General features: G+C 68.1%; 214 protein-coding genes, 4 tRNA genes and 1 pseudogene (1 of these 219 cut by a window edge). 109 read left to right on the top strand and 110 right to left on the bottom strand.

Features of this window, described 5'->3' with window-relative positions; all coding sequences use genetic code 11:
• The 8 genes from ACSC1W_RS08565 to ACSC1W_RS08600 form a co-directional block, all read right to left on the bottom strand.
• On the bottom strand, positions 1 to 1,401 hold the 5' portion of the coding sequence (locus tag ACSC1W_RS08565; protein ID WP_435346635.1) for a hypothetical protein. 564 nt of this gene lie to the left of the window's left edge; the window shows 1,401 of its 1,965 coding nt (coding positions 1–1,401); the start codon lies at positions 1,399 to 1,401; its stop codon lies beyond the left edge, outside the window.
• Positions 1,388 to 2,323 (bottom strand): glycosyltransferase family 4 protein, encoded by a 936-nt coding sequence (locus ACSC1W_RS08570; RefSeq protein WP_435346637.1) that lies wholly within the window; start codon positions 2,321 to 2,323, stop codon positions 1,388 to 1,390. Before ACSC1W_RS08570 ends, ACSC1W_RS08565 begins: the two co-directional genes overlap by 14 nt.
• A 3-nt stretch (positions 2,324 to 2,326) precedes the next feature.
• Entirely contained in the window at positions 2,327 to 3,352 is a 1,026-nt protein-coding gene (locus ACSC1W_RS08575) for a DUF354 domain-containing protein (protein ID WP_435346639.1), read from the bottom strand.
• A 40-nt stretch (positions 3,353 to 3,392) separates the two neighbouring features.
• Entirely contained in the window at positions 3,393 to 4,679 is a 1,287-nt protein-coding gene (locus ACSC1W_RS08580) for a nucleotide sugar dehydrogenase (protein WP_435346640.1), read from the bottom strand.
• Positions 4,672 to 6,060 carry a nucleotide sugar dehydrogenase gene (locus ACSC1W_RS08585; RefSeq protein WP_435346642.1) on the bottom strand — a complete coding sequence of 463 codons (1,389 nt, stop codon included), beginning with the start codon at positions 6,058 to 6,060 and terminating at the stop codon, positions 4,672 to 4,674. The genes ACSC1W_RS08580 and ACSC1W_RS08585 overlap by 8 nt, the downstream gene beginning before the upstream one ends.
• Entirely contained in the window at positions 6,057 to 6,653 is a 597-nt protein-coding gene (locus ACSC1W_RS08590; protein WP_435346644.1) for an acyltransferase, read from the bottom strand. Before ACSC1W_RS08590 ends, ACSC1W_RS08585 begins: the two co-directional genes overlap by 4 nt.
• Positions 6,654 to 6,841: 188 nt before the next feature.
• Positions 6,842 to 7,828 (bottom strand): Gfo/Idh/MocA family oxidoreductase, encoded by a 987-nt coding sequence (locus ACSC1W_RS08595; protein ID WP_435346646.1) that lies wholly within the window; start codon positions 7,826 to 7,828, stop codon positions 6,842 to 6,844.
• Positions 7,821 to 8,972 (bottom strand): DegT/DnrJ/EryC1/StrS family aminotransferase, encoded by a 1,152-nt coding sequence (locus ACSC1W_RS08600; RefSeq protein WP_435346648.1) that lies wholly within the window; start codon positions 8,970 to 8,972, stop codon positions 7,821 to 7,823. Before ACSC1W_RS08600 ends, ACSC1W_RS08595 begins: the two co-directional genes overlap by 8 nt.
• A 345-nt stretch (positions 8,973 to 9,317) precedes the next feature.
• Between ACSC1W_RS08600 and ACSC1W_RS08605 the strand changes: the two genes are divergently transcribed.
• From ACSC1W_RS08605 to ACSC1W_RS08620, 4 genes are all read left to right on the top strand, one after another.
• On the top strand, positions 9,318 to 10,433 hold the full coding sequence (locus ACSC1W_RS08605) for a DUF1616 domain-containing protein (protein ID WP_435346649.1): 1,116 nt from the start codon (positions 9,318 to 9,320) through the stop codon (positions 10,431 to 10,433).
• Positions 10,434 to 10,436: 3 nt separating this feature from the next.
• A complete protein-coding gene (locus ACSC1W_RS08610; RefSeq protein ID WP_435346650.1) occupies positions 10,437 to 11,021 on the top strand; it encodes a metal-dependent hydrolase in 585 nt (194 codons plus the stop codon).
• 91 nt (positions 11,022 to 11,112) lie between these two features.
• Entirely contained in the window at positions 11,113 to 11,997 is an 885-nt protein-coding gene (locus ACSC1W_RS08615) for a DapH/DapD/GlmU-related protein (RefSeq protein ID WP_435346651.1), read from the top strand.
• Positions 11,994 to 12,806 (top strand): polysaccharide deacetylase family protein, encoded by an 813-nt coding sequence (locus tag ACSC1W_RS08620; RefSeq protein WP_435346653.1) that lies wholly within the window; start codon positions 11,994 to 11,996, stop codon positions 12,804 to 12,806. The genes ACSC1W_RS08615 and ACSC1W_RS08620 overlap by 4 nt, the downstream gene beginning before the upstream one ends.
• A gap of 31 nt (positions 12,807 to 12,837) precedes the next feature.
• Here the strand turns inward: ACSC1W_RS08620 and ACSC1W_RS08625 are convergent, their stop codons facing one another.
• Entirely contained in the window at positions 12,838 to 13,836 is a 999-nt protein-coding gene (locus ACSC1W_RS08625; RefSeq protein WP_435346655.1) for a glycosyltransferase family 2 protein, read from the bottom strand.
• Between the two features lie 304 nt (positions 13,837 to 14,140).
• Here ACSC1W_RS08625 and ACSC1W_RS08630 point away from each other — a divergent pair, with 304 nt between their 5' ends.
• The 3 genes from ACSC1W_RS08630 to ACSC1W_RS08640 all read left to right on the top strand — a co-directional run bounded on the left by ACSC1W_RS08630 (position 14,141) and on the right by ACSC1W_RS08640 (position 18,970).
• On the top strand, positions 14,141 to 16,258 hold the full coding sequence (locus ACSC1W_RS08630; RefSeq protein ID WP_435346657.1) for a bacterio-opsin activator domain-containing protein: 2,118 nt from the start codon (positions 14,141 to 14,143) through the stop codon (positions 16,256 to 16,258).
• Positions 16,259 to 16,327: 69 nt separating this feature from the next.
• Positions 16,328 to 17,113, top strand: a complete 786-nt coding sequence (locus ACSC1W_RS08635) for a helix-turn-helix domain-containing protein (RefSeq protein WP_435346658.1) — start codon at positions 16,328 to 16,330, stop codon at positions 17,111 to 17,113.
• Positions 17,114 to 17,362: 249 nt separating this feature from the next.
• Positions 17,363 to 18,970, top strand: a complete 1,608-nt coding sequence (locus ACSC1W_RS08640) for a right-handed parallel beta-helix repeat-containing protein (RefSeq protein WP_435346660.1) — start codon at positions 17,363 to 17,365, stop codon at positions 18,968 to 18,970.
• 28 nt (positions 18,971 to 18,998) lie between these two features.
• Here the strand turns inward: ACSC1W_RS08640 and ACSC1W_RS08645 are convergent, their stop codons facing one another.
• Complete coding sequence (locus ACSC1W_RS08645) at positions 18,999 to 19,973, bottom strand: hypothetical protein (RefSeq protein WP_435346662.1); 975 nt, start codon at positions 19,971 to 19,973, stop codon at positions 18,999 to 19,001.
• 211 nt (positions 19,974 to 20,184) lie between these two features.
• On the opposite strand from ACSC1W_RS08645, the gene ACSC1W_RS08650 reads away from it, so the two are divergent.
• Both ACSC1W_RS08650 and ACSC1W_RS08655 read left to right on the top strand, forming a co-directional pair.
• Entirely contained in the window at positions 20,185 to 21,096 is a 912-nt protein-coding gene (locus ACSC1W_RS08650) for a glycosyltransferase family 2 protein (RefSeq protein ID WP_435346664.1), read from the top strand.
• 45 nt (positions 21,097 to 21,141) lie between these two features.
• Positions 21,142 to 21,642 (top strand): DUF7344 domain-containing protein, encoded by a 501-nt coding sequence (locus ACSC1W_RS08655; RefSeq protein ID WP_435346666.1) that lies wholly within the window; start codon positions 21,142 to 21,144, stop codon positions 21,640 to 21,642.
• 212 nt (positions 21,643 to 21,854) lie between these two features.
• Here the strand turns inward: ACSC1W_RS08655 and ACSC1W_RS08660 are convergent, their stop codons facing one another.
• Complete coding sequence (locus ACSC1W_RS08660) at positions 21,855 to 23,384, bottom strand: helix-turn-helix transcriptional regulator (RefSeq protein ID WP_435346668.1); 1,530 nt, start codon at positions 23,382 to 23,384, stop codon at positions 21,855 to 21,857.
• A gap of 960 nt (positions 23,385 to 24,344) precedes the next feature.
• On the opposite strand from ACSC1W_RS08660, the gene ACSC1W_RS08665 reads away from it, so the two are divergent.
• The 4 genes from ACSC1W_RS08665 (at position 24,345) to prs (ending at position 28,330) form a co-directional block, all read left to right on the top strand.
• On the top strand, positions 24,345 to 25,724 hold the full coding sequence (locus ACSC1W_RS08665; protein ID WP_435346670.1) for a nicotinate phosphoribosyltransferase: 1,380 nt from the start codon (positions 24,345 to 24,347) through the stop codon (positions 25,722 to 25,724).
• A 56-nt stretch (positions 25,725 to 25,780) separates the two neighbouring features.
• Positions 25,781 to 26,986 carry a CBS domain-containing protein gene (locus ACSC1W_RS08670; RefSeq protein ID WP_435346672.1) on the top strand — a complete coding sequence of 402 codons (1,206 nt, stop codon included), beginning with the start codon at positions 25,781 to 25,783 and terminating at the stop codon, positions 26,984 to 26,986.
• Positions 26,987 to 27,102: 116 nt separating this feature from the next.
• Complete coding sequence (locus tag ACSC1W_RS08675) at positions 27,103 to 27,483, top strand: Hsp20/alpha crystallin family protein (RefSeq protein ID WP_435346674.1); 381 nt, start codon at positions 27,103 to 27,105, stop codon at positions 27,481 to 27,483.
• 31 nt (positions 27,484 to 27,514) lie between these two features.
• Positions 27,515 to 28,330, top strand: a complete 816-nt coding sequence (gene prs / locus ACSC1W_RS08680) for a ribose-phosphate diphosphokinase (RefSeq protein WP_435346676.1) — start codon at positions 27,515 to 27,517, stop codon at positions 28,328 to 28,330.
• A 38-nt stretch (positions 28,331 to 28,368) separates the two neighbouring features.
• Here prs and ACSC1W_RS08685 read toward each other — a convergent pair.
• Positions 28,369 to 29,340 (bottom strand): annotated as a pseudogene (locus ACSC1W_RS08685) (transcription initiation factor IIB); the annotation flags it as partial.
• A 188-nt stretch (positions 29,341 to 29,528) separates the two neighbouring features.
• Here ACSC1W_RS08685 and ACSC1W_RS08690 point away from each other — a divergent pair.
• On the top strand, positions 29,529 to 29,957 hold the full coding sequence (locus ACSC1W_RS08690) for a DUF7539 family protein (RefSeq protein ID WP_435346678.1): 429 nt from the start codon (positions 29,529 to 29,531) through the stop codon (positions 29,955 to 29,957).
• Between the two features lie 104 nt (positions 29,958 to 30,061).
• On the opposite strand, the gene ACSC1W_RS08695 is transcribed toward ACSC1W_RS08690, so the two are convergent.
• On the bottom strand, positions 30,062 to 30,508 hold the full coding sequence (locus ACSC1W_RS08695) for an Hsp20/alpha crystallin family protein (RefSeq protein ID WP_435346680.1): 447 nt from the start codon (positions 30,506 to 30,508) through the stop codon (positions 30,062 to 30,064).
• A gap of 312 nt (positions 30,509 to 30,820) precedes the next feature.
• Here ACSC1W_RS08695 and ACSC1W_RS08700 point away from each other — a divergent pair, with 312 nt between their 5' ends.
• Positions 30,821 to 31,579, top strand: a complete 759-nt coding sequence (locus tag ACSC1W_RS08700) for a proteasome assembly chaperone family protein (protein ID WP_435346682.1) — start codon at positions 30,821 to 30,823, stop codon at positions 31,577 to 31,579.
• 42 nt (positions 31,580 to 31,621) lie between these two features.
• On the opposite strand, the gene ACSC1W_RS08705 is transcribed toward ACSC1W_RS08700, so the two are convergent.
• Positions 31,622 to 31,936 carry a hypothetical protein gene (locus tag ACSC1W_RS08705; RefSeq protein WP_435346684.1) on the bottom strand — a complete coding sequence of 105 codons (315 nt, stop codon included), beginning with the start codon at positions 31,934 to 31,936 and terminating at the stop codon, positions 31,622 to 31,624.
• Between the two features lie 199 nt (positions 31,937 to 32,135).
• Here ACSC1W_RS08705 and ACSC1W_RS08710 point away from each other — a divergent pair, with 199 nt between their 5' ends.
• Positions 32,136 to 32,918, top strand: coding sequence for an SIMPL domain-containing protein (locus tag ACSC1W_RS08710; RefSeq protein ID WP_435346686.1), 783 nt, complete (start codon positions 32,136 to 32,138; stop codon positions 32,916 to 32,918).
• On the opposite strand, the gene ACSC1W_RS08715 is transcribed toward ACSC1W_RS08710, so the two are convergent.
• Complete coding sequence (locus tag ACSC1W_RS08715) at positions 32,902 to 33,897, bottom strand: CapA family protein (RefSeq protein ID WP_435346688.1); 996 nt, start codon at positions 33,895 to 33,897, stop codon at positions 32,902 to 32,904. The two genes, ACSC1W_RS08710 and ACSC1W_RS08715, sit on opposite strands and share 17 nt — an antisense overlap.
• Positions 33,898 to 33,995: 98 nt before the next feature.
• Here ACSC1W_RS08715 and ACSC1W_RS08720 point away from each other — a divergent pair, with 98 nt between their 5' ends.
• From ACSC1W_RS08720 to ACSC1W_RS08740, 5 genes are all read left to right on the top strand, one after another.
• Complete coding sequence (locus ACSC1W_RS08720) at positions 33,996 to 35,348, top strand: MmgE/PrpD family protein (protein WP_435346689.1); 1,353 nt, start codon at positions 33,996 to 33,998, stop codon at positions 35,346 to 35,348.
• A gap of 68 nt (positions 35,349 to 35,416) precedes the next feature.
• Entirely contained in the window at positions 35,417 to 36,247 is an 831-nt protein-coding gene (locus ACSC1W_RS08725) for a phosphosulfolactate synthase (protein ID WP_435346691.1), read from the top strand.
• Between the two features lie 94 nt (positions 36,248 to 36,341).
• Positions 36,342 to 37,700, top strand: a complete 1,359-nt coding sequence (locus ACSC1W_RS08730) for an APC family permease (protein ID WP_435346693.1) — start codon at positions 36,342 to 36,344, stop codon at positions 37,698 to 37,700.
• Positions 37,701 to 37,986: 286 nt separating this feature from the next.
• Entirely contained in the window at positions 37,987 to 39,006 is a 1,020-nt protein-coding gene (locus ACSC1W_RS08735) for a DHH family phosphoesterase (RefSeq protein ID WP_435346695.1), read from the top strand.
• Between the two features lie 62 nt (positions 39,007 to 39,068).
• Positions 39,069 to 39,527, top strand: coding sequence for a DUF6653 family protein (locus ACSC1W_RS08740; RefSeq protein WP_435346697.1), 459 nt, complete (start codon positions 39,069 to 39,071; stop codon positions 39,525 to 39,527).
• Positions 39,528 to 39,668: 141 nt separating this feature from the next.
• Here the strand turns inward: ACSC1W_RS08740 and ACSC1W_RS08745 are convergent, their stop codons facing one another.
• Complete coding sequence (locus ACSC1W_RS08745) at positions 39,669 to 40,022, bottom strand: four-helix bundle copper-binding protein (RefSeq protein ID WP_435346698.1); 354 nt, start codon at positions 40,020 to 40,022, stop codon at positions 39,669 to 39,671.
• A 143-nt stretch (positions 40,023 to 40,165) separates the two neighbouring features.
• On the opposite strand from ACSC1W_RS08745, the gene ACSC1W_RS08750 reads away from it, so the two are divergent.
• Entirely contained in the window at positions 40,166 to 40,510 is a 345-nt protein-coding gene (locus ACSC1W_RS08750) for an SHOCT domain-containing protein (protein WP_435346700.1), read from the top strand.
• Between the two features lie 589 nt (positions 40,511 to 41,099).
• Positions 41,100 to 41,528, top strand: coding sequence for a DUF2267 domain-containing protein (locus ACSC1W_RS08755; protein WP_435346703.1), 429 nt, complete (start codon positions 41,100 to 41,102; stop codon positions 41,526 to 41,528).
• Between the two features lie 21 nt (positions 41,529 to 41,549).
• On the opposite strand, the gene ACSC1W_RS08760 is transcribed toward ACSC1W_RS08755, so the two are convergent.
• From ACSC1W_RS08760 to ACSC1W_RS08775, 4 genes are all read right to left on the bottom strand, one after another.
• A complete protein-coding gene (locus ACSC1W_RS08760; RefSeq protein ID WP_435346705.1) occupies positions 41,550 to 42,530 on the bottom strand; it encodes an MBL fold metallo-hydrolase in 981 nt (326 codons plus the stop codon).
• A 71-nt stretch (positions 42,531 to 42,601) separates the two neighbouring features.
• The gene (locus ACSC1W_RS08765) at positions 42,602 to 42,847 is read right to left on the bottom strand and encodes a hypothetical protein (RefSeq protein ID WP_435346707.1); all 246 of its coding nucleotides are present in this window, start codon (positions 42,845 to 42,847) and stop codon (positions 42,602 to 42,604) included.
• Between the two features lie 56 nt (positions 42,848 to 42,903).
• The gene (locus ACSC1W_RS08770) at positions 42,904 to 43,413 is read right to left on the bottom strand and encodes an SRPBCC family protein (protein WP_435346709.1); all 510 of its coding nucleotides are present in this window, start codon (positions 43,411 to 43,413) and stop codon (positions 42,904 to 42,906) included.
• Positions 43,410 to 44,300 carry an FAD binding domain-containing protein gene (locus tag ACSC1W_RS08775; protein ID WP_435346710.1) on the bottom strand — a complete coding sequence of 297 codons (891 nt, stop codon included), beginning with the start codon at positions 44,298 to 44,300 and terminating at the stop codon, positions 43,410 to 43,412. The genes ACSC1W_RS08770 and ACSC1W_RS08775 overlap by 4 nt, the downstream gene beginning before the upstream one ends.
• Before the next feature lie 193 nt (positions 44,301 to 44,493).
• Here ACSC1W_RS08775 and ACSC1W_RS08780 point away from each other — a divergent pair, with 193 nt between their 5' ends.
• Entirely contained in the window at positions 44,494 to 45,258 is a 765-nt protein-coding gene (locus tag ACSC1W_RS08780; protein WP_435346711.1) for a cyclase family protein, read from the top strand.
• An 18-nt stretch (positions 45,259 to 45,276) separates the two neighbouring features.
• Here ACSC1W_RS08780 and ACSC1W_RS08785 read toward each other — a convergent pair whose 3' ends face one another.
• Positions 45,277 to 46,560 carry a cytosine deaminase gene (locus ACSC1W_RS08785; RefSeq protein ID WP_435346713.1) on the bottom strand — a complete coding sequence of 428 codons (1,284 nt, stop codon included), beginning with the start codon at positions 46,558 to 46,560 and terminating at the stop codon, positions 45,277 to 45,279.
• 115 nt (positions 46,561 to 46,675) lie between these two features.
• Between ACSC1W_RS08785 and codB the strand changes: the two genes are divergently transcribed.
• On the top strand, positions 46,676 to 48,067 hold the full coding sequence (codB, locus tag ACSC1W_RS08790; RefSeq protein WP_435346715.1) for a cytosine permease: 1,392 nt from the start codon (positions 46,676 to 46,678) through the stop codon (positions 48,065 to 48,067).
• A 31-nt stretch (positions 48,068 to 48,098) separates the two neighbouring features.
• On the opposite strand, the gene ACSC1W_RS08795 is transcribed toward codB, so the two are convergent.
• Complete coding sequence (locus ACSC1W_RS08795; protein ID WP_435346718.1) at positions 48,099 to 49,484, bottom strand: uracil-xanthine permease family protein; 1,386 nt, start codon at positions 49,482 to 49,484, stop codon at positions 48,099 to 48,101.
• A 169-nt stretch (positions 49,485 to 49,653) separates the two neighbouring features.
• On the opposite strand from ACSC1W_RS08795, the gene ACSC1W_RS08800 reads away from it, so the two are divergent.
• The 3 genes from ACSC1W_RS08800 to ACSC1W_RS08810 are packed head-to-tail and all read left to right on the top strand — an operon-like array spanning position 49,654 to position 54,558.
• The gene (locus tag ACSC1W_RS08800; protein ID WP_435346719.1) at positions 49,654 to 50,697 is read left to right on the top strand and encodes an alcohol dehydrogenase catalytic domain-containing protein; all 1,044 of its coding nucleotides are present in this window, start codon (positions 49,654 to 49,656) and stop codon (positions 50,695 to 50,697) included.
• A 3-nt stretch (positions 50,698 to 50,700) separates the two neighbouring features.
• Positions 50,701 to 51,897, top strand: coding sequence for an MFS transporter (locus ACSC1W_RS08805; protein ID WP_435346720.1), 1,197 nt, complete (start codon positions 50,701 to 50,703; stop codon positions 51,895 to 51,897).
• 51 nt (positions 51,898 to 51,948) lie between these two features.
• Positions 51,949 to 54,558 carry a cation-translocating P-type ATPase gene (locus tag ACSC1W_RS08810; RefSeq protein WP_435346722.1) on the top strand — a complete coding sequence of 870 codons (2,610 nt, stop codon included), beginning with the start codon at positions 51,949 to 51,951 and terminating at the stop codon, positions 54,556 to 54,558.
• On the opposite strand, the gene ACSC1W_RS08815 is transcribed toward ACSC1W_RS08810, so the two are convergent.
• From ACSC1W_RS08815 to ACSC1W_RS08825, 3 genes are read right to left on the bottom strand one after another with little or no spacing between them, the layout of a single operon-like run.
• Positions 54,536 to 55,117, bottom strand: a complete 582-nt coding sequence (locus ACSC1W_RS08815) for a VIT1/CCC1 transporter family protein (RefSeq protein WP_435346724.1) — start codon at positions 55,115 to 55,117, stop codon at positions 54,536 to 54,538. The two genes, ACSC1W_RS08810 and ACSC1W_RS08815, sit on opposite strands and share 23 nt — an antisense overlap.
• Positions 55,114 to 55,407: a DUF211 domain-containing protein gene (locus tag ACSC1W_RS08820; RefSeq protein WP_435346726.1), complete on the bottom strand. Its 294-nt coding sequence runs from the start codon at positions 55,405 to 55,407 to the stop codon at positions 55,114 to 55,116. Before ACSC1W_RS08820 ends, ACSC1W_RS08815 begins: the two co-directional genes overlap by 4 nt.
• A 41-nt stretch (positions 55,408 to 55,448) precedes the next feature.
• Entirely contained in the window at positions 55,449 to 57,425 is a 1,977-nt protein-coding gene (locus ACSC1W_RS08825) for a CocE/NonD family hydrolase (RefSeq protein WP_435346727.1), read from the bottom strand.
• A 219-nt stretch (positions 57,426 to 57,644) separates the two neighbouring features.
• Here ACSC1W_RS08825 and ACSC1W_RS08830 point away from each other — a divergent pair, with 219 nt between their 5' ends.
• From ACSC1W_RS08830 to ACSC1W_RS08840, 3 genes are all read left to right on the top strand, one after another.
• The gene (locus ACSC1W_RS08830; protein WP_435346729.1) at positions 57,645 to 59,267 is read left to right on the top strand and encodes a uracil-xanthine permease family protein; all 1,623 of its coding nucleotides are present in this window, start codon (positions 57,645 to 57,647) and stop codon (positions 59,265 to 59,267) included.
• 96 nt (positions 59,268 to 59,363) lie between these two features.
• On the top strand, positions 59,364 to 59,786 hold the full coding sequence (locus ACSC1W_RS08835; protein ID WP_435346731.1) for a hypothetical protein: 423 nt from the start codon (positions 59,364 to 59,366) through the stop codon (positions 59,784 to 59,786).
• Between the two features lie 57 nt (positions 59,787 to 59,843).
• Complete coding sequence (locus ACSC1W_RS08840; RefSeq protein ID WP_435346733.1) at positions 59,844 to 61,118, top strand: molybdopterin molybdotransferase MoeA; 1,275 nt, start codon at positions 59,844 to 59,846, stop codon at positions 61,116 to 61,118.
• Positions 61,119 to 61,126: 8 nt separating this feature from the next.
• Here the strand turns inward: ACSC1W_RS08840 and ACSC1W_RS08845 are convergent, their stop codons facing one another.
• Together ACSC1W_RS08845 and ACSC1W_RS08850 are read right to left on the bottom strand one after the other, a co-directional pair.
• Entirely contained in the window at positions 61,127 to 61,711 is a 585-nt protein-coding gene (locus tag ACSC1W_RS08845) for an NUDIX domain-containing protein (protein WP_435346735.1), read from the bottom strand.
• A 136-nt stretch (positions 61,712 to 61,847) separates the two neighbouring features.
• Complete coding sequence (locus ACSC1W_RS08850) at positions 61,848 to 62,483, bottom strand: IS6 family transposase (protein ID WP_435346737.1); 636 nt, start codon at positions 62,481 to 62,483, stop codon at positions 61,848 to 61,850.
• A gap of 103 nt (positions 62,484 to 62,586) precedes the next feature.
• Here ACSC1W_RS08850 and ACSC1W_RS08855 point away from each other — a divergent pair, with 103 nt between their 5' ends.
• The 6 genes from ACSC1W_RS08855 to ACSC1W_RS08880 all read left to right on the top strand — a co-directional run bounded on the left by ACSC1W_RS08855 (position 62,587) and on the right by ACSC1W_RS08880 (position 70,025).
• Positions 62,587 to 63,792, top strand: a complete 1,206-nt coding sequence (locus tag ACSC1W_RS08855) for a CaiB/BaiF CoA transferase family protein (protein ID WP_435346738.1) — start codon at positions 62,587 to 62,589, stop codon at positions 63,790 to 63,792.
• A 78-nt stretch (positions 63,793 to 63,870) separates the two neighbouring features.
• Entirely contained in the window at positions 63,871 to 65,286 is a 1,416-nt protein-coding gene (locus tag ACSC1W_RS08860) for an FAD-binding oxidoreductase (protein ID WP_435346740.1), read from the top strand.
• A complete protein-coding gene (locus ACSC1W_RS08865; RefSeq protein ID WP_435346742.1) occupies positions 65,283 to 66,557 on the top strand; it encodes an MFS transporter in 1,275 nt (424 codons plus the stop codon). The genes ACSC1W_RS08860 and ACSC1W_RS08865 overlap by 4 nt, the downstream gene beginning before the upstream one ends.
• Positions 66,558 to 66,632: 75 nt before the next feature.
• Positions 66,633 to 67,709, top strand: coding sequence for a D-xylose 1-dehydrogenase Gfo6 (gene gfo6 / locus ACSC1W_RS08870; protein WP_435346744.1), 1,077 nt, complete (start codon positions 66,633 to 66,635; stop codon positions 67,707 to 67,709).
• 351 nt (positions 67,710 to 68,060) lie between these two features.
• Positions 68,061 to 69,095, top strand: coding sequence for a transcription initiation factor IIB (locus tag ACSC1W_RS08875; protein WP_435346745.1), 1,035 nt, complete (start codon positions 68,061 to 68,063; stop codon positions 69,093 to 69,095).
• Positions 69,096 to 69,197: 102 nt separating this feature from the next.
• Positions 69,198 to 70,025 (top strand): TrmB family transcriptional regulator, encoded by an 828-nt coding sequence (locus tag ACSC1W_RS08880; protein ID WP_435346747.1) that lies wholly within the window; start codon positions 69,198 to 69,200, stop codon positions 70,023 to 70,025.
• 60 nt (positions 70,026 to 70,085) lie between these two features.
• Here ACSC1W_RS08880 and ACSC1W_RS08885 read toward each other — a convergent pair whose 3' ends face one another.
• The 3 genes from ACSC1W_RS08885 to ACSC1W_RS08895 all read right to left on the bottom strand — a co-directional run bounded on the left by ACSC1W_RS08885 (position 70,086) and on the right by ACSC1W_RS08895 (position 72,080).
• A complete protein-coding gene (locus tag ACSC1W_RS08885) occupies positions 70,086 to 70,529 on the bottom strand; it encodes a hypothetical protein (protein WP_435346749.1) in 444 nt (147 codons plus the stop codon).
• 318 nt (positions 70,530 to 70,847) lie between these two features.
• A complete protein-coding gene (locus ACSC1W_RS08890) occupies positions 70,848 to 71,561 on the bottom strand; it encodes a 5-formyltetrahydrofolate cyclo-ligase (protein ID WP_435346751.1) in 714 nt (237 codons plus the stop codon).
• 228 nt (positions 71,562 to 71,789) lie between these two features.
• Entirely contained in the window at positions 71,790 to 72,080 is a 291-nt protein-coding gene (locus ACSC1W_RS08895) for a DUF8028 family protein (RefSeq protein WP_492764720.1), read from the bottom strand.
• A 275-nt stretch (positions 72,081 to 72,355) separates the two neighbouring features.
• Between ACSC1W_RS08895 and ACSC1W_RS08900 the strand changes: the two genes are divergently transcribed.
• Positions 72,356 to 73,345 (top strand): aldo/keto reductase, encoded by a 990-nt coding sequence (locus ACSC1W_RS08900; protein WP_435346755.1) that lies wholly within the window; start codon positions 72,356 to 72,358, stop codon positions 73,343 to 73,345.
• 99 nt (positions 73,346 to 73,444) lie between these two features.
• Positions 73,445 to 73,978 carry a peptide-methionine (S)-S-oxide reductase MsrA gene (gene msrA, locus ACSC1W_RS08905; RefSeq protein WP_435346757.1) on the top strand — a complete coding sequence of 178 codons (534 nt, stop codon included), beginning with the start codon at positions 73,445 to 73,447 and terminating at the stop codon, positions 73,976 to 73,978.
• Positions 73,979 to 74,037: 59 nt separating this feature from the next.
• Here the strand turns inward: msrA and ACSC1W_RS08910 are convergent, their stop codons facing one another.
• Positions 74,038 to 74,466: a hypothetical protein gene (locus ACSC1W_RS08910; protein ID WP_435346758.1), complete on the bottom strand. Its 429-nt coding sequence runs from the start codon at positions 74,464 to 74,466 to the stop codon at positions 74,038 to 74,040.
• 21 nt (positions 74,467 to 74,487) lie between these two features.
• Between ACSC1W_RS08910 and ACSC1W_RS08915 the strand changes: the two genes are divergently transcribed.
• A complete protein-coding gene (locus ACSC1W_RS08915) occupies positions 74,488 to 74,799 on the top strand; it encodes an HAD family hydrolase (protein ID WP_435346760.1) in 312 nt (103 codons plus the stop codon).
• A 21-nt stretch (positions 74,800 to 74,820) separates the two neighbouring features.
• Here the strand turns inward: ACSC1W_RS08915 and ACSC1W_RS08920 are convergent, their stop codons facing one another.
• On the bottom strand, positions 74,821 to 75,879 hold the full coding sequence (locus ACSC1W_RS08920) for a CNNM domain-containing protein (RefSeq protein ID WP_435346762.1): 1,059 nt from the start codon (positions 75,877 to 75,879) through the stop codon (positions 74,821 to 74,823).
• Between the two features lie 79 nt (positions 75,880 to 75,958).
• Entirely contained in the window at positions 75,959 to 76,789 is an 831-nt protein-coding gene (locus ACSC1W_RS08925) for a VOC family protein (RefSeq protein ID WP_435346764.1), read from the bottom strand.
• Positions 76,790 to 77,136: 347 nt separating this feature from the next.
• On the opposite strand from ACSC1W_RS08925, the gene ACSC1W_RS08930 reads away from it, so the two are divergent.
• Positions 77,137 to 77,430 carry a PadR family transcriptional regulator gene (locus tag ACSC1W_RS08930; protein WP_435346766.1) on the top strand — a complete coding sequence of 98 codons (294 nt, stop codon included), beginning with the start codon at positions 77,137 to 77,139 and terminating at the stop codon, positions 77,428 to 77,430.
• Positions 77,431 to 77,508: 78 nt separating this feature from the next.
• On the opposite strand, the gene ACSC1W_RS08935 is transcribed toward ACSC1W_RS08930, so the two are convergent.
• Positions 77,509 to 78,186: a class I SAM-dependent methyltransferase gene (locus tag ACSC1W_RS08935; RefSeq protein ID WP_435346768.1), complete on the bottom strand. Its 678-nt coding sequence runs from the start codon at positions 78,184 to 78,186 to the stop codon at positions 77,509 to 77,511.
• A gap of 187 nt (positions 78,187 to 78,373) precedes the next feature.
• Between ACSC1W_RS08935 and ACSC1W_RS08940 the strand changes: the two genes are divergently transcribed.
• The gene (locus tag ACSC1W_RS08940; protein ID WP_435346770.1) at positions 78,374 to 78,814 is read left to right on the top strand and encodes a hypothetical protein; all 441 of its coding nucleotides are present in this window, start codon (positions 78,374 to 78,376) and stop codon (positions 78,812 to 78,814) included.
• Positions 78,815 to 79,309: 495 nt separating this feature from the next.
• On the opposite strand, the gene ACSC1W_RS08945 is transcribed toward ACSC1W_RS08940, so the two are convergent.
• Together ACSC1W_RS08945 and ACSC1W_RS08950 are read right to left on the bottom strand one after the other, a co-directional pair.
• Positions 79,310 to 79,477, bottom strand: coding sequence for a DUF7838 family putative zinc beta-ribbon protein (locus tag ACSC1W_RS08945; protein WP_435346771.1), 168 nt, complete (start codon positions 79,475 to 79,477; stop codon positions 79,310 to 79,312).
• A gap of 45 nt (positions 79,478 to 79,522) precedes the next feature.
• On the bottom strand, positions 79,523 to 79,756 hold the full coding sequence (locus ACSC1W_RS08950) for a hypothetical protein (RefSeq protein WP_435346773.1): 234 nt from the start codon (positions 79,754 to 79,756) through the stop codon (positions 79,523 to 79,525).
• A gap of 317 nt (positions 79,757 to 80,073) precedes the next feature.
• On the opposite strand from ACSC1W_RS08950, the gene ACSC1W_RS08955 reads away from it, so the two are divergent.
• The gene (locus ACSC1W_RS08955; RefSeq protein WP_435346775.1) at positions 80,074 to 80,607 is read left to right on the top strand and encodes a cob(I)yrinic acid a,c-diamide adenosyltransferase; all 534 of its coding nucleotides are present in this window, start codon (positions 80,074 to 80,076) and stop codon (positions 80,605 to 80,607) included.
• 34 nt (positions 80,608 to 80,641) lie between these two features.
• On the opposite strand, the gene ACSC1W_RS08960 is transcribed toward ACSC1W_RS08955, so the two are convergent.
• Positions 80,642 to 81,592 carry an MBL fold metallo-hydrolase gene (locus ACSC1W_RS08960; protein WP_435346777.1) on the bottom strand — a complete coding sequence of 317 codons (951 nt, stop codon included), beginning with the start codon at positions 81,590 to 81,592 and terminating at the stop codon, positions 80,642 to 80,644.
• Positions 81,593 to 81,906: 314 nt separating this feature from the next.
• Here ACSC1W_RS08960 and ACSC1W_RS08965 point away from each other — a divergent pair, with 314 nt between their 5' ends.
• Together ACSC1W_RS08965 and ACSC1W_RS08970 are read left to right on the top strand one after the other, a co-directional pair.
• The gene (locus ACSC1W_RS08965) at positions 81,907 to 82,131 is read left to right on the top strand and encodes a DUF7553 family protein (protein WP_435346778.1); all 225 of its coding nucleotides are present in this window, start codon (positions 81,907 to 81,909) and stop codon (positions 82,129 to 82,131) included.
• 49 nt (positions 82,132 to 82,180) lie between these two features.
• Positions 82,181 to 82,255: transfer RNA gene (locus ACSC1W_RS08970), tRNA-Val, on the top strand.
• 95 nt (positions 82,256 to 82,350) lie between these two features.
• Here ACSC1W_RS08970 and ACSC1W_RS08975 read toward each other — a convergent pair.
• The gene (locus ACSC1W_RS08975) at positions 82,351 to 82,962 is read right to left on the bottom strand and encodes a response regulator transcription factor (RefSeq protein ID WP_435346780.1); all 612 of its coding nucleotides are present in this window, start codon (positions 82,960 to 82,962) and stop codon (positions 82,351 to 82,353) included.
• A gap of 228 nt (positions 82,963 to 83,190) precedes the next feature.
• Positions 83,191 to 83,493 (bottom strand): twin-arginine translocase TatA/TatE family subunit, encoded by a 303-nt coding sequence (tatA, locus tag ACSC1W_RS08980; RefSeq protein WP_435346782.1) that lies wholly within the window; start codon positions 83,491 to 83,493, stop codon positions 83,191 to 83,193.
• 118 nt (positions 83,494 to 83,611) lie between these two features.
• Between tatA and ACSC1W_RS08985 the strand changes: the two genes are divergently transcribed.
• On the top strand, positions 83,612 to 84,652 hold the full coding sequence (locus tag ACSC1W_RS08985) for a DNA-methyltransferase (protein ID WP_435346783.1): 1,041 nt from the start codon (positions 83,612 to 83,614) through the stop codon (positions 84,650 to 84,652).
• Positions 84,653 to 84,700: 48 nt separating this feature from the next.
• On the opposite strand, the gene ACSC1W_RS08990 is transcribed toward ACSC1W_RS08985, so the two are convergent.
• From ACSC1W_RS08990 to ACSC1W_RS09015, 6 genes are all read right to left on the bottom strand, one after another.
• On the bottom strand, positions 84,701 to 85,921 hold the full coding sequence (locus tag ACSC1W_RS08990) for a S8 family peptidase (protein WP_435346785.1): 1,221 nt from the start codon (positions 85,919 to 85,921) through the stop codon (positions 84,701 to 84,703).
• A 239-nt stretch (positions 85,922 to 86,160) separates the two neighbouring features.
• Entirely contained in the window at positions 86,161 to 86,763 is a 603-nt protein-coding gene (locus tag ACSC1W_RS08995; protein ID WP_435346787.1) for a YIP1 family protein, read from the bottom strand.
• A gap of 3 nt (positions 86,764 to 86,766) precedes the next feature.
• Entirely contained in the window at positions 86,767 to 87,354 is a 588-nt protein-coding gene (locus ACSC1W_RS09000; RefSeq protein ID WP_435346789.1) for a thymidine kinase, read from the bottom strand.
• A 42-nt stretch (positions 87,355 to 87,396) separates the two neighbouring features.
• Positions 87,397 to 87,975, bottom strand: coding sequence for an NADPH-dependent FMN reductase (locus ACSC1W_RS09005; RefSeq protein ID WP_435346791.1), 579 nt, complete (start codon positions 87,973 to 87,975; stop codon positions 87,397 to 87,399).
• A gap of 95 nt (positions 87,976 to 88,070) precedes the next feature.
• A complete protein-coding gene (locus tag ACSC1W_RS09010) occupies positions 88,071 to 88,847 on the bottom strand; it encodes a helix-turn-helix transcriptional regulator (protein WP_435346793.1) in 777 nt (258 codons plus the stop codon).
• Between the two features lie 46 nt (positions 88,848 to 88,893).
• A complete protein-coding gene (locus ACSC1W_RS09015) occupies positions 88,894 to 89,814 on the bottom strand; it encodes an HhH-GPD family protein (protein WP_435346795.1) in 921 nt (306 codons plus the stop codon).
• Positions 89,815 to 89,928: 114 nt separating this feature from the next.
• On the opposite strand from ACSC1W_RS09015, the gene thyX reads away from it, so the two are divergent.
• Positions 89,929 to 90,672, top strand: coding sequence for an FAD-dependent thymidylate synthase (gene thyX / locus ACSC1W_RS09020; protein ID WP_435346797.1), 744 nt, complete (start codon positions 89,929 to 89,931; stop codon positions 90,670 to 90,672).
• A gap of 112 nt (positions 90,673 to 90,784) precedes the next feature.
• Here thyX and ACSC1W_RS09025 read toward each other — a convergent pair whose 3' ends face one another.
• Positions 90,785 to 91,147 carry a winged helix-turn-helix transcriptional regulator gene (locus ACSC1W_RS09025; protein ID WP_435346799.1) on the bottom strand — a complete coding sequence of 121 codons (363 nt, stop codon included), beginning with the start codon at positions 91,145 to 91,147 and terminating at the stop codon, positions 90,785 to 90,787.
• 383 nt (positions 91,148 to 91,530) lie between these two features.
• Here ACSC1W_RS09025 and ACSC1W_RS09030 point away from each other — a divergent pair, with 383 nt between their 5' ends.
• The 4 genes from ACSC1W_RS09030 to ACSC1W_RS09045 all read left to right on the top strand — a co-directional run bounded on the left by ACSC1W_RS09030 (position 91,531) and on the right by ACSC1W_RS09045 (position 94,443).
• The gene (locus ACSC1W_RS09030; RefSeq protein WP_435346801.1) at positions 91,531 to 91,896 is read left to right on the top strand and encodes a YegP family protein; all 366 of its coding nucleotides are present in this window, start codon (positions 91,531 to 91,533) and stop codon (positions 91,894 to 91,896) included.
• Positions 91,893 to 93,065, top strand: a complete 1,173-nt coding sequence (locus ACSC1W_RS09035) for a metal-dependent hydrolase family protein (protein ID WP_435346803.1) — start codon at positions 91,893 to 91,895, stop codon at positions 93,063 to 93,065. The genes ACSC1W_RS09030 and ACSC1W_RS09035 overlap by 4 nt, the downstream gene beginning before the upstream one ends.
• A gap of 39 nt (positions 93,066 to 93,104) precedes the next feature.
• Positions 93,105 to 94,298 carry a helix-turn-helix transcriptional regulator gene (locus tag ACSC1W_RS09040; RefSeq protein ID WP_435346805.1) on the top strand — a complete coding sequence of 398 codons (1,194 nt, stop codon included), beginning with the start codon at positions 93,105 to 93,107 and terminating at the stop codon, positions 94,296 to 94,298.
• A gap of 70 nt (positions 94,299 to 94,368) precedes the next feature.
• Positions 94,369 to 94,443 (top strand) — tRNA-Glu (locus ACSC1W_RS09045).
• A gap of 107 nt (positions 94,444 to 94,550) precedes the next feature.
• Here ACSC1W_RS09045 and ACSC1W_RS09050 read toward each other — a convergent pair.
• The 7 genes from ACSC1W_RS09050 to ACSC1W_RS09080 all read right to left on the bottom strand — a co-directional run bounded on the left by ACSC1W_RS09050 (position 94,551) and on the right by ACSC1W_RS09080 (position 104,657).
• Positions 94,551 to 95,969, bottom strand: coding sequence for a sodium-dependent transporter (locus tag ACSC1W_RS09050; protein WP_435346807.1), 1,419 nt, complete (start codon positions 95,967 to 95,969; stop codon positions 94,551 to 94,553).
• A 645-nt stretch (positions 95,970 to 96,614) separates the two neighbouring features.
• On the bottom strand, positions 96,615 to 98,429 hold the full coding sequence (locus tag ACSC1W_RS09055) for an acetyl/propionyl/methylcrotonyl-CoA carboxylase subunit alpha (protein WP_435346809.1): 1,815 nt from the start codon (positions 98,427 to 98,429) through the stop codon (positions 96,615 to 96,617).
• Positions 98,430 to 98,548: 119 nt separating this feature from the next.
• Positions 98,549 to 99,766 (bottom strand): MFS transporter, encoded by a 1,218-nt coding sequence (locus ACSC1W_RS09060; RefSeq protein WP_435346811.1) that lies wholly within the window; start codon positions 99,764 to 99,766, stop codon positions 98,549 to 98,551.
• Between the two features lie 119 nt (positions 99,767 to 99,885).
• Positions 99,886 to 101,322: a short-chain fatty acid transporter gene (locus ACSC1W_RS09065; RefSeq protein ID WP_435346812.1), complete on the bottom strand. Its 1,437-nt coding sequence runs from the start codon at positions 101,320 to 101,322 to the stop codon at positions 99,886 to 99,888.
• Positions 101,323 to 101,603: 281 nt separating this feature from the next.
• Complete coding sequence (locus ACSC1W_RS09070; protein WP_435346814.1) at positions 101,604 to 101,861, bottom strand: DUF8022 family protein; 258 nt, start codon at positions 101,859 to 101,861, stop codon at positions 101,604 to 101,606.
• Entirely contained in the window at positions 101,858 to 103,402 is a 1,545-nt protein-coding gene (locus tag ACSC1W_RS09075; protein WP_435347672.1) for an acyl-CoA carboxylase subunit beta, read from the bottom strand. The genes ACSC1W_RS09070 and ACSC1W_RS09075 overlap by 4 nt, the downstream gene beginning before the upstream one ends.
• Positions 103,403 to 103,604: 202 nt before the next feature.
• Entirely contained in the window at positions 103,605 to 104,657 is a 1,053-nt protein-coding gene (locus tag ACSC1W_RS09080; protein ID WP_435346816.1) for an NAD(P)-dependent alcohol dehydrogenase, read from the bottom strand.
• 243 nt (positions 104,658 to 104,900) lie between these two features.
• On the opposite strand from ACSC1W_RS09080, the gene ACSC1W_RS09085 reads away from it, so the two are divergent.
• From ACSC1W_RS09085 to ACSC1W_RS09095, 3 genes are all read left to right on the top strand, one after another.
• On the top strand, positions 104,901 to 105,047 hold the full coding sequence (locus ACSC1W_RS09085; protein ID WP_435346818.1) for a DUF8555 family protein: 147 nt from the start codon (positions 104,901 to 104,903) through the stop codon (positions 105,045 to 105,047).
• A 43-nt stretch (positions 105,048 to 105,090) separates the two neighbouring features.
• Complete coding sequence (locus ACSC1W_RS09090; protein WP_435346820.1) at positions 105,091 to 106,791, top strand: YcaO-like family protein; 1,701 nt, start codon at positions 105,091 to 105,093, stop codon at positions 106,789 to 106,791.
• 95 nt (positions 106,792 to 106,886) lie between these two features.
• Positions 106,887 to 107,087, top strand: a complete 201-nt coding sequence (locus ACSC1W_RS09095) for a DUF7479 domain-containing protein (protein WP_435346823.1) — start codon at positions 106,887 to 106,889, stop codon at positions 107,085 to 107,087.
• Here the strand turns inward: ACSC1W_RS09095 and ACSC1W_RS09100 are convergent.
• The 4 genes from ACSC1W_RS09100 to ACSC1W_RS09115 all read right to left on the bottom strand — a co-directional run bounded on the left by ACSC1W_RS09100 (position 107,084) and on the right by ACSC1W_RS09115 (position 110,315).
• Positions 107,084 to 108,244 (bottom strand): DUF63 family protein, encoded by a 1,161-nt coding sequence (locus ACSC1W_RS09100; RefSeq protein WP_435346825.1) that lies wholly within the window; start codon positions 108,242 to 108,244, stop codon positions 107,084 to 107,086. The two genes, ACSC1W_RS09095 and ACSC1W_RS09100, sit on opposite strands and share 4 nt — an antisense overlap.
• Positions 108,245 to 108,328: 84 nt before the next feature.
• On the bottom strand, positions 108,329 to 108,778 hold the full coding sequence (locus ACSC1W_RS09105; protein WP_435346827.1) for an Lrp/AsnC family transcriptional regulator: 450 nt from the start codon (positions 108,776 to 108,778) through the stop codon (positions 108,329 to 108,331).
• Between the two features lie 41 nt (positions 108,779 to 108,819).
• Complete coding sequence (locus ACSC1W_RS09110) at positions 108,820 to 109,626, bottom strand: inositol monophosphatase family protein (protein ID WP_435346829.1); 807 nt, start codon at positions 109,624 to 109,626, stop codon at positions 108,820 to 108,822.
• A gap of 605 nt (positions 109,627 to 110,231) precedes the next feature.
• Positions 110,232 to 110,315, bottom strand: a tRNA-Leu gene (locus ACSC1W_RS09115).
• 123 nt (positions 110,316 to 110,438) lie between these two features.
• Here ACSC1W_RS09115 and ACSC1W_RS09120 point away from each other — a divergent pair.
• Positions 110,439 to 110,924, top strand: coding sequence for a DUF309 domain-containing protein (locus ACSC1W_RS09120; protein ID WP_435346831.1), 486 nt, complete (start codon positions 110,439 to 110,441; stop codon positions 110,922 to 110,924).
• Between the two features lie 274 nt (positions 110,925 to 111,198).
• Here ACSC1W_RS09120 and ACSC1W_RS09125 read toward each other — a convergent pair whose 3' ends face one another.
• The 6 genes from ACSC1W_RS09125 to ACSC1W_RS09150 are packed head-to-tail and all read right to left on the bottom strand — an operon-like array spanning position 111,199 to position 117,179.
• Positions 111,199 to 112,128 carry a DMT family transporter gene (locus ACSC1W_RS09125; protein ID WP_435346833.1) on the bottom strand — a complete coding sequence of 310 codons (930 nt, stop codon included), beginning with the start codon at positions 112,126 to 112,128 and terminating at the stop codon, positions 111,199 to 111,201.
• 33 nt (positions 112,129 to 112,161) lie between these two features.
• Entirely contained in the window at positions 112,162 to 112,875 is a 714-nt protein-coding gene (locus ACSC1W_RS09130) for an ABC transporter ATP-binding protein (protein WP_435346835.1), read from the bottom strand.
• Positions 112,872 to 113,693, bottom strand: coding sequence for an ABC transporter ATP-binding protein (locus ACSC1W_RS09135; protein WP_435346836.1), 822 nt, complete (start codon positions 113,691 to 113,693; stop codon positions 112,872 to 112,874). The genes ACSC1W_RS09130 and ACSC1W_RS09135 overlap by 4 nt, the downstream gene beginning before the upstream one ends.
• Entirely contained in the window at positions 113,686 to 114,948 is a 1,263-nt protein-coding gene (locus ACSC1W_RS09140; RefSeq protein WP_435346838.1) for a branched-chain amino acid ABC transporter permease, read from the bottom strand. Before ACSC1W_RS09140 ends, ACSC1W_RS09135 begins: the two co-directional genes overlap by 8 nt.
• A 1-nt stretch (position 114,949) precedes the next feature.
• The gene (locus tag ACSC1W_RS09145; RefSeq protein WP_435346840.1) at positions 114,950 to 115,861 is read right to left on the bottom strand and encodes a branched-chain amino acid ABC transporter permease; all 912 of its coding nucleotides are present in this window, start codon (positions 115,859 to 115,861) and stop codon (positions 114,950 to 114,952) included.
• A gap of 7 nt (positions 115,862 to 115,868) precedes the next feature.
• Positions 115,869 to 117,179, bottom strand: coding sequence for an ABC transporter substrate-binding protein (locus tag ACSC1W_RS09150; RefSeq protein WP_435346842.1), 1,311 nt, complete (start codon positions 117,177 to 117,179; stop codon positions 115,869 to 115,871).
• A gap of 198 nt (positions 117,180 to 117,377) precedes the next feature.
• Here ACSC1W_RS09150 and ACSC1W_RS09155 point away from each other — a divergent pair, with 198 nt between their 5' ends.
• Positions 117,378 to 118,217, top strand: coding sequence for a proline dehydrogenase family protein (locus ACSC1W_RS09155; RefSeq protein WP_435346844.1), 840 nt, complete (start codon positions 117,378 to 117,380; stop codon positions 118,215 to 118,217).
• Positions 118,218 to 118,383: 166 nt separating this feature from the next.
• On the opposite strand, the gene ACSC1W_RS09160 is transcribed toward ACSC1W_RS09155, so the two are convergent.
• The gene (locus ACSC1W_RS09160; RefSeq protein ID WP_435346846.1) at positions 118,384 to 119,106 is read right to left on the bottom strand and encodes a helix-turn-helix domain-containing protein; all 723 of its coding nucleotides are present in this window, start codon (positions 119,104 to 119,106) and stop codon (positions 118,384 to 118,386) included.
• 143 nt (positions 119,107 to 119,249) lie between these two features.
• Here ACSC1W_RS09160 and ACSC1W_RS09165 point away from each other — a divergent pair, with 143 nt between their 5' ends.
• Positions 119,250 to 120,032 (top strand): M14 family metallopeptidase, encoded by a 783-nt coding sequence (locus ACSC1W_RS09165; RefSeq protein ID WP_435346847.1) that lies wholly within the window; start codon positions 119,250 to 119,252, stop codon positions 120,030 to 120,032.
• 20 nt (positions 120,033 to 120,052) lie between these two features.
• On the opposite strand, the gene ACSC1W_RS09170 is transcribed toward ACSC1W_RS09165, so the two are convergent.
• Genes ACSC1W_RS09170 through ACSC1W_RS09180 form a run of 3 tightly spaced genes read right to left on the bottom strand, consistent with a single transcriptional unit; the run spans position 120,053 to position 121,759 of the window.
• On the bottom strand, positions 120,053 to 120,886 hold the full coding sequence (locus ACSC1W_RS09170) for a hypothetical protein (protein WP_435346849.1): 834 nt from the start codon (positions 120,884 to 120,886) through the stop codon (positions 120,053 to 120,055).
• Positions 120,883 to 121,335: a UPF0179 family protein gene (locus ACSC1W_RS09175; RefSeq protein ID WP_435346851.1), complete on the bottom strand. Its 453-nt coding sequence runs from the start codon at positions 121,333 to 121,335 to the stop codon at positions 120,883 to 120,885. Before ACSC1W_RS09175 ends, ACSC1W_RS09170 begins: the two co-directional genes overlap by 4 nt.
• 25 nt (positions 121,336 to 121,360) lie before the next feature.
• Positions 121,361 to 121,759 (bottom strand): DUF5820 family protein, encoded by a 399-nt coding sequence (locus tag ACSC1W_RS09180; RefSeq protein ID WP_435346853.1) that lies wholly within the window; start codon positions 121,757 to 121,759, stop codon positions 121,361 to 121,363.
• A 119-nt stretch (positions 121,760 to 121,878) separates the two neighbouring features.
• Here ACSC1W_RS09180 and ACSC1W_RS09185 point away from each other — a divergent pair, with 119 nt between their 5' ends.
• The 5 genes from ACSC1W_RS09185 (at position 121,879) to ACSC1W_RS09205 (ending at position 130,665) form a co-directional block, all read left to right on the top strand.
• Positions 121,879 to 122,514 carry a cupin domain-containing protein gene (locus ACSC1W_RS09185; protein ID WP_435346855.1) on the top strand — a complete coding sequence of 212 codons (636 nt, stop codon included), beginning with the start codon at positions 121,879 to 121,881 and terminating at the stop codon, positions 122,512 to 122,514.
• A gap of 496 nt (positions 122,515 to 123,010) precedes the next feature.
• The gene (locus ACSC1W_RS09190; protein WP_435346857.1) at positions 123,011 to 125,083 is read left to right on the top strand and encodes a PrkA family serine protein kinase; all 2,073 of its coding nucleotides are present in this window, start codon (positions 123,011 to 123,013) and stop codon (positions 125,081 to 125,083) included.
• A complete protein-coding gene (locus ACSC1W_RS09195; protein ID WP_435346859.1) occupies positions 125,083 to 127,368 on the top strand; it encodes a PrkA family serine protein kinase in 2,286 nt (761 codons plus the stop codon). The genes ACSC1W_RS09190 and ACSC1W_RS09195 overlap by 1 nt, the downstream gene beginning before the upstream one ends.
• Positions 127,359 to 128,666, top strand: a complete 1,308-nt coding sequence (locus tag ACSC1W_RS09200; RefSeq protein WP_435346861.1) for a YeaH/YhbH family protein — start codon at positions 127,359 to 127,361, stop codon at positions 128,664 to 128,666. Before ACSC1W_RS09195 ends, ACSC1W_RS09200 begins: the two co-directional genes overlap by 10 nt.
• Complete coding sequence (locus tag ACSC1W_RS09205) at positions 128,659 to 130,665, top strand: SpoVR family protein (protein WP_435346862.1); 2,007 nt, start codon at positions 128,659 to 128,661, stop codon at positions 130,663 to 130,665. The genes ACSC1W_RS09200 and ACSC1W_RS09205 overlap by 8 nt, the downstream gene beginning before the upstream one ends.
• Positions 130,666 to 130,680: 15 nt before the next feature.
• On the opposite strand, the gene ACSC1W_RS09210 is transcribed toward ACSC1W_RS09205, so the two are convergent.
• A complete protein-coding gene (locus ACSC1W_RS09210) occupies positions 130,681 to 132,045 on the bottom strand; it encodes a DUF7827 domain-containing protein (protein WP_435346864.1) in 1,365 nt (454 codons plus the stop codon).
• Between the two features lie 72 nt (positions 132,046 to 132,117).
• Between ACSC1W_RS09210 and ACSC1W_RS09215 the strand changes: the two genes are divergently transcribed.
• The gene (locus tag ACSC1W_RS09215; RefSeq protein ID WP_435346866.1) at positions 132,118 to 132,513 is read left to right on the top strand and encodes a secondary thiamine-phosphate synthase enzyme YjbQ; all 396 of its coding nucleotides are present in this window, start codon (positions 132,118 to 132,120) and stop codon (positions 132,511 to 132,513) included.
• Positions 132,514 to 132,576: 63 nt separating this feature from the next.
• On the opposite strand, the gene ACSC1W_RS09220 is transcribed toward ACSC1W_RS09215, so the two are convergent.
• The gene (locus tag ACSC1W_RS09220; protein ID WP_435346868.1) at positions 132,577 to 133,242 is read right to left on the bottom strand and encodes a glycerophosphodiester phosphodiesterase; all 666 of its coding nucleotides are present in this window, start codon (positions 133,240 to 133,242) and stop codon (positions 132,577 to 132,579) included.
• Between the two features lie 120 nt (positions 133,243 to 133,362).
• Between ACSC1W_RS09220 and ACSC1W_RS09225 the strand changes: the two genes are divergently transcribed.
• The 6 genes from ACSC1W_RS09225 to ACSC1W_RS09250 all read left to right on the top strand — a co-directional run bounded on the left by ACSC1W_RS09225 (position 133,363) and on the right by ACSC1W_RS09250 (position 140,386).
• Entirely contained in the window at positions 133,363 to 135,303 is a 1,941-nt protein-coding gene (locus ACSC1W_RS09225) for an endonuclease/exonuclease/phosphatase family protein (RefSeq protein ID WP_435346870.1), read from the top strand.
• Between the two features lie 56 nt (positions 135,304 to 135,359).
• Entirely contained in the window at positions 135,360 to 136,454 is a 1,095-nt protein-coding gene (locus tag ACSC1W_RS09230) for a mandelate racemase/muconate lactonizing enzyme family protein (RefSeq protein WP_435346872.1), read from the top strand.
• Positions 136,451 to 137,959, top strand: a complete 1,509-nt coding sequence (locus tag ACSC1W_RS09235) for an aldehyde dehydrogenase family protein (RefSeq protein WP_435346874.1) — start codon at positions 136,451 to 136,453, stop codon at positions 137,957 to 137,959. The genes ACSC1W_RS09230 and ACSC1W_RS09235 overlap by 4 nt, the downstream gene beginning before the upstream one ends.
• Positions 137,960 to 138,058: 99 nt before the next feature.
• A complete protein-coding gene (locus ACSC1W_RS09240) occupies positions 138,059 to 139,126 on the top strand; it encodes a zinc-dependent alcohol dehydrogenase family protein (RefSeq protein WP_435346876.1) in 1,068 nt (355 codons plus the stop codon).
• Positions 139,127 to 139,256: 130 nt separating this feature from the next.
• The gene (locus tag ACSC1W_RS09245) at positions 139,257 to 139,688 is read left to right on the top strand and encodes an SCP2 sterol-binding domain-containing protein (protein WP_435346878.1); all 432 of its coding nucleotides are present in this window, start codon (positions 139,257 to 139,259) and stop codon (positions 139,686 to 139,688) included.
• Positions 139,689 to 139,726: 38 nt separating this feature from the next.
• Positions 139,727 to 140,386, top strand: coding sequence for a helix-turn-helix domain-containing protein (locus ACSC1W_RS09250; protein WP_435346880.1), 660 nt, complete (start codon positions 139,727 to 139,729; stop codon positions 140,384 to 140,386).
• Positions 140,387 to 140,401: 15 nt separating this feature from the next.
• Here the strand turns inward: ACSC1W_RS09250 and ACSC1W_RS09255 are convergent, their stop codons facing one another.
• On the bottom strand, positions 140,402 to 140,740 hold the full coding sequence (locus tag ACSC1W_RS09255; RefSeq protein WP_435346882.1) for a DsrE family protein: 339 nt from the start codon (positions 140,738 to 140,740) through the stop codon (positions 140,402 to 140,404).
• A gap of 93 nt (positions 140,741 to 140,833) precedes the next feature.
• Between ACSC1W_RS09255 and ACSC1W_RS09260 the strand changes: the two genes are divergently transcribed.
• The 5 genes from ACSC1W_RS09260 (at position 140,834) to ACSC1W_RS09280 (ending at position 146,087) form a co-directional block, all read left to right on the top strand.
• Positions 140,834 to 141,538 (top strand): SDR family oxidoreductase, encoded by a 705-nt coding sequence (locus ACSC1W_RS09260; RefSeq protein WP_435346884.1) that lies wholly within the window; start codon positions 140,834 to 140,836, stop codon positions 141,536 to 141,538.
• Positions 141,539 to 141,593: 55 nt separating this feature from the next.
• Positions 141,594 to 142,889 carry a M48 family metallopeptidase gene (locus ACSC1W_RS09265; RefSeq protein ID WP_435346886.1) on the top strand — a complete coding sequence of 432 codons (1,296 nt, stop codon included), beginning with the start codon at positions 141,594 to 141,596 and terminating at the stop codon, positions 142,887 to 142,889.
• A 103-nt stretch (positions 142,890 to 142,992) separates the two neighbouring features.
• Positions 142,993 to 143,625, top strand: coding sequence for a TetR/AcrR family transcriptional regulator (locus tag ACSC1W_RS09270; protein ID WP_435346888.1), 633 nt, complete (start codon positions 142,993 to 142,995; stop codon positions 143,623 to 143,625).
• A complete protein-coding gene (locus tag ACSC1W_RS09275) occupies positions 143,625 to 145,100 on the top strand; it encodes an MATE family efflux transporter (protein ID WP_435346889.1) in 1,476 nt (491 codons plus the stop codon). The genes ACSC1W_RS09270 and ACSC1W_RS09275 overlap by 1 nt, the downstream gene beginning before the upstream one ends.
• Before the next feature lie 96 nt (positions 145,101 to 145,196).
• On the top strand, positions 145,197 to 146,087 hold the full coding sequence (locus tag ACSC1W_RS09280; RefSeq protein ID WP_435346891.1) for a tetrahydrofolate dehydrogenase/cyclohydrolase catalytic domain-containing protein: 891 nt from the start codon (positions 145,197 to 145,199) through the stop codon (positions 146,085 to 146,087).
• Positions 146,088 to 146,141: 54 nt separating this feature from the next.
• Here ACSC1W_RS09280 and ACSC1W_RS09285 read toward each other — a convergent pair whose 3' ends face one another.
• Positions 146,142 to 146,864: a DUF7117 family protein gene (locus tag ACSC1W_RS09285; protein WP_435347673.1), complete on the bottom strand. Its 723-nt coding sequence runs from the start codon at positions 146,862 to 146,864 to the stop codon at positions 146,142 to 146,144.
• A 275-nt stretch (positions 146,865 to 147,139) separates the two neighbouring features.
• Here ACSC1W_RS09285 and ACSC1W_RS09290 point away from each other — a divergent pair, with 275 nt between their 5' ends.
• The 3 genes from ACSC1W_RS09290 (at position 147,140) to ACSC1W_RS09300 (ending at position 150,266) form a co-directional block, all read left to right on the top strand.
• Positions 147,140 to 147,529 carry a DUF7528 family protein gene (locus ACSC1W_RS09290; RefSeq protein ID WP_435347674.1) on the top strand — a complete coding sequence of 130 codons (390 nt, stop codon included), beginning with the start codon at positions 147,140 to 147,142 and terminating at the stop codon, positions 147,527 to 147,529.
• 81 nt (positions 147,530 to 147,610) lie between these two features.
• Entirely contained in the window at positions 147,611 to 148,561 is a 951-nt protein-coding gene (locus tag ACSC1W_RS09295) for a DUF1028 domain-containing protein (protein WP_435346893.1), read from the top strand.
• A 46-nt stretch (positions 148,562 to 148,607) separates the two neighbouring features.
• Positions 148,608 to 150,266: a tRNA uridine(34) 5-carboxymethylaminomethyl modification radical SAM/GNAT enzyme Elp3 gene (locus ACSC1W_RS09300; protein ID WP_435346895.1), complete on the top strand. Its 1,659-nt coding sequence runs from the start codon at positions 148,608 to 148,610 to the stop codon at positions 150,264 to 150,266.
• A gap of 12 nt (positions 150,267 to 150,278) precedes the next feature.
• Here ACSC1W_RS09300 and ACSC1W_RS09305 read toward each other — a convergent pair whose 3' ends face one another.
• The gene (locus tag ACSC1W_RS09305) at positions 150,279 to 150,524 is read right to left on the bottom strand and encodes a hypothetical protein (protein WP_435346897.1); all 246 of its coding nucleotides are present in this window, start codon (positions 150,522 to 150,524) and stop codon (positions 150,279 to 150,281) included.
• A gap of 91 nt (positions 150,525 to 150,615) precedes the next feature.
• Between ACSC1W_RS09305 and rqcH the strand changes: the two genes are divergently transcribed.
• From rqcH to ACSC1W_RS09320, 3 genes are read left to right on the top strand one after another with little or no spacing between them, the layout of a single operon-like run.
• Complete coding sequence (rqcH, locus tag ACSC1W_RS09310) at positions 150,616 to 152,760, top strand: ribosome rescue protein RqcH (protein ID WP_435346898.1); 2,145 nt, start codon at positions 150,616 to 150,618, stop codon at positions 152,758 to 152,760.
• Positions 152,761 to 152,779: 19 nt separating this feature from the next.
• Complete coding sequence (locus tag ACSC1W_RS09315; protein ID WP_435346900.1) at positions 152,780 to 153,493, top strand: DUF4013 domain-containing protein; 714 nt, start codon at positions 152,780 to 152,782, stop codon at positions 153,491 to 153,493.
• A gap of 39 nt (positions 153,494 to 153,532) precedes the next feature.
• Positions 153,533 to 154,600 carry an mRNA surveillance protein pelota gene (locus ACSC1W_RS09320; RefSeq protein ID WP_435346902.1) on the top strand — a complete coding sequence of 356 codons (1,068 nt, stop codon included), beginning with the start codon at positions 153,533 to 153,535 and terminating at the stop codon, positions 154,598 to 154,600.
• A 198-nt stretch (positions 154,601 to 154,798) separates the two neighbouring features.
• On the opposite strand, the gene ACSC1W_RS09325 is transcribed toward ACSC1W_RS09320, so the two are convergent.
• The 3 genes from ACSC1W_RS09325 to ACSC1W_RS09335 form a co-directional block, all read right to left on the bottom strand.
• Positions 154,799 to 155,575: a TrmB family transcriptional regulator gene (locus tag ACSC1W_RS09325; protein WP_435346903.1), complete on the bottom strand. Its 777-nt coding sequence runs from the start codon at positions 155,573 to 155,575 to the stop codon at positions 154,799 to 154,801.
• Entirely contained in the window at positions 155,572 to 159,363 is a 3,792-nt protein-coding gene (locus ACSC1W_RS09330; protein ID WP_435346904.1) for an efflux RND transporter permease subunit, read from the bottom strand. The genes ACSC1W_RS09325 and ACSC1W_RS09330 overlap by 4 nt, the downstream gene beginning before the upstream one ends.
• A gap of 152 nt (positions 159,364 to 159,515) precedes the next feature.
• Positions 159,516 to 160,247, bottom strand: a complete 732-nt coding sequence (locus ACSC1W_RS09335) for an MBL fold metallo-hydrolase (RefSeq protein ID WP_435346906.1) — start codon at positions 160,245 to 160,247, stop codon at positions 159,516 to 159,518.
• A 283-nt stretch (positions 160,248 to 160,530) separates the two neighbouring features.
• Between ACSC1W_RS09335 and ACSC1W_RS09340 the strand changes: the two genes are divergently transcribed.
• Positions 160,531 to 163,302 carry an ATP-dependent helicase gene (locus tag ACSC1W_RS09340; RefSeq protein WP_435346908.1) on the top strand — a complete coding sequence of 924 codons (2,772 nt, stop codon included), beginning with the start codon at positions 160,531 to 160,533 and terminating at the stop codon, positions 163,300 to 163,302.
• 19 nt (positions 163,303 to 163,321) lie between these two features.
• Here ACSC1W_RS09340 and ACSC1W_RS09345 read toward each other — a convergent pair whose 3' ends face one another.
• From ACSC1W_RS09345 to ACSC1W_RS09360, 4 genes are all read right to left on the bottom strand, one after another.
• Positions 163,322 to 164,293 carry an anti-sigma factor gene (locus tag ACSC1W_RS09345; RefSeq protein ID WP_435346910.1) on the bottom strand — a complete coding sequence of 324 codons (972 nt, stop codon included), beginning with the start codon at positions 164,291 to 164,293 and terminating at the stop codon, positions 163,322 to 163,324.
• Between the two features lie 108 nt (positions 164,294 to 164,401).
• On the bottom strand, positions 164,402 to 164,908 hold the full coding sequence (locus ACSC1W_RS09350; RefSeq protein ID WP_435346912.1) for a DUF6789 family protein: 507 nt from the start codon (positions 164,906 to 164,908) through the stop codon (positions 164,402 to 164,404).
• A 51-nt stretch (positions 164,909 to 164,959) separates the two neighbouring features.
• Positions 164,960 to 165,799 (bottom strand): phosphatase PAP2 family protein, encoded by an 840-nt coding sequence (locus ACSC1W_RS09355; protein WP_435346914.1) that lies wholly within the window; start codon positions 165,797 to 165,799, stop codon positions 164,960 to 164,962.
• A gap of 47 nt (positions 165,800 to 165,846) precedes the next feature.
• On the bottom strand, positions 165,847 to 168,513 hold the full coding sequence (locus ACSC1W_RS09360) for an AAA domain-containing protein (protein WP_435346916.1): 2,667 nt from the start codon (positions 168,511 to 168,513) through the stop codon (positions 165,847 to 165,849).
• Positions 168,514 to 168,655: 142 nt separating this feature from the next.
• On the opposite strand from ACSC1W_RS09360, the gene ACSC1W_RS09365 reads away from it, so the two are divergent.
• From ACSC1W_RS09365 to ACSC1W_RS09380, 4 genes are all read left to right on the top strand, one after another.
• Positions 168,656 to 169,201, top strand: coding sequence for a hypothetical protein (locus tag ACSC1W_RS09365; RefSeq protein WP_435346918.1), 546 nt, complete (start codon positions 168,656 to 168,658; stop codon positions 169,199 to 169,201).
• A 112-nt stretch (positions 169,202 to 169,313) separates the two neighbouring features.
• On the top strand, positions 169,314 to 169,865 hold the full coding sequence (locus tag ACSC1W_RS09370; protein ID WP_435346920.1) for a hypothetical protein: 552 nt from the start codon (positions 169,314 to 169,316) through the stop codon (positions 169,863 to 169,865).
• 55 nt (positions 169,866 to 169,920) lie between these two features.
• A complete protein-coding gene (locus ACSC1W_RS09375) occupies positions 169,921 to 170,304 on the top strand; it encodes a nuclear transport factor 2 family protein (protein WP_435346921.1) in 384 nt (127 codons plus the stop codon).
• A 16-nt stretch (positions 170,305 to 170,320) separates the two neighbouring features.
• Entirely contained in the window at positions 170,321 to 170,518 is a 198-nt protein-coding gene (locus tag ACSC1W_RS09380) for a DUF8527 family protein (protein ID WP_435346923.1), read from the top strand.
• Positions 170,519 to 170,542: 24 nt separating this feature from the next.
• Here the strand turns inward: ACSC1W_RS09380 and ACSC1W_RS09385 are convergent, their stop codons facing one another.
• The 3 genes from ACSC1W_RS09385 to ACSC1W_RS09395 all read right to left on the bottom strand — a co-directional run bounded on the left by ACSC1W_RS09385 (position 170,543) and on the right by ACSC1W_RS09395 (position 173,200).
• Positions 170,543 to 171,763 (bottom strand): MFS transporter, encoded by a 1,221-nt coding sequence (locus ACSC1W_RS09385; RefSeq protein WP_435346924.1) that lies wholly within the window; start codon positions 171,761 to 171,763, stop codon positions 170,543 to 170,545.
• A 141-nt stretch (positions 171,764 to 171,904) separates the two neighbouring features.
• Positions 171,905 to 172,870, bottom strand: a complete 966-nt coding sequence (locus ACSC1W_RS09390) for a zinc-dependent metalloprotease (protein WP_435346926.1) — start codon at positions 172,868 to 172,870, stop codon at positions 171,905 to 171,907.
• A 45-nt stretch (positions 172,871 to 172,915) separates the two neighbouring features.
• Positions 172,916 to 173,200, bottom strand: coding sequence for a hypothetical protein (locus tag ACSC1W_RS09395; protein WP_435346928.1), 285 nt, complete (start codon positions 173,198 to 173,200; stop codon positions 172,916 to 172,918).
• 79 nt (positions 173,201 to 173,279) lie between these two features.
• On the opposite strand from ACSC1W_RS09395, the gene ACSC1W_RS09400 reads away from it, so the two are divergent.
• From ACSC1W_RS09400 to ACSC1W_RS09420, 5 genes are all read left to right on the top strand, one after another.
• Entirely contained in the window at positions 173,280 to 174,344 is a 1,065-nt protein-coding gene (locus ACSC1W_RS09400; RefSeq protein ID WP_435346929.1) for a M20/M25/M40 family metallo-hydrolase, read from the top strand.
• Positions 174,345 to 174,419: 75 nt separating this feature from the next.
• Positions 174,420 to 174,614 (top strand): LSM domain-containing protein, encoded by a 195-nt coding sequence (locus tag ACSC1W_RS09405; protein WP_435346931.1) that lies wholly within the window; start codon positions 174,420 to 174,422, stop codon positions 174,612 to 174,614.
• Entirely contained in the window at positions 174,611 to 174,784 is a 174-nt protein-coding gene (locus tag ACSC1W_RS09410; protein WP_435346933.1) for a 50S ribosomal protein L37e, read from the top strand. The genes ACSC1W_RS09405 and ACSC1W_RS09410 overlap by 4 nt, the downstream gene beginning before the upstream one ends.
• A 145-nt stretch (positions 174,785 to 174,929) precedes the next feature.
• Positions 174,930 to 176,411, top strand: a complete 1,482-nt coding sequence (gene purF / locus ACSC1W_RS09415) for an amidophosphoribosyltransferase (protein WP_435346935.1) — start codon at positions 174,930 to 174,932, stop codon at positions 176,409 to 176,411.
• A gap of 119 nt (positions 176,412 to 176,530) precedes the next feature.
• Positions 176,531 to 177,070: a GNAT family N-acetyltransferase gene (locus tag ACSC1W_RS09420; RefSeq protein ID WP_435346937.1), complete on the top strand. Its 540-nt coding sequence runs from the start codon at positions 176,531 to 176,533 to the stop codon at positions 177,068 to 177,070.
• 34 nt (positions 177,071 to 177,104) lie between these two features.
• Here the strand turns inward: ACSC1W_RS09420 and ACSC1W_RS09425 are convergent, their stop codons facing one another.
• Entirely contained in the window at positions 177,105 to 177,662 is a 558-nt protein-coding gene (locus ACSC1W_RS09425) for a DUF420 domain-containing protein (RefSeq protein ID WP_435346939.1), read from the bottom strand.
• A 194-nt stretch (positions 177,663 to 177,856) separates the two neighbouring features.
• Positions 177,857 to 177,941: transfer RNA gene (locus ACSC1W_RS09430), tRNA-Leu, on the bottom strand.
• A 153-nt stretch (positions 177,942 to 178,094) separates the two neighbouring features.
• Between ACSC1W_RS09430 and ACSC1W_RS09435 the strand changes: the two genes are divergently transcribed.
• The 5 genes from ACSC1W_RS09435 (at position 178,095) to ACSC1W_RS09455 (ending at position 183,140) form a co-directional block, all read left to right on the top strand.
• Positions 178,095 to 178,601 carry a helix-turn-helix domain-containing protein gene (locus ACSC1W_RS09435; protein WP_435346941.1) on the top strand — a complete coding sequence of 169 codons (507 nt, stop codon included), beginning with the start codon at positions 178,095 to 178,097 and terminating at the stop codon, positions 178,599 to 178,601.
• Between the two features lie 99 nt (positions 178,602 to 178,700).
• The gene (locus tag ACSC1W_RS09440; RefSeq protein ID WP_435346943.1) at positions 178,701 to 179,936 is read left to right on the top strand and encodes an alanyl-tRNA editing protein; all 1,236 of its coding nucleotides are present in this window, start codon (positions 178,701 to 178,703) and stop codon (positions 179,934 to 179,936) included.
• A 231-nt stretch (positions 179,937 to 180,167) separates the two neighbouring features.
• A complete protein-coding gene (locus tag ACSC1W_RS09445; RefSeq protein ID WP_435346945.1) occupies positions 180,168 to 180,971 on the top strand; it encodes a helix-turn-helix transcriptional regulator in 804 nt (267 codons plus the stop codon).
• Positions 180,972 to 181,018: 47 nt separating this feature from the next.
• On the top strand, positions 181,019 to 182,161 hold the full coding sequence (locus ACSC1W_RS09450; RefSeq protein WP_435346947.1) for an acyl-CoA dehydrogenase family protein: 1,143 nt from the start codon (positions 181,019 to 181,021) through the stop codon (positions 182,159 to 182,161).
• A 106-nt stretch (positions 182,162 to 182,267) separates the two neighbouring features.
• Positions 182,268 to 183,140 (top strand): hypothetical protein, encoded by an 873-nt coding sequence (locus ACSC1W_RS09455; RefSeq protein WP_435346949.1) that lies wholly within the window; start codon positions 182,268 to 182,270, stop codon positions 183,138 to 183,140.
• Here the strand turns inward: ACSC1W_RS09455 and cysE are convergent.
• Together cysE and glyA are read right to left on the bottom strand one after the other, a co-directional pair.
• Positions 183,137 to 183,721 (bottom strand): serine O-acetyltransferase, encoded by a 585-nt coding sequence (gene cysE / locus ACSC1W_RS09460; protein ID WP_435346952.1) that lies wholly within the window; start codon positions 183,719 to 183,721, stop codon positions 183,137 to 183,139. The two genes, ACSC1W_RS09455 and cysE, sit on opposite strands and share 4 nt — an antisense overlap.
• A 203-nt stretch (positions 183,722 to 183,924) precedes the next feature.
• Positions 183,925 to 185,172, bottom strand: a complete 1,248-nt coding sequence (gene glyA, locus ACSC1W_RS09465) for a serine hydroxymethyltransferase (RefSeq protein ID WP_435346954.1) — start codon at positions 185,170 to 185,172, stop codon at positions 183,925 to 183,927.
• A gap of 142 nt (positions 185,173 to 185,314) precedes the next feature.
• On the opposite strand from glyA, the gene ACSC1W_RS09470 reads away from it, so the two are divergent.
• On the top strand, positions 185,315 to 187,393 hold the full coding sequence (locus ACSC1W_RS09470) for a hypothetical protein (protein WP_435346956.1): 2,079 nt from the start codon (positions 185,315 to 185,317) through the stop codon (positions 187,391 to 187,393).
• 372 nt (positions 187,394 to 187,765) lie between these two features.
• On the top strand, positions 187,766 to 188,584 hold the full coding sequence (tbsP, locus tag ACSC1W_RS09475; protein ID WP_435346958.1) for a transcriptional regulator TbsP: 819 nt from the start codon (positions 187,766 to 187,768) through the stop codon (positions 188,582 to 188,584).
• 416 nt (positions 188,585 to 189,000) lie between these two features.
• On the opposite strand, the gene ACSC1W_RS09480 is transcribed toward tbsP, so the two are convergent.
• Entirely contained in the window at positions 189,001 to 189,288 is a 288-nt protein-coding gene (locus ACSC1W_RS09480) for an amphi-Trp domain-containing protein (protein WP_435346960.1), read from the bottom strand.
• Positions 189,289 to 189,515: 227 nt separating this feature from the next.
• Between ACSC1W_RS09480 and ACSC1W_RS09485 the strand changes: the two genes are divergently transcribed.
• Positions 189,516 to 189,788, top strand: coding sequence for a PadR family transcriptional regulator (locus ACSC1W_RS09485; protein ID WP_435346962.1), 273 nt, complete (start codon positions 189,516 to 189,518; stop codon positions 189,786 to 189,788).
• Positions 189,789 to 189,842: 54 nt separating this feature from the next.
• Here the strand turns inward: ACSC1W_RS09485 and ACSC1W_RS09490 are convergent, their stop codons facing one another.
• The gene (locus ACSC1W_RS09490) at positions 189,843 to 191,069 is read right to left on the bottom strand and encodes an AI-2E family transporter (protein WP_435346963.1); all 1,227 of its coding nucleotides are present in this window, start codon (positions 191,067 to 191,069) and stop codon (positions 189,843 to 189,845) included.
• 102 nt (positions 191,070 to 191,171) lie between these two features.
• Between ACSC1W_RS09490 and ACSC1W_RS09495 the strand changes: the two genes are divergently transcribed.
• Positions 191,172 to 192,473 carry an MgtC/SapB family protein gene (locus ACSC1W_RS09495; protein WP_435346965.1) on the top strand — a complete coding sequence of 434 codons (1,302 nt, stop codon included), beginning with the start codon at positions 191,172 to 191,174 and terminating at the stop codon, positions 192,471 to 192,473.
• A 73-nt stretch (positions 192,474 to 192,546) separates the two neighbouring features.
• Positions 192,547 to 193,920, top strand: coding sequence for an aminotransferase class III-fold pyridoxal phosphate-dependent enzyme (locus ACSC1W_RS09500; protein ID WP_435346967.1), 1,374 nt, complete (start codon positions 192,547 to 192,549; stop codon positions 193,918 to 193,920).
• Between the two features lie 18 nt (positions 193,921 to 193,938).
• Here the strand turns inward: ACSC1W_RS09500 and ACSC1W_RS09505 are convergent, their stop codons facing one another.
• The 4 genes from ACSC1W_RS09505 to ACSC1W_RS09520 form a co-directional block, all read right to left on the bottom strand.
• On the bottom strand, positions 193,939 to 194,256 hold the full coding sequence (locus ACSC1W_RS09505; protein WP_435346970.1) for a ribbon-helix-helix protein: 318 nt from the start codon (positions 194,254 to 194,256) through the stop codon (positions 193,939 to 193,941).
• A gap of 90 nt (positions 194,257 to 194,346) precedes the next feature.
• Positions 194,347 to 196,509: a DHH family phosphoesterase gene (locus ACSC1W_RS09510; RefSeq protein WP_435346972.1), complete on the bottom strand. Its 2,163-nt coding sequence runs from the start codon at positions 196,507 to 196,509 to the stop codon at positions 194,347 to 194,349.
• 47 nt (positions 196,510 to 196,556) lie between these two features.
• Positions 196,557 to 196,862 carry a DUF7521 family protein gene (locus tag ACSC1W_RS09515; protein WP_435346974.1) on the bottom strand — a complete coding sequence of 102 codons (306 nt, stop codon included), beginning with the start codon at positions 196,860 to 196,862 and terminating at the stop codon, positions 196,557 to 196,559.
• Positions 196,863 to 196,907: 45 nt separating this feature from the next.
• Complete coding sequence (locus tag ACSC1W_RS09520; protein WP_435346976.1) at positions 196,908 to 197,255, bottom strand: winged helix-turn-helix domain-containing protein; 348 nt, start codon at positions 197,253 to 197,255, stop codon at positions 196,908 to 196,910.
• Positions 197,256 to 197,431: 176 nt separating this feature from the next.
• Between ACSC1W_RS09520 and ACSC1W_RS09525 the strand changes: the two genes are divergently transcribed.
• Complete coding sequence (locus ACSC1W_RS09525; RefSeq protein WP_435346978.1) at positions 197,432 to 197,632, top strand: DUF7835 family putative zinc beta-ribbon protein; 201 nt, start codon at positions 197,432 to 197,434, stop codon at positions 197,630 to 197,632.
• A 48-nt stretch (positions 197,633 to 197,680) separates the two neighbouring features.
• On the opposite strand, the gene ACSC1W_RS09530 is transcribed toward ACSC1W_RS09525, so the two are convergent.
• Complete coding sequence (locus tag ACSC1W_RS09530) at positions 197,681 to 197,944, bottom strand: hypothetical protein (RefSeq protein WP_435346980.1); 264 nt, start codon at positions 197,942 to 197,944, stop codon at positions 197,681 to 197,683.
• A gap of 57 nt (positions 197,945 to 198,001) precedes the next feature.
• On the opposite strand from ACSC1W_RS09530, the gene ACSC1W_RS09535 reads away from it, so the two are divergent.
• Both ACSC1W_RS09535 and ACSC1W_RS09540 read left to right on the top strand, forming a co-directional pair.
• Positions 198,002 to 198,739, top strand: coding sequence for a metal-dependent hydrolase (locus ACSC1W_RS09535; protein ID WP_435346981.1), 738 nt, complete (start codon positions 198,002 to 198,004; stop codon positions 198,737 to 198,739).
• 103 nt (positions 198,740 to 198,842) lie between these two features.
• On the top strand, positions 198,843 to 199,235 hold the full coding sequence (locus ACSC1W_RS09540) for an OsmC family protein (RefSeq protein WP_435346983.1): 393 nt from the start codon (positions 198,843 to 198,845) through the stop codon (positions 199,233 to 199,235).
• A 45-nt stretch (positions 199,236 to 199,280) separates the two neighbouring features.
• On the opposite strand, the gene ACSC1W_RS09545 is transcribed toward ACSC1W_RS09540, so the two are convergent.
• Positions 199,281 to 200,126, bottom strand: coding sequence for a ubiquinol-cytochrome c reductase iron-sulfur subunit (locus tag ACSC1W_RS09545; RefSeq protein ID WP_435346985.1), 846 nt, complete (start codon positions 200,124 to 200,126; stop codon positions 199,281 to 199,283).
• 141 nt (positions 200,127 to 200,267) lie between these two features.
• Between ACSC1W_RS09545 and ACSC1W_RS09550 the strand changes: the two genes are divergently transcribed.
• The 3 genes from ACSC1W_RS09550 (at position 200,268) to ACSC1W_RS09560 (ending at position 202,550) form a co-directional block, all read left to right on the top strand.
• Entirely contained in the window at positions 200,268 to 200,735 is a 468-nt protein-coding gene (locus ACSC1W_RS09550; RefSeq protein WP_435346987.1) for a DUF5799 family protein, read from the top strand.
• Positions 200,736 to 200,943: 208 nt separating this feature from the next.
• On the top strand, positions 200,944 to 201,729 hold the full coding sequence (locus ACSC1W_RS09555; protein ID WP_435346989.1) for a class I fructose-bisphosphate aldolase: 786 nt from the start codon (positions 200,944 to 200,946) through the stop codon (positions 201,727 to 201,729).
• On the top strand, positions 201,726 to 202,550 hold the full coding sequence (locus ACSC1W_RS09560) for a class 1 fructose-bisphosphatase (RefSeq protein ID WP_435346991.1): 825 nt from the start codon (positions 201,726 to 201,728) through the stop codon (positions 202,548 to 202,550). The genes ACSC1W_RS09555 and ACSC1W_RS09560 overlap by 4 nt, the downstream gene beginning before the upstream one ends.
• Before the next feature lie 37 nt (positions 202,551 to 202,587).
• Here the strand turns inward: ACSC1W_RS09560 and ACSC1W_RS09565 are convergent, their stop codons facing one another.
• The 9 genes from ACSC1W_RS09565 to leuB form a co-directional block, all read right to left on the bottom strand.
• A complete protein-coding gene (locus ACSC1W_RS09565) occupies positions 202,588 to 203,043 on the bottom strand; it encodes a PTS fructose transporter subunit IIB (protein WP_435346993.1) in 456 nt (151 codons plus the stop codon).
• Positions 203,040 to 204,719 carry a phosphoenolpyruvate--protein phosphotransferase gene (gene ptsP / locus ACSC1W_RS09570; protein ID WP_435346995.1) on the bottom strand — a complete coding sequence of 560 codons (1,680 nt, stop codon included), beginning with the start codon at positions 204,717 to 204,719 and terminating at the stop codon, positions 203,040 to 203,042. Before ptsP ends, ACSC1W_RS09565 begins: the two co-directional genes overlap by 4 nt.
• On the bottom strand, positions 204,716 to 204,985 hold the full coding sequence (locus ACSC1W_RS09575) for an HPr family phosphocarrier protein (RefSeq protein ID WP_435346997.1): 270 nt from the start codon (positions 204,983 to 204,985) through the stop codon (positions 204,716 to 204,718). The genes ptsP and ACSC1W_RS09575 overlap by 4 nt, the downstream gene beginning before the upstream one ends.
• Positions 204,982 to 205,464: a PTS sugar transporter subunit IIA gene (locus tag ACSC1W_RS09580; protein ID WP_435346998.1), complete on the bottom strand. Its 483-nt coding sequence runs from the start codon at positions 205,462 to 205,464 to the stop codon at positions 204,982 to 204,984. The genes ACSC1W_RS09575 and ACSC1W_RS09580 overlap by 4 nt, the downstream gene beginning before the upstream one ends.
• A 59-nt stretch (positions 205,465 to 205,523) precedes the next feature.
• Positions 205,524 to 206,696: a PTS fructose transporter subunit IIC gene (locus ACSC1W_RS09585; RefSeq protein WP_435347000.1), complete on the bottom strand. Its 1,173-nt coding sequence runs from the start codon at positions 206,694 to 206,696 to the stop codon at positions 205,524 to 205,526.
• Positions 206,697 to 206,806: 110 nt separating this feature from the next.
• Positions 206,807 to 207,715, bottom strand: a complete 909-nt coding sequence (gene pfkB, locus ACSC1W_RS09590; protein WP_435347001.1) for a 1-phosphofructokinase — start codon at positions 207,713 to 207,715, stop codon at positions 206,807 to 206,809.
• A complete protein-coding gene (glpR, locus tag ACSC1W_RS09595; RefSeq protein ID WP_435347003.1) occupies positions 207,712 to 208,476 on the bottom strand; it encodes an HTH-type transcriptional regulator GlpR in 765 nt (254 codons plus the stop codon). Before glpR ends, pfkB begins: the two co-directional genes overlap by 4 nt.
• A 132-nt stretch (positions 208,477 to 208,608) precedes the next feature.
• Positions 208,609 to 208,755 carry a DUF7557 family protein gene (locus ACSC1W_RS09600; protein ID WP_435347005.1) on the bottom strand — a complete coding sequence of 49 codons (147 nt, stop codon included), beginning with the start codon at positions 208,753 to 208,755 and terminating at the stop codon, positions 208,609 to 208,611.
• 48 nt (positions 208,756 to 208,803) lie between these two features.
• Positions 208,804 to 209,781, bottom strand: a complete 978-nt coding sequence (gene leuB / locus ACSC1W_RS09605) for a 3-isopropylmalate dehydrogenase (RefSeq protein ID WP_435347007.1) — start codon at positions 209,779 to 209,781, stop codon at positions 208,804 to 208,806.
• Positions 209,782 to 210,081: 300 nt separating this feature from the next.
• Here leuB and ACSC1W_RS09610 point away from each other — a divergent pair, with 300 nt between their 5' ends.
• The 3 genes from ACSC1W_RS09610 to ACSC1W_RS09620 all read left to right on the top strand — a co-directional run bounded on the left by ACSC1W_RS09610 (position 210,082) and on the right by ACSC1W_RS09620 (position 212,364).
• Positions 210,082 to 210,633 carry an NUDIX hydrolase gene (locus ACSC1W_RS09610; protein ID WP_435347010.1) on the top strand — a complete coding sequence of 184 codons (552 nt, stop codon included), beginning with the start codon at positions 210,082 to 210,084 and terminating at the stop codon, positions 210,631 to 210,633.
• Positions 210,634 to 210,703: 70 nt separating this feature from the next.
• Positions 210,704 to 211,930: an acyl-CoA thioesterase/bile acid-CoA:amino acid N-acyltransferase family protein gene (locus tag ACSC1W_RS09615; RefSeq protein ID WP_435347012.1), complete on the top strand. Its 1,227-nt coding sequence runs from the start codon at positions 210,704 to 210,706 to the stop codon at positions 211,928 to 211,930.
• A complete protein-coding gene (locus ACSC1W_RS09620) occupies positions 211,927 to 212,364 on the top strand; it encodes a RidA family protein (RefSeq protein ID WP_435347014.1) in 438 nt (145 codons plus the stop codon). Before ACSC1W_RS09615 ends, ACSC1W_RS09620 begins: the two co-directional genes overlap by 4 nt.
• Positions 212,365 to 212,376: 12 nt before the next feature.
• Here the strand turns inward: ACSC1W_RS09620 and leuD are convergent, their stop codons facing one another.
• The 7 genes from leuD to ACSC1W_RS09655 form a co-directional block, all read right to left on the bottom strand.
• Positions 212,377 to 213,006: a 3-isopropylmalate dehydratase small subunit gene (gene leuD / locus ACSC1W_RS09625; RefSeq protein WP_435347017.1), complete on the bottom strand. Its 630-nt coding sequence runs from the start codon at positions 213,004 to 213,006 to the stop codon at positions 212,377 to 212,379.
• Complete coding sequence (gene leuC, locus ACSC1W_RS09630) at positions 212,999 to 214,426, bottom strand: 3-isopropylmalate dehydratase large subunit (RefSeq protein ID WP_435347020.1); 1,428 nt, start codon at positions 214,424 to 214,426, stop codon at positions 212,999 to 213,001. The genes leuD and leuC overlap by 8 nt, the downstream gene beginning before the upstream one ends.
• Positions 214,426 to 214,770, bottom strand: a complete 345-nt coding sequence (locus tag ACSC1W_RS09635) for a DUF7989 family protein (RefSeq protein WP_435347023.1) — start codon at positions 214,768 to 214,770, stop codon at positions 214,426 to 214,428. Before ACSC1W_RS09635 ends, leuC begins: the two co-directional genes overlap by 1 nt.
• Positions 214,771 to 214,777: 7 nt before the next feature.
• A complete protein-coding gene (ilvC, locus tag ACSC1W_RS09640; RefSeq protein WP_435347025.1) occupies positions 214,778 to 215,836 on the bottom strand; it encodes a ketol-acid reductoisomerase in 1,059 nt (352 codons plus the stop codon).
• On the bottom strand, positions 215,833 to 216,438 hold the full coding sequence (gene ilvN / locus ACSC1W_RS09645; RefSeq protein ID WP_435347028.1) for an acetolactate synthase small subunit: 606 nt from the start codon (positions 216,436 to 216,438) through the stop codon (positions 215,833 to 215,835). The genes ilvC and ilvN overlap by 4 nt, the downstream gene beginning before the upstream one ends.
• Positions 216,435 to 218,216 carry a biosynthetic-type acetolactate synthase large subunit gene (ilvB, locus tag ACSC1W_RS09650; protein ID WP_435347030.1) on the bottom strand — a complete coding sequence of 594 codons (1,782 nt, stop codon included), beginning with the start codon at positions 218,214 to 218,216 and terminating at the stop codon, positions 216,435 to 216,437. The genes ilvN and ilvB overlap by 4 nt, the downstream gene beginning before the upstream one ends.
• Positions 218,217 to 218,571: 355 nt before the next feature.
• The gene (locus tag ACSC1W_RS09655; RefSeq protein ID WP_435347675.1) at positions 218,572 to 219,789 is read right to left on the bottom strand and encodes a LeuA family protein; all 1,218 of its coding nucleotides are present in this window, start codon (positions 219,787 to 219,789) and stop codon (positions 218,572 to 218,574) included.
• Positions 219,790 to 219,812 lie beyond the last annotated feature (23 nt).

Consider the following 219,812-nt stretch of genomic DNA (forward strand, 5'->3'; position numbering starts at 1 on the left):
GCCGAGGACGAAGACGAGCATCACGACGACGGCGATGACCAGCGTGAACGTCGCGTGGTTCGCCCGGCGTCGCCGGAGGACCACGAGACTGCCCACGATGGTGGCACAGAGCAGGAGCAGGAAGCCGAGCGTGTCGAGATAGGTCACCAGTTCCGCGACGAACTGCGACCCGACGCTCCCGCCACCGGCGGCCGCACTCCCGGAACCGTCGCTGGTGACGCCGTTCATGAACCCGGCCGAGGAGACCAGCGTCACGTAGAGGTAGTTCACCACCGTCTCGAGGAAGGTGTCCCCCCGGTACGGCGTGAGCGACCACATGAACGTGATGAGTCCCACGTCGAACGCGAGTACGCCGACGAGACTCACCGGTTCGGACAGCTGGTAGAGGAACGGCGTGTTCGGTGCTGGTTCGTCGAAGAAGTCGAACTGCACCAGCACCTGTCCGACCAGTCCCGTCCCGAGGAGGACGAGCATGATGAACGACGAGATCTGGTGCGTGAGGATGACGGCGGTGCTGAAGAGCACCAGGAGCGCGTAGTCCCGGGGGTTCGTGTCCGTCTGGAGGAGGTGCAACAGCGAGAACAGCAGCGCGAGGAAGAACACGAGGCCCATGCTCGTCGGGATGACGTGGATCCCCCACCGGACAGCGTGGTCGGCCACGACGTACGTCGTCGCGGCGAACGCCGCCCAGCGTGGGGGCACGAGTGTGCCTGCCGCCCCGTAGACGAGGAGGACCGACAGTGGCATCACGACGCCGAGCGAGAGGTAGAGGCCGTTCCGGAGCGAGACGCCGTACAGTTCCGTCGCGGCGACCGTCAGGACGTGGTAGAACGGCGACGCGTAGTACTTGCTGTCGGAGATGGCCGCGAGCGACCCGTCCCGGAGCATGGTCTCCACGTAGGTCGTGTGCGACCAGACGTCGACGCCCACGAACCCCGGGGCGGTGTAGAGCGCGGCGAACCGCACCAGGAAGCCGAACGCGACGACCTGGGTGAGGACGACGCCCGGGTGGAAGTGGCGGTCCCGGAGGAACAGCACCTGCGCGAACAGCATCGTGCCGACGAGCGCGCCGAGGTCGTAGAAGGAGACGGTCCGTCGGCCCGACAGCGTCGCGAGCAGGACCATCCCGGCGAGACCGAGACAGACGACCGTCGGGGCGAACCTGGCGAACCCGGACCCGAACCGCGGGACGCTGTTCCGGGACCGGTCCGTCCGGACTGCGAAGAGGTAGAGACCGCACGCGACTCCGACGACGATGGGGAGCGTGCGGATGTATATCTGCGAGGAGAGGAACCGCAGCGGGAACAGGCCAAGCGCGAGCAGCACCCCGAGGACCGCACCGACCACGTCGAGTCGGGCGCCGGTCACGCGCTCCCGGAGCGTCGGGCTATGCAGGGACATCCGCTACCTCCGTCGGCTGACCGAGGGCGTCGCGGTACACGTGCAGGAGTCGCTCGCCCATCCGGTCGAGGCCGAGCGATTCGAGGCGCTCGCGGCCGTTCGCCCGTCCCGCGTCGAGGGCCGCGGCCGTCCCCTCGACGAGTTCCGTCCGCGACGAACAGACGTACGAGTGCTCGACGCCGTCCAGCACCTCGTCGACGAAGCCGACGTCCGTGGAGACGACCGGCACGTTGCAGGCCGCCGCCTCCTTGACGACCATCGGGCCGCTCTCGCGCCGGGAGGTGACGAGGACGGCGTCGCTCGCGTTCATGAACAGCGGGACGTCCTCGTAGGGCACGTCGGAGATGGTCTTCAGCACCGGGTCGCCCGGGACGTCCTCGACCACGGACTCCGCGAGGGGGTAGTTCTTCACGGTCCGACTGGGCGGGTACGGGAAGAGGACGACCCGCTCGTCGGGGTCCCAGCCGAGCTGTTCGCGCGCCTCGGCCCGCGGTATCGGCCGGAACAGGCTGGTGTCGACGCCGAAGGGGACGAGGTGGTGGTCGCAGTCGAGTCGGTCCGAGACGGCCGGTGACGGGGCGACGACGGCGTCGCTCCGGCGTGCGGACCACGCGCTCACCGTGTCGAGCCATCCGGCGGCACCCATTATCTCCGACCCCCAGAGCGTCAGTACGACCGGGCGCCGGGGCTGTGCGAGGGCGATGGGGCCGAGGAGGCCGTAGTTCACGTGGACGACGTCGACGTCGTCGGTGGCCGACCGGAGGACGCGCCGGTAGAGCGAGGCGTACGACCGGGGCGACCGCGTCGTCCCCTCCCGACTCGGAAGCGACACCACCGTACAGGTTACGCCACGCGTCTCGAGCGCCTCGACCTGCTTCTCGAAGAACGACGACTCGGAGGTGACCAGCTGGAGGACGTGCATCGGTCAGGACGCCCCCGCCGCGAGGAGTCGTTCGACGACCACGTCGGTGGTGTCCCGGTGGTCGGCGAGGAGGCGCTCGCGGCGCGCCGTCCAGTCCGCCTCGTACGTCTCGTCGAGGATGTCGACGGCCTGTTCGAGCGCGTCGGCGTGCCGGGTCGGCCCGTGGCAGGGGAAGACGAGGCCCGCCGTCGCGAGCGCCTGGGTCAACCCCGTCTCGTTCTCGTGGGCGTAGATGGCCGGCGTCCCGAGGACGGCGCTCTCGGCGGTCATCGTCCCGCTCTCGCCGACGAACAGGTCGGCGTAGGCCAGCAGGTCGTGCATGTGGTGCGGGTCGACCGTCGCCCGGTGGTCTTCCACCGACTCCGGGAGGGGCTTCTCCGAGGTGACCAGCACCTCGGCACCGGTCGCCTCCAGGCGTTCGACCACGTCTTCGAGGTCGCTGAATCCCTCGCCGCCGGCGTTGTGCATCGCGTTCCACCGGACGAGTCGGAGGACGACGAACGTGTCGTCGGGGCCGACGTGGACCGACTCCAGCGCCGCCGGCGACGGGGTGAACCGGTCCGGGTGCAGGTAGGCGAGTTCGTGGCACCCGGGGTACGAGAACTGCTTCGGCCCGGCGTCGCCCCGGTAGCACTGTGGCGTACAGATGACGTCGGCGAAGGGGAACGCGAGGCGGTTGGAGAGCGTCGCGTGTTCCGTGTCGGTGAAGACGACGCTCCGGGCCCCGAGGAGGGTCGCGACGTGGGAGGCCGCCACCCCGCCGATGGCGGTCACCACGTCGGGGCGGTGCTGGCGGGCGGCCCGCCAGAGGCGGTACTCGTAGGTCAACTGCGAGACGGCCACGTGGTCGTCCGGACCGCGAGACGCGAGCGGCGTGTAGTCGATGCCAGTCGCGTCGAGCAGGTCGAGCGTGACGTCCTTGTCGACGGCGTAGACGTGGACGCCGTGTCCCCGGTCCCTGAGGGTCTCGATGGCGTGCTTGTAGAAGTGGACGTGTGCCGGATGCTGCACGCTGACGACGGCCTCCATCAGCCACACCTCCGGTCGGATTCGGTGTCGGGATACATGGTCAGAGTCGCTCGTAGACGAAGCCGTGGTCCAGGGCCCGCTGCTCGTCGAACAGCGCGTTGACGTCGACGAGGACGGGGTCGTCGGCCATCGACTCGGCGAGACTGGCGAGGTCCAGTCGCTCGAACTCCCGGTGGGCCGTCGCCAGGACGACGCCGTCGAACCCGTCGAACGACAGTTCCGCCTGTCCATCGACCTCGAACTCGCGGGCCACGTCCTCGGGCGCGACGTAGGGGTCGTACCCGGCGAGGTCGACGCCGAAGCTCCGGAGCTGGTTGATGACGCCCTCTACCTCGGACGTGCGGACGTCGCCAACGTTCGGCTTGTACGCAAGGCCCAGTATCAGCAGGCGACTGTCGCCGATGACGCGCCCGCTCTCGTTGAGGGCGCGTATCGTCAGGTTGGCCGTGTGCGTCGGGACGTACTCGTTCATCTCCCGGGCCTGCAGGATGAGTTTGGGCGAGAAGCCCTCGCGCTCGGACCGGTACGTGAGGTAGAGCGGGTCGACCGGGATGCAGTGCCCGCCGACGAGTCCGGGCCGGTACTCGTCGTGGAAGTTCCACTTCGTGCCGGCGGCGTCCAGCACGTCGTGGGTGTCCAGACCCATGTGGTCGCAGGCGACGGCGAGTTCGTTCACGAGCGCGATGTTCAGGTCGCGCTGGACGTTCTCGATGACCTTCGCGGCCTCGGCCGTCTCGACGTCCGGCGTGCGGGTGACGCCGGCGTCGACGATGCGCTCGTAGAGACGCTTGACGTCCTCGCCGACCGCGGGGTCGCGTGCGCCGACGAGTTTCACCACCTCGCTGACGTTCCGCCCGGTGACGCCGGGGGCGACGCGCTCGGGGGAGTACGCGACGTGGAACTCCTCGCCCTCGGTGAACCCCGACCCGTCTTCGAGGGCGGGGACGAGCACCTGCGACGTGGCCCCGGGGAACACGGTCGACTCGAGGACGACGGTCGTCCCCGGCGACAGGTGTCTGCCCACCGTCTCGCCGGCGGCCTCGACGTACTGGAGGTCGGGGCTCTGCAGGTCGTCGACGGGCGTCGGGACGGTGATGACGACGTAGTCGGCGTCGCCGACCGACGTCGGGTCGGCGGTGAACTGGACGTCGCTGTCGGCGACGACGTCGTCGCCCAGGCACTCGCTGGTGTCCTCGCCGGCCCGGAGTCGTTCGACCTTCGACTCGTCGACGTCGTAGCCGACGACGTAGGCGCCCCGGTCGTCGAACGAGACGGCGAGGGGCAGGCCCACGTAGCCCAGGCCGACGATGCAGACGGTGTCAGTCATCGAGACCGACCCCGCGGTAGAGAACGGTGTCGTCGCGGCGCAGGTGCGTGAGCGCCTGGCGCCCGTCGACGACGACGAGCGGTCTGTCGTCCGGTCCCAGCGCCGGCACGTCGAGTCGCTCGAAGTGCTCCTGCGGGGTGACGAGCACGACGGCGTCGAACTGGTCGTCCCGGTAGCCGACGTAGGACCGGACCTCGGCGCCGGCCGCCTCGAAGACGTCGTGGTCCTCGAGAATCGGGTCGAAGGCGACGACGTCGGCCCCCGCCGCGTCGAGGCGCTGGACGACCGGCAGTGCGGGCGTCGCCCGGATCTCGGCCACGCCGGGCCGGTAGGTCAGGCCGAGGACGAGCACCGACGCGTCGGCCGGGTCGACCCCCTGCTCGGCGAGGGCGTCGAGCGCGAGTTCCGCCGTGTAGGACGGCATCGCCTCGTTGACCGACCGTGCCGTCTCCAGCAGGGCCGTCTCCTCGTCGAACTGGTCGATGAGGAAGTGGGGGTAGTACGGGATGCAGTGACCGCCGACGCCGGCACCGGGCGTGTGGATGTCACAGTACGGCTGGGTGTTGGCGACGGAGATGGCCTCCACCACGTCGATGCCGAGTTCGGACGCGTGACGGCCCAGTTCGTTCGCCAGGGCGATGTTGACGTCGCGATAGACCCCCTCGAACACCTTGACGGACTCGGCCGTCGTGGCGTCGGAGACCGTGATGACGTCGTTGGTGGTTATCTCCCCGTAGACGAGGGCGGCCGCGCGGGTGCTCTCGTCGTCGACGCCGCCGACGACCTTCGGGTAGCTCCCCCGGATGTCCTCGAGCGCCTGGCCGCTGGAGGTGCGCTCCGGACAGAACGCCAGACCGAACTCGTCGCGGGAGAGACCGCTCTCGCGTTCGAGCAGCGGGAGCAGGACGTCCTCGCAGGTTCGCGGGGGGAGCGTGGACTCGGCGATGACCAGGTCGCCCGGGTCGAGGCCGTCGGCGATGCTGCGGGCGACGTCCGTCACGACCGAGAGGTCGGGGTCGTCGTCCTCGTCGACGAGCGTCGGGACGATGACGACGTGCACGCTCGCCTCGTCGGCGGCGTCCGCTGCGTCCGTGGTGGCCCGGAGCCACTCGGCCGTGACGGCCTCCTCGACGGCCGATCGGAGGCCGGGTTCGCCGGCGACGTGGCTCTCGCCGCGGTTCACCGTCCGGACGACGAACCGGTCGGTGTCGACGCCGACGACGTGTTCCGTCGTGTGGGCGTACACGGTCGCCAGCGGGAGGCCCATCTTCCCGAGTCCGTAGACCGCGACGGGGACCTGTCCGCTGGTCAGGGCGGCACGCTGTTCGTCCGGGGTGGCACTCGCGTCGTACAGCTGTCGGTAGTCGTGTTTCGTTCTCATCTGAACTCGTTGGTTCCGCGAAGTTCGGCAGGCAGTGGTCGGTGCGTCGCCGGGACGCCGACCGCGAGCGTCTCCGGGGGTACGTCCGCCGTCACGACGGCGCCGGCGGCGACGAAGGCGTCCTCGCCGACGGTAACGCCGGGGAGGACTGTCGCGTTCGCCCCGATGGAGACGCCGTCCTCGATGGTCGGGCCGTCGAGGTCGACGTCCCGTCGGAGCGGGTACGGGTCGTTCGTCAGCACCGCACGGGGCCCGAGGAAGACGCGGTCGCCGATGGTCGTCCCCGGCGGGACGTAGACGCCGGTCTGCATGCGCACCTCGTCGCCGACGTCGACGTGGCCGTCGAGGACGACGTTCGACCCGACGAGCACGTCGTCGCCGATGCTCGTCGCCTCGCGGACCACGGCGTTGTGGCCCGTCACGAATCGGTCGCCGATGTCGACGTCGGCGTAGACGATGGTGCCGGCGCGGATGGTCGCGTCCGAGCCGATGACCGTCTCGCGTTCGCCGTCCTCGGCGCGTCGAACCGTCGCGTCGCGGATGTCGCAGCCCGGGCCGACGGTGACCCAGTCGGTCGTCCGCGTCCCGCTCATGGCCGGGACCCCGCGGCGGCGCTGTTCGGTCGGATGGGGTGACGTGTGGCGTATCTCATCGTTGGGAGTGTGGCCCGCGGCGGTCGAGATGACCACCGCGGGGGTTGGGGGCACTCGGTCCCCTACCCCTTTCATTATCGTTCTGGTAAAGCGGCGATTAGAGCCAGTATAAGCCGTCTCCGGACGATTCACTCGGTCCGGGCGTCGACGACGCTCCCGTCGGTGGGCGTCTCTGCGGCAGCCCGGTCGAGTGCCCGGGTGACCTCGAGAACGGCCAGTCCGTCGGCCGGTGGGACGACCGGTTCGGTGCCGGTCGTGACCGCCTCGGCGAACGAACGCACCTCGCGCTTCAGCGGTTCCCCCTGGTCGACCGGGACGCGTTCGACGAGCGTCTCCCCCTGCCCGTGGCCGCCGTCGGCGGCGACCTCCGGCGAGGCGACGCGGTGGACCGCGACCGTCTGGTCGATGTAGTCGACCGTGACCCGGCAGTCGAGCGTCGACACCGTGAGTTCGCGCACCTTCTCCGGAGTCACGCGACTGGCGGTGAGCGTGCCGACGACCCCCGAATCGAACGCGAGCGTCCCCGTGGCGTACCGCCCCTCGGCCGCGCCGACGGCGTCGCAGGCGGTGAGGTCGCCGTCGACGAGGTCCATGACGACGTCGACGTCGTGGATCATCAGGTCCATGACGGCGGTGTCGTGGATCTCGCGGTCCGGGGGCGGGCCGAGCCGGCGGGCGGTGACCGAGACGACGTCGAGGTCCTCGACGACGTCGCGAAGCACGTCGACGGCCGGGTTGAAGCGCTCGACGTGGCCGACCTGGACGGTCACGTCGTTGGCCGCCGCGAGGGCGGCGAGTTCCCGACCGGCCTCCGGTTCGGCGACGAACGGTTTCTCCACGAGGACGTGGACGCCCTGTCGGATACAGGCCGCCGCCATGTCGTAGTGGTACGCCGTCGGCACGGCGATGGAGACCACGTCGACGGCGTCCAGCAGCTCTTCGCGACCCATCGCCCGGGTCCCGTAGCGGTCGGCGACCTGTTCAGCCCGTGCCCTGTCGACGTCGAAGACGCCCGTCAGCGCGGTCTCGGGGACGTCGTCGTAGACGCGGGCGTGGTTCTCGCCCATGCTCCCGACGCCGAGGACGCCGGCGCGGAGCGGCGTGGACTCAGACACCCGCCACCTCCACGTCCTCGGCGAGGACGCGACCGACGTACGCCGCCGCCTCCCGCGAGACGTTCGGGTGGACGGGGAGCGACAGCACCTCGTCGGCCAGTCGCTCGGCCACGGGTGCCTCGACGTCGACGCCGACGCCGTCGTATGCTGGTTGCTCGTGGATGGGCGTCGGGTAGTAGACCGCGCTGTCGATGCCGTGCGATGCGAGTGCGTCCCGGACCTCGTCGCGGTTCCCGCACCGTATGGTGTACTGGTGGTAGGCGTGTTCTCTGCCGTCGGGGACGGTCGGGGTGACGGCTGGCGTGTCCTCGAGGGCCGCCGTCAGGATCCGGGCGTTGTCCCGGCGGGCCTCGACGAACTGCCCGAGGCGCTCCAGCTGGACGGACCCGATGGCGGCGGCCATGCTCGTCAGCCGGAAGTTGTGACCGAGTTCCACGTGCTCGTACCCGGAGGACGCACGTCCGTGGTTGACGAAGCGCGCCGCGGCCGCTGCCACGTCGCTCCGGTCGGTCGTGACCATCCCGCCCTCGCCCGTCGTCATGTTCTTCGTCGGGTAGAAGCTGAACGTCCCGACGTCGCCGACCGCGCCGACGGGCTCGCCGTCGAAGGTCGCACCGTGAGCCTGTGCAGCGTCCTCGACCAGCGGGACGTCGTAGGTGTCGGCGACGTCCGCGAGGTGGTCGAGGTCGGCCGGCAGTCCGTAGAGGTGGACGGCCAGGATGGCGTCGACGTCGCCGCCGAGGTCGCGGATTCGCTCCTCGACGCTGTGGGGGTCGAGGTCGTACGTCCCGGGGTCGACGTCGGCGAACGCCGGCGTGGCTCCCGAGAGACGGACGGCGTTGGCCGTGGCGACGAACGAGAACGGCGTCGTGACGACCGTACTGCCCGGACCGACGCCGACCGCTTCGAGCGCCGCGTGCAACGCCGTGGTCCCGTTCGAGGTCGCGACGGCGTGGTCTGCGTCGCACGACGCCGCGAACGCGGTCTCGAACGACCGGACCGCCGGCCCGTCGGCGAGCTGGCCGGAGCGAAGCACGTCCACGACGCGGTCGACCGCTGCGTCGCTCACCTCGGGGTCGGCGATGGGTATCTCGTCCGGGACCGACCCGGGTGTGGGCGGCCCCGACTCCCGTTCGCCCGTCATCGTCGCTCCGTCTCCCCCCGGTTCGCTCCCCGACCCGGGTCGGTCGGGTCGGTCGCGGATGGCGTGCTGGGGACTCGTCTCGTGCGATGCGGCGGCCGAACCGGATAGCGTGCTGGCATCATCTATTGTCCTCGCGGTTCGGGGCGTGAGGCCCCGAGGTACGTGGCGAGCACTCGGTCGGTGAGCTGGTTTACTATTCGGCAGTTAAACCCGGCGCCCGGGGTCGGTTCTCGGGTCGTCGAAGCCCGGACGTCGCCTTATCGTGGCGCTAATGTCCGGACGTGAATCGTTGGCAGCGAGAACGGAGTCGGGGGTATTTACACGCCGACCGGCTAGGGGTCGTCGATGAACACGCGAACGAGTCGGTGGACGACGGACCTCCTCGTCGTCCTCGCGTCGACGGTCCTCGCGACGGGGGCCGTCCTCTTCGACGTCGGCGCGTCGCTCACCAGAACCGTGCTGGTCGCCCCCCTCGTCGTCTTCCTCCCGGGGTACGCACTCGTCTCGGCGCTCTTCCCCGAGTCGTACGACGGCGGCGTCGACGACAGGGGCGCCGTCGCAGCGCCGGGAACCGTCGGGACGAGCATCTCCGTCGCCGGGCGCGTCGGTCTCTCGGCGGCGGCCAGCATCGCACTGCTCCCCGCCGTCGTGACGACGTCCGGGTTCGTCTACGGACGGTTCCAGGTCGCGCTGAGCCTCTACGTCGTCGCGGCCGTCACGGTCGTCCTGACGCTCGTGGCCCTGCTCCGGCGCGGGTCGTGCCCGCCCGGGGAACGGTTCGGCGTCCCCACGACGGGGACGCTCTTCGAGTCCATCGCGCGCCCGTTCCGGGTGCGAGAGAAGACGCTCTCCGAGGGTCCGACCTTCCAGCCGGAGTCGTGGGGCGGCCTGTTGCTGAACGTTGCCCTGGGCGCGAGCGTGTTGCTCCTGCTCAGCACCGTCGTCGTCGGGTACGCGTACCCCACACAGGAGGAGCAGTTCACGGAACTGTACATCGTCACCGAGACGGGCGACGGCGAGTTCGTGGCGGCCGACTTCCCCGCCGAGTTCGAGGCCGGCGAGAGTCGGCCGGTGTACGCCACCGTCTCGAACCACGAGGGCGACCGCCAGTCATACACGCTCGTGGCGACGCTCCAGCGCGTCGAACAGTCCGGTGACGGGACGCGTGTGACGCAGGAGGCGGAACTCACGCGAGTCTCGCGGACGCTCCAGGACGGCGAGACGGCCCGCATCAGGCACGACCTGCAACCGTCGTTCGGCGGCGACCGCCTGCGCGTGCAGTACCTGCTCTACCTCGGCGACCCGCCCGCTGACCCGTCCGCCGAGAACGCCTACCGGACCGCACACGTCTGGATCAGCGCCGACGGCGGGTCCGGGAGCGTGACCGCCGACTCGTCGACGACCGGCCCGTCGGCCTCGGCGTACGACTCTCCCTCCCTGGTCTCGACGGGGGGCGCGTGACCGATGTGGCCCTGGGAACACCTCGCGTTCGGCTACGTGCTCTACTCGCTCGCCGCCCACACAGTGTGGCGACGGGCACCCGGCGGGGCCGAGACGGTCGCGCTCGTCCTCGCCACACAGTTCCCCGACCTCGTCGACAAGCCCCTGTCGTGGGGGCTGGAGCTCTTCCCGTCCGGCTACGCCGTCGGCCACTCGCTGCTGTTCGCGGGTCCGCTGGCGACCGCCGTGCTGGTCGTGGCTCACCGTCGCGGCCGACTCGGCGTCGGCACCGCGTTCGCAGTCGGGTACGCGTCCCACCTCGCGGGCGACGTGCTCAGCCCGTTCCTATCGGGCAGGCCGCTCGGCTTCGAGCGCGTCCTCTGGCCGTTCGTGGACTTCCCTGCCTACGAGACGGACCGCGGGTTCGTCGGGCGCTTCGGGTACTACGTCGGCCGCTACCTGCACGAGGTCGCCCAGCCGGAGAACCTCCCGTTCGTCCTCGGGTACCTCGCGCTGTTCGGCGCAGTCGGCGTCCTCTGGCTGACTGACGGGGCACCGGGCGTGCGCGAGGCCGTCGACGCGCTGCGCGGGTTCGTCGACGAACGGTGACCAACGCGGCGGCTTATACCACTGCTAAGGTCGGTGCTGCGCCGGCTTAGCCGGGATATAGGAAAACCCCGACAGCACCGCGTACGGTACGATGACCGGACACTCACAGGCGACGCCCCGGACCGAACCGGCCCCGCCAGTCGAGGACGCGACGGTCGACGCGACGACGCTCGCATCGTTCCTCGACGCACGCATGACCGGACCGGAGACGACGGTCGACGGCGTCGCCGCACTCGACGACGCGACTGCTGACGACCTCGCGTTCTGCAAGTACGACGACCCGGCCCGGGTCCGCGACTCCGACGCGGGCGTCCTCATCTGTCCGCCCCCGGTCGGCTACCTGGCCGGCAGGACGCTCGTCCACGCCGAGCGACCCCGGGCCGCCTTCGTGAAGGCCGTCACCGAGTTCTTCCGGGGCGAGCGCACCGAGACCGTCGTCCACCCGTCGGCAGTGGTCGAACCGGGTGCGACCCTCGGAGACGGCTGTTACGTCGGCGCGCATGCGTACGTCGGCGAGTGCGTCACCGTCGGCGACCGGTGCACCATCGGCCACGGGAGCGTCCTCGGGGCCGACGGCTTCGGCTTCGCACGGCTGGCGGACGACCGACTCGAACGGCAGGTCCACGTCGGGACGGTCGTCCTGGAGGACGACGTCGAGGTCGGCGCGAACTGTTCCATCGACCGGGCGGTGTTCGACGAGACGGTGGTCGGCCGCGGGACCAAGGTGAGCGGGAACGTCCACCTCGCACACCAGGTCGAACTCGGCGAGGACGTCACGGTCGCCTTCGGCAGCGGGTTCGCCGGCGGGTCCACCGTCGGCGACCGGGCGGTCGTCCACCCGAACGTCTCCGTCGCCACCGACGTCAGCGTCGGCGCGGACGCCGAACTGGGGATGAACGCGACCGTCCTGGACGACGTGCCGGCCGGCACGACCGTCGTCGGGACGCCCGCCGCACCGACGGGTGAGTCCCGATGAGGGCCGACGAGGGCGCGCTGGCCGAGGAGACGGCCGACGCCGCGACCGGCGACGTGGCGTTCACGTTCGACTGGTACGGCGACTTCCTCGATAGACTGTGCGACCACGGCCGTCGGTTCCGGGACTACGAGGCCGACCTGCGCGCCGGCGACGTGGTGCTCCGCCACGACGTGGACTGGTCGCCCGAGCGCGCCCTGCGGACGGCGCGGATGGAGGCAGACCGGGGCATCTCGGCGACGTACTTCTTCCTCGTCTCCTCGCCGTTCTACAACGTCGTTCACAAGCCGAACCGCCGGATACTCGAGCACCTGGAGTCGCTGGGGCACGACGTCGGCCTGCACTTCAGCACGCACCAGTACTGGAGCGAGGAACCGCCGGAGTCGGAACTCGTCGCACGCGTCGCCGACGAGAGGGCGATACTGACGGGTGCTGGTGCGGACCCGGTCGACGCGGTGTCGTTCCACCGCCCGCCCGAGTGGGTGTTCCGCCGGTCGTTCCAGGCCTTCGACAGCACCTACGAGGAGCGCTTCTTCACGGACATCGCGTACCGGGGCGACTCGAACCAGCGCTGGCGCGAGGACCCGCCGCTGGCCGGGGGCGTCCCCGAGAAGATGCAGGTCCTCACCCATCCCGGCCTCTGGGGCGACCAGGACGCGACGTTCGACGAACGCCTCGACGCGCTCTGCACCCGGACCCTGGGCCGGACGCACCGGTTCATGCACGACCAGTTCGTCGAGAAGAAGTACAACATCGACGAGTACTGCGAGGTCGGCCCGTCGACGGTCGCGTCGTCGTCCCCCTCGCGCTGACCGGGCGGCGAACGGAGCTACTCCTGGCCGGTCAGTCGTCGTACACCAGCACTTCCAGGTCCTCGTTCTGCCGGACGTCGAACGCCATCGCCAGCAGGAGCGAGAGGCACCCGATGACGAACAGCAGCAGCGGGTTACCCCCGTCACCGTCACCGTCGCGCGAGAGCGCTCCGGCGACGAGCGAGAGAAGTCCGCCCCCGGCACTCAGTGCGCCGAGGACGTAGAACAGGGGGAGCGGGTGGAAGTCCCGGACGAGGTACTTGGCCCGGAGTCGGCGGAGGAACCCGCGGAGGAGCAGCGTCGACACTCTCGGGACGTACGTGCGGTAGCGGATGTGACTCGTCTCGTCCTTGTAGACCGCCCGGCGTTGCACGTCGGCGACGCGCATCCCGTGGGTGTTGAGTCGGACGAGCAGGTCGTTGCAGTAGCCGTAGCCCTCGTACATGTCCTCGATGCCGACCGCGTCGAGTGCCTCGTGGCTGATGGCCGTCGACCCGTTCTGGGGGTCCATCTGCTTCCAGTAACCGCTCGCGATCTTCGTCAGGAAGGTCAGCGCGAAGTTCCCGACCTGCCTGAACGCCGGCATGTCGTCCCGGTCTCGCCCGAGCAGTCGGTTCCCCTTCGCGTACTCGGCGTCGCCGGCGGCGACGGGTGCGACGATGCGCGCGACGATGTCGGGTTCGGTCTGCCCGTCGCCGCCCATGACCGCCGTCACGTCGACGCCGTCTTCCAGCGCCCGGAGGTAGCCGGTCTTGATCGCGCCGCCGACCCCACGGTTCGTCTCGTGCTGCAGCGGGACGACCCTGGGTTCGAGCGCGACGCCGCCGTCGGTCACGGGTGGTGTGGCGTTCGGCGGTTCGTTCGCCGCGCTCGCGTGGCGCTGTATCTCCGCCCAGGTGCCGTCGGTGGACGCGTCGTCGACGACGTACGCCCGGTCGACGAACTCGGGCAACGTCTCGATGACCGAGCCGATGTGGGCCTCCTCGTTGTAGGCCGGGACGACGACGCCGACGGTCTTGTCGCCGTACATGCGCTACTCGGCGGTCTCCGCCTCGACGTCGACGAGCGTCGGGGGGGTCGTTCGGCGCCGCGAGAGGACGAGGATGGTTCCGAGGACGATGCTGGCCAGTGCGAGGTAGGTCTTCCGTTTCATGGTCGTACTCGTCTGCGGTCGAGGCTTCGCCCCGACGTCGTTTTATTATACGACTGATAAACCGCACCAGCGACTGGGTCTGTTGGACCTGCACACGCCGTTAAGTCGAGAATAAGTAAACTGGTGGCTGTCGTCCGAGACGACGAATGCAACAGCGTGCGTGCGACCCGGGGGGTCGCTGATGCCTCCGGCGAGGTTCGACCACCGGGCCGAAAGCGGTCCAGACCGCGTCCTGCTCGTCGGTGACCGGGTGTCTGCACTCGGACCGGTCATCGAGACCGAACTCGACGGGGTGTCCGTCCTCCTCGAGGATGACGGAGACGCCGCCATCGACCGTCTCGACGGAGACCCCGGAATCGGGTGCGTCGTCGTCACCCACGACCCACCGGCGGTCGACGGCCTGGCCGTGCTGGAGGCCGTGCGCCGTCGGTTCCCGAGGCTCCCGTTCGTCGTCCGCGTCGTCGACGGCGACGAGTACGTCGTCGAGCGAATCCTCGACGCCGGGGCGACTGACGTCGTGGAGGCCGAGGACCGGTCGGCCGAGGCGCTGCTGACCCGGCGCGTCGCGCACGCACTCGGGTCCGACGGCGACGGGACGGCAGGGGACCGACGTCTGGCCGTCCTGCAGGACCTCGTCGACCGCCTGGCGACGGCCGACTCCGACGTGGCGGTCGGCGAACTGGTCGAACGCGCGACGACCGCCCAGCCGTCGGTCGCCCGCGCGTCGGTCTACCTGTTCGACGACGAGGCGAACGTCCTCCGTCCGGCGACGGACGACAGGGAGGGACGGACGGTCGGCCCGACCGACGGGTCCCCGGTCTGGGACGCCTTCGTCGAGGGCGAACCGGTCGCCGGCGGGTTCGGCCGCGACGACGACGGTGCGACCGACCGCCGATACGGTGTCGTCGCCCCGCTCGAGGAGTACGGCGCTCTGGTGGTGGAACCGCTCGGTGGCGGACGCCTCGACGATGGATTCCGCCGGTTCGTCGGGACCGTCGCCTCCGTCGCCGTCCAGTCGCTACGTCGCCTCGGCAGGGAGCGCACCCTGAGCGAGCAGAACCGCGAACTCGACCGGTCGACGGACCGACTGGACCGACTCGAAGCGACCGTCGACCTGTTGCTCGACGTCGAGACGGCGGTCACCGGCGCGACGAGCAGGGAGGACGTAGAATCGGCCGTCTGCGACCGACTCGCCGAACGCGAGGGGGTTAGTTTCGTCTGGGTCGGTGGCCTCGACGACGAGGGTCGGCGTCTCGTCCCCCGCGCCTGGGCCGGCACCGAGCGCGGCTACCTCGACGCCGTCGAGTTCTCGCTCGACGACGACGCCGGGGACCCGTCGGTCCGGGCAGTTCGAGACAGGCGGGTCGTCCACGTTCCACACGTCTCGCGCGAACTCCGCGGTGCGTCGTGGCGACGGGAGTTGCTCAACCGGGGCCACCAGTCCGTCCTCAGCCTCCCGCTGGTTCACGACGGGTCGCTCTCCGGCGTCCTGACGGTGTGTGCCTCCGCCCCGGACGCGTTCGACGACCTCGAAGAGCGCGTCCTCGAGGAGATATCGAACTCGGCCGCCTACGGCATCGACGCCATCGAGCGACGGGAGGCGCTCGTCGTCGACAGCGTGGTCGAACTGGAGGTTCGGATACCGGAGTCCACCGAGGTCCTCCAGCGGTTGGCACGGCACGTCGAGGGGACGGTCTCGTTCGAGGGCCACGTCTCCACGCCCGACGCGACGTCGATGCTGTACGTCTCCGTCTCCGGTGCGTCGACGTCGTCCGTCCTCGACTTCCTCGGCGACTCGGTGTCCGTCGACGACGTGGACCACGTGACCGACCGGGAGGGCGACGGACTGTTCGTGCTCACCGTCTCGGACCCCGCACTCGTCACGTGGGTCACGCAGGCCGGTGCGGCCATCCAGGCCCTGACCGCGACGCCAGCCGAGACGAGACTCGACGTGGAACTGCCACGGCCAGCCAACGTCCGGGGGTTCGTCGAGAGCCTGCAGGAGACGTATCCCGACGCCGAACTGGTCACCACCCACACGTACGACCGCCCACTCACGTCGCGGCGGACGTTCATGGCGAGCCTCGGCGACCGATTGACCGACCGACAACTGGAGGTGCTGGAGACCGCCTACCGAAACGGGTACTTCGAGTGGCCCCGGACGCGAACGGGCGAGGAGATAGCGTCCCTCCTCGACATCACACAACCGACGTTCAACAACCACCTCCGGGTGGCCGAACGAAAACTGTTCTCGCTGCTCTTCGACGAGGAGACGGTCCCCGGTGGGAAACACACGTAGTGACCCGGGCCGACCGACACTAACTCCGTAGCTACAACGCTCACTTGCCGACAGTAAGAAGGGCCGCCAATGGACTCAACGGACGTCGACCTCCCGAATCGACGGTGGACGCAGGTTCGACCGTCGCTCGGACGGGGTGGGGAGGCTGTCGCAGGACGGACGCTGCCCGCGTGGCGCTCGGACGCGGCGGACTCGGACACGGTGCTCGTCGCCGACGTACGACTCGCGAACGACCCGCTCGCGCTCGCGCGCACGCTCGGCGCAGTTCCCGGTGCCACCGTCGTGCCCGACCACCACACCGTCTCGTCGTCGGGGAAACGAACGCTCCACGTCTCGGTTGCCGGTGCGACGCAGGACGAACTCGACGACGCGCTCTCCCGGGACCCGACCGTCGAGTCGGCGACGCACGTCGAGACGTTCCCCGACTGTCGCCTGTATCGGCTCGGACTGGCCGACGACGCCGTCCTCGTCGCGCCGACGTGCGTCGAACTCGGCGCACGGACGCTCGACGTGCGCGGGACGGGCGGTGAGTGGCACGTCAGCCTCCAGTTCCCGGACCGCGATGCGGTGGTCGCACTCCGGGAGTTCTGTGACGGGTCGGACGTCCGGTTCAGGATCGACCGGCTCTCGGAGGGCGACGGCGTCGTCGGTGCGCCGACCGCGCTCACGTCGAACCAGTGGGAGACGATACGGGTCGCCTTCGAGTCGGGCTACTACGAGGTCCCCAGGGCGGTCACGCAGGAAGACCTGGCGGAGACGCTCGGCGTCTCGACGTCCGCGGTCTCCCATCGACTCCGACGGGCCACGGCGGCACTCGTCGAGGACACACTCGACGGCGTCGTCGACGGCACGTAGCCGAGGGCAACACTTCACACGTAGTGTTGGAAGAACAATATATCAGAATGTGTAGCGCCAGCCACCGGTGCCGGTGGACCACACCTACTCATCCAGTGACGGGGTGCAGACGCTCGTCTGGCGCCAATCGTGTGGTGAGTTGTCACAGTTAGGATAGCGATAATATCGAAACCCTGTTAGAACGGAGCTACTTAAACGTTGGAGATATCCATGCAAAACACGTTACCCCTCTGTCCGGTATCGAATCCTATGACAGGAACCCCGAAGGACGGGTCGGGAAGCGGAGAAGAGGCGGTCGGCACTGGCACTTCACGACGGCGGTATCTGCAGGGACTCGCGGCGCTCGGTTCGGCGCCGGTGCTCGGTTCGGTGGCGTACGAGTCGTCGGCGGCGACGCAGACGTACGAGGACCGGTTCTCGACGGTGGTGGACATGGTGGACGCCGGCGCGGACCCGAACGCTGGCGAACCCATCGGCGACCTGCTCCACGAACACGCCGGCGACGACACCCTGCTCCAGTTCCCGGCGGGCGAGTACCTGATGACCGAGCAGTTCCGGTTCACCGACTACGAGAACTTCGGCATCGTCGGGACGGACGCGACCATCGTCCCGGGAACCATCGAGGAACTCGACGGCAGGAGCGTCGTCGAGGGGACCTTCAGCGGGCCGACCCGCCTGTTCCGTCTCGGCGTCAGCTACGCGCCCGGCGACAGACTCCTCTTCGAGGGGTTGACGTTCGACTTCACCGACGACCAGAGCGGTTTCCGCGCCATCGAAGCCTACGTCGAGCGCGAGCTGACCGTCCGGGACGTCGACATCGACGGCACGCACGACGTCGGTTCGTTCGGGCCAGCGCTGTTCAGCGTCGTCGATCCCGACGGCATCTCGACCGTCGAGGGGTTCCGTGCCCCGGACGGGGGGTCGTACTCCGAGAACACCATCGGGAGCATCGAGGACGGACCGACGGGCATCCTCGTCCCTCCGAGCCACCAGGGCAAACTCTGGCTCCGCGACTGCGAACTCGGTGGCTTCCCGGACCAGGGCGTCTACGCCTCCAGCACGGACGGACGCGTCGTGGTGAAAGGCGGTGTCTACCGGAACAGCAACTCCGCGAACGTCCGGTTGATGTCCGACTACAGCTACATCCAGGACGCGACCATCGTCGTCGACGAGGCACACGAGGGGCACAACCAGCGTGCAATCCGACTCGACGCGGGCAAGCACCTCTGGGTGTACAACACCGAGATACGGCTCTCGGACCCGAACGGTCACGCAATCGTCGTCTACAACGACGTCGAGAAGGCCCGAATCCAGGAGTGCGACATCACCGTCGGCGAGGGCGAGTCGAACTACGGCATCATCGTCCGACCGGACGCCGGTGGGGTCGACGTCTTCGACACGACCATCCAGTTCGAAGGCTCGGGCAACCCGCTCCTCGTCAGGGGCCGCAACGACGACGGCGACGCACCCGTCCACGTGCTCCGGACGCAGATAAGCGGGAGCGGCCCCGGGACCGACGGCAGGAACGCCATCCGGTGTCTCCGGGCGAACGCCCTGTTCGAGGACGTCGAGGTCCACGTGGACGGCGACTACTACCGTCGAGGCATCGAGATACACGGGGACGACTGCACGGTGGACGGTGGCGTCTTCGAATCGACGCACCACCCCATCGTCAACGTCGCGGACGGGACGGTCCTCGACGACCTGACCGCCCGCTCGTACGACGGCTACGCCGGACTGAAACTCTACGACGGCTACAGTGACGTGACGGTCACCGACTCGACCATCTACGAGGGGTATCTCGACCAGGGCACCGACGACCTGGTCGTCGACGGCGTCGAGTTCCCGGACTCGTGAGTCGTCGACGGGCGCTCCGACGGCCGGTTCAGTCCTCGTCCTCGACGACGATCCTGACCTCGTCGCCGTCGAGGAGGTAGTACTCGGTCGGGTCGACGGGGTCGCCGTTGACGGTGACCGACACGGTCGTTCCGGGGTCGTCGTCGGCGTACGTCGTCCCGTCGTACGTGATTCCCGCCTCGGTCACCTCGACGTCTTCGAGCGTCGACAGCGCGTACGCGAGGGTGACGCTCCTCGAGTGGGCGTGCCACGGGTCGGCGTGACCGCCCTCGAAGTGGAAGTGACTGTTGTGGCTCGCGGCCTGCCACTTGTCGCGGCTGAAGTCGAGGGAGTCGCCGTTCACCTCGAACTCCATCGACCCGTGGACGTGGAGTCGCTCCGGTGGGATGTACTCGCCGGGCGTCGACGCGTTCGTCTCGTCCGTCAGCACGACGACCCACACCTCGTCTCCGTCCTGCAGGGCGTACTCCGTCGGTCGCACGGGGTCGCCGTTCACGCGGTAGACGAGTTCCGTGCCAGTCTCGGCGTCCCGGTACGTCGACCCGTCGTACGAGAGCGTGGTCGCACTCGCGTTCACGCCGGCGTGGGCGAGTGCGGCGGCGAGGGTCGGCGTCCCGTTGGCGTGCCAGGTGTCCGGGTGGTCGCCGTCCATCCGGAACGTCGTCGAGTCCGCGACCGCGGACCCGAGGTCGAGTCGGTCGCCGTCGACGACGACGGCCATCGAACCGCTCGCCTCGGCCGTCCCGTCGGTCCCGTCGTGGTCGTGGTCACTCGTCGGTCCGTCGTGACTGTGGGTCGTGGCCGTTCGGGTCGCCCGGACGGTCGTCTCCGTCGACGTGGTCGCGACGCTCGCAGTCTCGGTGACGTTCCCCGGTTGCGATTCGTGACCCGTGGCGGGGCTGGTGGTGGACGCCCCGTCGACAGCGCCGAGCGCAGCGCACCCGGCAGTCGTCGCTAGGAGGCCGACCAGCACCAGCGTCGTCAGCTTCGTTGTCGTGGTCATCACGTCTCTGACGAACCGCCGGCGGTACGTTATTATCGTCAGGGTAGCGTGACGGTTAGTGCCACGATAGGGGTCCGACGGGCCGGACGACGGTGGCCACCCGGGCGTGGCGGCGAGGTGCGTGAACTCGGCCGTCCACCGTGACGAACCGGCCGAAGGCGGCTTATCGAGACGATAATAATGGTCGTGGGGGACGAGGGACCGGTAACAGATGCCGACCGTCAGCGTGATCATCCCGACGTACAACCGGGCAGACGCCGTGCAACGGACGATCGACAGCGTCCTCGACCAGACCTTCGAGGACTTCGAGGTTCTCGTCGTCGACGACGCATCGAGCGACGACACCCCCGCAGTCGTCGAATCGTACGACGACCCGCGGGTCGAACTCGTCCAGCACCAGGTGAACCGGGGCGGAAGTGCCGCCCGGAACACCGGCATCGAGGAGGCCACCGGGGAGTACATCGCGTTCCTGGACTCCGACGACGAGTGGCGACCCAGGAAACTGGAGCGTCAGCACCGCCTCCTCGAACGTCGTGGCGAGGACTGGGTCGCAGCGTACTGCGGCGTCGAGATGGTCCCCGAGTCGAGGCCGGGACCGCTCAGACGGGTGGCGACACGGTACTTCTCCCGGTTCCAGGACACCGAAGGTGCCGAGGGCGGTGACGAACTGATCCGTGACGTCCTCTCGGACGACCTGCACACCAGTGCAGGGTCGACGCTCGTCGTGCGGGCTGACGTGGTCCGGGCCATCGACGGCTTCGACGAGTCGTTCGACCGGTTCCAGGACTCCGAGTTCCTCATCCGCGTGCTCCGGCAGGGCAAACTGGGCTACGTCGACGCACCGCTCGTGCGCCGCCACCAGTCCGGGAACCCGTCGGCCCGAGAACTCGAGGAGGCCGACAGCCACTACCTTCGCACGTTCTCGGAGACGGTCCGGGTCCTGCAGGCCGAGGGGCACGACGTGGTCGGCGCCCACCGGTACATGCTCGGGAAGGCGTACATCCGGGAGGGGAACCTCGGCCGTGGCGGGCGCTACCTGCTCAACGGCCGTCGCCCGAGTCCGCGACAGTGTCCCGGGCTCGCGTTCTCGTTCTTCCAGGGCCTGCAACGACGGTTCGCCTGACAACCGTGTTCCGATGAGTGAGTTCGGCGCACCGACCACGCGGGGATGACGGGAGATAGCGACGGCCCACTGGAGCGGTCCGTTCGGTTGCGCAGGGTCCTCGAGTTGCTCGACGAGGGAGAGACGCCGGTCACCGTCGACCAGCTCGTCGACGAACTGGTGGCGGACGTTGACCGGTACTCCGTCGGCCAGGGGGAGGAGGCGGTCTGGGAGGTACTCCACGAACAGCTGTACGGTGAGGACCTCCCCGAACTCGACAGGGCGGGTCTCGTGTCCTTCGAGGACGACCGTGGCCTCGTCACCCGGCCCGAGGGGACGGCGCGGCGTCCCGGCACATCGGCGTCGTCGGGTGGGTCGAGTCGCGAGGACGACGGTGGTCGACGCGTCGACCCGTACTACGTCGGCATCGCCGTCCTGTCCATCTTGCTTCTCGCGACGATGCAGTTCGACGTCGAACCGGTCGCGCGACTCCCCGAAACGACGGTGTCGACGACGTTTCTCGTCCTCGTTTCGGTGCTCTCGTTCCTGATCGCCGTACTGCGGTGACCCGTCGCGAACGTCCGGTTCCGGCTACAGATACGTCCCCTGACCATTGCAGGCGTGCAAGGGTCCACAACGGTCCGAAACGGAGGGTTTACCGAGCGCATAGTGATGCTCCTCCCGGTCGTAGCGACGAGTGCCGCTGCTGGCCGCCAACCTTCCCTCGCGGCTGCGGCGGCGATGGGAAGTGCGACCGGGCACCACCCCACCCCTGGCTACTATCCCCGCTGACGCACGTTCTCCGCGTCCTCGTCGGCGAGTTTGATGATGTTCTCCCGGCCGATGGTTATCTTCGTGATCGTGCCCTCCTCGTCCATGCGCGAGAGCAGTCGACTGACCTTCGAGGCGGACCAGTCCGTCTGCTCGGCGACGCGCTTCTGGGGCATCGGACCGCTGTACTCCTGCAGTAGCTTCAGGACGCGGTCCTCGTCGGTCAGTATCTCGGATTCGACGCCTTCGACGGGGGCCGAGGGCGACGGCCGTCGCTCCGGGACGGACTCGCCCTCGACGACGCGCTGGACGGGGTCGTCGACCGGGGGCGCCGGTAGCTTCTCGATGACGACGGCGTACAGCGGTCGACGGAAGACGATACCGGCACCGACGAGCACCACGACGGCGAGTGCGATGCTGTCCATGGGGGAGGTCGGCCACGTGCCGACGCTGGCCTCCGTCGAGTCGCCGAGGAAGTCGCCGTCGGAGTCGACGACCAGCGGGTTCGTCCCGTGTTCGTCGACCTCGGGACCGTCGAGGAGGCCGTCGCCGTCGGTGTCCTCGTCGAGGGGGTCCGTCCCGTGTTCGTCGACCTCGGGACCGTCGAGGAGGCCGTCGCCGTCGGTGTCCTCGTCGAGGGGGTCCGTCCCGTACTCGTTGACCTCCTGTCCGTCGAGGAGGCCGTCGTCGTCCGAGTCCTCGTTGCTCGCGTTCGTCCCGTACTCGTCGACCTCCTGTCCGTCGAGGAGGCCGTCGTCGTCCGAGTCCTCGCTGAGCGGGTCCGACCCGTACTCGTTGACCTCCTGTCCGTCGAGGAGGCCGTCGCCGTCGCTGTCTTCGTCGAGGGGGTCCGTCCCGTACTCGTTGACCTCCTGTCCGTCGAGGAGGCCGTCGCCGTCGCTGTCCTCGACGGTGGCGTTGGTACCGACGCTCACCTCCGCGTTGTCTCGCAGGCCGTCGCCGTCGGTGTCGTTAGAGAGGGGGTCGGTTCCGAACGTCGTGACCTCGGGACCGTCGGGGATGCCGTCCTCGTCGCTGTCGCTCGACAGGAACTGGGTCCCGAGTTCGGCTTCGCGGGCGTTCGATAGGGTGTCGCCGTCCGGGTCGCCGGCCTTCTGGAGCACGTACACCTCCAGCGTCCGGGTGTCTGCGACGTGGCTCTTGTTGGCCGTCTGCCTGATGGTGATGGTCACGTTCTGCCGGCCGAGGTCGGAGGAGGGCCACTGGTCGAACGTGACCGTGTTCGTGCCGTTGTCGACGATGGCCGCACAACCCAGTTCGGTCACGTTCCCGTCCGGAGCGTCGGTTTCGACACAGAGCGTGTGGTGGACCGACGACTCGTGGTTCGCGACGGTGGCCGCGAGTTCGTGGGGTCCGGACTGCCACACGTACGTCGTGTTGCCGTCGACGCCGGCGACACCGGCTCCCTGGAAGGACGCGGCGGTCGTTCTCGGTCCGTCTTCTTGCGCGGCCGCCGCCGGCGTGACGACCAGCAGGACGCAGAGGAAGACGAGAGCGAGACGGGGGACTGTTCTCATCCTTTCCTGTCGATAGCGGTTCCCCAGAGTAATAGAAGATTCGGTTACAGGAGCAGAAGTATCGGATACCTACCAGGTCTGGTAAGCGGGGATTACTATCTGTATAGGCACCGGGAGATGGTCTAGGGATTTACCATTTCGGATTTGACAGTAAATTGATTTAAGCCTTTTGGCCACCTCTATCGACGCATACACGTTCGACATTTATCATGCAATTAATCGAAGAAGGGGACCTGGTTCAGGTAGAATCATACGACATTATACACAAATAAACAGCTCCTGCCGAATCGCTCCCGGTCACGGACTTCTCCTGGTTCCGACAGTTTTCGGTCGTACGGACGCCCCCGACGGTTCCAGATCGTCGAGTCTCCACGGTGGACCGACGCCCGTCGGTTCGGCGTCCCCCGGCGCAGGTCGGGTCCCCGTGTACGGCGTCTCCGGTTCAGCAAGCCCGTCTACCCAGAACCACACAGTGAAGATAATTGATATAGATTTGTCCATCTTAGTTACCATTAACCGTCGACCCGACCATGGGGACCCGGTCACGCCGCACCGGTCGTCGGTCGCTGAACGGGCGACCGGGGACGTCACGGCGAGACCGGCTGACGAGGACCGGTCGTCAGGCACGGGGGCACGACGACTCGTGGCCCGTGAGGCCGTCCACGTCGGCCGTCTGGGCGACGACGGGAGGGGTCCGGCGACGCCGGCGTCGGCCGTCGGAAGACACGCCAGTTCCCCACACCGGACGTCTCCGCTGGCTCCCTCTCGACGCCCTGCGACACCTCGCCCGATACCGTTGTAGGACGACTATATACAAGATAACTTTGTATTTAACGTTCAAATTTCTGAGCATCCCGTCCGGACGGGTTCGACCCGGTCCTGACGGTCGGCGTACGACCCGGGTCCGACCACCGGACCTTTGCCGACGTACGCCGAATCCAGCGGTGAGGGCTCCCGACGATGACACGAACGAGATTCGGGGAGGTGACGCCGGCGGACCTGGCGCTGTTCACGGACCTCTACGAACTGACGATGATGCAGGGACACCTGGCGACGGACCACGACCCGACGGTCACGTTCGACCTCTTCTTCAGGGACATGCCGAGCGACCGCGGCTACGTCGTCGTCGCGGGACTGGAACAGGTCGTCCACTACCTCGAGACGCTGACGTTCGACGACGCGGCCCTCGCGTACCTCGACGAGGTCGGGTTCTCGGAGGCGTTCCTCGCCGCACTCGATGCGTTCGAGTTCACCGGGGACGTCCGCGCCGTGCCGGAGGGAACGGTCGTCTTCCCGGACGAACCTCTGCTGGAGGTGACCGCACCGGTCTCCGAGGCCCAGTTGTTCGAGACCCTGCTCATCAACCAGGTCGGGTTCCAGAGCCTCGTCGCGACGAAAGCCGCGAGGATGCGGGACGCGGTCGAGCGCGAGGGGGCGGACCAGTCGCTCGTCGACTTCGGTTCGCGCCGTGCCCACGGCGTCGACGCCGGGATGAAGGCCGCACGGGCGGCCTACGTCGGCGGGTTCGAGGGCACGTCGAACGTCGCCGCCGGGCGGGCGTTCGACCTCCCGGTGTTCGGGACCATGGCGCACTCGTGGGTCCAGAGCTTCGAGACCGAGCGCGAGGCGTTCGAGGCGTTCGTCGACGTCTACGGCGACCGGTCCATCCTGCTCGTGGACACCTACGACACCCTGGGGGGAGCCGAAACCGCGATGGCCGTCGTCCGGGACCGCGACGTGGACGTCGAGGGCGTTCGGCTGGACTCCGGCGACCTCGTGGCCCTCTCGAAGGAGGTCAGCGAGGTGGTCGGCGACGTCGGGATATTCGTCACCTCGGGCGTCGACGAGTACGTCATCGAGGACTTCCTGACCCGTGGGGGCGTCGCGACGGGCTTTGGCCCCGGCACGTCGCTCGTGACGAGCGACGACGCGCCGAAACTCGAGACGGTCTACAAACTCGTCGCGGTCGAACGGGACGGTGACCTCGAACCGAGCATGAAGCTCTCGACCGGCAAGGCGACCTACCCCGGCCAGAAGAGCGTCCGACGTGTCGAGGCGGACGACGGCGAGTTCGAGTACGACGTGCTGGACCTGCGCGGCGCGGACGGCGCGGGCGACGAACTGCTCGTCGACGTGTACGAGGACGGTTCGCTCGTGTACTCGCCGCCCGACCTCGACGACGTCCGGGCCCGGACGCTCGACCAGGTGCAGCGACTTCCCCGGGAGTCGCGGGTTCTCAGGACGCCGTCGACGTACCCGGTGCGGGTCGGCGACGCGCTGCAGGCGACGACGGACTCGGTGCGCGACGACCTGGCCGCCCGCTACCGGCGGGAGGGCTGAGCGGTCGAGACGAACATTGAACCCCCTCGCCGCCGTATCGACAGGATGGTTAGCTCATGGACATCAGAGATATCGTTTCGGAGGACTTCGAGACGTTCGACGCCGACGCGCGCGTCTCGGAACTCGAGGGGTTCTTCCGGGAGACAGGCGCCAAGGCGGCGGTCGTAACCGAGGACGGCGACTACCAGGGAATCGTCACCCAGCGCCAGCTGAACGCCAGTCGCCTGAGCCCCGACGCGAAGGCCCGTGGACTCCTCTGGCACGTCGGGCGGGTAACGGTCGACGACGACGCACGGACCGTCGCGCGCCTGATGGTCGGGGGGAGTACGAAGGTGCTCCCCGTGTTCGACGACGAGACGCTCGTCGGCATCGTCACGGCCGACGCGTTGCTCTCGGAGGTCCAGCCCTTCCTCCGCGTGCTCACCGTCGACGACGTCGCCTCGACGGACCTCGTGTCGGTCACGCCCGAGGCGACGCTCGCCGAGGCGCTCCATCGCCTCCGGGAGCAGGGCATCTCGCACCTGCCGGTCGTCGAGGGGAACCGACCGGTCGGCATCGTCAGCCTGTTCGACGTCATCGACTTCGCCGCACGGGAACTACAGAAGACCCAGGGTGGGTCTCCGTCCCCCGAGGCACAGCCCGGCGGTGGCACGTCCCGCGGTGGCTTCGGGAACCGTGCGGGCGAGCGCGACCGGTTGCTCGACCTGCCCGTGGCCGACGTGATGGTCGACCGGGTCGAGACCACGACGCCGGAGACGCAACTGGACGAGGCGGTCGGTGGGATGCTGGACGCGGGCATCTCGTCGCTGGTCGTCGCGCCCGACGGGGAACCGACCGGCATCATCACCAAGACCGACGTGCTCCGGGCGCTGACCTGGACCGACGAGTCCCGCCTCCCCGTCCAGTTCACGAACGTCGACCTGCTGGACGACATCTCGCGCGAGGAGGTCGCCGACATGATAGCCGACGTGACGAGCAAGTACCGGGACCTCACCGTACTCGAGGCGAACGTGTTCCTGCACGAGCACGAGGAGAGGTTGCGCGGGACGCCCCTGCTCATGGCCCGCATCCGCCTGTTCACCGACAAGGGGCACTTCGTCGGGACCGGCGAGGGATACGGGGCGAGTCACGCCCTGCACCTCGCCCGGAACGTCGTCGAGCGACAGATACTGGAGGGCAAGGAGTACGCACAGACGAAGAAGCACCCGACGGAGGACGAGTTGTCCAGGATGTACGGCTGGTGGCTGACCGGGGGAGGGTAGACGCCCACGGGCGGTCAGGGTCCGACTCCGAGACCCGTACTGCTGGACGTCGCCGAGGGCGCGGTCGCAGGCGGCCGAGTTTAAGACCGTTCGGGACGTCAGTCGTCGTGGAGAGCATGCCACAGAGAGAGCCCAGACGGTCCGACCGACCACCGACGCGCATCGGCAGTCTGACCGACCTCGGGGACCCGTTCCTCGTCAACGTCTCGGACAGGGGAGACGAGTTCCTCGTGTCGGCAGACCTTCCCGGACTGGAGAAACAGGACATCGACGTGACCGTTGAGCGGGACCGACTCCAGATCGTCGCCGACTTCGGGACCGACGAGGCCGAGGGGGGGACGTACCACCGGAAGGAGCGTGAACGAGGCCGGGCGCGCCGAGTCGTCCACCTCCCCGACCCCGTCGACGAGAAGCACGTCTCCGCGTCGTACACGGACGGCATCCTCTGGGTGACGCTTCGCAAACGCGAGCGACCGAAACGCATCGAGGTCGAGTGACCCGGATGGTCGGTCCACGACGACTACGACGATGGAGTACATCGTAACGCCGTCGGCAGAGCATCTGGACGTCGACGCACGGCGGTTGGCGGAGCATCCGAAGAACGGGAGTCGGCAGTTCCCCGACGGGGAGGTGTACGTCCAGCTCGACGGGCTGGATTCGCTGGACGAGGCCGCGGTGATACACGCAGGTCAACCGCACCCGAACCGGGGGCTGGCCTACCTCTACGGGACCCTCGCGCTGCTCGACGAGCACGACGTGACGACCCGCGTCGCCTTCACGTACGTCCCCTACAGCAGGCAGGACGAGGCGTTCTACGACGGGTCGCTGAACTACGTGCGGTCCCTCCTCGAGACGGTGACGCGATGGTACGACGTCACCGGGGTGTACGCGGTCGACCCGCACTTCAGTCACCGGGAGTGGTACCGGGACGTCCCGGTCGAGACGATTCGGGCGTTCCCGGCGATACAGGACAGCGTCGAGATGGACGACTACGTCGTCGTCGGACCGGACCTCGGGGCGGTCGAGCGGTTCGGCGTCCCCGGGTTCCGGAAGGAGCGCGAGACGGCCTACGACGTCGAACTGACCGGCGAACTGGACGTCGACGGCAGGGACGTCCTCGTGTTCGACGACATCGTCGCCACCGGTGGGACGATGGTCGACGCGTACCGTCGGCTTCGAGAACAGGGTGCCGAGTCGGTGCAGGCCGCGGCCGTCCACGGCGTCATCGACGAGGGCGTCCGACGCGTCAGGAACACCTTCGACGCGCTCTACCTGACCAACTCCGTCGCGAGCGAGTGGGCGTCGGTGCCGGTCGAACCGCTCGTCGAACGTGCGCTCGACTGACCGTCGTCCGGTCGGGCGTCGAGGCGTCCGGCCTCCTCGCTGGCCTCGTAGACCTCGAGGAGTTCCTGGTACCGGTTCCGGATGGTGACCGTGCTCACGTCGGCGGCCTCGCCGACCTGTTCCTGGGTGAGCTTGCGGCCCGTGAGGTTCGCGGCGGCGTAGATGGCGGCCGCGGCCAGTCCGACGGGGCTCTTCCCGGTCGTCGCGGCCGTCCCCTCCGCGAGTTCGAGGAGCGTCCGGGCCACGCGCTCGGTCTCCTGGTCGACCTCGAGGGTCGAGGTCAGGCGGCCGACGTAGCTCTGGGGACTGGCGGGCTTGACTGGCAGTTCGAGTTCGCGGATCAGGTACCGGTACGCGCGCTTGAACTCGAGTTCCTCGACGCGACTGACCGCGCTGACCTCGTCGATGCTCCGGGGCGTCTCCATCTGTCGGGCGGCGGCGTACAGCGACGCCGTCGCCATCCCCTCGATGGTGCGACCCGGGAGCATGTCCTCGGCGAGTGCGCGACGGTAGATGACGCTCGCCGTCTCCCGCACCTCGTCCGACAGGCCGAGGGCGCTGCCCATCCGCTGGAGTTCGCCAAGGGCCTGCTGGAGGTTGCGCTCCTTGCTGTTCCGGGTGCGGAACCGCTCGTCCCAGGTGCGCAGGCGGTTCATCGTGCGCCGCTGGCGGGGGCTCAGGGCATTCCCGTAGCTATCGCGGTCCTCCCAGCCGATGTGGCTGGAGAGGCCGCCGTCGTGGAGGAGGTTGCTCGTCGGTGCGCCGACGCGACTCCTGTCGGACCGGTCGTCGCCGTCGAACGCGCGCCACTCGGGGCCGCGGTCGATGCCTCCCTCCTCGACGACGAGCCCGCAGTCTCGACACACCATCTCGGCGTGTTCGTCGTCGGACTGGACGGTGCCACCGCACTCGGGGCACACGACGCCCTCGTCGTGGACTTCGGGTTGCGTTTCCGTCTCCGTGCTGTACGTCTCGTATCCGTTCGTGGACTCTGTGTGTACGATGCTCATTGTGTGATGTGCGACAGGCCGCCGTCGACGATGAACGTCTCCGCGCGACCGGAATACTAACTACAGGTAAGGGAACAAAGTATATAAATCTTTCCCACACGTCGCCGGTCCGTGTGTCGATTCCGGGCCCGAACCTGTCTCCCCCCGACGACGTATTCTTGAGCACGGCCGACGAAACTGTGACCACGATGGCGACGAGCGACACAGAGCGAGAGCGACTCCGGCAGGCACAGACCCACCTGGAAGGGTGGAAGTACGAGGCGCGCGACCAGGCCTACAGCGAGTTCTTCGAGGGACCGGACGCGGTGCTGACAGGCGAGGAACTCAACCTCCTCGACCGCATCGACTCGGCACTCGTCCGCCAGACGGGGGACGGATTCTGGGGTGCCGACGAGTACGGCATCGCTCCCACGACCATCGACGACGAGGGTCCACAGGTCGTCTGCATCTACCATCCCGAGATCCCCTACGAGGGCTACCGGGGCGAGGAGAGCCTCGACGACCCGACGCGGGACCAGTTGAACGACGTGCTCTGGGAGTACGCAGAGCGCGTCGCACGACTCATCCAGGAGGAACTCGACGACTACCTGGCCGGACGGCACGCTCCGGAGGAGTGACCCGTCACCGGACCGTCGTCGTTCAGACCGGCGACGTCGTCACTGCGGGGTGGTGATGGACGGCGGCCCGACACAGAAGGCGGAGCGTGGTGGTCCGGTCTCCCTCACTCTATCTCTATCCGACGCGACTCGCCCGTCTCGACCTTCGGCAGGGTCACGGTCAGGACGCCGTTTCTCATCCGGGCGTCGACGTTCTCCCGGTCGACGCCGTCCGGGAGTTCGAGCGCTCGCTCCATGGAGCGGTGCTGTCGTTCGTGTCTGACGTACCGATCTGACTCTTCGTCCACGGCCTCCTCGTGTTCGGCCTCGATGCGGAGCGTCTGTCCAGATATCCGGACGTCCACCTCGTCGTTGGAGAAGCCCGGCACGTCGACGGTCATGACGTACTCGTCGTCGTGCTCGACGAGGTCGAGCGCCATCTCCCGGGTTCCCGACGAGAGTCGACCGAATGTGTCGCCCTGCTCCCATCGCTGGGAGGCCTCGTCGTACTGTCGGCTCATGCGTTCGAAGAGTCGTTCGAGTTCCTCGAAGGGGTTGCTGCCTGTACTCATGGGTCCTCTCGGGTACCACTACGGCGACCATCGCAAAATAAGCTGAGGTCGACCCGGCCGCATCCGGCAGCCGGCCAGAACCGTCGCGGTCCTCGTCCGTCAGACCCGTCGGCACGTCGAGCAGCAGGCTCGCGTCGGCGAGTTAATCACTCGTTTGTTACAGAAATAGCAGTGTAACGGTCGCGGTAGAAGACTCGTACCGTCCGTACGGGACGAGGTACCGGGGTCGGACCGGGAGAGCGGTCGTCCGGCCTGACAGCCCCGAGACAGAGTGCCAATAATTACGTCGCTGCCCGCCGACGTTCGAACGAGATGGAGCCTCGAGAGTCGTTCACGCTCGAAATCTCGGACGGCCAGGAGTCAGCGACAACTCTGATAATCGGCCAGCCGCACCTCGGGATGGCCGGGGTCACGGCGATGGACTACCTCGTTCGCAACCTCGAGTCGTCGGAGGTCGGCCACATCGCACCCGAGGAGTTGCCGGCTATCGCACCGTTCGAGGACGGGGTCCCACGTCATCACAGCCGGTTCTACACCATCGAGGGGACCGGACTGCTGGCGCTCGTCGGCGAACTGTTCATCCCGGTCGGCGCCGCCCGGCCCTACACCGACGCCCTCCTGGAACTCGCACGGGAACAGGGCATCGACGAGATCGTCATCCTCCACGGCATCCCGTTCCCACACGGTCCGGAGGAACACGAGGTGTTCTACGTCTCGACGCCCGCCTTCCGCGAGCGACGACTCACCGAGACGGCGATGCGACCGCTGAAAGGCGGCTTCCTCGACGGCGTGGCGGGCGAGGTCGTGACCCGGAGTCTGGACGAAGCCGCCCCCGAGACGGGGGTGTTCATCACGCCGACGCACCCGCCGGGACCCGACGTGGACGCCTCTCTCAGGCTGTTAGACGCGCTGGAGGCGACGTACGGCTTCGACCTCGACGAGACCGAGTTGCGCGAACTCGGCGAGCAACTGAATCAGTACTACCAGCAACTGAGCGAACGACTCGCCACCGTCGAGGGAGAGGAGGCGCTCGGCAGTCACGACTACCCCGAGGACAGGATGTTCATGTAGTCGCCCCAGGGCGCCGTCACGCCCTGGGCTGCGGCGGTCCGGTCACTCGTACTCCACTCGCTGGAGTTCGTACCGGTACGTCGGACCGTCCGTCTTGACGATGAGGACCGGGGTGTCGCGGACCCACTCAAGGTGGTGGAAGTGGTCGCCGTGGCTCCCCGGGTTCAACGAGTCCGGCGGGTCTGCGTTGTCGAAGAACAGCGTGGCGGGGTCGCGTTGTACGTCGTCCGTCTGTCTCGCCTCGACGGCGAGCACGTCGCCACTGTCGAGCAGGGAGACGTCCCCCGTCAGTTCCCACGTGTGGTCTGCGTAGCGGAGCTCCTTGCCGACGATGTCCTCCCAGCGCGTCTCGGCCATGGTGGTACTTGCGCGCGCCTCCCCTTCGACGTTTCGACGGTTCACCGCCGAGGGTGCGGACGGGTGAGAGCGGACCCGCTTTCGAAGCAAGTCGACAGCCCGGATACGGCGCAGTCGTGCCTGTACGACCGGATTATACGGCAGTAGAGGTCGGAAACGAGGAAATTACAATAACCACGTCGCGCCATCAGAGATGGGTATGCCAGTAAATCTCACGTCTTTGATACTCTCGCTGCTGCTCGTGGTGAGCCTCGTCGCCGTCGGCGGTACCGCCGGTCCGGACGACGGACCGCGGGTGGCGCCCGACGCCCGACAGCAGGCCGCACCGGGAGACGGCACGGCGACCGTCACGGTCTCCGGGACCGGCGAGGCCTCGGCCGAACCGAACCGGGCGCTGGTGTTCGTCGCCGTGACGGCCACCGGCGACTCTGCCAGCGCCGCGGCCGACGGGGTGGCGGCGAACGCCTCGTGGTTGCGGTCTGCGCTCGCCTCCTCCCGCCTCGTCGACGAGGTGACGACGACCGACTACCGCATCTTCGAGCGCAGGAACGACGACGGCACCAGGACGTTCGTCGCCCGGCAGTCGTTCGAGGTGACGGTTCCCGACCCCGACGACGCCGGTGCGGTGGTCGACCTCGCCGTCGACTCCGGTGCAACGGAGGTGAACGGGGTGGCCTTCACCCTCTCGCGGAGTCGCTACGAGTCGCTCCGGGAGCGCGCGCTCGAACGGGCCGTCGAGGATGCACGGGACCAGGCCGAGGTGCTGGCGGCGTCCACGGACCTCGCGCTCGAGAACGTGCGGCGCGTCGTGCGTGACGACCCGTCGTTCGTCCCCCGGCAGGAACTGGCTGCGACCAGTGGGACCGTCGTCGACCCTGGTCCGGTCACCGTCACCGCGAGCGTCACGGTGACGTACAACGCGACGCAGGCGTCGGCCGGCGCGAACGCGACGGGTTCCCCGGCCGTCATCCGGGCAGGCTGAGCACTAGCTGGTCGCCCTCGCGCTCGAAGGTGGTCCCGAAGGGGGCCGAGAGGGCCTGCATCCGCTTCCTGCTCCACCGGGCCACCGGGTCCGGAGCCTCGTGGACCGCGCAGTCGTCTATCTCGGTCGGCGTGAGCCGGAGTTCGGTCACCTCGCCAGCGTCGGTCACGGTCAGTTCGAAGAGGAAGCTCCGGTCGTTGTGCAGTCGCTCGTCGACGGCGTAGTCGTCGACGAAGTCGCCGGTGTCGTAGCAGATGGGCTGTCCGTCGTACACTTCGACGCCCTGGAAGACGTGGGCGCTGTGCCCGTGGAGTACGTCGACCCCACGGTCGACCAGCCACCGGGCGAACGTGCGGAACGACTCGGGCGGTTCCTCGACCATGTTCGGCCCCCAGTGCAGCGACGCCACGAGCAGGTCCGGGTCGTGCTGCCGTACTCGCTGGAGCGTCTCGTCGACGGCGGCCCGGGTCTCCGCGTCGTCCACGTCGATCTCCACCCACGCGGTTCCGGGCTCCGTCTCGGTCGCAGCGTACTCCGGCGTGTTGTCCGTGAGCGAGACGAACCCGACGTCGAGGTCGTCGACGCCCACGACCGCCGGCTGGAACGCCTCCTCCCGCGTCCGGCCAGCCCCGGCGTGGGGGATACCGGCCTCGTCGAGGTGGTCGAGCGTGTCCAGGAGCGCTCGCTCCTCGTAGTCGAGGACGTGGTTGTTGGCCAGCCCACAGCAGTCGACGCCGGCGCGCCGGAGCGCGGGGACGGCCCAGTCGGGGTCGGCACGGAAGTGGAAGGGCCTGCGCGTCCGTCGCCACGGTTCGCCGCGGGTCGAGAGACAGCACTCGAGGTTGACGAACAGGCCGTCCAGCGCCCCGAGACGGTCGAGGACGTCGCCCCAGACGGCAGTCACCGCCCGCTGGCGCTGGTACTGGTCGACCAGACGGCCGAGCATCACGTCGCCCGTCAGTCCGATGCTGGACGCCATGTCTCCTGGCTTCGACGGCCAGCGACAAAACGCCTCGCGTCCGGCGGCGTGTGGCACCCTCCCCGAGGGTTTTCTACGAGGGTCGCGTACGTGGCGACATGACCACGACAGCGGAGCTCGCAGACTTCGTCGAGGCGGTCGACTACGACGGACTCTCCCCGGAGGTCGTCGACGAACTCAAGAAGCGGGTCCTCGACTCGGTCGGTATCGCAGTCGGGGCGATGGGGGCCGAACCGGTCGAGTCGGTCCGCGAAACCGTGACCGAGGAGTCGCCGGAGGGGCCGTGTCGACTCTGGGGGCAGGACGCGTCGGCCGGCCCAGCCGACGCCGCGATGTACAACACGTCGCTCACGCGCTATCTCGACTACATGGACTCGTTCCTCGCACCGGGCGAGACGCCTCACCCGAGCGACAACATCGCCAGCGCCGTGGCCTGTGCGGAACACGCCGACGCCACGGGCGCCGACCTCCTCGCGGCCATCGGCGTCGCCTACGAGGTGCAGGGCGAACTCGCGTGGAACGCGCCCGTCAGGAACAGGGGATGGGACCACGTCACGCACACGGTCCTCTCGGCCGCCTGCGGCGCCGGGCACGTCGCCGGTCTCGACCACGAGCGACTCCAGAACGCGGTCGGCATCGCAGGGACGGCCCACAACGCCCTCCGGGTGACACGGACCGGCGGCATCAACGACTGGAAGGGCATCGCGAGCGCGAACGCCGCACGGAACGCAGTCTACTCCGTCATGCTCGCCGGGAACGGCATGGAGGGACCGAGGGACCTCTTCGAGGGGCAGAAGGGCTGGAAACAGACCATCTCCGGCGAGTTCGACGTGGACCTCGACCCCGGGTGCGAGCGCGTCCTCGACACGATGACGAAGCGCTACGTCGCCGAGACGTACGCCCAGTCCGCCGTCGAGGGGGTCGTCGAACTCGCCACGGAACACGACGTCGACCCCGACGACGTCGAGGGCGTCCGACTGGACACCTTCGCCGGCGCGAAACTCATCATCGGCGGTGGCGAGGGGTCGCGGTACGAGGTGGAGACGAAGGCCCAGGCCGACCACTCGCTCCCGTACATGCTCGCCGCCGCGCTCATCGACCGCGACCTGACGAGGGAGACCTACGACCCCGAGCGCATCCGGCGGGAGGACGTCCAGTCGCTCCTGCAGACCGTCGAGGTCACCGAGGACGACGAACTCACCGAGCAGTTCGAGTCGGGCCTGATGCCCGCCGTCGTCGACGTCGAGGTGAGCGACGGGACGGTCTACCGCGTCGAGAAGGACGCCTTCCGGGGGCACCCGACGCAACCGATGACCTGGGACCAGCTCGAGGGGAAGTTCGAGGCGATGACGGCCGACCGGTACGACGCCGACCGGCGCGAGGCCATCGTCGAGACCGTCCGGACCCTCGACGAGCACGACGCGAGAGACCTGGTCGCCCTGCTGGACTGACGACCGGTCGGGACGACGTGTCCCGTCGACCATCTTGAAGGGTGCGGCCACCGTACTCCACGAACGCCATGCCGATAGACGACAGAGCGTTCGACTTCCTGCACGTCAATCACCGCCCCGACAAGCCACGCGACAGGGGCATCACCGAGATTCGAGGCCCCTACTACGACCCGATGGGTCCGCGCGAACTCAGGGACATCCTAGAGACGATGGGTCACTACGTGGACATCTACAAGTTCTCGGGTGGCTCGTTCGCCCTGATGCCCGAGTCGGCCGTCCGCGAACTCGTCGACGTCTGCCACGAACACGACGTCGAGGTGTCGACGGGCGGGTTCGTCGAGAACGTCCTCGTGAAGGACCGGGACCACGTCGAGGAGTACGTGGCCGAGGCCGGCGAACTCGGCTTCGACATCGTCGAGATATCCTCCGGGTTCATCGCCATCGACACGGAGGACATGGTCGCGCTGACCGAACTCGTCCAGGACCACGACCTGAAGGCCAAACCGGAGATAAACGTCCAGTTCGGTGCCGGCGGCGCGTCCAGCGTCGAGGAACTGGAGTCGGAGGCGGCCATCGACCCCCGGAGCGCCATCGAGGCGGCACAGCGCCACCTCGACGCAGGTGCGTACAAGATAATGGTCGAGTCGGAGGGCATCACCGAACGCGTCCGCGACTGGCGGACCGACGTCGCGTTCGAGATCGCCAACGAGGTCGGTGTCGAGAACTGCGTGTTCGAGGCGGCGGACCCGCAGGTTTTCGAGTGGTACATCAAGAACTTCGGCCCGAACGTGAACCTCTTCGTCGACAACTCCCAGATCGTCGAGTGCGAGTGCATGCGCTCGGGGCTCTGGGGCAAGAAGTCGACCTGGGGCCGCATCACCTCCTACCAGCGCGAGTGAGGTCGACGCGACAGGGCAGGCTGCTGTCGGTCGCGCAGTCCTCAGTCTGTAGGCCGCAGGCACAGGAGGCCCCTCGGCGTAGTGGTGTTCGAACATGAGCGATGGACGCCTGGGACTGACGGCGGCGGTGTCGATAGCACTCGGCGGGATGATCGGCGGCGGCATCTACGCCGTCCTCGGCGTCGTCACCCAGATAACCGGCGCCGCGACGTGGGGCGCGTTCGTCCTCGCGGGCGTCGTCGCACTCTGTGCCGGCTACTCCTACGTGGGACTCAACGACCTCGTCGCGGACGAGGACAGCAACGGTGGTGGCTCGGTGACGTTCGTCCAGTCGTTCACCGGCAACTCGACGCTCGCCGGGATGGTCGGCTGGACGCTCCTCATCGGGTACATCGGGTCGATGGCGATGTACGCCTACGCGTTCGGCGAGTTCACGGTCTCGCTCCCGCTGGTCCCGCACGAGGTCGCCGGACTCCCCCTCCGGCCCGTCGTCTCGGTGCTCGCCGTCGCCGGTTTCGTCGGCCTGAACCTGCTCGGGGCGCGCGCCTCGGGGTCGGCCGAGAACGTCCTCGTCGGCCTGAAGGTGCTGGTCCTCGTCGTGTTCGGCGTCGGTGGGTTGCTGTACGCCTTCGGAGCCACGCCCGAACCCGTACACGTCGGATTCTCGAAGTTCACGTCGTTCAGCCCCATCATGGCGGCTGCCGTCTCGTTCGTCGCGTTCCAGGGCTGGCAGTTGCTGTTCTACGACCAGGAGAGCATGTCGGACCCCCTCGACCAGATTCCGAAGGCCGTGTACGTCGCCATCCCGGTCGCCGTGGCCATCTACGTCCTCGTCGCGCTGGCGACGTTCAACCTCGCACCGCAGGCGCTCCAGAGCAACCCCCACACCGCGTTGACCGACGCCGCCGGCACGCTCGGGGGCGTCTTCGGCCTCGCGTCGGCAGGTGCCGTGCTCATCTCGCTCTCGGCGCTGTTCTCGACGGGGAGCGCCATCAACGCGACGCTGTTCTCGGCCGGGTACTTCGCCAAGGGGATGCTGTCCAGCGACCTGCTCCCCGACCGTGCCGGGGATTCGAGCACGAGTGGCGTGCCCAGACGGACCCTGCTCCTCATCGGCCTCGTGACGGGCGTGTTCACCGTGTACGGGAGCCTCTCCGCCATCACGTCGTTCGCGTCGCTCGCCTTCATCGTCGTGTTCGGCGGGATGAGCCTCCTCGCGTTCGGCCAGCGCGACGCGGACGAGATACGGGCGGTGCCGCCGGCGGTCGGGGCCGTCGGGGCCGCGCTCTTCTTCGTCCTGCTGTTCTACCACCTGTACGCGGCGGAACGCGGGACGTTCTACGCGGTGGTGCTCATCGCCGTCGCGGTGTTCGTCGTCGAGTTGCTCTACTTCGAGCGCGACGTCATCGAGGAGGAGGTCCCGTACCTCGGCTGCGAGCAGACCGCCGACTGACCGCGAACACCGGGACGACCCGCCCGGGAGCCCCCAGGTGAACCCGCCGAAGAGGTTCGTCCCGGCGAGGACGAAGTCCCCTCCGACTCGCGACGACGGCCGCGTGATCCCGACTACGGCGACCGTCGTCGAAGAGACTGGTCTCGAACTCGCCGGGGTCGGAACGCCAGGTGTGCCCCGACCGATTATGTCCCTGAAGGACGAACACTCACTGGGACGCCGGGCGTTCGGGTGAGGTGGGCAGCCGTCGCTGCCACCCGGCCGGCGTCACGAGACGACCCGAGCCATGACAGACCTCGACGCACTGGCGCGGATACTCGACTCCGCCGGGACCCTCGGCATCGTGTGCCACGACAGCCCCGACCCGGACTGCATCGCGAGTGCCTTCGCCCTCCGCACCATCGCCGAGGACCGGGACGTCGCGTCCGTCGACATCCTGTACAGTGGGGACATCTCGCACCAGCAGAACAGGGCGTTCGTCAACCTGCTCGAGATCGAACTGCTCCCGGTCGACCGGTCGACCATCGACGAGTACGACGCCCTGGCCTTCGTCGACCACGCCATCCCCGGGCGGAACACGGCGGTCCCGAGAGGGACGAGCGTCGACGTCGTGGTCGACCACCACCCGGTCCCGGACGACGTCGACGTGGTCGGCCGCTTCGTGGACGTCCGGGAGAGCTACGGGGCGACGGCGTCCATCCTCGTCGAGTACCTCGACGAGTTCGAGGTCGAACCGGGGCCACACCTCTCCAGCGCCCTGCTGTTCGCCCTCCACCGGGAGTGCCTCGACTACGTCCGCAACCCCTCGGTCCACGAGTACGTCGCCGCACGACGCGTCCTCCCGACGACCGACCTGGGTATCCTCGAACGCATGTACGGGGCGGCGTTCACCCCGGCGACGCTCGACGCCATGGGACGGGCCATCCAGACGCGGGAGACGCGCGGGGCCGCACTCGTCTCGAGCGTCGGCCGGACGACCGAACGCGACGCGCTGCCACAGGTCGCCGAGTACCTCCTCAACCTCGAGGGCATCTCGACCGTGCTCGTGTTCGGCATCGTAGACGACAGCGTCCAGCTGAGCGCCAGGTCGGGCGACCCGAGGGTCGACCTCGGGCGGGTGCTCCACGAGACGTACAGTGACATCGGGACGGCGGGCGGCCACCAGGACAAGGCCGGTGGACGCATCCCGCTGGGCCTGTTCGCGGACCTCGACGAGGAGAACGAGGACCAGCTCGACAGACTGGTCTCCCGTCGCATCGTACGGCGGTTCTTCGAGGCACTGGGTCTCGACGAGACCGACGGGTGACCCGTCGAACGTCGTCCACCGACCGGCGGGCGAGTTACGTCACCGGCGGCCCTACTCGTCGTATGGCCACCGAATCGAAGCCCTCGCGTCGACGCAGGCTCGCGGACACGTTCTGGGAGCGCCACTCCAACCCGAAGAGCGGGTGGTCCCGCCTCCTCGTCGCGCCGCTGCTCGTGGTCGCGCTCTACCGGCGGGACTGGCGGCTGGTCGCCACCGCGGTCCTCGCCGCGGTGCTCAACCCCGTCGCGTTCGGACCGCCCGACCCGGACACCGAAAGCTGGATGACGAGGGGCGTCCGCGCCGAGCGCTGGTGGCTCCGCGCGGGAAATGGGACGCTCGGACTCGGATGGCCGAACGTGCTCAACACTATTAACGTGCCAATCTTCGCCTACGCGCTGTACGAGGCATACGCCCGGAGACCCGGTCGGGCCGTACTCGCGACCGCGCTCTCGATGGGACTGAAACTGGGCTGGGTGGAGGCGATAGGCAGATGCTACGACTCGGCCGTCCACGAACGCTGACCGGAAAGGTAGCCGTTCGGTCGTCGTCGGCATCGGCCGCGGGCGTCGAGCGCTCGTCGACTGCCGTGGCTCGAAAGGCCGGTTGTACCGAAGAGAATGGACGGCCGCGGTCGAACTCGAACTGCTGGCGGGCGGCGCCGGTCAGGCCATCATGTTCCGACAGCTCTCTGCACACTCGCGGAGGACGTCGGCGCAGACCTGGCAGTGGTCGGCGTCGTGCTGGTCGCACTCCTCGGCGCACTCCTCGCAGGCGCCGGCACAGGCTTCCGCCAGCTGCGGGCTGTAGTTCGAGTCCCGCGCCATGAGTCTCGCGTGCAGCGACGCGATGTCGGCGACGTCGCGGCAGAGTCGGGCGCACTCCTCCATGTCGCTGTCGCCGAGGCACTCGTCGGCGCACCACTCACAGACCTCGACCGATTCGTTGCAGATCTCGATGCACTCCCGTTCCTCGTCGCTCAGGTGGTCTATCTTGGATACGGTTTCTGCGAGGGACATTGCGTGCCGTCCGACGCCCTCGCCACCGTTCAGCACGTTGCCTGCGTCTGCTGGTACCCCCGACCGAGGGAAAGATGGAATGTGGATGTAGCACTTACCTCTGCACGAGCGTCCCGATACGGACCTCGACACTGGTGAACACGATGGCACCGAACACGACCGACAGGACCCTCGTCGCGGTCGTCGTCCTCCTGCTCGTCCTCCCCACGTTCGCCATGGGGTTCAGGATGCTGGGCTTCGGCCCGACGATGGGTGGCTACTGGGGAGACAGGACCGGTTTCGGCGGGTGGATGCTCGTCGTAGTCGTCACACAGTTCCTGTTCCTCGCCGTCCTCGTCGGTGCGGGGTACCTGCTCTACCGTGCCGCGACCGGTTCGGACGGCGGCGACGAACGGGCACTCGAAGAACTCAGGCTGGCGTACGCCCGCGGCGACCTGAGCGACGAGGAGTTCGAATCCCGACGTGAGCGACTCGAACGACGCAACTGAGCGACCCAGACCGGCCTCCGGTTCCGGGTCGTCCCGCCGTCGCCGTCCCGGGCCTCGTCACGGGGTACCGGCACGTCGGCGCAGGGGTCGGGGACCACCCGTCGAGCGTCGAGACCTGTCTCCCCACATAAGTTGTAGTACGCCCCAAATTTAGCATATCTGTCCATTGTACCGCGATAACACAATTTTCACCTACTCCGGAATAACTGGTCGAATTTGCTATTATGTTCGAGCAAATACAATCTCCATACGTTCACTGGGCAGCAACCCACCGTCCATTCGCACCACGATTCCGAAGGGTGTGGTAGTAACAGATACACTGATAGTCTATCGTAGAGTACAAATCCACTGTCCACCTCGTCGTCTCTCCCGGCGACGAACGCGACGTGACGGTCGACGCGCCGACTCCGGCCCTGGGTTTCGATACCGGTGTCGGTGGCCCGTCGTGGTCGGTCCAGCGGACGGTAGCAGGTCCTTATCTAACAGCGGGCGCGGACCTGGGCGGGAGTCGGGTGACGGCCGTCGCCTCGAACGCGAAGCGTGGCAGGGTTTAGGGTGCTACCCGCCGTCTCTCCGACCGGGAGAGAGCATGAATTTCGACGAGTTCACAGGAACCGTCCAGCACCGACTCGAACTCCCCGGCACGGGTGAGACAGTACGCGCGATTCGGGCGACGCTCTACACGCTGGGTGAGCGCATCCCCGAGGGGGCGGCAGAGGACCTCGCCGCCTCGCTCCCGATGGAGATCGACTGGTACATGACGGGCGCGGTCCGGGACCACGGCCAGCGATTCGACTGGCAGGAGTTCGTCGCACGCGTCAGCGAGATAGAGGGCGTCGAGCGGCCCGAAGCCGCCTACCACGCCCAGGTCATCGTCGACCTGGTCGCGTCGCTGGTGCCCCGTTCGGACGTCAACGACCTGCGGAACCAGCTTCCCGAGAGCGAGGACGACGAGAACTGGCGGAAGCTCTTTACGGTCCTCGACGCCGGTGGCTGGAAGGAGCACGAACGTTCGTAATCGGGTTCCGGCCTGCCGGCCCTACGCTTCGGGCGCGAACGCCGCCGAGAGCCGTCGGTCCGCCGCCGCCGCCGTCACGTCGCTGCGCCGGAACGTGACCGGGTCGTCGCCGCATCGGTCGACGACCCCGAGCCGGTCGAGGTGTTCGAGGTGGGCGAACGCCTCGCCGGCGCCGAACTTGACGTGGTAGCCCTCCATCTCGCCGAACAGGGTCCGCGCGAGGGTCCACGGCGTGACGGGACCCTCGCCGTCGAGGACCGTCACGACGCGCGACGACCGGTCGCGGTGGTGGGCGCGGAGCGTCCCGGTCCTGGGTTCGAGTTCGAACTCGGAGCCGTGGCCGGGGTGAGCGACCCGGACGCGGTCTTCGAGTCGCGAGAGCGTCTCTCGGTAGTCGGTCAACGGCGCTTCCTGTCGGGTGTCGCCGCCACCCACGTTCGGCGTACACGTCGTCAGGACGGCGTCGCCGACGAAGGCGTGGTCGTCGAGCACGAAGGCCGCGTGGCCCGCCGTGTGGCCGGGCGTGTGGAGCACCTCGACGCCCGCCACGGTGTCGCCGTCGGCGAGGGACCGGACGGGGAACGAGTCGGGGACGGGCGAGGGCGAGTCGAACTCGACGAGCGGTTCGACCCGGTCGTCCGGCACGCCCCAGCGTTCGAGCACGCGCGCGTCGCGTTCGAGTCTGCGCGCCCGCTCCGCAGCGTAGTCGCCGATCAGCGGTGCGTCGCGTTCGTGGAGCGCGAGCGTCGCGTCGGCCTCGGCGGCGAGTCGCGGGGCCGCCCCGACGTGGTCTGCGTGCCAGTGGGTCACGAGGACGTGGTCGACGCCGTCGACCCCGACGCCCGCGTCGTCGAGGCCCTCGCGCAACCGTCTCCACGCGCCGTCGCCCGGCGGGCCGGGGTCGACGACGAGTCCCCGGTCCGGGAGGACGTAGGCGCTGTTCCCGCCCTCCGGGCTTCCGCCCGACCCGGTCGTCACCGGAATCCGTCGTGCCTCTTGCATTCGACTGTCCGGGACGAGGCGTGGACGGCAAAAACGTGTTGCGCTCCCGGCGACGTCGCCCGCCGACCGGTCTACTCCAGTCTCGTGCCGTCACGGGGACAGTAGCTGTAGGAGTCGTCGGTCGTCCGGAACCCACAGGTCGGACACGACCGAACGCGCTCCGTCCCCGCCGCCGACCGGCCGCGACGGAACAGGAACGGGACGAACGGGACGAACAGGAAGAACACGACCGTCCCGAAGTACCGCCAGAGGACGATGCTGACGAGGAGACTGAGGAGGAACCCGACGACCGCAGTCGCCGTCCGGGAGTCGACCATGGGGTCCGTAGGGAGTCGCCCGACAAAAGTCGACGGGACCGGCGCCGGCCCCGTGGTCACTCGTCCTCGCCGACCGTCGCCTCCGCCTCCGGTTCGGCCCTGAGTTTCGACTCGGCCGGTTCGCCGGCCTCCGCCGTCTCCTGCAGACTGGTGAAGAACTTGTTGACGAGTCGGTTCGTGACGCCGCCGAGCGCTCGCTGCCCGAGACTGGCGATGAGTCCGGATACCTCGGCGGTCGCGGTCCACGCCGCGACCGTTCCACCGTCTTCGGACCGCTGGAGGTCCATGTGTGCCGCGGCGTCGAAGGCGTTCCTGCTGGCGTTCCCGACGGCGCTCATCTCCAGCGTCGACGGTTCGACGGCCTCGGTGACGACCACGTCGACGTCGAACGTGGGGCTGACGCTCCCGACCTTGACCGACATGACGGCCTCCAGTTCCGACGGCGAGTTCATCTTCAACTCCTTCATCCCGGGCGCGCAGTCGGCGATGACGTCCGGGTCGGTGAAGTAGGGCCACAGGTCCTCGGGCGGGATGTCGAGTTCGAACTCGCCCTCGAACTCTATCACGGCGCACCACCCGTGGCGCGGTCGTGTGCGGCCCGGATGGCCCGCTGGCTGTACTCGCTCGCGATCTCCAGTTTGAACTCGGTGTCTGCGTGCATCTCTTCGGATGGGTTGGCCGCCTCGCGCGCCGCGGCACCGGCCGCCGCGAGCGTCTCGTCAGTCAACGGTTCGTCTTCGATGGCCGCCTCCGCGTCGGGGACGTGCAACGGGACGTCGTCGGCGTTCGCCAGGGCGAGGTCGGCGCGTTCGACGACCGGTTCGTCGGCGTCGGGGTCGTCCACCGTGACCGCGGCGCCGGCCGAGAGCGTCGGCCACGTCTGGGACGCGCGCTTCAGTTCCTCGAACGCCATGCCCGTCCGGTCCGTGGGCCGTCGGTCGACCGAGACCGACTCGATGAGTTCGTCCTCGCCCCTGTCCGTGAACATGTACGCGATGAAGAAGTCCCTCGCGTCGACCGTTCGCGGCCCGTCGGGCGACCGCATCGTGATGCGCCCGTCGAGGGCGACGAGGACGGCGGGGTAGTTCCCCGCCGGGTCGGCCTCGCCGACGCTCCCCCCGAGCGTCCCGCGGTTCCGGACGCTCGGACCGGCGATCTGCTCGGCCGCCTGCGGGAACATCGGCGCGTGTTCGGCGAGTGCGCTGGAGCGCTCTACGTCCCGGTGGGACGTGAGCGCCCCGACGCGGACCTCGTCGTCTCCGACCTCGACGAAGTCGAGTTCGTCGAGTGCGTTCAGGTCGATGATGTGCTCGGGCGTCGCCAGTCGGTTCGACATCACGATGCCGAGGGACTGGTTGCCCGCCATGAACTCTGCTTCCTCCAGGTCGGTCGCGAGTTCGATGGCCTCGTCGACCGACTCCGGGCGGTGATACTGGAATTTCGCTGGTTTCATCTGTGTGCTGTGGCTGATTCGGCGCTCGTTCGACCCGTCGACGTTCGGAACCTGTACCCACGTATGACGGGGGACCGCGCTATTAAATCTTGGTGTGAATTCGCATGCCAGTATCCGGTAGCGGCGGTCGGGGTCCACCGGTTCACGTGTCGGCAGTCAACCTTTATCTACCCGCCACGTGTGTGTTCGCGCCATGCTCGACGGCTACGAGATGCACGACTTGACACAGCCCTGGTCGCAGGACACGCCCGCCTGGCCCACGTACGACAACCCGAAGGTCTGGTACGAGAAGAGTCTGGACACCGAGAAGGTCAACGGCCAGAAGATAGAGTTCATGAACCACACCGGGACGCACCTAGACGGCGAGAAGCACTTCATCGCCCACGGCCGCGACATCGAGTCCATGCCCCTGGACGAACTCGTCGGCGACGCCGTCGTCGCCGACATCTCTGACGAGGTGGGGGACTACGACGTCTACACGAGCGACATGATCGAGGACGTCTGCGACGTCCGCGAGGGTGACATCCTGTTCGTCCACACTGGCTACCAGAAGTACGCCTGGCACCGGGAGGAGGCCGACCCACACGCGTTCTTCTGCAAGCATCCCGGCCCCAACATGGAGTTCGCGGACTGGTGCAAGGAGATGGACCTCAACTACCTCGTCCTCGACTGCGGGAGCGCCGACCACCCGATGAACACGGTCGTCCGGGACGTCCGTCCCGAACTGGCGGCCGAGGCACGCGAGAAACTCGGCGTCGACGACCTGGACGAGATATTCCCGCCGGAGGGGTACCAGCTCATGCACACCGAACTGTTCCCCGAGGGCATCGTCCACGTCGAGAACGCACAGGTCCCCGAGGAACTGCTGAACGAGCGCTGCCAGATCGGGACGTTCCCGTGGCGGTTCCGGGGCGGCGAGTCCTCCGTCTCCCGGGTCGTCGCGTTCACCGAAGCCTGACGGGATTCTGGTCCCCGGTCAGCGATGGAAGTCGACCTGTCGCGGGCCCTCCTCGCGTCGTACCGTCGTCTCGGACGGCTCGGTCTCGGCGACTATCCGGCCCTCCTTGAGGACGAGCGTCCGGGGCGCGCGGGTCCGGAGCGCGTCGAACGCCGTCGGGCTATCGAACACCTGGACCGACCCCTCCGCACCTTCCTCGAGTCCGTACTCCTCGGCGCCGAACACGCTCGCGTTCGCGTGGGTGAGCATCCGCCAGAGCGTCTCGACGTCGTCACGCCCGTTCATGTGGGCGTAGTGGAGCAGGACGAACGCCGCGTCCAGGGGGTCGCCGCGACCGTAGTGGTACCACGGGTCCATCACGGAGTCGTGGCCGAGGCCGACGGTGACGCCGGCCTCGTGGAGTTCGTCGATGCGGGTGTGTCCCCGCCGCCGCGGGTAGTCGTCGTACCGGCCCTGTAGCACGGCGTTGTCGGGTGGGTTGGTGACGACTGAGAGTCCGCTCTCGGCGACGAGCGAGACGAGTTTGTCCGCGTAGGCGTTCGAGTACGAGTGCATCGCCGTGGCGTGGCTGGCGGTGGTCCGGTCGCCGAGGTCGCGCTTCAGGGCCTCGCTGGCGAGGACCTCGGTGAAACGCGACCCGGGGTCGTCCGTCTCGTCGATGTGGAGGTCCAGTGGGAGGTCGTGGCGCTCGGCCAGGTCGACCGCCGTCCGGACGTCCTTCACGCCGTCCTCGCGGGTGTGTTCGTTGTGCGGGATGCCGCCGACCACGTCGACGCCCATCTCGACCGCCTCGACCAGCAGGTCCTCGTGTCCGGGCGCGGTGAACACGCCGTCCTGGGGGAACGCGACGACCTGCAGGTCGACGACGTCGGCGACCTCCTCGCGCAGTTCGAGCAGCGCCTCGACGCCGGTCAGCGTCTCCTCGGTCGTGTCGACGTGCGTCCGGACCCGGGTGACCCCGCAGGCGGCCAGCCACTCCACGGTCTCGCTCGCCCTCGATTTGACGTCCCTGACGGTCAGGTCTCCCTTCCGTTCGGCCCAGATGCGGATGCCCTCCGCGAGCGTGCCCGGGTCGTTCCAGCGCGGTTCGCCCGCGGTGAGGGTCGCGTCGAGGTGGATGTGTGGTTCGGTGAACGTCGGCGCGACGAGTCGCCCGTTCGCGTCGAGGTGCCGGTCGGGGTCGACGGACTCCGGGTCGGCGGTCCCCGGCGGTCCGACGTGGGCGATCCGTCCGTCCCGGACGGCGACGTCGACCGGGTCGCCGGCGACCGTCGTCGCGTCCGTGATGACGAAGTGGGACATGCTCGTACCATGCGTCGGGACGGTCAAAATCGTTTGCTCGCCACGGGCAACGGGACCGGACTTCGGCGGTCGGGGCGTGGCCTACTTTGATAACCCGTGCCTGTCAAACCCAACCATGGCAACTGAAGACGAGGGATTCGACTGGCGACAGTTCGTCTTCGGCGACGAGGCGCTGCCGGACCCCGACTATCCGGTCGACCACGTCCCGAAGACCGAGCGAAAGGGACTCGTGAGCATCTCGGCCGTGTTGCTCGGCTTCGTGTTCTTCGCGGGCACGATGTGGGCCGGCGCGGAGGTCGGTGCGGCGATGGGCTTCGGGTCGATGCTCACCGCGATGACGGTCGGATACGCCATCCTCGGCGTGTACGTGGCGACGCTGTGTGCCATCGCGGCGAAGGCGGGGCTGACGACCGTGCTGCTTTCGCGGTACACCTTCGGCAGACTGGGCGCGAAGTGGGCGGACCTCCTGCTCGGGGGCACGCAGGTCGGCTGGTTCGGCGTGACCATCCCCCTCATCGCCGTGCCGACCGCACAGTACCTGGGTATCGAGACGCCGACGTTCGTGTCGGCGCTCATCGTCCTCTGGGGCGTGTTCCACCTGGCGACCGCCTACTTCGGCTACGCGGGGATGGAGAAACTGTCGTACGTCGCCGTCCCGCTGCTGTTCGTCGTCGGCACGCTCTCCATCGTCCTCGCGGTCGGCGAGGTGGGCGGCGTGGACGGACTCATGGCGCAGGTCGGCGGCGGCGAGATGACCTTCGGTGTCGCAGTCACCATCGTCGTGGGGACGTTCATCAGCGGCGGCACGCAGGCCCCGAACTGGGCGCGCTTCGCGCGGAACAGGTCGGTCGGGTTCTGGGCCGGTCTCATCGCGTTCCTGGTCGGCAACGGCTTCCTGTTCTTCTCCGGGGCCATCGGCGGGTCGGTCTACGACGTCCAGCCAGCAGGCGACCTCTACGCGGTGCTGACCGCGCAGGGACTCGCGCTCGTCGGACTCGTCGCCCTGATATTCAACATCTGGACGACCAACGACAACGCCGCGTACGCCTTCGGCGTCGCCGGCGCCGAGGCGTTCGACTTCGACCGCAAGCGACCGTTCATCCTGGTCGGCGGGACCATCGGCATCCTGCTGGCGCTGGTCGGCGTCGACGACCTGCTCATCCCGTGGCTGGCGACGCTCGGGCAGTACGTCCCGCCCATCGGCGGCGTCATCATCGCCGACTTCCTGCTCGTCTGGGGCCTCGACGCGATACCCCGGATGGACGACGTCGAGTTCACCGACGTTCGCTGGTCGGCCATCGTCGCCTACGCAATCGGGTGCGTCGTGGCCATCCTGACCGCCGGGTCGGTGGCCCCCGGGGTCCCTGCCCCGCAGGTGCTCCCCGGCATAACGTCGCTGAACGGCATCGTCGCCGCGGGCCTGTTCCACCTGGCGGCGGTCTACCTGTTCGAGAAGCGCGGTCTCCTGCCCTCCCACGACGTACCGGAGGACGCAGAGATGGTCTAGCTGGCGGTTCCGCGAGAGCGTGGCCGCCGGGTCAGACCTCGCCCTGGTCCGGGGCGGACTGACGACGTTCCTCGGTCGCCGCCGTCGCCATCGGTTCGTCGCCCTCGGGCAGGACGGCGTTGAGGACGAGGGCCGTGATGCCGCCCGCGATGAGGCCGGACCCGACCAGGACGCGGAGGTCCGACGGGACGTTCTGCAGGACGTCGGACTGCACCTCGACGCCGACGCCGAGGACGAGCGACGCCGCGATGATGGTGAGGTTGCGCTGGTTCAGCGTCGCGCCACGCGAGATGATTCGGAGGCCGATGGAGATTATCATGCCGAAGAGGACGATGGCCGCGCCGCCGAGCACCGGTGCCGGCATCGCCGCGACGACGGCGGCCACCTTCGGGATGAACCCGAGGACGACCAGGAAGACGCCCGTGATACCGACGACGAACCGACTGGCGACGCCGGTGAACCCGATGAGGCCGACGTTCTGGGAGAACGAGGTGTTCGGGAAGGCGTTGAACACGGCGGCGAACGCGCTCATCACCCCGTCGGCGATGAGTCCACCCTCCACCTCGTCCCCGGTGGGGTCGCGGCCGACGGCCTCGGTGGTCCCGGAGATGTCGCCGATGGTCTCCATCGACGTGATGATGTAGGCGAACGCGACGACGAGAATGGCGCTGGGTTCGAACTCGAGGCCGTAGGCCAGCGGCGTCGGCACCGATATCCAACCGGCCTCGGCGACGCTGGACAGGTCGAGGATGCCGAGGGGAATCGCGGCCAGGTAGCCGACGACGACCGCGACGAGGACGGCAGCAGCCCGGAGGAACCCGCTGAAGAACTGGTTCAGGACGACGGCGACGACGAACACGAGGCCCGCCAAGCCGAGGTTCTCCATGCTCCCGTACGTCGGTGCCCCCGGCCCACCCGCCGAGTACTGCATGGCGACGGGTATCAGGGTCAAGCCGACGAGCATGACGACGATGCCGGTCACGAGCGGCGGGAACAGGTCCTCGACCTCGTCGAAGTAGTGGCCGATGAGCACCTCGACGGGTGCGGCGACGAGGACCGCACCGAAGATGGCGGCCAGTCCGAACTCGTTCCCGATACTGATGAGCGGCGCGACGAAGATGGCGCTCGTCCCCATGACGATGGGCAACCGGGCACCGACGGGTCCGAGCGGGTACACCTGGACGATGGTCGCGATGCCGGCGACGAGCAGCGCCATCTGGACGATGAACTGCTGGTCTGCCGGGCCGAGACCGATGGCCCCCGCGATGACCAGCGGGAGCGCCACCGTGGAGAGGAACATCGCGAACAGGTGCTGCAGGCCGAGGGGAATCGCCTCCTCGAGACCCGGGTTGTCCTCGATTCCGTACTCTATCAGTCCACCACTGGACGATTCACGTGATTCGGTAGCGTCACTCATGCCACGGTCCACGCAGGGGGGCATCATAAATATTCATCCGGAACCACGGTGGTCCGAACGGACGCTACGAGTGAACTACCCCTGCCTACTCGCCGCCTTCGGCAGCTCCTTGAGGGAGGGGGCTTAGCGCCTGCTAACAGCTAACTGGGTGGCGTCCGACCCACGACACATGTCGACGATGAACGCAGTCGTACTCGACGAGTGGGGCGGCGCGCTGGCGGTCGAGACGGTCGAGCGACCCGATCCGGGGCCGGGTGACCTCCGCGTCGACGTCCGGGCGTGCGGCGTCACCCGGACGGTCGAGAACGCCGTCCAGGGCGGCCTCTCGGCCGACCCGGACCTCACGCCCCGGGTTCCCGGCCACGAGTTCGCCGGCGTCGTCGACGCGGTCGGGGCGGACGTCGACGGGTTCGCCGTCGGCGACCGGGTCGTGGCGTACTTCTATCTCACCTGCGGACGGTGCGACGCCTGCCGACGGGGGGACACCAACCAGTGCACCGACTTCGGTGGCTGGTACGGCGTCGACCGCGACGGTGCCTACGCGGAGTCGGCCGTCCTCCCGGCGGCGAACGCGCTCCCGTTGCCCGACGCCGCCTCCTTCGCCGAGGGTGCGGTCGCCGCGGACGGCGTCGCCACGCCCGTCCACGTCTGCGAGCGCGCCGACGTCCGCGACGACGACACCGTCCTCGTCCTCGGCGGGGCGGGCCGTATCGGGTACCACCTCGTACAGGTGGCGGGACTCCGCGGCGCGCACGTCGTCGCGGCCGACGTCGTCGACGACAGACTCGCCCACGCGGAAACGGCCGGGGACCACGTCACGGCGGTCGACGCGTCGCGGGACGATTTCGCGGCCGCCATCCGGGATGCGACCCCCTACGGAGACGGCCCGTCCGTCGTCGTGGACACCGTCGGCGACCTCGACACGCTACGCGAGGCGTGGACCGCACTGGAGATGGGCGGGCGATTCGTCTCGCTGACGACCCACCACGACCGGACCTTCGACCCGCCGATGAAGGAGTACGTCGTGAAGGAGGCGTCGTTCGTCGGGTCGCGGTACGCGACGAAGGACGAGGTGGTACGCGCCGCCCGGCTGGTCGCGGACGGCCGCGTCGAGGCCGACGTCGGCGACCGACTGGCTCTCGCCGACGTTCCGGACTACCACCGTCGCCTCCGGGCCGGACGGACCGCCGGGATGGGCGTGCTCGAACCGTAACCGATGGCGTCGCTGACACAGGACCGGTCGGTCTCGGGGGACCGGTCGACGACCGACGGCGTCCCGGCAGGTGCGGTGCTCGCCCTCGGGACGGGGCTGTTCGGCCTGGGACTGACCGTCGGCGGCTACGGCGCGCTCGTCCCCGTGCTGGTCGACGCCGGCGTCCCGGCGGCGACGGCAGGGGCCGGGACGAGCCTCTTCCTGCTCGGGCAGGCCGTCGCCGTCCTGCCGGCCGACCGCATCGGTCGCCGGGTCGCCCCGCGGACGATAGCCAGCGCCGGGTTCCTCGTCGCGGCCGTCGGGGCGGCGATGCTCGCGACGCCGACGCTCGCGACCGCGCTCGTGTCGCGGGTACTGGTCGGACTCGGACAGGGTGCAGCGTTCGTCGCGGCGATGACGCACGTCGGGCGACGCACGACGGGCGCCGACACCGCGACGGCACAGGGACTGCTCGGTGCCGGGTTCACGCTCGGCTTTGCGGTCGGACTGGCGGCCACGCCGACTGCCATAGCTACGGTGGGCCCGCTGGTCCCGGCGGTCGTCTCGGCGGTCGTCGCCGGGGTCGGGGCCGCCGGGTCGCTTCGACTCCCATCGAGCGGGGAGGCGTCGGTCCCGTCGCTGCTGGCGTACGTCCGGGCGCTCCAGACGCCGGTCGCGGCGACGCTCGCCCTGGGGAACGCCGTCACCTTCGGGTTCCTCATGGTCGCCGGGACCTGGTACGCGGACCTGCTCTCAGGGTCGTCCATCCCGACGACGGCGGCCCTCGTCGGCTTCGCACTGGCGACCGTGGCCGGGCGCGCGGTCGGTGGTGTGCTCGCCGCCCGGTTCGGCGACGCCGCGACGGTCGGCTGGTCCTTCGTCGGTCAGACGGTCGTCCTCGCCGGGACCGCCGTCGCCATCGCAGCCGACAGGCCACTGCTCCTCGCCGCCGGCGTCGTCCTCACCGGCCTGGGCTTCGGCGTCCCGTTCGGGCCGCTGTTCGCGCTGGCGTTCACCGAGATCGCCCCGGACCCCGGCGTGACCCTCGTCGGGATGCTGGTCGTCGGGAACCTCGCGGCCCTCGTCTACCCGTGGCTCGTCGGCCGGTTGCTCACCGACACCGGGTCGTTCGCCGTCGGCATCGGCGCGATGGCCGTCTCGGTGGGCCTCGCGAGCGTGCTCTGGCTGGCGACCGTCGGGACCGGGTCGTCCGGAGCGTGACCGCCGTCGCTAACGCTAACTATCAGGCCCCCGTCACCCGAACCAGGCACGATGGAGTGGCACACCGAGCAGCGAGAGGCGGTGTACGACGAACTCGACACCTCGGAGGCTGGTCTCACCGGGGACGAGGCGGCCCGGCGACTCGAGGACGTCGGGCCGAACGAGATACAAACCGAGGAGCGTCGTGGCCCGCTCCGGGTCTTCCTCGCGCAGTTCTCAAGCGCGCTCATCTGGGTCCTGCTCGTCGCCGCGGGGCTCTCTGTCGCCGTCGGCCACACCGTCGACGCCGTCCTCATCGGCATCATCCTGCTGGCGAACGGGATATTCGGGTTCGTCCAGGAGTACCGCGCCGAGCAGAGCCTCGAAGCGCTCCGCGAGATGGCAGCGCCGGACGTCGTGGTCCGACGCGACGGGGAGGAGACGACCATCGCCGCCACCGGACTCGTCCCAGGGGACGTGATACTGCTCGAACAGGGCGACGTCGTCCCGGCGGACGCCCGGTTGGTCGACGGACGCTCCCCGGAACTGGACGAGGCGCCGCTGACGGGCGAGAGCGTCCCCGTCTCGAAGTCGACCGAGCCACTGCCGTCGGAGACACCGCTTGCGGAGCGCGCCAACATGCTCTACCGCGGGACGAACGTGACCCGCGGTCGGGCAGTCGGCGTCGTCGTCACCACCGGGATGGAGACGGAGATGGGGGCCATCGCCACAGAACTGCTCAGCGCCGAGGACCCGCGGACGCCCCTCCAGCGGAGTCTGGACACGCTGGGGCGTCGACTCGGTATCGGCGTCATCGGACTCGCCGCCATCGTCGTCCCGTTCCTCGTCCTCGGCGGGACGTCGCTGGTGCAGGCCGGACTCACGGCCATCTCGCTCGCCGTCGCCGCCATCCCCGAGGGGTTGCCGGCCATCGTCACGCTGACGCTGGCGCTCGGCGTTCGGCAGATGGCCGACGAGAACGCACTGGTCCGTCGGCTCCCCGCCGTCGAGGCGCTGGGGGCCGTCGACGTGGTCTGCACCGACAAGACGGGGACCCTGACCGAGGGCGAGATGCGCGTCCAGCGTGGCTGGGTGTACGACGCCACGGTCGCCCTCGGCGAGGGCGACGACGGGAGCACGGACGGTGACGACAGGGTAGAGCGCCTCCTCGAGATCGGCGCTGTCTGCAACGACGCCACGGCGGAGTCGGGCGACCCGACCGAACGCGCACTGGTCGTCGCCGCCGAGGACCACGGCATCGACGTCTCCGCACTCCGGGACCGGCGGGAGCGCGAGGACGAGGTCCCGTTCTCGTCCCAGCGAAAGCGCATGGCGACGGTCCACGACGGGGTGGTCTACGTGAAGGGTGCGCCCGAGGTCGTACTCGACCGGTCGACCCGCGTCCTCACCGACGACGGCCCGGTCGAACTGGACGAGGCGGGCAGGGCACGCGTCGAGGAGGAGGTCGAGGACTTCGCGAACGACGCGCTCCGGGTACTCGCGTTCGCCTACAAGGAGACCGACGACGAGGGGGGTACCGAGGAGAACCTCGTCTTCGTCGGGTTACAGGGACTGCGGGACCCGCCCCGCGAGGAGGTCGCCGACGCCATCGACGAGACCCACCGCGCCGGCATCGACGTGAAGATGATAACCGGCGACAACGCCCTGACGGCGCGAGCCATCGCGACCGAGATCGGCATCGACTCGGACGTGATGACCGGGAGCGAGGTGGCCGACGTCGACGACGAGACGCTTCGCCGGCGCGTCGAGGAGGTGGACGTCTTCGCCCGGGCGGAACCGGTCCACAAGGTCAGCATCCTCCAGGCGCTCCAGGCGAACGGGTACTCCGTGGCGATGACCGGCGACGGCGTCAACGACGCACCGGCGCTGAAGAACGCAGACGTCGGCATCTCGATGGGCATCCGTGGGACCGACGTCGCGAAGCAGGCCAGCGACATCATCCTGCTCGACGACAACTACGCGACGATACGCAACGCCATCAGGCGCGGGCGGAAGATATTCGACAACATCTGGAAGTTCGTCGCGTACCTGCTGAGCGCGAACGCGGCCGAGGTCGCCCTCGTCTTCATCGCGTCGCTGTTCGGCTACCTGATACTGCCCGCCGTCCAGTTGCTGTGGATAAACCTCCTCACCGACGGCCTGCCGGCGCTCGCGCTCGGCACGGACCCCGCGGGCGACGTGATGAACCGCGAACCCCGGGAGCGCGACACCGGCATCGTCGACCGCGACATGCTCTCGCTCGTCGTCGGCGCGGGACTCGTCGTCACCGCCGTCATGCTCGGGTTGACGTTCTACACGCTCGACGGTGCGCCGTCGGTCACCCCCTACGCGATGACGATGGTGTTCACCGGGTTCGTCGTCTTCGAGTTCCTGAAACTGTACGTCGTTCGCTGGGTGCGAGACACGCCCGTCGTCTCGAACCCGTGGCTGGCCCTCTCCGTCGTCGCCTCGCTCGTGCTCCACCTGTCGGTGCTGTACACGCCGCTCAGCCAGTACTTCGGGACGGTCCCGCTCTCGACCAGCGACTGGAGCGTACTCGGGGCGGCGCTCCTCGTCGGGTTCCCGCCGCTGCTCGCTGTCGGGTGGCTGGTGAAGCGACGAGGGCCGGCCACGGAGGCCGGCGAGGCCCGACCCGGCCTCACCCCGGCAGAACGAGGTTGACGAGGGCGACGACGAGGCCGGCCAGTCCCATGCGGAGCGCGGAGACGTACCACCGCTGGCCGGATATCGACCCCATGTACGCACCGAAGACGGCGAGGATGCCGATGCCCAGGGAGACGCCGACGACTGCGGCCTCGGCCATCGTGAGCGTCGTCCCCTCGAACAGGAACGGGACGAGCGGGACGAGGATGCCGATGAGGGGACCGAGACCACTCATGATGGCGTGCAGGAGTCGTGCACCGGCCTGTTCGCGCTGGATTCGCGTGTCGTCAAGGTCGGTGAGCATCGCCCGCTCGATGCGTAGAATCTCGGCACGGGTCTCTGCGCGTTCTATCTCCCAGACGCTCCAGACGGCCGAGGTGCCGAGTCCGACGGCGGCCCCGAGTCCGATCTTCACGACGGTCAGGCCGTCCGGGACGCCCGAGAGGACGGACCCGACGACGATGCCGATGCTCGTGAGCGTCCCGTCGAAGCCGTTCGAGATGAAGTACCGGCGGGAGATGGCCCTGACGTCCTCCTTCGCGAGCAGTCTCCTGAGACGCGTTCTGATGGAACTCACAGTCCGTCCTGAGGCGTCCGTCGGTCCTCGACGATGGTCTCCCCGCACGCGACCTCGTCGACCGAGTGAACCGTCGCACCGAGGGACTCTACCTCCTCACGAATCGTCTCGTATTCGAGGCTTGCCCCCTCGAAGGTGAGCTTCACGTTCTGGACCTGCTGGTCGAGTTCGAGGAGCGAGGCCGTGACGCCGTCGATGCCATCGACGTCGGTCAGTTGCTGGGTGAACGTCACCAGCGGGGGTTCGTGCGGTTTCAGTACGTCGATGACCAGTCGGCGGACGGGAGCCATGCCTCGACGTTGGGCGGAGACGTAGTAAAAAGATGGTCCCGTCAGTCCGTCGGCTGGACCGGGAGTTCGATATGCGTCGGGTTGTCCGCCTCGTGGTAGAAGGTGTTCTCCGCGACGCGGTATCCCTCGCCACCGGCAGAGCCGTGCTCCGTCGACCCGGCGCCCGCGTCGCTCGCGGAGACGCCGTACAGGGGACCGCCGGTGTTGTGGTTCACGTCGAAGCGCGGCCAGTTCGACGAGGAGACGTCGAGTCTGATGCGGTGGCCGGCGTCGAACCGGTTGGCGGTGTCGTACGGTTCCATGTAGAACTCGTACACCTCGCCGGCGTCGAGCAGGTCCGGTTCGTCACGGTAGCCCCGGTATCGCCCGCGACAGATGGAGTCCGAGAGGTTGAGGGCGTAGCCGTCCGGGTAGTCCTCGCTCTCGGGATACTCGTCGACGAGTTTCGCGGTGAAGTCGGTGTCCGGGCCGTCGGTCGACCCGTAGACGCGGACGCGGATGGGTCCGGCTATCTCGACCGGTTCCTCGAGGGGCGGGGTCCGGAAGACCTGCACGTCGTCGCGGTCGGCCAGCGGGCCGTACGGGGCGCTCGCGCCGAAGGTATCCTCGTCGGTACGCTGGTCGTAGCCACCTCGGCCGGCGAAGTCGATGACGTTCCGGTCGCCCAGGGGGTACGCGCCGACCGGTTCCTCGCGGGGTTCGTACGTGAGGTACGAGGAGGTGTTGCCGCCGATGGTCGGAACGGGGTCCTCCGGGTCGAACTCGTACGTCGTCGCGGAGTCGGTGGCGGTCGGTTCGTCCGTCGAGAGGGTCCCGTCGCCGTGGGCGTAGAACCTCGTCGTCGTGGTGCCGGCGGGCGGCCACTGGTCGGCCTGTCGCCACTCGCCGCCGTGGAACAGGTTACCCTCGTCGGTCATGTGACCGTCGCCGGTGCCCATCAGGAAGTACTCCACTGGTGGCTGGTCGTCCCAGGTGTCCTCGCCCCGGAGGTAGTGGTCGAAGAAGCGCAGTCGCGTCTCGCGGTACTTCCGGGTGGCGTCCGGTCCGAACGCGAGGTCGCCGGCCGTCGGGTGCTCCCACGTCAGCGGCGGGAACAGCAGGGCCTCGCTGTGGTCGTGGCCGCCCGGGAGCCTGGCGAGGTGGGTCCACGGCCCCATCAGCAGGTAGTGGTCGCTGTCCTTGCACTCGGAGAGCGCGACGAAGTTGTCGCAGGTCGCGCCCGTGTAGGAGTCGTACCAGCCGCCGGAGTAGACCGTCGGCACGTCCGCGCTCTCGTCGTAGTAGCGCTCGAAGTTGACGCCGGGGTTCTGCCAGAGGTCGTCGCTGGCGCTGCCGGACTCCATGATGTCGAACGCCCACTCCTCGTACCGGGGGAGCGTCGCGAGTGCGGATTCGCCGCGCTCGACGGGGCCGTCCAGCAGCACCTCCCGGAAGTCGACGTCGGCGAACACCTGCTGGACGGCGGGGTCAGCAAGTGACTCGTGGGCGAAGCCGGCACCGAGGGTGAACGCCCACGAGAGCCAGCGCTGTTCGAACGCACCGTTGTGCCGGAACGTCTTCTCGCGGCCGTTCGCGGCCCCCATGTTGACGAACATCCCGGCGAGGCCGTCGGGGTCCTGCGTCGCCAGGGCGTTCTGGACCCACGCGCCGTAGGAGGTGCCGAGGGTCACCACCCGCCCGTCGCAGTACGGCTGGTCGGCGAGCCACTCCACGGTGTCGGCCCCGTCCTCGGCCTCGTTGACGTGGATGTAGAAGTCGCCCTCGCTGTCGAACCGGCCCCTGACGTCCTGGATGGCGATGACGTAGCCCCGCGACGCGTACCACTCCCCGTGGCGGGTCCGGCCGCCGGTCTTGTCGTAGGGGGTCCGGTCGAGGATGACGGGCCGGGGGTCGTCGACAGGGTCGCGCGTCTCCGGGTCCGCCGGCCGGTAGACGTCGGTCGCGAGTCGGGTCCCGTCGCGCGTCTCGACCATGACGTCCAGGTCGGCGTGGACGGCGTATCGTGGCTCGGCTGTCATATGCTCACACACCGTCACTCCCGCCAAATAGATTGCCCCTCCACCGGGGTGACGACGCCGTCGACGGTGATGGTGGCCGGTCATCGCCCGCCGAGACGAAATCGACGGCCGTCTCAGCGACGTGACGACGCGGACTGACGACACATTTAATAGATAGGTTTCTGATTACAGGGGTATAGTGTGGGGGCTGACATCACGTCACACTATTGGAGGTAGGACATGACAGACGACAACAATCCAGACGACACGGACGATATTGAAAACGTCGTGACACCAGAGGGACCGCCTGACGTTGCAGGGGGTGCAGAACAGTCCGACTTCGTCGAGTACGGTATCGACGACAAGCCACCGCTGGTAGAGTCGATATTCCTCGGCCTACAGCACTACCTGACGATGATCGGCGCGACAATCGCCATCCCTCTCGTGCTCGCGGGCGCGATGGGGATGCCGGCGGGGGTGACGGCGAAACTCGTCGGGACGTTCTTCGTGGTATCCGGCATCTCGACGCTGGCACAGACGACACTCGGGAACCGCTACCCCATCGTCCAGGGCGGGACGTTCTCGATGCTGGCCCCGGCGCTCGCCATCATCGGCGTCATCGCCAGCACCGGCGGCGGCTGGGAGACGATGATACTCGAGCTACAGGGCGCGGTCATCGTGGCCGGACTCGTCGAGGTGCTCATCGGGTACTTCGGCGTCATGGGCTGGCTCAAACAGCACATGGGCCCCATCGTCATCGCCCCCGTCATCGCACTCATCGGGCTCGCACTGTTCAACGTCCCACAGATAACGTCGGCGACGCAGGACTGGTGGCTCCTGGGACTGACGGTATTCCTCATCGTGCTGTTCTCCCAGTACCTCAACGACTACAACCGAGCCTTCCGGCTGTTCCCGGTCCTGCTCGGAATCGTCGCGGCGTGGGGCATCGCGGCGCTCCTCTCCGTGACCGGCATCTACGCGTCCGGCGCGCCGGGCTACGTCGACTTCGGGGCCGTCGCGAACGCCCAGCCGGTGTTCGCAATCTACCCGTTCCAGTGGGGGATGCCGCAGTTCACCGGGTCGTTCGTCATCGGGATGTTCGCCGGCATGCTCGCCTCGGTCATCGAGAGCTTCGGTGACTACCACTCCGTCGCCCGCATGGCGGGCAAGGGCGCACCGAGTGCACGGCGCATCAACCACGGCATCGGCATGGAGGGCATCGGCAACACGTTCGCCGGCATCATGGGCACCGGGAACGGGTCGACGTCCTACACGGAGAACGTCGGTGCCATCGGCATCACCGGCGTCGCCTCCCGGTACGTCGTCCAGATCGGGGCCATCGTGATGCTCGTCGTCGGGTTCGTCGGCTACTTCGGCCAGCTCGTCGCGACCATCCCGACCCCCATCGTCGGCGGACTGTTCCTGGCGATGTTCGGGCAGATCGCGGCGGTCGGGCTCTCGCAGCTGAAGTTCGTTGACCTCGACAAGAACCGCAACGTGTTCATCATCGGCATCGCGCTGTTCGCCGGGCTAGCGATTCCGGCGTACATGGGCAACGTGGGCGGTGCTACCGCGTTCCAGGAGGGACTGGCGGCCGAACCCATCTTCAGCCTGTTCGCGGTCGAGGTACTCGGCTTCGACATCCTCGGCATCATCGCCACGACCACCTTCGTCATCGGTAGCACGGGGATGGCCGTCGGCGGCATCATCGCCTTCGTCCTCGACAACACGATTCCCGGGACCAGGGAGGAGCGCGGCCTGACCGCCTGGGAGGACATCACCGAGGCGGACGAGGAGTTCAGGTCGTTCTGGGACCGCGTGGGCGAGGCCGAGGAGGAACGGCCCACCCCGGGTGGTGACTGACGAGCAGAGACCACCCCGAGCGACCGGACCGACGCTGTTTCTTTCGACGACGCCTCGACCACAACAGTCAGGGTGCTGGCGGTCACCCGGACGCACATGGACGCGGCGGACATCGAATCGGACCTCGAGTACCGGGGTGCGCTACGCGGCGGCGGGTGGGTCGGCGTCACGCCGGACCGCCTCGTCGTCGCCCACCCCGGCGAGGACGCGGTCTACGTCGACTACGACGACGTGGCGACCATCCGCGTCGAACCGATAGACTGGTTCCTCGTCGTGATGAGTCTCGCGCTCGTCGGGTTCGGCCTGCTCTCGCTCCAGCGGAACCTGCTCGGCGGGGTCGCCTTCGCCGTCGCCGGGGGCATCAGCCTCTACTTCACCTACGGTCGCCGGGGACGCGTCAACGTCTCGGCAGAGGGTGAGTCGAAGACGCTGAAGTTCTTCCCGGAGGACGTCGACGAACTGAAGCGCGCGCTGGACCCCTACGTCGAGGGGTCCGCGGGATGGGAGCGCGAGGACTGACACGGCGTCGTCGGGACCGTGCCAACCGTTATCGGGGCGGGCGCCGAAGGCGGCGGTATGACGGACCACGACGCCCGCCGGGGCGATTTCAGACCCGACGGCGGGGCCACCGACCACGACGACATGCTCTGGCGCACGGACGCCGTCGACCGGGTGCTCGCGCTCCGCGACGAGTTCTTCGAGACGCTCGACGCCGAACCCGTCCCGCTGGACGCCGTCGCCGGGAGGGTGCTCGCGTCGGCGGTCGAGGCGCCGGCCGACGTGCCCGCCCGCGACCACGCGACGATGGACGGGTTCGCGTTCGGCGCGGCCGACGACTACCCCCTCACGGTCCGCGAGCAGGAGGTCTTCCCGGAGGACGACCCGCCGGCACTCTCGCCCGGCGAGGCGGTCCGCATCGCCACCGGTGCACCCCTGCCGGAGGGCGCCGACGTGGTCCTCAAGCGCGAGGAGGCGACCGTCTCCGACGGGGACCTTCGCGGCCCCGACGTCGAAGCCGGGACGTACGTCTACGAACGTGCCAGCAACGTCGCCGCCGGCGAGACGCTGTTCGACGCCGGCGACCGCCTCTCGCCGAAGGACGCCATCCTGCTCGGTGACGTAGGCGTCGAGTCCGTGCCGGTCCGAACGCGCCTCTCGGTCGGCGTCGCCGCGACCGGAACCGAGATTCACGAGGGTCGACAGTCCGACCTCGACTCGAACATGCTCGCCGGACTGGTCCGCTCGTGGGGCCACGACGCGACCTACGAGGGGTCGACCCCCGACGAGTACGAGGTGGTCCGGTCGCTCGTCGAACGCGTCGCCCGGGAGCACGACGTGGTGATGACGACTGGCGGGACCAGCGTCGGGCACAAGGACCACGTCGTTCGGGCGCTGGCGGACCTCGGCGAGGTGCTGTTCCACCGGGTGCGTATCCGACCCGGGAAGCCCATCGCGGTCGCCCGACTCCCCGAGCAAGACGCCGTCGCGTTCGCCATCCCCGGCAAACCGGTCGGCGCACACACGGTGACCAGCCTCGTCGCGAGACCGTTCTTCGTCGGACCGAGCGCGACCCGCGCCGGCGAGGCGGCCGTCGACGCCACGCTCTCGACCGACGTGGGCCTCGGCCCGGAGGGGTTCGAGTACGCCGTGCCGGTCACGCTCTCGGACGGGCGGGCGACGCCCCTCGGCCACGTCGACTCGCCCCTGGCCGTGTACGAGGACACCTACGACCCGAGCGTGCTCTCGTCGTCGACGCGGGCGACCCGTGCCGATGGCGTCGTCGTCACGACCGGGGCGCTCTCGGCCGGTGAGACGGTGGCCGTCGTCCCCTACGAGGCGCTGGAGGGGTAGGCGACGGGTCAGGGCGGCGTCGACGGGGGCGTCCGCGAATCGAGCGCGGCCGTCGCCTCCCCCAGTAGCCACTCCAGGCTGTCGCCGAACCGCTGGACGTGCGTGTACTTCAGCACGTGGTCGGCGGCCTCGAACTCGGCCGGCGTGAAGAACCGGGCGTCGGTCGCGTCGGACGCGGCCTCGACGGTCCCGGTCGTCTCGTCCCGGTGGACCGCGTAGTCGATGCCGACCATGTACTGCTCCTCGACCGGTTCCCCCGCCTCGTCGAAGAAGTACGTGAGGTCGCCGGGGTCGACGGTGAGTCCCGTCTCCTCGGCCAGTTCGCGGGCCACGCCCTCCCGTGGCGTCTCCCCGAGTTCCATCCGCCCGGACGGGAGTTTCCACTCGCCGGGACTCCGGAAGTCCTCGACGAGGAGCACCGCGTCGTCGTCGACGACGGCGGCGCTCCCGCCCGGCGTCGGGTTGTAGAACACGTAGTCCTCGCACGAGTCGCACCGGTAGACCACCGACGTCTCGACGACGTCGTGCATCGGCGAATCGACGGGCGTGACAGCCGTGCCGCAGTACGGGCAGTACTCTGGTGGCTGGTTCATCGTTAACATACTGCAGGTCGACGTGGGTGATAGTCCTGTCGTCGAAACTATCGTGATAGAACGCCCTGCGAGCCGATATCGGCTGTTTGACTGGTCCCACGACCGGACTGGTCGGGCCAGTCCCCACCGGTAGTGTTCAGATTAGCTGATTCCATGCGAAGGCGAACGCTTGCAACCAATTTTCGACAGTCTCTGCGTGAGCATGGCTGAAACAGTTTGAGAACTGGTTTGTTCTGCGTTTTACTTCTCTAAAGACACGTTCGACGCTATTTCGATTCCCATGTGTTTCCTGCTGGAATCGGAGTCCGTGACGGTGACAGGCCGCTTGCAACCACGGTGCACCGTCGACGAGAAAGACTGCATCGTCGACGAGATGTTTCTCGCGGAGTTCGGAAAGGAACATCTCGGTGAGCGCTTGTGTTCTTGTCGGATAGAGGCGGACGTGCAGCAAGCGGTTCGTTGCAGGATCGACGGCAGCGTACAGCCAATATCGCTCATCGTTCAGCTGGATCACGGTCTCGTCGACCGCAACGTGATCCGGGTCTGCATCGTCTGTGGGCTGTAAATCAGCTTTCTGCACCCAGTTGTGGACGGTTGAGCGGCAACGGTCGACACCCAATTCATCGAGGATAGAGACTGTATCAGAAAGTGACATCCCAGCCAGATGAAGTCGGATACCGAGCTTCATCGCGGGCTCGGGTGTCGCTTCTCGCTCCAGAAAGTCTAACTCGAAGCAGTCGCTAGCACCGATGAGGCGGTCGATTTCTGGCATGGACACCTAGAAATTCCACCGCCTCGTTCTTCAGACCTTATCTGAACACCGCCGTCCCCACCCGGGCGAAGCTTTTTGCGCCCTGACGACGCGGAGTGATAGCATGGACCCAGAAGGCCCGATACTCGACGACGTCACCGTCCTCGACCTTACGACGTTCGTCACCGGCGGGTTCTGCTCGCTGATGCTCGCCAACCAGGGGGCCGACGTCGTCAAGGTCGAACGGCCGGGCGTCGGCGACGACAACCGACACTCGGGACCGCCGTTCATCGACGGCGAGTCGCCGTACTTCTGGACCGTCAACTACGGCAAGCGAAGCGTCGAACTGGACCTGAAGAGCGAGGAGGGCCTGGCCGCGCTCTACGACCTCGTCGAGGAGGCGGACGTGTTCATCCAGAACTACCGGCCCGGCACCGCAGAGAAACTCCACGTCGACGAGGCGTCCATCCGCGACGTGCGGGACGACGTCGTCTACTGCGCCATCTCGGCGTTCGGCCAGACCGGCCCGTGGAGCAAGCGCCCCGGTTACGACCTGCTCATCCAGGGCATGAGCGGTATCATGAGCGTCACGGGCGAGGCCGACGGCCGACCGGTGAAGGTCGGGCTTCCACAGACCGACCTCATCACCGCGATGTGGGCCGCCTTCGGCATCACGGCGGCGCTCTACCGGCGCGAGCAGACGGGGAAGGGTGAGTACATCGACCTCGGTATGCTGGACGCGACGCTGCCGTGGCTGACGAAGCAGGCCGGCAAGGTGTTCGCCGGAGAGGAGCCGAAGCGCATGGGCACGAAGGACCCCGTGCTCGCGCCGTACCAGACGTTCGAGACGGCGGACGGCTACCTCAACGTCGCCTGCCTGAACCAGAAGCTCTGGCGGGGACTCTGTGCCGCACTCGACCGGCCGGACCTGGTCGAGGACGACCGGTTCGAGACGAACGCCGACCGCGTGACGAACATGGCGGCGCTGGAGGGCGAACTCGAGGCGGAGTTCACGAAACGGACGACCGAGGAGTGGATGGACGTGCTCGTCGAGGAGGCCGGCATCCCCGCCGGCCCGGTCAACGACCCGGAGGACGCGCTCTACAACGAACAGACGGCGGCCCGGGACGTGGTCACCGAGCTGACCGACGGCGACAGGACCGTCCCGGTCGTCGAACACCCCCTTAACTTCGAACACGCCGAGAGCGGGTTCGACCGACTCCCGCCGCGACTCGGCGAGCACACCCGCGAGGTGTTCCGCGAGGTCGGGTACGACGAGGAGACGCTCGACAGACTGGCAGACGCGGGCGCGTTCGGCGACCCCGAGTGACGGTAAGACGCCGTTTTCGACGATAGCGCTGAAATAACAATAGCCGCAGGCCGTCTCCAACCCCCGAGAGGATTCTCTATGTCGACACCGAACGTACACGACGGTGCGGTGCAGTCGCTGAGAGACGGGTTCGAGGGGAGCGTTCTCCAACCGGGGGACGAGGAGTACGACGAGGCCCGGGCGGTCTGGAACGGGATGATCGATCGACGGCCGGCGCTCGTCGCCCGGTGCGCCAGCACCGACGACGTGGTGCAGGCGGTCGACTTCGCCCGCGAGCACGGGCTCGAGGTGGCGGTCCGGGGCGGCGGCCACAACGTCGCCGGGACCGCCGTCGTCGACGAGGGCATCGTCGTCGACTGTTCGGCGATGAACGCGGTCGAGGTCGACCCGGACGGCCGGACGGTCCGGGCCGGTGGCGGCGCGACGCTCGGCGACGTCGACCGGGAGACGCAACGCTACGGCCTCGCGACGGCCCTCGGTGCGGTCTCGCAGACCGGCATCGCCGGTCTCACACTCAACGGCGGGTACGGCCACCTCGCCAGGGAGTACGGCCTCGCGTGCGACAACGTCCTGTCCGTCGAGATAGTGACCGCGGACGGCGAGGTCCGCCGGGCGAGCGAGGACGAACACGAGGACCTGTTCTGGGCGGTCCGTGGCGGTGGCGGGAACTTCGGCGTCGTCACCGAGTTCGAGTACGAACTCTACGAGGTCGGCCCGGAGGTGTACGCCTTCTTCGTGTGGTTCCACGCCGACGACGTGCCGGCGGTGATGGACCGCTTCCGCGACTGGGCCGAGGACGCACCACGGAACGCGGGCGTCCTGCCGTTCACCGGACACGTCCCCGACGTCGACGAGTTCCCCGAAGCCTCGTGGGGCGACCCGGCCATCGCCTTCCTCGGGTCCTACCGGGGTGACCCGGACCGCGCCGACGAGGTGTTCGGGTCGATACGGAGCGCCGCGTCGCCCGTCGCCGACTTCAGCGGACCGATGGCGTACACCGACCTGCAGTCGATGCTCGACGAGGACTACCCCGACGGACTGCGGTACTACTGGAAGTCCATCTTCCTCGACGACGTGACAGACGAGGTCGTCGACCTGATGATGCGCTACAACGAGTCGGCACCCTCGGCGCTCTCGACCATCGACCTCTGGCACCTCGGCGGGGCCATCGCCGACGTCCCGAAGGACGCGACGGCCTTCTGGCACCGCGACAAACCGTTCATGCTCAACTTCGAGGCGAACTGGGAGGACCCGGACGACGACGACGCGAACGTGGACTGGGCGCGCGAGGGTTTCGCCGAGGCCGAGTCGCTCTCCGTCGCCTCCGGCCGGTACGGCAACTTCCCGGGGATGAACGAGGACCCCGCCCGACTCGTCTTCGGCGACAACTACGACCGACTGGTCGACGTGAAGACGACGTACGACCCCGAGAACCTGTTCCACCTCAACCAGAACGTCGCGCCCCGGACCGGGGGCGGCGACGGCGCCGCGTGAGCGACCAGCGGGCCGGCGGTCGCGTCCCGTGGCGGAATCGCACGGTGCAGGCCGTACTGGCGAGTACGCTCGTCGCACCGCTCGGCGTCCCCCTGCTGAGTCCCGCGCTCCCGGTGGTCCGCGACCACTTCGGCCTGACCGACCCGGAGGCCAGCCTGCTGGTCAGTTCCTACTTCGTCGTCGGCATCTTCGTCTCTCCGTTCATCGGCCTCGGCGCGGACCGACTCGGACGCAAGCGCGTCCTCCTCCCCGCGTTGCTCGTCTTCAGCCTGACCGGTCTCACCGGCTACGTCGCGCCGAGTTACGCCGTCCTGCTGGGTCTCAGAGTGGTCCAGGGGACCGCGGCGGCGGCCCTGTTCGTCACGACGGTCACCATCATCGGCGACGCGTTCGAGGGCGTCCAGCGGAACGCCGTACTCGGGGTGAACGTCGCCGCCCTCTCGCTCGGGGCGGCGGTGTTCCCGGTCCTCGGCGGGGCGCTCGCGGGCGTCGCGTGGAACGTGCCGTTCCTCGCCTACGGACTCGGCCTGCCGGTGGCGCTGTTCGCCGCGGTCGCCATCCAGGAGCACCCCAGACCCGGACCGTCGTCCGACGACCGGAAGCCGACGGCGGAGCACGCGGCCGGACGCACGGAGTCGGCGTCCACCGGCGAGGAGGGGGGAGTGAGCTACCTGCGTGGCGTGCTGGGGCGACTCACCACGGCGATGGTCGCGCTCCTGACGACCGCGTTCCTCACCGAGTTCGTCCTGTTCGGCGCACTCTTCACGGCGCTCCCGTTCCTGCTGACCGCCTCGTACGCGCTGACCCCGGTGTACATCGGGGGCGTCCTGCTGGCGACCGAGGGGACAGCGATCGTCGCTGCCGCCGCCAACGGCCGACTGGCAGGTGCGATATCGAACGGCCGACTCATCGCCAGCGGGTTCGGCTGCTACGGCCTGTCGTTGCTCGGCATCTACCTCGCGCCGTCGCCGCTGCTCGTCGCCGTCGCGTCGCTCCTGTTCGGCGTCGGCCTCGGACTCACCATGCCCTCCGTCGATGCGGCCATCAGTCAGCGCGTCTCCACGAGTTACCGCGCCGGCCTCCTCGGTCTCCGCAACAGCACGACCTTCCTCGGGCGAGCGACGGGGCCGGTGGTCTTCGCGACGGGCGCGGCGCTCGTCGGCTACCCCCTGCTCCTCCTCGTCAGCGGCGTCAGCCTGGTCGTCATCGCCGTCGTGGCGTCCGTCGCAACGACCGCGTCGCGCGTCCCGGGCACGCCGAACGCCCCCTAGGGGTCCCCGCCGCCGACCGCGACACGTTCCGCCGCCACCCCGACAGTTACGGTCGTCGGGCGGGACAGTTCGAGTATGACAGACGGCGTCCACCTCGGGACGAACGAACGCGAATGGGAACAGACGGCCGACGGCACCCTCCGCGTCGCAGTCGTCGGACTCGGGTGGTGGGCGAGCGAGCAGGTGCTCCCCGCCGTCGCCGAGACGGACAACTGCGAGGTCACGGTCGGCGTGAGCGGGTCGCCGGACAAGCGCGAACGGGCCCTCATGGAGTGGGAGACCGTAGAGCACGCGCTCTCGTACGAACACTTCGCCGACGGCACGGCGGTCGACGCATACGACGCCGTCTACGTCTGCACGCCGAACGCGTTGCACCTCCCACACGTCGAGACCGCGGCCGAGTTCGGCAAGGCCGTCCTCTGTGAGAAACCGATGGAGGCGTCCGTCGACCGCGCCAGACGGGTCGTCGAGGTCTGCGACGAGGCCGACGTCGACCTGATGGTCGGCTACCGGATGCAGACCGACCGGGCGCTCCGGGCCGTCCGGCGCCTCGTCCGCGACGGCGTCGTCGGGGACCCGGTGCACGTCCACTCGCACATGTCACAGACCATCTCCCAGATGTTCGACGACCCGTCGCACTGGCGGTTGCACCCGGACCTCGCCGGCCCCGGGACGTCGGTGACCGACCTGGGCGTCTACCCGATAAACACGTCCCGGTTCGTGCTCGACGCCGACCCGGTCTCCGTGTCCGCCGCCACGTGGTCCGGTGACGACGAGTGGTTCGACGACGTGCCGGACGAGCGCGCGAGTTTCGACCTGGCGTTCCCCGACGGCGTCCACGCGCTCTGTAGCGTGTCCCAGAACGCCTACCACACGGCCGAGTTCCGGGTCGTGGGCACCGACGGCGAGATTCGGCTTCGGCCGGGATTCTTCGGGTCACAGTCCAACGAACTGCTCGTGTCGACGCCCGACGGCGAGACGGCGGTGACCTACGACCCGGTGAACCAGATGGCCGAACTGTTCGCGTACTTCTCCGACCGGGTACTCGGCGAGCAGCCGATTCACGCCGACGGCGAGCACGGACTCGTCGACATCGAGGTCGTCGAGGCGGTGTACGAGTCGGGCGCGGACGGCGAGCGCAAGTCCCTCTGAGGAGTCGTCGCTGCGACGACCAGGACCCCGGGCGCCATCGGAGTCGGGTCGCGTTTCGGCGCTTTCTCGTCACACGTATCCAGGACGGTCGTGTCCAGTAAACGAAGTCGACGCCGACCACCCTGGGGAGGGCCCCGGTTCCTGAAATACTCAAAGCACCTAACGAGTAAGGGTCAACTCGAAAGGTGGCTCGGACCTTCCCCACGCCCGGGCGTCGTACCGCGCCCAGAACGTGGCTGCCACCCACGCCACAGCAATTTTCTACTATCGTACTCTAACAGTAGAAACTATTAAGATAGTGAAAACACAACCGGGAGGTGTCCGAGCTACACCACGGCTCGACGGTCCAGTATGAACGAACCGAACGAGACGCTGAAGACGACCGGGAGTCGAACGACGTCGTTCCGTCAGAGACGTCGAAGCACGTCGTCCGACACGACGGAGTCGGAAGGCGAACGCGTCGACGACGGACAGGTCACGTGTCCCGAGTGCGGTGCCGCCGCCGTGACCGACGACGAACACGGCGAGACGGTCTGTGGCGACTGCGGCGTCGTCCTCGAGGAGGACCTGGTCGACCGTGGTCCGGAGTGGCGTGCGTTCGACAGTCGCGAGAAGAACGAGAAGTCCCGCGTCGGGGCCCCGACGACTCGGATGCTCCACGACAAGGGGCTCTCGTCCGTCATCGACTGGCAGGACAAGGACGCCTACGGGTCGACGCTGTCGTCCCGGAAGCGCCAGAAGATGCAGCGACTCCGTACGTGGGACGAACGCTTCCGCGCCCAGAGCGCCCACGACAGGAACCTCAAGCAGGCCCTCGGCGAGATAATCCGCATGGCCAGCGCGCTCGACCTGCCGGACAACGTCCAGGAGACGGCGTCGGTGGTCTACCGACGCGCGCTGGAGGACGACCTGCTCCCCGGACGGTCCATCGAGGCGATGGCGACGGCGTCGCTGTACGCCGCGGCGAGACAGGCGAACGTCCCCCGGTCGCTCGACGAGTTCGCGCCGGTCAGCCGCGTCGACCGTCGCGAGTTCGCGCGTGCCTACCGCTACCTCGCGAAGGAACTCGACCTCGCGGTCGAACCGGCGGATCCGGTCGACTACCTGCCGCGATTCTGTTCCGAACTCGCCGTCTCCAACGAGGTCAAACGGCGCGCCGAGACCCTCATCGAGGCCGGCAAGCGTCAGGGTGTCCACAGCGGCAAGTCGCCGGTCGGACTGGCCGCTGCGGCCATCTACGCGGCGTCCCTGCTCTCCGAGGAGAAACTGACGCAGAAGAAGGTCGGCGAGGTCGCCGACGTGAGCGAGGTGACCATCCGGAACCGCTACAAGGAACTCCTGCAGGCCGACGACGAGTTCCAGCAGGGCACGCAGGCGACGGCATGAACGCCCTCGCTTCCACCCGTTCCCAGCCCCGGGTCGGTCGGCCCGCCCAGCAGAACGACTAAACGAGTTCCCGACGAAGCACCGGAGACGACCCCACCGAGCATGAACGACACCGACGCAGGCGCGACCGACGAACTCGTCGCCGAGACAGTCGACCTCCTGAGGGCGTTCGAACTGACCGAGTACGAGGCGAAGTGCCTGGCCGCCGTCGCCCGTATCGGCCAGGGGACCGCGAAGGAGGTAAGCGAGGTCGCCGACGTCCCACAGGCACGCGTCTACGACTGCATGGAGACGCTCCAGGAACGGGGGCTGGTCGACGTCCAGCAGTCGAAGCCACGCCGCTACCGGGGAACCGACTGCGAGGAGGCCGTCGACACGCTCGAACGGCGCGTCCAGGGGAAGATAGAACGGCTCTCGGAGTTGCTCCCGCGCCTCCGCGCCGCCGAGCGCGAGGAGTCGAGCGGCGAGATATGGGTCACCGACGGGAGCGATGAGGTGGCCGAGCGCATGGCCTCGCTCCTCGACGACGCCGACGACGACGCGATGCTCGCCGTCGCGACGGACGACCTCCTGACCGCCGACCTCCTGTCCGCACTGCGCGACGCCGACGACCGGGACGTGGCCGTCACCGTCGGGTCGCCGTCAGCCGACATCCGCGAGGTCGTCGCCGAGGCGGTCCCGGGTGGCACCGTGGTCGAGACGTGGACGTGGTGGGAGTCACACCCCATCAGACCGGGCGCCGTCTCGAGCGTGCTGATGGTCGACGGGACGGCACTGCTCGTCAGCGCGGACGCGCCGTCCGACCTCCCCGGCGTCCGGACCCACCGGGCCGTCTGGACCGACTGCGCCGAAGCGCCCCTCGTCGGACTGATGCGGCCGCTCCTCGCGAACGCGATTCGCGGCGAGATCGGAACCCGTGCGGGTCGCTGACGCGGGACGTCGGTCAGGCGCACACCAGAGCGAGAATAGCGTCCCAGGCGGCCGGTCGCATCACTCCGCGACGACGCGTCGCAGGTCATCGACGAGGTCCGGACGCTGCTCGGCGAGTGCGCCGAGCAGTTCGGCCGCGCGCTGGCGGTGAAAGTCGGCCGCGACGGGTCGACCGTCGTCGGCGTAGTAGCGCCCGACGCCGAACAGTCCGGCGACGAGCAGGACGAGGTCGGCTGCGTCGAACCGGGTCGTGAACTGGTCGCGCGCCTGTGCGTCGAGTCGTGCAGACAGGGTGTCTACCCGCATCCGGACGGCGTCGACGATGCGGGCGCCGTCGTCGCTGGTCCGGTCCGAGTCGTCGAGGTAGCCGAGAGCCGAGCGCGTCCCGCGGAGCAGCCGACGGTCGACGTCGACCACGACGGTCTCGCCCGTCAACGGCCGCGGTTCCAGCGAGGGGGAGAGCGTCGGTTCGTCGCTGCGCACGGAACGGGTTGCCTGGGACATCGTTGGTCTCGACTGCGGCTTCTCCTCCCGGGAGTATATAAAGAGCCGACCGTTGGATTCAGTTCGCCTGATTTCGGTGACGCGGGGAACCCGACCTCGTTTCACGGGGCGATCCGGTCGTTTTATTGCGGTCACAGATTCGTCCAGAAGTTTCAAAACACTCGCTAAGGCTTCCGTTCCGGGTTCCGATATCGAGCCGGTTCGCCGGTCGTCGGTCGACGCGAACCGGGTCTTCAATCCGGGCCTGTAGGTCGTTCGTCGGGTCGGTCCCCCGTTTCGTGACCGGGGCCGACAGGGCACCGGCAACGCGTCGACGCCTCACTCCTGTGCCTCTCGGAGCCGCTGGAGGACCGGAATCTCCGCGATTCGGTCGGCATCGAGTTCGTCCCAGCGGATTCCGACCAGCGTCGATGCCTCCCCCGACGGACGGACGGTACGTTCGGGGGTCACGACGAGGTCCAGACGGACGTCGTGGCTCGAACTCGGCAGGGGCCGGTCGCGGACCTGAATCTCGTGGACGGTCGTGGCGACGGTCGTCGTCCGGTCGACGAGGCCGAGTTCGTACAGAATCGCGAACTCGAGGTCGCTGTACCCCTCGCCCTTCCCGATTCGGGACCCGTCCTCGTCGACGGCGACGCTGCCGGCGACCACGAGGTCCACCGGTGCCACCTCGTCGGGCGTGACCGGCACGCCGGCCTCGGCGGACCCACCGACCGTCGTCGCGTGGTCGACGTCGTCTATCTCGTCGGGGTCGAGACGGAGGAAGCACCGCTCGTCGCGGAGTCTGGGAACCGCCATGTAGACCGTCTTTCCCTGCCGGAGAGCGGCCCGGCGGACCGGCAACTGCGGCGCGTCGGGGTTCGCCTTCACCGTCTCGGCGGCCTGCCACTCCCCGGTCGCCGCGAGGCGGTCTGCGGCCTCGTCCGCACCGGCGAAGTTCGGGATGCGGCCGTGTGGCGGGTACGGGAACCGGTTCACGCCGGCTGCTTCGAGTTCGTCCCACACGGACTCGCGGATGGCCTGCTTCTCCATGGTCACGTTCGACGCGTCGAGGTACTAAGCGGTTCGTGCTCCCGTCGCGGCCGGTCGTCACCTCGACCGCCCGTTCGAACCGCATCGTCACCAGAGGAAGGCCAGTTAGCGATAGATAATTACCAGTTACTGGTCAGTTGCCGAAGGAACGTAGCGGGAGGAGGTGGCGGGCCGAGGGTTCGGGGTGGTGGAGGGCTGAGGTGTGGTCCCGTTCTGGAGGCGGGCCGTCTAGGCGCCCGTGGAGTCGGACTGGCCCGGGCCGTGACCGTGACCGATCACGAGCGTTACCATGTTCAGCGCCAGGAGGCCGAGGAACGTGCCCGCTCCGTCTGCACTCCCCAGTCCCGTCAGCAGGATGGGCAGGTGGACGAACGGGAGGACGACGGCCAGCCAGAAGCTGGCCATCCTGACGGGGGCGAACAGTTTCTTCGGGACGATGCGGTCGTCGGGGGACTCAGGGAGCGCAGTTGACATCGGGGACACCTCGTCGGCGTCTGCTCGTACTACGGACACCCCCATATAACGGGCCGAGGCTTCAGTTCAGTTCGGACAGTTTCACAGGTTAGTTACCCATTTAGCGCTGATTTTCCACGCCCTCAGAGAGACTTAGACGGTTTATTGAACGTTTCTCTGTTTCTAACCGACGTTATCAGTCCTATAAGGTACAGAACCTGTCAATTTCGTGGCGGCGCTGGACCCCGAACCGGGGCGGTCGAACCGCCCCTGGTCGCGCGCGAACTGAACAGTCTTACCGGCAGTTGCGCCTTTAACTGTCGGGGTACACAACCACCGCCATGGAACTCGACTACGTTCCGCTCGGTCGTACGGGCACGATGGTAAGCGAACTCGCCTTCGGTACGTGGCGATTCGGTCGCGAGACGGAGGCGGGAACCGAGATCGGCGAGAAGCGAGCGTACGAGTTGCTCGACGCGTACGAGGACCACGGCGGTCGATTCATCGACACGGCCGACGTGTACGGCGGGGGCGACAGCGAGACGTGGATCGGCAACTGGCTGGCCGACCGCGACCGCGAGGACTACGTCGTCGCCTCCAAGATATACTGGCCGACACGCGAGGAGGACCCCAACGGACGCGGACTCTCGCGCAAGCACCTCCGGCGACAGATCGATCTGATGCTCGAACGGCTCGGGACGGACTACGTGGACCTGCTCTACATCCACCGGTGGGACGACGACACCCCCGCCGAGGAGTTCATGCGCACGCTGAACGAGTTCGTCGACGCCGGCAAGGTGAACTACCTCGGCGCGTCGACCATGTACCCCAACGCCTGGAAGGTCGCCAAGGCGAACGAACTGGCCGAACGGCGCGGCTACGAACCGTTCACGGTCACACAACCCCGGTACAACCTCGTCGACCGCGAGGTCGAGGCGAACTACCTCGACATGTGCGAGGACTACGAACTCGGCCTCTGCCCGTGGAGTCCCCTCGCCCAGGGGTTCCTCACCGGGAAGTACACCCGTGCCGACCAGGACCCGGACGACTCCAAGGTCGCCGCCGAGGACCGCTTCCGGGAGCACTACCTGACCGACGAGAACTTCGACCTGCTGGACGAACTGCAGACGGTCGCAGACGAGGTCGGTGCCACCCCGGCACAGGTCGCCATCGCGTGGCTCCAGCACCACCCCCGCGTGACGGTTCCCCTGCTCGGCGCCCGGACCGTCGAGCAACTGGAGGAGAACCTCGAAGCCGCGACGGTCGAACTGAGCCAGGACCAGTTCGAACGCCTCGCGGAGGCCAAGGACCAGCCCCTCGCCGGCATCTGAGACGGCCTCGTCCCTCTCCGGTGAGTCACGCCGGAACTCCCGTCCGTGTCGTCGCACCCGCTCGGCAATTTCTTGGTCGTCCGAACCCAACCTGCAGGCATGGCTACAGAGACCGCGACCTTCGGCGGCGGGTGTTTCTGGTGTACCGAGGCGGCCATGAAGGAACTCGACGGCGTCGAGCGCGTCACGTCGGGCTACGCGGGCGGCCACGCCGAGAATCCCACCTACAGGGAGGTCTGCTCCGGCGAGACCGGTCACGCCGAGGTCGTACAGGTCGCGTACGACCCGGACGTCGTCTCGTACGACGAACTGCTCGAGGTGTTCTTCGCCACGCACGACCCGACGCAGCGCAACCGGCAGGGGCCGGACGTCGGCACCCAGTACCGGTCCATCGTCCTGTACCACGACGACGAGCAGCGGCGACGGGCCGAGGCGTACGTCGCGGCGCTCGACTCCGAGTACGAGGACGACGTCGTCACCGAACTCGAACCGCTCGAGACGTTCTGGGAGGCCGAGGAGTACCACCAGGACTACTTCGAGAAGAACCCGAACGACGCCTACTGCCAGATGCACGCCCGGCCCAAGGTCGAGAAGGTCCGCCAGAAGTTCCAGACCCTGCTGAAGGAGACTTAAACCCGCAAGGTCGGATTCCTCCCACCCGTTTACCGGTGGGCTTCCTCCTTGCATTCATGTCAGAGACAATTCCCACTGTAAATGGCGACATAGTTCTCAGCCCGGTCGAAGTTCCCAATATTTATCTGGACTTCGACACAGCCTTCACCATTCGTAAGGTCGTAGTCGGCGATGGCACCGGACGATTCGCTGTCCGTCCACGAGTGGAGGGTCGTCCCCGGTGGGTCCTCCGGGAACGTTCCGACGGATTCACCTTCTGGCTCCCGCGGCTCTCCAGCCTCCATCTCGACCACCTCCCTATACTCGGTTCTTCCGTCTTGTCGTTCGACAGAGAGATGCAGCGTGTGCTGTTTGTCGTCGAAGTTAAATGCTGTGACCGATTTGATGCGTGGTGCTGCGGGCGTCGAACGGAAGTTGGACAGACAGCCAGACAGCCCCGCAACGGCTACTGCACAGGTGGAGAGGGTCTCACGACGGGTCCGTGACATTACATTATATATCTATCTCCGATGAAATTAAACGTTCTCCTGACGAACGGCCTCACGTCGCTCCAGCGCGAGAAACTCGACGCGGTCGGCCTCCTCGAGTACTTCGACGCGGTGGTGGTCTCGCAGGCGGTCGACGCCTGGAAGCCCGACCGCGAGATATACGAGATCGCCGAATCGAGACTCCCCGGCGAGGCGTACACCTTCGTCGCCGACGACTACGAACGCGACCTCGCGCCCGCCGTGGAACTGGGCTGGGACGCCGTCCTCGTCGGCGACGACCACCCGGCGGTCACGTGCGTCGAGACGCTCTCGGACCTCGACCCGGGCGTCTGAGCCGACCGGGGTGGGCGGTTCTCACCTCGCCACGCTGCGGTCCAGCGGGTCCTCGATGTCGCCCATGATAGTCTCCAGCGCGTCCGTCGCCGTGACCAGTCCGACGACGTCGCCCTCGCCGAGGACGAACGCGAGTTCCTGGCCCTCGGCCTGGAACTGGTCGATGGCGTCGGTGACGCTCGTGTTCGCCGAGAGGGTCATCGGCGGGGCCGCGAGGTCCTCCCAGTCTATGTCTCCGGACCGGATGTCGTCGACGTGTTCCAGCAGTGCCGGCACGTAGACGATGCCGAGGAACTCCTCTACGTCCTCGCCGACGAGGGGGTACCTGGTGTGGGGCGACGACTCCACGCGCGCCAGGTTCTCGTCGTCCGGGAGGTCCGTCGACAGGAGGACCACGTCGTCGACGTCGACCATCACGTCGCTCATCATAACGTGGTCCGCGGTGAGTGCGCTGATGACCTCCTCGTGACGTTCTTCGGAGAGTTCTCCCTGTTCGAGCAACGAGTCGAGGCGGTTGCGGAGTTCGGCGCGGTTCTCGACCACGTCCTCGTTGGCCTCGAGCCACGCACCGGTCATCTCCACGCCGAACAGTTTCAGCGTCCACTTCGCGACGGTGTCGCCGACGGTGATGAGCGGCGAGATGACGAGCGCGAAGTAGTGGAGCGGCCGGGCACCCCACCGGCAGACGAACTTGGTGCGCTCGACGCCGAGGTACGTGGGGGTCTGCTCGCCGTGCGTCAGGTGGAGCAGGTTGATGATGAGGAAGGCGACGAGACCGCCGGCCCCCAGGGACGCGAGCACCGTGTTCTCGAAGTACGGCTCGAAGATGGCCGCGAGCGCCGGTTCGGCGACGATGCCGACGGCGATGCTGGACGCGGTGATGCCGACCTGACAGCTCGTCAGGTAGATCTCGAGGTCGTCGGTCATCTCCCACGCCCTGCGGAGGGCGGGCGTGTCGAAGGCTGACTCGGGGTACTGTCGGACTCGCGTGAGTGCGAACTCGATGGCGACGAAGAACCCGTTGGCCAGGATGAGCAGTAGCCCGGCGACGAGTCGGAGACTTATCGCTAGCGGGGTCATCACTCTGGGATTGGAGCAGGCGCGGAAAAATCCCTTCGGTCCTCGTCCGGTCCGACCGTACGTCGATGCCGCCCGACACTCACTCTCGCGTCAGCACGCCGATGCGGTCGCGGAGGCCGTCGACGTCGACCCACGCGACTCGCCCGCCGGGCCACCGAACGGGGTCGGTCAGTTCGAAGGCCGCCATCGCCGCGTCGAGGTCGTCGGTCCCCAGCAGGTAGGCACACGGCGACGCCGGGTACGCGTCGAGTCGGTCGGCCAGCTGGCCTGCTCCGGTGGGGGCCGCGACCGAGAACGGGCGGCCGGGGACGGAGTGGAGTTCGGCACCGAGTTCGGGGCGAGTCGACGTCCGTGGGGAGGGGAGTCGGTAGAGTCGGTCGAGGACGTCGAGAACCGGTTCGGGGTCCTCGACGCCGAGGACGACCTCTGCGACGCCGGTCAACGGACTGTCGGCCAGTTCCGGCGTCGGCGTGACCCGATAGGACCGGGGCGTCCGGTCCGCGATGACGAACGGGACGGCCTGTCTGAGCGACTCCGGTCCCACGACGCCGGCGTCCCACTCGACGCGCGTCCCGTCGGGCCGGTCGCGACCCTCCGCGAACGGGCCGGATACTGGCACGCCGGGCGCGATGGCGGCACGCAGTTCGGCCGTGACGTCCGCCACCTCGACCGCCCAGGCTGCGGGGCCGCCGTCGTCGGTGACGTGGCGAGGCCATCGGACCGGGCGGACGTCCGCACCGGTGGGGGCGATGAGTTCGAGGTAGGACCCGTCGGCGAAGCCGCCGATGGCCATGTGCGTGCTCCCGTCGGCGTGTTCGCCGCCGTAGGTCGTGACGAGTCCCGCGTCGGCGAACCGGCCGACGCAGTCGTCGAGGTCGTGCCAGCCGAACGCGACGTGGTCGATCCGCATACGCCCACACCGACGCCGACGCCCATAACGATGCCCCCGTGTGCGGGGGACTACGGCGCTGTGGGCGGTGGACGGAACAGCCACGATATCGTTCGGCGGCGAGCACCGCTGCATCGCGAATCAGTACCCTTTTCGCTCCGTACTGCCGACGTCGTCCAACGGCAGCGACAGAATTCTGGAGAACGGCCCACCACTTTCTACAGGATTCTTACGGATGAACCCAACTATCTCCCCGCAGATACTCCCGGTTCCACGGAACGATGGCTCTACGAGTCACGCTGTAAGCCACTCCTGAAATCGACTCAGGAATCACAACATTCTTTTTGACGGGATACTTTAGTACTACCATGTACGACCTGACTGGGTTCCAGCGGGACCTGTTGTACGTGATCGCCGGCCTCGACGAGCCGCACGGATTAGCTATCAAGGACGAACTGGAAGACTACTACGAATCGGAGATTCACCACGGTCGACTCTATCCGAACCTCGACACCCTCGTCGACAAGGGCCTCGTCGAGAAGGGAGAACTCGACCGCCGGACGAACTTCTACACGCTGACCCGTCGCGGGCGGCGTGAGATCGACGCCCGGCAGGAGTGGGAAGCACAGTACGTCGACCGGATGGAGACCGCGGAAGCGTAACGAGGGAAGTCGACAGACCGGGTCCCGCCACCGGCAGACAGCAGGGGGGAGTCGGTTCCGTCGCGATTCTTCGAGACACTACTGGCCTTCGAGCGACTGCTCCGGGTTCCTCACGAGGACTCCCCGCACGAACGGTTCGACCGGTGGCACGCCGACGTCCAGGCGCTCCAACGCCTGCACCTCGAACCGGTCGTCGGCGATGAATCGCTCGTCCGTCGCCCGGTCCAGGTGACAGCCACCGGCGACGCGCTTCCAGACCGGCGTCGCGGCCTGCTGGATTCGGTTCGTCCAGTCCTTCGCGCGGACGTGCTCGAAGAACCGGAACTCCCCGCCCGGTTCGAGCACCCGGGCGACCTCGTCGATGGCCGCGTCCACGTCCGGTATCGTACAGAAGACGAGCGACGCCACGACGACGTCGACGCTGTCGTCTGGGAGCGGGATGGCTTCTGCGCCGGCGTCGTGTATCGTGATGTCGAGTCCGCACTCCCGGGCGCGTGGTTCGGCCCGCTTTCGCATGTGCGGGTCGGGTTCGATGCCGACGAACTCGACGGTCGGGTCTCGACGGCTCACCTCGGCGAAGTACGGGAACATCGCTCCCGTCCCGACGCCGACCGCGAGTACGGTCCCCCGGCAGCCCGTCGCCAGCCAGCGGCGGTGGGGTTCGACGCGCGATTCGAACGGACCGACAACCGGGTCGTACAGGGCGGCGAACAACCGGTGGCCGTCGCTATCCGTCGACCCGTCGTGGGAGGTCATCCGGGTTCACCCATCGACGTCGTGGAAGTCGTCGGCTCGCGGTCGACGTCGGCCGCGGTTCGTTCGTCCGTCGGTCTCACCCGGCCGCGTGGTGTCTCGCATTCGCCCGCCAGTTGTACCCGGCGACACTTATGTGTCCGCCGGTGGGGTGGTCAAGGTTTTTGCCCGCGGCGGACCCAGGTCTGCTATGGCCCGTTCGCTCGGTGGCACCCTGGTGAAGGGCGTCGTCGCCGTACTCGCGCTCCTGTTCGTCCTCGCCGTCGTTGGAACCGTCGTGAGCGTGGTCGTCGGCGTCCTCAGTGCCGTCGTCACGCTCGTCGTCGCCCTCGGACTGCTGGTCCTCTTCGGCGTGGCCGCCGCAGGGGTGGTCTCACTCCTCGGTGACGACGATGAGACGGACGACGCCGGACCGGCGGCCGACCTGGGTCCGCCGGGCGCCGACGTCGATACAGAGGACCCGACGACGCGCCTCCAGCGCCAGTACGTGGCGGGCAACATCGACGAACGGGAGTTCGAGCGACGACTCGACCTCGCGCTCGACGACCCCGAAGCCGAACCCGACCCCTACGCGGACGAAGGTGACCGGGACGAACTGGACAGGGACCTCGACCGGTTGTGGGAACGGTAGCCGACCCGACCACTTCTCCTGTACGGACGGGTGGCGTCCTCGCCCCCGGCCAGTGGCGATGCGAGGACGACCCCGACGTCGGGTCGTGCCAGGTGCCTCCCTCGTCTGACTGCTGCGCTCCGGTCAGCCGTGCGAGCGCCGAGCGACGTCCTCGCGCTGACGTCGTTCGAGTCGGTGACTCGCGTCTGGCCGCGACGTCGGTCGCGTTCCGGGGCTCGACTCTCGTGGCTCGACCCGTCCTGCCATCATCCGATTTGCTATCGTGATATGTGATTTACCAGCCGGAGCGGACCAGTAACAGGCGACTCGAACACGACGATCTGGAGTTTCGGGGGCGTAGGCGGAGGACTCGCGGTCAGGAGCACGCCCGCCCCGGCGACGACCGGTCGAGTTCGCGAATCGCCGTGCGGACGACCGCACGCGCACTCGGCAGTCCGGCGCGGAACGACGGAATCGAGAGAGAACAGTTCGGTTCAGACGGGGCGTCGGCCGGACTCAGGCCTCGCTCGTGTCGACGTTCCCGTTCACCACGACGAAGCCGTAGTCGCACTCGGGGCAGTGCCACTTGATCTTCTCGCCGAGGTGGATGAGGGTGCTCGCGGCGCGGTAGAAGGTCCGGTCGGTCTCGCAGTCGGGGCAGTAGTGTTCCATCTCCAGGCTCATGGCCCCACCTCTGTGGGCGTGGAACTTTATTGATTCGAAGCGCGCCTACCCGAACAGTCGCTCGACGTCGATGTCGATGCCGTCTCCGTCGTCCGCGGGCGTGTGGGCCGACCGGTCGACCGACACGCCGTCGACGAACCGCTCGAACGGCTCGCTACCCACGTCTTCGCTGGTCGGTTCCACTTCCAGGTCCGCCAGCGCGATGATCTCCTCCAGGGTGTCCTCGGGGAAGGTATCGAACAACTCGTCGGGAGCCGCACTACCGTTCGGGAGCGTCATGACGTTGACTGTGTGTCAGTGACATATTAAACTACGTCAGACGCTCGGCCGACGTGGCTGCACGCCACCGGCGACGTGGCGGTGAGACGACCCGTCGAACGCCGGCCTCCGGGAACCGTTCTCGACCCGTGCCGAGCGCCCTCCCGAACGAGCTCCGTTCACCAGCTCCGTGCAGCGACTCGACTCGCGGTCACGGTCGGGTCCGAAGAGCTGGTCGGGGAGGGCAGGAACGTAAATCTCATGGCACGATATCGAATCCCGGCCGTGGCGCGAGCGACGCGACGGGAGTTAAGTGCCTCTCGTTCGAACCCACGAGCATGAAGATATACACCGGTCGAGGGGACGAGGGGATGACGGACCTCCGGGACATGTCCCGAATCTCGAAGACGAGTCCACGCATCGAGGCGTACGGGACCGTCGACGAGTTGAACGCCCTCATCGGGACGGTTCGGCCGACCGGTCACGACGACGTCGACGAGAAACTCGAAGGGGTACAGAACCACCTGCACATCGTCCAGGCCGACTTCGCGAACCCCGACGCGGACGAGGACGACCCGGTCGTCGAGAGCGAGCACGTCGAGCAACTGGAGGCGTGGATCGACGCCTACGACGACGAACTGGAACCGCTCACGTCGTTCATCCTCCCGACGGGGAGCGAGAAGGGGTCACGACTCCACCACGCGCGGGCGGTCTGTCGGCGCACGGAGCGGCGTGCGGTCGCGTTCGCCGCGAACGACCCGGCGAACGAGACCGCCATCACGTACCTGAACAGACTCTCTGACGCCCTGTTCGTCTGGGCGCGCGTGGTCAACGCGCGCGACGGCGTGCCCGAGGAGAACCCGACGTACTGACCGTCTCCGACGACGGCGTCGACCGGCATCCGAATCAGGGACGCTCGTACACTATCATGCCGCCGCGCTCGTGCCGTTCGACGGCCTCGCGTTCCTCGAGAACGTCCAGATGGCCGATGGCTTCGCTCATGCCCGAGAACTGCTCGGTGACCGGGAGGTCCTCGAACAGGCCGTGCATCACGTCGACGGCGGTCATCGGGCCGTCGAGCAGTTCGAGGACGTCCGCCGACCGGGCGCCGTGGGCCGCGAGTATCTCGTCGATGCGGCCCGCCGGGTCGGTGATGACGTCCCGGTGGCCCGGCAGGAGTCGGTCGTACCCGGCGTCGCGCTGGCGCGCCAGGTGGACGTTGTACTGTGGGAGGACCCGGGGGCGCTCACCGCCGGGTTCGGTCGGCGGCTGGAGGAACGGGTTCGGGGTGATGTCGGGGAGGACGTTGTCGCCGACGATGCCGACGTACGCCCCGTCGTCGTCCTCGTACGAGAACGTCGCCTCGCCCGGGGCGTGGCCTTCTACCCGGTCGACCGTCACCGTGGTTCCGGCGACGGTCAACTCGTCGCCCGCCTCGACCGTCTCGTCCACGTCGACGCTCGGCGCGTAGTTCAGGAACGCCTCGGGCAGTTCGGTGACCGTGTCAGCCGTCGAGGCGGCCATCCCGTTGCGCTCGAAGAAGTCGAGGAAGAACGAGCGTTCGTACTCCCAGCGCGATTCGAAGTCGGCGACGATGTCGGCACACGGGTCGCTCGCGACGACGGTCGCCCCGAGTTCGCCGAGCCGGTGGGCCAGGCCGAAGTGGTCGGGATGCGGGTGGGTGATGAGCACCCGTTCGACGTCCTCGGGCGCGAGCGCCTCGCTCTCGAGTGCGTCGAGAAGTGCAGCCCACGCCTCTTCACCGTCCGGTCCCGGGTCGACGAGCGTCCGGCCCGCGAGATACGCGTTCACCCGACCGACCTGGAACGGCGTCGGAATCGGAAACCGCTCGAACATTGCTCCGGAGTACAGGGCCGTGGGGGTAAACTCTTCGGCTACGGAGAACGGTCGGCGAGACAGGGGGAGACCCGGGTGATGCCCACGGGTCGTGGGTGCGTCGTGCCGTCGAGACGCACCGGTCGGCATGACTGGCTATGGGAGCCGAGACGACGGTTTGACACGGAGTGTCTGTCGCCGACCGTATTTTTAGGTAAGCCAAAGAATCACTAAAGCGCTACGGTTTCGGCCGTCCCGGACGGGGAACGCGACGCGAACGCATCTGTCGTTATACAGGCGACACTTTTATCATCTCAACTCCCCTATCTTCGAACATGAACCGCCACTTCAGAGATGCCCGCTACCACGCCAAGCGAGCAGGCGAAGAACTCTACCGGGGTATCGACATGGAACTCGAACCGGTCCGCGAGATGGTCGCAGCGTACCGCGGCGAGGAACCAGAACCGGAACGGACCCGCGTCGATCGGATCCAGTCCGAGGTCACCGGCCGTGCCGGCGAGGCCCGACGCCGCGTCGGTGAGATGCGGTCGCGCGCCTAGGGCGGAAAGGAACTCTTAAGTTTTAGAACCGGGTAGCCGGATGTACCGCGGGTTGGTGGTCTAGTCCGGTTATGACACCTCCTTCACACGGAGGAAGTCGGCAGTTCAAATCTGCCCCAACCCACTTCTCGGACGACAACGCGACGAAGAGCGGAGCGAAGAGGCGCGGAGCAAGAGGTGCGGACCGACGGAGTCGGGTGGCGGACGCTCTGACAGGCTTCAGTTCCTCGACCGCGACCTGCCCGGACCGCGGTCGATGGACCGGAAGGTCGCCGCCGCCTCCTCGAAGCCGTCGTCAGTGTGGCGGAGTCGCGCTTCGAGTTCCTCGGCCTCGCGCTGCAGGTCGCGGAACTCGCCGTGGCCGTCGAGGACGTCCGGGCTGTGTCCCATCTCCAGGAGTTGCTGGCTGGCCGTCAGTCGGGTGTAGCGACGGAAGACGTCGCCGTGGTCTCGTGCCAGCAACTGGTGTTCGATGGCGTCGACGAGGTCTCCGTGCCGAACAGGCTTGCAGAGATAGTCGTCGAACGGCAACTCCAGTATCGTGAAGCTGGGTTCGACGCCGGTGACGACGACGACGCTGACGTCGGCGGTCCGGCGCTGGACGGCTTCGAGGACCTGGTCCCCCGACTGGTCGGGAAGGTGTCGTTCGAGCAGGACCACGTCGACGCCGTCGAGTTCCCCGAGCGCTTCCTCCCCGTCGTAGACCGTTCGAACGTCGTAGTTTGCCCGGAGCCAGAGGGTGTACATGTCGGCCAGTTTCTCCTCGCCGTCGACGACGAGGACCGTCGGTCGGTCGCCTTCGCGGTCGCCTTCGCTCTCGTCCGCAGGCATGTGATGGCGACTAGGAACCGGTGGACCGAGTTATAGTTTGTCGCCACTTCGACCGGTCGACGTCGACGCCTGTGCACTCGTGGCGACGTCGTGGCGGTTCCGGCCGAACCGTGGCGGTCGCAGGGGAGTTGGATTACCAGGACGGTTCGGTTCGATTCGATGTGTTCGATTCGATGTGTTCGATTTGATGTAGAGGCCGGTGTGCCAGGACGCCTCGATGCTGGACGGTTACGCCGGCGACGCACCGGCGTCGGGACCGTCTTCGTCGACGGCTTCTACGTCGTCAGCTTCTACGTCGTCAGCTTCGTCAGTGGCGACCTCGTCGGTGGCGACCGGTTCGGTGGCCCTGGCCTTCGCCTCCTGTAGTTCGCGCTCTACCTCCTCGCGGCCTTTCTGGAACTCGCCCATCGCCTCGCCACTCGACCGTGCTAGCTTCGGCAGTTTGTCCGCGCCGAAGAGCAGGATGACGAGCAGGAAGACGAGCACGAGCTCCGGGCCGCCGATGCCGCCGATGAACAGTGGTACGGTCATTGCTTTATCCGTGGACCGTACGGCCGCAGAGGAGATAAGCATCTCGCGGCCGTGACAGGTGCCCGGCTCCGATGCACAGTTTTACGTCGCGGACGCCGTAACCAAATCGACGGACTCGATGGAGACAGAACACGCCTGTACGGTCGGCGACGCCCGCGATATGGAGGGGCTGGAGGAGGACTCGGTCGACCTGGTGGTCACCTCGCCCCCGTACCCGATGATTTCGATGTGGGACGAGACGTTCGGGTCCCTCAACCCCGAGGTGCGAACAGCACTGGAGTCGGGCGACGGTGACCGGGCGTTCTCGTTGATGCACGAGGAACTCGCGGCGGTGTGGGCGGACCTGTCCCGCGTCGTCCGACCAGGCGGAATCGTCTGCCTCAACGTCGGCGACGCGACGCGCAGTCTGGACGGCAGTTTCTCGCAGTACCCCAACCACGCCCGGGTCACGGCGGAGATGCGAGACCTCGGCTTTCGACCGCTGCCGGACGTCCTCTGGCGGAAGCCGACGAACAAGGCGAGCAAGTTCATGGGGTCGGGGATGCTCCCGCCGAACGCGTACGTCACGCTCGAACACGAGTACGTGCTCGTGTTCCGGAACGGGGCGGAGTCGCGGTCGTTCGAACCGGGCAGCGAACGCCGGTACGAGAGCGCGTACTTCTGGGAGGAGCGCAACGACTGGTTCTCGGACGTGTGGACGGACGTGGCCGGCGAGGTGCAGGACCGCCACGTCGACGACGCCGTCCGGAGTCGCTCGGGTGCGTTCCCGGTCGAGATACCGTACCGGCTGATCAACATGTACTCGGTGTACGGCGACACCGTGCTGGACCCGTTCTGGGGCACCGGCACGACGACGCTGGCCGCGATGCTCGCCGGCCGGAACTCGCGGGGCTACGAACTGGACGCCGGGTTCGCGGCGACGTTCGACGACCGCATCGAGGCGCTCCCGGAGCGCTCGCGTCGACTGGTCGACCGGCGCCTCGACCGCCACCGCGAGTTCGTCGAGCGACGCCGGCGCGAGGGCGAGACCTTCGACTACCGCTCCGAGCAGTACGACTTCCCGGTGACGACGAAACAGGAGCGGACGATGCGCTTCTACGAGGTGACGGACGTCCGGACGACCGGGGACGGGTATCGCGTCGCGTACCGACCCCGGTGAGAACTCGGTCGGGACGGCGGCCGGAACCCACCCCGACCCGGACGACGACTACAGCGCGTCGAGGACGTTCAGATAGCCGGACCCGTAGTATGCCTTGTCGTACCCCGACGGCACGTCGGCCGCCTCCTTGAGGGCGGATTCGACCTGGGCCGGGGAGTAGCCGGGGTTGTTCGCCAGCACGAGCGCGGCGGCACCGGAGACGTTCGGTGCTGCCATCGAGGTGCCGGCGGCCCAGCTGTACGAGTACGAGGCGTCGCCGATTATCTCGCCGTCTTCGTTGCGTTCGAACTCGGCGACGGTGCTCAACACGAGGTCCAGGTACCAGTACTGGCTCGGGAACTCCAGGTCCGCGTCGCCGCCGGGGGCGCCGAGGTCGATGGCGTTCGTGCCGTAGTTCGTGTAGAACGCCGGACTCGCGTAGTCCGATTCGAGTCCGGGGTCGCCCCAGCCGAACCCGATGGGACCGGTCGCACTGATGCTCAACCCCGTGGCGCCCTCGTTCGGGAGACTGATCCACTGTCCGTCGTGCTGGAGGTCGGCCCCGGAGTTCCCGGCCGACATGACCACCAGCGTCCCCTCCTGTTTCGCGTGGGTCAGCGCGCTGTTGAGGGCGCCGCCGTAGAACTGGCCGAACCGGCCGTCGTCGACGTAGGCCCGCCGAGGTGCGTACGCCCCGAGGCTCATGTTCGCGACGTCCGCGTCCACTTCGACGCTGTGCAGGATCGCGGCGAGGATGACGGAGAACGGTGCACCCTCTCCGTACGGGAACACCCGACAGTCGACCAGTTCCGCCCCGGGTGCCGTTCCGAGCACCCCCGTCTCGTTCTGGTCGTTCGCAGCGATGATGCCGGAGACGTGCGTACCGTGATAGCCCCCGTACGGGTAGCCCACGCCGAGGCCGTCGCCGCTGAAGTTCTTCGAGAGGTCGAGGTTGACGTCGTCGAGGTCCGGGTGGTCCGCCGCGATGCCGGAGTCGATGACTGCCACGCGGACGCCCTCGCCCCGAGTGACGTCGTGCGCCGCCGGGATGGAGAGGTCCTGCTTGTCCCACTGTAGCCCGACCAGCGGTTCGTCGAGAGACTCGCTCGCGTCGTCGGGGACGGCCGAATCGACGGCCGGTTCGTCCAGTTCGAGGATGGGGTCCGGTGCGTACCCGACTGACTCGCTCTCGACGTCCGCCTCACGACCCGTGACGGCAACGTAGCCGAGGCCCGGTAGGTCCTCCTGGACCGTCAGACTCGAGAGGTCGGCCCCCTGTTCCGGTCGCATCAGGTATCGTCCGGTCTCGCTGGCACTGGCGGGCACGCTCCCCACGGTCAACCCACCGAGGGCTATTCCGCCTGCTTTGAGAATGCTACGTCTGCTCGGGTCTCCACTGATTGGATAACGCGACATGACAGCCTAAATTCAACACCACCGACGATAACGTTATGGGTCGAGATACCATGGTCCACGTCCGTGGACGTCTCGGTTTTTCCTGTCGGCGGGGTCGACCGAACGAGGGGCCCTCAGATGATGTACCACTGCCGGAGCAACGCGCCGATGGCGTCGAACGCGCGAAAGCCGACGCCGAAGGCGAGGCCGCCCGGAATCGCGCCGAGGACGAGCGCGCGCTGCCAGTGGACGTGGTGGCGACGGGACAGGCCGACGACGAAGAGTCCCATCGCCCAGAGACCGACGACTGCCCGGACGGTCGGGTTGGGGACGCCGGCGACGACGCAGGGCGCCGTCGCGTAACAGAGCACCTGGACCGTCTCGCTGACGCCGCCCCGGTCCTTCGCGAACGGTATCAGGATGACGGTCTGCAGGGCGGCGAGCAGGTGGACCGCGGCGGGGGTGACGAGCAGCACGGCCACGCCCAGCCAGAGCGCGGCAGACAGGGGCTCGCTCCCGGCGACGACCGGGTAGGCGTCGTCGACGAGCGCGAACCGCACCACCTCCTCGACCAGGACGACGGTCATCGCGAACACGAGTCCCGGTGCCTGGTCGGCGGGTGCGATACCGTTGTCGAAGAACCGTCGGGGGCGGACCAGCACCTCGACCCAGGCGCGTGCGAGGCCGGTCGGGCCACGGGCCCGGCCGCCTTCGGGGTTCTCGGTCCACTGGGTCATCGACTAGTCGCCCCTGAGGGTGTGACAGCTTCGACAGCGTGCCTCGTAGGACTCCTCGGCACCGACGAGGATGGTCGGGTCGTCCCGGTGGGCTGGTTCGCCGTCGACGAACCGCTGGTTGCGCGTCGCCGGTTCGCCACACACCGCACAGATGGCCTGCAACTTCTCGACGTACTCCGCGATTGCCATCAGCTGGGGCAGGGGTTCGAACGGCTCGCCCCGGTAGGTCAGGTCCGTCCCGGAGACGATGACGCGCCGGCCGTCGTCCGCGAGGCGCTGGCAGACGTCGACCAGGTCCGCGTCGAAGAAGTTCGCCTCGTCGAAGGCGACGACCTCCTCGCCGTTGAGGTGGTCGAGGACGTCCCAGACGCCCTCGCCCTCGGACTCGACTGCGACGGCGTCCCAGATGCGCCCCTCGTGTGAGCCGACCGTGTCCGCGCCGAACCGGTCGTCGAGCGCGGGCGTGAACACCGCCACGTCCTGTCCGGCTATCTCGGCCCGGCGGAGGCGACGGAGCAGTTCTTCGGTCTTGCCCGAGAACATGCTGCCCGAGATCACCTCTACCCACCCGCTGTTCGTGATGGCGTGCATTCGACCCAAACCGCGCAAGCCGACCCTATAGACGTTACTCTCTCAGTTCGCACCGACGTTCTCCTGGCTCTCGAAGGAGTGGGGGTCGGGTTCGATGTGGGCGTACTGGACGGCCCGGTGGCCGAGCGTCCGGACGCGCTCTTCGAGGCCCTCGTCGACGAACTCGTCGCCGTCGAACGCGTCGTAAGCGCTCGGGATGGCGGCCTGGTGTGGGATGACCCACGCGTTCAGCGCCCGACAGACCGACCGGAGGTGTTCGAGCGCGGTGACGGGGAAGTGTCCGCCGGCCACCGCGAGCAGGCCGACGGTCTTGCCGTCGAACTCGTCGAAGCCGCAGTAGTCGAGTGCGTTCTTCAGCGGGGCGGCGTAGGACCCGTGGTACATCGGCGACCCGAGCACCACCGCGTCGGCCTCGCGGACCTGTCGGGTGAGTTCGGCGGCGTCGCCCGCCTCGTCGTCGTCGGCGTCGAACACCGGGAGGTCGTACGTCCGGAGGTCGACGAGTTCGGTGGTCGCGCCCGACTGTTCCGCCGCGTCGAGGGCGACCCGGAGTGCAGCGCGCGTGTGACTGCCGTCTCGAAGGCTCCCGCAGACGGCCGCGACGTGGGTGTCCTCTGGCATGGACGATAGGTCGAACGCCGGAGTGAAATAATGCAAGGTGACGTGACCGCGACGACGCGTCGTCGGACGGGGACCGGTGGCCGGGGTCGACGGTCTCAGAGCTGTATCTCGGTCGCCCGGTCGCGGTAGGCCTCGAACTCCCGCGTCAGCCAGTCGACCGCGGCGTCGGCCGTGTTCCGGACGACGACCTGGACGCCGTTGTCGGTGTAGAGGCCGAAACTGGCCTCGGTGGTGCCGTCCTCGTGGTCGACGAGCATCAGGCCGAGTGGCGGCAACTCGTCGATCTGGTAGATGCTGACGTTCTCCGGGAACTCCTTTCGCATGTACTCGGCGTACGTCGTCGTCAGTTCGGTCAGGGCGTCGGCGCTGAACACCAGGTCGGTGTCCATCCCCTCGTTCTGGATGCGGTCGTCGAACGTCTCGACGTACGCGCCGTGGACGGCGGGGGAGACGCCGCGCACACGCGCCGCCGTCGAGACGAGGTCGAGCGTCTCCTGCATCGCCTTGTCCGGGGCGTGGATGTCCGCCCGCGTCACCTCGCCACCGAGGAGCATCACGGGGTCGACGATGTCGTGACGGGGCAGCATCGGGAGCCAGTCGTCGGCGCTACAGATGGCGTCTATCGAGCGCTCGAACGCCCGGAACTGGTCGAAGACGAGCCGTCCCGGGATGGTCAACTCGAAGCCGTCGTCCCCCCGGTCGACCAGTCCAGCGACCTCGAGTTCGCGGATGGCCCGGTCGACCGTCGACCGGGCGACCCCACAGTCCGACGCCAGCGCTGGCTTCTCCTTGGGCGAGTCCTGGAGCGACGCGAGGAAGGAACGACGTTTCGACAGCAAGCCCATCGTCTCGTCCACGTCGTCACCACCCATACCGTCGAGAAGTGGGCGGACTGACATACCTATTACGGCACATTTCTTAGCGACGGAGGTCGGCGGTCCCGGCGTCGTCGTCGACGGTCACGAGGCCGTCGTCCGCGAGGTCGGCGAGGAGTCCCCGGAGCCACTCCCGCCCGTGCTCGCCGTCCGGCGAGTAGTCGACGCGCACGCGGTGGCCGAGCGTGTCCACGTCGAGTTCGCCGTGCTCCCTGAGCGTTCCGACGATGCGGCCGCGGAACTGACGCCGACTCCCCTCGAACTGGGGCTGGGTCGGCACGTCCGGCGCGGTGAAGTCGCCCGTCTCGTAGGCGTGACACCACTCGCGCCACGGACAGCCAGCCTCGTCGCAACTGGGCACCTTCTCGCATGCGACCCCGCCGAGTTCCATGATGGCGTTGTTCCAGACGCGGGACTCGCCTTCGGGCATGAGGTCGTTCGCGACGCGCTCGAAGGTGGCGTCGTCGTCCGGCACGTCGAAGGCCCGGTACAGTACGCGCTTGACGTTGGTGTCGACCACCGCGTCGCCCGCGTCGAACGCGAAACTGGCGACGGCGTTGGCGGTGTAGGGCCCGACGCCCATCAGGTTCTGGAGTTCGTCTGGCGTCTCGGGGAACGACCCCTCGTACTCCGCGACCACCTGTCGTGCAGCCTCGTGGAGGTACTTCGCGCGGTTGTTGTACCCGAGCGAGTGGTCGGTCCAGAAGCCGACGACGTCGGCCCGGTCGGCGTCGGCGAGCGCCTCGACGGTCGGCCACTCCGCCAGGAACTCGCGCCAGGCGACGACGACGCGCGAGAGCTGGGTCTGCTGGCTCATCACCTCCGAGACGAGTATCTCGTAGGGGTCGTCGGTCAGTCGCCACGGAAAGTCGCGGTGGTCGGCCTCGTACCACTCGACGAGGGCCGACCGCACGACAGTGCGGTCGACGTCGTCAGGGAACGTCCACGCCTCCGGCGTCGTCATGGTGTCGTCGGGGCTTGGGATGGGCCGGGTTTATCCCTGCTGGTTCCGGCGGCGACGACTCGGAAAACAGCAGATTCCTTTACCCCTGGGTGAGTGTGTCGGTACGACTGCAGCATGAAGGTCCAACTACTGGAAGCCACGGAGGACCCCGAGGAACTCGTCTGTACCGGGGCGCGCAACGACTACTACGGGGGGTACGTCGGCGACGAATCGTTCGAGACGGTGATGGAGGGCATCGAGGGCGACAGCATCGAGGAGAAGAAGGAGACGCTCATCGGTCATCTGCTGAGCCACGGTCACTTCGGACCGTTCGAGCATCCACAGGCGACGTTCGCCGTGAAGGGCATCAGCCGGTCCTGCATGGCCCAGATCACCCGCCACCGACACGTCAGCTTCGACGTCCAGTCGATGCGGTACGTGGCGTTCGACGACGTCGACCCGGCGGACGTCGCGGAGGGCGAACTCGTCGTCACGCCCCCGTCGGCGTCGGACCCGGACTGGGTCGGCCGGAACCAGAAGACGGGCGCCGTCGACGAGGAGGCCGTCGCCGAGCGCGAACGAGTGTTCGAGGAGTCCGTCTCGCGGAGCGTCGAGGAGTACCAGCGCCTGCTCGAACTGGGGATGCCCCCCGAGGACGCACGGTTCGTCCTCCCCATCGGCACGAAGGTGAACATGGTGATGTCGATGAACGTTCGGATGCTCATGCACGTGGCCGACATGCGGGCGGCGGCGGACGCGCAGTGGGAGATACGCGAGATGACCGAGCGCGTCCTCGAACTCGCCAGCGAGTGGTGTCCCATCACCTTCGAGTACTACGAGGAGCACATGAAGAACCGGAAGAACCGTCTCGCGCCGTAGGCGTCGCGGCGTCGGCACTGGCCGTGAACGGGCGGACAGACGCCGAAATCCGGTGCATCAGGCGCGTCGCCGGACAGCGGAGAGAGACAGAGCTGGCCGGGCCGAAGCGGCTTCACTCGTCGTCTTCGTTCTCGTCCTCCTCGTCCGAACCGCGGACGAGCTGTGCCTGCTGCTGGGCACCAGCCTGCTGGTCGCTGGCGTGCGGCCCCTCGATGAGGGACCCGAAGTCGTCGACCTCGTCGTACTTGTCCTGGTACATCAGGGCGATGCGACCCTTCTTCGTTATCTCGTACAGGCCGGACCGTTCTGCGGGCCCGATCTTCCGTACGAGGCCGTAGTCGGCCAGGACGGGCAGTCGGCTGTTGATGTTCTTTCGGCTCTTGTCCGTGTGGTGCGCGAGGTTCGTCGCGACGTTGCGACCCTCGGATTGCAGGGCTTCGAGTATCAGGAAGTCAGTCGGTTGTCGTAGTCTCACTGTAACACGCTCCGTATTTTCTTGTACGTAATTCTTTGGCCCTCCTTTTATTTCTATCTAATGGCAATTCGAGCGGTGCATAACCAATGGAGATTTTCGGCGGTAATTTTATGTGGGGGTAACTACAATCCCAAGTCAGGGTGTGACGGCAGGCCCCCGAACGTCGTTCGGGACCCGTCTGCTGCCATCCACCCTGACTGGACGACCCCCACCCCACCCCCTATCGCGACTCTGGTCAGAGGCACACCCCAACCACCACCACCACCGAACCACCACAGATCGACGCGTCCCCACCACTCATTGCGTCGACGACTGGGGCCCGCCGGGTGCTGTCATCCCGCACGGGTCCAGTTTTTTGGTGTCACTGGACGAATCACGGAGTCGTGACGCACACGTTCGAACTCTACGAGGACGCTGCCGAGCGGTATCGCTGGCGACTCGTCGCGAGCAACGGCGAGATCGTCGCCGACAGCGGCGAGGGGTACGCGACGCGCTCCAGTGCTCGCGAGGCGGTCTCGCGTATCCAGGACGACGCACCCGACGCGGTCCTGCCGTCGTTCGACGACACGCACTTCGAGGTCTTCGAGGACGCCGCGGGCCAGTACCGCTGGCGACTCGTCGCGAGCAACGGCCGCATCATCGCCGACAGCGGCGAGGGGTACGCGAGCAAGTACGGCGCGCGCGACGCCGCCCGACGGGTGCAGGGACACGTCGGCGACGCCGAGACGACCGAACGGGAGGACTCGTGACCCGGACGCTGGTCGTCCGTGATGGGACAGTCGTCGACGTCGACGGCGCGCGCGAGGCGACGGTGGTCGTCGAGGACGGCGAGATAACGCACGTCGGTGACGACCTCGACCGGGACGTCGACGCCGACCGGACGGTCTACGCGGACGGTTCCTACGTCGCCCCGGGCCTGGTCGACGCACACGTCCACCTGACGATGAACGCCGGGCCGGACCCGGCGAGCGACGTCGACGAGTCGACCCCGTTCCTCTCCTATCGCGCCGCCCGGAACATGCGTTCGGCCCTCTCCGCGGGCGTCACCACGGTCAGGGACCTCGGCACGCCCGACGGCATCGCGTTCGAGGCCGCCCGGGCCGTCGAGGAGGGCGTCGTCCCCGGCCCGCGGGTGCTCGCCTGCGGACGGAACGTCGTGATGACCGGCGGCCACGGCCACTGGTTCGGCCGCGAGGCCGACGGCCGCGACGAGGTCACGAAGGCCGTACGCGAACAGCTCAAAGGCGGCGCGGACGTGGTGAAGTGCATGGCCACGGGCGGCGTCCTGACGCCGGGTGCGAACACGGGCGCACCCGAACTCACGCCCGACGAACTCGAGGCGCTGGTCGACGCCGCGAGCGCGAAGGGCGTCCCGACGGCCGCACACGCACACGGCGTCGACGGCATCCTGAACGCCGTCGCAGCGGGCATCGACAGCGTCGAACACGGGACGTTCATCGACGAGGCGGCCGCCGAGGCGATGGCCGAGGCGGGCACCTGCTGGGTCCCCACCGCGAGCGCGCTCTACGGCATCGTCGACAACGCCGAGGACGCGCCGATTCCGGACTACGCCGTCGAGAAGGCCCGCGAGGCCCAGGTCGCCTTCGAGTCCGCCTTCGAGCACGCACTCGATGCGGGCGTCCGAATCGCGATGGGAACCGACGCTGGCACGCCGTTCAACGAGTTCGCCGACATCCCACGCGAACTCGAGTTGCTCGTCGAACACGGACTGACGCCCGAGGAGGCCTTCGAGGCGGCGACGACGACCGCTGCCGACCTGCTCGGCGTCGACGCGGGTCGCGTGACCCCCGGCGCGAGCGCCGACCTCGTTCTCCTGCCCGACGACCCGCGCGAGGACGTGTCGGTCTGGCGATCTGTCGAAACCGTAATCGCACGCGGGGAACTCGCGAGGCGATAGCCTAGCGTTCTTTATCCCTCCCCGAGTAAGGGGGGACGAATGCGACGGTTACTCCGTGTTGGAACCCTCGTCGTCCTCGTCGTGACTGCGGCCGTGCTCGCAACCGGCCCCCTCCCGGTACTCGGCGCCGAGCACGACCCCGGAGTCGCAGCCCCGGACGCATCGGCGTCGGCGGATAGCCTCCAGCAATTCGACCGCACACAGTTCCGTATCGAGGTCTCTGCGAACGGTTCGGCCCGGTTCACGATCCGTCACGAGCGCCAGCTGGCGAACGAGTCCGAGCGCCAGCAGTTCCAGACGTTCGCCGACGACTTCGAGTCGAACCAGACGGAACTGTACAGCGATTTCACCCGCCGCGCGCGAGACCTCACGACCTTCGGAACCAACGAGACCGGTCGGAACATGACCGCGACCGACTTCCGTCGGAGCGCGACCATCGAACCGAGCTTCGACCAGGACGTCGGGGTCGTCAGGATGTCGTTCCGCTGGACGGCCTTCGCGAGGACGCCCGACGACCGCGTCGTCGTCGACGACGTCTTCGAGGGCGGGTTCTACATCGGCCCGAGCCAGTCGCTCGTGTTCGAACCCGGCGACGGACTGGCCTTCGAGGCGGTCGAACCCGCCGGGGAGTTCTCCGGCAGTTCGCCAGCCGACAGCGACAGCGTCACGTGGCAGGGCGAGCGCAGCTTCTCGGACCAGCGTCCGCGCGTCGAGTTCGTCTCCAGTTCCGGCGGCGTCGGCCCGACGGACTCCACGACCCGGCCGGGCAGCGGACTCGGGTCCGACTCGATTCCCATGCTCCCGGTCGTCGCCGTCCTCGCCCTCGTCGGCATCGCCGGGGCCGCCGTCTGGTGGCGCTCCCGGGACGACGGTGCCGTGGACACGGCCCCGGGCGACGCCGGCGCGGGCGCCGTCGCACCGCGAGACGAGGGCGACGGCGTCACGCCCGAACCCGCGGTCCCCGACGAAGAACTCCTCACGGACGAGGACCGCGTCGTCGAACTGCTGAACGAGAACGGCGGTCGGATGCGCCAGTCCGACATCGTCGAGACGACGGACTGGTCGAAGTCCAAGGTCAGCATGCTCCTCTCGGACATGGAGGACGAGGGCCTCATCAGCAAACTCCGCGTCGGCCGCGAGAACATCGTTAGCCTCGCCGGCCACGAACCCGACGCCGCGGGGTCGCCCTTCGAGGACGTGGAGGGCGAGGACGGGTCCGACGACGAACGCTAAACAGCACCACGGCGACGAGGAAACGCAAGCGTTTTACTTGTACCTGCGAAAGCAGGTGGTGTACACGAACGCTCCGTTGGTGTAGTCCGGCCAATCATCTTGCCCTCTCACGGCAAGGACCAGGGTTCGAATCCCTGACGGAGCACTCCTCTCCACTCTCGACTCTTCTACCGGCCGGTCTGGCACTACCGAATACCGAAGGCGGTACGCCCCTCCGGACGTGATTCGTTCGGGAGGACGGCCTGGCGACCCTCAGAACAGCGCCCGGTCGCTCCGGACGCCGAGGAACGCCCCGACCGCGAGGACGACGGCGAGGCCGACGGTAGGCCAGAAGCCGACGCTCGCGTCCACGCCGAAGGTGGTCAGCAGGGTGAACAGGAGGAACGTCGGGAGGACGACGCCGACGGTGACGAGCCACGGGGTCGCGAGCGCGTCGCCGAACCGCCCGGCGCCGGACCGGAACTCCTCGATGGAGTCGCGGCCGACGACCCAGCCGACGAAGACGAGGAAGGCGGTGAGTCCGGCCGTCAGGAGCGTGTCGACGAGGGGACCGGCGACGAACTCGAAGACGGCAGGGGAGAAGGCGCAGACGCCGCCGGTGACGACGACCAGTGCACCGACGAGTGCGGTGGCGGGTCGGCGGTCCATCCCGTGTTCGTCGACGAGGTAGGCGACGGGAATCTCGAGCATGCTGATGGACGACGAGAGCGCGGCGAGGACGACGACGCCGAAGAAGGCCGTCGCGACGACGGTGCCGGCCGGGAGGTTCGAGAAGGCGTCGGCGAGGCCGATGAACAGCGCGCCGGGCCCTGGGGCGGTCTCGGCGGGGTCGACGCCCAGCGAGAAGAGCAGCGGGAACACCACGAGGCCGGCGAGGACGCCGACGAAGGTGTTCAACACGGCGATGGTCGTCCCGTCGAAGGGGAGCGACCGGTCCTCGCCGAGGTAGGAGGCGTAGGTCACCATGGTCCCGGCCCCGAGCGAGAGCGTGAACAGCGCCTGTCCGGCGGCGGGCCCGAGGACGGTGAAGAAGTTCTCCCGGACGGTGGTGAGGTCGAACCGGAGGTAGAACTCGTAGGCTGCGGCCGCGCCGGACTGCGTGGCGGCCCAGGCGGCCAGTCCGACGAGGAGGACGAGGACGGCGGGCATCATGACCTTCGTGCCGAGTTCGATGCCGCCACGGACGCCGACGACCACGATGGCTGCGGTCAGGGCGAGAAAGAGCAACTGGAACGCGAAGGCGTCCAGTCCCGCGGCGACCCCGCCGAAGTACGGTTCGGGCGCGGCGAAGTACGCCGGTTCGACCCCGACGATGCCGAGTGCGCTCTCGCCGAAGTAGCGCAGTATCCACCCGCCGACGACGCTGTAGAACGAGATGAGGCCGACGGCGGTGACGACGTAGAACAGGCCCCACGTACCCCAGGTATCGGAGCCGGAGAGGGCCCGCAACGCGCCCACCGGACTTCGCTGGGTCCGGCGGCCGATGACGAACTCGGCGACCAGACCCGGGACGCCGACGAGGACGACGATGCCGAGGTAGACGAGCAGGAACGCACTCCCGCCGTTCTCGGCGGTGATCCACGGGAACCGCCAGATGTTCCCGAGACCGACCGCCGACCCGACGGCAGCCAGGATGAAGCCGATGCGCGTGGCCCACGTCTCTCGTACCATTGTATATCACTCACGTGGTTCGCTGTAAGTGGGTTTCGAACGCCGAGACGGTCAGCCAGCGACGAACGCGGTCCTCGAACCGGTGGGCGACCGCCGAGACGGGGAGTCGGTCGCCACGTCACCGACCCGGACCCCGGCTACGTGACGGTGAAAACCGCCCGACTGGGTCGGGGGTCCCTGTCCTCGCAAGGTCGGTCAAAACTGCATTTCAGCTTGGGATAGTTGAAAGGCCCCTCGTCTCTAACCGGTAGGTGTGCCCCGCGACGCTTCGGCCCTCCACGCCGACGCCGCCGCCCCGAACCGTCGCCCTGAATGACGCGGGTCGCCTCGCGACCCACAGGCTCCAATCGCACGTCCGGGGCACGCGACGGACGAGCGACCCCGACTCGTCGGCCCTCACTCTCGCGCCCGGTACACCACTGAACCTCCCCACAGACGCGAGAGTCCCCGGTCCACACTGCCGACGCAGGTGGCGACGGCGCTCCACCCGCGCCGCCTGGGTCGGCCTCCGCACCCTCTCTCCGGGACGTTCGTAATCCTACCTACGAACGCACCCCGCGTTCGACGGGGCTGATTGCTCTGTCGACGTGGACACCAGAGAACAGCAGCCGTGACGGGTTAGTCCGTGATAGGTTAGCGGGCCGGCTACTCCAGCACGATGAGGACGTCGCCCATGTCCACGCTCTGGCCCTCGTCGATGGCGATCTGGGTGACGGTCCCGCCGCGGGACGCGACGACGTCGTTCTCCATCTTCATCGCCTCGAGGACGACGAGCACGTCTCCGGAGGCGACCTCGTCGCCCTCGTCGACCTCGACCGAGAGGATGGTACCCTGCATCTCGGCCTCGACGGTCTCGCCGTCGCCCTCGACCTCGACGCCGGCGCTCGCAGCGCTCCCGCCGCCGCCACCGCCGCCGGCGTCGCTTCCCCCACCGCCGTTGCCGCCACGGGGTGCAGAACGGGACCCGCCGACCGGCATCGCGCCGCGTTCTTCGAGGTTGACCTCGAAGCGCTTGCCGTTGACCTCGACGGTGAACTCGCGTTCGACCACCTCTTCCTCCTCCTCGCCGGCACCGGCCCCTGTGCCCCACTGCGCCTGTGCCTCTGCGATACGGTCGCGGTCGACCTCCTCGTCGAGGTACTTCGTCGTGTGCGTGCCCTCGACGAAGCGCTCGTCGGTGAGCATCAACCGGTGGAACGGGACGATGGTCGTGACGCCCTCGATGTCGTACTCGCGGAGGGCACGGAGCGAGCGCTCGATGCACTCGTCGCGGTCGGACCCCCAGACGATCAGCTTCGCGATCATCGAGTCGTAGTCGGTGACTATCTCGTCACCCTGCCGGAGCGCGTCGTCGACCCGAACGCCGATGCCGCCCGGCGGGTCGTACGTCGCGAGCTTGCCGCCCGGCGCGGGCGAGAACTCGTTTGCGGCGTTCTCGGCGTTGATCCGGAACTCCATCGCGTGGCCGTCGAGGTCGACGTCGTCCTGTGAGAAGTCGAGTTCCTCGCCGGCGGCGACCTCGAGCTGCCACTTGACGATGTCGATGCCGGTGAGTTCCTCGGTGACGGTGTGTTCGACCTGGATGCGGGTGTTCACCTCGAGGAAGTAGAACTCGCCGTCCTCGACGAGGAACTCGACGGTGCCGGCGTTGACGTAGTCCGAGGCCTGCACGCCGCGCCGGGCGGCCTCGCCGATCTGCTCGCGCAGGTCGTCGGAGAGCACGGGCGAGGGCCCCTCCTCGATGACCTTCTGGTGTCGGCGCTGGAGCGAACAGTCGCGTTCGCCCAGGTGCCGGACGTTCCCGTGCTGGTCGGCGATGATCTGGACCTCAATGTGTCGGGGTTGTTCGAGGTAGCGTTCGAGGTAGACGGAGTCGTTGTCGAAGTACGCCTCCCCCTCGCGCTTGGCCGACTCCAGCTGGTCGGCCGCCTCGTCGGCGCTCTGGACGACTTTCATGCCGCGGCCACCGCCGCCCCCCTCGGCCTTGATGGCGACCGGGTAGCCGTGTTCGTCGGCGAAGTCGGTGACCTCCTGTGGGTCCTCGACCGGGTCTGTCGTCCCGGGAACGATGGGAACGTCGGCCTCCTGCATCACCCGCCGGGCCTTCGTCTTCTCGCCGAGTTGCTCCATGGAGTGAGCCGTCGGACCGATCCAGGTGATGCCGTCCTCCGCCTCGACCTTCCGGGCGAAGTCCGCGTTCTCCGCCAGGAAGCCGTAGCCGGGGTGGATGGCGTCCGCGTCGGCCTTGTGCGCCGCCTCGATGACGGCGTCGTGGTCGAGGTACGAGTCGGCCGCACGCGCCGGCCCGACGTTGTAGGCCTCGTCGGCGTACCGGACGTGCCCACCGTTCTTGTCCGCCTCGCTGTAGACGGCGACCGTGGAGACGTTCAGCTCCTCACACGCGCGCATGACGCGGACTGCGATCTCCCCTCGATTCGCGACGAGAACCTTCCTGAACATTCTTGCCGAAACAATCTCGGACTACCCACCTTATTTTGTCGGTTCACGGTCCCCCGCCGCGTTCGTCCCCGATCCGACCGCGGTCCGCGACGGGCGGTCACGAGCGCCCGTGGGTCGGGTCAGGCGAGTCGTCCGGCGAGGGCGACCGAACCCGCGCCCAGGAGCGCGAGGACGCCGGTGACGGCGAGCGCGGGCTCGTAGGTGCCGGTGGCGTCGTAGACGGCGCCGGCGGCGCTCGGCGCGACGAGGCCCGAGACAGCGAACGCCATCGAGACGAGTCCGAACACGGCGTTGATGTTGTCGCGACCGAAGAGGTCGGCCGTCACGGGCGAGAGGAGCGCGCCGTTCCCGCCGTAGGCGAGTCCGTAGAGCGCGGCGACGGCGATCAGCACCGCGGACGACCGGACCCCGAGGAGCGCGAGCGTCGCGACGCCCATGACCGCCGAGCACGCGACGAACACGCGCAGTCGGCCGAGCGTGTCCGCGAGGTGCCCGATGGCGACCCGGCCGATTGCGCTCGTCGTGCCGAGTGCGGCGAGTGCGGTCGCGCCGCTCGCACGACCGATGCCGACGTCGACGGCGTGCAGGACGAGATGCGCGAGGAGCACGTAGAGCGACGCGTACACGAGCACCCAGCCCGCGAAGAGCGCGGCGAACGGTCTCGACGCGGCGAGCGGGCGGACGACCGCGTACTGTTCGCGGAGCGACTGGCGGTTCGCGACCGGGACGGCACCGCGGAACTCCCCGGCCGGTGGGTCGACGTCGACGGACGCGGGGTCGTCCCGGACGACGAGGGCGGCGACCCCCAGCACTACGGCGGCGAGGGCGGCGAGCGCGACGAGCGCGTCGCGCCAGCCGGTTCGCGCGATGATCCACGTTGCGGCGGGGACGACGGCGAGCATGCCGACGCCCAGGCCGGCGGACGCGATGCCGCCGGCGAGTCCGAGTCGACGGTCGAACCAGCGCGTCACGGTCGCGTACGACACGACGTAGACGACGCTCAACCCGACGCCGGTCAGGACCCCGTACGTCAGGACCAGCTCGAGGAGCGAGTTTGCTCGGCTCGCGAGCGCGAGTCCGCTCGCGGTCCCGACGAGTCCGACGAGGAGGCTCCGGCGCGTCCCGTATCGATCGACGAGGACGCCGATGACGCTCGCGCCGACGTACAGCGCGACCGTCTGCACGCCGAACGCCAGCGAGGTCGCCCCCCGGTCCGCGTCGAACGTCTCCAGCATCCGTTCGAGGAACACGCCGAAGGAGTAACTCACGCCGAAGAGGACGAACGTCCCGAGGAAGCACGCACCGGCGACGTACCAGCCGTAGTAGGGACGACGCATGTTGGGGTGAATGGGGCCGATGTACGGGTCGAGGGAGTCGAGGGCGGTGGTCGGTTCGGCAGTTCGTTGCCGGTCAGTACCGTCACGCGAAGGCGGTCAGTTCGGTGGGTTCCGGGCGGTCAGTACGGGAGCACGTAGAGGATCACCGCGAGGAACGGGATGAGCGCGAGCAGCATGGCGATGGCGTACCCGAACATCTCGCGGGCCTTGATGCCCGTGATCGCGAGCAACGGGAGCGCCCAGAACGGGTTCAGGAGGTTCGTGTGAGCGTCGCCGACCGCGTACGCGATCGTCGCCTGCCCGACGGGCACGCCGAGGTCCTGCGCGGCCCCGATGATGGACGGACCGAGCACGATCCATTCGCCGCCGCCGGAGGGGACGAACAGGTTGACGACCGCCCCGGAGAGCCACGCGACGACGGGGAACGTCGCGGGCGACGAGATGTCGATGAGCGACTGGGCGACGAGTTCGGCGAGTCCGGACGACGCCATCATGCCCTGGATGCCCGCGAAGAACGGGAACAGGAGGATGATGCCGGCGGCCGCGGTCGCTGCGTCCCCGAAGCGGTCGCGGTACACCTGTGGGCGCAGGTAGATGAGGACGCCGGTCATCAGGAACCCGAAGTTGACGACGTTCAGACTGAGTGCGTTGATGCCCATCTGGATGAACTGGTAGACGACGACGCCGACACCGGTGACTGCGATGATGAAGCCGAGGACGCGACTGTTGTTGATGCGGTCGGCCGGAACCGTCTCGGACGCGACCGGCGTGCCGCCGTCGGCGACCTCCTCGCCGGGCGAGGGACCCGACGTGCCCGTCTCGAGTTCGCTCTCGTCGACGTAGTGCGAGATGCCGCGTGCGTCCTCGCCGCTCGGCGTGAGCAGGTAGAAGACGGCCGACGCGTACACGATCGAGACGAAGGTGAGTATCAGCGCGTAGGGATGGAAGATGGTCTCGGACGCTGGAACGACAGCGTCGAGAACGCCCTGGCTGATGAACTCGTTCCCTTCGGTGGCGATGAGAAGCGGTGCGGACGCGGACAGCCCCCAGTGCCACGTCAATCCGAGTCCCATGTATCCCGCGACGCAGAGTACGGGGTAGTGGACGTCGATTCCCTCCTCGCGCGCGGTCTTCCCCATCTCTCGCGCGAATATCGCACCCAGGATGAGGCTGAGTCCCCAGTGCACCCACCCGAGGAGCATCGTCACGACCGCGACCAGCACCACGGCCTGCTTCCCCGTGCTCGGGAGTAGCGTCAGGCGCTGGATGCCCGCATTCACGCGCGGGTGGTACGCGACGACGAATCCCGTCATGAGGATGAGGACCATCTGCATCGAGAACTGGAGGAACGCCCAGAACCCGCCGTACCAGTACCCGACGAGTTCCCCCGGGCCTGCGTCTGTCGTCACCAGTCCCGCGACGAACACGATGTACGTCAGGATGATCGCGAACAGGAACGGACTCGGCATCCACCGTTCGACCCACGCCGACAGTCGATAGCCAAGTCGCTCGATGAACGTTCCACCAGTGTCGCCGCCAGTGTCGCTCGTTGCCATACACCACGCATTCAGTCCGACCTGTCATAAATTCTGCCTCCACAGCTCGTCCTCGAACGCGCCTCGATTCATCGCCGTCCGTGCCACCAGCGCGAACGCTCGTCCGCCGATGACCCAAAACGTGTACTGACCCTCGTTCGGTATCGTGAACCGGCGACGGACTGCGTCGCCAACGAAAGGATGGGGTCCGATTCGAGCGCGTGACCCGGACGCTCTTGCCGGACGCGAAGGTCACGCTCGACCCCGGACGGGTGGAAATTCGCGTGAAGAAGTAGACGCCGTCAGAACCGGTCGACGCGCCCGGACGCTGCCCAGGCGTTCGTCGGCGCGCCGTCGGGGACACGGGCGCTCCAACCGACAGTCCCCCGGAGCCGACCGGCGTAGGCCCACTTCCGGCCCTGCCACGTCTCCTCGTCGGCCTCGCTCTCGGCCTCGCGTTCGAGGTCGCGGAGGTGGGCACCGACGACGGCAGCGATGGCGGCGGCCTCGTCGGCGGTGGCGTCGTCGGGCACGTCGAGCGCGTTGAGCAGGTCGGTCATAGCGGGATGTTGCCGTGTTTCTTGTCGGGCTGGTCCTCCCGCTTGCTCTTGAGCATGTGCAGGTCGTCGATGAGGCGGGCCCGGGTCTCCGTCGGTTCGATGACGTCGTCGAGGAAGCCCTTGTCCGTCGCCGTGTAGGGGTTGGCGAACTCCTCGCGGTACTCCTCGATGAGTTCGTCACGGAGTTCGTCGGGGTCGTCCGCCTCAGACAGTTCGTCCCGGTAGAGGATGTTGACCGCGCCCTGCGGGCCCATGACTGCGATCTCCGCCGTCGGCCAGGCGTAGTTCACGTCCGCGCCGAGGTTCTTCGACGCCATGACGCAGTACGCGCCGCCGTAGGCCTTCCGCGTGATGACCGTCAGGAGTGGTACCGTCGCCTCGGAGTAGGCGTACAGCAGTTTCGCCCCGTGGCGGATGATGCCCCGGTGCTCCTGGTCGGTGCCGGGCATGTACCCGGGGACGTCGACGAACGTCACGATGGGGATGTTGAACGAGTCACAGAAGCGGACGAACCGCGACCCCTTCATCGACGCGTCGACGGTCAGCGTGCCGGCGTTGACCCGCGGCTGGTTGGCGACGAGGCCGACGCTACGGCCGTCGAGACGACCGAAGCCGACGACGATGTTCTTCGCGAAGTCCTCCGCGACCTCGAAGAACGAGCCCTCGTCGACGACGGCGTCGATGACGTTCACCATGTCGTAGGGTTTCTGGGGGCTGTCCGGGACGATGTCGAGCAACTGGTCGTCCCGGCGCTCGGGGTCGTCCCACGGTTCGACCCGCGGCGGGTCCTCGACGTTGTTCGACGGGAGGTACGAGAGCAGGTCGCGGATGCGGTCGAGCGCCTCCTCGTCGGTGGCGCAGTTGAACTGCGCGACGCCGGTCTTGCTGGTGTGGGTGCCGGCACCGCCGAGTTCCTCGTGGGTGACCTCCTCGCCGGTGACCGTCTTGATGACGCCCGGCCCGGTGATGTACATGTGCGACGTGTCCTGCACCATGAAGATGAAGTCCGTGATGGAGGGCGAGTAGACCGCCCCGCCGGCACAGGGACCCATGATGCAGGATATCTGGGGCACGACGCCCGAGGCCTGCTGGTTCCGGTGGAAGATGTTCGTAAAGCCCGCGAGCGACTTCACGCCCTCCTGGATTCGCGCGCCGGCCGAGTCGTTGAGGCCGACGATGGGCGCACCGACCTCCATCGCCATGTCCATGACCTTCGTTATCTTCTCGGCGAACACCTCGCCGAGCGACCCGCCGAAGACGGTGAAGTCGTGGGCGAAGACGAACACCTTCCGTCCGTCGACGTCGCCGTAGCCCGTGACGACCCCGTCGCCGAGTATCTTCTTCTCCTCCATCCCGAAGTTGTGGGAGTTGTGGGTGCGGAGCTGGTCGAACTCGTGGAAGGTCCCGTCGTCGAGGAAGTACTCGATGCGCTCGCGGGCGGTCATCTTTCCCTTCTCGTGCTGAGAGTCGATGCGGTCCTCACCGCCGCCGAGAAGCGCCTCGCGTCGGAGTTCCTCGAGTTCCTCGATGCGGTCCTCCATCGTCACGGTGACCACCCTGCAGTCATTGGTCGAACCGTCGCCCACCGGGAAGAAAAGGTTTCCGTACGACGCAACTGGGTCGCCCGCCGTTCGTGGTACGGGGTCGACCCGTACTCGCGTCACCGGCCGGATTCGTAGCGGGCCGGGAGACACCCGTTCACCGACCCGGGCCGGGGTCGACGGGTCGACCGGGCCTGGCCCCTCAGTCGAAGTGGACGAGGGGTTTGATGATGTCGTCCTCCTTGGTGTCCATCAGGTCGAACGCCTCCTGAATATCGTCGAAGTCGAACTCGTGCGTCGTCATCTTCGTCGGGTCGACCCGGTCGCGTTCGAGCAGTCTGAGGAGTCGCTTGAGGCGCAACCGGCCGCCGGGACAGAGGTCCGTCACGATGGATATCTCGGCCATCCCGACGCCCCACTCTGCACGGGGGATGTGCCGGAACTCGCCCTCCCCGTGGTAGCCGACGTTCGACACCGTCCCTCCGGGCTTGACCGCCCTGATGCAGTCCTGTAGCGTCCCGTCGCTCCCGAGGGCCTCGATGGCGGCGTCGACGCCGTCGCCGTCGGTCAGGTCCATGATGGTCTCGACTGGGTCTCGCTCCTGGAAGTCGGCGACGTGGTCCGCCCCGTACTCCCGTGCGAGTTCCTTCCGGTTCTCGACGGTCTCGACCGCGATTATCTCGCCTGCGCCCTGGAGGGCCGCGCCCCGTGTCGCCATCAGGCCGACGGGTCCCTGTGCGAACACGGCCACCGTGCCGCCGAGTGGGATGTCCGCGTTCTCGGCGGCGGCGAACCCGGTACTCATCATGTCGGTCGTGTACGCCGCCTCGTGGTCGCTGATGCCGTCCGGGATGTGGGCGAGGTTCCCGTCGGCGTCGTTGACGTGGACGTACTCGGCGAACGTCCCGTCCTTGACGTTGGCGAACTTCCACCCGCCGAGGGCCTCGTTCGACTGGGACGGATGGCCGTCCTGTGCGGCCTCCGAGTTCCAGTCTGGGGTTATCGCCCCGACCACGACACGGTCGCCCGCCTCGAAGTGCTCGACCTCCGACCCGACCTCGTCGACGGTCCCGACGACCTCGTGTCCGAGCGTGAGGTTCTCCCGGTCCCCGATGGCACCGTGGACCGTATGAACGTCCGAGGTACAGACGAGGCCCGCCGTCGGTTCGAGTATCGCGTCCATCGGTCCCGGTTCCGGTCGGTCCTTCTCGACGACCGTGGTCTTCCCGATGCCGTCCATTACGAATGCTTTCATGACGAATCTCCGTTATTAACTGCGACAGATGGTAGCAAAGGCGTTGTTGTGGAAACGACAGGGACGGATACCACTCGGCACCCGGACGGTCGCACCTTCCGACCGGACTACCGACCAGGAACGTACGTCTGCGAGGCTCGGACGAGCCACGACGGGTGACCCCCGGTTCGACCCGGGCGTCCGGTCCACGCACGGGAACCGACCGAGGAAAGACACTTCCGGGCAGGAGGCGACGTCCCTGGTATGCGAAGCGAAGCGGAGATCAGAGAGCAGTACGAGTTTCTGAAGGAGGAACTGGACGACGAGGACATGAAACACGAGGGAGTGAGGCAGATGTTCACGTACTACAAGCGGGCGCTGGGCTGGGTGCTCGAAGAGGAACACATCTGACGGAGTCGTCGGACTTTTCTCGCCGCCCCGAGAGAACCGTGGCATGGACGTACGAATCGCGGGTGACGGACCGGCCGCCGAGGCGGTGGCGGCCGCGCTGGCGGACGCGACGGCGGAACCCGAGGAGACGACGCCGGAGGGGATCGCCGGCGCGGACCTCGCCGTCGTCGTCGGGCGGGTCGGCGACGAGTCGTTCGGGACGGCGAACGAGGCGGCCGACGGCCCGTGGCTGGCGGTCGAACTCGGCGGCATCGGCGGGTTCGAGGTCGCCGGCGTCGACGCCGCCGTCTCCGGACTCGCACCCGGACGGGGCTGTTTCGACTGCCTGCGCGCCCGCGTCGGGTCGAACGCGAGCGAGACGGACGGGGGCGTGGCCGACCCGCCGACGGCCCGCCTCGCCGGGGCCGTCGCCGGACGCGAGGCCGTCTCGGTCCTGACCGACGACGCCGACCCGGTCGGTCGGGTCCACGAGTTGCCACACGCGGACCGGCAGTTCCTCCCGGTGCCGGGGTGCTGTGGCCACCGCGAGGGTGGCCTCCGCCACGACTACGAGGAGGTGACGCTGGACGAGGCCGTCGACCGGGCCGAGCGCACCCTCGACCCACGGGTCGGACTGGTGAGCGACATCGGCGAGGTGGAGTCGTTCCCGGCGCCGTACTACCTGGCGACGAACGCGGAGACGCAGGTGTTCTCGGACGCGAGCGCCCCGAAGCAGGCGGCGGGCGTCGACGACGACTGGAACGCCGCGTTCATGAAGGCCGTCGGCGAGGCGCTGGAGCGCTACAGCGCGGCCGTCTACCGGTCGTCGTCGTTCGAACGCGCGCCGCCGGGGATGGTCGAGGGCGGCATCTCGCCGGACGACGTGGTCCGACCGGCCGACGCGCCGGCGGTCGCCCCGGACGAACCGATTCCCTGGACGACCGGCGAGAACCTCGTGACGGGTGCTGAGGTCCCGGTTCCGGCCGAACTCGTCCACTTCCCGCCGCCGGAGGAACGCTATACGACGGCCATCACGACGGGACTCGGACTGGGGAGTTCCGGGGCGGGTGCGCTCGTCGCCGGCCTCACGGAGGTGGTCGAACGCGACGCGACGATGCTGGCGTGGTACTCGACGTTCGAACCGCTGGAACTGCGCGTCGAGGACGAGGACTACCGGACGCTCGTCCGACGCGCCCGCGCCGAGGACCTGCAGACGACGGCGCTCCTGACCACGCAGGACGTGGACGTGCCTGTCGTCTCGGTCGCCGTCCACCGAGAGGGCGGGGAGTGGCCCCGGTTCGCCGTCGGGTCGGACGCCGGACTCGACCCGGTCGACGCGGCGCGGTCGGCGCTCGCGGAGGCTCTCCAGAACTGGATGGAACTCCGGTCGATGGGCCGGTCGGGGGCGGCCGAGGACCCGAGCGCCATCGCCACCTTCGCCGACTTCCCGTCGGCTGCGGGCGACTTCCTCGACGCCGGTGGGCCAGTCCCGGCGTCGAGCGTCGGTCCGGCGGACGCCCCGACGGGCGAGGCGGCCGTGGACGCCCTGGTCGAGCGCGTGACCGACGTGGGGTTGACGCCCTACGCGGCCCGGGTGACGCCACCGGACGTCGCGACCGCCGGGTTCGAGGCGGTCCGGGTGGTCGTCCCCGGCGCGCAACCCCTGTTCACCGGCGACCCGGCGTTCGGCGACCGGGCAGCGCAGGTGCCCGAATCGCTCGGGTTCGAGGCGCGGCCGAACCGCCGGCACCACCCGTACCCGTGAGGGCCGCCTGACGGGTGTATTCGCGCCGAATTCGGCCGTTCAGTAACTTTAAGGAGGATACGCTCCTCTGTACGGATGGTGTGTCAATTTCTACCATGACAGACATTTCGGCGGAAGGGGGAGAGGCAGTATCGGAGTTCGATCTATCCTGTGCCTCCTGTGGCGGTTCGTTGTCGCGGACGACCGTCTCCGGTGACGTGGTACCAGTACCGGTCGAGAGCGACGTGGTGGTCGTCGCGGAGTGTACGGACTGCGGGAGTCGGTACTTCCCGAAGGAGACGCTGGACGCGCTCTAGACGTACAGCGTCGCCCGGACCATGTCCCGCGTGCCGGGGCCGAGGCCGACGGCGACGATGGCGACGAGCAGCATCACCGTAAAGCGCGGACTGTCCTCGAAGACCGTCTCGTCGAAGACGTAGATGACGAACGTCGCGGCGACGAGTTTGACCAGCAGGAACGGGAACGCGTCGAGGTACGCCGGCAGGTACTGCCCGGCGACGTCGACGATGAACCGGTTGACCGGGTGCTTGCCCGTGAGGTTCGCCTCCCCGGTCAGCGTCGGCATCAGGTTCAGGCCGACGAAGTTCGCGACGCCGTCGACGGAGTGCGCCCAGAGGACGACCAGTCCCATCAGCCCCGTCCCGGCGTTGATGCCGGGTTTGAACCGCTCGATGAGGTACCACGTGACGCCGGTGGCGACGGTCGCACCGACCAGGACGACCAGGGTCACCTGGGGGTAGAACGAGACGTAGTCCTGGGTCACGACGGCCCAGGCGAAGTACGCGAGGTTCAGGACGAGGATGCCCGTCCCGATGGCGAACAGGGGGTACTCGAAGTCCCGGTCGACGGCGTTCCGGGCGAGGTAGACCGCCGCGACGACCGCCGCGAGCGCTATGAAGAAGACGGTGAAGTAGATGATTGGGCTGATGAGCAACGTGTTAAGCGGGTACTCGAAGATTGGCGACGGAGCCTCGGCCGGCGAGACGCCGTTCTGGATGGCGACCTCGCGGGCGAAGCGCGCCCTGTCGTTCACGTCCTCGACGACGCGGAGCGTGCCGCCGAACAGCATGAACGGGAACAGGCCGTAGAACAGCGCCCGGAAGCGCGTGATGCGCAGTCGCTCGACCAGCAGGGCGACGCCGACCAGCATCAACAGCAGGATGAGCGCGTAGCCGATCTCGGAGACGACGGTGTAGCCGGGTTCGGCGACCGGCCCGAGGTCTGCCGGCACCGACGCACAGTTTGCGGGCTGTATCTGGTCGCCGTTGGCCCACGCCGCACACTCCCAGTTGTGGGCGTCGGCGTAGACCGGCCCCCAGAAGTACTGCCAGACGAAGTTCGCGTACACCGCACGCGGGAACAGCACCGAACCGATGCCGAAGACGGCGACGAGCAGGCCCACCGCTCCCGCCCAGGCCCGGGCGACGCCGATGCGGTCTAACAGGTCACTCATACTCCGAGGGGCGAACGGACGGGCTATTACCCTTCTGGTCTCTCCGCTCGCCGGCACCGCCCACTCACTCCCGACCGGACCGGATCAGACCGGTAGCTCCTCGGACTCGTGGGGCGTCCCGAGGATGACCATGGTCTGAGAGCGCGCGAAGCCGTCCATCTGGGCGATGCGGTCGAACATCAGTTCCCGGAGTGCGTCGGCGTCCTCGGCGTACACGCGGGCCATCACGTCCCACTCGCCCGTCGTCAGGTGGACCTCCTGGACGCCCTCGATGTGTTGCAGGCGCTCTAACGTGTCCTGCTCTCGTCCCTGCTCGACCCTGAGGCCGATGATGGCCGAGATGCCCAGGCCGATGGCCTTGGGGTCGAGTTTCGCGTGGTAGCCCTGGATGATGCCGGCGTCCTCCAGTCTGCCGACCCGGTCGTGTACCGTGGCACTCGACATGTCGATGCGTCTCGCTATCTCGCTGAACGTCGTCCGCGCGTTCTCCTGCAGGATGCGTAGTATCTGCCGGTCCGTGTCGTCGAGTTCCATACGCCGGTGGTCTTCCCCCAGGGAGAAAAACGCGACCCTCCTCAGTCGGTCCGGACCCCCTCGACTGCCCGGGCCGCCGCCAGCGCCTCGTCGTGAACCGCGCCGTTCGACGCGACGAGGCCGCGACTGTCGTGGGTCCAGCGGTCGCCGTCGAGGTCGGTGACCGTGCCGCCCGCCTGCCGGACCATGTGGACGCCGGCAACCGTGTCCCAGGGGTTCGCCACGACGTTGGTCACCGTCGCCTCGAACGCGCCGGCGGCGACCATCCCGAGCGTGGCCTGGGCACACCCGACGCGACGCATGTCGCCGAACCGCTCGACTATCTCCCGACACGCGGTGGCGTACTCGTCGCGACGGTCGGGGCCCCACCAGATGGTCGGACAGACCACGGCCCGGTCCGGGTCGGTCACGTCGCTGACCGTCAGTTCCGTCCCGTTCAACGTGACGCGACCGTCGTCGGCGAGGTAGACGTCGTCGAGTGCCGGCATGACGGTCGCCGCGGCTACCGGTTCGCCGTCGACGACGGCCGCCACGCTCGTCGCCCAGACGTGGATGCCCCGGACGTAGTTGTTCGTCCCGTCGATGGGGTCGATGACCCACGCCGCCCCCGACCCGGGAACGGTCTTGCGTTCGTCCTCCTCCTCGCCGACGATGGCGTCGTCGGGGAACTCGTCCCGGATGGTCGAGACGACCTCCGCCTGGGCGTCCCGGTCTGCCTGCGTGACCACGTCGGTCTTCCCGTCTTTCTCCTCGACGGGGATGTCGGTCCGGAAGTGCGCGGCGGCGACCGCCGCCCCGGACCGCGCCGCACGCTCGACGAGGTGGGCACGGTCGTCGTAGTCGGTCATGCCCGAACTCGGGAGCGCCCTGCAAAAAGGCCCTCCGGTTCCCCGGTTCGACGGCCGGCCGGATACACAGGAGCGGCGTCGGAGTCCGTGGCTGTCGCTGGTGAATCTGGGCCCGTGACGTGAAGAGTTTGCGAGGGCAAGACGCTCCGTCTTGCCGCATCGTCCGGGATTCGCCCGGAGGCGATGCGAGGGAAGGGATTTGAACCTCGGTCGCAGGGAACCTGCTCCCTGGCTCAAATCCTCCCCTCGTGCATTCTGGCACTCGCGTTCGTTCGTGCCAGCATGCGAGGGAAGGGATTTGAACCCTTGGACCACCGGAAGGCGGTACGTTCGCGATGCTCACGCACCGCCTTCCGAGCCGCCGTTCGCTTCGCTCACGGCGACTCTACAGGAGCGGCGTCGGAGTCCGTGGCCGTCGCTGGCGAGGCGGGGGCAGTGAAGTGAAGGGTTTGCGAGGGCAAGACGCTCCGTCTTGCCGCATCGTCCGGGGTTCGCCCCGGAGGCGATGCGAGGGAAGGGATTTGAACCTCGGTCGCAGGGAACCTGCTCCCTGGCTCAAATCCTCCCCTCGTGCATTCTGGCACTCTCGTTCGTTCGTGCCAGCATGCGAGGGAAGGGATTTGAACCCTTGGACCTCTACAGGAGCGGATCTTGAGTCCGCCGCCGTTTCCAGGCTTGGCTACCCTCGCACGCAGGTAGAGTTCGACGGTGGGGGAGGTAAAACGTTGCGAACCACGGTGCGCGCTGTCGCTTCCGAACCGTGCTCCGGCGAGTCCGAAGCGTTACCCGGTCGGCACCCATACGACCCGTCGATGGACGACCACACGCGCGACTCGTCGGTCGCCCCGCCCGAAAGTGGGAGCCCGACGGGGTGGCGACCGGCCGACGGCGTCTGGGAGCACGCGACGCTCCGGCGCGCGCTGGTCCACGGCGTCAGACTCTACAACTCCGGCGACTACCACGAATCGCACGATTGCTTCGAGGCCGAATGGTACAACTACGGCAGCGGCTCTTTGGAGTCGAAGTTCCTCCACGGGATGGTGCAGGTGGCCGCCGGCGCGTACAAGCACTTCGACTTCGAGGACGACGGCGGGATGCGCAGCCTGTTCGGGACCGCGCTCCAGTATCTCCAGGGCGTCCCGCCGGACTACTACGGCGTCGACGTGCTCGACGTACGGACGACGCTCACGAACGCACTGGAGGACCCCGGGGTGCTGCACGGCTGGCAGATCGAACTGGACGGAGAGTTCCCGACCGCGCGCGAGCGGGACTTCGAGTACGCCGAGGGGCTGGACTGAGCGGCCCGTCGCCCACCGCCGGTTCAGGCGTCCTCACAGGTCTCCTCGACGGCGAGTCGCCCGTCGGCGTCGACCAGCCGGAACGTGATGTCGTCGCTCCGGCTCGCCTCGGTTCGAAACGCGACGTCTATTTCTCCCGTTACGCGCTCCGTTCCGGACCCACCGGCCCCAGACAGTCGCTCGTGAGGCCGACGACGCCGGTGACCGACTCCAGCACGGCTCGGCGGTTCATTCGCCAGCCATCCTTCGCACGTGGATCACAAGGGCGTGCCGGTCAGGCCGTGGTGGACTCCTCATCGCCGTCTCCGTCCCGCTCGCGGCTCACGACCCAGATGCCGAGCGCCATCAGCGCGCCGCCGACGGCGAAGCCGGGCCCGAGCGTCTCGCCGAGCAGGGCCGCGCCGAGCGCCGCGCCGACGACAGGCTGGGCGAAGAAGAACACCGAGATGGTCCCGGCGGGCACGTACTCGAGGCCCTTGTACCAGAGGTACCACGCCGTCGCGGTGGCGCCGACGCCGAGGTAGAGCACGGCGAGGACGGACGTAGCGTCGGTCGGGAGCGACGCCAGCCCGCCGGGCGTCCCGGCGAGTTCGACGGCCGACAGCGCGCCGAGCATCGGCACCGACGCGACGGTCGCGTACGTCGCGGCGGTCAGCGCCGAGTAGCGACGGACGACGCGGACGCCCTGAACCGTGTAGGCGGCCCAGGCGACGCTCGCGGCGAGCAGGAGCGCGACGCCGAGGAGGCTCCCGGAGCCGAGCGCACCGAGGTCGTACTGGCCGGCGACGACGGCGACGGTGCCGGCCAGCGCGATGGCGATGCCGGCGGCCTTCGCCGGGGTGACGCGCTCGCCCAGCGCGACGGCGCCGAGGAAGACGGTGGCGACGGGCGTCAGCACCGTCAGCAGCGACGCCTCGCTCGCCGTGGTCAGCTCCGTGCCGACGAACTGCGTGGCGTTGGTGAGGGTGACCCAGCCACCGAGCGCGGCGAACGTGGGCCAGTCGGCGCGCTCGACGGTCGAGCCGGTGCCCCCGGCGTCGAGAACGAGCAGGAGGACCGCCCCGCCGACGACCACCCGCAGGAAGCCGAGCGTGAGCGGCGGGATGCTGCCGAAGCTCCACTTGCTGACGACGTACATTCCGCCCCACAGCGCGGCGGCTGCGAGCGGTGCGAGCGCGAAGACGTAGCGTCGGATGTCGGTCACTGGTGGGGAAGCGGGGGATGAACGCGGCGGGTGTTACGCGCCAAGGTAGAGCTTCGAGACCTCCTCGTTGTCGAGGAGCTCGTCGGCGGCGTCCTCGAACCGGACGGTGCCCTGGTCGAGCACGTAACCGCGGTCGGAGATGCCCAGGCCCTTCTTGGCGTTCTGTTCGACCATGAGGATGGCCGTGTCGAGCTCGTTCACGTCCTGCACGTGGCCGAACACCTCGTCGGCGGTGTTCGGCGCGAGCCCGGCCGACGGCTCGTCGATGAGGAGCACGTCGGGCTCCATCACGAGCGCCCGGGCGAACGCGAGCACCTGGCGCTGGCCGCCGGAGAGCGTCCGTGCCTTCGACTTCCGGCGCTCGTCGAGCAGCGGGAACTGGTCGTACAGCTCCCCGATGACCCGGTCGAGGCCGCTCTTCCGGGCGACGCCGCCCATGCGGAGGTTCTCGTCGATGGTCAGCGACCCGAACACGTTGTCCGTCTGCGGGACGTAGCCGATGCCTTCGCGGACGATGTCCTCGGGGGCCATCCCGCCGATCTGGGTGCCGTGGTAGGTCACCGAGCCGGTCCACGGCGTCAGCAAGCCGAAGGCCGTCTTCAGCACGGTCGACTTGCCGGCGCCGTTCGGGCCGATGAGGCAGACGATCTCGTTCTCGTTCAGATGCAGGGAGAGGTCGGTGAGCACCTGGACCTCGCCGTAGCCGCTGTCGACGTCGGCGAGTTCGAGGACGGGCGTTCCGCTCATGCGTCACCTCCGAGGTAGGCGTCGATGACGCGCTCGTCGGTCTGCACCGCGTCCGGCGGGCCCTCCATCAGCACGTTCCCCTGGTTCAGCACGACGATGGGGTCGGCGAGCTCCATGACGAACTCCATGTCGTGCTCGATGATACAGAACGTGGTTCCCTGCTCGTTGAGCCGCCGAATCTGCTCGGCGAGGTCGTTGCGCAGCGTCGGGTTGACGCCGGCGACCGGCTCGTCGAGCAGCAGTATCTCGGGGTCGGCGAGCATCGCCCGGGCGAGTTCGACCAGCTTCATCTGCCCGCCCGAGATGTCGGTCGCGGGCTGGGTCGCGAGGTGGTCGATCTCGAACTCCTCGAGGATGCGCTGGGCCTCCTCCATGTTGGCCGACTCGGCTGCAGCCACCTCGTCGGCCGAGGTGAACAGCTTCACGAACGACTCGCCGGGCTGCTCGCGCGGGCCGACGAGCATCGCCTCGCGGACGGTCATGCCCTCGAGCTTGCGCGGGGTCTGGAACGTCCGGATGAGGCCCGCCTCGGCGACCTCGTACGGCTCCCGGCCGGTCACGTCGACACCGTTGACCTCGACGCGACCGCCGTCGGGCTCGTAGAAGCCCGAGATGAGGTTGAAGATGGTCGACTTGCCGGCGCCGTTCGGGCCGATGAGCCCGGTGATGGTGCCGCGTTCGACCTCGAAGGTCGCGTGGTCGGTCGCCACGAGGCCACCGAAGCGCTTCTGCAGGTCGTCGACGCGGAGGACGACGTCCTCCTTCTCCATGTCGGCGCCCTCGTGGCGCTCGCGCATGGAGGTGGCACCTTCACTCATCGGTACCACCCCGTGCCTCGCGGACACCGACGTCGGGGCCCTCCGGCACCTCGTCGACCGTGCCCGGCCAGATTAGCTCGCGCTGTGGCGGCAGCAGGCCCTCCGGCCGGAAGCGCATCAGGAGGATGATGATGATCCCGATGAGCAGCAGCCGCAGGGGGCCGCCGATGCCGGCGAGCGAGAGGACGACCTCGGTCGCGCCCACGTCGAACGACAGCGAGACCTCGTTGAGGAACCGGGTCCCCTCGCGGATGGCGACGACGACGAAGCCGCCGAACAGCGCGCCGCGGTTCGAGCCGCTGCCGCCGAGGATGACCGCGACCCAGACGTAGAACGTCGTGATGGGGTCGAGGTCGCCCGGGCTGACGTACAGGTTCAGGTGCGCGTAGAACACGCCGGCCAGCGCCATCACGAGGCTACCCAGCACGAACGACTGCATCTTGAACGAGTACGTGTTCTTGCCGAGCGCCCGGGCGAGGTCCTCGTCGGCGCGGATGGTCCGCAGCACGCGACCCCACGGCGAGCGATGGACGCGCCGGAGCACAGCGTAGCTGACGCCGAGGAACACGAGGACGAGCGAGACGTTCAGCAGCGCCCGCCAGAACGGCGTGCCGAGCACGATGTCCTGGCCGAACGTGATGCCGATGTCGACCAACGGCAGCGAGATCGTGACCGAACCGCCGGGCACGAGGTCGATGGTCGTCTCGGGCATCGACTGTGGGAAGGTCGCGAGCACCGGCCACCCCTCGAAGAAGCTGGGGATGCCACGGACGCCCGCACTGCCGTTCGTCAGTCCCTGCTCGTTCAGCACGATGAGGCGGATGACCTCGGCCAACCCGAGCGAGGCGATGGCGAGGTAGTCCGCCCGCAAGCGCAGCGTCGGGACGCCGATGGCGATCGCGAGCACGGCCGCCACGACGAGCGCGACGACCAGCCCGACCATCGGGTTGAACCCGCCCGCGATGGGCGAGGAGCTCGCGCTCATCAGCGCGGTGCCGTACGCACCGATGCCGAAGAACGCGGCGACGCTGAAGTTGATGAGTCCGGTGAACCCCCACTGGGAGTTCAGCCCGAGCGACAGCAGCGCGTACATGCTGGCGAGCCCGAGCAGGAACAGGAAGTACGACGGGTTCAGCCCGCCGGTCAGCAGGCCGAACACGAGGAACAGCGCGAACCCGACGATGAACAGGGAGACGCCCTGCTCGGCGCGAGTCAGGTCGGCGAACTCGTCGGTGGGGTCGCTGAGCCAGCTCATCTCAGGTCGCCTCCCCCATGATTCCGTTCGGTCTGAGCAGCAACACGGCGACCATGATGACGAACACCACCGCCTCGGCGTACTCGGTGCCGATGGGGATGCCGTAGTCGGTCAGGATGGGCATCAGCTCGTGGACCATCCCGATGAGGAAGCCGCCGAGCATCGCGCCGTACACCGAACCGATGCCGCCGAGGATGACGGCGGCGAAGATGAGCAGCAGCAGCGAGAAACCCATCCGGGGCGAGAGCTGGTTGAACAGGCCGAGGAAGACGCCCCCGGCACCGGCCAGCCCGGCCCCGATGACCCACGTCCAGAGCTTCACCCGAGCGGTCCGGATGCCGCTGACGCGGGCGAGCTCGGGGTTGTCGGCCATCGCACGCATCTTGCGACCGAGGTCGGTGTACTGCAGCATGAGGTGCAGCCCGGTGACGAGGATGGCCGCCGAGAGCACGATTGCGACGTCGTGCTCGGTGATGCGGACGTCGTACGCGATGAGCCACTCGATGGGGCGGAGCGTCTGCACGTCGTACCGGGTGAAGTCCGCGCCGAAGCGGATCTGGACGATGGCCCGGTAGATGAACGCGGCCCCGATGGACGTGATGAGCAGGCCGATGGAGCCGACGTCCATCGCCTCGTAGACGATCTTCTCCGTGAGCACGGCGACGATGGCCGCGGCGGCGATGCCGGCGAGCAGCGCCACGAAGAAACCGAACGGGAGTCCGAGCACCGCACCGCCGAGGCCGCCGACGGCGCCGAAGGTCAGCAGCGCCGTGTACGCCCCGATGGTCATCGTGTCCCCGTGGGCGAAGTTCGCGAAGTCCGCGATGCTGTACACCAGCGAGAGCCCGATGCTCCCGAGTACGATGATGCTGCTGAATATCAGACCGTTGGCAAGATATTCGAGAAGGGGCATCGGTGGCTTAGCCTTCGATGAAGCCGATGCCGACGTAGTCGTGGTTCTGGACCTCGAGTATCTGCAGGAACCCCTTCGGGTCGCCGTTCTCGTCGAAGTCGATGGGGCCGCTGACGCCCTGGTAGTCGACGTCGTCCGGGCCGCCGCCGTCGGCGAGGATCTGGTGGGCCGCCTCGTAGGAGGTGACCTCCTCGCCCTCGGGGCCGCTCACCCGGCGGACTGTCTCCTGGAGCGCCGCGCCGGTGAACTCGTCCGCCGCCTGGATGGCCAGCGCCGCGTTGATGACGCAGTCGTAGGCGTAGGCGGACCAGACGGTCGGGGCCTCGCCGTACTCGTCCTCGAACGTCGAGGCGAACTGCTGGTAGTTCTCCTCCTCGACGGGCGCGGACGGGACCACGATCTTCATGCCGTTCATGCTGCCCTCTGGCGTGTTCTCGAGGACGTCCGTGCCGGAGACGGAGTCCGCGCCGTACATCGGCGCCTCGTACCCGCTAGAGTACATCTCGTTGACCATCGTCGTGAACTCCGGCTGGTACGTGATGAACAGCCAGGCGTCCGCGCCGGAGCTGTTCATCTGCGAGACGACGCTCGAGTAGGACTGCTGCTCCTGGTCGTGGGAGTTGTTGTACGCGATCTCCCCGTCCCAGTTCTCGACGAACGCGTCGGCGAGGCTCTGCCCGTAGTCGTTGTTGACGTAGGTGAGCGCGACGCTGTCGTGGCCGTCCTCGGCCATGATGTTCGCCAGCGCGAGCGACTGCGTGCGGCCCGTCGGCGACATCCGGAGCAGTCCGGGGAAGTCGGTCAGGCTCAGGCCGGTGGAGTTCTGGCTGAGCTGGACGACGTCGGTCCCCTGAACGACGCTCTCGTAGATTGCCAGCGAGACGCCGGAGCCCACCGCGCCGATGAGGAACGGGACGCCGTCCTGGTTCACGAGCTTCTGTGCCGCCGAGACACCGCCCTGTGGTTCGGACTGGGAGTCCTCGACGATGATGCTGAGCTCGCCGTCCTTCACGCCGACCTCGTTGACGGCCGCGAGCGCGAGGTCCTTCCCGCGCTGGTTGCGTTGCCCGAACGCGGACAGCGAGCCGGTCGTCGAGTCGACCATCCCGATCTCGAACGTCGTGCCGCCACCACCACCGCCGTCCTGAGTCGTCTGGGTGCCGTCACCGCCACCCCCACCATCTTGGGTGGTCTCCGTGTCGTCACCGCCGTCGTCGGAGTTCGTGCTGATGCAGCCGGCAAGCGTCACCACTCCCGCTCCGCCGCCGATCTTGAGTACTGTTCTCCTGTCCATCTCTCCCTTGCTGTTCGGTGTCATGGTCTGTACTGAACAAATATTCGAGTGAAGTTAACCCCTCACCTACCATGGTCGGGGACTCCACGCCCCCTTGGTACGTGGTAATGATAATCTCTCCGTATGTGTGTCGTTCTCACTCGGGGTATATATTCATTTCTCAGGTGGCAGAAGTAATTGGTCGGGTGCCCGTATAGGGGGTTCGAGTGCGCAGTAGGTGGCATGATACCACCCATCGCCAACAACTTCGTCGCCGGCGAGACGCCGGCGGAGGCGGTCCAGCACGCCCGCGAGCTGAACCGCCGCGACGTCGCCGTCATCCTCAACCTGCTCGGCGAGCACTACGACGACCGGGCCGAGGCGGACGCCGACGCGGACGCCTACGTCGACCTCGCCGAAACCATCGCCGGCGACGACCTCGACGCCTGTATCTCGGTGAAGCCCAGCCAAATCGGCCTCTCGCTCTCGGACGACGCCTTCCGCGAGAACCTCGCCCGCATCGTCGAGGTGGCCGACGCCCACGGCGTGTTCGTCTGGATCGACATGGAAGACCACCCGACGACCGACGTGACCCTCGACGCGTTCGAGCGCCACGCCCGCGAGACCGACGGCAACGTCGGCGTCTGCGTGCAGGCGAACCTCGAGCGGACCCGGGAGGACCTCGAACGGCTCGCCGACCTCCCCGGGAAGGTCCGCCTGGTGAAGGGTGCCTACGACGAGCCCGCCGAGATCGCCTACCGGAAGAAGGCGAAGGTCGACGAGGTGTACCGCGACCTCCTCGCGTTCATGTTCGAGTCGTTCGACGACGGTGTCGCGGTCGGCAGCCACGACCCCGCGATGATCGAGTACGCCGCCGAGCTGCACGCCGAGCACGGCACTCCCTACGAGGTCCAGATGCTCATGGGCGTGCGCGAGGAGGCGCAGTTCGGCCTCGCGGCCGACGGCGTCGAGGTCTGGCAGTACGTCCCCTACGGCGGCAAGTGGTTCTCGTACTTCTACCGGCGGGTGCGGGAGCGCAAGTCGAACGCACTGTTCGCGCTGCGGGCCGTTGTGGGGCGGTGAGCGGTCACCGGTCGTCTCGGGTCCGCCGAACCGGACCCGGCCCGAACGCCCCGGCGACCGGTCGAGGACGTGCTGCTGTAACGGGGGACACCGACCAGTCCGACGGCTCGTGGTCGACAGCTGTCGGTGAGAAACGGGACCACGAGCCGCGCCGGCGTCCCGGCCGCTACGGGTCGAGCAGCTTCGCCTCTGCCTTGCGCAGGTGTTCGAGCAGCGTCGTCTTCGAGATGTCGAGGTCGTCGGCGAGTTCGCGGGTCGACGTGCCACGGGGCCACTCGAAGTAGCCGGCCTCGCGGGCGTGCTCGAACACCTTGCGCTGTGCGGCGGTGAGTGTGTCGAACCGCTGCTCGCGGGGCAACTTGGTTCCGGAGTCCGACGATGTGATGGCGGAGACCGACACCTCCGCGTCGGCCTCCTCGCGGACGCAGTCGAGTTGCTCCTGGATTTCGGTGCGCTCGCCGGCGAAGCCGACCTGCCACTCCTCGCGGCCGTCCTCGATGCGGACCGGCGCGCTGTGGACGAAGCCGTGCTGGAGCAGCGTCGGGCAGACCATGTCGTTCGGGTCGTACTCGAGGAAGAACTCCCGGACGACGTTGCCCGGCGCGTTGCGTGCGCGGCCGAAGCGCTGTTGCAGCTCCTGGACCTCGCCGGCGTGGTCCGTCTCGCGGATGGCGTCGAGCAGCCGCTCGACCTCACGCTCCGTCGAGCCGTAGGCGGTGAACAGTCCGTTGACGGTGTTGGCCGTTCGGACGTCGGTCTGGGGAGAGTCGTAGATCGCGTGGGCGAGGACGCCGCCTGTTCGTCGGCCCGTCGCTTCGATCGCCCAGCAGTTCGGGTGCCACAGTTCCAGCGTCAGTCTCGTTCCCGGTGTCTGGTCGGCCAACGCCATCGGTTGTATAGCCTCTGGGCGTTTTGTGTGTGTATCGCCCTATCAGCCCCCGGCCGACCATGGTCGGGACGGGGGGTGTGGGCCCGCCAACCGGCGAAGCGGTTCGAACGGTTTTACTCCCCTCGACCCATGAGACGTGACGAATGCAGGTGACGAAGCTGGGGGATGGGCGTGCGGACGTCGCCGTCGTGGCCGCGGTCCACGGCGACGAACCCTGCGGTGTACGAGCCATCGAGCGACTGCTCGGGGACCGGCCGGCGGTCGAGCGGCCGGTCAAACTCGTGGTCGCGAACGAGGAGGCACTGGAGCGTGGCGTCCGGTACGTCGAGGAGGACCTGAACCGGGCGTTCCCGGGCTACCCGGACGGTGAGACACACGAGAAGCGCCTGGCGTACGACCTCGCGCACGAACTGGAGGGGTGTCGAACGCTGGCGATGCACTCGACGCAGTCCCACGACGAACCGTTTGCCGTGGTCGACGGCGTCGACGACTTCGCCCGGGAGATCTGTCCGCGATTGCCCGTCGCGTCGGTCGTCGAGACCGGGCGGTTCGTCGAGGGACGCATCTTCAAGGCCGTCCCGGAGACCGTCGAGGTGGAGTGCGGACTGCAGGGCACCGAGGACGCGGCGTGGAACGCCTACCGACTGGTGCTCGGGTTCCTGATGGCGACGGGCGTCCTGCCGGGAATCGCCCCGTCCCGGCGGACGCCGGTGTTCCGACTGACGAGGCGCATCCCCAAGACGAGGGCCGACGAGTACGAGGTGTTCGCCTCGAACTTCGCCCCGGTCGAGGCGGGCGAGACGTACGCCGCCGTCGACGGCGAGGGCGTCCTCGCCGAGGAGCCGTTCTATCCCGTCCTGCTCTCCTCCTACGGCTACGAGGACGTGTTCGGCTACGCCGCAGAACGGATCGGGACGGTCGGCTGAGCCGGTCGCGCCGTCGACGCCTACAGTTCGTCGCGTCGCCCGATAGCTGCCAGCAACGCCTCCGTCTGGACGCCGGTCAGCGCGGCGACCTCGTCTGCGGGCCGGTCGAACGTGTCGAACGCGAGCATGGCGGCCTGCAGGCGGACGATGCGTCGACAGTCGGCGTCCGAGCGGGCGTCGGGGTCGAACGCCGGGTCGGACCCGGTGGCGACCTCCAGGTGGTAGCTGGCGGCGACGACGTCGCGGTACACCTCGTCGTCGACGACCGCGCTCTCGGACTCGACGAGGGCGACGAGGCGTGCGAGGACGGCGAGGCCGGTCGAGAGCAGGTGCGCCAGGTCGCCGTCGCCCGTCTCGCGGGCCTGCCGGGCGTCGAGTGCAGCACGTTCCAGTCGCTCCAGCAAGATGGCCAGTCCGAGGTAGGGTTCCGGGTCGTCCGGTTCGGCGAGCAACTGGGCGAGCAGTTGCCCCTGCCACCGGCCGGCGTTCCGGACGACGGTTCGGACGACCGTCTCCAGCGGGTCGTCCACCGGCAGGTCCTCGCCGAGGGTTCCGAGCGCGTCGGGGTCGGACAGCGAGACGCCGAACCGGTCGGCGTACTCGCTCGCGGTCTCCCGGAAGCGCTCCTCGCGCGGGCGACTCAACACGTCGTCGGCGAGGACGCCGGGTTCGGGGAGTCCGACCGCGCCGGTGCCCTGTCGGGCGAGCGAGAGCATCGGCGATAGGCCGGCCGCGAGGACGTCCTCCGGGGGCGTCGGTTCGCGGTCGGAGAGCGAGTCCGGCGGGGCGTCGTCCGGGGCGGCCCGGTCGTCGTCCACGTCGGTCGGGTCGGGCGGGCCGTTCCCGCCGGTCATGCGTCCTCGTCCGGCGCGAACTCGACCAGCGTCAGGTCGCGGTCGAGGTGACAGTAGTCGTGGGGCGGGTCGCCGACGACCTCGGCGATGCGGTGCTCCTCGGTGAGCGACGCTCCGTCCGGTTCGCAGAACTGGTGGCTCGGGCAGTCGGTGTGCGGGCAGGGCCCGGCGAGTTCGACCTTGCTCCCGGCGTAGGCCTGCCGGGACGGCACGTTCGCGCGGACCGCCGCGGGTTCTACCTCGACGGCGCGGACGCCCTCGTCGTGGACCGCACAGTCGAGCGTCTGGGCGTTCTGCCGGACGTCCGTGACCCGATACTTGACGCCCGCCGTGAGGTTGAGGCATTGACTGCGATATGGACAGCCGTCACAGGCGCTCGCCTCGCCCTCGTAGACGAACTCCTGGTCGGGGTCGGCGAGACGGGCCCCGATGAGCGTGACCTTCGACATGGGTCGCCGTAGGAGTGGGATTCGGTTAAGACTGTCCCGTCAGTTCGCGCAGTTTCGCGACGTAGTCGTCCCGCGGGACCTGGTACACGTCGCCGGGGTCGACCTCGCCGTCGGCGAACCGGCGGGCGAGTTCGACGGTCCCCTCGACGCCGGCCTCGCGGTCGGGGAACCGGTTGGTCTCCTGCAGTTCCACCTCCGGTTCGAGGTAGAGGGTGACGTACCAGTCGCCGGAGCGGGCGTCGTCGAGAGAGATGCCGGGGCGGCGATGGTTCCTGCGGCCACGGGTCAGGTACAGCGTCGGGAGACACGGCGCGGGGAACTGGCTGGAGTCGAACACGTCGGGGCGGTACGCGAGCACGCACCGGCCCTCGGGTTCCTCGTTCCACACGACCCAACCCTCCGGCAGGTCCTCGAAGTCGCTCATACCCGTCCGTATCGCGTTCGGACGGTTAAGGCTGCTCGATTCGGCCCCGTGACGCGGGCGGCCGGTCGACCGGTCGTCGCCCACGAACGCATTTGTCCCTGCCGGACGAGCGACGGGACATGGAGACAGTCTCGCTGGACGACGTGGACCCGGAGGCAGTCGGACCGGACGGCGAGCGTCGCGGTCTATCTGGGCCACTCGGCACGACTGACGTCGCGTGCAACCACTACCGCATCCCGCCCGGGGAGGGGTTCCCCAGCGGCCTCCACGCCCACGCCGACCAGGAGGAGGTGTTCCTGGTCCTCGACGGCGAGGCGACGTTCGAGACGTACGGGCTGGAGGGGGACGACCTTGCGGTCGAAGGCAGAGACGGGAACGGCCAGCAGCGCCTCGGGCGAGAGGTGACCGTGAGTGCTGGCGAAGCCGTCCGATTCGCCCCCGGCGAGTTCCAGTCGGGCAGGAACGACGGGGACGACGTCCTCGTCGCCGTCGCGCTCGGTGCGCCACGGGACAGCGCCGACGTCCGGTTCCCGCTGCCGTGTCCGGAGTGCGACCACGCCGACGTGCGCCTCGACCCTGCCGGCGGCGAACCGGCGTTCGTCTGCCCGGCCTGCGACGCGGTACGGATTCCCGAGCCCTGCCCGACCTGTGGCGGCGAGGATATGCGCGTCGTACTCGACGCGGGCTTGCAGGTAGCGGTTGCCTGTCGGGGCTGTGGCGCGGAGTTCGAGACGCCGCCGGCCCGGCGGCCGTAGACGGCACCGGTCGACGGCCGGAATAGTGTCAGTCAGAAATGGAATCCCGTTGATTCAAGCGTGGTTTATAAACAGTCCCAGTATCGTGACCGTCTACCGGTGATGCGTCTGACGCTTTCGCGGGACGAAACCGATTCCTTTAAAGTGAGTTTTGGCCCAGATAAATATTCCTTGGGGTCAAACTTATACAGGTCCGTCCCTCAACTACTGGTACCCCTCGGTATCCCCGCACTACCACGCATGGGCGATTCGGACCGCAGACGGTTCGAAACGCGTCACTATCCGTGGCCGTCCCTGCGAGGCTGGGTGACGCGGGTTCACACATGGCACGAAAGATGTCTGCTGCAGGTCACGACGGCCCCGGACGGAGCGTCGATGCCGCAGCACCAGTCGTGGGCGGCGGGGATTCACCGAGCAAGTCGCCGGTCGTGAGGAACGGCGCACGACGGCCCGGCGTGCGCCACCGCGCGACCGCGACCCCCCTGTCCGTGATAGCATGAACGAGACCAGAGAATCACTAGCGGAACTGAGCACCGATTACAAGGAGTCGATACCCGCCGACCTGCGCGAGACGAAGTCGTTCGAGTGGTACCTCGACGAACTGTACGAGGACCCCCTCGTCGCGCGAAACGCCCACCAGCGGGTCGCGGACATGTTCGACTTCTACGGTACCGAGTACGACGAACAGGAGGGAATCGTCAAGTACAAACTCGCCACCGAAGACCCGCTCAACGACGGAGAGAACACCTTCTACGGCAACGTCATCCACCAGTCGATACACGAGTTCATCAACAAGGTGAAATCGGGGGCGCGAGGGCTCGGTCCCGAACGACGTATCAAACTCCTGCTCGGACCGGTGGGGTCCGGCAAGTCCCACTTCGACCGGATGGTCCGGCAGTACTTCGAGGACTACACCCTCCGCGACGACGGTCGAATGTACACGTTCCGGTGGACGAACCTCTGCGACGTCGTCCGCGACCAGGACCCCGCCGACGACGTCGTCCGGTCGCCGATGAACCAGGACCCCCTCGTGCTACTCCCGCACAGGCAGCGCCAGACGGTCATCGAGGACATCAACGAGCGCCACGAGGCGCCCTACACCATCCGGAACGAGCAGTCACTGGACCCCGAGTCCGAGTTCTACATGGACCGCCTGCTCGAGGAGTACGACGACGACCTCGAGGCGGTCCTCCAGAACCACGTCGAGGTCATCCGACTCGTCGCCGACGAGAACAAGCGCCAGTGCCTGGAGACGTTCGAACCGAAGGACAAGAAGAACCAGGACGAGACCGAACTGACCGGCGACGTCAACTACTCGAAGATCGCGATCTACGGGGAGTCCGACCCACGCGCCTTCGACTACTCCGGCGCGTTCTGTAACGCCAACCGGGGCATCTTCTCGGGGGAGGAGCTGTTGAAGCTCCAGCGCGAGTTCCTCTACGACTTCCTGCACGCCACCCAGGAGATGACCATCAAGCCGAAGAACAACCCCCGGATCGACATCGACCAGGTCATCGTCGGCCGGACGAACATGCCCGAGTACAAGGACAAGAAGGGCGACGAGAAGATGGAGGCGTTCAACGACCGGACCAAGCGCATCGACTTCCCCTACGTGCTCGGCTACGAGGAGGAGGCCGACATCTACCGGAAGATGCTGAACAACGCCGACGTCCCCGACATCAACGTCGAGCCTCACACGCTCGAGATGGCCGGGCTGTTCGCCGTCCTCACCCGCATCGAGGAACCCGACACCGAGACGGTCGAGATGATCCAGAAGGCCAAGGCCTACAACGGGGAGATAGACGACGGCGACGACATCGACGTCAAGAAGCTCCGCGAGGAGGCCGAGACGAAGGCCGAGATCGGCGAGGGCATGGAGGGCGTCTCGCCCCGCTTCATCGGGGACGAAATCGCCGAGGCCATCATGGACTCCAAGCACCGGGCTCGCGGCTTCCTCTCGCCGCTGACGGTGTTCAACTTCTTCGAGGGCAACCTCGAACACCACGGCTCCATCCCGGAGGAGAACTTCGAGACGTACTACCGCTACCTCGAACTCGTCCGCGAGGAGTACAAGGCCCGTGCCATCGAGGACGTCCGGCACGCGCTGGCGTACGACATCGACGAGATCCGCCGCCAGGGCGAGAAGTACATGGACCACGTCATGGCGTACATCGACGACGACACCATCGAGGACGACATCACCGGCCGGGAGCAGGAACCCGACGAGAAGTTCATGCGCTCCATCGAGGAGAACCTGAACATCCCCGAGGACCGGAAGAACGACTTCCGCCAGGAGGTCTCGAACTGGGTCTCCCGCCGGGCCCGTGAGGGCGACACGTTCAGCCCGCAGGACAACGAGCGCCTCCGCCGGGCGCTGGAACGCAAGCTCTGGGAGGACAAGAAACACAACATCAACTTCAGCGCCCTCGTCAGCGCCAACGAGACCGACGACGACGAGCGCAACGCGTGGGTCGACGCCCTCATCGAACAGGGCTACTCCCGCGACGGCGCGAAGGAAGTGCTCGAGTTCGCTGGCGCGGAGGTCGCCAAAGCAGAGATGGAAGAGTGATGAGCAGAGGAGACGACTACGTCACGGCCGGCGACAGGGCGCTCGAGGACACCTACGAGGAGCCGATGCACCTCTCGGAGTACGTCGACCGGGTGTTCGAACAGCCCTCGATCGCCTCCCACGCCTCGAAGTACCTCCTCCAGGCAATCGAGGCGGCCGGGACCCGGACCGTCGTCGAGGAGGGCGAGGAGAAGGAGCGCTACCGGTTCTTCGACGACCCCCACAACGACGGCGAACACGCCATCCTCGGGAACACGGACGTCCTCAACTCGTTCGTGGACGACTTGCGCTCCATCGCGGCCGGTCGGGGCAAGCAGGAGAAGATACTCTGGTTCGGCGGCCCGACGGCCACCGGCAAGTCCGAGTTGAAGCGCTGTCTCATCAACGGGTTGCGCGAGTACTCCAAGACGTCCGAAGGGCGGCGCTACACCGTCGAGTGGAACGTCACGTCCGCGGACGGCGGCCGCGGCCTGAGCTACGGCGACGAACTCGGCGGCGACGACGAGAACGACTGGTACGAGTCGCCGGTGCAGGTCCACCCGCTGTCGGTGTTCCCCGACGCGGTCCGGGAGGACCTGCTGACGACGCTCAACGACGAGATCGACTCCGACGTGCCCATCCGCGTCGAGGAACGCCTGGACCCCTTCAGCCGCGAGGCGTACGAGTTCCTCGAGGAGCGCTACCGCCGCAACGGGCACACGGACCTGTTCTCGGCCATCGCCGACAGTCGTCACCTGCGCGTGAAGAACTACGTCGTCGACCTCGGACAAGGAATCGGCGTCCTCCACAGCGAGGACGACGGGTCGCCGAAGGAGCGCCTCGTCGGTTCGTGGATGCACGGCATGCTCCAGAAACTCGACTCGCGCGGTCGGAAGAACCCGCAGGCGTTCAGCTACGACGGCGTGCTCTCGCAGGGCAACGGCCTGTTGACCATCGTCGAGGACGCCGCACAGCACGCCGACCTGCTCCAGAAACTGCTGAACGTCCCCGACGAGGGGACGGTCAAACTCGACAAGGGCATCGGGATGGACGTCGACACCCAGTTGCTCATCATCTCGAACCCCGACCTCGAGGCGACGCTGAACCAGCACGCCGAACGGCAGGGGATGGACCCGCTGAAGGCGCTCAAACGCCGACTCGACAAGCACGAGTTCACCTACCTGACGAACCTCTCGCTGGAGACGGAGCTCATCCGTCGGGAGTTGACCGGCGAGACGTCGGTGTGGACCGCTGGGTCGTACGACGAACTGGAGGCGAAGATACGCCAACCCGTATCGGTCACGGTCAAGCAGTCGTCGGGGACGCTCACGGACAGGGAGTTCGCACCGCACGCCATCGAGGCAGCGGCGCTCTACAGCGTCGTCACCCGACTCGACGACGAGGACCTGCCGACGGGACTGGACCTCGTCGACAAGGCCATCCTCTTCGACCGTGGCTACCTGCAGGAGGGCGACACCAGGCGCGAGACCGACGAGTTCGACTTCGAGGACGACGCGAGCGACGGGAGCCACGGCATCCCGGTCACGTACACCCGCGACGTGCTGGCGGACCTGCTCCACGAGGAGACCGACCGACATCACCCGGACCTCGCCGTCGAACGGGTCGTCATGCCCCGCGACGTGCTGAACGCCATGGCGGAGAACCTGGTCGACGCGCCCGTCTTCTCCACCGGCGAACGGACCGAGTTCGAGTCCCGCGTCGCCCAGGTGAAGAACCACGTCTTCGGCCGGCAGGAACAGGACGTCGTCGACGCGATGATGCACGACCGCACCGTCGACGAGTCGACCGTCGCCGAGTACGTCGAACACGTCTACGCCTGGGAGACGGGCGACCCGATAGTCAACGACCGGGGCGAGTACGTCGACCCCGACCCGCTGAAGATGAAGGTGTTCGAGGTGGAACACCTCGGCCGCTTCGACGAGGGCGAGTACGAGGGCGACCAGCCGACCGAGGCCGTCGCCTCGTTCCGCCGCGAGAAGATAATCACGGCGCTGAACCGCCACGCGTGGGAGCACCGCGACGAGGACTTCGCCATCGAGAACGTCGACCTGACCGCCATCCCGGTCATCAAGTCGGTCCTCGAGTCGAACGACTGGGACGACGTGCGCCGGACCTACGAGGACTTCGAACCCAGCCAGTGGGACGACCCGCCGGGAGGGACCGAGACCGCCGACCTGAAGGCGAAGACCGTCGACGCCATGGTGACCCAGCAGGGCTACTCCGAGGCGTCGGCCGAACTGACCAGCAGACACGTCATGGGGCAGATAGCGTACAAATGGGACTGAAAGACGACCTCGAACGATTCCGCGACGTCGGCGAAGAGCGCCGCGAGGACCTCAAGGAGTTCATCCAGTACGGCGAACTCGGCAAGAGCGGTGCGGACGAGGTCCGGATTCCGATCAAGATAGTCGACCTCCCGTCGTTCGAGTACGACCAGCGCGACCAGGGCGGCGTCGGGCAGGGGGACGCCGAGGTCGGCCAGCCGGTCGGCCAGCCCCAGCCACAGCCTGGCGAGGGCGAGGAGGGCGACCCCGGCGAGGAGGGGGCCGAACACGAGTACTACGAGATGGACCCCGAGGAGTTCGCCGAGGAACTCGACGAGGAACTCGGCCTCGACCTCGAACCGAAGGGCAAGCGCGTCGTCGAGGAGAAGGAGGGCCCGTTCACGGACATCACCCGGTCCGGCCCCGACTCGACCCTCGACTTCGAGCGCATGTTCAAGGAAGGTCTCAAGCGCAAGCTGACGATGGACTTCGACGAGGACTTCGTCCGTGAGGTGCTGAAGATAGACGGCTGGGGTCCCCGCAAGGCGTTCGAGTGGGCGCGGGGGGAGAACCTCCCCGTCTCGATGGCCTGGCTGGAGGACGCCTACGCCGACATCCCCCGCGAGGAACGCACGACGTGGTCCTCCATCGAGGAGGTCGAGGAGCACGTCGACCGCCAGACCGTCACCGAGAAGATCCGCCGGGAGGGCATCAAGCACGTCCCGTTCCGTCGCGAGGACGAGCGCTACCGCCACCCGGAGGTCGTCGAGGAGAAGGAGAAGAACGTCGTCGTCGTCAACATCCGCGACGTGTCCGGGTCGATGCGGGAGAAGAAGCGCGAACTCGTCGAGCGCGTGTTCACGCCGCTCGACTGGTACCTGACGGGCAAGTACGACAACGCCGCGTTCGTCTACATCGCCCACGACGCCGAGGCCTGGGAGGTCGACCGCGAGGAGTTCTTCGGCATCCGGTCGGGCGGTGGCACGAAGATTTCGAGCGCCTACGAACTCGCGGCCGAACTGCTCGAGGAATACCCGTTCAGCGAGTGGAACCGCTACGTCTTCGCGGCCGGGGACTCCGAGAACTCCTCGAACGACACCGAAGAGCGAGTCATCCCGATGATGGAGCAGATTCCGGCGAACCTGCACGCCTACGTCGAGACCCAGCCGACCGGGACGGCTATCAACGCGACCCACGCGGAGGAGGTGGAGTCGCACTTCGCCGGCAGCGACGACGTCGCCGTCGCGTACGTCTCCGGCCCCGACGACGTGACCGACGCCATCTACACCATCCTATCGACGGAGAACGACGATGAGTAACGCAGATAGAATCGAGAAACAGCGCATCGCCGGCGAGTTGCGAGAACCGGTCGAAGAGGCCCGCAACCTCGCCGAGAAACTCGGCCTGTCGCCGTACGACGTGAACTACTGGATCGTCGACTACGACGAGATGAACGAACTCATCGCGTACGGCGGCTTCCAGCACCGCTACCCGCACTGGCGCTGGGGGATGCAGTACGACCGCCAGCAGAAGCAGGGCCAGTACAGCGGCGGCAAGGCGTTCGAGATCGTCAACAACGACGACCCGGCCCACGCCTTCCTGCAGGAGTCGAACACCCTGGCCGACCAGAAGGCGGTCATCACCCACGTCGAGGCCCACTCCGACTTCTTCGCGAACAACGAGTGGTTCCAGCTGTTCTCGTCGGGGACGCCCAACGCGGCCGCGATGCTCGAACGGCACGCCCGGGCCATCTCGGAGTACATGCAGGACCCCGACATCGAGCGCGCCGAGGTCGAGCGCTGGGTCGAGCACGCGCTGGCGCTCGAGGACAACATCGACCAGCACCAGCCCTACCAGCCGGTGAGTTCCGTCGTCGAGGAACCGCCGGAGGGCGTCGACACGGAGAAGCTGGCCGACCAGCTGGAGCAGTTGAACCTCTCCGACGAGGTCCGCCGGGAGGTGTTCGACGACGCCTGGCTCGAAGCACTGGAGGACGAGGACGGCCCGACGACGTTCCCGGAGAGCCCACAGAAGGACGTACTGGCGTTCCTGCGTACCCACGGCAAGCAGTACGACGACGAGGCCGAGAAGGCAGTCGAGATGGAACCGTGGCAGCGCGACGTGCTGGACATGATGCGTGCCGAGGCGTACTACTTCGCCCCGCAGAAGATGACGAAGATAATGAACGAGGGGTGGGCGAGCCTGTGGGAGTCGCGGATGATGACCGACGAACTGTTCGCCGGCGACGACGAGTTCCTCAACTACGCCGACCACATGTCCGCGGTGCTGGGGTCGCCCGGGCTGAACCCCTACAGCCTGGGGATGGAGATATGGCAGTACATCGAGAACACGACCAACCGCAAGGAGGTCGTCGACAAACTGCTGCGCGTGAAGGGCATCACCTGGCGCAACCTCAAGGACACCGTGGACTTCGCGGCGGTTCGAACGCGCCTCGAACCGCCCGAAGCGCTCGCCCGCGTCGACTCGGACAACCTCGACGCGGTCGCGGAGTTGCCCGACGAATACCTCGACGCCGACGGCCTGGCGGCCGCACGGGCCGGGGAGGTCGACGTCGACGCGTACCCCTGGAAGGTGCTCTCCTACGAGGGCCTGTGCCGGCGACACTACTCGCTGGTCAAGCGCCAGCACCAGGGCTTCCTCGGGCGCATCAGCCAGTCCGACCTGGAGCGAATCGGCCGGTACCTGTTCGACGACCAGGTGTACGACTCCGTCGAGGAGGCGCTCGAAGACGTGGACTTCACCGCCGGGTGGGACCGGATGCGCGAGGTGCGCCGGAGCCACAACGACGTGACGTTCGTCGACGAGTTCCTCACCCAGGAGTTCATCGACGAGAACGAGTACTTCACCTACGAGTACTCGGAGGCGACGGGACAGTTCCGCGTCGCCAGTCAGGACGCCGACGACGTCAAGAAGAAGCTGCTGTTGCAGTTCACGAACTTCGGCAAGCCGACCATCGCCGTGTACGACGGCAACTACAACAACCGGAACGAACTGCTGCTCGGCCACAAGTACAACGGCGTGATGCTGGACGTCCACCAGGCCAGACAGACCCTCGAACGCGTCTTCGCGCTGTGGGGACGGCCGGTGAACCTCCTCACCATCGTCAAGGAGGTCTCCGACCACGACCGCGAGGTCGCGCGTCGTCGCAACCGCGAGCCGGAACCGACCGAGCAGGGCAAGCTCGTCCGGTTCGACGGCGAGGAGTTCCAGGAGGAGGACGTCCCCTGGGAGGACGTCGAACACCTCGCGGCCGACGACGTGGACTACGACACCAAGCCCGAGGACTGGCTGGCCTGACCGGTCGCGCTTTCGTCAGCGTCGTGCCCGAACCCGCCCAGCGACGCCGAGAGCCAGACCGACGAGCGCCGCGACCGCGTCGAACCCCGGTTGCGCGCCGACGGGGTCGCGCGTCCCCGGGACGAGCGTCGGGTCGGTGTTCCGGGACTCGTTCGTCAGTCGAATCGAGAGCGTCCCGGTCAGTATCTGTGCCCCGGGTTCTGCGCGAGCACCCCACTCGACGGTCCCTTCGGTCAGTGGACCGGTGTCCACGTCGACGGTGACCGTCTCCCGGGTCCGCGGCCCCACCGTGACCGGTGCGGTGACGTTCACGTCGCCGAGCGTGACGACGACGGTGCCCTCGCCGACGCGTTCGCCGCGATTGATGACCCCGACCTCGAAGGTGGCGTTTCGCCCCTCGATGACGTACTCCGGCGTGGACACGTCGACGACCTCGAGGACGGCCCGGTCGGGTTCGGTGCCGGCGGGGGCGACGTGCACCAGCCCCACGGTCGAGAGTCGACTCACCGCGTAGGGGTTCGACGCGGCGACGACCATCTCGACGCGGTAGTCCCGACCGGCCTCCAGCACGGACCCGTTCGGCGGGAAGCCGACCACGAACTCGTCTCGTGCAGGGTAGTGGAGGAACGTCGCGTTCGCCAGCGAGACCGGCGTCCGGTCGTCGGCGGTCAGGAGGCGAACGGTCGCTCCTTCGGTGCCGTTTCCGGTGAGGTCGTCGAGGCTGTCGACGTAGCCGTGGATGCTCGGCTGTTCGACGACGACGAAGAGCCACTCGTCCTTCTCGACGGTGCCGCTGAGACCGGCACGGGAGAGCGCGGCCTCGGGGTCCTCCAGCGGCGGTCCCTCGAGGACCGTGACGGTCCCCCGGCGGACGGGGTCCGTGTCGAGGACGACGGTGCCGTTCGCCACGGGAGTCCCCGCGTCGTTCCGGACGGTCACGTCGAAGCGGCCGACGCCGACGTGGGCGTCCCGTCTCGGCGTGGTTCGTCGGGCCTCGACGACCCGGTCCGGGCCCGCCGAGACGGTCCGGTTCGCCACCGCGGACTGCCGGACGACGCCGGCGTGGTAGGTGTTCCACCGGAGGTGGACGACGCCGTCGCCGTCTGCGTCGGCGACGCGGACCTCCAGCCGGTAGCCGACGCTCTCGTTGCCGAGGACGACGGTCGCCCCGGTCTCGTTCTCGCCCAGTTCGACTGGTATCGTCGCCACGTCCCCGGGCTGGTCGGTCACGTCGTGGGGGACCGACCAGCCCGTCCCGCCCCCACCGTCGAGGTCTTCGACCACCGGCTCACTGGCGTGGCTGCCGGTCGCCCCACCGACGCCGGCCACCACACCGGCGACGAGCAGGAGACAGCAGCAGACCGTGTAACCCCGTGTCATCGGTCTCGATACCACACCCCTCGAACTACCCTGTCAAGAAGGTTCTCGTTGCCGGCCACCGAACCGTCGACCATGCACCGGGAACACTTCACCGTCGAGACGAACGCACGACTGACCACCGTCGACGTGACCGACCGCGTCCGGTCGGCGATTCCCGACGACGCGACCGGCCTCTGTACGGTCTCGGTCCGCCACACGACGGCGGGCGTGGTCGTCCAGGAGGCCGAATCCCGCCTGCGCGAGGACGTCGCGACGTTCCTCGCCGACGTGGTTCCGGACGACGGCTGGCGACACGACGAGATAGACGACAACGCCGACTCGCACCTCCGCGCGACGCTGGTCGGCCGTGACGTGACCACGCCGGTCGACGACGGCGACCCGGAACTCGGGACGTGGGGGTCCGTGCTCGTCGTCGAGTGCGACGGCCCGCGACGCCGGACGGTCGACGTCACCGTCGTCGAGGGGTGACACTGTCATCGAGGGGTGACATCGTCGTCCGGGGCGACGGCCCGTCCGGGACGACGAGCCCGGTCAGCCGAGCACGTCGCTCCGGTCCGAGGTGACGCCGTCGACGCCACGGAGGGAGAGCAGGCGGACGATGGCGGGCGAACGCACCGTCCAGACGTTCACCTCGATGTCGGCGTCGTGGGCGCGGGGGACGAGTCGCGAGAGGAACGGGAGCAGGTAGTGCGGGTGGACGAAGTCGCAGTCGAGTTCGCGCGCCGTCGCGACGGGCCGGTCGCGCAACCCCTCGGCGAGGTACGCCGTCGGGACCGAGGGGGCGGCTTCGCGCGCCCTGACGAGCGCGTCTGCTTCGAACGAGGAGACCATCGCCTCGCCGTCGTGGGCCGCGAGCGCGGACGCCACCTCGTCGGCGACGCCGACCTCCTTGCACTCGACGTTCAGCCCGAGGTCCGGGGGAACGGCGTCGAGGACCGCCTCCAGCGTCGGGACCCCCTCTCCAGAGCCGAGGACGTCCAGCGCCGCGAGTTCGTCGCGGCCGAGTTCCGCGACCGCACCGGTGCCGTCGGTCACCCGGTCGACCGTCTCGTCGTGGTGGACGACGACCTCGCCGGTCCGGCAGCGTCGCGCGTCGAGTTCGACGACGTCTGCGCCGACTGCGGCGGCGTGCTCGACGGCGGCGAGGGTGTTCTCCGGTGCTTCCTCGGCGAACCCACGATGGGCGATGAGTCGCACACGTAGACTCTGGGTGGCGACCGGTTTAGCAGTTCTCTTTCTTTCCAACGGGTCGACGGTACGTTCATCCGAGACCGGGGCCGTAACTTCTTTGAGTGGTCTAGTCACTCGCTAGAGATAGTGCCGGACTCGACCAGTCAGTTCGCCGGACTCGTCCGTGCGCTCGCCGTGGCGACGCTCGTCGTCGCCGTCGTCGCATCGTTCGAGCGTGCCGTATCACAGATCTATCTCCTGAACTTCACGACCGCCGGCCCGAACGCCACGGCCGGACTGGTGCTCCTGCTCGCTACGGCCTGGACCGTACCGGTCGCCGACGCGTTCGACGACCGGCGGGGGCAGTTGCTCGCCGCCGGTGGCGTCGCGATTCCGGGCCTGCTCGGGGTGGCGCTCGTCGCACCCCCGATGGTCGCCGCCGTCGCTGCGCTCGCCGTCGGACTCGTCGCGCTTCCCCTGCTCGCGGTGTCGCTCGTCGACGCGCCGTCGAGCGTGGCACCGGGTGCGGCCGTCGGGTTGCTGGTCGTGCTCGCCGCCCGCGCCGCACTCTCGGGGGCCCCGCTGTACGCGACCACGACCGGACGGGTCGTGCTGTTCACGGCCGGCATCGGGGCGGCGGCGCTCTCGGTGCTGTTCGTCCTGCTGGTCCGCGACGGCGGGGTGCCGACGCTGGACGCCGACGTCGCCCCCGTCGCACTGTTCCTGTTCGTCGAGGCGACCGTCCTCTCCGCACCCGGTGCGGTGGCGACGTGGCGACTCTACTCGCCGACGGTCACCACGGCCGCGGCCGCCGTCGGCCTCGGCGTCAGCGGGGCGTTCGTGGCCGTCCGGGGCGCCCCCTCGCACCGTACCGTGCCGGTGCTCGCGCTCGGGTTCCTCGTCGCGATGGCGGACCTGCTCTGGCTCGGCCGCTCGGCAGGGGTCGCACTCGGGGTCGTGCAGGCGTTCGCCGTCGGCCTGCTCGCCCGCGGTGCGGTCGACGGCCGCGACTCGCGGTGGCGCTGGCGCCTCGCGCTGGCCTGGCAGGTCGCCGCCGTCCTGCTGCTGTTCCTGTTCGTCAGGTCGCTGAACTGGGCGTACATGCCGGCGCCGGTCGACTCGCTGACCCACGGTCGGGGCGGCCTGTTCCTCTGGCTGGTGACCGCCACGTTCCCCGCGGCCGTCCTGACCGTGCTGCTCGGAGAGTCGCCCCTCGGTGACGAGGTGCCAGACCCGGACCGGCGGACCACGCTCGCGAACGTCGGCGGTGCCGTCGTCGGGATGGGCGCGCTCGCAGTCCCGGAGTACACCGGGTCGGCCGGTCCAGCCGAGGACCCGTCGAGCACCGACGCAGAGACGCTGACGGTGGCCACGTACAACGTCCACCAGTACCTCGCCGGCCACCGGGGCGAGTACAACCTGTCCGACGTCGCGGACGTGCTCCGCGAGACCGGGGCGGGCGTCGTGGGCCTGCAGGAGTCCGGGGGGATGCGCATCACCTCGGGCAACGTCGACGGGGTCCGCTGGCTGGCCGAGGAACTCGGCTACCACGCCGACCACGGCGCGCCGACGGCCGACGCGAGTTACGGCGTCGCCCTGCTGTCGGCGTGGCCCATCCGTGACTCGACGGTGGTCTCGCTCCCGACGTTCGACTCGCCGCGACGGTTGGCGATGCGTGCGACCGTCGAGACCCCGGCCGGCGACGTGCCGGTCGTCGTCACGCACCTCCAGACCCAGCAGGGTGGGACCCCGGAGGCCGTCGCGATGCAGGGCGAGGAGGCGGAACGGGTCGTCGACCTCGTCGGGGACGACCCCCGGTCGGTCGTCCTCGGCGACTGCAACGTCGAACCGGGGGACGACCCCGCCTACCGGGTTCTCTCGGATGCGTTCACCGACGCGTGGGCGGCGTCCCGGGGTGACGGCACGGGCGACGGTGCGGGCGGCACCTGGCCGGCGGCCGACCCGACGAAGCGCATCGACTACGTCTGGACCGGGGCCGACTGGTCGGTGACGGACGCGACGGTCCACGGCGACGGGAGGGCGTCGGACCACCGGGCGGTGTCGGCGACGCTCGACCGCGGAGTATAAAGACCCCGACCAGTCCGTCTGAAGCCTTAGGCGGCTGGCGTGTGAGGTGGTCGCACATGCAGATAACCGGCGTCACCCAGCAGCACCTCACTCACGCCCTCGACGGTTCGTTCTCGCCGACGTGGATTCCCGGCTACCCGCAGGGGAGCCACGAGGTCGAACTGTTCGAGGTGGAGACGGACGACGGCATCACCGGACTCTGTGCCAGCCCGAGTTTCGCGGGCGGGCTGGAGTACGAGACGCCCCTGTCGCTGTTCCTGACGGGCGAGGACCCTCACGACGTGGAGGCAATCCGTCGGAAGCTACGGAGCATCGACCTCATCGGGCCACGACCGTGGCACCTCGAACTGGCGCTGTGGGACATCGTCGGCAAGGACGCCGGGAAGCCGGTCTACGAACTGCTCGGCGGGAGCGACGACCCCATCCCGTGCTACGCGAGCACCGGCGAGGTGCAGGACGCCGACGGGCGCATCGAGTACGTCCAGGACCGCGTCGACGAGGGCTTCCAGGCGGTCAAGCTCCGCATCACGACGAGGGAGGACCTCGACGTGGTCCGTGCGGTGCGCGAGTCGTTCCCCGACCTGCCGCTGATGGTCGACGCGAACAAGGGCTGGGCGGTCCGCGTCATGCGGGAGGAGGAGCGCTGGTCGTACAAGGACGCCCTCGCCGTCGCGCGCGACCTGGAGGCCATCGGCGGCATCGAGTGGCTGGAGGAGCCGCTTCCCCGCCACGATTACGAGGGGTACGCCCGGCTCCGGGCGGCGACGGACGTGCCCATCGCGGGCGGCGAGTTCAACGAGGGCCCGGGACAGCTGTACCGGTTCCTCGACCACGACGCACTCGACGTGGTCCAGCCCGACGCGGCGCTGGCGACTGGCATCCGGGGCGGCGTCGCGGTCGCCTCGGCGGCGGCCGAACGGAACGTCGCGTTCGTCCCGCACACGTGGACGAACGGCATCGGCTTCGCGGCGAACCTGCACGTGATGGCCGCCGTCGGGTCGCCGTGGTGCGAGTTCCCCCTGGAACCGCCGTGGACCCCTGCGGTGCGGGACTTCATGCTGACCGAGACGCTCGACCACGAGGACGGGTACGTGAGGCCGCCGGACGGGCCGGGACTCGGCGTCGAACTCGACGCGGAGGTGCTCGGATGAGCCCCCCCGAGTCCGTCGTGGGGAAGCACAGGCAGGTCGCCGACGACGTCATCGACGAGGCGGTGTACGGTCACCTCGTCGGCGGCGAGTGGGTCGAGAGCGACGGGGGCGAGACGATGGTCGCGCGGGACGCGACGACCGGCGAGGAACTGGCGAAGGTCCAGCGCGGGACGCGAGGCGACGTCGACCGGGCGGTGACGGCGGCCCGAACCGCAGTCGAGGGGGCCTGGGGCGAGCAGTCCCCCCAGCAACGCGCCGAGGCGCTGCACGCGGTGGCGGACGCCGTCGAGGACGCGAAGACCCGCATCGCCCGCCTCGACTCGCTGGAGGTCGGCAAGGCGAACAAGCACTCCCTGCTCGTGGACAACACCATCGTCGTCGACCAGTTGCGCCACTTCGCCAGCCTCGCCCGTACCGCCGACGGTGGGCGCTGCCCCGCCGTCGGGCACGTCTACACGCGCCGGGAGCCGTACGGCGTCGTCGGGTGCATCAGCGCGTGGAACTTCCCGGCGATGTTCGTCGCCTGGAAGCTCGGCCCCGCGCTGGCGGCGGGCAACAGCGTCGTCTACAAGCCCTCGTCGCGGGCGTCGCTCTCGACGCTCGAACTCGCACGCATCTTCGACCGGGTCCTGCCCGACGGGACGGTCAACGTCGTCACAGGGTCCGGGAGCGTCGTCGGTGACGCCATCACCGCCCACGGGGGCGTCGACAAGGTGAGCCTGACCGGGTCGACCCGCGCCGGTCAGGAGGCGATGCGCAACGCGGCGGACCGACTGGCACCCGTCTCGCTGGAACTCGGCGGGAACAACCCGAACGTCGTGTTCCCCGACGCGGACCTCGACGACGCCGTCGAGGGGGCGCTGGTCGCCATGCTGTTCAACCAGGGCCAGCAGTGCACCGCCGGGTCGCGCCTGTTCGTCCACGAGGACGTCCGCGACGAGTTCCTCGGACGACTGTCCGACCGACTCGACGAACTCACGGTCGGCGACCCGCTCTCGCCCCTGACGGACCTCGGACCGCTCGTCGACGCCGACCACGCGGCCGACGTGCGCGAGTACGTCGACGTGGCGATGGCGGAGGGTGCGTCGCTGCTGTACGAGGGCGACGTTCCGGCGGAACTGACCGACGCGCCGTTCGTCCCGCCGACCCTGCTGGGGGACGTGGCCGACGACGACACGGTGGCCTGCGAGGAGGTGTTCGGTCCCGTGGCCGCGGTGTTCACCTTCTCCGACCGTGCCGAGGTCGTCGAGCGCGCCAACGACACCGAGCAGGGTCTCGCGGCCGCTGTCTGGACGAACGACCTGGACCGCGCTCACGAGGTGGCCGCCGACCTCGAGTGCGGGACGGTCTGGGTGAACACCTACAACGACCTGTTCGAACCCGCGCCCTACGGCGGGTACAAGCAGTCGGGCATCGGCCGGGAACTCGACGCAGAGGCGCTCGACGACTACAGCCAGACGAAGTCGGTCAAGGTGAACCACGGCGACGTCCCGAACCTCGGCTGACCGCGGCGTCGACCGGCGGGGACGCCCCGGACGAGCGACGGCCATTTATTGACATTATAAATCATTACATTTAAGCGCCGGGGCGTCGAATCGAGGACCATGCGAGCAGTCGTCTTCCAGGGCGTGGCGGAACCGATGGCGGTCGAGACGGTCGACCGGCCGACGTGCGACGACGACGGCATCGTCGTCGAGACGGAGGCCTGTGGCATCTGCCGGTCGGACTGGCACGCCTGGCGCGGGGACTGGGAGTGGATCGGCGTGATTCCCCAGCCAGGGCTGGTGTTCGGCCACGAACCGGCCGGTCGGGTCGTCGAGGTCGGCGACGACGTCGACCGGTTCAGCGTGGGCGACCGCGTCACGAACCCGTTCAACCTCGGCTGTGGCGGCTGTCACCACTGCCGTAGCGGTCGGGGGAACATCTGCGAGCGCTCCGTCCCGATGGGGTTCGTCCCCTTCCAGACCGGCGCGTTCGCGGAGTACTACTCGGTCCGCAACGCCGACTTCAACGCGGTCGCGCTCCCGGACGGCGTCGACCCCGTCGACGTCGCCGGCCTGGGCTGTCGGTTCGCCACGGCGTTCCACGGCCTCGTCCACCGGGTCGACGTCACCCCGGGCGACTGGGTCGCGGTCCACGGGTGCGGTGGCGTCGGCCTGTCGGCGATCCACGTCGCAGACTCGCTGGGTGCGAACGTCGTCGCGGTCGACCTCGCCGACGAGAAACTCGAACGCGCCCGCGACCTCGGCGCCGACCGGACGGTGAACGTCCAGGACGTGGCGGACGTCCCACAGGCGGTCAAGCGGTTCACCGAGTCCTCCCGCGGGGTCGACGTGGCCGTCGACGCGCTCGGCATCGCCGAGACCTGCCGGAACGCGATGAACTCGCTCGGCAAGGGCGGGCAGCACCTCCAGATCGGCATGACGACGAGCGAGGAGGGCGGCGAGGTGTCCCTGCCGGTCGACACGATGGTCACCGACGAGCGCGAGTTCTACGGGTCGTACGGCATCCCGCCGAACGAGTACGACGAGATATTCCGGATGATGGAGACCGGGAAACTCGACCCCGGTCGCATCGTCAGCGAGACGGTCTCGCTCGACGAGGTTCCCGGCGTCGTCGAGGGCCTCGGCGACTACGAGACGGTCGGCATCCCGGTCTGCGACGAGTTCTGAGTCGGGTCAGTCGTCGGCAGGCCCGACCGCGTCGCCGTTCGGGCGGTCGACCCCGAGGAACGAGGCAACAGATAAAGACACGATTCCATCCGTCGGAAGGGGTAAGGGGGGTCCGCGAGAACGCTGGGCCATGGCCATCGCACTACCGAGCGAGGCGGACGAGTGGATACGGTCGTGGCGGGACGAACTCAACGACTCCGAACGGTACAGCGAGGTCGGCGCCGGGTGGGGCGTCGGCTTCGACGGGTCGTTCCTGTTCGTCATCGAACCCGACGGTACCTACGACGGCGAGTCGCTCCACCTCTACGTCGACCTGGAGGACGGCGAGTGCACGGCGGCCCGACAGGTCGACGGCGAGAACGAGGTCGACTGGGGCTTCGCCTTCCGTGGCGGCTACGCCGACTGGAAGGGCCTCATCCACGGCGAGGTGGACGCCATCGAGGGGATGATGAGCGGTCGGTTCGACCTCGACGGGGACATGCAGAAGGTGCTCCAGTACAGCAACGCCGCCGTCGTGATGACCGAGAACGCCGGGGCCGTCGACACCGAGTTCGAGCACTGACCCAACCTTTCTTGCCGATGCCGGGCGCTACGGACGGTATGAAGTCCGTTGGACTGCGACTCGAACCGGCCGACGGAGCGTTCCCCGGCGTCGACGAGGCGCTGGCGAACCTCCCGGGGGTTCGTCGCGACGGACTCCGGAACCTGGAGCGCCTCGGCGACGGCACCTACGCGATGCTCTACCGGGTCGTGGGTGGGTCGGCGGACGACCTCGACGCCGTCCTCGCGGCCCACGAGGACGTGCTCCAGCACGACGTCGTCCCGGCCGGCGAGGACAGGCACTACGTGTTCGTCAACGTCGTCGGGCGGGAGTCGGTCGACGCACTGCTCGACATCGTCGAGGAACATCGACTGCTGCTCGACCCCCCCTTCCGCGTGACCGACGACGGCGTCCGCGTCACCGTCGCCGGCCCCGCCGAGTCGCTCCAGGCGGCGTTCGCCGACGCTGCCGAGGTGGACGTCCCCGTCGAGGTGGAGTGGACGGGCGGGTTCGCACCGGAGGAGTCGTCCGTGCTCGCACGACTCACCGGGCGCCAGCGGGAGGCCCTGTCGACGGCCCACGGACTCGGGTTCTACGAGACGCCGCGACGGGCCTCCTACGAGGAGATCGGGCGAGCGCTCGACTGTGCCCCCTCGACGGCAAACGAGTTGCTCCGCCGGGCCGAAGCCGCACTGGTCGACGCGGTGCTGGACGGGTGAGCCAGGTCCCCGCCGTCAGGGGCGCATGTAGGCGTAGCCGTCGCTCTCGAGGCGCGTCACCTCGACGGCCCCCTCTGGGACCGTCTCGACGCCCTCGACGAGGTCGGACTCGGTCATGTCCATGGCGTCGAGCGTGTTGGCACACGCGCTGAACGAGACGCCGTCGTCCAGGAGCGACCGGACGCGGTCCTCGCGCTCGTCGCCGGCGGTCACCGCCTGGATGCCCTTCGACTGGACGACGACCGCCACGTCGTCGATGTCACTGTCCTCGGCGTCCAGGATGTTCCGGACGATAGCGAGTGCAGTGTCCTGTTCGCCCTCGTCGCCGGAGATGAGGTGGATGACTGCCTGCATACCCGGAATATAGGGACCGGAGCGGCTAAGCCCGACTGCTTGCACTCCCAGTCCCGACCTACCTTTTTGCCCGTACGCGCCGTTTGCGGAGGTATGTCCGTCAGTTTCGACTTCAGCGACCGCGTGGCCATCGTGACCGGCGCCTCGGGCGCCCTCGGGAGTGCCGTCGTGGAGGCGTTCCGGGACGCCGGGGCGACCGTCTGTGCCGTCGACGTGGTGGAACCGGACGACGAGGACGCACAACTCGACCCGGACGAGGGGACGACGTTCTACCAGGCCGACCTCACCGACGAGGCCGAGGTCGAGGCGTTGCTGTCGTCCGTCGTCGACGACCACGGCGGCGTCGACGTCCTGGCCAACATCGCGGGGACCTGGCGTGGCGGTGACCACATCGAGGACACCGAGACGTCCGAGTTCGAGTTCCTCTGGAACGTCAACCTCAAGACGGCGTTCCTCGCGACGAAGCACGCGCTTCCACACCTGCGAGAGCGCGAGGGTGCTGTCGTCTCCGTCTCGGCGCGGTCGTCGCTAGAAGGGGGCGAGGGGGACGGCCCGTACCGCATCACGAAGGCGGGCATCCGGCTCCTGACGGAGACCATCGCCGAGGAGAACCTGGGGACAGTCCGGGCGAACTGCGTGATGCCCTCGGTGCTGGACACGCCGATGAACCGGGAGATGATGGAGTACAGCGAGGACTGGGTGAAACCGGCCGACGCGGCGCAGGTGATGCTGTTCCTCTGTTCCGAGGCCGCCTCGCCGACCAGTGGGGCGGCAGTACCGGTGTACGGCGAGGCCTGAGGACGTCGGCAGGGGACCGCCAGTATTTTCGACCGGACGGTCCTACGGACGGTCGATGCTCGCGTACCACGTCCTGTTCGTCGGCCTCGTCGTCGGTACGGAGGCCTTCTTCACGGGGCTATCGTTGCTGAACGTTCGCTACGGCGCACGGACCGCCCGTGCCGAAGCAGACTGGATGCGCGAGACCCTCGGCGTCGAGGACGTCGAGGGCGTCCTCGACTACCAGCGCGCTCGCGTCGGACTCTCGTTGCTGGAGACGTGGACGACGCTCGCCCTGCTGTTGCTGGCGCTGTACGCCGGCGTCGTGACCGACGTCGTCGTCGCGCTGACCGGAACTGGTCTGTCGCCGCTGAGTCAGGGCGTCGCGTTCGTCCTGCTCGTGCTGTTCGCGGACCGCGTCGCGGGCGCGCCGTTCTCGCTCTACCGGACGTTCGTCGTCGAACAGCAGTTCGACTTCAACAACCAGTCGCCACGGCTCTGGTTGCGTGACTACCTGCTCAACACGGTGCTCGCGCTCGTCATCGTCGGGGCGCTGGCCGCCGTCGTCCTCTGGTTCGTCGAGACGGTGTCGTACTGGCCGGTCGCCGGGTGGGCGCTCGTGGTCGGCTTCTCGCTGGCGATGCTCGTGCTCAAACCGCGCGTCATCGACCCGCTGTTCAACGACTTCACGCCGGTCGAGGAGAGCGACCTGCGCGACGCCGTCGACGAGGTGTTCGACCGCGCCGGCTTCACGTGCGACCAGGTGTACGAGATGGACGCCAGCAAGCGCTCCGGACACTCGAACGCCTACTTCGTCGGCTTCGGGCGCACCAAGCGCGTCGTGCTGTACGACACGCTCGTGGAGGGGATGGACGTCGACGCCATCCAGAGCGTCCTCGCACACGAACTCGCCCACTGGAAGCGCAACCACATCTGGAAGTTCGTCGGCCTCGCCGCGGTCCAGTTCGCGGTCGTCTTCGCGGCGCTCGGCTACCTCGCGGGCCAGCCCTGGGTGTACGACCTGTTCGCCCTGCCGACGGAGGCGACCTACGCCGGCCTGTTCGTCGCCGTCATGCTGGTCGGCCCGGTGCTCCGCCTGAGCGCCCCGCTCCAGAACTACTTCTCGCTGGCGTACGAGCGCGAGGCCGACGCCTTCGCGGTGGAGGTGATGGGCGCGCGACCGATGGCTGACGCGCTCGCCACCCTCGCCGCCGACAACATGTCCAACCCGTTCCCGCACCCGTGGTACGAGACGTTCCACCACGACCACCCGCCGATACCCGAGCGCATCCGGTACGTGCAGGAGATGGGCGGCGAGGGGGACGGTGCCGACGACGCCACGACCGAGGGCGACGTCCCGGCGGCGGACTGACTCCCTCACGGAGTCCGGTCCTGCGGCCCCCCATCGTGGGGGTTGCCACCACACCGGTCCCGGCAAGGGCCACGGCGGTAGACGGGTTGAAGTAGCTGGCTGAATGAACGTTCAGTCAGGAATGGGCGAGAGTCAGCTGTTCGCGTCGGCCCCCGACGACACGAGGGCCGCCATCATGCAGGCGACGTACGCGGCGCTCACCGAGTACGGGTACGTGAACCTCACGATACAGCGGATCGCCGACGAGTTCGAGAAGTCGAAGTCGCTGCTCTATCACCACTACGACGGGAAGGACGACCTGCTCGTCGACTTCCTCCAGTTCATGCTCGAACACGTCGAGTCCGACTCGGCGTGCGAGGCGACGGCGGCCCCGCAGGACCGACTCGAGGACCTGCTGGACAGGGTCGCACCGGTCGAACTCGACGAGGAACGCCACGCCTTCACGAGCGCGATGGTCGAACTCCGGGCGCAGGCCCCACACGACGCCGCCTACTGCGAGCAGTTCACGAAGCACGACCGGTCGCTGCGGGAGCGGTTCGCGTCCATCATCGAAGAGGGCGTCGAGACGGGGTCGTTCGAACCGGTCGACCCGGACGCGACGGCGGCGTTCGTCCTCTCGGTCGTCAACGGCATCCGTCGACAGCGCGTCACCCGCGACGACGACGGCGACGTGGCCGCGACGCGGGCGGAACTGGACGCCTACGTCGAGCGCCACCTGTACGGGGGCGGTGACTGATGGGCGTCTCCGACGCCCTCAGGAGGCTACTGACGGCCTTCTCCGACGCGTTCCGGGGGCAGGACGAACTCGACCTGACGGACGGCGGCATCGCGAAACCGCTGTTCTTCCTGTCGCTGCCCATCGTCATCACGAACCTGCTCCAGACCGCCTACAACCTCGCCGACACGTTCTGGCTGGCGCAGGTGAACGAGGTGGCGCTCGCGGCCATCACCTTCGGGTTCCCGATGGTGTTCCTGCTCATCTCGCTCGGGATGGGCCTCTCGGTCGCCGGCAGCGTCCTCGTCGCCCAGCACACCGGGGCCGAGGAGGAGGCGGAGGCGGAGTACGCCGCCTCCCAGACGGTGATGTTCGCGCTGGTCGCGTCGACGCTCCTCGGCGTCGGCGGCTACTTCCTCGTCGACGACGTGCTGTGGCTGCTCGGCGCGCGCGGCGACGTCCTCCGGGAGGCGACCAGGTACATGGAGGTCATCGCGCTCGGGATGCCGTTCCTGTTCGGCTTCTTCGTGTTCATCGCGCTGATGCGGGGCTACGGCGACACGGTGACGCCGATGCTCGTGATGTTCGGAACCGTCGTCCTCAACGTCGTCATCGACCCGCTGTTCATCTTCGGCTACGGGCCGATTCCGGACGGACTGGGCGTGCAGGGCGCGGCCATCGCCACCGTCATCTCGCGGTTCCTCGCGACGGCGGTCGGTCTCGGCATCATGTTCTCCGGCCGGAAGGGGGTGGAGATCCACCTCTCGCAGATGGCCCCCGACCTCGCGTTCTTCAGGAAGATGCTCAACATCGGCATCCCGGCGTCCATCGAGGGGACCGGGCGGTCCATCTCGGTGAACCTGATGCTCGTCGTCGTCGCCATCTTCTCCGACGGGTTCGTGGCGGCGTTCGGCGTGGGAATCCGCATCTTCTCGGTCATCTTCCTGCCGGCCATCGCGGTCGGCCAGGGCGTCGAGACGATGGTCGGACAGAACATCGGGGCCGGGAAGCGCGACCGGGCGGGACGGACGGCACACACCGCCGCGATCGGGATGTTCGGGGTCCTCTCGGCGGCGGCCGTCGTCGTGTTCGTGTTCACGGAGGCCATCGTCGCCCCGCTGTCCCCGAACGAGCAGGTCGCCGACATCAGCGTGACGTTCCTCCGCGTCGTCGCGCCGACGTTCGGCTTCATCGGCGTCATGCGCGCCTACAACGGCACGTTCCGTGGGTCCGGCAAGACGATGGTGTCCGCCACCATCGCCATCACGATGCTCGGCGTCATCCGCCTCCCCATCGCGTTCGTCCTCTCGCGGTCCATCGACCCGTTCGCCAGCATGGCACCCTACGCGACGGGGCAGGCGGGCATCTGGGCCTCGTTCGTCGTGTCGAACGTCGTCGGTGCGGTCATCGCGTACGCCTGGTTCCGTCGCGGGACCTGGCGACACGGTGACGTCCGGGGAAACGCGGCACCCGAGGCGAGCGCGACTGACGACTGAGGGCTATCCACGCCCGTGCATATTTCGGGGGGTGTTCGGTGCCAGTATGGGCACGAATCCGAGCGTTGAAGGGGTTCCTTGGCCAACTCGAACGTAATGACACACGTCATCGACGGGAACGCGGTGGCCGAGGAGGTCCGTACCGACATCCGGGCCGGTATCGACGCGCTCGAATCCGAGGGCGTCACGCCGGGACTGGCGACGGTCCTGATGGGCGGCGACGCCGGGTCCGCGACGTACGTCTCCATGAAACAGCGCGCCTGCTCCGAGGTCGGCATCGACGGGACGACCGTCGAGATAGATCCGGAGGAACCGCCGGAGACCCTGTACGAGACCATCGACGACCTCAACGCCGACCCCGCCATCCACGGCATCCTGGTCCAGATGCCCCTGCCCGACCACGTCCCGAAGCGCGAGGTCCTGTCCCGCGTCGACCCGATGAAGGACGTCGACGGCTTCCACCCGGAGAACGTCGGCCGCCTCGTCTCCGGCGACCCGCGGTTCAAGCCCTGTACGCCCCACGGCATCCAGAAGTTGCTCGCCTCGGCGGGCGTCGACCCCGAGGGCAAGGACGCGGTGGTCCTCGGGCGCTCGGACATCGTCGGCAAGCCGATGGCGAACCTGCTCCTGCAGAAGGTAGAGGGCGGCAACGCCACGGTGACGGTCTGTCACTCACGGACACAGGACCTCGCCGAGAAGACCCGTGCCGCCGACATCCTCGTCGCCGCGGTCGGTCGCCCCGAGATGGTCACCGGCGACATGCTCTCGGAGGGCGTCGTCGTCATCGACGTGGGCACGAACCGCGTCGACGCCGACAACGAGAAGGGGTACGAACTCACCGGCGACGTCGACTTCGAGAGCGCGAAGGAGAAGGCGTCGGTCATCTCCCCGTCGCCCGGCGGCGTCGGCCCGATGACCATCACGATGCTGCTCTACAACACGGTCGTGGCGGCCAGCCTGCAGTCCGGCGTCGACGTCGACCTGTAGGACGGGCCTGGTTCTACCGCCCGGTCTCGACCGGGCACCCGGAGTCGCTTCGCCCTAGTTGCGCCCGTCGGTCAGGCGGTCCCTCGCCCGGACGATGGCCGTCTCGTCGCCGTCCCTGACGGCGGCGGCGACCTCCCTGACGACGGTCACCAGCCGGTCCACCTCGCGGGGGTCGACGTCGCCCTGCAGGGCGCGGACGCGCTTGAGGCGTTCGTCGAGCGCCGAGAGCACCTCCGTCTCGGTCGGGCCGAGGTCGACCCCCGACGCGTCGAGCCAGTCACGCAGTTCTCGCCGGTAGTCCCGGACCGCGTTCGCCGTCGCCAGCCCACGGGCCGACCGGAGCGATTCGGGCACCTCCTCGGGCCCCGGTCTGTCGTCGACGTCGCCCCCGAGCAACGAGAGCAGGTACAGTTCCTCCTCGTCGTCCGGGTCCAGACTGCGCCCGTACACGTCGGCGACGTGGCGCAACTCGCACGCGACCAGGTAGGTGTCGTCGAGGTCCAGCAACTCGCCCGCGTCGACGAAGCCGTGCTGGCGCTCGAACTCGCGGCAGGCCGACTTGACGACGTCGAGCGCCTCGTCCTCGGGCGCCTCGTCGATGGCGGTCCGGGCCGCCGTGAGGTCCAGGTCGTCGCCGTCGGCGGTGTGGAGCCGTCGCTCCTCCTCGACGCCGACGCTGTGCACGCTGTCGCACTCGGGACAGGCGACGCTCCCCGTCTCGTAGTACGACCAGCGGGTCCCACACGACTTGCACTCGCGCTCGCCGCGTATCTCCATGCCCGCCCGTTCGGGCGACGAGGACAAAGGCTCCGCGGTCGAGACGGCCGGGCCGGTCCCGGCGTCGCGGTCGTACAGACCGGGGTGTACGACCACCACGTTTACTACCGTCCTCGGACAACGTGGTGGTAGGATGTCACCCCAGACACCAGAGGATAGAGTAAGTCGCCCCGACGCGACTGGTCGAGAAATTCTCCGACGAGACGACTCCCGACCCGTCCGTCGTCGCCGATAGCTCCGGACTGTCGCTCACCGTCGGCGAGGACCGCTATTCACTGACCCGAACCGAGGCCGCACAGCTACGCGACCAGCTACGGGACGCACTGACCCGTCGCCACGAGTTCGTCCACACGACCTGCACCCACCGCGAGGACGGGAGCTACGTCGTCGAACGACGCGGTGCCGACTCGGCGGGCCATCGGAAGGTGTTCGACACCGTCGAACAGGTCGAACGCCTGTTCGACCGCCTGCCCGACCGCTTCACCGCCGAGGACGTCGGCCACACCGGCCTGACCGGCGGCCGCCGGCACATGCTCGTCTGGCACTTCACCGAGCATCCCGCGTTCGACTGCGAACTCGTCTCGCGCCAGCCACTCACCGTCGAGAAGCGCACCGACGAGGTCGACGTCGACGGCACGCACCTCGGTGCGTTGCCGGCCGACTGAGTGCGACCGGGTGGGAAGTGCCCGGACTCCAGGCCTGCCGGTGGCCGTAGGCTTTTCCCCACCGGCCACAGACAGGCGGCCATGCAGCCACGGCCATCAACGTTCTCCATCGCCGCACGTGACCCGGAGACGGACGCGGTGGGTATCGCCGTCCAGTCGAAGTTCGTCAGCGTCGGTTCGGTCGTCCCGTTCGTCAGCGCCGACGCCGGCGCGGTCGCGACGCAGAGTTTCGCGAACGTCTCCTACGGGCCGACCGGCCTCGACCTGCTCCGCGAGGGCCACACGGCCGCCGAGGTCGTCGACCGACTCGTCGAAGACGACGAGAAGGCCCCGCAGCGACAGGTCGGCGTCGTCGAGGCCCCGGACGGCGACGTCGCCGACCGGGACGGCAGCGTCGCCGCCTTCTCGGGCGACGAGTGCTTCGACGTGTACGGGAGCGTCCAGGGCACCCACTACACGGTCCAGGGCAACATCCTCGAGAACGAGGAGACCCTCACCGCCATGGCCGACACCTTCGAGTCCACCGGGGGCGGCCTCCCAGAACGGCTCATCGCCGCGCTCCACGCCGGCAACGACGCGGGCGGCGACGCACGCGGCGAACAGTCGGCCGCGCTCTACGTCGCAAAGCCCGAGGGCGGCTACGAGGGCCGCAACGACCGCTGGGTCGACGTGCGCGTCGACGACCACGAGACGCCCATCGACGAACTCGAACGCGTCTTCCGCCTCTACGACATCACGCTGCTCGCCCGCGAGGAACCCGACGAGACGCGCGAACTCGACGGCGACGCGGCCCGGGAGGTGACTGCCACGCTCGCGGACCTCGGCTTCTACGACGGGACCGTCGACGACGAGTTCGGTGCGAGAGAGCGCGAGGCGCTGGAGGACTTCCGGGGCATGAACAACTTCGAGAACCACGGCGTCGCCGTGCTGGAGGACGCGCTCGTCCGGGGCTGGGACGACGCCGACGGCGAGGGCGAGGACCGCATGGTCGACGCCATCTGGCACGGCCTCCAGCGACTGGACAGGAAGTAGGACGGAGACGACACGCTTTTTGCCGTCACGGAGCCATCCACGGGTAATGAGCACCGAGACGGACCCGACCGAGTCGGACGCGTTCGAGGCCGTCTGCGAGGAGCTGGTCCAGGGCATCCTCGCCGGCGACATCGAACGCGACGACGTGGAGTCGGCGAAGCTCGACGCGTGCTCGAACCACGGTGCGCCGAAGGTGCCCAGGCACTCGGACATCCTCGACCACGCACCCGCCGAGCACCGCGAGGAGCTAGCGGCCGTGCTCCAGCGCAAACCGGTCCGGACCGCCTCGGGCGTCTCGCCGGTGGCCATCATGACGTCGCCGCACATGTGTCCGCACGGGAAGTGCCTCTACTGCCCGGGCGGACCCGCCTCCGAGTTCGACTCCTCGCAGTCGTACACGGGCCACGAACCGGCGGCGGCCCGTGGCGAGCAGAACGACTACGACCCGTACGGGCAGGTGACCCTGCGCCTGGAGCAGTTGCGCGAGATCGGCCACCCCGTCGACAAGGCCGAACTCATCCTGATGGGCGGGACGATGACCGCCCGGAGCCACGACTACCAGGAGTGGTTCGTCAAGCGTGCGCTGGAGGCGATGAACGACTACGACGTCGACGGGGAACCGGAACCGGCCGAGGGAGAGAGCTTCGCCCAGGACCCGGACGAGTACGAGTTCCGCTACCTCGAGGACGTCGTCGCAGAGAACGAGACGGCCGACGTGCGCAACATCGGGACGACGTTCGAGACGAAGCCGGACTGGTGCGACCCCGAGCAGATAGACCGGATGCTCGACCTCGGCGGCACGAAGGTCGAGGTCGGCGTCCAGACGACGTTCGAGCGCATCAACCGCGAGATGCACCGCGGACACGGGGTGCAGGCGAGCATCGACGCGAACCGCCGCCTGCGCGACTCGGCGTTCAAGGTCGGGTTCCACATGATGCCGGGCCAACCGGGAATGTCGCGGGAGATGTGCCTGGAGGACTTCCGGCGCATCTTCGAGGAGGAGCACTGGAAGCCGGACTACCTGAAGATATACCCGACGCTGGTGGTCCGCGGGACGCGGGTCTACGACTCGTGGTACCGCGACGAGTACGAACCGCTGACGAACGAGGAGGCGGCGGAACTCGTCGCCGAGGTGAAGTCGATGGTGCCGAAGTACACGCGCCTCCAGCGCGTCCAGCGCGACATCCCGGCCGACTTCATCGACGCCGGCGTCTGGAAGTCGAACCTCCGCCAGCTCGCCTGGGAGCGGATGGAGGAACACGGCTGGACCTGCGACTGCATCCGGTGTCGCGAGGTCGGGATGAACGACGAGGACCCGGAGAACGTGACCCTCGACACGACGACCTACGAGGCCGCGGGCGGCACGGAGCACTTCATCAGCTTCGAGGACCGGGAGAAGGACCTGCTGGTGGGGTTCTGCCGGCTCCGGTTCCCCGGCGACCCGGTGCGTCGGGAACTGGAGAACGCCGCCCTCGTCCGGGAACTCCACGTCTACGGGAACCAGGTCGGCGTCGGGCAGTCGGGCGACGACGGCGACCAGCAACACCGCGGCTACGGCCGTCGCCTGCTGGCAGCGGCCGAAGCGCGCGCCAGGGACGCCGGCTTCGAGAAGCTCTCGGTCATCTCGGGCATCGGCGTCAGGCAGTACTACCGGGAGAAACTGGGCTACTACCAGGACGGCCCGTACGTCAGCAAGCGACTCTGAACTGCACCCCGGTCAGGGGCGCGACCGTTCGAAGACGTCCGTGAGCCCGTCCCACGCGACCAGCACGAGACCGAGTCCGAACACGCCACCACAGACCTGTATCACCACTCGACTCGCCGCCCGTTCGACGAGCGCGAGGTAGCCGCCGTAGGCCAGCAGCGCGACGACGACGAGACTGACGAGCGCGATGCCGACGACCTGTGGGGGGACCGGGAGGGCCGGCCCACCGTCGGGCGGGTCCACGGTTGCATCGACCATTGACGAGACCGCATGGACCGAGTACGTATGCGGCTTTCGTTCGAGCGGTCCGAACGACAGGCCCTTACCCTCGCCCCGAAAACGCCACGACATGGAACCGAAGCGCGAGTTGACCAGCGTCGACCTCGCCGCCCTCGTCTCCGAGTTGAACGCCTACCGGGGCGCGAAACTCGACAAGGCGTACCTCTACGGGGACGACCTGGTCAGGCTGAAGCTGCGCGATTTCGAGCGCGGCCGCGTCGAGTTGCTGCTCGAGGTGGGCGACGTGATGCGCGCCCACGTCGCCGCGCCGTCGCACGTGCCCGACGCTCCGGGTCGCCCGCCGAACTTCGCGATGATGTTGCGCAACCGGCTCTCGGGCGCTGACTTCGAGGGCGTCGAGCAGTACGAGTTCGACCGCATCCTCGAGTTCACCTTCTCCCGGGAGGACGGCGACACGAAGATAATCGTCGAGCTGTTCGGTCACGGGAACGTCGCGGTCTGCGACGAGACGTACGAGGTCGTCGACTGCCTGGACACGGTCCGGCTCAAGTCCCGGACGGTCGCGCCGGGGTCGACCTACGGCTTCCCCGAGTCCCGCATCAACCCCCTGACCGTCGACTACGAGGGGTTCGCCCGCACGATGGACGACTCCGACACCGACGTCGTCCGGACGCTCGCGACCCAGTTGAACTGGGGCGGCCTCTGGGGAGAGGAGCTGTGTACCCGCGCCGGCGTCGAGAAGACGCTCGACATCGCCGACGCCACCGACGAGGAGTACGAGCGCATCTACGACGCAGTCGGGCGACTGGCCGAGGCGCTCTCGTCGGCGGACCTCGACCCTCGCGTCTACTACGAGCGACCCGACGAGGACGGCGACGAGGCGGGTACGGACGCCCGGCGGGTCGTCGACGTGACGCCGGTCCCCCTGGAGGAACACGAGACGAACCCCGACCTCGCCAGCGACGCCTACGACACGTTCAACGGGGCGGTCGACGACTACTTCTACGAACTCGACCGCGCCGCCGAGGAGGGGACCGAGGCGGTCGGCGACACCGGGCCGGACTTCGCGGAACAGATAGAGAAGCACGAGCGCATCGTCGAACAGCAGGAGAACGCCATTGTCGGCTTCGAGGAGCAGGCGGAGGCAGAGCGCGAGAAGGCCGAGCTGCTGTACGGCCACTACGGTCTGGTCGACGAGGTCATCTCGACGGTGCAGGCGGCCCGGGCGGACGACGTGTCCTGGGACGAGATCGCCGAGACGTTCGAGTCCGGGGCCGAGCAGGGTATCCCCGAAGCGGAGGCCGTCGTCGACGTGGACGGGTCGGAGGACACCGTGACGCTCGACCTCGACGGGACCCAGGTCACGGTCGACGTGCGCCACGGCGTCGAGAAGAACGCGGACAGGCTCTACACCGAGGCGAAGCGCATCGAAGAGAAGAAGGAGGGCGCGATGGCCGCCATCGAGGACACACGCGAGGAACTCGCAGAGCTCGAGGCCCGACGCGAGGAGTGGGAGGCCCGCGACGAGGAGGAACCGGCCGGCGAGGAGGCGGACCGCGAGGTAGACTGGCTCTCTCGTTCCTCGATACCCATCCGCCGCGACGAGAAGTGGTTCGAGCGCTTCCGCTGGTTCTACACCAGCGACGACTTCCTCGTCATCGGCGGGCGCAACGCCGACCAGAACGAGGAACTCGTCAAGAAGTACGTCGAGCGCGGCGACCGTGTGTTCCACACGCAGGCCCACGGCGCGCCGGTGACGGTGCTGAAGGCGACGGACCCGAGCGAACCCGCCCGCGACGTGGACTTCGCCGAGGACACGCTCGAGGAGGCGGCCCAGTTCGCAGTCACCTACTCCTCGGTCTGGAAGGACGGCCGGTACGCCGACGACGTGTACATGGTCGAGTCCGACCAGGTGACGAAGACGCCCGAGAGCGGCGAGTACCTGGAGAAGGGAGCGTTCGCCATCCGCGGCGAGCGCACCTACTTCCGGGACACGCCGGTCGGCTGTGCGGTCGGCGTGCAGTGCGAACCCGTCACGCGAGTCGTCGGCGGGCCGCCGTCTGCCATCGAACCGCGGACGGAAGTCAGCGCCCGGGTCGAACCCGGCCGGTTCGCCCAGGGCGACGTGGCAAAGCGCATCTACCGCCAGTTCCGGGAGGCCTTCACCGACACCTCGTTCGTCCGCAAGGTGGCGAGTCCGGACCGGATACAGCACTTCCTCCCGCCGGGCGGGAGCCGAATCGTCGACGAGTGACCGAGGTGGCCGGACCGTGTTGACCGACGCGTTCGGGTACCCGTTCCGCGGCGAGCAGGCACGCCCGGCGTGGGCGGCACTGGCGGCCTTCGGCGTGGCGACGGCGCTGTGTGCACGGTTCGCGGTCGCGTTCTACCCGTCGGTCCTCGCGCTCGTCCCGGCGCTCCTCGCACCGGTCCCGCTGGTGCTCTGGGCAGGCTACTGCCGACGGGTCCTGTCCTCGACGGTCGAGACGGGCGGCAAGGACGACGAGATGCCGGCCGTCGGCCGACTCCGCGATCGGTTCCGCGACGGCGTCCGTGCACTCGCCGTCACGCTGGTCTACCTGACGCCGCCGACGCTCGTCCTGCTCGTGACGCTGCAGGGCGCGGCGTCCATCGGCGAGGAGGCGCTCGACGGCGGGACCGGTACCGTGCTGGTGTTCGGGTCGACGGTCACCCTCTCCGTCGCGCTCGCCGTCGCCTACGTCTATCCGGCGGTGCTCGCCCGTGACGTGGCGGAGGGACGGCGACGCCCGCGACTGTCGCCTCGGGGCCTGCTGTACGTCTACCGGAACCCGTCGTACCTCGTCGCCTGGGCCGCGGCCTTCGTCGTCGGCCTGCTCGGCCTCGGCGTCGTCGGGCAACTGTTCGGCGGCAGGGGCGTCCCGGGGTTGCTGGCGGGGCTTCTGGCGGTGTACGCCAGCGTCGTCGCCTCGCGGGTGGTCGGCCTGGGCTACGCGAACGCCAGGTAAACAGAAAGGCATGTAGCCACGGGGCCACGAGTCGGCCACATGCAGGTGAAGAGCCGGGTCCGCGTCGAGGGGGGACGAGAGCGCATCACGCTCGTTCCCGAGAGCCTCGACGACCTCTGGCACCTCCAGTACGTCCTCGAACCCGGCGACCTCGTCGCCGGCGACACCACCCGTCGCATCCAGAGAGACGACGAACAGCTACGGGACACGGGTGGCGAACGCGAGCACATGCACGTCACCATCGGCGTCGAGGACGTGGAGTTCCACAAGTTCGCCAACCGGCTTCGCGTCTCGGGCACCATCGAGGACTGCTCGCGGGAGGACCAGCTGGGGTTGCACCACACGCTCAACGTCGAGGAACACGACGAGGTCGAGGTGACGAAGGACTGGAAGGCCGACCAGCTCGACCGCCTCGAGGAAGCGGAGGAGGCCGCCGACAACCCCGACGTGGCCATCGCGACGGTCGAAGAAGGTGAGGCACACATCCACACCGTCGCCCAGTACGGCACCGAGTCACGCGGTACGTTCACCGGGACGACCGGGAAGGGCGAGTACGCCCGGGGCAGGTCGGAACTGTTCGGCGAACTGGCCGACGCGCTCGCCCGGATGGACGTCGACGCCATCATCCTCGCCGGGCCGGGTTTCACGAAGCAGGACGCGCTCGCCTACATCGAGGACGAGTACCCCGAGGTGGCCGAGAAGGTGACCGTCGTCGACACCGCCTCGGTCGGGGACCGCGGCGTCCACGAGGTGCTCAAGCGCGGCGCCGTCGAGGAGGTCCAGCGCGAGACGCGCATCGCCGAGGAGGCCGACGCCATCGACGAACTCACTAGGCGCATCGCGACCGGCCACGAGGCGGCCTACGGACCCGAGGCGGTCGAGAAGGCGGCTGACTACGGTGCTATCGACCGCCTGCTCCTCCTCGACGAGAAACTGCGCGAGGAGCGCGGCCCCGAGGGCGAGTGGGACCTCGACGTGAACGACCTCATCACCGACGTCGAACGGAAGGGCGGCGAGATAACGGTCTTCTCCAGCGAGTTCCCGCCCGGACAGCAACTCAAGAACCTCGGCGGTATCGCGGCGCTGTTGCGATATCGACTCGACTGACGGGCCGGCCTACACTGCTTGGCCGGGCTTCTTCGGCCCCTCGCGACGTAGGTCCGGTTGCGGTTCGAAACCGCCGACGACCCGGAGACGCAGACGAGAGTCATCCGAGGCACCCCCACTCCCGGGTCGTCGACCCGTCCCTTCCGACTTGCCCACCACAGCCTGGCGGTCGGTCGACACCGCCGGCCGTCCGGATTCTCACGCGTCTGGCGTGATCGTCGTCTCGACCAGCTGGACGAGCACCTGGGCGAAACTGGTGTTGGCGCTCCAGAACGCCGTCTCCCGGTTGATGCCGGGGAGTTCCTCGTCGCCGCCGAGGACGCTCAACAGCAGGATGTCGTCGTCGCCGAAGACGGCCCGCCCCGTGTGCTCGTCCTTGACGTGCGTGTCGGTCCGTGGTTCGACCGCCTGGATGACGGGGTGGTCCGCGTAGAGCGCCCGGACCTCCGGGCTCTCGCTGAGCACGACGACCGAGAGGCCGTCGTCGGCGCGTTCGCGGAGGGCGGCGTCGACGTCCTCGCCGACGAGTTCCGTCGTCCGGGCGGCGAACACGACCGACTCGTTCGCGCGTCGGACGAGTTCGGCGGCGCGGTCCGAGACGCGCTCCTGGCCCCTGACCATCCAGATGTCTTCCTGTTCCTCGTCGTCCTGGCCGAACTCCTCCCGGACGGTCTCGACGTACTCGAAGGCGGCGTCGGACTCGCGCTCGAACCGCTCGCGGAGCGTCGAACGCGCCTCCTCGATGCTGACCGCACGGTACCGGATGGGACTGGACTGCTGGACCTCCACCAGTCCGCGGTCCTCCAGGCTCTCGGTCACGCCGTACACCTGCGAGCGCGGCACGTCGGCGACCCGGGACACGTCGCGGGCGGTCCCGGTGCCGAGTTTGTGCAGGGCGATGAACACCTTGGCCTCGTAGCTCGTCAGCCCCAGGCCCCCCAGAGACTCGATGGCCTCGTCTTCCTGGACGGTCATCGCCGGTCCGCGTCGTCCCCGTCCAGCCAGCGTTCGTACAGCGACTCGAGTTCGCCCTGCGTGAGTTCGCCGGCCATCGCGAGGTGGCTCGCCCGGTCGAGCGTCGCCTGCGTGACGGGACCCTTCAGCGTCTCGCGCAGGAACTGGGTGCCGACCGTCAGTCCCTCCGGCCCGTCGAAGGTCGTCTCGCCCGCCGGGGTGCGGACCGTCGCGTCGAACGAGAGCGAATCCCCGCCCGTCGCGTCGTCCGCGACGGTCGAGACGTACGTCAGGCCGACGTCGGTGGGTTCGTCGAGGTCCCACAGCACGTACAGTCGCCGGCCGACCATCGCGTGCGAGGTGGGCGACGGGGAGAGCGACGTCACCTGCCCGCCGGTCCCGGGGACGGTCTCCGTGAGGAGGACCCGCCCGTCGGCGTCGTCGACGGAGAGCGACACCTGGAACCGGGTGCCCGGTTCGGGACGTTCGGTCGACACCGTCCGCGTCGCGTCCGGCAGCCCCTGCTCGTCTGCCGTCGTCGTGGTGGCGGTCGGGCCGTCGATGGGGGCGGCGTCGGCCGCGCCGAACGGGTCGTAGTCCGTCGACTCGGCCTTGTCGACGTCGACCTGGGGCGGTTCGACCACCTCCGCCTCTGCTGCGGCGTCGTCGCCGACGACCTCCACGTCCCCATCGTCGGCGTCGATGCTGCCCGCCTGTGCCTCCGTGCCGCCGTTCGCGGCCGGGAAGCCGTCCATCCGGTCGCCCTCGTCGTCGTGGTCGGGGTCGACGGTCGCGACGTCGTCCGACCCGACGTACCGGTGCCAGACGACCAGCAGGCTCGGTAGCACCAGCACGCTCGCGAGGAACGCGTAGACGATGGTCAACGCGGTGATGACGCCGAACTGCTGGAGCGCCGGGAAGATGGCGAAGCTGAGCACGCCGAACCCGCCGACGGTCGTGGCGGCGGACCCGAGCAGGGCACCGCCGGTCCCGGTGATGGTCGTCTCCATCGCCTCCCACTTGGTCTCGCGCCGGCCCAGTTCGAGGTTGAACCGCTCGGAGACGTGGATGCTGTAGGCGACGCCAAGCCCGACGGTCAGGCTGGTTATCATCCCCGTCAGCACGTTGAACGGCATCCCGATGAGGTACATCGTCCCGAGGATCCACGTCACCGAGAGCGCGACCGGGAGCAGGGTGACGATGCCCAGCGTGGCGCTCCCCTCGGTGATGCGGTAGGCGAACATGAGGAACGCGAACACGGCGACGAGCGTGATGATAAGGCTCTGGATGACGGTGTCGAGCAGCTGGGTCTGGACGACCTCGTTCACGACCGGGGTCCCGGTCGCGGTGACCGATTCCGCACCGCCGCCGTCCTCGATGGCCGTCGCGACGGCGCGCACGTCCTCGGTCTGTTCGGCTGTCGTCGCGTCGCCCATCGGAACGACGAGTCGAACTGCCTCGTAGCCGCCGTCGTCGGTGCGATAGACGACGCCCGCCGCCTGGTCGGGTGCGACCTCGAACAGGTGGTCGTACACCGCCGAGACGTTCTCCTGCGGCACGCCGTCCTCACCGAGCGACGCCTGGTACGTGCGGTTGAACGACTCGTTCTGGGCGGCCACGCTCTCCATGACGGTCAGTGGTGACCGGTAGGCCACCTCGCCGGTCGCGTCGACGAACGGGCTGTCGTACTCGCCCTCGTCGATGGCCGTCTGCTGTTCGTGGAGCGCCTGCAACGTCGCGGGGTCGGTGACGCCCCCCTCGACGAGTACCTGGGCCTGCGAGTCGTCGCGCTGGAATCGCTCGCTCACGTAGTCGAGGTGGCTCTTGGCGTTGTACTCGCCGGGGCGGACCTGCTCGGGCAGGTCGTACATCCAGTCGGCCGGTTCGTCCGCGATGAAGTCCTCGTTCGAGAACGAGGTGTCGACCTGCGTCGCACCGACCGCACCGAGGCCGGACAGGACCAGCGCGACGAGGACGACCAGGACGGGCGCCTTCTTCGCGAGGGTCGCACCGACCGCGAGCACCTCGCTGAATCGCCCGCCACCGGTGCCGAAGGCTCGCTTCTTGCGGTTCCAGCCGAGGTAGTACTCCATCGCACCGTCGGCCTCGACCTTCAGCGCGGGGACGAACGCGCCGAAGACGACGAGGGCGGCGACGATACCGAACGAGGAGACGATGCCGAAGTCCGCGATGGGCCCGAGCGGACTCGTCAGGTTCGAGAGGAACCCGATGACCGTCGTCGCGGTAACCCAGACGAGCGCGATGCCGACGCCGGCGAGCGCGTAGCGCATCGAGCCACGCACGTCGCTCGGCGTGGCGCCGTCCAGGCGCTCCTCCCGGTGGCGCATGAAGATGTGGATGGCGTAGTCGATGGACAACCCGATGAGCAACACCGGGACGGCGATCATTATCTGGTTGAACGCGATGTCTCGCCAGCCCATGAAGCCGAACGTCCACGTCAGCACGACGCCGATGCCGAACAGGCCGAGGACGATGTCGAGGACGTCGCGGTACGCGACGGCGAGCGTGAGCAGGACGAACAGGACCGCGAGCGGGCCGACGATTGCCAGCGAGTCGGTCATCGACTGGTCTATCTCGTGGGAGATGATGCCGAAGCCGAAGACGATGTAGTCGCCGTCGGCGTCGACGGACTGTGCGTAGTCCTGCATCGTCAGCTGTGCGTCCCTGACGTTCTCGTCGATGGCCGACCCGCCGCCGAGGTCACTGTTCGACAGGCTGACCTGCTGGACGACCATCATTCGCGCCTCTGCGGTCGTGCTGCCGGGCTCGTACCGGTTCTCCATGAGCCGGAGGGCCTGCCCGGCGAACGGCGAGCCGTCGCCGTTCTCGTCGCCCTCGCTCAGGACCGTCGTCAGCACCGACTCGTACTCGGACTGGTTCAGCGACTCGATGGCCGCCCGCTGTTCGGACAGCGTCGGGGTCGGTGCGTTCTGGAGTGCGGCCCGTCGCTCCTGGAAGGCTGCGAAGTCGGCCTCCAGTTCGGACCCGCGCTCCTGCAGTTCGGCTGCGCGCTGCTGGAGTTCCTGGCTCTGCTGCTGGAGGGCGGCGAACTCCTCCTGCAGGACGCCCTGGGTGCCGAGCTGGTACGCCGCCTCCACCTCGTCGGCGGTCGTGGCGTCCCGGAGGTCGGACGCCGCCTGCTCGAACACCGCGTAGTGACTCTCGTTCAGTTCGACGGGGGCGTTCGCCTGCACCGTCTCGAACTGGGTGCGGACGCTCGCGTCCGGGTCCTGCCGGATGGTGTCGAGCGCACTCCGGAGCTGTCCTGCGGTGGTGTTAAGCGCCTGGCTCCGGCGTTCGAGTGCCGCCTGGTCCTCCTGTAACTGCTCGGAGTCGGCCTCCAGTCGTCGCTGTCGCTCCTGGAGTTCCGCCCCCTGCGCCCGTATCTCGGCCAGGTCGTCCTGCTGGAGGGCCGTGATGGCGACGACGTTCGAGACGCCGACGATGGACTGGTTCTCGGTCAGCGTCCCGTCGACTGCCGCGTCGTCGCGGAGCGTCTGCTGGAAGGCGAGCGAACGCAACAGCGATTCCTTCGTGAGGACGTTCCCGTCCTCGTTCCTGACGATGACCTGGACCGTCTGCGTGTCCTGGTCGCCGACGGAGAAGTTCTCGCTGATGTACGTCTGGGCGCTGGCCTCGGGCGAGTCGCTCTCGAACGCGTCGAGCGACGAGGTGCTCGTCACGTCCGTCGCCCCGTAGCCGATGCCGAGGGTCAGGACCAGCATGACCGCGATGACCACCTTGCTGTGCGTCGTGATTCCGTCAGCGATACGTCCCAGTGCCGTCATTCACGTCCCTCCGCGGGGTCGTGGCGGGCGGCGGTTCTGTAGGTACTGAACATACGACAGTGGTGTTGTTATGTCGCTACTAACAGTGTACTCGTCATAAACTTACTGCTACGAAGACGGTTCGAGCACGTCGAGAAGCCGTCCGGAGGTGGTCACTCGATGGTAACTGAGAGCATGTCGTCCGCGAACCGGACGTCGCCGTCGTAGTGGGCGGCGATGGATTCGAGCATCGCCTCGTGCTGGCCCTCGGTGTGCGGGTAGAGGTGCGTGAGGTAGACCCGGCCGATGTCGTGACCGGCGAGTGTGCGCCCGAGTTCGCTCGGCGTCGGGTGGTTGTCCACGTCGACGCTGTCGGGGAACGAGCAGTCGTGGGCCAGCACGGCCGCCTCGTCGGCGAACGACGCGAGTCCCGGGAACGCCTCGCTGTCGCCCGAGAAGACGAACCGGTCGTCGAACCGGTACGCCAGGCACGGCTTCGAGTGACGCGTCTCGAACGCGTCGACGTCGAAGCCAGCGACGGAGAACTCGTGTGGACCGACCTCGCGGACCGTCAGGTCGACCCGGCCGTCGAGGTAGTCGAACACGTCGAGCAGGCCGTCCACGAGAGCCTTCGTCCCCGTCGGGCCGACCACCTCGAGGTGCTCCTCGCCGGCCAGCCATCGCGCCTTGAGCAGCGCCAGGAGGTCCGAGACGTGGTCGAGGTGATGGTGGGTCAGCAGCACCGAGGAGACGCCCTCGTAGCCGACGCTGGTCCGGGCGAGGTGATGCAACACGCCGGCCCCGCAGTCGACGAGTAGCGGTCGCTCGTCTTCCAGCAGGATGCCGGCCTGGTGGCGGGTCGGGACCGGCATGGCGCTCCCGGTGCCGAGAAACGTGACGCGCATGTATCGAAACCCACAGGCCACGGACAAAGCCCTGACGCTACCGAGGGAGCGTTTCACTTCCACTTTCACCGTGCCATGCTGGAGTACTTCCGCCCGGAGAACGTGGTTCGGATAGACATGGACGACCGCAGTTCGGGACGGCCAGGAGGAACGGCGGGTACCACGGGCCCCGGATACGGGCCTGCCGGGTGACGGCACCGTGACCCGAGAGGACCCGTCGGCGGACGTGACTCCGCATCCGGAGGGCAAAGGCACTTGCCCGTCGGGTACGGACGTGGCGGCAATGGACGCGAGAGCGTTGCTCGCGGAGGTCGACGGGTTCGACGCCGACCCCGAATCGGTCGACATCGACGACGAGGACGTCTTCGAGTTGCTGGACCCCGCCGTTCGGCGCTGGTGGGTCGAGGAGTTCGGCGCGTTCGTCCCCGAGAACGGTGGCCTGTTCACGCCGCCACAGAAGGGGGCGATTCCGCACATCCACGCCGGCGAGAACGCGCTCATCTGTGCCCCGACCGGGAGCGGGAAGACGCTCGCCAGTTTCACCGCCATCCTGAACGAACTGTTCGCCAGGGAGCGCGAGGACGGCCTGGAGAACTCGGTCTACTGCCTCTACGTCTCGCCGCTGAAGAGCCTCGCCAACGACATCCACCGGAACCTCACGGAACCGCTGTCCGGCATCCGGGCGGTCGCTGAGGACCTCGGCGAGTCCGTCGGCGAGGTGCGCCACGCCATCCGCCACGGCGACACCGACGACACCGCTCGCCAGAAGATGCTGACGGAGACGCCACACGTGCTGAACACGACGCCAGAGACGCTGGCCATCCTGCTGAACTCGCCGAAGTTCCGCGAGAAACTGCGGACCGTCGAGTACGTCGTCGTCGACGAGATACACAGCCTCGCCGAGAGCAAGCGCGGGACCCACCTCTCCGTCTCGCTGGAGCGACTGGAGGCGCTCGCCGACGGGTCACCCACGCGCATCGGCTGTTCGGCGACCATCGAACCGCTCGACGACGTGGCCGAGTTCCTCGTCGGCTGTGACGTCGACGACGACGGCGGCACCGAACCCCGGGACTGCGAGATCGTCGACACCCGGTTCGCACGCGACTTCGACCTGCAGTTGACCTGCCCGACCGACGACCTCATCGACACGCCCCGGCACGTCGTCACCGAGCGCTTCTACGACCAGTTGCACGACCTGATCGATGACCACACGAACACGCTGGTGTTCACGAACACGCGGTCGGGTGCCGAACGCGTCCTGCACCGACTCAGGGACCGGTTCGACGCCTACGACGAGGAGAACTCGGGCTGTCACCACGGCAGTCTCTCGAAGGACGTCCGGGAGTCGGTCGAGTCGAAACTCAAGTCCGGCGACCTCGACGTGGTGACCTCCTCGACGAGCCTGGAGCTCGGCATCGACATGCCACACGTCGACCTCGTCGTGCAGGTCGGGTCGCCGAAGAGCGTCGCCGCCCTGCTCCAGCGCGTCGGACGGGCGGGTCACCGGGTCGGCCAGACCGTCACCGGGCGGGTGGTCGCCCTCGACCGCGACGAACTCGTCGAGTGCGCCGTGATGCTGAAGAAGGCAGACGAGGGGTTCGTCGACGGGGTCGACGTCCCGGAGCGCGCACAGGACGTGGCCGCCCAGCAGGTGTACGGGATGGCCATCGCCGAGGTCCGCCCCGAGCGCGAGATACGGCGCATCCTCCGGTCGGCGTGGCCGTACCGGGAGTACACCGACGAGGATTGGGAGCAGTTGCTCCGGTACCTCCGGTCGGACTACGACGGACTCGAGGACAAGAACGTGTACGCGAAGGTCTGGCGCGACGAGAACGACCCGCCGTCCGGCCAGCACCACTACGAGGAGTACCCCGTCGGCGAGACGCTGATGGGCAAGCGCGGGCGACTCGCCAGGGTCATCTACATGACCAACATCGGGACCATCCCGGACTCGTTCAGTTGCGACGTGTTCACCCGCGCCGACAGCGAGTGGGTCGGCCAGCTCGACGAGAGCTACCTCGACACGCTCGAGACGGGTGACGTGTTCGTCCTCGGGGGGCAGCACTTCGAGTTCCGCTACCGTCGCGGGTCGAAGGTGTACGTCGACCCGACGAGCGCCTCGCCGACGGTACCGTCGTGGTACTCAGAGCGCCTCCCGCTGTCGTACGACCTCGGGGCGGAACTGGCCGCGTTCCAGGGCGAACTGCTCTCGAAACTCGCCGACGGCGGGCCGGCGGCGGTCAGGCACTGGCTCAGGAACTTCCCGCTGGACGACGAGACGGTCAGGGCCGTCGCACGGATGTTCGACGAGCAGGTCCGCTACGCCGGGCCCGAGAGCGTCAGCACGGACGAGCGACTCACCGTCGAGGAGGTCGTCGACAGGGACGAGTACAGGCGCCAGTACCACGTCCACTCGACGTACGGCCGCCGGTTCAACGACGGCTTCTCGCGCCTGCTCGCCTACCGCTGTGCGCAGGAGACCAACGCGAACGTCGCCGTCAGCGTCGCCGACAACGGGTTCACGCTGTCGATGCCCCTCAACCGGAAGGTCGACATCGTCGGCATCGTCGAGGGACTCGACGCCGCGAACGTTCGACGACTGCTCCGGGAGAGCCTCGACGAGACCGAACTCCTCCAGCGGTACTTCCGCATCAACGCGACGCGGTCGCTGATGATACTCAAGCGCTACAAGGGCTACGAGAAGTCGGCCAAGCAACAGCAGGTCTCGAGCGAGATGTTGCTCGGGTTCGCCCGGGAACTGGACGAGTTCGCCGTCGTCGAGGAGACCTACCGGGAGATACTGGAGGACAAACTCAACGTCGAGAGCGTCCAGGCGGTCGTCCGTGCCGTCGGGGCCGGCCAACTCGACGTCCAGCACATCCGCGTCGAGTCGCCGACGCCCCGGGCGTTCGGCCTGGCGACGCTGATGGCCAGCGACGTGGTTCTCGCCGAGGACGAGAGCGCGGCGTTACAGGAGTTCCACCGGCGCGTCGTCGACGAGATCGGCGAGGCGTCGCTGTCGGGGACAGAGGCGGTGGCCGGCGACGACGGCTGACCGGTCCGGTGGCCCCGGCTTACGAGACGGTCGCGGTCCCGCTCGGCACCCGCTGGTCGTCGGCCGCGAGGTCGTAGCTGGTGTGGTCCGCGGCGTCGGCCGGCACGTCGCCGACCAGCGGCTCGATGGGGAACGGCGAGCCCCCGGTCGGGTCCATCCCGTCGACGTCCGGTTCGACGGTGACGACGACGGTCGACGACCCGTCGGCGAGGTCCGGCGGGAAGGAGACGCCGTCGGGTGCGTTCCGCAGGAGGTCCTCGCCGGGGAAGTCCGGGGCGGCCTCGTCACCACTGTATCCGTCGAAGTCGTCGGCCGCGGTCGGGTCGCGGAATCGCCCGGTCGAGATGGGCGTCCCCTGCGTGACGGCCCAGCCCTCGTACGTCCACCCCGTGGGCGGTTCGGGGAGGTCGAGGCTCGGCCCCGGGCCGGCCTCGGGGTCGAGGAACCAGACGCCCGCCGTCTCGTCGGTGCCACCGCCGTTCGTCGGCGTGGCCAGGATGTACGACCCTGCCGCGGCCGAGAGGTCGACCGGGAACGACAGCGCCGCCTCCGACCCCATCAGGTCACCAGCGAGTACGACGACGTCCGACGGGCCGTCGGTCATGCTCTCGTCCGGTTCGACGGTGACGACGAACCGGTCGGCTCGCCCGAGGTCGCGGTCGACCTCGAAGGTCGTCTCGTCGCCGGGCTGGAACGTCCCGGTCGACAGCGTCTCCTCGCCGAAGACGGCCCAGCCCTCGTAGTGGCCGGCGTCGAGTTCGGGCAGTGCTTCGAAGGCGTACTCGACGGTGTGTGCGCCCATCGAGTCCTCGTCGGTCATGCCGTCGTCGGTCATCTCGTCGGTCATCTCGTCGGTCATCTCGTCGTCGGTCATGCCCTCGTCGGTGGCCTGCTCGTCGTCTCCGAGACAACCGGCGAGTCCGGCGACGCCGGTCGCCGCCGCGGTCGCCGCGAGGAACCGTCTTCGCGTCTGTGGCTCTGAGTTCGACATGTGAGTGCTCCATCGAGGAGGATGACGCACCCGTAAAAAGCGATTTTTCGAGATTCGAACCGACTCCGTGTGGAGTCCGACGAAACTGGTTCTAGAATCCGGCCGGATTCAGACGGCCACCCGGGCCCGTTCGTGGTTGCCGGTGAGGCGGCCAGAGACGAACCCGAGGATGTAGCCGTAGGCGACGTGCGTGGCGATGGACGTCGCGAGGAAGACTACGAGGTCGACGCCGCTGTAGAGCGTCCCGAAGGCGACGATGAAGCCGACCCAGAGCACCAGTGCGAACACGATGCCCTGCTGTATCCTCGTGGCTCCCGGGAGGTACGCCCCGATGGTGGCGAACAGCAGCGGCCAGGCGAGCGCGCCCGCGCCGACGAACATCGCGATACCCAGTGCGACGTTCGACCCGACGCCGGCGAGTTCCGCAAGCGTCGCGAAGACGCTTATCTCCGGTGCGTACACCGCGTTGACCGCGAGGAGTACGCCCGTCATCACCGTCGTCCCGACGATGCCGCCGGCGACGGCCGACGCTGCCGTTCGCAGTTCGTCCGCGCCATCCACCCGTTCGAATTCGTCGGTCGTCACGTCCTCGTCGGTCGTGTGACTCTCAGCCATGCCAATAGCTAACGCTCGAACTGATATAAACGATTGGCTCGACCCGGGCCGTCACTCGGTCCCCGGCGAGGTGGCGTCGGCGACACCGACCCGGGCGAAGACCGCCGGAAGGGCCAGAATCCCGGCGACGAGGGCCGCGCTGTGGAAGAACGTGCCACCGGGGACGCTCGTGACGGCGGACTCGGCGACGGCCATCGAGACGAGGAACGCGAGGCCGGCGACGGCGAGCGTGGCGGCCTCGACGGCGTCCCGCGAGGGGACGACCGGTTCCACCGCCCGGAGCCCGACCGCACCGCCGAGACTGTATCCGAGCAGCGCGACGGCGTCGGCACCGGCGTCGGCGACGACGATGGCGGGAACCGCCAGCACGGCGGCCGCGACGTAGGCCCTCCCGGGGCGTTCGGACCAGAGGCCGTACCCCGCTGCGAGGACGACGGCGCCGACGCCGAACCCGACGAGCACGTCGCCGAGGTAGTGCACGCCGAGGGCGACCCTCGACAGTCCGACCGAGACGGCGACGACGCCCATCGCCAGCGCCTTGGGGGACTCGTCCAGCCAGTCGAACTCCAGCGCGAGGCCGCCGTAGACGACGACGCCCGCGATGGCGTGGCCACTGGGGAAGCCGTACCCCGACGTCTCGATGCGGTGGACCGACTCGGGCGGGCGCGGCATCGCCAGTCCGTTCTTGAGCAGGAGCGTCACCGCGAACGCGACGAAGGCGTAGCCGACCACGGTCGCCGTCGCGTCGCGGCGGTAGAGCCAGTAGACGAGCGCCAGCAGGAGCGTCAGCACCGCGGGGTCGCCGAGCGCCGTGACCGCGGCGACGGCGTCGACCAGTTCGGCCGGGACCGACTCGCGGATGGTCGCACTCGCGTCTTCGAACCGGAGCATGCCCGTTCGGTGCTCGGGCAGGCGGATTGAAGCTTTCGCGTCCCGGGTCACCGGTCCGCCCAGTCGACCATCCGGGCGTAGACGTCGTCGGTCCGGAGCGCGTCGGCGTCGCCCACGAGGACGAGGGCGCGCTTTGCCCGCGTCAGCGCGACGTTCACCCGGCGGTAGTCCTCGAAGATGGGGCTGTCGAGGTCGCCGCTGGCGACGAACGAGACCACGATGACCTCCTTCGCCGACCCCTGGAACCGGTCGACCGTGTCGACGGCGACGCCGTCGGGGAGGTCGCGACCGATCTCGGCGACCTGTGCCCGGAACGGCGCGATGACGCCGACGTCGTCGGGGTCCAGACCCGCGTCGAGGTAGGCGTCGACGACCCGGCGTACCTCGGCGGCTTCGACGGCGTCGGTGTGCCGTCCGTCGTCGCCCGGCGTGTCGACCATGGCGACGCCGTCCCGGAGCGTCTCGGGCAGCGAGTCGGCGTCGACGTGGGGGAGGTCGGCGAGCGACCGCCCTGCGACGTCGGGCGTCGCGGGGCGCAACTGCCCGTCGTAGAACTCCTGCGAGGAGAACGCCTGGATGCGCTGTGACATCCGGTACTGACGGTCGAGCAGGACGCTCGCGTCGGGGTGGGTCTCGACGAGGCGCTGGAAGAGCGACGTGCCGAGTTCCGACTCGGCCCGGACGACGGGCGGGAGTTGCTGGTGGTCGCCGACGAGGACGAACCGCGACGCGAGTTCGATGGCCGCGAGCGTCCCGGGTTCGGTCAACTGGCCGGCCTCGTCGACGAGGGCGACGTCGAACTCCTGCTCGCGCATCACCGTGGACCCGCACGTGGCCGTCGTCGCCGCGACGACCGTCGCCGACTCCAGTGCCGCGGCGCGTTCCTCGGGGTCGCCCCGCCGCCGGAGTCTGAGGTCCTGCATGTCGTCGCGGACGCCGGACTCGGTCCCGACGCGGACGACGGTACCCACCTCGTCCTCGAAGCCGGTGTCGCGCAGGGCTTCGAGTGCGTTGTCGACCGCGCGGTTGGTGAACGCCGAGAGCAGGACCCGTTCACCGCGGTCGACCATCGCCCGGATGGCCTGGGCGATGGTGTAGGTCTTGCCCGTCCCCGGCGGCCCGTGGATGAGTGCGCAGTCCTCGGCGGTCACGGCCAACCGGACCGCCTCGTCCTGGGCCGCGTTGTTGTCCACGAACGTCTCGTCGGTCGTCCCGAACTCGGGGTCTGCCCGCCCGAACAGCACGTCCTTCCGGCGCGTGTCGCCCTTCAACAGTGCGTCGTGGACCGCAGTCAGCATCTTCGAGGGGCCGATGTCGGAGGGGTAGACGTCGAGGCGGTGGACGTCGACGGGTTCGTCGGCGGTCACGACCACCTCCTCCTCGCCGAGGCGCTCGACCTGTGCGAACTCGGCGTGGCCCCGGATGGGGTCGCCGTCGCTCGCGAGCACGTAGTCGCCCTCCCGTATCTTCGAGACCGCCGGCGAGGTGCGCGTCGCCCTGAGTTCCCACCGGCCGGCCGGCAACTCGCGCTCGCCCGCCGGTTCGAGGTCGACCAGCGCCCGGTCGTCCTCGGCGCGTTCCTCCGGGCTCTGTCGCCACAGTTTCACGAACTCGTCGTGGGTGGCCTTGCGCTCGGCCTCGATGGCCTCGTACTGCGTCCGGAAGTACGCCCGTTCGTCCTCGGGGACGGCCCGGCCGATCTGGCCCGCCTTCGACTCCTGGTCGAGTCGTCCCGAGACGACCATGCACGTATCCTGCTCGAAACAGCGCTCGCAACTCGCGTCTGCCTCGTAGCCCGTCGGCACGTCCGTGTCGAACTCCATCGCGGCGATCTCGTTTCGGGCGCGGACGACGAACTGGAGCAGGCCCTGGCCGATGGAGAACTCCTTCGCCGGCGAGAAGTCGCCGGTGAACTCGTCGCGGTCGAGCGCCTCGTTCTTGGTGTAGAGCAGCGTCCCCGTGTCGGCCGGGACGCCACGCTCGCGGAGCACGAGCGCGTACGCCGCCGCTTGTATCTTGTCGTGAAAGCGCGGGTCGCTCCGGAGGTTCTTCCCGGTCTTCAGTTCGACCGGCTGGCCACGACGGATGGCGTCGGCACGTCCCTTGATGCCGTAGGTCTCCGAGATGAGCAACTGCTCGGACCGCCACTCGTCCTCGTCGGCCAGGCGGCCCTGCTGGAGCCACCCCGCGATGGCCTGTGCGTTCTGGTGGACCTCGCGCTCTACGTCCTCGCCGGACATCCCCAGCAGGCCGAGTTCGAGCGCCGACTGGGCCACCTGCTCGGAGACCGCCTCGTCCAGGTCGCGCCCCCGGAGCAGGTCGCCGAACACCTCGTGGACGACGGTCCCCTTGACCACCGGGTACGCGAGCGGGACGCTCGAGAGCTTGTTCAGGTAGTACATCCGGGGGCACTGCACCCACTGACGGACGTCGGTCACGTTGACGAGGAAGTCCGGTTCGACCACGACGTAGGAGTCGCCCGTCGTCGAGTACCGGACCTGCCCCTCGTACTCCTCCTGCTTCGGGTCGGTGACGAGCAGTTCCATCCCCTCCGCGAGGACGGCGGCCGTCTCGGTCCACTTGCCCCAGAGCGTCACCGTGGTCGGCGGGTCCGCCGGCCGGTCTACCGACACCTCGACCAGTTCCGAGGTGCCGTAGCTCGTGTCGACCGTGCGTTCGTCTCCGACCGCCGTGACGACGCCGCGAACTGTCACGTCCTCCCTTCGGTCGTCACGACGCATAAACGCTGTCTCCCGTCGACGGGTCCGACGTCCGGCCCCGCCCGGCCGGGCGAACCACACGGTCGGTGTGCTAGTGGATTGATATGGCCCCGGACAGGACGGGTACGTACAACAGATGGTAGGGAAACGAGACGATGGCGTGCCGGTACTGAGCCGGGTCGCCGACGGGGTAGAGCGCGTGGTCTTCGCCGACTGGTACCGATGGTTCGTCCGCGGCCTGTTGCTCGTCGTCGCCGTGCTCGCCGTGGTCCACCTCGTCCGGGCCGCGACGGCCGACGTGCTGGTCTTCTCGACGGCCGGGGAGCAGGCACTGGACCTCGTCACGAGCGTCGTCGTCACGGTGTTCGTCCTCGCGGGGGCCGTCCAGTTGCTGGTGCTCGCACGTGGCGTCAGGCGGCGCGAGGGACTGGTCGCCGCCTCGGCGGAAGACGTCGAGAAGTCCGCCGAAGACGTCGAACGGGCGGCCAAGGAACTGGAAGCGGCCGTCGAGCGAGACGACGAGGAACCACCGGCGGAACTGGAGGAACGCGTCGAACGGGCCGAGGAGCAGGCGGGCGACGCGAAGGAGACGGCTGCCGAGGTCACGGACGACCTGACCCCGCCGGCCGACGCGGGCGACGACGGCACCGACGACGAGGACGGCCCTGACGAGGAACGCTGAGTCCGGGTCGGCCGACGCCCTCGCGTACGGGGCGGTGGTCGAGCGCAGCGTCGCCCGCACGCCGACGGCCGCCACCGATACGTTCTTGCGACCGGGAGCGCAATCACCGCCTATGCGAGTTCGAGACTGGGAGGACATCGTCTCCGACGTCGTCGAGTCGGACGCCGACCCGGAGGGCTGGCGGGCCGTCGCCGGCGACCGGTCCGGCGGCCTCGGTGAGGACCTCTACCTCGGACACCCGACGGGTGGCGTCTTCCACCTGAAGACGTACGCGAAGAACCCGTTCGAGGTCCACGGCGTCGGCACGCAGGTCGCCAGACGACTGGACGACGAACTCGGGACGTTCTTCCCCGAGTCGAGCGACACGAGTCGCTTCGCCGTCCAGTCGCCGCCGGACGACGAGGACGAGGCCGAGGCGGCAGCGAAGCGACTGGAAGCGGTCGTCCAGGCCCACGCCGACGCGCCGACGACCCCGGGTGACTTCTTCGACGACGTGATGGAGGCCCTGGACAGTCCGGCGTTCGGACCGATGGAGTACGACGGCTACGACCGACTGGACCGCCTCGACGACCTGGCGACGACGTTCGAGGACGCCGAGGAGGTGCTCGACGCCGAACTCGACGACGTCATCGAGACGGACGAGGTCGACCGCGGGTTCATGTAGGTCGGCGGGGCCAACAACGGGGGGTTTCAAGCCCGACCCATCCGTTCGGTTGCACATGAGCGCAGAGGAAACCATCCGGGACTATTACGAGGCCCTGCGCCGGGGCGAACCGCTCTACCCGTACTTCTCCGAGCAGGACGCGACGTGGAAGGGTGCCATCAGCACCCACTACGTGGGATACGACGCCGTCGCCGAGGCGCTGCGCGAGCAGACGCGCACCACCGACGAGTGGACCGTCGAGAGCAACGAGCTGTCGGTGACCGACCGGGGCGACCACGCGCTCTTTCACGACGCGGTCAGGATGGCGTGGACGAACGTCGAGACGGGCCAGCGGCGCGGATTCGACTCGCGCTGGAGCGGCGTCCTCGACTGCGTCGACGAAGAGGACCAGGAGTGGCAGTTCGTCCAGATGCACGTCTCGGCACCACACACGCTCTGACATGGTCGGACCGTCGATGACGGACGAGGACCGCCGCGTCGGGATGAGCAGACTGCGCTACGGCTTCGTCGCCCTCGTGGGCGCGTCCGGGGCGCTCGTGGCGTTCCACGCCGGTGCGCCGCTGGAGTTCATCGTCGGGGGACTGGTCGGTGGCCTCCTCGCGGGGGCCCTGCTCTGGTGGTTCCTCGTCGTGACGTTCGAGACGGAACGGTAGCCGTCGGGAATCGAGCCGTCAGTCTCAATCAGACGGGACCGCGTCGCCGGCACCCGGTCGCTCCGGGGCTCGGACTGGTGCGGTGGCGACCCAGAGAAGCGCGGCGACGGCGGGAACGACGACGCCGGCCCAGGGGAGGATGCCGACGGGTCCCACGTGCGTGGCACCCCACCCACCGACGAGTTTCGCGCTCCCGGACGCGAGTCCGACCACCATCGAGACGCCGGAGAGCACGGTCGCCCGCCCCACGTCGTCGAGTCTGTCGTTGAGGTACTGGTTTCGGATTGGCCGGGTGAGTACGTTCAGACTCCTGTTGAGGAACAGCGCCGGTACCACCATGGCGGGCACGAACGCGACGGTCGTGAACGCGACGGCGTAGACCGGAACCATGAGCGCGAACACGGCCCTGATTCCCAGTGCGTCGTCCAGCCAGCCGGCGGCCGCGGCCGCGCCAGCCGAGACCACCTTGAACGCGGCGTAGAGGAACCCGAAGCCGGTGACCGGGAACCCGATCGCGTTCAGAGCCGGTTGTTCGAACGTCCGCGTGAGGCCGAACAGGCCACCGAACAGCGCGACGTAGAGGACGAACCACCTGACGGCCGGCCGGCGTGCCTGCACGTGGAGCAGGGAGGTCGCGTCCCGGACGGTGAACGCCTCGCACTCGTCAGTCTCGCAGTCATCGCGTTCGGACGCGACCGTTGGGAACGTGAACAGCAGGGGGATGCCGAGCAGCGCCAGTGCGGCGTTCGCCAGGAAGGGGTACGCCGGGTCGACGCCGTAGAGCAGGCCGCCGAGGATGGCCGTCACGGCCGACGTCCCGAGGAGCAGGGTGCTCCCTCGTCCCTCGATGCGTGCGTACTCGGATTCGTCGAAGCGGTCCGCCAGCACCTCGTAGAGCCACGCGTCGATGGTCCCCGACCGGAAGGCCCACCCCACCGCCCAGAGGAGGTGCAGCCAGAGGACGGCCGCCTGCGAGTCGACGAGGGGGTACGCGCCGAGCGTGAGTGCTCGACAGACGGCCCCCAGCGCGAGACTCCACCGCCGGCCCAGCCAGTCGCCGAGGTACCCCGTCGGTATCTCGGCCGCCACCATCCCGAAGGAGAAGACGGCGTACGCGAGGCCGATGAAGTCGTAGCCGAACTCCATGTACTCCAGGTAGGCGATGGCGATAGCGACGTAGAATCCCGCAGAGTTGGTGGCCCGGAAGAGGTAGTACCGCCAGACGACGTGACGTGACTCCGTCATCGCCTGGGACTACCGACGGCAGGGTAATGGGGGTTCCCGGAAACCGATTTTTGTAAGCGAGTGGTCAGGAGTTCGGCGTCGCGGTAGAACCGTCAGCGATGGCGCGTTCTCGCCGGATGACCCCTGCCGCCGTCGCCCGACTCAGGGGTCGACCCGACGCACCCACGCGGCCGGGTCGGCGAGTTCGTGGTCGGTCGGGAGGTTCTCCGGGCCGTCCCAGACGGCACCGGCGGCCTCGATGCCGCGGAGTTCGGCGACGCCCTCGAAGAAGGACTTCCCGCGTTCGTACTGCTGGCGTTTCAGGCCCAGACCGAGCAGTCGCTTGACGAGTTTCGACAGCGGGCCGCCCCGCTTCCGTCGCGCGTCGACCTTCGCCCGCAGGTCGGCGTACTCGTCGTCGAACGCGTGGTCCATCAGCAGTTCCGCGTACCCCTCGACGACGGTCATCGCGACGTTCATCTCGTGGAAGGCCTCCCGGTCGAAGCCACCGTGGGCGAGGTCCTCGAGACCGGACTCCATCCGGTCCTCGAGGTACGTCGAGAGCCACGGGGCCGAGCCGAACTCGGCGGCGTGGGTGACCTCGTGGAAGGCGATCCAGCGCCGGAAACGCGGGAAGTCGACGTCGAGGTCCGCGGCCACGGACTCGATGTTCGGGTGGACGAAGTACAGCGCGTGGTCGGCGTCGACGTCCTCGCCGGCGAGCAACAGGGGGTCGTACTGGCCGAGGACGTTCCGGGCGAGGAACCCGAGCATCAACGACATCGTCCCAGTGTTGATGGTGCGGGCGATGCCGGGGAACAGCGTTCCCTGCTGGGATTCGAGCGGTTCGAGCACGCGACGGAACGTGTCCACGTTGGCGTCTATCCAGTGGTGACGGTGCTGTATCTCGATGGTCCCCGGCACGTCGAAGTCGATGCCGGCGACCGCCCGGACGCGGTCGCGAGCGTCCCGGACGTCCGACGCGTACCCCTCGCGTTCGGCGGCCGTCAACGAGACCGAACCGGGGTCCGTAGCCGCGCGTGCCGCCTCGGTGACGGCGTGCCAGTCGATGGCACCCTCGCCACTACCCGAGGACGCGACCGCGCGGGCGCTATGGAAGAGGTTCACACGGTCGGTTGGAACCCCGGACTGAAAACCCTTCTGTATACGAGCCTACTCCTCGATTTCGACCATCTCGGGCTCGTACTCGTCGGTCTCTGCCTCGCCGCCGAGGAGTCGCCGGACGCCCGCCCCGAGGACGGCGAGCGCGACGATTCCGACGAGGATGGCGAGTGGACTCGTCCCGGTCGACTCCGCCTCCTCCTCCTCGGCCTCGACGTCGACCTCGAACTCTTGTTCCGGTTCCTCGGACGCCTCCTCGGACGACCGGCGTGCGATGTTGGGGCTGAAGGACGCCTCACCGTCGAAATGGAGTTCTAGCAGGGTGAATTTCTCCATGTGATTCGATTCGGTAAACGTGGACTTATGGGTTGTGCCAAACCGGCGGGTTCAAACCGGCGCCGACCAACGGCCGGGCATGGACGACACGCAGTGGGAGTTCCTCGAGACGCTCCTCGAGACGCCGAGTCCGTCCGGGTACGAGACGCGCGGCCAGCGGGTCTGGGTGGAGTACGTCGAACAGTTCGCCGACGAGGTGCGGACCGACGCCTACGGGAACGCCGTCGCGGTGTACGAGGGGGCCGACGACGGTCCCGAGGTCGCGTTCACGGGGCACGTCGACGAGATCGGGTTCGTCGTCAACCGCATCGACGACGACGGGTTCGTCCACCTCGGACCTATCGGGACACCCGACCGGGCCGTCTCGAAGGGACAGCACGTGACCGTCCACACCGGCGACGGCCCGGTCCCGGGCGTTGTCACCCAGACGGCCATCCACGTCCGCGACGAGGACGGCGACCCGGTCGACGACATCGTGGACCAGACTGTCGACGTCGGGGCGGTGGACGGCGAGGCCGCCAGGGAGGTCGTCGAGGTCGGTGACCCGATAACCTTCTCCAGCACGGTCGAACGGCTGATGGGGACGCGGGTCGCCGGGCGGGGCATCGACAACCGGGTCGGCACCTGGGCCGCCGCCGAGGGCCTCCGACTGGCCAGCGAGGCGGACGTCGACGCGACGGTGTACGCCATCTCGACGGTCCAGGAGGAACTCGGCGCACAGGGTGCGAAGATGGTCAGTTCCGAGTTCGACCCCGACGCGGTGGTCGTCGTCGACGTGACCCACACCTCGGACTACCCCGGCGGCGTGGCGAAGCGGGCCGGCGACGTCGAACTCGGTGGCGGGCCCGTCGTCGGTCGAGGGAGCGCCAACCACCCCGTCGTGGCACAGGCCGTCCGCAAGGCGGCGGCCGATTCGGACATCGACGTGCAACTGCAGGCCGCCGGGCGCGGGACCGGGACCGACGCCCTGTCGTTCTACACGGCGCGTGGCGGGACGCCGACGCTCAACGTCAGCGTTCCCAACCGGTACATGCACACCCCCGTCGAGGTCGTCGACACCGACGACCTGGTCGCGCTCGCACGGCTACTCGCGGCCTTCGCCGGCCAGGCCGACGAGTACGACTCGTTCGGCGTCGACGTGTGACTCCCCCGTCACGACGGCCCCGTTCGCCCGCGACAACTCGGTACGTTTAAGAACGCGACGACTGCCCGTGTGTGTATGAGCGAATCGAGTGGTCGACCCCTGGACGTGCTCGAAGCGTCGGTGGGGGAGGACGTCACGGTCCGACTGAAAGGTGGCGAAGAGTACGACGGCGTACTCACGGGCTACGACCAGCACATGAACCTGGTACTGGAGCGCGCTGACAACACAACCATTATACGCGGCGACAACGTCGTTTCGATAACTCCATGACTGGTGCAGGAACACCCTCTCAAGGCAAGAAGAACACGACGACGCACACCAAGTGTCGTCGGTGTGGCGAGAAGTCGTACCACGTGAAGAAAGGCGTCTGCTCGTCGTGTGGCTTCGGCAAGTCCGCCAAGCGACGCGACTACGAGTGGCAGTCCAAGGCTGGCGAATAGTCCTCTCGCTTCTCTCGGACCGCGACCGGCGAGCCACCGCTCTGTCCGCCGCCCCTGTCCACGAACGTGCATATATCGCGTGGTAAGCACCGGGATTAGAGCACAACCACGGGGGTTTTTATCGTCCGGCCCTTGACCCTCTCACATGACACACGGGTCGGGTCACCACCCGCACCGGGACGGGCCAACCGAGAAGTGTGGCGTCGTCGGCGTCACCCTCGACGACCGTGCGGCCGCGCGGCCGTTGTACTACTCCCTCTACGCGCTCCAGCACCGCGGGCAGGAGTCGGCAGGCATCGTCACGCACGACGGGTTCCAGCAGCACGACCACGTAGCCATGGGGCTGGTCGGCGACGCGTTCGACGAGGACGACATCGACCGGCTCAACGGGTCGGCGGGCATCGGGCACGTCCGCTACCCGACCGCCGGGAGCCTCGACAAGTCCTGCGCACAGCCCTTCACCGTCTCGTTCAAGTCGGGGTCGCTCGCGCTCAGCCACAACGGCAACCTCGTCAACGCCGACGAGATCCGCGACGAACTCGCCGGTCTGGGCCACGCCTTCACCTCCGACGGCGACACCGAGGTCATCGCCCACGACCTGGCCCGGAACCTCCTCGAGGCCGACCTCGTCAGGGCCGTCAAGCGCACGATGGGGCGCATCCACGGTTCGTACTCGCTGACCATCATGCACGACGAGACGGTCCTCGGCCTGCGCGACCCCGAGGGGAACCGGCCGCTGTGCATCGGCGAACTGGAGGACGGGTACGTCCTCGCCTCCGAGTCCGCCGCCATCGACACCCTCGACGGTGACCTCGTCAGGGACGTCCAGCCCGGCGAACTCGTCGTCCTCCACGAGGACGGCAGCGGGTTCGACTCCTACCAGCTCGTCGAGCGGGAGAACACCGCCCACTGCTTCTTCGAGCACGTCTACTTCGCCCGCCCCGACTCGGTCATCGACGACCACCTCGTCTACGAGGTCAGGCGCGAACTCGGCCGACAGCTCTGGGACGAGTCGGGCATCGAAACGGACGTCGTCATGCCCGTGCCCGACTCCGGACGCGCGTTCGCCTCGGGCTACGCCGAGGCCGCACAGGAGGCAGGCTCCGACGTCGAGTTCGCCGAGGGGCTGATGAAGAACCGGTACGTCGGTCGCACGTTCATCATGCCGACGCAGGACGAGCGCGAACGCGCCGTCCGCCTCAAGCTCAACCCCATCAAGTCCACCGTCGAGGGCAAGACGGTCACCATCATCGACGACTCCATCGTCCGCGGGACGACGTCGACCCAGCTGGTCGCGCTGCTGAAGGACTGCGGTGCCGAGGAGGTCCACATGCGAATCGGCGCGCCGCCCATCGTCGCCCCCTGCTACATGGGTATCGACATGGCGACCCGCGAGGAACTCATCGCCGCCGACCGGAGCGTCGACGACATCTGCGAGGAGATCGAGGCCGACTCCCTGTCGTACCTCTCCATCGACGCGGTGGCCGACTCGCTCGACAGCGCCAGGGCCGACCTCTGTCTGGGCTGTGTCACCGGCAAGTACCCCTACGACATCGAGGGAGAGACGACCGACCGCGACGCCGACCGGCCGGTCATCGACGGACAGGACCTCGCGGCGGACGACTGAGTCGCCCGAGGTACCGTCCGACCCGTGTCTATCTATCCGGACTGACCGCAACCGTCCGGGGTGTCGTGCGGTACCACATCTGAATATCACTTAACTCCGGCACGGGGGAATCCCCGGTCATGCCAGGAGCTACGTTCCTCGAAGGCGAGACGGTCGACCTCTGTACCATCGAGGAGGAGGACCTCGAGTTCGTCACGGAGGGCGTCAACGACCCGTCGGTTCGCGTCCCGCTCGGCGTCGCACAGCCCCGGAACCGGACCCAGCACGAGGAGTGGCTGGAGGAACAGGTGGCGGGCGACGACGGCATCAACCTCCTCGTCGTGGCCGACGACGACGAACCGGTCGGCGTCATCAACTCGAACTGGATGAGCGAGCGCCACGGTCACGCCGTCCTCTCGGCGTGGTTGGCTGCGGACGCCCACGGGCAGGGCTACGGGTCCGACGCGACGCGGACCTTCGTCACCTACCTGTTCGAGGACCGCCGCATGGAGGTCGTCCGTGCCGAGGCCTTCGCGTTCAACGAGAAGTCCAACGCGATGCTCCAGTCGATCGGGTTCGAACAGGTCGGGACCATCCCGAACTGGGCCTACGTCGGGGGCGAGCACCACGACTCGAACGTCTACGCGGTGACGGCCGAGCAGTGGCGCGACCAGCGGTGAGCGTCTCGACGCGCCGGAATCGAAGCGCAGGCGGTCAGTAGACCAGGTACAGCAGGACGTAGACGACGAAGCCGAGGAAGAACGAGACCAGCCACAGCGGTGCGGCGACCCGCCCCACGCGGGGATGGGCCGTCTCCGACAGTTCTCCCATCGGGTGCGTCAACGCGACGAGCAGGACGTAGTACAGCAACGGGATGCAGGCGACGGCGAGAACCATGTGTACGCCCAGGATGGCGAGGTACGCGAGTTCGACCGCACCCGTGCCGGGGAAGGCGTTCGGTCCCTTCAGTGCGACCTTGTAGAGGTAGAGCGCCAGGAATACGAGGAACAGCACGACGCCCGTCGACATCAGCGCGCGGTGTCGGTCGAACCGGCCGGCCCTGACCGCCCGCAGGCCGGCGAGGATGACGCCGATGGCGACGACGCTGATGACCGCGTTCACGTGCGGGATGGCGTCGAACACCCAGTCCGGCGCGACGGGGAGGTACGCCGTCGGTATCAGTTGCCTGGCCGCCCCGAAGACGAGCGCCAGCGAGACGAGCGATAGAATGGCCGTGGCCGCGGGGACGTTCCGTTTGACCGTCTGTTGCATGGTCGGGTCTCGGGGCGGGAGGGTGAAATCCGTTTCTCACTCCGTCCCGTCAGGGCACGTCCCAGGTGTGGTCGTGGACGGACCCGGCGGTCGCTCCGGGAGCGTTGCGTCGGAAGGAATGTGCGTGGGTGCTGTCCACGAGGGAGAGCACCCGCATCGCCTGTGTGTGGCGGTCCGTCGGACCGCACGTGCGATGCGTGGGACCGGATTTGAACCGGCGGACCTCTACAGGACAGCGCCCTCAACGCTGCGCCGTTGGCCTGGCTTGGCTACCCACGCTCGCTGTATCGTACTGCAATACGGCGTTTAGCAGGCATAAATAAAAACGTGTCCTTTTGCCACGCGTGCGTCGAGTCCTCGCGTGCGCCCCTGTCACGTGTGTGCGAACGGCGAAGCGGGGTATTCAAATGTCGGCCCGCGGTAGAGGAAGGTATGGCGAAGTACTCGACGGGTGATTCGTCGGGTGGCGGCGACGGGGACACCTGCGAACTCTGCGGTGCGGCCAGCAAGCGCCTCAGACTGGCCAACGTCGCAGGAGCCGAACTCTCGGTCTGCCCCGATTGCGCCCCACACGACGACGCCCAGCGGACGACCAGCAGTCGAAGCGAGAGCGGTGGCTCCAGCGGGCGTAGCGAGGGCGAACGCAAGCGGAACACGGCGCGGACGTCGAACTGGGACGGTGACACCTCCCACTGGGAGGAGGAGGGGACGAACTACGACGACGACCCGCTCCCCTACCTCGTTCCCGACTACGGGGACAGACTCACCGAGCGCCGACAGGAGGTCGGTCTCCAGCGCGAGGAACTGGCGGCGGAACTCGACGTCGACGAGGCGGACGTCATCGCCATCGAGCAGGGTCGAGCCACGCGGGCCGGCATCGGTGGCGGCCTCATCGCGGCCATCGAGGAGCACCTCGACGTCGAACTCGCGGAGTCGTGACCGGACGTCGGACCGACTGACTGGACGCGACCGACCTCCCGGACGACCTCCGGGGCGCGGGCGGAGCGTTTTTGCCGTTCGGCGTGGTTCCTGCCGTCGATGACAGGACAACTCGCCGCCAGGCAGCCGTACACCACTCGGTTCGAGACGGCTGTCCTCGGCGTCGACGGGCGAGCGGTGCGACTGGAGACGAGTTACTTCTACGCCGAGAGCGGCGGCCAACCGGCGGACAGGGGCACCATCGACGGCGTCCCCGTCGAGGACGTACAGGTGCGCGACGGCGAGCACGTCCACACGCTGGCCGAGGACCCGCCGTTCCGGGAGGGACAGTCGGTGCTCTGTGAGGTCGACTGGACGTTCAGGATGTACTGCATGCGGGCCCACACCGCGAGCCACGTGCTCTACGGTGCCGCGCGTCGCCTGTGCGACGACCTCGGCTACGGCGGGTTCGACATCGGACCGGAGAAGGTCCGCGTGGACCTGACGACGTCGACCGACGTGACCGACGAGACGCTGGTCGAACTGGAGCGCCTGACGAACGAGGCGGTCTGGCAGTCCCGCGACGTCTCCTGGGAACCGGTCCCGCTCTCTGACCTGCGCGAGGACGAGTTCGTCGCGTTCAACACCAAGACGGAGGAGGGTGTGTTCGAGGGGGCCGACGAGGTCCGCGTCGTGACGGTGGGCGGGTGCGACGTGGTCCCGGGCGAACCGTCGAACGGGCCGTGGGACGTCGCGGCCTGTGGCGGCACGCACGTCAGGAACACGCGCGAGGTCGGGCCGGTGACGGTCGTCTCGCGGTCGAACCCCGGCGAGGGGATGACCCGAGTCGAGTTCGCCGTGGGGATGGAGGGAATCGAGCGCCGCGCCGCCGAGAAGCGTTCGGTCCTCGACGCGAGCAGGACGCTCGGGACGAACGTGGCGGACCTTCCGGACGCCGTCGAGCGACTCCAGCAGGAGTCTTCGGAGCTGTCGACGGCGCTCGCGGCGGCGCGGGAGCGTCTGGTCGCGACCGCCATCGAGCACGCGCGCACGGTCGAGCGCGACGGGGCGACGTGGGTCGTCGGCACCGTCGATGGCGTCGACCCGAACGATTGCAGAGAACAGGCCCAGGAATCGGTGGGCGGTCGGGGTGAGGTGGTGGCGTTGGTCGGCGAGGCGGGCGAGACGTTCGTCGTCGTCGCGGCCACGGCGGGCCACGATGCGTCAGCGGTCGTCGATGCGATAACCGACGAACACGGTGGCGGCGGTGGTGGAACCAGCGACTTCGCTCAGGGTGGCGGCATCGACGCATCGCCTGCCGCTGTCGTCGAGTCGCTCTGTGGTAGGGGCACGTGACCGACGAAGCGAGGCGACGCGGTCTGGCTTCGAAGGGCGTACGACGAGGGAGACGTACGCCGAAAGCACCGGCAGACAGCAACGTCGAGTTCCGTCCCCGACGGTCTAAATGTTATCATTCCGACTGGACGCGGTGACTCCTGCTCGACTGGAACGTTCCACCGGAACCGGACATTGACATTAATCGGTAGAGAAGGAACGCATATGCCTCCAGGGTCGTCACGATGGGACATGGACGGTCCCACGAAGCGCGTCGAGTTCGTCTATGGTTCCGCCGCCCGACGACAGGTCCTCGGTGCGCTCGCCGACAGTTCCCGGTCGCGTCAGGCAGTCGTCGCCTCGGCGTCGGCCAGCGAGTCTGCGGTGTACGACGCGATGAAGCGACTCGAGGACCGGGGACTGGTCTACGAGGGCGACGACGGGATGTGGGCAGTCACCGGCACCGGTCGTGCCGTCGCCGACCTCCTCGACCGGGTCGGGACGGTCGAGTCGGTCGTCGAGGACTCGGCAGCTTACCTCGACAGCCACGACCTGGGCGTCGTCCCTGCGGCCCAGCGGTGCGAACTCCACAGGCTGGAGGGGTGCGAGGTCGTCGACTCGCCCGAGACGGACCCGTTCAGGGCGGCGCGACGCGTCAGGCGGGCCATCGACAGCGCCGACCGGGTCTCGGTGGTCGCCCCTGTGTACGACGACAGACTCGCCGAAGCCCTCGTGGACGGCGACGCGACCGACCGCCGACTCGTCCTCACGCCCGAACTGCTCGACGAACCGCCGGACGTCGACGACGGAGATGCCGGCACCGACGAGGACGTCCTCCTCGACAGGGTCGACGTCCGGGTCGCCGCGTCGTCCCTCGCGATGACCGTCACCGGGGGCGGCGTCTACCTGTCGCTCCCGCTGCTGGACGGGAGCTACGACCCGAGTACCGAACTCGTCGCCGAGTCCCCGGCGGCCGCCGCGTGGGGTGAGTCGGTGTTCGAGACGTTCTGGCGGAAGGGGACGCCCGTTGACGACCTCGCGCCGTACCGACCCTGAGCGCCCGAATCAGGCAACTTTTTCCACCAGTACCCGTAGCCGTAGGTATGGAACTCACTGCGGAGCAGACGGCGGTTCGCGACGTGATTCGCGAGTTCGCCGCCGAGGAGATTCGCCCGGTGGCGCGGGAGTGCGACGAGGAACAGCGCTTCCCCGAGGAGGTGTGGGACGGCCTGGCCGAACTCGACCTGACCGGTCTGACGGTCCCCGAGGAGTACGGCGGTTACGACGCCGACCCGATGACGTACGCCATCGTCAACGAGGAACTCGCCCACGGGATGCTCGCGGTGGCGACGGCGCTGTCGGTCCACGGACTGGCCACCTCCTGCATCGACGAGTTCGGGTCGCAGGCCGTCCGCGACGAGTGGTTGCCCGAGATGGTCGACGGCCGACCGGTCGGTGCGTTCGCCCTCTCGGAACCCGACGCCGGGTCCAACCCCGCAGAGATGTCCACCGTCGCCAGCCGAGAGGGCGACGAGTACGTCCTCGACGGCAAGAAGCAGTGGATAACGAACGGGAGTCGCGCCGGCGTCTACGTCGTGTTCGCGAAGACGGACCGCGACGACCCCGGGTCAGTCACGCAGTTCCTCGTCCCGGCCGACGTCGACGGCGTCGAGGTCGGGAAGAAGGAGGACAAACTCGGCCTGCGCGCCTCCGACACGACGGCACTGCTGTTCGACGGGGCACGCATCCCCGCCGAGTACCGCCTCACCGAGGAGGGCGAGGGTCTCTCGGCGGCGTTCCACATCCTCACCGGTGGCCGCATCGCCGTCGCCGCCCAGGCCGTCGGTCTGGCACAGGCCGCCTTCGACGAGGCGACGAGGTACGCCACCCAGCGCGAGCAGTTCGACCAGCCGATCAGCCAGTTCCAGGCCATCCGCCACAAACTCGCGGACATGCAGACCCAGATAACGGCGTCTCGCCTGCTGACGCGCGACGCCGCCCGGAAGAAGGCCGCCGGGGCGGGCATGGAGACGGCCTTCGCCGCCAGTCAGGCGAAGTACTTCGCCAGCGAGGCCGCGATGGACGTGACCAACGAGGCCGTCCAGATTCACGGCGGGTACGGGTACACCACGGACTTCCCCGTCGAGCGCTTCTACCGCGACGCGAAGATTCTCACCATCTACGAGGGCACCAGCGAGATACAGAAGAAGATAATCGCCCGGCACGTCCTCGGTGACGACGCCTGAGACGCGGCGGCGTTCGCCCGGCCCTGGCGACGAGCAATCCGCCGACGCGTCCCTTCTGGCGGGTCGACCCCGAAAATTAAGAGCACAGCCGTTCTCGAACGAATCGATGGCTTCCACCGGGCCCGACGAGACCGAGTCGACGGACGACGAGGGGACCGACGCCGACCGACCGGCAGGGGGTTCCGGCCCCGGCAGTGCCGACGCCGACCCGGAGACGGTCGCCCCGGACGCGGTGACCTGTCGTCTCCACACCGCTGTCGGCGAGGCCGACGCCCTGACGCTTACCGTCCGGCCGACCGACGATGGCGGGACCGAGGTGACCCGCATCGTCCACGTCGGTGACGAAGAACTGGAGACGGCCACGACGCTCGACCGCCCCGTCACGCTCGCCTGCGCCCGCGTCCTGGTCAGCGACCTGCCCGGTCCGGCCGCCGACGTCCGACTCGTCCGGCCCGTCCTCAGGGGCTGCGACGCCGCCGACGCCGTCGCCAGCGAGGCGACGTTCACGCGTGACGGCGACCGCTTCGTCAGAGAGGGTCGCCGGGGTCGGCCGACGCCACCCACGTCGCCACCGACCTACCGTCTCGAACGACTCCGGGGTGGCGGCCTCGTCGCGGGTGGACTCGTCCCCGCGGTCGGTCGACTCAGGAAAGGCCTGTTCGGCCTCCGGGAACGCTTCGGCGAGGGCAGCGTCGACGTCACCGACGACGAACTCGTCGTCACACTGGACCGTCCGACGGGGGCACAGACCGTCGAGGAGTGCTGGGTCGAGAACGGCGCGCTCTGCGTGTGGCTCCTCGGCGAGACGGAACGCGACGGCGACGTCGAGCGCGACGAACGCTCCTGTCGCGTCGTGCCGCCGTTCCCGGTGACGGCCGACGGTGCGACCGCGACCCGGGACGGGTCGGCCGTCGTCGTTCGCGTCCCTCGCTGTCCACGCGCTGCCTACGCCGACGGCGACGTGCCCGTCGACGACTAGTCGTCGGCCTCGAGTTCGTCCCGGTCGCTGGCTCGCTCCTGGTCCGCCGACGTCTCGTCACCGCCGCCGCCGGTGTCTCGTGGCGTCGCCGGGACGCCCGTCCACGTCTCTCCGGGCGGGACGTCCTTCGTCAGTACCGACCCCGCGCCCACGCTCGCGCCCTCGCCGACCTCGATGTCGCCGAGGAGGGTCGCGTTCGCACCGACGACCACGCCGTCCCGGAGCGTCGGATGGCGCTTCTCCGGACGGGGGGAGTTCCCGCCGAGGGTCACCCCGTGGTACATGTGCACGTCGTCGCCGACCTCGGCCGTCTCGCCGATGACGACGCCCATCCCGTGGTCGATGACGACCCGGTCCCCGACGACCGCTGCCGGGTGTATCTCGACGCCCGTCGCGAACCGCACGAACTGCGAGAGCACCCGCGCCGACAGGTGAAAGCCCGCCCGCCAGAGCCTGTGGTTCAGCCGGTGCGCCCACAGGGCGTGCATACCGGCGTAACAGGTCAGGACCTCGAACGCGCTCTTGGCCGCGGGGTCGCGTTCGAGCACCGCCCGCACGTCCTCGCGGAGCCAGCCGAACATCAGCGGGTCACCCCCTGGTCACTCCCGGACCGGACCCGGCAACAGCACGCCGCGCTCGACCGACGGTGGTCCACGGCGATGCGGCCGGTTGCAGTAGTGACCGACATACCTCGTGGTGGGGTCGGCGTGGCAAAAAGGCGTGCGGTTCCGGGTGTCGGAGCGGGTACAGAACGCGTCTCCCGTACCGGAGCAGTGGGACCGACCTACTCGTACAGCGGGTTGGCCTCGCAGAGGTCGAGGACGGTCTCGGCGACGTCGGCCTTCACGTCCTCGTCGTCGGGCGTGTCGACGACGCGCGAGATGCAGTCGGCGACGACGTGGATGTCGTCCTCGTCGAAGCCCCGGGTGGTGAGCGCGGGCGTGCCGATGCGGATGCCCGACGGGTTGAACGCCGAGCGCGTCTCGCCGGGAACGGTGTTGGCGTTGAGGACGATGCCGACGTCGTCGAGGGCATCTTCGGCGTCGCCGCCGGTGGTGTCCGGGTGCGACGGCCGGAGGTCGACGAGGACGAGGTGGTTGTCGGTACCCCCGGAGACGATGGAGAAGCCGTGTTCGGTCAACCGGTCGCTGAGGGCGCGGGCGTTGGCGACGGTCTGGTCGGCGTACTCGTCGAACTCGGGCTGGAGGGCCTCCTCGAAGCCGACGGCCTTGCCCGCGATGTTGTGCATGAGGGGGCCGCCCTGCCCGCCGGGGAAGACGGCCTTGTCGATGTCGTCGGCGTACTCCTCGTCGCACATGACGATGCCGCCGCGACCGGCACGGATGGTCTTGTGCGTCGACCCCGTGACGAAGTCGGCGACGCCGACGGGCGACGGATGCGCGCCGCCGGCGACGAGGCCGGTGATGTGGGCGATGTCGGCGAGGTGGTAGGCGTCGGCGGCGTCGGCCGCGGCCTGGATGCGCTCCCAGTCGACCGTCCGGGGGTACGCGGAGTAGCCCGAGACGACGACGTCGGGGTCGAACTCCTCGGCGAGTCGGTGGAGTTCGTCGTAATCGATGTAGCCCGTCTCGGGGTCGACGCCGTAGGACTCGACCTCGTAGAGCTGGCCGGTGAAGTTCGCCGGGTGGCCGTGGCTGAGGTGCCCGCCGTGGCTGAGCTCCATCGAGAGAATCTTGTCGCCGGGTTCCAGCATCGCGAAGTAGACGGCCTGGTTGGCCTGCGTGCCGGAGTGGGGCTGGACGTTGACGTGGTCGGCACCCCAGAGTTCCGTCGCGCGCTCGATGGCGAGTTCCTCGACCCGGTCGGCGTACTCACACCCGGCGTAGTAGCGCTTGCCGGGGTAGCCTTCGGCGTACTTGTTGGTGAGGGCGGACCCCTGTGCCTCGAGGACGGCCTCGGAGACGTGGTTCTCGCTCGCGATCATCGCCAGCGTGTTCCGCTGGCGTGTTACCTCGTTCGAGAGAGCGTCTGCGACCTCGGGGTCGACCTCGCGGACGTGCTCGTAGTCCATGCTGAAAACCGGGGCAGGTTCAGGCATAAGTGTACCCGTCTTCGGGGCATCCTGCCAGTTCCTCGGTCGCGTGGCGCGGGTCGCGTGCGCAGTGCACCCACCCGATACATCTAACTGCCATTAGTGATATCTACCAATCCGAATGATCGAGTGGGAGGTGACGTCGGCGGGAATCCGGGTGGTCGACCCGGGGAACTCGGAACTCACCGTCCGCGGGCCGAACCTCTCCGCGAGGGACGACGGCGCGTCCCTCCCGCGACCGGTCGACGCGACCGTCTCCTGCGTGGCAGGCGAGGTTCGATTCCCCATCTCGGTCGTCTACGTCACGTCCGAGTCGCGCGACGCGACGTACGAACTGGGGAACGACACCGGGCCACTCGAACTCCCACCCGACGAGTACATCCTCGACCTGGACGCCACCATCAAGACGTACCTCCGTGCCGACGGCCCCCTGTCCATCTCGAAGACGCCGGACTTCGAGGAGGTGGTCGTCAGTTTCGAGGCCGAGACCGACCTGACGCTCGGCTTCCGGAGTCGGAGCGTCCGGCCCGCCGGACGCGTTGTCGTCCCACCGACGCCGAAGGGGATGGCGACCGCGCTGACCCACCTGTCGGCAGCGCACAAGACGACGGGTCCGGACCGGACCTATCCCACGTTGCGCGGCCATCCGCCGCTGGTCGAGACGGGCGAGGAGGTGACCGTGCCGGAGCAGATCCGGACTGCGACGCCCGACGCCGGCGTCGAGTTGCTGGTGCCGCCGTCGTTCGAGGAACTGTACGTGACCGCGCCGCTCGCGCACTACCTGCAGGCCGACGTCGTGACGGTCGACGGCATCGGGACGCCGTTGCTGTCTGCGCCGGCCGCGGGGGTCCGCCACGACCTGGGGGCGCTCCCCGACCTCGAACGGACGACGGCGCGACTGCTCCGGAAGACCTTCTTCCTCGACTGCCTGGTCCGGAACGCCGGCCCGTACGGGACGAACCTCGCCGAGGAGCGAATCCTCGACGTGCTGGGTCTCGACGCGACGACCCTGTACCACGGGACACCGGTCGACAGACTGCGGACGTACCTCGACGTGCCCTACGCCGCCATCGAACATCGCCTGCCCGACTGGCACCTCTCGATGTACGTCGACCCGGGTGCGGAGATGCTGGAGGCGCTTCCCTTCGTGCTCAACGACCTCGCGCTGGTCTACACGCCCCGGACGTCCGAACTCGACGGGGCGGAACTGGTCGAACGGTCGCTCGACGACTTCTACCGCGGCAGCACCGGGCCGGGGCAGGTGGCGGCCGTCGACGTCGTCAAACCGGAACTCCGGGGCGGGCGCGTCCACGGCTGGCTGGCCGACGGCGTCCCCATCGACGTGTTCAAGTGCGCGCCGGCGGCGTACCGGAACCGACTCGCATTCCTCGAACGACGGGACGAGTCGGCGAAGGTGACGGTCGTGCTCAACGACGAGAAGATGGTCGCAGAACACGACGACGTGGCCGCCATCTACCGCGACCACGCGGCCGACCTGCCGCTGTCGGTGGACGTCCACGACCACCTGACGACGAGCGAACTGGCACGGGTGTTCGAGGACGACAACGACTTCGTCCACTACATCGGCCACTGCGAGGAGTCCGGACTGCGCTGTCCGGACGGCTACCTCTCCGCCACCTGCATCGACTCCTGTGACGCCCAGACGTTCTTCCTGAACGCCTGCGGGTCGTTCCACGAGGGCATCGGACTCGTCGAGAACGGGGCCGTCGCGGGTGCGGTCACGTTCACGCAGGTGCTCAACGAGGACGCCGTGAAGGTCGGTTCCGCCTTCGCCCGCCTGCTCGTTCACGGGTTCTCGTTCGAGCGCGCGCTTCGCATCGCGCGCCGACGGATCATGATGGGGAAGGACTACGCGGTCGTGGGTGACGGCACGCACACGCTCACGCAGACGACGAACCGGGTCCCGACGACGGCCGAACTTGAGCGCCTCGGGGACGACCGGTTCTTCCTCACCTTCGACCAGTTCTCGCTCCAGCACGCAGGGAGCTATTACCACCCCTACGTCGAGGGCAACGAGTACTCCTACCTCTGTGGCAACGAGTCGGAGTTCACGCTCTCGCGGGCCGCGTTGCTCGACTTCCTCGACCGGACGGACACGTCCGTCATCTACGACGGCGAGTTCTACTGGTCCGACGACCTGTGCGCACGATTACAGCACGAAAAGAAGGGTCGGTTGTGAATTACGGTCCCGTGTACGGACTGCTCCCGCCGTCGGGCGGGGTCCGCGTCTCTGTGTTTCCAGTTTGACTACCACTTCCCATCGGTAGACAACCACATAGTGTCGCGTAATTCGACTTATAGGTTCGGGTGCGTGAGGGGTCCCGTTCTAGCGAGGCGTTTAGTCACGGTTATAGACACGTTTCGGTGACACGTCGCCGGATTTTCGAAACCGAAGGTTTCGGCCGGTACCACGTTACGGTCTACCACTTCCATCGCCGGTGGCCATTGGTATTGGTTTCTTAACAGTGGAATCAAGACGTGATTGGCAAGATTTGAGGTTCGTAGGGCCAATAAAATTAAGTAGCGACGTCGCGTTTTGTTGTGCATAGACATGAGCTCGAATTTACTGGATAGGCAGATTGACGATATCCTCCACACGGTCCTGGAGGACGCTACGGGCGACGTGCTCGTGGTGAACCCGTCGTCTGACGCCATCGAGGAGTTCGTCCGCGTGGCGACCCGCTTCGAGGGTGACCTCCCGACGGTCCACATGCTCGCGGACGAGCGCACCCTGAAGGACGTGATGGACGACTTCATCGTCGCCTCGAACGCGGCGGACCTGGTCGACCGCGGCGAACTCGAACTCCGGACCGTCGAACAGACCCCGGAGAACTCGCTCCTGGTCACCGAGGACACCGTGGTCGCACTTGTCACGGCGGGCAACCGCGTCGGTGGTCTGACCACGGACGACGGGGAGTTCGTCACCACCGCCTACGACGCCTACACGTCCGAGTGGGAGGCGGCCGAGCCGTTCAAGCTCCGCACGCCACCCATCAGTCGTGTCCGAGAGACGCTGGAGTCCGACATCGGCCCGCAGGCCGAGGCCGACTTCACGACCATCCTCGACTCGCTGGAGACCGCCCGCGGCGACGGCGAGGGTCTCGACGAGGTCACCATCTCGCTGCTGGTCGCCGCCAAGAACGAGGCGCTGCTCTACGACATCAGCAAGTGGGGCGAGGACGTGGGCATCGCGTCGAAGGCCACGTTCTCCCGGACGAAGACGAAACTCGAGGACATGGGTCTCATCGACACGGAGAAGGTACCCATCGACGTCGGTCGCCCACGGCTTCGCCTGAAGATCGGCGACGACCGACTGCGCGAGGCCGACAACGGCCAGCTCGCGTCGGTCGCCCAGTCCATCCTCAACTGAGCCACGACTGCCGGTCTCACGGTAGTCGTTCGCGGGTGCTCGTTCCAGCTCCTGGACCGTCGTCCTGTCGGGGTATTCTGTCCTCTCCGAGAGGGCACCTGACTGGCCGTTTGCGGTACATTTAAGGGTATGGCACCGATTGTTTCAGGTGACGCTTCGCTTGGAGGGCCGAAGCGTCAGCGGGGACCAATTCAGGGCGGCAAGCAACCACGCGGGCTCACTATTTCCCGCGTGGTTTGCTTTCCTGTTTCGTACGTTACGCTCGTAGCGACTGCCATCGTCGTCCATCGTTCCTCGTGCGCGCCAGTCAGACAGCGCGAGCGACACCGGTTCGAACCGTGCCGTCGCTCGTCGAGAACCGAGGTGCGGGGAGAAACGGTGCCGATTCGGTGGACGACGACGGACGGCGCGCTCGGCTACTCGATCTGGAGCCCCGAATCGCCGTCGGAACCGGAGTCGCGTTCGTTCCACTCCAGTTCGAACTCGACGCTGAGCTCGCCGTCGGTCGACCCCCTGGTCGTCTCGCGTTCCGCCTTGACCTCGAACGTGAACTGGCCCGGCGGGTCCATCGTTATGGAGTCGTTGCCGGCCGAGAGGGTGATGGGCTCGCCACCGTCCAGTTTGTCGGCGACGGTCCGGAAGAGTGCGGCGACGTCGCCGCGGGTCTGCATCGATTCGGTTTTGAACAGGACTTCTTCGGGCATGACGCGTAGTACGCCACCAAGACGTATAAGTGTCACAACCCGACGTTATAGACAACGAACTAACAGTAAGTGGCCATCAGCGGTCTGTCGATAACTACTGGTAAGTTCTTTTGACTATCCGGACGTTCGCAGATGGCGGGTTTCTCGCCCTGAGGACGTAGAAAACTGGACGGTGGCCGACATACTTAATAATAGCCGACAGTAAGCTTCGGGCGACGTTCCCCCCAATGCACGACCTGACAGGATTTCAGCGTGACCTGCTGTATGTAATCGCTGGGAAAGACGAGCCACACGGACTGGCGATAAAGGAGGAGTTGGAGCGCTACTACGAGAAGGAGATCCATCACGGACGCCTGTACCCGAACCTCGACACCCTCGTCGACAAGGGACTGGTCGAGAAGGGACAGCGCGACCGTCGGACGAACTTCTACACGCTCACGCGACGCGGGCAGCGAGAGATCGAGGCTCGTGCCGAGTGGGAGACCCAGTACGTCGACTGACCCAGCGACCCAGGCACACCGCTGGTCGACGTTCTCCCCCCGACCGACGAGTGACTACGACGGGGCGTCGTCGGTCGATTCGGCATCCCGTTCGTCGGGGACGGACGACCTGTCGCGGTCCCCCGCCGAGACGCCGGACCGTACGGTCTCGTCCTCGAAGTACGACGGGTCGACCGCGTACGGCTGGACCTTCTCCGAGTGCAGGAGTTCGGGGAGCACGAGTCGGGCGAAGTGGACGGACAGGACCAGCAACATCGGTCCCAGGAAGATGCCGTACCACCCGAACAGCAGCGGGCCGAAGATGTACGCGAACATGACCGACCCGACGTGGAGGTTCCGCCCGGAGACGTACGGTCGCAGGACCAGGTCGGGGATGACGTCCACGATGACGAACGAGACGACGACGAACACCACGGGGAACCACAGCAGGCCGCTCTGGTCGCTGGTGAAGGCGCGGTAGAAGAGGACACCACCGACCGGGAAGTACACGAGTTTCATCCCGACGACGGGGATGAGGCTGGCAGCACCGGCGAGCAACCCGACGAGGACCGCGTAGGGAATCCCCATGCCCGGCGGGGCGTAGGCGTTGAGGACGCTGTAGGAGAGGGCGCCGATGATGGCCGTCAGGAATGCGTTGAGGATGTTGCCGAAGAAGATGTTCTTGAAGTCGCGGTCGACCGCCCGGAGGAACGCGGCGAGGACGCCCCGCTCGTCCCCGAAGGTGGACTGGAACCAGTGCGACAGTTGCGGGCCGTCGCGAAGCATGTAGAACGCGAGTGCGATCATCACGAACAGGTGCAACAGGGCGGTGCCGACGAACCCGGCGTACCCCTGGGCCTCGTTCGCGAGGTCCGTCACGATGGACAGGTCGTCCGGGTTCGAGAGCAACTGCTCGGGGTTCTGGAGGGTGTCGGAGACGTCGACGTAGGGTTGGATGACGGACTCTATCTGGGAGATGGTCTGGCCGTTGCTCGTCTGCTGATCCTGGATGTTCGTGATGATGGTGTTCAGTTCCTGGAGGCCGATCGCGACGGTGTACGCGAGCAAGAGCAGGAAGGGGAGGGCGAGCGTGAAGATGGCGATGGAGGCGGCCAGACTCGGCGGCCGGATGCCCTGCTGTTGCATCTGCTGGTACACCGGGCGCGTCGCGTAGTAGATGAAGATACCGAACACGAACGTGCCGACGAACGAGTAGAACACCCACGTGAGGATGGTACCGAGGGCGATCGCCAGTATCCACCACGCGGCGCGTGACTCTCGGATGTCGAACCCCCCGAGCATATGTCTCTGGGCGTTCGGAACGGGCAAAAACCTGTCGCGGAGATGACTACCCTGGCGGCGGGAGGCCGAGGATTTATCGGGGGGAGACGAAAACGTCAGGGGGTGAACCTCGTGCTCCAGCAGTGGGCAAGCGTCTCGCTCGAGAGCCACGTGCTTCGACTCGTCCTCGCCGGGGCGCTGGGCATGTTCCTCGGACTCGAACGCGAGTGGTCACAGAAGTCCGCCGGGGTACGGACCTTCTCGCTCATCGCCCTCGCCGGCGGGGTGTTCACGTTGCTGGCGATAGAGACGTCGTGGGGGGCGGTCCTGCTGGCCGTCGGCGGCGTCCTGGTCATCGCACAGGGCGTGATGCTCGGCGTCCGTGGCCTGCGCAACGGGAGCGAGAACGGACTCGCCCTGACCACCTCGATGTCGATGCTGGTGACCTACGGGGTCGGGGCGCTGGTCGTCAGTGGATTCGAACTCGAGGGGGTGACCGTCGCCGTCCTCTCGTCGCTCCTGCTCGTCCTCAAGCGGGAACTCCACTCGTTCGCCGACAACCTCTCTCGCGAGGAGGTCCGGTCCGCCACCGAGTTCGCCATCCTGGCGTTCGTGGTCTACCCGCTGTTGCCCCCCGAGGAACAGACGTTCTCCTACCCTGCACTCGGCATCCAGGAGATCGGCATCGAACCGCGCATCGTCTGGTTGATGGTCGTCACCGTCGCCGCCATCGGCATCGTCAACTACGTCATCGTGTTGACCTACGGGGGACGGGGAATCGCTGTCACCGGGTTCTTCGGCGGCCTCGCCTCCTCGACGGCCGTCGTGGGGACGATGATGGACCAGGTCCGTCAGAACGACGAGGCGGTCTCGTACGCCGTCGCGGCCATCCTGCTCGCCGACGCCGCGATGGCGCTCCGGAACCTCCTCATCGTCGTCGTGTTCACCATCTCGACCGACGTGCTGCTCGGCGCCGTCGTGCCGCTGGGTGCCGTCATCGTCGGTGCGTTCGCCGTGGCCGCCCTGACGGCGGACTGGGATGGAACCGTCGACATCGACCTGGAGAGTCCGTTCTCGCTCCGGTACGCGCTCGGGTTCGGTGCGATGTTCCTCGCCGTGCTGGTCGTCGGTTCGATCGCCGAGGCGCAGTTCGGCGCCGCCGGGTTCCTCGCGACTGCCGTCGCGTCGGGCCTCGTCTCCAGTGCCGGTGCGACCACCTCGGCCGTCCTGCTGTTCCGTGGCGGGCCGCTCGACGCGTCGACGACCGTCCTGGCGGTGCTGCTGGCGACGGCGTCCTCCGTCCTCGTCAAGGCCGGACTGACCTTCGCGAGTCCGAACCGGACCTTCGCGCGTCAGGTCGCCGTCTACAGCGCCGTGCTGGTTCTGGCTGGCGGACTGGGCGCGGTCGTCGTCGTGGTCGTCTGAACGCCCACACTCCCGGCAATTTCTGGGCCGACCAGAGCGAACCAATTAAAACAGCAGTGTTCATACGCAGTCTATGGACCGAGACACGGTCGAGCCACAGGTCCGGGAGATGCCCGGCGAGAAGGCGAGGCAGTGGGCCGACTACCACCAGCAGTTCGCGGCCCCGAGCACGTACGTCTACGACTTCGTCTGGGACATCACGGAGGAGTCGACGGGACCCTTCTGTACCGACGTCGACGGGAACGTCCTCCTCGACTTCACCAGCCACGTCGCCGCCGCACCCCTCGGATACAACAACCCGAAGATACTCGACACGCTTTCCGACCTCGAACTGTTCGACCCGATGAAGATCGCCGGCCAGGACTTCTACGCCAGCGGTGGCTGGCCGCCGGAGGACCCGGACATCCCCTCGCCGACCCAGCTCATGGACCGACTGGTCGACGCGACGGACCACTACGACATGGACCGCGTCTTCCTCTCGAACACCGGCGCGGAAGCCGTCGAGAACGCCATCAAGATCTGTTACAACAGGCGCGGACACCGGGCGTTCTGTTTCGAGGGGGCGTTCCACGGCCGTACCCTCGGCGCGCTCTCGCTCAACCGCTCCAAGACGGTCCACCGCAAGGGGTACCCCGAGGTCCCCGGCGTCGTCTCTATCCCCTACATCTCCACACAGGAGGACTACGACCGCTACTGGTCGACCGACGGTCCCGGCGGAAACGTCCTCGCCGACAAACTCGACGAGAAGGCCGGGAACGTCGACCCCGACGAGGTCGCGTACATCATCCTCGAACCCATCCAGGGCGAAGGTGGCTACCGCGTCCCCAACGACGACTTCATCAGCGACATCGCCGACGTCCGCCACGACCACGGCATCTACGTCGTCGCCGACGAGATACAGTCCGGCCTCGGCCGGACCGGCGAGATGTGGGGCATCGACCACGTCGACCTCACGCCGGACGTCATCACCAGCGCGAAGGGCCTGCGCGTCGGTGCGACCGTCTCCCGGTCGAACATCTTCCCCGAGGAGAAGGGTCGTCTCTCCTCGACCTGGGGCGCCGGCGACATCGTCTCGGCCGCACAGGGCGTCGCCACCATCGACGCCATCCACGAGTACGACCTGCTCGACAACGCCGAAGAACGGGGTCGACAGCTCTGGGAGTACATCGCCGACGCCGACCGGGACTCCATCGTCGACATCCGCGGTCGCGGCCTGATGTTCGCCGTCGAGTTCGACACCAAGGACCGCCGCGAGGAGGTCGTCAAGCAGGCGCTCGGGCGCGGCCTGCTCACCCTCGGGTGTGGCTACAAGAGTCTGCGCCTGCTCCCGCCGCTCGACGTCACCGAGCGCGAGATCGAACTCGGCGCGTCCATCTTCGTCGAGGCCGTCGACGCCGCCGAGACGAGCGCGCCGGTCGCCACGACCGACACCAGCGACGCGTACTGAACGCTCTCTTCGTTCCGGTCAGAACTGGTAGCGACGTTCGTCGTCGCGCTCGGGATAGGCTGCCTGTCCCGTCATCTCGTCGTAGGTCATCCCCGCGAGGTACTCGTCGTAGGTCACGTCGTACTCGCTCCGGAGGTGGAAGTCGAGCTTCCCCGACTCGACCGTCGTCTGGAACAGCAGGTGGACGGCGCGTTCGAGCAGTTCCGAGGAGTCCTCGGTTCCCAGTCCGGCCGCCAGCATCGCCAGTTCGTTCTTCGTCTCGCGGTCGAGGTCGTCGAAGTCCAGGTCGTCGTAGGCGGCTTCCACGTCGGCCCGCAGGTCGTCGAGTCCGGTCATGTGGCGACCGTTGGGCGTCGTGACTGAAGCCCGTTTCGAGTCGAGAAGCGCCGCCGCTGACGGTCGGAAGACGCGGGAGAAGGCTGGGAGTTACGCCGGCTTGAACGTCTTCGCGATGGCGGAGACGGTCGCGTTGAGCACGTCCTCGCGCTCGCCGGAGAGGTACTCGATGTGGCCGTCGCGGCCGCCGACGACGGAGATGCCGGCGTCGTCGACGACGTCGCTGACGTCGTCGGCGAGGTCGCGCACGTCGATGGTGCCCGTACTCCGGATGTGGAGTTCGTCCTCGCCGAGGCCGAGGGTGACGAACTGGTCGGCGGCGTCCGCGGCCTCCTCGCGGTGGAGCGTGTCCAGCAGGAGCGAGGTCGGCGGGAAGTCGAAGCGGTTGGTGAACGCGGCGGTGTCGAGCACGGCGAAGGAGACGCCCTTGGCCGAACGGGTCGAGAGGTTGCGGCGGGCGGTCTGGACCTCGCGGTCGAGTTTGGTGCGGAACTGCTCGCTGACGTGGCCAGCGAGGCCGTCTGCCTCCTCGAACAGGATGTCGGTGATGAGTTCGCGCTTGTCCTTGTAGGACTGGTAGTAGGCCTCGAGGCCGACGGCCTCGCGGAGTTCGCGGGTCTCGTCGGCGTCGTAGCCCGCCTCGGCGGCGAGGTCGGTGTAGACCTCGGGGGTGTCGTCCCAGTAGCTGACGGCGGGCAGGTGCCGGAGGTCGTCGCGCACGTCTTCGTTGACGTGTGCGGCGACGTTGGCGGCGAGTGCGGCCGTCGTCACGTCGTCGACGTCCGCGGCGAGGTGCGGGTTGACGATGCCGGCGAGGGAGTCCACGACCTGTGGGTCGGGGTAGCCGGAGTCGACGACGACGCGGTCCGCGCCGTACACGTCGAGCAGGTCGTAGCTCTCCCGGGACTCCAGCGTGCTCCCGAGGTCGACGAGGACCAGGAGCGGGAGTTGCTCGCCGTGGCGCTCTCGCGCGTCGAGCATGTCCGTCACGTCGTCCGTGGCGGCGTCCATGGTGTACACCGTGCTGTCGAGGGGACGGCGCTCGAAGAAGTGGTACTCGGCGTCCTGTCGCGCGTGCTCCTCGCGGACGAGGGGGAGGACCGCCCGTTCGATGGCCGCACCGGCGACGTAGCCCTCCGCGGTCGCGGTGTGGCGCACGACGACGGGACGGGACTCGATGACGGCGCGACGAATCTGCGTCGCGACGGTGCGGACCTCGTCGCTGACGGCGGCGACCGCATCGTGGTCTGCGAGTAAGTCGACGCTACCGGCGTCTGCCTGGTCCTCCAGTGCGGCGTCCATCCGGTCGTCGACCGCGGACGCCTCCTCGTCGTCGAGTTCGGCGAGTACCTCGGTCTCTATCTGGAGGTTGTCGTGGCGGCGTTCGACCTCGCCCTCCAGTCGGACGACGTCGTCGACGTCGACGGAGGGGTAGGCGCGGACGCCGGCCTCCTCGAAGGCGGCGCACTCGACGACGCCGGTCTCGTCGCGGATCTCGAAGACGGTCGGGCCGGAGGTCTGTCGCACGCTGATGACCTCGCCCTCGATGCGGACGACCTGCCCGACGAGGTCCGCCAGCGTCTCGATGGGGGTCCGGGCGAGTTCTGCGTCGGTCTCGTCGGTCTCGTCGGTCTCGTCGGTGGACTCCCGTTCGACCACGTCGTCGGTGGATTCCTCCTCGACCGCATCGTCGGTCGTCGTGTCTGCGCCCTCGGCCTCGCCCTCGGACGGTGCCTCCTCGGTCGTCCCCGAGTCGGTCGTCGCGGGCGTGGCGTCGGTCTCGTCCGGGTTGCGGACCTTCTGCTTCGCTGCGGGCCCCGGACTCGTCGTGACCGGTTCGAACTCCTCTTCGGCCGATTCCGCCGCCTCGTCCGCTTCGACGAGCCGGTCGCCGCCGGGGGCGTCGACGAGTCGACCCCGGAAGTCGGACTCCTGCTGTCGGATGGACCAGCCGAGGTCGACGTTGCCGTTGTCGCGGATGTCGGTGACCTGTACATAGACGGTGTCACCGGACTCCCAGTCGAGACTGTCGAGACGTCGGTCGAGTTCGCTCCGGTGCAACAGGCCGGTGACGGAATCACCGATGTCGACGAAGACGCCGAACTCGGCGAAGCCGTCGACGGAACCGCGGTAGTAGCGCCCGGGCGTCAATTGTCCCGGTCTGTCGCCTTCGAATCTGAAGACGACGTCCTCCTCGTGGCTCGTACAGATGTGCCCGTCGACGGGCACACCACAGATGATACAGTTACCCATTTGACCGAGTAGAGTAGACCCGGCCTAAAACGGTTGTCGAAAACGCCTCACCGATAGAGCGAGAGATACAGCATGCTGAACCCGACGATGAACGGGACCGTCTCGGCGATGTTGAAGTAGATGACCATGTGCGAGGCGTCCTCGATGGTCTGTGCGACCTGCGTACTGATGGTGGTCAGTGCGACGCCCATGCTGATGAACGCGAAGCCGATGAACGCCGACTCCAGTCGCTTGCCGCCCTTCTGGTTGTACGCCTGGAAGCTGATGAACGTCAACCCGAGCGCGAGCGCGAAGAGGACGAGTCGCATCGCTGTCAGGAGGAGCCTGGCGACCTCGGTCAGCACGTCCACCATGGGTCACCCCCACGCGACCGCGGCGGACGTTCGGTGGTAACGTGCTCACCGACCCAGCTCGTCCCAGAGGCTCGAGAAACGGTCGGGCAGGTTCTCCTTGCGGTAGATGCGGATTTCGTACTCATCGTCTTTGAGCCGGATGACGGTCGCGTCGAAGTTCGACCTGAACGCGTCGTAGTGGTTCCCGTCGCGCGCGACGAGCGTCTCCGAGGTTATCAGTTCGTGTTCCTTCAGCGTCTCGATGCGGCGATAGACGGTCGGTAACGAGAGGTCGCAGAACTCGGCGACCTCTTTCGCCGAGCGAGGCTCTTCACTCACGGCGGCGAGGACCTCTCTGGCGTTCTCGTCGCCGATCGTGTCGAGTATATCTTCGATTGGCCGCTCGTCGTCCACGACCTTACGTGTCCGGTTGCCAGTGATAAGGTTTTCTTACTTTAACTGAACTTTCCTGGACCGCAGGCCGTCCCCATCGGGCGGTATACTCCACATAACGTGGGCCGATAACCAGGTTATTACTGCCCATGAAATTACTAACTGGTCATTATATGGAGACAGAGCCTATCTCGACCATGGCAACGACCGACGAGTCGATAGACGGGTTGACCGAGCACTGCGAATCCTGTGGGACGGAGACGCTGCACAAGGTGTCGGTCCAGATAATCACCGAGAGCAGCAAGACGGAGAACGCCCAGTTCTCCCGCGAACCGTATCGCGTGAAGGAGTGCCAGGCCTGTGGGGAGCGCTCCAGTCAGCGGATGAACAACGCCTGAGCCGGGTCGTCGTCTCTGTCGCGGGAAGGGGGTCACCAGTCGGGGCGGTCACTCGAAGACCGGGGAGTCTTCTGCCAACGACTCGACGCCTGCTGCGATCTTCGTGGCATCTGACGGGAACAGGGCGACCTGGACCTCGTTCCCCTCGTCGTCGGTGAACACGAGTTTGACGCGTTTGTCGCCGAACTCGCGGACGGTCACCTCGTCGACGTCGAACAGTTTCGCCGTCGCCGCCTTGTTCGTGGGACCGACGTTCTTTATCGCACCGTCCTTGAGTTCGAACGCGAACTCGTCGAAGTCGAGCGTGAGCATACGTGGTGCTAGTCCCCGCGCAGATTTAAGTGACAATCGGGTGTATTTCTGGGTGCAATGCAAATCACCTGGCACGGTCACTCCACGTTCCACGTCACGGTCGGTGAGACGGACCTGCTCGTCGACCCGTTCTTCGACAACCCGAAGACGGAGACGGACCCCGAGGAACTCGACCCGGACTTCGTCCTGCTCACGCACGGACACGCCGACCACATCGGCGACGTCGACCGGTACGAGGGCACGAAACTGGTCGCCACACCCGAGGTGGTCGAGTACTGCCGGGACGAGTACGGCGACTACGAGGCGGTCGGCGGCATGGGCATGAACATCGGGGGGACGGTCGAGTGTGGAGACGCCTTCGTGACGATGCATCGCGCCGACCACACGAACGGGATGGAGACGAGTTACGGCACCTCGGGTGGCATGCCGGCCGGGTTCGTCATCTCCGATACGAAGCCGACGCAGGTCGCCGACGCCGAGACGGAGACGTTCTACCACGCCGGCGACACCGGACTGATGACGGAGATGCGTGACGTCATCGCGCCGTACCTCGAACCCGACGTCGCCGCCGTGCCCATCGGCGACCACTTCACGATGGGCCCGTGGCAGGCAGCCATCGCCGTCGACTGGCTCGACGTCGACTACGCCATCCCCATCCACTACGACACGTTCCCCCCAATCGAGCAGGACCCGGAGGACTTCGAGCGCGAGGTCCGGGGAACCGGCAGCGACGCCGAGGTCGTGGTGCTGGGTGGCGACGAGACGTGGAACCTGACCGAGAACCTGCTCGACTGAGCGCGGTCGCAGTCTCTTCGTCGGTGCGTCGACGCGCCAATTCCGGCGACCGCCGCCCGCAAGAACAACTATCAAGGCGCTGCCGGGCGAGGTTCAGAGTGCAATGTCCAAGGAAGTCCACAGCGTCTCCGAGGAGGGATACAGCACGCACAACGAGGTCCGCGACTTCGAGTCGACCATCGACGCGACGGGCGAGGTCGGGCCCGACACCCTGGAGGCACTGCTGGCAGCCTACGCCTCCTGTTACGTCCCGGCGCTTCGCGTCGGTGCCGAGCAGCGACAGGCCGGCGACCTCGGCCGCATCGAGATCGACAGCACGGGCGAACTCAACGACGACGACAAACTCGAGTCGATCCACTTCGACATCCGCGTCGCGGGCGACATCGGCGACAAGGGCGACGCCGTCGTCACGCGCGCCCACGAACTCTGCAAGGTGGGCAGCGCAGTCAAGGGGTCGCTGGTCGCCGACGTCGACATCGAAGGGAACGCGTTCTGAGGACGACGCCCGTCGGGTGATTCTCGGGGCGGAGTCGCCCGCCTCTCACTCGCTCGGTCGCGGGAGGGCGGTGAACGACCGCTCGACGATGTCGAAGGGGTCGTACACGGACTGGTGACACCCGCAGTAACTCTCGTTCGACGCGCCGAACCGCGGAGCGTCGGTGCTGTTCTTGAAGCCGGGGATGCAACAGAAGTGCGTGCACTTGTTCAGGTACGCGAGGAAGCCGTCGGCCGTGCTGGCCGCCAGCCACTCGTCCTCCTGTGCGGCACGCTCTACGAGCGGGCTCCTGATGACCTGCACGGGGAGGGTCTCCTCGCTGTCGACCTCCTGTGACCGCCAGGTGCACTTCCCGGGTTTGCCGTACCCCTCCTCGCCGATGCCGTTGTTCCACCGGGCGTAGTCGTCGAAGTGGTCGACGTGGACGCGCTCGTCCGGGTCGACCGCCTCGTTCTGCCACTCGTACCGCGAGTTCCGGCTGTACCGGAAGTAGTCGTCGTGGTCGCTGTCGGGCTGGACGTTCTGGTAGGTCTGGCAGCCGCAGTACTGGAACCACTGCGTAGAGTAGGTGACGCCGCCGATTTCGGTCTCGGCGACGGTCACCGTCGTGCCGTCTTCGAGCTCCCGTTCCTCCGACTCGGGCCAGATGCCCCTGAGGTAGCCCTCTTCGTCTATCTCGATGGGTATCTGTGGCATCCCGCGCGGGGCGGGGCCGGCCGTGTTCCTGACCGCCCGGTACGTCACCGACCCGCCGCCCTCGCCGACGCCGGTGGTGGCCGATTCGACGGCCACCCCGCCGGCCGTGACGACTGCGGTCATCGCGGACCCGCCGACGACGCCCTCGACGAACCGCCGTCGGTCGCTCGTGGCTGGATACTTGTCTTCGTCCATGGGGACCGGTTCTGACTGCTGGGGGGACCCACGTATGTCGTGGGTCCGATTCCCACGCCAGCTGAACCGGGGCAAGACTTATCACCCCGTCTACAGGAATCGAGCACAACCCTGATACCGGTCCTCTGCCAACGTCGAGGTATGACTTCCGGCTGGACGGACCACGTCGTCGGCGAGCGGATGACGGTCGACAAGGAGTTCACGGACGAGGTGCTCGATTCCGAGTTCTCGAACCAGGAGTGGGACCTCATCATGAGCGCCGTGGAGTTCGAGATACGGAACCCGGAGACGCCCGAGGACGCACGCATCGTCGCCAACGACGAGAAGGTCGCCTCCATCGTCCCCGAACTCGAGAACATCCGGAGCCAGATGCAGGCGATGGGCGGCGCACCGGGTGGTGGCGGGGACGACGGGGGTCGCGGTGGCGGCCTCTTCGACTCGGTCAAGAGCGCCCTCGGGATGGGTGGCGGGACCGACGAGGCGGCCGAACAGGAACGTATCGAGGCGGCGAGCGACCTCGCGAACCGGTACGGCGAGGCGCTACAGGCGCACCTGAAGTCGAAGGGGCGATGGGAGGAGGTCTGTGCGGTCGCGGCGAAGCAGGGCTGAGCGTCCCCGGACAGCACCGTCGCCACCGAACGCGCCATTCTCGATACGGCAGGTACGCTCCGACGCCACACCGGCCGAGAGTGGCCTCGCTGTGGCCACACACGGGCATCGCCGAGGGTGGCGAACGACCCCCGCCTGACTCCATCACAATCGTGCAGAAACAAATATATTCAGTAGCTCTTAGTGTTCGTTCAGTGTGCATCCACGCATGGAACCGATTGCCGATTCGGCGCTGACGAGAGACGGCAAAGCGATCATCCTCGCGCACGACCACGGCCTCGAACACGGTCCGGGCGCGTTCGAGGACGTCCCGGAGCGACTCGACCCGGGCACGGTCTTCGAGATGGCGACACACGACGCGGTGAGCGGGTTCGCCGTCCAGAAGGGGCTCGCCGAGACGTACTACCCGTCCTACGAGGACGACGTCACCCTCCTGTTGAAGACGAACGGGAGTTCGAGCCTCTGGAACGGCGAACCGTACTCCCCGCAGACCTGCTCGGTCGAGTACGCGGTCACCCTCGGCGCCGACGCGGTCGGCTACACGGTCTACCCCGGAACGAACCACGAACCGCGGATGTTCGAGGAGTTCTGCGAGGTTCAGGAGGCGGCGCGAGCTGCGGGGTTACCGGTGGCGATGTGGTCGTACCCGCGCGGGCAGGCCGTCAAGGCACATCGCAAGCCGGAGACCATCGCGTACGCGACGAGAATCGGACTCGAACTCGGTGCGGACCTGGCGAAGGTGAAGTACCCCCGGTCGAACGAGGCCATGGCCCGGGCGTGCGACGCGGCCGGAGACGTGCCCGTCGTCCTGAGCGGCGGTTCGAAGACCGACGAGCGCCAGTTCCTTCGACTGGTCGAGACGGCGATGGACGCCGGGGCCTCGGGGCTGGCCGTGGGGCGGAACGTCTGGCAGGCGGACGACCCCGTTCGTCTCCTCGACGCGCTCGAACGGGTCGTCTACGACGGCGTCGCCGCCGAACGGGCGTACGAATGACCGTCGAAACTGTCCTCGACGCCGTCGCCGGGGCGGTCCCGACGGTCCGTGCGACCCTCCGGCGCGAGCGCGGGGGGAAGACGACCGAGAACCCGTCTGGTGACGTCGCTACCGCCGCGGACGAGGCCGTCGACGACGTGTTCGCCGAACGCCTCGGCGAACTCGGGGCCGTCGGGGCGTACGCGAGCGAGGAGCGCGACGGCGTCCTCGACTGTGGCACCGGGTTCTCGGTCACCGTCGACCCGGTCGACGGGTCGTCGAACCTCAGGTCGAACAACACGGTCGGCACCGTCGTCGGGGTGTACGACGGTGGACTCCCCGCCAGGGGCACTGCCCTGGTCGCAAGCGTCGTCCTCCTCTACGGACCGCGGACGACGATGACCGTCGCCCGCGACGGGGAGACGACCGTGGCGCCGGTCTCGGACGGCGTCCGTCTCGACCCCGAACCGGTCACGATCCCGGACGAGTCCGACGTCCTGGGCATCGACGGTCCCGCCGACGAGTGGCCCGATGGGGCGTCCGACCTGGCGGTCGCCTACGAACTCCGACTCCGGTACACCGGTGCCATGGTCGCCGACCTCGCACACGTCCTCGACCGGGGCGGACTGGCGTGGTACCCCACACGGGAGTCCCGTCCCGATGGCGTCCTCCGACTCCAGTACGAGTCGAACCCGGTCGCACACGTCGTCGAATCGGCCGGTGGCGCCGCGACCGACGGGTCGGGCCGCCTGCTCGAACGCGACCCCTCGTCGCTCCACGAGCGCGTCCCGACGGCGTTCGGTTCGCGGGCGCTCGTCGAGGACGTCGAAGCGCACCGCTGATTCGGGGACGAGGCTCGGTCGTGGAGGGCGGGCGGCGTCAGGAGAACAGTCGCTTGAGGCGGTTGAGCAGGCTCTTCTCTTGGTCACCGCCCCGTCGTCCCGACGACGGGTCGGTCCCGCCGGACGCCGACGACCGTTCCGCGTCGGCGGTCCCGGTGCTCGCGGCCGCGTCGGAACCGTCGTCGCTATCGCCGGCCGCCGTCACCGCCTGCCCGACGAGGCCCTCCGCGTCGTTCACGGCGTCTTTCACCGTCCCCTTCACGACGGGGACCTCCGTGAAACGGTCACGGCTGACGGCCGTGTCTGCCGCGATGATGACCGCCTCGGCCGTCGCGACGTCGTCGGCCGTGAGTTCGTTCTCGGCCCCCATCGCGCCCTGTACCTCGACCCGGATGTCGTGGCCGAGTCGCTCGGCGGTCTGTTCGAGGTTCTCTGCTGCCATCTGGCTGTGTGCGATTCCCGTCGGACAGGATGTGACTGCGACGAATTTCATAGTAGGTCTCTCACTTCGTTCCGCGTCGATGCGTTCAGCGCCCGTTCGGCGAGCGATTCGGCGTTCCCGGAGTCCGTCCCCTCGACGCTGGCCTTCACGTCGGGAACGGTGACCGCACTCATGCTGAGTTCGTCGAGGCCGAGTCCGACGAGCAACTCGGTGTACGCCGGGTCGCCCGCCATCTCTCCGCACATCCCGACCCACGCGCCGTGGGCGTGTCCCGCCTCGACGGTCCGGGAGATGGCCCGTAACACGGCCGGGTCGGTCGGGTCGTGCAGGTCTGTGACCCGGTCGTCGTCGCGTGCGGCGGCGACGACGTACTGCGTGAGGTCGTTCGTCCCGATGCTCAGGAAGTCGACGCGCGAGGCGAGGTGGTCTGCCACCAGGGACGCCGCCGGCGTCTCGACCATCACGCCGAGTTCGGGGCGTGCGTGGTCGACACCCTCCTCGGCGAGGTCGGCGGCTACCTCCGTCACGGCGTCGAGTGCAGCGTCGAGTTCCCGAACGGTCGCGACCATCGGGAACATCACGGCGAGGTCGCCCCCGTCGAGAGTCGCGGCCGCCCGGAGCAGCGCGCGGAGCTGGGTCTCGAAGAGGTCGGCGTCGGGGCCGAGCGACCGACGGATACCCCGTTCACCGAGGAACGGGTTCTCCGAGTCCGGCTGTTCGAGGTACGGGATGGGCTTGTCGCCGCCGACGTCAAGCGTCCGAACGACGACGCGACCCTCCGGGAAGGTCCGGAGCGCCTGTCGGTAGGCGTCGACCTGCTCGTCCTCGGTCGGTGGCTCGTCCCGGTCGACGAAGAGGAACTCCGTCCGGAAGAGCCCGATGCCGTCCGCCCCGCTCCGGGCCGCGGGCTCGAGTTCCGCCAGCGTGCCGACGTTGGCGGCGACCTCGACGGGTCGCCCGTCGGCGGTCGAGACCGGGTCCCGTCGAACTGCCACCGCGTCCGACTCCCGGACACGGTCCCGGTCCTCCTCGTCGGGGTCGACGAGGAGTTCGCCCTCGTCGCCGTCGACGAGTACCGTCGCCTCGTCGTCGACGTGCCGGAGCGACTCCCCGACGCCGACGACCGCCGGAATCGCCAGCGACCGGGCGAAGATGGCGGCGTGAGACGTGCGGCCCCCCTCGACGGTGGCGAATCCCGCGACCCGTTCGGGGTCGAGTTGCGCCGTGTCGCTCGGCGTGAGGCGCTCGGCGAGGAGTACCGTCCCTTCAGGGAGGGTCGAGAGGTTCACCCGCTCGCCGTCGGTGAGAATCCGGACGAGTCGGTCGCGCACGTCGCGGAGGTCGTCGGCGCGCTCGGCCATCCGCCCCTCCATGCTCTCGAACCGGGCTATCGGTTCGTCGAACCCCTCGACGACGGCGTGGGGTGCGGCCAGTCCGCCCTCGATGCGCTCCTCGACCGGGTCGACGAGTTGCGGGTCGTCGAGGAACTGCAGGTGCGCGTCGAAGACGGCGGCCTCCTCCTCGCCGATGCGGTCCCGGGTCCGGTCGCGCTCGGCTTCGAGTTCGTCCCGGGCGCGCCCGCGAGCGGTCGCGAAGCGCGCCAGTTCAGCGTCGGCGTCGACCGAGTCGGGGGGGTCCGGCAACGCCGCGTCCCCGTCGTACCAGACGACGGTTCCGACGCCCGCCCGCGGCGTCGCGCCGACGCCGGAGTAGACCTGCCGCGTCATGACTCTGCTTCCGGTGTCGTGAGCACGGCCTCGAGGGCGTCGAGGGCGTCGAGGGCGTCCTCGCCCTCTGCGGTGAGGCGAACGTCGTCGCCACAGGCGACGCCGAGACTCGTGACGGCGAGCATGCTCCGTGCGTCGACCGGGTCGCCGTCGACCGGTGCGACCGTCGTCTCCGCCTCGTACTCGTTCGCCGCTTCGACGAACTTCGCCGCGGGCCGCGCGTGCAGGCCGTCCTCGGGGACGACCGTGACGACTCGCTCGCTCATCGGTCGACCGCCCCCTGGACGACCGCCACCACGTCCGACCGACTCTCGGCGTCGTACAGCGACTCGCGGACGTCGTCGTGCATCAGCGCGCGAGAGAGCGAACTGAGTATCGACAGGTGGTCGTCCGCGCCCTCGGCCGGGACGAGGAGCATGAACACGAGGTGTGCGTCCGTGCCGTCGAGCGCGCCGAAGTCGACGCCGTCCTCGGCACGAAGGAACGCGACCGTCGGCCGACCGACGGCGTCGGTCCTGGCGTGCGGGATGCCGATGCCCTTCCCGACGCCGGTCGTCGTCTCCTCCTCGCGCGCGCGCAGCGCGTCGAGTGCCGCGTCGCGGTCGTCGACGCGCCCGGCCGCGACGGCCAGGTCGAGCAGTCGTTCGATACACGCCCGTTTCGTCCCGGGCGTCTCGTCGAGGGAGACGAGTTCCTCGGTGAACACCTCGTCCGTGAGTGACTTGGTTGCGTTTGCGTCTGTCATCGTGTCGGTGAGTCTGTGTGGTGGCTGGGGGCTGCGTGGCTGTTCCGTGGCTGTTCCGTTCAGTCGTTCACCTGTGCTTCGGCCTCCGCACCGGTAGTGCTGTCGGCGATGCGCTCGTCGTAGTCCGGCTTGACCGCCGTCGCGGTGCCGGCGGTCACCAGGGACCCGACGAGGATGCACGCGACGAACATGATCCACTGGTTCGAGAGCAGGAAGACGAAGATGCCGCCGTGTGGGGCGGGCATCCCCACGCCGAGGCCCATCGACATCGCGGCGGCGACGGCGCTCCCGAACATGATGCTCGGGATGACCCGGAGCGGGTCGGCGGCGGCGTAGGGGATGGCTCCCTCGGTGATGAACGAGAGACCCATGACGATGGAGCTCTTTGCCTGCTCGTACATCTCCTCTGCGTACTTGTGGGGCGCGATGAAGTTCGAGAGCGCCATCCCGATGGGCGGCGTCATCCCGGCGATCATGACGGCGGCCATCGGTTCGGTCACCGGCCCCCCTTCGGCGCCGAGGAGCCCGACCGAGAACAGGTAGGCGACCTTGTTGACGGGGCCGCCCATGTCGAACGCCATCATCGCGCCGAGGATGGCACCGAGCAGGATGGCGGTGCCGCCTTGCATGTTCCCCAGGAACGAGGTGAGTGCGTCGTTGGCGATGGCGACGGGTACGCCGAGGACGAACAGGACGATGGGGGTCAGTATCGCCGTCGCGAAGACGGGGATGACGAGTATCGGCATCATCGGCTCGACGGCCTTGGGGACGCTCTGGTTCTTGAACCAGCGGACGACGTACCCCGTCAGGAGACCGACCGCGATGGCCCCGAGGTAGCCAGCGGGTTTGCCGCCGGCGCTCAACCCGATCAGCTGGCCGGTCTGTTCGATGACCGGCCCCTGCTGGACGATGTACGAGAGGATGAACGCGGGCGCGAGTGCCGGACGGTCCGCGATGGCGTACGCGATGTACGCCCCGAGTATCGGCACCATGAACGTGAGTCCCGCACCGCCGATCTGGGCCAGGTACCAGTCGAGGGTCCCCGCCTGGGATGCGAAATCCTTGATGCCAGGCGTCCCGGGAACGAACTCCGTCGCGGCGAACCCGAGCGCGATGAAGATTCCGCCGATGGTGACGAACGGTATCATGAACGAGACGCCCGTCATCAGGTCTTCTTTCACCGACGTTACGTGTGAGCGAAGTGCGCTTTCGACCGTGTCTTTCGCTGCCATGGGTATATCCATCACAGAAGTAAATACACTGTTCAAAAATACTTTCGAACACTTTCGTTTATGCACGTTACGGCTCGAAACACCAAGGTCGAACGACAGGACGACGCTCGTCAGCGGACGGCGACGGCGACCGGGTCGGCGTCCGTCGGGAACCCGGAGAACGAGGGGACACGGGTGCCGGAGACGGAGACGACGCGTGCGGCGACGGCGACGCCATCGCTCAGTGCGCGTCGGGGGGCCGCACCCCGCGCCTGCGAGGCGAGGACCCCCGAGAGGAGTGCGTCGCCCGCCCCGACCGTGTCGACCACGTCGACGTCGCGCGACGGCGCGTGGAACACGTCGTCGCCGTCGGCCAGCAGTGCGCCGTCCGCGCCGAGGGAGGCGACGACCGTCTCGAACCCCTGCTCCCGGAGGGCCTCGGTCGCGGCGACGCACTCCTCGAACGACTCGACGGGGAGTCCCGTCGCCTCCGCCAGTTCCTCCCGGTTGGGTTTGCACATCGCGTAGTGGGCGTGCAGGTCGGCGAGGGTCCCACCGCCGAGGTCGACGACGGTCTCCCAGTCGCCCGCCCGCGAGACGGCGTCGATGGCGGACACGTCGAGTCCAGGTGGGAGACTTCCCGCGACGACCACCCGGTCCGGGTCGTAGTGCTCGATGGTCTCGGCGACGGCGTCGACGGCGCTCGGGCCGACCCGGGGGCCGGACTGGTTTATCTTGTACTCCTCGTCGGCGAGGACGGTGGTGTTCAGTCGCGTGAGTCCGTCGATGTCGACGAGGTCGTGTGGGATGTTCGCTACGGCGAGTCGCTCGCGGACGTAGTCGCCGAGAAAGCCGCCGACGAGTCCCGTCGCGAGCGTTTCCGTGTCGAGTTCGACCAGGTACTTCGAGACGTTGATGCCCTTGCCTCCGGCGTCGTACCGGGCATCGCTGGCGCGGTCGACGACGCCGTCGCCCGAGAGCGCACCGTCGACGTGGACCGTGTGGTCGACGGCCGGGTTGAACGTGACGGTGAGTATCATGCTACCTCCGAGGTCACTTCCACGCCTGCCGACTCGAACGCGTCCCACTCCGCCGCCGAGAGCGTCGCGTCGGTCACGAAGTGGTCGACGTCGGCGAGGTCGGCGAACTGGACGAAGCTCCGTTCGCCGAGTTTCGTCTCGTCGGCGACGAGGACCACCCGCTGTGCACGTTCGATCATCCGTTCCTTCACGCGGGCCTCGTCCTCGTTCGGCGTGGTCAACCCGCCGTCGACGTCCAGTCCGTTCGTCCCGACGAAGAGCAGGTCGAAGTTCATCCGGTCCATGAAGTCCTCGGCGCTCGGACCGACGAGCGCCCGGGTGCGCTGGCGGAACGTCCCGCCGGTCAGTTTCACCTCGTTGTCGTCCTGGCCGAGTTCGAGCGCCAGGACCGGCGAGTTCGTCACCGGGAGGAAGGACCCGTCCGTGGGCGCACGCTTTGCGACCTCCATCGTCGAGGTGCCGGAGTCGAAGAACACGACCTGGCCCTCGCGTATCTCCTCGACGGCACGTTCCGCGATGGCCGTCTTCGCGTCGAGGTTCTGGACCTCGCGCTGGTCGTACGTCTGCTCGCGACCGACCGTCGTGACCGGGACGGCGCCGCCGTGTGACCGCTCTATCATCCCCTCAGCTTCCAGTTCGCTGAGGTCACGGCGGAGGGTCGCCTTGGAGAAGCCGAACGTGTCCGCCAGCTCTTCGACCGAGCAGCCGTCGTTCTCGGACACGATCTCTACGATCTTTCGTTTTCTCTCGGCTGGTAGCATGATCTCCTTGTAGACTATCGTCTGTGCCTGGATTTAATTGTTTTCACGTCACGAGTATTCGTTTCTGAACGTTCGATGTAGAAATCTGCCGTCGGCGTGCGGTCGACGGGTCGGCACGTCGGTCGCGCGTGCTCACCCGTCACCGGTGCGGAACATCGTCAGTTCCTCCGCCTCGTAGATGTTGAGCAGTTCGGTGACGAGTTCGTCGTAGCTCTCGTCGTCGATTCGCAGGCTGTCGAGCCGTTCTACCGTCGTGTCGCTGAGTTCGACCTGTGGCATACCCGGTGGTACGTCGCGGACGACGAAAAAGGTCGACCCGACCCGGGTTCAGAGACGGGCGACGATGGCGTCGACGACGTCGTCGGTCCCGGCGTCCCCGCCGAGGTCCGGCGTGTACGGGCCGTCGGCGAGGACGCCGTGGGTCGCCTCGCGCACGGCAGCGGCCTCCTCGTCGTAGTCGAGGTACTCCAGCAGCATCGCCGCCGAGAGGATGGTCGCCGCCGGGTTGGCGACGCCCTCGGCAGCGATGTCGGGTGCGGTCCCGTGGACCGGTTCGAACAGGGCGTTGTCCGGCCCGATGTTCGCACTCGGGAGCAGTCCGAGACCGCCGACGAGGCCAGCCGCGAGGTCCGAGAGGACGTCGCCCGCGAGGTTGGGGCAGACGACGACGTCGAACTGCCCGGGGTCGAGACAGACGTGCGTCGCGAAGGCGTCCATCAGGACCTCCTCGGTCTCGACGCCCCGGTCGTCGGCGACCTCGACGACGGTGTCGCGGAAGCGCCCGTCGGTCTCGCGCATCACGTTCGCCTTGTGGGCGACGTGGAACCCGTCCAGGTCGTGGTCGGCGACGTAGTCGCAGGCGTACTCCGCCAGTCGGGCCGACGCGGAACTGGTGACGACGCGCGTCAGCGTCGACAGGTCGTCGGAGAGGCGGTCCTCGTGACCCGAGTAGACGCCCTCGGTGTTCTCGCGCAGGAAGACGAGGTCGGTCTCTGGCCGGAGCGCGTCGACCCCGGGGTACGCACGGGCCGGCCGGACGTTGACGAACGAATCGACGACGTCCCGGAGCGGGAGGATGACGTCGGCCGCCGTCTCGCCCGCCGCGCCGAACAGCGTCGCGTCCGCGCCGGCGACGAGGTCCCGCGTCTCCACAGGAAGCGCCTCGCCCGTCTCGGCCTTCGTCTCGTCGCCCGCGTCGCCGTACTCGAACTCGAAGTCCCCCAGTGCGTCGAGTACCTCGACGGCGGCCGGAACGACCTCCCGTCCGATGCCGTCGCCCGGTATGACTGCGATTCGTTCGGTCATCGTCAACGAGGAGGTGGCTGGAGGGGGAAAGCAGTTCGGTAACGGCAGCTTTTCTGTCTGACCGGACCATCCAAACCTTTTTATCCCCGGGCAACGAATTATTACATAGGAAGCAGCGACGCAATTAAATCGACGCTTTATTGTATCAGTTCCCAGTAGCTACGTCTCCGGGGAGCGACGCCCCGGCAGACCGGCGCAAACCGGCCACGCCACGTCTCGCATCGACCGACCAGCCGAACGGAGAGCGACGGCTATCGCGAACGCATCGCCCGAACGACCACCCGCGCCCTGACCCAACACATGCACGACGCATCCACGACCGACGACCCAGCCACGACAGACAGCACGGTAGACGTCCCGGCGGACCCGACCGAACTCGCAGCACGCCCGGGCGTCGAGGCGACGACCGACAGCTTCCCGCACGGCGACGAGGACCACTGCGAGGCCGATTACGCCGGCCGCGCCATCGTCGGCGTCACGAACGACGCGGGCGAGCTGCTGCTCGTCGTCGACCGCGACGCGGGCCGGGCGGTCCTCCCGAGCCCGAAGGTCGAGTACGACGGCGACTGGACGGCCACCGCCCGCGAGGAGGTTGCCGAGGTGGCCGGCCTCGACGTCCGCATCACCGGCGTCGAGCGCGTCCGCCACGCCGAACACGTACTGGAGGGAGACGACGAGGTGTTCGACGAGACCACGCACGTCGTCTTCGCGGCCGAGCCCACGGCCGACGACCCCGAACTCGCGGACCGCACCGACGGGGCCTGGGCCGTCGAGTGGCACGACAGCTACCCGGCCGACCTGTTCGACGACGACAGCGCCGAGGCCGAGGACGTTCGCTCGTTCGTGGACTGACCGCGAGCCTCGTCCCCGACGACCTTCGGTGACAGCACAGCCGACGACCGCCCACCAGACAGCGACAGCCATGTCAGAACTCCCACCACAGGAATCGAGCACAACCGACGAACAGCCCCTCGCCATCCGCGCGACCGACCACAGCCCGAACGACGAGGCGATTCCGGTCGAGGTGACCGGCCTCGCACCCGACGAGTCGGTCACGGTCGCGGCCGAACTGGTCGCCGACGACGGCGTCACCTGGCGCTCCGAGGCGACGTTCCGCGCCGACGAGAGTGGCACGGTCGCCCTCGCCGCGCAGGCCCCCGAGGACGGCAGCTACGAGGGTTGCGAGCCGATGGGCTGGTACTGGTCCATGGAAGCCGAGGACGAAGAGGTCCGGTTCCCCGCGCTCGGCGCCGACCCCGCCGTCGACGTCGACCTCCACGCCAGCACGGACGACCGGAGCGCCGGCCGGACCGTCACCCGCCAGCTCTACGACGCGGGCGTGACGAGCAGGCCGGTCGAGCACGACGACCTCGTCGGCACGCTCTACGAACCGCCGGGCGACGGCCCACGTCCCGCGGTCCTCGACCTCCACGGCTCGGCCGGCCGACTCTCCGACTCGACCCCGAAGGCGCTGGCGAACGAGGGGTACGCGACGCTCGCCATCTCTTACTTCGGGGAGGGCGAGCCCATCCCGGACGACCACCGACGCGTCCCGCTCTCGTACTTCGACCTCGCCGTCGACTGGCTCCACGAACAACCCGGCGTCCGCGCGGGACCGGTCGGCCTCGTCGGCGCGTCCCGCGGCGGCGAACTCGCGCTCCTGCTCGGCGCGCGCCGGGACTGGGTCGGGGCGGTCGTCTCCTACGCCGGTAGCGCCGTGATGTGGGACACGCCCTCGGACGAGCCCGCATGGACTGACGGCGGCGAGCCCGTCCCGCACGTCGTCGCCGAGCCGACGCCCGGCGCGTCGGTCGAGCAGGGCCTCACCGACGAGCAGGTCGAACGCGCGACGGTCCACGTCGAGGAGACGAACGGTCCCGTCCTCCTGCTCTCCGGCGGCGACGACGAGGTCTGGCAGTCCCGGTACCTGTCGGACCTCGCGATGGACCGTCTGGAGCGGACGGACTTCCCACACCGCTTCGAACACCACACCTACGACGGCGTCGGTCACTTCGTCGGCCGCCCGTACGTGCCGACGACCGGCGTCGGTCCCGACGACCGGGCGAAGGCGACCGCCCACGCTGCGGCCGACTCCTGGCCGCGTGTGAAGTCGTTCCTCGCGCAGGGGCTCCGGGGGGCCGACGAGTGAAGAAGACCGTCGTCGCGCCCGGGCAGGGCGTGGTCGAATCGGACGACCTCGACGAACCCCAGACCTCGCTGGCGGTCGCGACCCACCGTAGCAACTGCGTCCACGTCGAGTGCAACGGGCTCGTCTACCCGGACGGCGACGTCCGCGAGCAGGCCCGCGAACTGTTCGGCCTCGTCGAGAAGATGCTCGGCGAGTTCGACGGTACGCCGAACGACCTCGTCATGCTCCGCTGGTACGTCGATTCGGGGGTCTACACGGCCGAAACCCGCGGTGCGGTGCAGGAAGTGCAGTCGGAGTTCGTCGACCGCCCGCACTACCCGGCCGGTTGTGTCGTCACGACGCCGGAGATTCCAGTCGACGGCGCGCTGCTGGAACTCGACGCGACCGCGACGATTCCGGACGACGGCTGGACCGTCGAAACGATCACCGGATAGGAGTAGAGTAGCTCAGACCCGCTTGCCGTCTTCGACGTACGGCAGGCGCTCTGCGGTCTTCTCGACCTCGCCCGCGTTGGCCTTCATCAGCGCCGTGGTGTCCCAGACGCCCTCGACGAGCGCCTTGCGCTGGGCGTCGTCGACGGTCACGTCGACCGTCGTGTCGCCGTAGGTGACCGTCTCGTCGGCGACGTCGACGTCGATGTCGCCGTCGGGATGGTCGTCCACCCAGTCCTGGATGGCGGCGACGGTCTCGGCGTCGGCCGTGACGGTCGGCACGCCGAGCGCGAGGCAGTTGCCGGCGAATATCTCTGCGAAGGACTCGCCGACGAGCGCGTCGATGCCCCAGCGCACGAGCGCCTGCGGGGCGTGCTCGCGCGAGGAGCCACAGCCGAAGTTCGCGTTGACGACCATGACCGAGGCGTCCTGGAAGCGCTCCTCGTTCATCGGGTGGTCCTTCGGGGTATCCTCGTCGTCGAACCGCTGGTCGAAGAACGCGAACTGGCCGAGGCCGTCGAAGGTGACGACCTTCATGAACCGCGCCGGGATTATCTGGTCGGTGTCGACGTCGTTCCCGCGGACGGGGATGCCGGTGCCGGAGACGTGCTCGACCCGTTCGGCGGGGCCGTCGGACTCAGTCATCGACGACCACCTCCCGTCCGTCGAGTTCCCGAACGTCGGTCACTTCGCCCTCGATGGCCGCGGCGGCGACCATCCGGGGGTTCATCAGGACGGTTCGGCCGTCCTTGCTCCCCTGGCGGCCGACGAAGTTCCGGTTCGAGGACGAGGCACACGCCTCGTCGCCCTCCAGCTGGTCCTCGTTCATGCCGAGACACATCGAGCACCCGGCGTTGCGCCAGTCGAACCCGGCGTCCTCGAAGACCGCTTTGAGGCCCTCCTCCTCGGCGGTTCGCTGGACGCGCTGACTGCCGGGGACGACCATCGCCCGGACGTCGTCGTGGACCTGTCGGCCCTCGACGAGACGGGCGGCGCGTCTGAGGTCCGGGAGGCGCGCATTCGTACACGACCCGAGGAAGGCCACGTCGATGGGGTAGCCCGCCATCGTGTCGCCCGGTTCGACGCGCATGTGCTCCTGGGCGCGTCGCGCCGTGTCTCGCTTGTCCTCGGGGAGGTCCTCCGGCGCCGGGATGGGTTCGGTGACACCGACGCCCTGGCCGGGGGTGGTCCCCCACGTGACGACGGGTTCCAGTTCGCTCCCGTCGATGGTGACGACGTCGTCGTACTCGGCGTCCTCGTCGCTGCGGACGGACTCCCAGTACGCCTTGCGCTCCTCGAAGGCCTCGCCCTCGGGCACCTCGTCGCGTCCCTCCAGCCACTCGTATGTGGTCTCGTCGGGGTTGACGTAGCCAGCGCGGGCGCCGCCCTCGATGGACATGTTGCAGATGGACATCCGGCCCTCCATGTCGAGGTTCTCGATGGCCTCGCCGGCGTACTCGTAGACGTAGCCGACGCCGCCGTCGGTGCCGAGCCGTCGGATTATCTCGAGGACGACGTCCTTGGCCTCGACGCCGGGGCCCAGTTCGCCGGTGACCTCTATCTTCCGGACCTTCTTCTTCTCCATGGCGACGGTGCCCGTCGCGAGCACGTCGCGGATCTGGCTCGTCCCGATGCCGAACGCCAGCGCGCCGAACGCGCCGTGCGTGCTCGTGTGGGAGTCGCCACAGACGATGGTCGTGCCCGGCTGGGTGAGCCCCTGCTCCGGGCCGATGACGTGGACGATGCCCTGGTCGCCGGAGGTGGGTTCCGAGAAGTCGATGCCCGCCTCGCGGACGTTCCGCTCCAGTTCGGACATCATCTCCTCGGCGGCGTCCTCGGCGTACGGGCGGGACTGGTCGGCGGTCGGCACGATGTGGTCGACCGTCGCGTGGGTCAACTCCGGGTACGCGACCTCCAGGTCGCGCTCCCTGAGCATCCCGAACGCCTGCGGACTGGTCACCTCGTGGACGAGGTGGAGGCCGACGAACAACTGGTCCTGTCCGTTGGGGAGCGTCGTCACGCGGTGGTTCTCCCAGACCGTGTCGTACAGCGTCCCCTCGGACATCAGTACTCGGTCTCGCGGACCGTCCCACGCTCGCCACCGCGGTGGAATACGCGGTTGGCGTCCTCGGTGGACGGTGCTGTGTGGCTCACGTCGGCCATCTGGTCCTGGCCACGGGACGGGTCGTGGTCGCTGTCGCCGGTCGAGTCGGTGGCGCGCCGCCCATCGCGGGTCGGGTCGCGGCCACCGTCGGCGACGACGGTGACGCCGTGTTCGAACACCTGACCCATGCTCTCGCCGGTGTAGGGGTTGGTGTGGCTCACGGCGGCCATCGACCGCTCGGGGTTCGTCGCGGTCGGCGGCGCGGAGTCGGTTCGGTCCTGGTCTGGGTTGGGCTGTCGGGTCATCTGTCTGTCAGTCGTCTGCTCGCTGGCGGGTGCGTTCGTCGTCGGTCGATTCGTCCTCGGTCTCGCCGTCGGCCCAGGCGAACAGCTGGCGGAGTTCCTCGCCGACGGCCTCGATGTCGTGGTCGGCCTCGGCCTGGCGCAGTTGCTCGTAGTTCGGCCGGTTGGCCTGGTTCTCGACGATCCACTCGCGGGCGAAGGTGCCGTCCTGGACCTCCTCGAGTACCGCCTCCATGTTCTCGCGGGCGTGGTCGTCGACGACGCGGTCGCCACGGGTCAGCCCGCCGAACTCGGCGGTGTCGGACACGGAGTCCCACATCGCCGCCAGCCCACCCTCGTACATCAGGTCGACGATGAGCTTCATCTCGTTCATGCACTCGAAGTAGGCCATCTCGGGGCTGTAGCCGGCGTCGACCAGCGTCTCGTAGCCCTGCTTGATGAGGGAGGCGATGCCACCACAGAGGACGGCCTGCTCGCCGAACAGGTCGGTCTCGGTCTCCTCGCGGAACGTGGTCTCGACCACGCCGGCGCGCGTACAGCCGATGGCCTTCGCGTAGGCCAGCGCCTCCTGTGACGCCTCGCCGGTCGCGTTCTGGTACACGGCGAGCAGGCCGGGCGTGCCCTGGTTCTGCTCGTAGTTCCGGCGGACGAGGTGCCCCGGCGACTTCGGCGCGACCATCGTCACGTCGACGTCCTCCGGGGGACGGATCTGGTTGTAGTGGACGTTGAACCCGTGTGCGAACTGGAGCGTGTCGCCCGGTTCCAGCGCGGGTTCGATGTCAGCGTAGACGGCCGGCTGGACGGTGTCGGGCACGAGCATCGACACGATGTCGGCCCGTGCTGCGGCCTCGCGCGGCGTCGCCACGTCGAGTCCGTCGTCCTGGGCGGCAGCGCGGGAACTCGAGTCCTCGCGCAGGCCGACGACCACGTCGACCCCGCTCTCGGCGAGGTTCTGGGCGTGGGCGTGGCCCTGGCTCCCGTAGCCGAGGACGGCTACGGTCTTGTCGTCGATGTAGCTGGAGTCCGCGTCGTCGTCGTAGTACACTGTCGTCGTGAATTCGTCTGTCATTGTGGGGTATCGTCGGAGGTCGATTCGGTGCCGCGAGCGAGCGCGGCCGTGCCTGTTCGGGTTATCTCACGGACGCCGAACCGCTCGAACGTCTCGATGGCTGCGACGATCTTCTGGCGACTGCCCGTTATCTCGACGGTGACCGTCTCCGGGCAGGCGTCGACCGTCTTCGCGTCGTACATCTCTGCGACTGCGGCGACCTTGTCCGGGTGGTCGGCCTCGACCTTCACCAGCGCGAGTTCGCGGTTGATGGCGTTCTCGGGCAGTTCCTTGACCGAGATGACCGGCACGAGCTTTCGCAGTTGCTTCTCTATCTGGTCGACACCGGGGTCGGGTTCCTCGGTGACGACCGTGATGCGGGCCCGCGATTCGTCCTCGGTCGGGCCGACGGTGAGGCTCTCGATGTTGAACTGGCGTCGGCTGAACAGGCCGGAGACGTCCGAGAGGACGCCCGGTTCGTGTTCGACCAGCACCGAGATGACCGCCCGCCGTGGCTCGTGTTCGGCCTCGACCTCGGGGTCGATGCGGATGCCCTGGGCGTTGCGTCGGCCGGTCGGCGTCGGTCGCTCCGACGGGGCCGGTCCCTGCAGTCCGCCGCTCATAAGTGGTCCTCCGTCAGGGCGAACTGCCCGTTGTCGCCGCCGCTCGGAACCATCGGGTAGACGTTCTCCTCGGGGTCGACGTAGCAGTCGAGCACCGCGGGACCGTCGTACTCCAGCGCCTCGGTGATGGCGTCGGCGACGTCGTCGTAGTCGGCGACGCTGATGCCCTTCGCGCCGAAGCCCTCGGCGAGCGTGGCGAAGTCGGGGCACCAGTGGTACTCCGAGGCCATGCGACGCCGGCCGTAGAAGGCGTCCTGCCACTGACGGACCATCCCGATGTGTTCGTTGTTCAGCACGACGACCGTGAGGTCCAGGTTCTCGCGGACGGCGACAGAGAGTTCCTGCATCGTCATCAGGAACGAGCCGTCGCCCTCGAAGGAGACGACCTGCTGGTCGGGTGCGGCTATCTTCGCGCCGATGGCCGCGGGCAGGCCGTAGCCCATCGTCCCCAGGCCGTGGCTGGAGACCCAGGTCCGGGGCTCGGTGTAGGTCCAGTACTGGACGGCCCACATCTGGTGCTGGCCGACGCCGGTCGTGACGATGGCGTCGTCCTCGGTGGCCTCGTCGAACGCCTCGACGACGAACTGCGGCTTCAGCGGTTCGTCGTCCGGCGTCGCGTAGTCCATCGGGTACTCCGACTTCCACTGCTGGCAGGTCGCCCGCCACTTCTTCGTCTCCGGGGGCGTCCGCATCGCGTCGTCCAGCTGGGTCAGCACCGTCGCGGCGTCGCCGACGAGCGGGTAGTCCGCCTCGACGTTCTTGCTGATCTCGGCCGGGTCGATGTCGACGTGGACGACCTCCGCGTCGGGGGCGAACGTCTCGATGCCGCCGGTGAGTCGGTCGTCGAACCGGCAGCCGACCGCGACGAGGCAGTCGGTGTGGGTGATGGCCATGTTGGCGTAGCCGGTGCCGTGCATGCCGGCCATCTCCAGGGCCAGGTCGTGGTCCTCGGGGAAGGCCCCGACCGCGGGCATCGTCGTCGTCACCGGGACGTCGAACGTCGTCGCGAACCGCCGCGCCTCCTCGGTGGCCTCGCCCTTGATGACGCCGCCGCCGATGAGCAGGAGCGGCCGGTTCGCCGATTCGATGGCGTCGGCCGCCGCCCGGACCGCACCGGGGTCGGCGCGCTCGGTCACCTCGTAGGTGTCGGGCGTCTCGGCCGGACCGGGGTCGCGGTCGGTCTCGGTCTGGGTGACGTCCTTCGGCAGGTCGACGAGCGTCGGGCCGGGTCTGCCGGCGGCCGCCAGCGCGAACGCCTCGCCGACGTCGTCGCCGACGGTGTCGGCGTGGCTGGCGAAGGTGTTGGCCTTCGTGATGGGTGCGGTGACGCCCGTCGTGTCTGTCTCCTGGAAGGCGTCGTTGCCGACGAACGCGGTCGGGACCTGCCCGGTAAGCGCGAGGACCGGGTCCGAGTCCATCGACGCGTCGGCGATGCCGGTCACGAGGTTCGTCGCGCCCGGGCCGGAAGTCGCCATGCAGACGCCCGGTTCGCCGGCGACGATGCCGTAGGCGTCAGCGGCGTGGGCCGCGCCCTGTTCGTGCGCCATCGTGACGTGCCTGACGTCGGAGTCGTACAGCGCGTCGTAGACGGGCATGATGGCGCCGCCCTGCACGCCGAAGCAGTACTCGACGCCGGCGTTCTCGAGTGCCGTCACGACCGAGTGTGCCCCGGTCTTCGGACCGGTCTGCTCCTCGGCCGCGTCGTCGCCGGCCGGCGACGAGTCGGTCGGTTCACCGGCCGCCGTCTCCGTGGGTGCCGTGCTCGCTCGTTCGCTCATGCTGGTCGTCCGTGGAACCGTGTGCGTGTGGTCGTCGGGCGATACCGTCGGTTACTGGTCGGTCGTCGGATGTCGGTGGGTTCGTCTGTGTGCATCGGGGGTGTACGTACGCTCGGCTGTGACTGGTGAGACGGTGCGAGAACGGTCGATAGGGATGGTGGTGTAGGGGCTAGGCGGCCCCTACAATACGACCGAGGATACGTACGACGGCGCGACCGCTGGCGATGGGCTCGCCGGGTGCGGTCGGGTGCCGTCTCATTGCTAGCACCGTAGGGCCACGCCGAGACATAAACGTTTCCCGGCCGGCAGTGCTTGCGAGCAGTCGCTCGCCGGCGGGGCGTCCGACCGGCGTGCATCAGGCTGACACCCCTTCGCGTTCCGGGTCCTCCTCGGACTCCGGAACGCCGACCTCGTTCGCGAACCGCTCGACGGTCGAGACGGTCACCTGCTCCTTCGTCGCCCCGTAGTCCTTGACCTTCCGGGTGACCTCGCGGACCTGATCCTCGGTCGGGTCGAACCCGGCAGCGGTCAGGTGTTCCCGGACGGCGTGGACGCCGGTGTGCTTGCCCAGCACCAGTTCCCGCGTCGCGCCGACCATCCCGGGCGTCATCACGCCCGGCTCGAACGTGTCGGAGTTCTCGATGACGCCGGCGGCGTGGATGCCGGACTCGTGGCTGAAGGCGTTGGCGCCGACGACCGGCTTGTTGGCCGGGACCGGCATGTCCGACTTCGCCTCGACCAGTCGGCTCAGCTCCGTGATCCGGGTGGTGTCGATGCCCGTGTCGGTCTGGTACACCGACTCGACGGCCATCACGAACTCCTCGTAGGCGGCGTTGCCGGCGCGTTCGCCGATGCCGTTGACCGAGACCTGCGCCTGGTCGGCGCCGGCCTCGATGCCGGACAGGGCGTTCGCCGTCGCCAGCCCGAAGTCGTCGTGGGTGTGCACGTCGATGCGGGCGGTGGTGTGCTCGTCGACCGTCTCGATCAGGTCGTAGAACCGCCTCGGGGTGGCGACCCCGCAGGTGTCCGGGACGTTGATCCAGTCGGTGCCCGCCTCGGTGACGGCCTCGACCATCTCGATGAGGAAGTCCTCGTCGGTGCGCGTGGCGTCCATCGGCGAGAACATGCACTCGACGCCGGACTCCGTGACGCGACGGACCGACTCTATCGCGCGTTCTTTGACCTGTTCTCGGGTCGCGTGCATGGAGTCCTCGATCTGGACGTCCGAGGTGCTCACGAAGACGTGGACCATCTCGACGCCGGAGTCGATGGCGGCCTCTACGTCCTTCTCGACGACGCGAGCCAGCCCACACGTCGTCGCGTCCGTGTGTCTGGCGACGTCGGAGACGGCCTCGAACTCGGCGTCGGAGTTGACGGGGAACCCGGCCTCGATGACGTGGGTGCCCATCTCGTCCAGCGCCGCGGCTATCTCCCGTTTGTCGTCGTACGAGAATGACGTCCTCGGGGACTGTTCGCCGTCCCGCAGCGTCGTATCGAAGACCCGTGCAGTGTCGAATTCGTCAGTTGCGTTGAGCGTTCCCTGGAAGAACTCGACCGCCCTGACTGGTGTCAGAGCGAGTGTCGTTGTGAGACATC

It is taken from the genome of Haloarchaeobius marinus (assembly GCF_051207415.1).
In the GTDB taxonomy this organism is placed as follows: Archaea; Halobacteriota; Halobacteria; order Halobacteriales; family Natrialbaceae; genus Haloarchaeobius.

What these genes read in the sequence shown, in the direction of transcription:
- ACSC1W_RS08710 (WP_435346686.1), top strand. Translation starts at nt 32,136, where the DNA reads ATGCCAGTAAATCTCACGTCTTTGATACTCTCGCTGCTGCTCGTGGTG.
- ACSC1W_RS09480 (WP_435346960.1), bottom strand. Translation starts at nt 189,288, where the DNA reads ATGCCCGAAGAAGTCCTGTTCAAAACCGAATCGATGCAGACCCGCGGC.
- pfkB (WP_435347001.1), bottom strand. Translation starts at nt 207,715, where the DNA reads ATGATACTCACCGTCACGTTCAACCCGGCCGTCGACCACACGGTCCAC.
- ACSC1W_RS09000 (WP_435346789.1), bottom strand. Translation starts at nt 87,354, where the DNA reads ATGCACGCCATCACGAACAGCGGGTGGGTAGAGGTGATCTCGGGCAGC.
- ACSC1W_RS09205 (WP_435346862.1), top strand. Translation starts at nt 128,659, where the DNA reads ATGAGTAACGCAGATAGAATCGAGAAACAGCGCATCGCCGGCGAGTTG.
- ACSC1W_RS09040 (WP_435346805.1), top strand. Translation starts at nt 93,105, where the DNA reads ATGCGACGGTTACTCCGTGTTGGAACCCTCGTCGTCCTCGTCGTGACT.
- ACSC1W_RS09350 (WP_435346912.1), bottom strand. Translation starts at nt 164,908, where the DNA reads ATGGCTGAGAGTCACACGACCGACGAGGACGTGACGACCGACGAATTC.
- ACSC1W_RS08990 (WP_435346785.1), bottom strand. Translation starts at nt 85,921, where the DNA reads ATGCGACCGGAACAGGGGGCCGACCTCTCGAGTCTGACGGTCCAGGAG.
- ACSC1W_RS08755 (WP_435346703.1), top strand. Translation starts at nt 41,100, where the DNA reads ATGAATTTCGACGAGTTCACAGGAACCGTCCAGCACCGACTCGAACTC.
- ACSC1W_RS09320 (WP_435346902.1), top strand. Translation starts at nt 153,533, where the DNA reads ATGCAGGTGAAGAGCCGGGTCCGCGTCGAGGGGGGACGAGAGCGCATC.
- prs (WP_435346676.1), top strand. Translation starts at nt 27,515, where the DNA reads ATGGAGTACATCGTAACGCCGTCGGCAGAGCATCTGGACGTCGACGCA.
- ACSC1W_RS09445 (WP_435346945.1), top strand. Translation starts at nt 180,168, where the DNA reads ATGGACGGTCCCACGAAGCGCGTCGAGTTCGTCTATGGTTCCGCCGCC.
- msrA (WP_435346757.1), top strand. Translation starts at nt 73,445, where the DNA reads ATGGCTACAGAGACCGCGACCTTCGGCGGCGGGTGTTTCTGGTGTACC.
- ACSC1W_RS09250 (WP_435346880.1), top strand. Translation starts at nt 139,727, where the DNA reads ATGAAGTCCGTTGGACTGCGACTCGAACCGGCCGACGGAGCGTTCCCC.
- ACSC1W_RS08735 (WP_435346695.1), top strand. Translation starts at nt 37,987, where the DNA reads ATGACAGACCTCGACGCACTGGCGCGGATACTCGACTCCGCCGGGACC.
- ACSC1W_RS09380 (WP_435346923.1), top strand. Translation starts at nt 170,321, where the DNA reads ATGACGGACGAGGACCGCCGCGTCGGGATGAGCAGACTGCGCTACGGC.
- ACSC1W_RS09075 (WP_435347672.1), bottom strand. Translation starts at nt 103,402, where the DNA reads ATGGAGGACCGCATCGAGGAACTCGAGGAACTCCGACGCGAGGCGCTT.
- ACSC1W_RS09175 (WP_435346851.1), bottom strand. Translation starts at nt 121,335, where the DNA reads ATGTCGAAGGTCACGCTCATCGGGGCCCGTCTCGCCGACCCCGACCAG.
- ACSC1W_RS09095 (WP_435346823.1), top strand. Translation starts at nt 106,887, where the DNA reads ATGACAGACATTTCGGCGGAAGGGGGAGAGGCAGTATCGGAGTTCGAT.
- ACSC1W_RS08850 (WP_435346737.1), bottom strand. Translation starts at nt 62,483, where the DNA reads ATGCCAGAAATCGACCGCCTCATCGGTGCTAGCGACTGCTTCGAGTTA.
- ACSC1W_RS09580 (WP_435346998.1), bottom strand. Translation starts at nt 205,464, where the DNA reads ATGACAGACGCAAACGCAACCAAGTCACTCACGGACGAGGTGTTCACC.
- ACSC1W_RS09345 (WP_435346910.1), bottom strand. Translation starts at nt 164,293, where the DNA reads ATGTCGAACTCAGAGCCACAGACGCGAAGACGGTTCCTCGCGGCGACC.
- ACSC1W_RS08855 (WP_435346738.1), top strand. Translation starts at nt 62,587, where the DNA reads ATGGACCCAGAAGGCCCGATACTCGACGACGTCACCGTCCTCGACCTT.
- ACSC1W_RS09405 (WP_435346931.1), top strand. Translation starts at nt 174,420, where the DNA reads ATGAGCGAATCGAGTGGTCGACCCCTGGACGTGCTCGAAGCGTCGGTG.
- ACSC1W_RS09485 (WP_435346962.1), top strand. Translation starts at nt 189,516, where the DNA reads ATGCACGACCTGACAGGATTTCAGCGTGACCTGCTGTATGTAATCGCT.
- ACSC1W_RS09235 (WP_435346874.1), top strand. Translation starts at nt 136,451, where the DNA reads ATGAGCCCCCCCGAGTCCGTCGTGGGGAAGCACAGGCAGGTCGCCGAC.
- ACSC1W_RS08740 (WP_435346697.1), top strand. Translation starts at nt 39,069, where the DNA reads ATGGCCACCGAATCGAAGCCCTCGCGTCGACGCAGGCTCGCGGACACG.
- ACSC1W_RS09080 (WP_435346816.1), bottom strand. Translation starts at nt 104,657, where the DNA reads ATGAAAGCATTCGTAATGGACGGCATCGGGAAGACCACGGTCGTCGAG.
- ACSC1W_RS08940 (WP_435346770.1), top strand. Translation starts at nt 78,374, where the DNA reads ATGGCCCGTTCGCTCGGTGGCACCCTGGTGAAGGGCGTCGTCGCCGTA.
- ACSC1W_RS09610 (WP_435347010.1), top strand. Translation starts at nt 210,082, where the DNA reads ATGCACGACGCATCCACGACCGACGACCCAGCCACGACAGACAGCACG.
- ACSC1W_RS09060 (WP_435346811.1), bottom strand. Translation starts at nt 99,766, where the DNA reads ATGCGTCGTCCCTACTACGGCTGGTACGTCGCCGGTGCGTGCTTCCTC.
- ACSC1W_RS09400 (WP_435346929.1), top strand. Translation starts at nt 173,280, where the DNA reads ATGGACGACACGCAGTGGGAGTTCCTCGAGACGCTCCTCGAGACGCCG.
- ACSC1W_RS09510 (WP_435346972.1), bottom strand. Translation starts at nt 196,509, where the DNA reads ATGGGTAACTGTATCATCTGTGGTGTGCCCGTCGACGGGCACATCTGT.
- ACSC1W_RS09555 (WP_435346989.1), top strand. Translation starts at nt 200,944, where the DNA reads ATGGAACCGATTGCCGATTCGGCGCTGACGAGAGACGGCAAAGCGATC.
- ACSC1W_RS09455 (WP_435346949.1), top strand. Translation starts at nt 182,268, where the DNA reads ATGGCTTCCACCGGGCCCGACGAGACCGAGTCGACGGACGACGAGGGG.
- ACSC1W_RS09515 (WP_435346974.1), bottom strand. Translation starts at nt 196,862, where the DNA reads ATGGTGGACGTGCTGACCGAGGTCGCCAGGCTCCTCCTGACAGCGATG.
- ACSC1W_RS09100 (WP_435346825.1), bottom strand. Translation starts at nt 108,244, where the DNA reads ATGAGTGACCTGTTAGACCGCATCGGCGTCGCCCGGGCCTGGGCGGGA.
- purF (WP_435346935.1), top strand. Translation starts at nt 174,930, where the DNA reads ATGACACACGGGTCGGGTCACCACCCGCACCGGGACGGGCCAACCGAG.
- ACSC1W_RS09410 (WP_435346933.1), top strand. Translation starts at nt 174,611, where the DNA reads ATGACTGGTGCAGGAACACCCTCTCAAGGCAAGAAGAACACGACGACG.
- ACSC1W_RS08725 (WP_435346691.1), top strand. Translation starts at nt 35,417, where the DNA reads ATGCCGATAGACGACAGAGCGTTCGACTTCCTGCACGTCAATCACCGC.
- ACSC1W_RS08915 (WP_435346760.1), top strand. Translation starts at nt 74,488, where the DNA reads ATGAAATTAAACGTTCTCCTGACGAACGGCCTCACGTCGCTCCAGCGC.
- ACSC1W_RS08810 (WP_435346722.1), top strand. Translation starts at nt 51,949, where the DNA reads ATGGAGTGGCACACCGAGCAGCGAGAGGCGGTGTACGACGAACTCGAC.
- ACSC1W_RS08690 (WP_435346678.1), top strand. Translation starts at nt 29,529, where the DNA reads ATGGCGACGAGCGACACAGAGCGAGAGCGACTCCGGCAGGCACAGACC.
- ACSC1W_RS08925 (WP_435346764.1), bottom strand. Translation starts at nt 76,789, where the DNA reads ATGCGGATCGACCACGTCGCGTTCGGCTGGCACGACCTCGACGACTGC.
- ACSC1W_RS08750 (WP_435346700.1), top strand. Translation starts at nt 40,166, where the DNA reads ATGGCACCGAACACGACCGACAGGACCCTCGTCGCGGTCGTCGTCCTC.
- ACSC1W_RS09450 (WP_435346947.1), top strand. Translation starts at nt 181,019, where the DNA reads ATGGAACTCACTGCGGAGCAGACGGCGGTTCGCGACGTGATTCGCGAG.
- ACSC1W_RS09335 (WP_435346906.1), bottom strand. Translation starts at nt 160,247, where the DNA reads ATGCGCGTCACGTTTCTCGGCACCGGGAGCGCCATGCCGGTCCCGACC.
- ACSC1W_RS09560 (WP_435346991.1), top strand. Translation starts at nt 201,726, where the DNA reads ATGACCGTCGAAACTGTCCTCGACGCCGTCGCCGGGGCGGTCCCGACG.
- ACSC1W_RS09530 (WP_435346980.1), bottom strand. Translation starts at nt 197,944, where the DNA reads ATGCTCACGCTCGACTTCGACGAGTTCGCGTTCGAACTCAAGGACGGT.
- ACSC1W_RS08715 (WP_435346688.1), bottom strand. Translation starts at nt 33,897, where the DNA reads ATGGCGTCCAGCATCGGACTGACGGGCGACGTGATGCTCGGCCGTCTG.
- ACSC1W_RS08840 (WP_435346733.1), top strand. Translation starts at nt 59,844, where the DNA reads ATGACGGACCACGACGCCCGCCGGGGCGATTTCAGACCCGACGGCGGG.
- ACSC1W_RS08730 (WP_435346693.1), top strand. Translation starts at nt 36,342, where the DNA reads ATGAGCGATGGACGCCTGGGACTGACGGCGGCGGTGTCGATAGCACTC.
- glyA (WP_435346954.1), bottom strand. Translation starts at nt 185,172, where the DNA reads ATGGACTACGAGCACGTCCGCGAGGTCGACCCCGAGGTCGCAGACGCT.
- ACSC1W_RS09295 (WP_435346893.1), top strand. Translation starts at nt 147,611, where the DNA reads ATGCAGCCACGGCCATCAACGTTCTCCATCGCCGCACGTGACCCGGAG.
- ACSC1W_RS09170 (WP_435346849.1), bottom strand. Translation starts at nt 120,886, where the DNA reads ATGACCGGCGGGAACGGCCCGCCCGACCCGACCGACGTGGACGACGAC.
- ACSC1W_RS08945 (WP_435346771.1), bottom strand. Translation starts at nt 79,477, where the DNA reads ATGAGCCTGGAGATGGAACACTACTGCCCCGACTGCGAGACCGACCGG.
- ACSC1W_RS09050 (WP_435346807.1), bottom strand. Translation starts at nt 95,969, where the DNA reads ATGGTACGAGAGACGTGGGCCACGCGCATCGGCTTCATCCTGGCTGCC.
- ACSC1W_RS09185 (WP_435346855.1), top strand. Translation starts at nt 121,879, where the DNA reads ATGGAGACAGTCTCGCTGGACGACGTGGACCCGGAGGCAGTCGGACCG.
- glpR (WP_435347003.1), bottom strand. Translation starts at nt 208,476, where the DNA reads ATGCTACCAGCCGAGAGAAAACGAAAGATCGTAGAGATCGTGTCCGAG.
- ACSC1W_RS09600 (WP_435347005.1), bottom strand. Translation starts at nt 208,755, where the DNA reads ATGCCACAGGTCGAACTCAGCGACACGACGGTAGAACGGCTCGACAGC.
- ACSC1W_RS08610 (WP_435346650.1), top strand. Translation starts at nt 10,437, where the DNA reads ATGTGGCCCTGGGAACACCTCGCGTTCGGCTACGTGCTCTACTCGCTC.
- ACSC1W_RS09120 (WP_435346831.1), top strand. Translation starts at nt 110,439, where the DNA reads ATGGACGACCACACGCGCGACTCGTCGGTCGCCCCGCCCGAAAGTGGG.
- ACSC1W_RS08700 (WP_435346682.1), top strand. Translation starts at nt 30,821, where the DNA reads ATGGAGCCTCGAGAGTCGTTCACGCTCGAAATCTCGGACGGCCAGGAG.
- ACSC1W_RS08775 (WP_435346710.1), bottom strand. Translation starts at nt 44,300, where the DNA reads ATGAAACCAGCGAAATTCCAGTATCACCGCCCGGAGTCGGTCGACGAG.
- ilvB (WP_435347030.1), bottom strand. Translation starts at nt 218,216, where the DNA reads ATGAGCGAACGAGCGAGCACGGCACCCACGGAGACGGCGGCCGGTGAA.
- ACSC1W_RS09215 (WP_435346866.1), top strand. Translation starts at nt 132,118, where the DNA reads ATGCACCGGGAACACTTCACCGTCGAGACGAACGCACGACTGACCACC.
- ACSC1W_RS09070 (WP_435346814.1), bottom strand. Translation starts at nt 101,861, where the DNA reads ATGACCGACCTGCTCAACGCGCTCGACGTGCCCGACGACGCCACCGCC.
- ACSC1W_RS09525 (WP_435346978.1), top strand. Translation starts at nt 197,432, where the DNA reads ATGGCAACGACCGACGAGTCGATAGACGGGTTGACCGAGCACTGCGAA.
- ACSC1W_RS08605 (WP_435346649.1), top strand. Translation starts at nt 9,318, where the DNA reads ATGAACACGCGAACGAGTCGGTGGACGACGGACCTCCTCGTCGTCCTC.
- ACSC1W_RS09500 (WP_435346967.1), top strand. Translation starts at nt 192,547, where the DNA reads ATGGACCGAGACACGGTCGAGCCACAGGTCCGGGAGATGCCCGGCGAG.
- ilvN (WP_435347028.1), bottom strand. Translation starts at nt 216,438, where the DNA reads ATGAGCGGCGGACTGCAGGGACCGGCCCCGTCGGAGCGACCGACGCCG.
- ACSC1W_RS08960 (WP_435346777.1), bottom strand. Translation starts at nt 81,592, where the DNA reads ATGTTCGAGCGGTTTCCGATTCCGACGCCGTTCCAGGTCGGTCGGGTG.
- ACSC1W_RS08590 (WP_435346644.1), bottom strand. Translation starts at nt 6,653, where the DNA reads ATGAGCGGGACGCGGACGACCGACTGGGTCACCGTCGGCCCGGGCTGC.
- ACSC1W_RS08800 (WP_435346719.1), top strand. Translation starts at nt 49,654, where the DNA reads ATGTCGACGATGAACGCAGTCGTACTCGACGAGTGGGGCGGCGCGCTG.
- ACSC1W_RS08765 (WP_435346707.1), bottom strand. Translation starts at nt 42,847, where the DNA reads ATGGTCGACTCCCGGACGGCGACTGCGGTCGTCGGGTTCCTCCTCAGT.
- ACSC1W_RS09545 (WP_435346985.1), bottom strand. Translation starts at nt 200,126, where the DNA reads ATGGACGAAGACAAGTATCCAGCCACGAGCGACCGACGGCGGTTCGTC.
- ACSC1W_RS09180 (WP_435346853.1), bottom strand. Translation starts at nt 121,759, where the DNA reads ATGAGCGACTTCGAGGACCTGCCGGAGGGTTGGGTCGTGTGGAACGAG.
- ACSC1W_RS09265 (WP_435346886.1), top strand. Translation starts at nt 141,594, where the DNA reads ATGCTCGCGTACCACGTCCTGTTCGTCGGCCTCGTCGTCGGTACGGAG.
- ACSC1W_RS09260 (WP_435346884.1), top strand. Translation starts at nt 140,834, where the DNA reads ATGTCCGTCAGTTTCGACTTCAGCGACCGCGTGGCCATCGTGACCGGC.
- ACSC1W_RS08880 (WP_435346747.1), top strand. Translation starts at nt 69,198, where the DNA reads ATGAACGACACCGACGCAGGCGCGACCGACGAACTCGTCGCCGAGACA.
- ACSC1W_RS09135 (WP_435346836.1), bottom strand. Translation starts at nt 113,693, where the DNA reads ATGAGTGAAGGTGCCACCTCCATGCGCGAGCGCCACGAGGGCGCCGAC.
- ACSC1W_RS09470 (WP_435346956.1), top strand. Translation starts at nt 185,315, where the DNA reads ATGATCGAGTGGGAGGTGACGTCGGCGGGAATCCGGGTGGTCGACCCG.
- leuB (WP_435347007.1), bottom strand. Translation starts at nt 209,781, where the DNA reads ATGACCGAACGAATCGCAGTCATACCGGGCGACGGCATCGGACGGGAG.
- ACSC1W_RS08875 (WP_435346745.1), top strand. Translation starts at nt 68,061, where the DNA reads ATGAACGAACCGAACGAGACGCTGAAGACGACCGGGAGTCGAACGACG.
- ACSC1W_RS08660 (WP_435346668.1), bottom strand. Translation starts at nt 23,384, where the DNA reads ATGAGAACAGTCCCCCGTCTCGCTCTCGTCTTCCTCTGCGTCCTGCTG.
- ACSC1W_RS08780 (WP_435346711.1), top strand. Translation starts at nt 44,494, where the DNA reads ATGCTCGACGGCTACGAGATGCACGACTTGACACAGCCCTGGTCGCAG.
- ACSC1W_RS08835 (WP_435346731.1), top strand. Translation starts at nt 59,364, where the DNA reads ATGGACGCGGCGGACATCGAATCGGACCTCGAGTACCGGGGTGCGCTA.
- ACSC1W_RS08975 (WP_435346780.1), bottom strand. Translation starts at nt 82,962, where the DNA reads ATGCCTGCGGACGAGAGCGAAGGCGACCGCGAAGGCGACCGACCGACG.
- ACSC1W_RS08675 (WP_435346674.1), top strand. Translation starts at nt 27,103, where the DNA reads ATGCCACAGAGAGAGCCCAGACGGTCCGACCGACCACCGACGCGCATC.
- ACSC1W_RS09385 (WP_435346924.1), bottom strand. Translation starts at nt 171,763, where the DNA reads ATGACGGAGTCACGTCACGTCGTCTGGCGGTACTACCTCTTCCGGGCC.
- ACSC1W_RS09435 (WP_435346941.1), top strand. Translation starts at nt 178,095, where the DNA reads ATGGCGAAGTACTCGACGGGTGATTCGTCGGGTGGCGGCGACGGGGAC.
- ACSC1W_RS09160 (WP_435346846.1), bottom strand. Translation starts at nt 119,106, where the DNA reads ATGGCGTTGGCCGACCAGACACCGGGAACGAGACTGACGCTGGAACTG.
- ACSC1W_RS08760 (WP_435346705.1), bottom strand. Translation starts at nt 42,530, where the DNA reads ATGCAAGAGGCACGACGGATTCCGGTGACGACCGGGTCGGGCGGAAGC.
- ilvC (WP_435347025.1), bottom strand. Translation starts at nt 215,836, where the DNA reads ATGACAGACGAATTCACGACGACAGTGTACTACGACGACGACGCGGAC.
- ACSC1W_RS09305 (WP_435346897.1), bottom strand. Translation starts at nt 150,524, where the DNA reads ATGGTCGATGCAACCGTGGACCCGCCCGACGGTGGGCCGGCCCTCCCG.
- ACSC1W_RS09065 (WP_435346812.1), bottom strand. Translation starts at nt 101,322, where the DNA reads ATGGCAACGAGCGACACTGGCGGCGACACTGGTGGAACGTTCATCGAG.
- ACSC1W_RS09375 (WP_435346921.1), top strand. Translation starts at nt 169,921, where the DNA reads ATGAGCGCAGAGGAAACCATCCGGGACTATTACGAGGCCCTGCGCCGG.
- ACSC1W_RS08585 (WP_435346642.1), bottom strand. Translation starts at nt 6,060, where the DNA reads ATGAGAACGAAACACGACTACCGACAGCTGTACGACGCGAGTGCCACC.
- leuD (WP_435347017.1), bottom strand. Translation starts at nt 213,006, where the DNA reads ATGACTGAGTCCGACGGCCCCGCCGAACGGGTCGAGCACGTCTCCGGC.
- ACSC1W_RS08830 (WP_435346729.1), top strand. Translation starts at nt 57,645, where the DNA reads ATGACAGACGACAACAATCCAGACGACACGGACGATATTGAAAACGTC.
- ACSC1W_RS09055 (WP_435346809.1), bottom strand. Translation starts at nt 98,429, where the DNA reads ATGTTCAGGAAGGTTCTCGTCGCGAATCGAGGGGAGATCGCAGTCCGC.
- ACSC1W_RS09245 (WP_435346878.1), top strand. Translation starts at nt 139,257, where the DNA reads ATGGCCATCGCACTACCGAGCGAGGCGGACGAGTGGATACGGTCGTGG.
- ACSC1W_RS08695 (WP_435346680.1), bottom strand. Translation starts at nt 30,508, where the DNA reads ATGAGTACAGGCAGCAACCCCTTCGAGGAACTCGAACGACTCTTCGAA.
- ACSC1W_RS09155 (WP_435346844.1), top strand. Translation starts at nt 117,378, where the DNA reads ATGATACCACCCATCGCCAACAACTTCGTCGCCGGCGAGACGCCGGCG.
- ACSC1W_RS08705 (WP_435346684.1), bottom strand. Translation starts at nt 31,936, where the DNA reads ATGGCCGAGACGCGCTGGGAGGACATCGTCGGCAAGGAGCTCCGCTAC.
- ACSC1W_RS09420 (WP_435346937.1), top strand. Translation starts at nt 176,531, where the DNA reads ATGCCAGGAGCTACGTTCCTCGAAGGCGAGACGGTCGACCTCTGTACC.
- ACSC1W_RS08620 (WP_435346653.1), top strand. Translation starts at nt 11,994, where the DNA reads ATGAGGGCCGACGAGGGCGCGCTGGCCGAGGAGACGGCCGACGCCGCG.
- ACSC1W_RS08645 (WP_435346662.1), bottom strand. Translation starts at nt 19,973, where the DNA reads ATGACCACGACAACGAAGCTGACGACGCTGGTGCTGGTCGGCCTCCTA.
- ACSC1W_RS09195 (WP_435346859.1), top strand. Translation starts at nt 125,083, where the DNA reads ATGAGCAGAGGAGACGACTACGTCACGGCCGGCGACAGGGCGCTCGAG.
- ACSC1W_RS09255 (WP_435346882.1), bottom strand. Translation starts at nt 140,740, where the DNA reads ATGCAGGCAGTCATCCACCTCATCTCCGGCGACGAGGGCGAACAGGAC.
- ACSC1W_RS08570 (WP_435346637.1), bottom strand. Translation starts at nt 2,323, where the DNA reads ATGCACGTCCTCCAGCTGGTCACCTCCGAGTCGTCGTTCTTCGAGAAG.
- ACSC1W_RS09585 (WP_435347000.1), bottom strand. Translation starts at nt 206,696, where the DNA reads ATGGCAGCGAAAGACACGGTCGAAAGCGCACTTCGCTCACACGTAACG.
- ACSC1W_RS08955 (WP_435346775.1), top strand. Translation starts at nt 80,074, where the DNA reads ATGAAGATATACACCGGTCGAGGGGACGAGGGGATGACGGACCTCCGG.
- ACSC1W_RS08745 (WP_435346698.1), bottom strand. Translation starts at nt 40,022, where the DNA reads ATGTCCCTCGCAGAAACCGTATCCAAGATAGACCACCTGAGCGACGAG.
- ACSC1W_RS09540 (WP_435346983.1), top strand. Translation starts at nt 198,843, where the DNA reads ATGTCCAAGGAAGTCCACAGCGTCTCCGAGGAGGGATACAGCACGCAC.
- ACSC1W_RS09340 (WP_435346908.1), top strand. Translation starts at nt 160,531, where the DNA reads ATGGACGCGAGAGCGTTGCTCGCGGAGGTCGACGGGTTCGACGCCGAC.
- ACSC1W_RS08935 (WP_435346768.1), bottom strand. Translation starts at nt 78,186, where the DNA reads ATGACCTCCCACGACGGGTCGACGGATAGCGACGGCCACCGGTTGTTC.
- ACSC1W_RS09505 (WP_435346970.1), bottom strand. Translation starts at nt 194,256, where the DNA reads ATGACCGGACTCGACGACCTGCGGGCCGACGTGGAAGCCGCCTACGAC.
- ACSC1W_RS08825 (WP_435346727.1), bottom strand. Translation starts at nt 57,425, where the DNA reads ATGACAGCCGAGCCACGATACGCCGTCCACGCCGACCTGGACGTCATG.
- ACSC1W_RS09270 (WP_435346888.1), top strand. Translation starts at nt 142,993, where the DNA reads ATGAACGTTCAGTCAGGAATGGGCGAGAGTCAGCTGTTCGCGTCGGCC.
- ACSC1W_RS09150 (WP_435346842.1), bottom strand. Translation starts at nt 117,179, where the DNA reads ATGACACCGAACAGCAAGGGAGAGATGGACAGGAGAACAGTACTCAAG.
- cysE (WP_435346952.1), bottom strand. Translation starts at nt 183,721, where the DNA reads ATGTTCGGCTGGCTCCGCGAGGACGTGCGGGCGGTGCTCGAACGCGAC.
- ACSC1W_RS09365 (WP_435346918.1), top strand. Translation starts at nt 168,656, where the DNA reads ATGGTAGGGAAACGAGACGATGGCGTGCCGGTACTGAGCCGGGTCGCC.
- ACSC1W_RS09355 (WP_435346914.1), bottom strand. Translation starts at nt 165,799, where the DNA reads ATGCTCCGGTTCGAAGACGCGAGTGCGACCATCCGCGAGTCGGTCCCG.
- ACSC1W_RS08900 (WP_435346755.1), top strand. Translation starts at nt 72,356, where the DNA reads ATGGAACTCGACTACGTTCCGCTCGGTCGTACGGGCACGATGGTAAGC.
- ACSC1W_RS09130 (WP_435346835.1), bottom strand. Translation starts at nt 112,875, where the DNA reads ATGAGCGGAACGCCCGTCCTCGAACTCGCCGACGTCGACAGCGGCTAC.
- ACSC1W_RS09325 (WP_435346903.1), bottom strand. Translation starts at nt 155,575, where the DNA reads ATGACCGTCCAGGAAGACGAGGCCATCGAGTCTCTGGGGGGCCTGGGG.
- ACSC1W_RS08795 (WP_435346718.1), bottom strand. Translation starts at nt 49,484, where the DNA reads ATGAGTGACGCTACCGAATCACGTGAATCGTCCAGTGGTGGACTGATA.
- leuC (WP_435347020.1), bottom strand. Translation starts at nt 214,426, where the DNA reads ATGTCCGAGGGGACGCTGTACGACACGGTCTGGGAGAACCACCGCGTG.
- ACSC1W_RS09635 (WP_435347023.1), bottom strand. Translation starts at nt 214,770, where the DNA reads ATGACCCGACAGCCCAACCCAGACCAGGACCGAACCGACTCCGCGCCG.
- ACSC1W_RS09275 (WP_435346889.1), top strand. Translation starts at nt 143,625, where the DNA reads ATGGGCGTCTCCGACGCCCTCAGGAGGCTACTGACGGCCTTCTCCGAC.
- ACSC1W_RS08720 (WP_435346689.1), top strand. Translation starts at nt 33,996, where the DNA reads ATGACCACGACAGCGGAGCTCGCAGACTTCGTCGAGGCGGTCGACTAC.
- ACSC1W_RS09240 (WP_435346876.1), top strand. Translation starts at nt 138,059, where the DNA reads ATGCGAGCAGTCGTCTTCCAGGGCGTGGCGGAACCGATGGCGGTCGAG.
- ACSC1W_RS09395 (WP_435346928.1), bottom strand. Translation starts at nt 173,200, where the DNA reads ATGGAGAAATTCACCCTGCTAGAACTCCATTTCGACGGTGAGGCGTCC.
- ACSC1W_RS08580 (WP_435346640.1), bottom strand. Translation starts at nt 4,679, where the DNA reads ATGACTGACACCGTCTGCATCGTCGGCCTGGGCTACGTGGGCCTGCCC.
- ACSC1W_RS08885 (WP_435346749.1), bottom strand. Translation starts at nt 70,529, where the DNA reads ATGTCCCAGGCAACCCGTTCCGTGCGCAGCGACGAACCGACGCTCTCC.
- ACSC1W_RS09015 (WP_435346795.1), bottom strand. Translation starts at nt 89,814, where the DNA reads ATGACGACGCCGGAGGCGTGGACGTTCCCTGACGACGTCGACCGCACT.
- ACSC1W_RS09490 (WP_435346963.1), bottom strand. Translation starts at nt 191,069, where the DNA reads ATGCTCGGGGGGTTCGACATCCGAGAGTCACGCGCCGCGTGGTGGATA.
- tatA (WP_435346782.1), bottom strand. Translation starts at nt 83,493, where the DNA reads ATGACCGTACCACTGTTCATCGGCGGCATCGGCGGCCCGGAGCTCGTG.
- ACSC1W_RS08895 (WP_492764720.1), bottom strand. Translation starts at nt 72,080, where the DNA reads ATGGGGGTGTCCGTAGTACGAGCAGACGCCGACGAGGTGTCCCCGATG.
- ACSC1W_RS08650 (WP_435346664.1), top strand. Translation starts at nt 20,185, where the DNA reads ATGCCGACCGTCAGCGTGATCATCCCGACGTACAACCGGGCAGACGCC.
- ACSC1W_RS09370 (WP_435346920.1), top strand. Translation starts at nt 169,314, where the DNA reads ATGCGAGTTCGAGACTGGGAGGACATCGTCTCCGACGTCGTCGAGTCG.
- ACSC1W_RS09575 (WP_435346997.1), bottom strand. Translation starts at nt 204,985, where the DNA reads ATGAGCGAGCGAGTCGTCACGGTCGTCCCCGAGGACGGCCTGCACGCG.
- ACSC1W_RS08805 (WP_435346720.1), top strand. Translation starts at nt 50,701, where the DNA reads ATGGCGTCGCTGACACAGGACCGGTCGGTCTCGGGGGACCGGTCGACG.
- ACSC1W_RS08930 (WP_435346766.1), top strand. Translation starts at nt 77,137, where the DNA reads ATGTACGACCTGACTGGGTTCCAGCGGGACCTGTTGTACGTGATCGCC.
- ACSC1W_RS09280 (WP_435346891.1), top strand. Translation starts at nt 145,197, where the DNA reads ATGACACACGTCATCGACGGGAACGCGGTGGCCGAGGAGGTCCGTACC.
- ACSC1W_RS09210 (WP_435346864.1), bottom strand. Translation starts at nt 132,045, where the DNA reads ATGACACGGGGTTACACGGTCTGCTGCTGTCTCCTGCTCGTCGCCGGT.
- ACSC1W_RS09425 (WP_435346939.1), bottom strand. Translation starts at nt 177,662, where the DNA reads ATGCAACAGACGGTCAAACGGAACGTCCCCGCGGCCACGGCCATTCTA.
- ACSC1W_RS09440 (WP_435346943.1), top strand. Translation starts at nt 178,701, where the DNA reads ATGACAGGACAACTCGCCGCCAGGCAGCCGTACACCACTCGGTTCGAG.
- ACSC1W_RS08985 (WP_435346783.1), top strand. Translation starts at nt 83,612, where the DNA reads ATGGAGACAGAACACGCCTGTACGGTCGGCGACGCCCGCGATATGGAG.
- ACSC1W_RS09085 (WP_435346818.1), top strand. Translation starts at nt 104,901, where the DNA reads ATGCGAAGCGAAGCGGAGATCAGAGAGCAGTACGAGTTTCTGAAGGAG.
- ACSC1W_RS08655 (WP_435346666.1), top strand. Translation starts at nt 21,142, where the DNA reads ATGACGGGAGATAGCGACGGCCCACTGGAGCGGTCCGTTCGGTTGCGC.
- ACSC1W_RS09005 (WP_435346791.1), bottom strand. Translation starts at nt 87,975, where the DNA reads ATGCCAGAGGACACCCACGTCGCGGCCGTCTGCGGGAGCCTTCGAGAC.
- ACSC1W_RS09615 (WP_435347012.1), top strand. Translation starts at nt 210,704, where the DNA reads ATGTCAGAACTCCCACCACAGGAATCGAGCACAACCGACGAACAGCCC.
- ACSC1W_RS09110 (WP_435346829.1), bottom strand. Translation starts at nt 109,626, where the DNA reads ATGACCGACTACGACGACCGTGCCCACCTCGTCGAGCGTGCGGCGCGG.
- ACSC1W_RS08600 (WP_435346648.1), bottom strand. Translation starts at nt 8,972, where the DNA reads ATGACGGGCGAACGGGAGTCGGGGCCGCCCACACCCGGGTCGGTCCCG.
- rqcH (WP_435346898.1), top strand. Translation starts at nt 150,616, where the DNA reads ATGGAACCGAAGCGCGAGTTGACCAGCGTCGACCTCGCCGCCCTCGTC.
- ACSC1W_RS08575 (WP_435346639.1), bottom strand. Translation starts at nt 3,352, where the DNA reads ATGGAGGCCGTCGTCAGCGTGCAGCATCCGGCACACGTCCACTTCTAC.
- ACSC1W_RS09105 (WP_435346827.1), bottom strand. Translation starts at nt 108,778, where the DNA reads ATGGAACTCGACGACACGGACCGGCAGATACTACGCATCCTGCAGGAG.
- ACSC1W_RS08615 (WP_435346651.1), top strand. Translation starts at nt 11,113, where the DNA reads ATGACCGGACACTCACAGGCGACGCCCCGGACCGAACCGGCCCCGCCA.
- ACSC1W_RS09565 (WP_435346993.1), bottom strand. Translation starts at nt 203,043, where the DNA reads ATGAAATTCGTCGCAGTCACATCCTGTCCGACGGGAATCGCACACAGC.
- ACSC1W_RS08785 (WP_435346713.1), bottom strand. Translation starts at nt 46,560, where the DNA reads ATGTCCCACTTCGTCATCACGGACGCGACGACGGTCGCCGGCGACCCG.
- ACSC1W_RS08965 (WP_435346778.1), top strand. Translation starts at nt 81,907, where the DNA reads ATGAACCGCCACTTCAGAGATGCCCGCTACCACGCCAAGCGAGCAGGC.
- ACSC1W_RS09165 (WP_435346847.1), top strand. Translation starts at nt 119,250, where the DNA reads ATGCAGGTGACGAAGCTGGGGGATGGGCGTGCGGACGTCGCCGTCGTG.
- ACSC1W_RS08630 (WP_435346657.1), top strand. Translation starts at nt 14,141, where the DNA reads ATGCCTCCGGCGAGGTTCGACCACCGGGCCGAAAGCGGTCCAGACCGC.
- ACSC1W_RS08860 (WP_435346740.1), top strand. Translation starts at nt 63,871, where the DNA reads ATGTCGACACCGAACGTACACGACGGTGCGGTGCAGTCGCTGAGAGAC.
- ACSC1W_RS08845 (WP_435346735.1), bottom strand. Translation starts at nt 61,711, where the DNA reads ATGAACCAGCCACCAGAGTACTGCCCGTACTGCGGCACGGCTGTCACG.
- tbsP (WP_435346958.1), top strand. Translation starts at nt 187,766, where the DNA reads ATGAGCTCGAATTTACTGGATAGGCAGATTGACGATATCCTCCACACG.
- ACSC1W_RS09300 (WP_435346895.1), top strand. Translation starts at nt 148,608, where the DNA reads ATGAGCACCGAGACGGACCCGACCGAGTCGGACGCGTTCGAGGCCGTC.
- ACSC1W_RS09010 (WP_435346793.1), bottom strand. Translation starts at nt 88,847, where the DNA reads ATGGGTGGTGACGACGTGGACGAGACGATGGGCTTGCTGTCGAAACGT.
- ACSC1W_RS08640 (WP_435346660.1), top strand. Translation starts at nt 17,363, where the DNA reads ATGACAGGAACCCCGAAGGACGGGTCGGGAAGCGGAGAAGAGGCGGTC.
- ACSC1W_RS08950 (WP_435346773.1), bottom strand. Translation starts at nt 79,756, where the DNA reads ATGACGCTCCCGAACGGTAGTGCGGCTCCCGACGAGTTGTTCGATACC.
- ACSC1W_RS08920 (WP_435346762.1), bottom strand. Translation starts at nt 75,879, where the DNA reads ATGACCCCGCTAGCGATAAGTCTCCGACTCGTCGCCGGGCTACTGCTC.
- ACSC1W_RS08665 (WP_435346670.1), top strand. Translation starts at nt 24,345, where the DNA reads ATGACACGAACGAGATTCGGGGAGGTGACGCCGGCGGACCTGGCGCTG.
- ACSC1W_RS09230 (WP_435346872.1), top strand. Translation starts at nt 135,360, where the DNA reads ATGCAGATAACCGGCGTCACCCAGCAGCACCTCACTCACGCCCTCGAC.
- ACSC1W_RS09145 (WP_435346840.1), bottom strand. Translation starts at nt 115,861, where the DNA reads ATGCCCCTTCTCGAATATCTTGCCAACGGTCTGATATTCAGCAGCATC.
- ACSC1W_RS09140 (WP_435346838.1), bottom strand. Translation starts at nt 114,948, where the DNA reads ATGAGCTGGCTCAGCGACCCCACCGACGAGTTCGCCGACCTGACTCGC.
- ACSC1W_RS09190 (WP_435346857.1), top strand. Translation starts at nt 123,011, where the DNA reads ATGAACGAGACCAGAGAATCACTAGCGGAACTGAGCACCGATTACAAG.
- ACSC1W_RS08910 (WP_435346758.1), bottom strand. Translation starts at nt 74,466, where the DNA reads ATGTCACGGACCCGTCGTGAGACCCTCTCCACCTGTGCAGTAGCCGTT.
- ACSC1W_RS09090 (WP_435346820.1), top strand. Translation starts at nt 105,091, where the DNA reads ATGGACGTACGAATCGCGGGTGACGGACCGGCCGCCGAGGCGGTGGCG.
- ACSC1W_RS09330 (WP_435346904.1), bottom strand. Translation starts at nt 159,363, where the DNA reads ATGACGGCACTGGGACGTATCGCTGACGGAATCACGACGCACAGCAAG.
- gfo6 (WP_435346744.1), top strand. Translation starts at nt 66,633, where the DNA reads ATGACAGACGGCGTCCACCTCGGGACGAACGAACGCGAATGGGAACAG.
- ACSC1W_RS08635 (WP_435346658.1), top strand. Translation starts at nt 16,328, where the DNA reads ATGGACTCAACGGACGTCGACCTCCCGAATCGACGGTGGACGCAGGTT.
- thyX (WP_435346797.1), top strand. Translation starts at nt 89,929, where the DNA reads ATGAAGGTCCAACTACTGGAAGCCACGGAGGACCCCGAGGAACTCGTC.
- ptsP (WP_435346995.1), bottom strand. Translation starts at nt 204,719, where the DNA reads ATGACGCGGCAGGTCTACTCCGGCGTCGGCGCGACGCCGCGGGCGGGC.
- codB (WP_435346715.1), top strand. Translation starts at nt 46,676, where the DNA reads ATGGCAACTGAAGACGAGGGATTCGACTGGCGACAGTTCGTCTTCGGC.
- ACSC1W_RS09200 (WP_435346861.1), top strand. Translation starts at nt 127,359, where the DNA reads ATGGGACTGAAAGACGACCTCGAACGATTCCGCGACGTCGGCGAAGAG.
- ACSC1W_RS08670 (WP_435346672.1), top strand. Translation starts at nt 25,781, where the DNA reads ATGGACATCAGAGATATCGTTTCGGAGGACTTCGAGACGTTCGACGCC.
- ACSC1W_RS09285 (WP_435347673.1), bottom strand. Translation starts at nt 146,864, where the DNA reads ATGGAGATACGCGGCGAGCGCGAGTGCAAGTCGTGTGGGACCCGCTGG.
- ACSC1W_RS08890 (WP_435346751.1), bottom strand. Translation starts at nt 71,561, where the DNA reads ATGGAGAAGCAGGCCATCCGCGAGTCCGTGTGGGACGAACTCGAAGCA.
- ACSC1W_RS08625 (WP_435346655.1), bottom strand. Translation starts at nt 13,836, where the DNA reads ATGTACGGCGACAAGACCGTCGGCGTCGTCGTCCCGGCCTACAACGAG.
- ACSC1W_RS09550 (WP_435346987.1), top strand. Translation starts at nt 200,268, where the DNA reads ATGACTTCCGGCTGGACGGACCACGTCGTCGGCGAGCGGATGACGGTC.
- ACSC1W_RS08820 (WP_435346726.1), bottom strand. Translation starts at nt 55,407, where the DNA reads ATGGCTCCCGTCCGCCGACTGGTCATCGACGTACTGAAACCGCACGAA.
- ACSC1W_RS08995 (WP_435346787.1), bottom strand. Translation starts at nt 86,763, where the DNA reads ATGACCCAGTGGACCGAGAACCCCGAAGGCGGCCGGGCCCGTGGCCCG.
- ACSC1W_RS09535 (WP_435346981.1), top strand. Translation starts at nt 198,002, where the DNA reads ATGCAAATCACCTGGCACGGTCACTCCACGTTCCACGTCACGGTCGGT.